Here is a 228916-nt window from a genome sequence, read left to right on the forward strand (position 1 = left end):
CTCCCCCACGACCACCCCGTTCTCCCCCTCCACCCCGGTCTCCCCGGTCCCCCCGGTCTCCCCCTCCACGCCGGTCCCCCGCCCCGGGAAGCCGATCAGCACGGCCGTGGCGAACCGGTCGCCGTCCGCCCAGCCGAGGGCCGCGGTGTGCGCACGGTGCCGTCGCATCCGGGTCTCCAGCCGGCCGGCCACGGTCGCCAGATCCGCCTCGTGGTACGCGGCCTCGCGGAAGGTGCCCAGCAGCGCGGCCGCCGCCTCCACCGCGCCCAGCCCCTTGCCCTGGACGTCACCGAGGAGGACCCGGGTGCCGTGCGGACCTGGCTGGATGTCGTAGAAGTCGCCGCCCACCCGGGCCTCGGCGTCGGCGGCCAGATAGACCGCCGCGTGGTCGAGGCCGCCCCAGCGCGGCGGCAGCGGACGCAGCACCGTACGGCGGGTCGTCTCGGCGATGTTCATCATGTGCAGCATCCGCCGCTCGGCGCGCACCCGGACCGACGCGGCCAGCACGGACAGCACACCGCCGACCAGCACCAGCACGAAGTCCGCCGCGCCCTCCCGGTACTCGGACGGCCAGGCGGCGTCGCTGGTGGCGTAGGTGATCAGGGCGAGCACCGCGAAGAGCGCCGTCGTCCACACCCCGCAGAGCGCGGCGGCGATGGCGGCGACGAAGACGCACCAGGAGACGATGCGGAACTCGCCGGTGGTGTGGAAGTCGGCGTAGGTGATGGCGACGAGCATCACCAGCGGCACGAGCCAGGTGACGCTGCGGCCGCCGATCTGGAGCAGCTGGTGCCGCTGAAGGACGTCCCGGCGCCGGGCCCGCGGAAAGCGGTCGAGCAGGCCGTGACCGCCGGACTCCATGAGGTCAGCGAAACACGGGGGCGCGGCGCCCGCATCCGGGAACCGGCGGACGAACCCGGTGAGGGAACCCGGTGAGGGAACCCGGTGCAGCCGACTTGCCACCGCCCCCGGCCAGGTGTGCCCTGGAAGGCGGGGGGCGAGGAGAGAGGAGTCCTCTCATGGCTCATGCGGCACCCGCGTCAGGCACACGGACACCGTCCGCACGGTCCCGTACGCCCGATGTCTTCAGCGAACGGGCCCACCGGGCCGCGGAGTGGACGACACCCGTGGCACTGGGGCTCGTCTACGGCTACTGGGTCGCGGCCAACAACCGCTCCGGAGGCCCCATCACCGGCTGGAACCTGCTGCTCGGCTTCGTGAGCGCGATCGTGTTCGCGGCCCTGTGGACGGGCATCCACGCCCTGGCCCCACACATGCGGCGCGAGCTGCACGCCCTGCTGTGGACGGCGTTCGCCGGCTGCGCCTTCGGCTTCCTCTACAGCCAGACCGGCGCGACCGTCCTGCGTTCCGTGGGGATGTCCCTGGCCATCTCGGCGGGCGTCTTCCTGACGCTGTTCTACCGCTTCTACACACAGGAGGACGCGGCGGGTAAACGTATCCGCTGATCCGCCCACCGCAGGCGTCCGCGCAAGGACGCACACGGGCCCCGGCGTGGTGACGCCGGGGCCCGTGCCTTCCCTCATCCCTCCACTCACCGGCCGACCGGGACCCACTCCCAGTCACCCGACGAGGTTCCTGATGCTCCGGTGGTGCTGACGCTCCAGGAGCCGGAGAAGCTGAACGTCACGGAGGCCGAGACGCTGACCGAGACGTTGGTGAACGGGTCGTCCCAGTTGGTCCAGTCGCCGTTCTTCCACCGCGGGCACGGATCGGCGCAGTCGGGCACCCGCGCGCCGCCGGTGTCCACGAAGGCGGCGCTCGCCCAGCCCTGGGCGCCGAAGAGCCAGTACCAGTCCGGGTTGCCGTTGACGCTCTGCCCCTTGACCCTGCACTGCACACGGTCGTGACTGCCGGACGCGAGCGTCGCGACGACGGGCGAGCGGGTGGTGGGGTCCTGTCGCACACTCAGCTCGGAGCGTGAGACGACGGTGCCCCTGATCGAGCCGTTCCCGTCGCCGCCGCTGGTCGAAGGGGCTGCCGCCGCCGTGGTTCCGAGGGTCGCTCCGGCGAGGGTGCCGCCGGTGAGCAGGGCCGCGGCCAGAGTCCGCAGGGCCAAAGTGGTGCGCATGATCGACCTCCTTCTCCCCAGAACCAGGAAACACCCGTTCGGGTGAACCCTCCACCGGAGCGCGTCGCGAGGCCTGCGCGGGGCGCCACCCGGACGGCCGCCATGGGCTCGCGTTCCCCGCCCGGACGCCGTTGCCTGGAGGGGTGTCCCCAAGCCTGCGGACCGCCCTCTCGGCCGTCCTCGTCGCGCTGTCCTGCCTGCTCGTGCCGATCAGTGCGCTCGCGGCCTGGGCGGCGTACGGCCTCACCGACACCCGCGGCTATGTCGCCACGATGGCGCCGCTCGCCTCCGACCCCGCCGTACGGAACGCCGTCGCGGACACGGTGGGTGACGGAGTGGCACGCGAGGCCGGGCTGAACCCGCTCTTCCTGCGGGACGCGGTCCGCTCCTTCACCGCGACCCGCGCCTACCGCACGGCCTGGGACGCGGGCAACGAGGCGGCCCACACGGCCGTGATGAGAGCGCTGAACGACGAGAGCGCCGACCGCGACTCCCACCCGGTGACCGTGGACCTCGCGGCCGTCACCTCACCGCTGAAGCGTCAACTGACCGCCGACCACGTGCCGTTCGCCGACCGCGTGCCGGTGGAGCACACCCGGGTCGCACTCCTCCCGCCAGCTGGACTGGCCGCTCTCCGGAAGGGCTACCACGTGCTCGACGTAGCCGGATTCTGGCTGCCCCTGGCAGCCGTCGTGTTCGCGATGGCCGGGATCTCCCTGGCGGTCTCCCGCCGCCGGGCGGTCACGGCGACGGCCCTCGGCACCGCCCTGGGCGGCGCGTTGCTGGGTCTCGCCGTCGCGATCGCCCGCCGCCTGACCCTCTCCGACCTCCCCGACGAGGCCCACCGCCCGGCCGCGGGCGCGGTGTACGACGCCCTCACCGCGACCCTGCGGACGGCCTCCTGGCTGCTGCTCGCGCTGGGCCTGACGGTGGCGGCGGCGACCTGGCTCATCCGCCGGCACTCCCCGGCGGTCCGCCTGCTGCGACGGCGGCGAGTGTGCGCAGCGCCCGTGCCAACTCCTCCTCCGGAGCCGACGCGAGTCCGAGCCTGACCGCGTCCGGGGTGCGGTGCGGGTCGACGGCGAAGGCGGTCCCCGGGGTCACGGCGATGCCGTGCGCGGCGGCTGCGGCGGTGAAGGTGTCGGCCCGCCAGGGCGCGGGCAGCTCCCACCAGGCGAAGTAGGCGCGCGGATCGGTCCGTACCGTGCCCACCGCGCCCCGCAAGCGCTCGCCGAGGTGTGCGGTCAGGTGCTCGGTGAGGATCGCCTGGCGCCGGGCTGCGTCCGCCCGCTTCTCCTCGACGAGCCGGCGCACCACCCCGTCCGCCGTCCACCGCACGGCCGCCTCCAGCGCGAACCGCCCCGCGCTCCACCCGCCGGACCGCACCGCCGCCCCCACGGCCTCCGCCCGGCCCTCCGGTACGACGAGAAAACCGACGGTCAGCCCCGGCGCGACCCGCTTGGAGAGCCCGTCGACGACATGGGTCAGCCCCGGGGCGTGCGCGGCGAACGCGGCGGCGTCCGGGCGGAGAAAGGACCAGATGCGGTCCTCGACGACCGGCAGCCCCAACGCGACGACGAGGTCGCCCAGTTCGCGCCGCCTCCGCTCGCTCATGGTCGAGGACGTCGGGTTGTGGAGCGTCGGCTGAAGGTAGAGGGCGGAGAGCGGAGCGGCCCGGTGGACGGCGGCGAGGGCGTCCGGCCGTACTCCTTCCGTATCACCCGCGAGCGGGACGAGAACCACCCCCAGCCGTCCGGCGATCTCCTTGACCAGCGGATACGTCAGCTCCTCCACGCCGACCCGGCCGCCCGGCCGGACCAGGGAGGCGAGGGCGGCGGCGATGGCCTGCCGGGCGTTGCCGGTGAACAGCAGCTGGGCGGGGTCCGGCCGCCAGCCGGGCACGGCGAGCAGCCGGGCGGCGCTCTCGCGGGCGGCCGCGGTCCCGTCGGCGGCGCCCGGACGCATGGCCTCCGTCAGCACGTCGGCCCGCAGCAGCGGCGCGAGGGAGGCCGCGACGAGCTCCGACTGCCCTGCGGCCGAGGGGTAGTTGAGCTCGAGGTTGACGGGCGCGGAGGTGGCCGTCTCGATGAGCGCCCGCCCCTGCGCGACGGCCGGTGCGGCCCGCACGAAGGTCCCTCGCCCCACCTCTCCCACCACCAGGCCACGCCGCACGAGTTCGCCGTAGACCCGTCCGGCCGTGGAGGGCGCGATGCGGTGCCGCCGGGCGAACCACCGTTGCGGGGGCAGCTGTTGGCCGGGGCCGAGCCGTCCGGTGACGATGTCCTCGGCGATGCGGTCGGCGATGAGCCGGAAGTCGGCCATGGGCACTCCTGGAGCCAGAGATTGCACCGAGAGCAAAGATCTTATTGCACCGAGAAGACGGCCCGCCCTACTGTCGCTCCCATGGCACCCTTCCTCGCATACGAGGACAAAGGCACGGATACGCCCCCGGCGCTCCCCCTCGTCCTCGTCCACGGCCACCCCTTCGACCGCACCATGTGGGCCCCGCAGATCGAGGCGTTCTCCACCACCCGCCGGGTGATCGCCCCCGACCTGCGCGGTTACGGCGCGTCCCCGGTGGTCCCCGGCATCACGCTGCTGTCCGACTTCACCCAGGACATCGCGGCGCTCCTGGACGAACTGAAGGTGGAGACGTTCGTGCTGGCCGGGCTGTCGATGGGCGGCCAGATCGCGATGGACATCTACCGGCAGTTCCCCGACCGCGTCCGGGGCCTGGTCCTCGCCGACACCTTCCCGGCCCCGGAGACCCCCGGCGGCAGACTGGCGCGCAACGAGATGGCCGACCGGCTGCTCGCGGAGGGCATGCGGGGCTACGCCGACGAGGTCCTGGAGAAGATGGTCGCCCCCTACGCGGCCCCCGAGGTGAAGGCCCACGTCCACCGCATGATGACGTCGGCGCCTCCCGAGGGCGCCGCCGCCGCACTGCGGGGCCGCGCCGAACGCCCCGACTACCGGCCCCTGTTGGCCCGCGTCTCCGTCCCCGCCCTGGTCGTGGTCGGCGAGGACGACGCGTACACCCCGGTCTCGGACGCGGAGGCGATGCACGCGGTGCTCCCGCACTCCGAACTGCGGATCGTCGAAGGCGCGGCCCACCTGCCGAACCTGGAGCGGGCGGGCGAGTTCAACAGGGTGTTGACGGAGTTCCTGGCGAAGACCGGGGCGTAGCCTTCGGCGGGATGAGGTCGACGCGAGGACGGCTCCTCGGCGCCTGGTGCGCCGGGCTGCTGCTGGCCGGGGTGAGCGTGGTCGTCGGATGCCGGATCGCCGACACCGATGCCGTGACCCCCGTACCGCAACTGCTCGCCTTCCTGCCGTGGCTGACCGTGCCCGCCGGGGCCGCCGTCGCTCTCTCGCTGCTGGCCCGCCGGCCGGCCGGGGTGATCTGGGGAGCGGTCGTGCTCGGGCTGCTCGCCTGGTTCGTCGAGCCGTACGGGACGGGGGAGCAGCCGGACGGCCCGGTGCTCGCGCGGCTGCGGGTGCTGACGTCGAACGTGGAGTTCGGGTGGGCGACCGACGCCCTGATCCCGGTCGTCCGGCGCGAGCGGCCGGACATCGTGTTCGTCCAGGAGTGCGAGTACACCTGTCGGGCGGCGGTGGCGAAGGAGCTCGGGGCCGCCTATCCGCACCGGCAGGCCGTCGAGGGCGACGGCTCCGCCGGGTCCGTCGTCCTCAGCCGGTTCCCGCTGACGGCCACCGCGGGCGTGCCCGGCAGCATGGGCATGCCGGGGGCGGTGGCCGACATCGGCGGACATGCCGTACGGCTCCAGCTCGCGCACCCCAAACCCCCGCTGCCCCGCCAGGTGTCCCTGTGGAAACGGGAGCTGGGGCGCCTGCGGGACTTCGCCGCCCGCCACGGGAACGCCCCGCTCGTCCTCGCCGGGGACTTCAACGCCTCCCAGGACCACGCCGCCTTCCGCCGCGTCCTCGGCACCGGCCTGCGCGACGCGGCCCGGCTCGCCGGCGAGGACCGCGAGCCGAGCTGGCCCAGCCGCACCGCGCCCGCCTTCGGCACGCAGATCGACCATGTGCTCGTCTCGCGGGACTTCTCGGCGGCCGGGGCCCGCTTCCTCCACCTCGCCGGCACCGACCACCGCGCCCTGGTCGTCGACCTCACCCTCCACCGGGGCCGACAGCCGAGGGCGGGCCGGCGGCCGGGCGGGGAGGACCGTGGCCGCGGGCGGTCAGCGCCGGGCGAATCCGGCGCCTAGACCCCGATGTCCTCGCCGTCCTTGCGCCACACGGCCACGACCGCCGGGCGGACGATCTTCCCGGGGCCGTCCGGCCAGGTGCTCGCCGGCTTCTCGACCGTGGCGCCGTCGATCTCGCCCGGGTGCTGCACGGCGACGAGCACCCGCCGGTCCTGGACGATCGGGCCGCAGGTCTCCGCACCCTTCGGCACCGTCAGGAACTGCTTCAGCTCGCCGCGCCGCGAGCCGCGCGTCGCGACGCCGAACAGCCCGTCGTGCGAGCCGAGCTGGCTGCCGTCGGTGGAGATCCACAGGTTGCCGTGCGGGTCGAAGGCCACGTTGTCCGGGCAGGAGATCGGGCTGACGTCGTCCTTCGGGAAGCCCGCGAAGTAGGTCGCCGGGTCGTCGGGGTCACCGGCGACGAGGAACAGCGACCACGCGAACGCGGTGCTCTCGGCACGACCTCGGCGCTCGGTCAGCTCCAGGATGTGCCCGTGCTTGTTGGCATTGCGCGGGTTGGCCTCGTCGGCCTTGGCGTTCGCGCCGACACCGCGGTTGGTGTTGTTGGTGAGGGCCACGTACACCTTGCCGGTGACGGGTGAGGGCTGGATGTCCTCGGGCCGGTCCATCTTCGTCGCGCCGACCTTGTCCCCGGCGAGCCGGGTGAAGACGAACACCTCCTCGGCACTCATCCCCTCGACGTGCGAGACGGCACCCTTGGCGGTGGCGGTGGCGATCGGGATCCACTCGCCGCTCCCGTCGAACTCGCCGTCGGCGGGCAGCTTGCCGGTGCCGTCGATCTCGATCGTGGGGGAGTCGCCGGTGAGCCTGGCGACGTAGAGCGTGCCCTCGTCGAGCAGCGACAGGTTGTGCTCGCGGACGGCCCGGCTCGACCCCTTCTTCATCCGCTTGCTGCCGACGAACTTGTAGAAGTAGTCGAACCGCTCGTCGTCACCGGAGTAGACGACCGGCCGCCCGTCCTCGGTCAGCCGCACGGTCGCGGCCTCGTGCTTGAACCGGCCGAGGGCGGTGTGCTTGCGGGGCGTGGAGGCCGGGTCGTACGGGTCGAGCTCGACGACGTATCCGAAGCGGTGCACCTCGTTCGGCTCCTGGGCGACGTCGAACCGCTTGTCGAACCGCTCCCACTTGCGCTCGGTCGCGCCGGTACCGATCCCGTACCGCTTGTCCGTGGCCCGGCCGCTGTTGGCGAAGTACTGGTTGAAGTTCTCCTCGCCGTGCAGCGTGGTGCCCCACGGCGTGGTGCCGCCGGAGCAGTTGTTGAGCGTGCCGAGCACCTTCGTGCCGGTCGGGTCGGCGGAGGTCTTCAGCAGGTCGGAGCCGGCGGCGGGCCCGGTGAGCCGGAACTCGGTGGTGGCGGTGACCCGCCGGTTGAGGTGGTGGCGGGGCACGGCGGTCAGCTTGCCGGTCCTGCGGTCCTCCTGCACGACGACCACGCCGAGACCGTGCGCCGCCCAGGCGATCTCGACCTGCTGCCGGGTGGGGTTGGCGGCGTCGTAGCCACGGAACATGAGCACTTCGTCGGTGTACTCGTGATTGGCGACGAGCAGCTGCCGGTCGCATTCGCCCGGAATGGGCAGCAGCGCCAGGAAGTCATTGTTGTAGCCGAACTGTCCGGCCTGGGCGGCTGCGGTCTGCTTCTCCGGGTCGAAGGCGGGAGCGCCCCGCAGGATGGGCTCACCCCAGCGGATGACGACATTCTGCCCGTATCCGTCCGGAACGGTGACGGCGTCGACGGTATTCGGAGCGACAGAGCTGTACCGCAGCCCACGAGCGCTTTTGGCGGACGGTTTCCCGGAACTCACGGAATTCCCGGAAGATTGCCCGGAATTCCCGGAGGACTTTCCGGACGTATCGGCAGAGGCGGCCGCCGCGGGCAGCGCACCGGCCATCCCCGCGGTCCCGGCGGCGGCCGCCACGGTGACGACCGCGGCGGCTCGCACCATCGCGCGGCGGCCGATCGCCCCCGCGATGACCTCACCGACGTACTCGTTGTCGCTGGTGTTGGGCACCTCGTGGAAGCAGGCGTCACCACACCGGAAGCGGCAGGTCATGGCGGAGCGTCCGCCGGGATGGGACTGGGACGGCGTTCCGATCAGCGGCAGAAGCTTGCGCACCTTTAATCTCCCCTTGCATGCCCTTGGTGTGCTCGTGACGTTAGGGGCACGTATGTGCGGAGGCGCTGCTGTGGGATGAACGGAAAGTGAAGCCCCGGCAGCCACAAGGGTGTTGGACTTGCGCGGAGGGGGTGCCGAGGCGGTATTGACACACCTGGATTCCTTACACTCACCCCTGCCCAAGATCACCATCCGGGGCCGTTAACCTTACGTGTCCGTCCTGGCCAGGGATTGACGGGCTTCAACTCACGCGAAGGGTTGCGCACATGGGCATTCTCACTCTCCTGCGGAACGCGTTCGGACGGTCACGCAAAGAGCGGGCCGCCGAGGCAGAGGGTGCGGAACAGGTTCCTTCGCAGGAACAGACCGCCTCCGAGGAGCGGGACCAGGAGTCGACCGGGGCTGCCCCCACGTCGGCAGCCGCGCCGACTCCGGCGCCCGAACCGACGGTCCCTTCCCCCTCCCCCGAACCCACCCCGAGGGCCACCCCCACGGCCCAGGTCCCGGAACCCCGCCCGGCATCCCAGGACGAACACGACCTCGTCTCGGCAGCCTTCGACAACGTATCGGTCCCCAAGCCGACCCAGTCGACGGAGGACCTGCCCGCAACGGCGGCGGAGACGCCTGAGGCGCCGGCGCCGGCGGAGGCTGAGGCTGAGGCTGAGGCTGAGCCGACGGTGGAGGCTGAGGCTGAGGCGCCGGCTGAGGCGCCGGCTGAGGCGGCGGTCGAGGCTGAGGCTGAGGCGCCGGCGGAAGCTGAGGCTGAGGCGCCGGCGGAAGCTGAGGCTGAGGCGCCGGCGGAAGCTGAGGCTGAGGCGCCGGCGGAAGCTGAGGCGAAGGCCGAGGCCGACGAGCCGCAGGCCGAAGCGAAGGCCGAGGCCGAGGTGGACGAGCCGACGGCCGAGGCGGTCGTCGAGGAGCCCACGCCGACGATCGAAGCGGCCGCGGAGGCGGAGCCGGCAGCCGAGGACCCCGCGGCGGGCACCGACGCCGACGCGGAGCCTGCGGCCGAGCAGCCGGAGACCGCGCCCGTGGCGGAGGAGCCCGCGCTCGCCGCGGCTGCGGCCGAGGCCGACGAGTCCGCGGCCGCCGACGGCGAGGACGCCGCACAGGGGCCACTCGCGGCCGACGACGAAAGCCGCACGGGTGGTGCGGGTGGGGACGACTCGGCCGAAGGCGAAGCCGAGGACGAGGTCAAGGCCGAGCCCGAGCCCGAGGTCACACCCGAGCCCGAGCCCGAGCCTGCCACCGTCACCGACGAGCCCGCGCTCGCCACGGCTGCGGCCGAGGCCGAGGCCGACGAGCCCGCGGCCGCCGACGGCGAGGACACCCCGCAGGGGCCACTCGCGGCCGACGACGAAAGCCGCACGGGTGGTGCGGGTGGGGACGACTCGGCCGAAGGCGAAGCCGAGGACGAGGTCGAGGCGGCCCCGGCCGACACTCACCCCGCCCCCACCCTCCCCGCCGGCCTCGCCACCGCGTACGCCGCAGCGGCCACCGCCCTGGAGGCAACCCACCTCACCGCCACCCGAGCGAAGCTCTACCTCGTGCTGGACCGCTCCGCGAGCATGCGCCCGTACTACAAGGACGGCTCCGCCCAGGCCCTCGCCGAGCAGACCCTCGCCCTCGCCGCCCACCTGGACCCCGAGGCCAAGGTCCACGTCGTCTTCTTCTCCACGGAACTGGACGGCACCGGCGAGCTGACCCTCACGGACCACGAGAACAAGATCGACGAGCTGCACGCCGGCCTCGGCCGCATGGGCCGTACCAGCTACCACGCGGCGGTCGAAGCGGTCCTCACCCACCACGAGAAGGAAGCCGCGGACACCCCCGCCCTGGTCGTCTTCCAGACGGACGGCGCCCCGGACGCGAAGACCCCGGCCACCCAGTCCCTCACGGACGCGGCGAAGAACCACCCCGCCGTCTTCTTCTCCTTCGTCGCCTTCGGCGAGCCCGACAACAAGGCCTTCGACTACCTCCGCAAGCTGAAGACCCCCAACACGTCCTTCTTCCACGCGGGCCCGACCCCGCGCGAGCTGACGGACGCCGAGCTCTACGAAGGCGTACTGGCCACCTGGCGCCCGTAGGCCCCCTTCGGGGGGTGGAGAATCACGTCCACCCCCCGAAACGCATGTGAGTGGATCTTCGCGGGCCCAGTAGGATTTCGGGCATGGCGGCCACTGGAACCGAGAAGCAGGGTGGCAAGGCGTTCTACGTCTCCACCCCCATTTACTACGTCAACGACGCTCCTCACCTGGGCCACGCCTATACGACCGTCGCAGGCGACGTGCTCACCCGCTGGCACCGCCAGCGTGGCGAGAAGGTGTGGTACCTCACCGGCACGGACGAGCACGGTCAGAAGATCATGCGCACCGCGGAGGCGAACGGCGTCAGCCCGCAGCAGTGGGCCGACAAGCTCGTCGACGAGGCCTGGCGCCCCCTCTGGGAGCACCTGGAGATCGCGAACGACGACTTCATCCGCACCACGCAGCAGCGGCACACCGACCGCGTCCAGGAGTTCGTGCAGGACCTGTACGACAAGGGCGAGATCTACAAGGGCGGCTACGAGGGCCCGTACTGCGTCGGCTGCGAGGAGTACAAGCTCCCGGGCGAGCTGCTCGACGGCGAGGGCGACTTCGCAGGTCAGAAGCTGTGCCCGATCCACAAGAAGCCCGTGGAGATCCTCAGCGAGGAGAACTACTTCTTCAAGCTGAGCGAGTACGGCGACAAGCTCCTCGCCCTCTACGAGGCGAACCCGGGCTTCATCCAGCCCGAGTCCGCGCGCAACGAGGTCGTGAACTTCGTCCGGCAGGGCCTTCAGGACCTCTCCATCTCGCGCTCCACCTTCGACTGGGGCATCCCGATCCCGTGGGACCAGAAGCACGTGATCTACGTGTGGGTCGACGCGCTGCTGAACTACGCCACGGCGGTCGGCTACAACGAGAACCAGCAGAAGTTCGAAGAGACCTTCCCGGCCGACGTCCACCTGGTCGGCAAGGACATCCTGCGCTTCCACGCGGTGATCTGGCCCGCGATGCTGATGGCGCAGGGCCTCCCGCTGCCCGGGAAGATCGCCGCGAACGGCTGGCTGATGGTCGGCGGCGAAAAGATGTCGAAGTCGAACCTGACGGGCATCAAGCCGCAGGACCTGACCTCGCACTTCGGCGTGGACGCGTACCGCTGGTACTTCCTGCGCGCCATCGCCTTCGGCCAGGACGGCTCGTTCTCGTGGGAGGACTTCTCCGCCCGCTACACGAGCGAGCTGGCGAACGACTACGGCAACCTCGCCTCCCGCGTCGCCGCGATGGTCGGCAAGTACTTCGACGGCGTCCTGCCCGAGGCCACGGCCGACGGCGAGGCCGAGAAGGCGCTGCACGACGGCCTGGCGACCGCGGTCGCGGTGGCCGACCGGAAGATCGGCGAGGAGCTGGACTTCCAGGGCGGCATCCTGGCCGTGTTCGACTTCGTCAAGCAGGTCAACGGCTACATCACGGAGCAGGAGCCGTGGAAGGTCGCGAAGGACGACTCGGCCGAGGGCCGGGCCCGTCTGGCGACCATCCTCTACACCGCCGCGGAGTCCCTGCGCGCCATCGCCGTCCTGCTGAACCCGGTCATGCCGGACACCTCCCAGAAGCTCTGGGACTCGCTGGGCGCCGAGGCCGTCCTGGGTGCTCTCGCGGACCAGCGGGTTCAGGAGGCCGGCACCTGGGGCACGCTCCCGGCCGGTACGACGGTCACCAAGGGAGCGGTGCTCTTCCCGCGCCTGGAGGAGAAGCCGACCGCGTAGCGCGTCGGCGACCGACCACGGGGTCCGGGACGAACCACCTCCCGGACCCTGGTCGGAAGACGGCCCTGGTCGGAAGATGTAGAGGAAGAGTCGTAGAGGTTCCCCCGACTCGGGCATGTTCCCGCCAAGCCGTATGGTTTCCGCCATGGCAGTCCCCAACGTCATTCCGATCGCCTACGAGCCGAAGCACCGCACCGAGTCCATCGGGCGGTACGCGGACGGCCAGTTCCTCGCGTCGGTCACGTACGCCTTCCCCGAAGGGTTCCGTCTCGACGACGGCTGGGAAGAGCACAAGCGCCTCTACACCGTGCTGCACACCTTCGACGCCGCGGGCAACTACCGCGACTCGGACATCTGGTGTGCCGGCACCTGGGCCGAGCAGCAGCGCAACCCGCACGGCGACGACTCGGTCCTCACCCGGGCCCGCGTCCGCCTGGCCACCCTCCTGCGCAGCCTGCCCCGCCGCTCCTACACGGACATCGCGGTCCGCCCCTTCCGGCTCACCTTCGAGGGCGTGCTGTTCGGCCTGGTGATCCGCGAGGACAAGGACGAGGACGGCGAGCCGGAGACCTGGGCGGAGCTCTACCCGGACCGCCTGGCCTTCGCCGAACCCTGGGACGGCACGTACGACACCTGACACCTGCCACCGGGCGAACGCGAGGGCCGGGGGCTCGTGGTCACCCGGCCCTCGCGTGTCTGAGGGGTGTTACTTCAGGACGCTCGCGCCCGTGGTCGTCGCGAGGGTCGTGGGCAGGTTCTTCGCCGACGTCTCCAGGCCCGAGGTGAGGGCCGGGGTCCAGTTGACCGTGGTCTTCAGGTCCTTCGACGAGGCGGCGTTGTACGCGGCGACGACGTCGGTGACCGTGCCGTTGACGAGGTTGCCGGAGCCCTTGACCGCGCCGGTTCCGTCGCCGCTGAGGAGCTTGGCGACCTTTCCGCCGGTCGGGACCTTCCAGTAGTTGTTCTCGGCGACGACCTGGGCCTTGGCGCGGGAGTTGATGCTGTACTGCGTCGCGTAGCCGTTGAGGGCCGTGACGTCGTAGTAGTTGTTGTAGATGTGCACCTGGCCGACCCGGGCCAGCGGGGCGCGCTGGACGATGCCCTTCCAGATGTTGTGGTGGATGGAGACGCGCAGCTTGCCGCTGGGCTCGCTGTCGCTGCTGCCGATCAGCATCGTCTTGTCGTGGTTGGTGAACTGGTTGCGCGAGACCGTCACCAGGTCCGAGCTCTTGGTGATGTCCAGGGCGCCGTCGTGGATCTGGTACTCGCGGCCGTAGTACTTCGGGTTGGCGCTGTCGAGGTGGGGCGCGTCGGTGAACGTGTTGTGGTCGGCCCACACGTGGGTCGCGCCGCGCAGCGTGACCGAGTCGTAGTTGGAGTTCCAGTTGCCGTCGTCGCCGTCGGTCGGGTCCCACTGCGGGAAGCAGTCCTCGGTGGCGGCGAAGGTCAGGTTGCGGACGACGACGTTGTCCACGTTCTGGATCTGGAGCATGCCGCCGGAGATCCCGGCGTCGGTGCCCGGCACGCCGACGACACTGGTGTTGGCCGGCACCTTGAAGACGATGTTCTTCGCCTGCTTGGTCTGGGCCGCGGCGCGCGCCTTCTCCTGGGTGCCGGAGGGCAGCTTGGAGGTGCCGTAGGACGAGGGGTCGTACGCCTTCAGATAGGCGGAGAGCGAGTAGCCCGTGCCCGACGCGTAGTCGGCGCAGGTCAGCTTCTTGCCCGCGTCGTCGGTGTTGGCGTTGATCGTGCCCTTGATCTTGATGATCCGGGGGGTGGTGTCGGAGGCGGACCCCAGCGCCTTCACCAGCTGGGCGCGGGTGGAGACGGTGAACGTGTGCGCGGCGTCGGCCTTGGTACCACCGGTGGTGCCCGTGCCGGAGGAGGCCCAGCCGTCCTTGGCGGCGAGCGTCTGGTGGTACAGGTCGACGGTCCCGGCGTTCGCGTTCATCACGACGACACCGGCGCCGACGGCCGCGGCCACGGCGGCGGCGGAGACGACGAGGGCGCGGCGCGAGCGGAGGGACCGGCGGTGGGAGGGAGCTGCCACGGGGGATCCTTACGGGGAGGAGCGGGCTTACGTCCTGTCAGTGGTCGCCGCCGCGTGAAGAGTTGCCGCGTGAAGAGGATTTTTTCCGGGGACGTCTCCGCCGGTCGATCAAACGCCTTCACGATTCCCCCACCTCCCCCTTAAGGCGCGCATCGGGGACGAACACTTCTCTCCGGGGAGGGATCACCACACATGGACCGGCGTGTCATCGTCATCCTCACGCAGTTCGTGGCCAAGTAACGCCCCCGTCCACGGCCCTCTCCACGGCCCTCTTCCACGAGTTCCACGGCCCCGTTCGGGGGGCGTGCGCCCCGGGCGCGCTTTACACTCGCGGGCGGGGCGCAGGCGCACGGAGGGTGCGCGCGTGGGGATGGGGGATTCGCGTGAACGAGCTTGCTTTCAGGCGTGGTTGGCGGGCGGCCGTGGTGCTTCTGGCCGGGCTGCTGGGTGCCGCGGCACTGCCCGCCGTGCCCGCCGTCGCCGTGCACGGTGCGGTGCCCGGTGACTTCAACGGGGACGGCTACCGCGACGCCGTACTGCCCGCGCCGGGCGCGAACGTGGCGGGCAGGGAACGGGCGGGCGCCGTCGTCGTGCTGTACGGGTCGAAGACGGGACTGTCGGCCGCGCGGCGAGCGCTGATCACGCAGAACACCGCGGGCGTGCCGGACACCGCCGAGGCGGGCGACGGGTTCGGCTCCGCCACCGCCACGGCCGACCTCAACCGGGACGGCTACGCGGACCTGGTCGTCGGCTCCCCCTTCGAGAGCACCGCGAGGGGCCGGGAAGCGGGGTCCGTGACCGTGCTGTGGGGCAGCGGGAGCGGGCTCACCACGGGTACCGACCTGCCCGCCTCGGCGACGGCGGGCATGGACCCCTACCACTACGGCGCGGACATCGCCGCGACCCGCGGGGCCTCGGCCGCGCGGTCCGAGATCCTGGTCGCCAGCTGGGGCGGTGCCGTCCGCTTCACCGGCCCCTTCACCCGCACCGGCGGCTACGGCGCCTCCGCGGTCGCGGCGGACAGCTCCTGGGGGGACTCCGTCACGCTCGGCGACTTCGACGGCGACGGCTCCCCCGAGCACGTGAACGTGACGTACGGCCAGGGCGGGGAGACCGGCGGGTTCGTCTTCGTCGACCCGGAGGACCAGGACCACGTCGGCCTGCCGGCCCGTCTCGCCCACGGCAACGGCCACATCGCCGCCACCGGGGACGTCGACGGCGACGGCTACGACGACCTGGTGGTCGGCGACCCGGACGAACCCGAAGTCGCGGGCGTGGACGGCGTGTCGGGCGGTCGCGTGCTCGTCTGGCGCGGCTCGGCGGCCGGCATCGCACCCGACGCCGTGCCCGAGCAGCTCACACAGGACACCGCCGGCGTGCCCGACGCGAGCGAGAAGGGCGACGTCTTCGGCGGCGCCCTGACGGTGACCGACCTCAACCGCGACGGCCTCGCGGACCTCGTGATCGGCGCGCCGCGCGAGTCGGTCGGCACCAAGGCGCAGGCCGGCCAGGTGACGGTCGTGCCCGGCCGCCGCACCGGCGCCCTCGGCGCCGGCTCGTACGCCTTCACCCAGGACACGGCGGGCGTCCCGGACGCCTCCGAGGCGGGGGACGGGTTCGGTACGACGGTCGCGGCCGGGGACGTGAACCGGGACGGCAGGCCGGAGCTGTTCGTCAGCGCCTCGGGCGAGAACGAGTCCACCGGCGCCGTCTGGACCCTGCCCGGCTTCACCACCGGCCCGACCGCCGCCCGCAGCCGCGTCTTCACCGCCCCCTCGGTGGGCCTCACCCAGCCGAACTCGGTCCTGCTGGGCGGGTACGGCCTGGGCTGGGTGATCTGACCCCGGGTCACCCGGCCACCGGCACCCGGTGGTGCCGCCGCACCCGCCGAACCCCGCACGACGGCCACCGCACCTGGTACGACTACCCGGTGGACCTTCTCGAACCCCACCTCCGGCTCCTCGCCGAGGTCTTCGACGTGGCCGCCGCCGGCGCCCCCTGGGCCCTGGCCGGCGGCTACGCGCTCCAGGCGCACGAGCTGCTCCAACGCCCGCACGCGAACGTGGACTTGGCGACCGAGAGCGCGGAGCCGATGCCCCGGCTCGCCGAGGCGCTGGGCGCGGCGCTCACCTCCCGGGGCGGCCACGAGGCGACGGTGCGGGACACGGACCCGCTGTCCGCGCACCTGGCCGTGCTGGACCGCGCCACGGACACGGTCCTCCGGTTGGCCCTGCACAAGGAGACCTTCTGGAGCCCGCCCGTCCCGACCCCGTACGGTCCGGCGCTCGCCCTCCCGGACGCGGTGGGCACGAAGGTGCGGGCGCTCTACGACCGCGGTCTGGCCGTCGACCTGATCGACGCGAGAGCGGCGTCGGCCCGCTACACCCACCCCGACCTGGAGGAACTGGCCCGCCGTCATGCCCGGGACGACTTCGACCTGCCCACCCTCCAGACCCGGCTGACGGGCACGGACCACTACCCGGACACGGCGTTCACGGCGTACGGCCTGACGGAGGACCAGCTCACGGACCTGCGTGCGTGGGCTCAGAGCTGGTCGACGGACATCGCGGAGCGGCTGCTGGAGGAGGGGGCGTCACCGGACGAGTGACCGGGACGCACGGGTGGGGCCCGGTCCGCCGGAACGCCCCCGCCGCCGGGATCAGCCGGAAGAGGCCGACGCCTCGGCCGACGCCGTCTCGGACGCGCCCGGCTGGACCGCGTCGTCGGTGCCCTCGTGGGTGGCGTCGGGTTCGACACCCATCGTGATCGAACCCACGACACCCTTGGCGATGTTCTTCTTGTTGTACTTCAGCTTGAGCAGACCGCCCTGGATGCCGCTCTGGTCGTAGATCGTGTCCTCGGTGAGCGTGGTGCGCTCGGTGGTGCTGGTGGAGTACGGCTCCACCTCGGCCGAGGCAAGCACGGACTCCTCGTCGAAGAAGAACTGACCCGTGTGGCAGGTGTTGCCACCCTCATAACCCGCGTCGGTCCACTCGCCGTTGACGTGCACCTTGGTGTGGATGTGGACCGTGCGGCCGCGGTACCAGCCCGGGAAGATCGTCTTGAAGGTGACGCGTCCCTGCCTGTCGGTCTTCCAGGTCCCCCGCAGATAGCGCTCGTCGTCGGTGGGCTCCTCGTGCCCGCCGCCACCGCCGCCGCCGGACGGCTGCTCGCCGGTCGGGGTGCCGGTCGGCACGTCGGTCGGCGTACCGGTCGGGGTGCCGGACGGCGCGTCGGTGGGAGCGCCGCCACCACCACCGGTGGAGAGGCTCTCGTAGCCGGAGTAGATGCCGAGGGCGTCGCAGTGCCAGACGTCGACGGCGGCGTTCACGATGGGCTTGCAGGTCTCGGAGTCGATCACCTTGAGGGCGAGGGTGAGCGGGATGCCCTCCTTGTCCTCGGTGATGTCCTGGCGGAGCTTGTCCGCGTCGATGTAGTACGGACCTTCGGTGGTCTCGGAGGTGAGCTTGTAGCAGACCTCGCCGGCACTCGCGGAAGCGGCGGCCTTGGGCTTGGTCCCGCTCTTCTCCCCGGCGAAGGCGCCGGCGGCGAGCGCCCCGCCCGCCCCGACGGCGACGGCCGCGCCCGCACCGGCGACGACCACCTTGCGCCGGGTCAGATCACGCTTGTGCCTGGGGCCTTGCTGGTCATTCTCGGCACCGGCTGTGTTTTCTGTGTTTCCTGAGTTTCCCGTCATGGCCGCGAAGCTAGGAGGCGGGCCTGTCAGAGGCGTGGGAACGACCTGTGGAATTCCAAGGGCAGGCAAAAAGCGCCGGGCTCCGGGTCCGTTTTGAGCCTGCCCGTGGTAAAGAGGTTGGTGAGGCTTACCTTACTTTTATCTCCGCGTCCGCGTCCGCGCGGCCCGGCCCGGCCCGGCCCCGACACGCACCACCCGGAAGCACCTCTGGCGCCACCCGAACGTCCTGACGCCACCGGGAGCGCCACCTGGCGCCACCTCGGCGCCACGAGGTGCCATCGGGTGCCATCAGGCGTCATGAGGCGCGACGCAGGGCGCCATCAGGTGCCACCGGGTGCCATCCGATGCCGCCAGAAGCCCGTGAGCGCACATGGCGCCACGGTTGCCCACCCAGGCACCACCACGTTTCCGCAGGTCAACGCGTCACAACCTTCCAACGACCCAGAGATGTCACTCCACGGCTTGCACATGGCGCCATAGTGGTGCCATCATGGCGTCATGGACCTCACCCCGTATGTCGACACCCTCCGCCGCGAACTCGCGGTGGCCGCCGAAGCCGGCGGTGACGAAGCCCGCGAGCTGGCGGAGCGGCTCACCGCTCCCCTGGAGTCGGCGACCCGGCTGACCATGCTCCATGTGCTTTCCGCCGCCACGGACGAGATCACCCGCGATCTCGCCCCCGGTTCGGTCGACGTACGGCTGCGCGGGCTCGACCCTCAGTTCGTGGTGACACTCCCGCCCGGCGACGGCGGTGCCACCGCGGAGCCGGTCGCGCCCACCGAGCCGCTCAAGGCTCCGGCCGACGGCGACGAGGGCGGCACCGCCCGTGTCAACCTGCGCCTGCCGGCCCACCTCAAGGCCCGCGCCGAGGAGGCCGCGACCCGCGAGGGCCTGTCGGTCAACGCGTGGCTGGTGCGTGCCGTGTCGGCCGCGGTCGACGGCGGCGCCCGGCCGCCGCGCACGACGGAGAAGACCCAGGCCCTCGGACAGAGCTTCACGGGCTGGGTGCGCTAGCGCCGCACCCGCCCGCACCCCACTGCACCCGCACCACTTCACCCACACCACGTCCCACCAGCGGGGACGCCCTGAAGACCCAAGAGGACGGGACAGCCATGCCTTCTTTCGACACTCCCGAACCGATCTCGGTCACCGCACGCGTGGACGCCGGTTCCCTCCAGTTCACCGCGACCGACCGCCCCGACACCGTCGTCGAGGTGCGGCCCCGCGACCCGGAGAAGGACCTGGACACCCGGGCGGCCGCCCAGACCGAGGTCATCTACGCGAGCGGTGTACTGACCATCAGGACGCCCAAGCCCACGCTGTTCGGCCTCGGCCGCACCGGCACCGTCGACGTGACGATCGACCTGCCCACGGGCTCACGCGTCGACACGACCGGCGCCTGGACCCAGGTGATCGGCGAGGGCCGGCTCGGCGAGGTCCGCGTGAAGAACTCGGCCGGCGACGTCCGCCTCGACACCACGGGCCCGCTGGAGCTGACCGCCTCGCACGGCACGATCACCGTGGACCGCGTCGAGGGCTCCGCCGAGATCACCGCCAGCTCCGGCAGCATGCGCGTCGGCTTCGTCGACGGCTCCGCCGTCCTGAAGAACTCGCACGGCAGCACGACGGTCGGCGCCGTGACCGGCGAACTGCGCGTGAGCGGCGCCAACGGCGACATCGACATCACACGCGCCGAGGACTCGGTCACCGCCACCACCGCCCACGGCACCCTGCGGGTGGGCGAAGTGGTCCGCGGCACCGTCCAGTTGGAGACCTCCTACGGCGCCATCGAGGTCGGTATCCGCGAGGGCACGGCGGCCTGGCTCGACGTCAGCTCCGACTCCGGCCAGGTGCGCAACACGCTCACCGCGTCCGAGTCCCCGGAGCAGACCGAGGACACCGTGAAGATCCGCGCCCGCACCCGGTTCGGCAACATCCACGTCCGCCGCGCCAAGGCCTGAGCAGCGCGATCTCGACCAGCCCCGCCCCCACCCACTTCAAGCCTTCGAACGGAGGGCCCCATGCCTTCTTCTGTCATGCGCACGCCCAGTCGGGGTGACGGTCACCCGTCGCCGATCGCCGTCTCCGCCATCGGGCTGCGCAAGTCCTACGGCGACAAGACCGTCCTCGACGGCATCGACCTGCGCATCCCGGCCGGTTCCGTGTTCGCGTTGCTCGGGCCGAACGGCGCCGGCAAGACCACCGCCGTCAAGATCCTCTCGACCCTCATCTCCCCCGACCACGGATCCGGCGAGATCCGCGTCGGTGGCCACGACCTCGCGGCCGATCCGCGGGCGGTGCGTGCGGCGATCGGTGTCACCGGGCAGTTCTCCGCGGTGGACGGGCTGATCACCGGTGAGGAGAACATGCTCCTCATGGCGGACCTGCACCACCTGTCCAGGGCGGAGGGGCGGCGGGTCGCCGCCGCCCTGCTGGAGCGCTTCGACCTGGTCGAGGCCGCGAAGAAGCCCGCCTCGACCTACTCCGGCGGCATGAAGCGCCGCCTCGACATCGCCATGACCCTCGTCGGCAGCCCGCGGATCATCTTCCTCGACGAGCCGACCACCGGCCTGGACCCACGCTCCCGGCACAACATGTGGCAGATCATCCGCGAACTGGTCTCCGACGGCGTCACCGTCTTCCTCACCACCCAGTACCTGGAAGAGGCCGACGAACTCGCCGACCGCATCGCCGTGCTCAACGACGGCAGGATCGCCGCCGAGGGCAGCGCCGAAGAACTCAAGCGGCTCGTCCCCGGCGGACACGTCCGGCTCCGCTTCGCCGACCCGGCCGCCTACCAGGACGCCGCCTCCACGCTGCGCGAGGCCACCCGGGACGACGAGGCGCTCGCCCTGCAGATCCCCAGCGACGGCAGCCAGCGCGAGCTGCGCTCGATCCTCGACCGCCTCGACACGGCCGGCATCGAGGCCGACGAACTGACCGTGCACACCCCCGACCTCGACGACGTCTTCTTCGCCCTCACCGCCTCCACCACCGTCCCCGGCCAGCCCAAGGAGAACGCCCGATGAGCTCCCTCACCCTCGCCGTGCGCGACTCCACCACCATGCTGCGCCGCAACCTCCTGCACGCCCGGCGCTACCCGTCGATGACACTGAACCTGCTGCTCACGCCCGTCATGCTGCTGCTGCTCTTCGTCTACGTCTTCGGCGACGCGATGAGCGCGGGCATCGGCGGCGACGGCGCCGACCGCTCCGCATACATCGCCTACCTCGTACCGGGCCTGCTGCTGATGACCATCGGCTCCACCACGATCGGCACCGCGGTCTCCGTCTCCATGGACATGACCGAAGGCATCATCGCCCGCTTCCGCACCCTGGCGATCCACCGCGGATCCGTGCTCTTCGGACACGTCGTCGGCAGCGTGATCCAATGCGTCATGAGCGTCACCCTCGCCGCAGCCGTCGGAGTCGCCATCGGCTTCCGGTCCACCGACGCCACCCCCCTGGAATGGCTGGCGGCCTTCGCCCTGCTCGTCCTCTTCGCCACCGCCCTCACCTGGATCGCCGTCGGCATGGGCCTGTCCAGCCCCAACGCCGAAGCGGCCAGCAACAACGCCATGCCGCTCATCTTCCTGCCGCTCATCTCCAGCGCCTTCGTCCCGGTCGACGCGATGCCGGGCTGGTTCCAGCCCATCGCCGAGTACCAGCCGTTCACCCCGGCCATCGAAACCCTCCGCGGACTCCTCCTCGGCAGCGAGATCGGCCACAACGCATGGCTCGCCGTCGCCTGGTGCCTCGGACTCACCGCCCTCGGCTACTTCTGGTCCAAGTCACTGTTCGACCGCGACCCGAAGTAAGGGGAGAAGGACCGGTCAGCAGCGTGCGGGCAGGGGCCCGAAGCTCGTCCCGCTGCGGGGCGGCGCACTCCGACACCGCGTCGGCGTACGCCGCCCCGCAGCCGTTCACGCGGCAGCACCGACGCAGGGGCAGCGAGGAAGGGCCGCCAGGCAGACACGGCGAGGCAGACACAGCGGCAGACACGGCGAAGGTCGTCTAGCGGGACGTGACCGCGCACCCCGCGCCGACTGCCGGGACGCGGGCCGCACGGGGGAGAGCGGGCCCGTCCACGGCCGCCGAGGCCGGTTGTCCCAGTGCCGCACGCGCCGAGCGAAGATGCTCCAGCCCTTCCTTCGCCACCCGCGTGACCTCCTCGTACTCCCCCGCCGTACGGGCCCCGGACAGCCGGGCGCGCGCCGCGCGATGACACTCCGCCGCGCTGGTCAGCGCCCGGCCCGCCGCCTCGTCCGCACCCGCCCAGGCCCGAGCGCCCGGCGGGACGAGGCCGCCGCCCAGCCGGATCAGCCAGTGGTTCGCCTCCGCCTCCGCATCCAGGTCGGACAGCCCGGAGGGGCCCGATGCACCGGACCGTCCTGGACGTCCGGGCCGACCGGACCTGCCGGACCGCCCTGGACGTCCCGGCCGACCGGCCGGACGTCGGGTGCGAGCCGCGCGGCGCTGGGCCACCACCCCCGCCACCGCGCCGACGATCAGCAGCACCGACAGCGCGATCATGAACCCCGTGGATCCCATGGCTGGCTTCCTCCCTTGCCCCGTCGGCCCGTGCCGGCGTACCGCTATGAGACGACGCGGCGCTGTGCTCCCGCCCCGGGCTTCCTGTGCGCCTCCGGTGAGGTTTCCAGGAGCGGATCGGAGGCCGCGCGGGCCCCGCGGATGAACCTCGCCGCGACCACCGCCAGCAGTGACGCCGCCGACAAGGTGTACAGGCCGCCGTTCGTGCTGCCGGTCGTGTCCTTGAGGTAGCCGAAGAGCGTGGGGGAGAAGAAACCACCCAGGTTTCCGATGGAGTTGACCAGCGCCAGGCCCGGCGCCGCGATCCTCAGGTCGAGCCCCGACTGCGCCATCGGCCAGAACAGCGTCGCCGCGCACTTCGAGCCGACCCCGGCCAGCGTGATCGCCGCGAGGCCGAACCAGGGGGAGCCCAGGGTGGCCAGATAGGTGCCCGTGGCCGACAGCACCAGGGTGATCGCCAGATACGGACGGCGGTCCGGGGCCCGGTCGGTGAAGTGGCTCATCGAGTACATGGCGATCATGGAGCAGACCGCCGGGATCGCGGACAGCAGCCCGACCTGGAAGGACGACAGTCCGCCGATGTCCTCGATCAGGCTCGGCAGCCAGAAGGTGATCGCGTAGCCGGTGAGCGTCATCGCGAAGAACGCGCCGGTCAGCAGCGCGACCTGCGGGTGGAAGAGCAGCTTGAACCGTGACGTGTGCGGGGCGCGGCTGCGGGCTTCCCGGTCCTTGGCCACCGCCGCGCCGAGCGCGTCCTTCTCCTCCCGCGTGAGCCAGCGCGCGTCCTCGATCCGGGAGACGAGGAAGAACCCGGCGACGATCCCGACCACGACCGAGAACACGCCCTCCAGCCCGAACATCCACCGCCAGCCGGCGACCCCGCCCGCGCCGTGCAGCTCGAGCAGCGCCCCGGTGACCGGGCCGGTCACGATGCCCGCGGCCGCCGAACCACCGAGGAAGATCGCCGTCGCCCGGCCCCGGCTCGCGTCGGGCAGCCACTGCGTGATGTAGAGCATCGCGCCGGGGAAGAAGCCGGCCTCCGCGACGCCGAGCAGGAAGCGCAGCGTGTAGAAGGTCGTCACGTTGTGGATGAAGCACATCGCCACGATCACCAGACCCCAGGTGATCATGATGCGGGTCAGCCAGACCCGGGCGCCGAAGCGCTCCAGGAGCATGTTGCTGGGCACCTCGAACAGGGCGTACCCGATGAAGAACAGGCCCGCCCCGAGGCCGTAGGCGGTGGCGCTGATGCCGACGTCGGCCTGGAGCTCGTCCTGGACGAAGCCCACGTTCGTCCGGTCGAGATTGTTGACCAGGAGCATCAGGACCAGGATCGGCATCATCCGGCGAAGGAACTTGCCCACCGCCCGGCTCTCGGCGCCGTTCTCGGTGCCGTTCTCGGCCCCGCCCTCAGCCCGGCTCACAGGTTCTGACATCGTTGTCTCCCCATCGCGTTGTTCACATACATGAACTCATGTTACGTATGTGGGAACGATATGGAGGCAACCCCTCCGGGTCAATGGGCTGTTCAGACGCCCACATATGTGAACGGCTCATGAAGAGAGCCACGCCCCCCGACGCGCAGGTCGGGGGGCGTGGCCCGGAGAAATCCGTCGGCTGTCGAAGACCGAAGGTGAAGCCGACGCCTACGCGGAATCGGACGCCGACGGCGACGCCGACGCCGACGCGCTCGGCTGCGGCGGTGAGCCCTGGCCGTCCTCCGTCGCGTCCGGGTCCACGCCGACCGTGATCGACCCGTGGACGCCCCTCGCGATGTCCCGCCTGTCGTAGCGCAGCTTCAGCAGACCGCCCTGGGTGCCGCTCTGGTCGTAGATCGTGTCCTCGGTGAGGGTCGTGCGCTCCGCGGCGTTGCTCGCGTACGGCTCCACCATCGCCGAGGCGAGCACGGACTCCTCGTCGAAGAAGAACTGGCCGGTGTGGCAGGTGTGCCCGCCCTCGTAACCGGCGTCCGTCCACGCGCCGTCCACGTGCACCTTGACGTGGATGTGGACGCACCGGCCGCGGTACCAGCCCGGGAAGACCGTCCGGAAGGTCACCTGACCGTGCCGGTCCGTTCGCCAGGTGCCGCGCAGATAGCGGCTGTCGTCCGTGGGTTCCTGGTGGCCGCCCCCCGGGGGTGCCCCGGTGGGCGCCCCCGTCGGAGGTTCGCCGGTCGGGGGTTCGCCGGTCGGAACGGGACCGCCGCCACCGCCGTTGCCCTGGTCCTCGTAACCCGAGTACACCCCCGCCGCATCGCAGTGCCAGATGTCGACGGCCGCGTCCCGGATCGGCCTGCACGTCTCCGAGTCGATCACCTTCAGGCCGAGGAGGAGCGGGATGCCCTCCCGGTCCTCCGTGACGTCCCGGCGGATCTTGTCGGCGTCGATGTAGTAAGGACCCTCGACCGTCTCCGAGGTCAGCCGGTAGCAGACCTCCCCGTCGGTGCCGGTGTCGGCGCCGGTCCGGGCCGGTCTGCCGCGCCCGTCGGCGGTGCTCGCCGCGAAGGCGGTGCCGCCCAGGCCCGCCACCGCGACGCCGCCCGCGGCCACGGCCACGACCTTGCGACGTGATAAGTCCTGTTCGCTGTGTGGTTTCTGAGATCCCGTCATGAGGCCGGGACGCTAGGGACGAAACCTGTCAGGAGCATAAGGAAGAGCTGTCAGTTACCGGGGAAAACGAAAGTGGCCCGGAACCGACGTCGGTTCCGGGCCACTCCGCGAAAAGGCCTGCCGCTCCCGGCCGTGCGTGCTACTTCGGCTGCGGCTTGCGCACCGACAGGTGCAGCTCCCTCAGCCGGGCCTCCTCCAGCTCCGTCGGCGCGCCCATCATCAGGTCCTGGGCGTTGCCGTTGAGCGGGAAGGCGATGGTCTCGCGGATGTTCGGCTCATCGGCCAGCAGCATCACGATGCGGTCGACGCCCGGCGCGATACCGCCGTGCGGCGGGGCGCCGAAGCGGAACGCGCGCAGCATGCCGGCGAACTTCTCCTCGACCGTCTCGTGGTCGTAGCCCGCGATCTCGAACGCCTTGAGCATGATCTCCGGCTCGTGGTTCCGGATCGCGCCGGAGGACAGCTCCACGCCGTTGCAGACGATGTCGTACTGCCAGCCCAGGATGTCCAGCGGGTCCTGGGTCTCCAGGGCCTCCAGACCGCCCTGCGGCATCGAGAACGGGTTGTGCGAGAAGTCGATCTTGCCGGTCTCCTCGTCCTTCTCGTACATCGGGAAGTCGACGATCCAGCAGAAACGGAAGACGTTCTCCTCGAAGTGCCCGGCACGCTTGGCGGCCTCGACCCGCACCGCGCCCATGATCTTCGAGACCTCGTCGTACTCGCCCGCGCCGAAGAACACCGCGTGGCCGGCGGCCAGCGACAGGCGCTTGGTCAGCTCGGCGACGTTCTCCTCGGTCAGGAACTTCGCGATCGGACCGGTCAGCGAGCCGTCCTCGGCCACCCGGACCCAGGCCAGGCCCTTCGCGCCCAGCGTCACCGCGAAGTCGCCGAGCTGGTCGAAGAACTTACGGGGCTGCGCGGAGACGTCCGGCACCGGCAGCGCGCGGACGTGCTTGCCCGCGAAGGCCTTGAACTCCGAGCCCTCGAAGATGTCGGTGATGTCGACGAGTTCCAGCTGGGCCCGCAGGTCCGGCTTGTCGGAGCCGTACTTCAGCATCGACTCGCGGAACGGGATGCGCGGGAAGGGGGAGGTGACGTGGCGGCCGCCGCCGAACTCCTCGAACAGCTCCGTCATGAGCTTCTCGATCGGCTGGAAGACGTCCTCCTGCTCGACGAAGCTCATCTCGACGTCGAGCTGGTAGAACTCGCCCGGCGAGCGGTCCGCGCGCGCGTCCTCGTCGCGGAAGCAGGGGGCGATCTGGAAGTAGCGGTCGAAGCCCGAGATCATCAGCAGCTGCTTGAACTGCTGCGGGGCCTGCGGCAGGGCGTAGAACCGGCCCGCGTGCAGACGGGACGGGACGACGAAGTCGCGGGCGCCCTCGGGGGAGGTCGCGGACAGGATCGGCGTCGCCATCTCGTTGAAGCCCAGCGCCGTCATCTTGTGCCGCATCGCCGAGATGACCGACGTCCGCAGCATGATGTTGCGGTGCATGCGCTCACGGCGCAGGTCCAGGAAGCGGTACTCCAGGCGCCGCTCCTCGTTGACCCCGTCCTCGGCGTTGATCGTGAAGGGGAGCGGCTGGGCGGCGCCGAGAAGCTCGACCTCGCCGACCTCGACCTCGATCTCGCCGGTCGGCAGCTCCGCGTTGACGTTCTCCGAGCCGCGCGAGACGACCTTGCCGTCGATGCGGACCGTCGACTCCTTGGTCAGCCGGTCGAGGGCCTCGTACGCGGGCGTGCCGGGACGGGCGACGAGCTGCGTGATGCCGTAGTGATCACGCAGATCGATGAAGAGGATGCCGCCCAGGTCGCGCCGATTGTGCAGCCAGCCGCTCAGCCGGACGTCGGTGCCGACGTCAGAGGCGCGGAGCTCGCCGCAGGTGTGGGACCTGTACCGATGCATCGTCGTTCATCCAGTCTTCGCGGATCGGGGGCGTGTTTCACGTGAAACAACCCCCAGCGTACCGGGCAGTCACTGATCACCTCCCCTCAATACGGGTGCGGCGATCAGTGGCACTTCTTCGCCCCATCTTCCTAAAGTGGGGCAATGCGCACTGGTGAGCCGTTGCCCGCCGTGGGGGAGGTCCTCGCCTCCCTCGCGACCGGCCTGTGGCACTGGGACACCGCCACCGGGCTGGTCACGGTCGACGCCGAGGCAGCCCGGCTGCTCGGGCTGCCCCCGGAGGAGACGGTCCTCACCGAGGCCCAGACCCGGGCCCGCCTCCACCCCGTCGACTGGAACGAGATCACCGGAGTGATCCAGCTCGCCGTCGCCGAGGGCACCCTCGCCGAGGTACGCATCCGGATCATGGACGACCTGGGACGGGTCGTCCGGGTCGTGCGCAGCCGCTCCAAGCCGTCCTTCGACCCGGTGAAGAAGGCGTACGAGCTGATCGGCACCCTCCAGGAAGTGACCGAACCGACGCCGGGCACCCCCGCGGGACGGACCGCCGTCACCGGCGACTGGCGGCGCTCACGCGAGGCGTTCCTGCTGGACGCGGGCCGGGCGCTGGCGGAGGCGCGGTCCACCGAGGAGGTGCTGAGGGTCGCGGCGGCCCTGTCCATGCCGGGCTTCTCCCCGGACGGACTCGCCGTCTTCGGCGTGAAGGGCGAGCGGCTGACGATCATCGGCCACCACGGACACCGGTCCGGCGACGACGACCCCTTCAGCCATATGTCCATCCATACGGACTATCCGGCCGCCGAGGTCGTGCGCACCGGGCGGGCCGTGTACCTGTCCTCCCCCGAGCGGTACAAGGAGCGCTACCCGCTCACCTGGCCGCTGGCCGCGCACTTCGGCCGTCACTCGTGGGCGTTCCTGCCGCTGACGGTGGCCGGCCGCACGATGGGCGCCTGGATGGCCGGCTTCGCGTACCCGGTGGCGTTCACCCCGGACGAGCGGTCCGTGCTGACGACGGTCGCGCGCATGCTCGCCCAGGCCCTCACCCGCGCGAGTCTGGCGGAGACCCAGCGCGAGCTGACCGACGGCCTCCAGCGCTCCATGCTCCCCACCCTCGGCCCCGAGATACCGGGCATGACCCTCGCCGCCCGCTACATACCGACCGGCGGCGGCCTTCAGGTCGGCGGCGACTGGTACGACATGATCCCGCTGCCGAGGGGCCGCTTCGCCCTGGTCATCGGCGACGTCCAGGGCCACGACGTCCGCGCCGCGGGGCTCATGGGCCAGCTGCGCATAGCGGTACGGGCGTACGCCGCCGAGGGCCACCGCCCCGACGCCGTCCTCTCCCGAGCCTCCGGTTTCTTCCACGGCCTCACCGACACGGACGGCGGAGCCGGGGCCGATCCGCGTTTCGCCACCTGCCTGTACATAGAGGTCGACCCGGTGACCGGGGTCCTGGAGACCGCCCGGGCCGGACATCTGGACCCCACGATCCGCATGTCCGACGGCACCGTGCTGGTCCGCGCCACCGCCGGGGGCCTGCCCCTCGGCATCGACCCGGACGCCGACTACCCCACCACCCGGCTCGCCCTGGAACCCGGCGAGGCGCTGATGCTCTGCACCGACGGCCTGCTGGAGACCGGCGGCCACGACCTCGACACCGGCTGGCGGCGCGTCCGCAAGATCCTCGAGGCACACCAGGGCGATCTGGAGGAGCTGGCCGACGCCCTGGTCCAGGCGGTGCACGGCCCTTCCTCCCACCACACCACGGGCCCTCTCGCGGACCGCCGCGAGGACGACATCGCCGTGCTGCTCCTGTGCCGCCAGGGCGCGGGCGGCTGCGGGCCCGGCGCCGCTCCCGTGCCGGTCCGGCAACCCGTGCGGCGCTCGATGCTGACGGTCGCGCAGGCCGAACCCGAGCGGATCGCCGTGGCCCGGCAGCAACTGCGCGAGCTGCTGCACGACTGGACCTGCGAGGACCAGGTCGACTCGGCGGTCCTGCTGGTCTCCGAGACGCTGACGAACGTCCTCGTCCACACCGACGCGGACGCGCTGCTCGTCGCCGAGGTGACCGGCGGCCCCGGCGAACGCCGGCTCCGTATCGAGGTCACCGACGCCGGCGACGACCTCCCCCATATGCGCCGCCCCGGCGAACTGGCGTCCTCGGGGCGTGGCCTGGTCCTCATCGAACTGCTCGCGGACACCTGGGGGGTGGCGCCCCGGGGTGAGGGCAAGAGCATCTGGTTCGAGCTCTACGAGTTCGGCGAGCCCTCGGCGGGAGCACTGTGACGCGTCCGTAGTTCGTGCAGGACCCCGAAGGCGGCGGCCGTCAGGGGAACGGCGAGCAGCATGCCCAGGATCCCGGCCACGGACGCCCCGGCCGTGATGGCCACCATCACCACCGCCGGATGCATCTGCACGGTCCGGCTCTGGATCACCGGCTGCAGCACGTGCCCCTCCAGCACCTGCACCGCCAGCACCACCCCGAGCGCCCACAGCGCGATGACGAAGCCCCGGTCGGCGAGCGCCACCAGCACGGCGACGGCCCCGGAGAGAAAGGCGCCGAGATAGGGGATGTACGCCCCGACGAAGACGAGGGCCCCCAGCCCGACCGCCCCCGGCACATCGAGGACGAGCAGTCCGACGGTGATGCACACGGCGTCGATGAAGGCGATGAAGGTCGTGCCCCGCATGAACCCCTCCACGGCCCGGAAGGCCCGCCGGGCCATGGCCTCCAGGGTGTCGCCGGTACCGCGTGGAGCGAGGGAACGCAGCGCGCCGACCGCCCGGTGCGAGTCGCGCAGAAAGAAGAAGACGAGCAGCAGCGCGAGCACGGCCATGGCGATGCTCTCGCCGACGACACTCACCCCGCTGATGACGTTGGACGCGGCCGTCCCCCCGAACTTGGTCAGCAACTCCTTCGCATTGGACGCGAGGTCGTCGAGCGAGGTCCCGGCGGCCCCGAAGTGCTCGGCGATGCTCCGTGCCGCCGACCTGAGCGCGGCGACGATCTGATCCCCGCTGTCGATCAGCGCGGCGACGACGATGTACACCGCCCCGCCGACCACGGCGACGACGGCGACACACGTCAGCCCCGCCGACACCGACCGGGGCACCCCCACCTCCACCAGCCTCCGGTACAGCGGCCTGAGCAGCGCGGTCCCGAGCAACGCGAGCAACACGGGGGTGACGGCGGTACGAAGCTCCGAGCAGAGCCTGATCCCGACGTATCCCACGCCTGACGCGAGCAGCACGAGAGCGCACCAGGCGGCCAGGCGACGCGCGGGCAGCGGGAGCAGGTGCACGGGTTCAGCGGATCACGGAAGCACCGGGTTGTCCTGACCGGACGGCCGCCCGGGTGAAGGGACATGACCCGGACTCAGAATCGAACATCCACTCCTAAAGGGTGAACGTCCTTGCCAGTGCAGCCCGTTGCTGTGGCATATGCCTATTTTTCGAGGCGGAGGTGATGCTCGATGTACGAGCAGAGCAACACACCGCCGCCGGACCAGTCGGCGGCACAGCAGGACGCGATCGACGTCAATGACTTCGTGTTCGCGGCGACGGGGGCGCGGCTGCGGAGGCTGACGCTGCCCGACCGGGAGCACTGGTTCGTGGCGGCGGACGTGGCCACGCAACTCGGGTACGCAAACACGCGCCAGGCGCTCCTTGCTCATGTTCCAGCAAACTGTCACACAGCGCTGAGCGATCTTGCTCGAAGCGTCTATGGAGCAGACGCTTCACGCAAAATTGCAGTTCACGGGCTCAAGAAGTCGATGAGGATGGTGAACCTGAAAGGGCTCATCAGCCTCGTCAACGGTTGCAGCAAACCCGAGTGCGCACCATTCAAAGCCTGGGTCGACGAAGTCATCCAGTCTGTCCAGCGGCAGGGCTCCTACTCCCTGGAACCGGCCGCCGGACAACCCGCCCCCGTCGGCGGTACCGCGTACGTCATGCCCGAGCAGGTCGTCGAGGCCATCGTGCGGCTCGAGGAGCGCAACCTGTACGCGGACGAGATGCTGGCAGCCGCCGCAGGGGAGCGCAACGACCTGCTTCGGCAGATCACGGACAGTCAGAACAGGATGGCCGACGCGCTGAGGGACATCGCCGAAGCCCTCAGGCGGCCCAGCCACAGCGCCCCTGCGCCTGGACTGACTGCCCAGCAGCTTCTCGACACGTGGAAGAAGAGGCACCTCCTCGTCACAGATGACGTGCACACAGTCGCCGCCGTCCTCGCCCCGGCACTGGCGCGTGGTGAGGCCCGCTACCACGTCGAGGAGATCGCCGCCCGGACCGGTATGTCGCAGGATCGCGTCCACGACTGCCTGCGCATGCTGCTGAAGCGCGGCTGTATGCGGCAGACCGGGTGTTCCGCTGACGGAGCGCCCGTCTACGTGCTGCCGTAGTCAGGTGACATGAGACAGGCCCGAAGTCGCAAACCAACGTTGCGGCTTCGGGCCTTGTCACACCGTAGCGGCTGTCGGCCGGCCGGAGGGCTAGATGCCCTCCGCCGTCATCCCGTGCACCGCCGGAATCGTGCCCAGCCGGCCCTTCTGGAAGTCCTCGAAGGCCTGCTGGAGCTCGTCCTTGGTGTTCATCACGAATGGGCCGTAGTGGGCCATCGGCTCACGGATCGGCTGCCCGCCCAACAGCACGACCTCCAGGTCAGGCGTGTGCGAGTCCTGCTTCTCGTCCGCGCGGACCGTCAGCGAGGAACCCGCGCCGAAGACCGCCGTCTGACCCAGGTGGATCGGCCGACGCTCGGCGCCGACCGAGCCGCGGCCGGCCAGTACGTACGCGAGACCGTTGAAGTCCTCACGCCACGGAAGAGTGAGTTCCGCGCCCGGCGCGAGGGTCGCGTGGACCATCGTGATGGGGGTGTGGGTGATGCCGGGACCGGCGTGGCCGTCCAGCTCGCCCGCGATGACCCGCAGGAGCGCGCCGCCGTCCGGGCTCGCCAAGAGCTGTACGTGGCCGCCGCGGATGTCCTGGTACCTCGGCGCCATCATCTTGTCCCTGGCCGGCAGGTTCACCCACAGCTGGAGGCCGTGGAAGAGACCGCCGGACATGACCAGCGACTCCGGCGGCGCCTCGATGTGGAGAAGACCCGAGCCGGCCGTCATCCACTGGGTGTCGCCGTTGGTGATGGTGCCGCCGCCGCCCTGGCTGTCCTGGTGGTCGAAGATCCCGTCGATGATGTAGGTGACGGTCTCGAAGCCGCGGTGCGGGTGCCAGGGGGTGCCCTTCGGCTCGCCCGGCGCGTATTCCACCTCGCCCATCTGGTCCATCATGATGAACGGGTCGAGGTGGCGGTAGTTGATCCCGGCGAACGCACGGCGTACCGGGAAGCCCTCACCCTCGAAACCGCTCGGCGCGGTCGTGACGGTGAGCACGGGACGTGCGACCGCGTCGGCCGATGCGGTGACGCGCGGCAGGGTCAGCGGGTTCTCGACGGTCACTGCGGGCATGTCCGTACCTCCTTGGGCGACGTACGTCCCAGTTTAGTTGAGCATTGAACTTTCTGCTACCCGTAACGATGGAAGCCCGCAGGACATTCCCGTGGAGCGGCGACCGCGCAGGGGCAGTGGCGCGGGGGAACCCTATGGCACGGCTGTGAAGGGCATGAGGCATCCACCGGACACCCGAGGGACGGCCAGGAAGAAGAAAGGAGAGAGAGAAGGAGGGCGAAGGAGAGCGAGAAGAGGCAGCGACAGCGAGCGAAGAGCGGGGGAGAGGGAGAGGGGAGAGGGGAACCCTCAGCCGTACATCCGCCGCATCGCGAACTCGACCATCTGCTCGACCGCCTTCGCGTCGAACACCATCCGGTGCTCACCCTCCATGTCGAGGACGAAGCCGTACCCGGTGGGCAGCAGGTCGACCATCTCGGAGCCGGTGATCACGAAGTACTTGGACTCCTTGCCCGCGTACCGGCGCAGCTCCTTGAGCGAGGTGAACATCGGGATCACCGGCTGCTGGGTGTTGTGCAGGGCGAGGAAGCCGGGGTTGTCACCGCGCGGGCAGTAGACCTTGGAGGTCGCGAAGACCTGCTGGAAGTCCTCCGCGGCCAGCTGCCCGGTGGTGAAGGCCCGCACCGCGTCCGCGAGGGACGGCGGGGACGGCTCCGGGTAGAGCGGCGGCTGCTGACCGTACCCGCCGTGGCCGCCGGGCATCTGCTGCTGCGGCGGGGCGTACTGCTGCTGTGCAGCACCGCCGTCCATGGGCTGGCCGTATCCGTACATGGGCGCAAGCGTACCGAGCGCGCCCGCCGGGCGGGGCGGTACGGGGGCCCCTTCCGAGGCGCACGGCACGCGTTACGCGTCACAGATGGCCGGTTCGGGGTTGCGACTTATTACCGACGGGTAGCATCATCGGTAGCTACTTGTTGGTACGTGAACTAGCGCGAGGATCCAGTCCCTCGCCGATCTCTCTTTACGGAGCCGTCGCCATGGGGCACTACAAGTCGAATCTCCGCGACATCGAGTTCAACCTCTTCGAGGTGCTCGGGCGCGACAAGCTGTACGGCACCGGCCCGTTCGGGGAGATGGACACCGAGACCGCGAAAAGCATCCTCGAGGAGCTGACCCGCCTCTCGGAGAACGAGCTGGCGGAGTCCTTCACGGACGCCGACCGCAACCCGCCCGTCTTCGACCCCGAGACCAACACCGCGCCGGTCCCCGCGTCCTTCAAGAAGAGCTACCAGGCCTTCATGGACTCCGAGTACTGGCGTCTGGGCCTGCCCGAGGAGATCGGCGGCACCACCGCCCCGCCGTCCCTGATCTGGGCGTACGCGGAGCTGATCCTCGGTGCCAACCCGGCCGTGTGGATGTACTCCTCCGGCCCGGCCTTCGCCGGCATCCTCTTCGACGAGGGCAACGACGTCCAGAAGAAGATCGCGCAGATCGCCGTCGACCGGCAGTGGGGCTCCACGATGGTCCTCACCGAGCCGGACGCCGGCTCGGACGTGGGCGCCGGCCGTACCAAGGCGGTCCAGCAGGAGGACGGCTCCTGGCACATCGAGGGCGTGAAGCGCTTCATCACGTCCGGTGAGCACGACATGTCGGAGAACATCCTCCACTACGTGCTGGCCCGTCCCGAGGGCGCCGGTCCCGGCACCAAGGGCCTGTCCCTCTTCATGGTCCCGAAGACGCTCTTCGACTTCGAGACCGGTGAGCTGGGCGAGCGCAACGGCGTCTACGCCACGAACGTCGAGCACAAGATGGGCCTGAAGGCCTCCAACACCTGCGAGATGACGTTCGGCGACCGGCACCCGGCCAAGGGCTGGCTGATCGGCGACAAGCACGACGGCATCCGCCAGATGTTCCGCATCATCGAGTTCGCCCGCATGATGGTCGGCACGAAGGCGATCTCCACGCTCTCCACCGGCTACCTCAACGCCCTGGAGTACGCCAAGGAGCGCGTCCAGGGCCCCGACCTGGCGAACTTCATGGACAAGGCCGCGCCGAAGGTCACCATCACCCACCACCCCGACGTGCGCCGCTCGCTGATCACGCAGAAGGCGTACGCGGAGGGCATGCGCGCCCTCGTCCTCTACACGGCCTCCGTCCAGGACGCGATCGCCGTGAAGGAGGCGAACGGCGAGGACGCGAAGACGGAGCACGCGCTCAACGACCTGCTCCTGCCGATCGTCAAGGGCTACGGCTCCGAGAAGGGCTACGAGCAGCTCGCCCAGTCCCTCCAGACCTTCGGCGGCTCCGGGTTCCTCCAGGAGTACCCGATCGAGCAGTACATCCGCGACGCCAAGATCGACACCCTGTACGAGGGCACCACGGCGATCCAGGGCCAGGACTTCTTCTTCCGGAAGATCGTCCGCAACCAGGGCGCCGCGCTGAACTCCCTCGCCGAGGACATCAAGAAGTTCCTGGCGCTGGGCACCGGCGGCGAGGAGCTGGCCGGCGCGCGCGAGCACCTGGCCAAGGCCGCCGTCGAGCTGGAGGCCATCGTCGGTCTGATGCTGACCGACCTCGCGGCCACCGAGCAGGACGTCAAGAACATCTACAAGGTGGGCCTGAACACCACCCGCCTGCTGCTCGCCTCCGGTGACGTCATCGTCGGCTACCTGCTCCTCAAGGGTGCCGCGATCGCCGCCGAGAAGCTGGAGTCGGCCGCCACCAAGGCCCTCTCCGCGAAGGACGTGGCGTTCTACACCGGCAAGATCGCGGCGGCGAAGTTCTTCGCGGCCGACGTCCTGCCGGGCGTCACCCTGGCCCGCAAGATCGCCTCCGGTGTCGAGCTCGACCTGATGGAGCTGGACGAGGCCGCCTTCTAGCACTCGGAGGCCTCTAGCACTCAGAGGCCGCGTTCCAGGACGCATCCGCACAACCGCGCGACACTCCACATTGTCCTCACGAGGGCCCGCTCCCCATCACCGGGAGCGGGCTCTCGTACGTCGTTAAGGTGAACCCCATGAGCGCACCCTCCCGCTTCGACCGCGGCCACACCGACGACCTCATGACGTTCCTGACGGCGAGCCCGTCGCCGTACCACGCCGTGGCGAACGCGGCCGAGCGCCTGGAGAAGGCCGGGTTCCGGCAGGTCTCGGAGACGGACGCCTGGGACGCGGAGGCCTCGGAAGCCTCCGCGGCGGGGAGCGGTGGCAGGTATGTGCTGCGCGGCGGCGCGATCGTGGCCTGGTACGTGCCCGAGGGCGCCGCGCCGCACACGCCGTTCCGGATCATCGGTGCGCACACCGACTCCCCGAACCTGCGCGTCAAGCCGCTGCCCGACACCGGGGCGCACGGCTGGCGCCAGGTGGCCGTGGAGATCTACGGCGGTCCGCTGCTCAACTCCTGGCTCGACCGCGACCTGGGCCTCGCGGGCCGGCTGACCCTGCGGGACGGCTCGACGCGTCTGGTCGACGTGGGCCGCCCGCTCCTGCGGGTCCCCCAGCTCGCCATCCACCTGGACCGGGCGGTCAACACCGACGGCCTCAAGCTCGACAAGCAGCGCCACCTCCAGCCCGTCTGGGGCCTGGCGGGCGATGTGCGCGACGGCGACCTGATCGCCTTCCTGGAGCAGGAGGCCGGGCTGGCCGCGGGTCAGGTCACCGGCTGGGACCTGATGGCGCACTCCGTGGAGCCGCCCGCCTACCTGGGCCGCGACGAGGAGCTGCTGGCCGGCCCCCGGATGGACAACCTGCTCTCCGTGCACGCCGGTACGGCGGCGCTGACGGCCGTGGCGACCGGCGGCGAGGGCCTGCCGTACATCCCGGTGCTGGCCGCCTTCGACCACGAGGAGAACGGCTCGCAGTCGGACACCGGCGCGGACGGGCCGCTGCTGGGCAGCGTGCTGGAGCGTTCGGTGTTCGCGCGCGGAGGGTCGTACGAGGACCGGGCGAGAGCCTTCGCGGGCACCGTCTGTCTGTCCTCCGACACCGGTCACGCCGTCCACCCCAATTACGCGGAGCGGCACGACCCCACGCACCACCCGCGGGTCAACGGCGGTCCGATCCTCAAGGTCAACGTCAACAACCGCTACGCGACCGACGGTTCGGGCCGGGCGATCTTCGCCGCCGCCTGCGAGAAGGCGGGCGTGCCGTTCCAGAACTTCGTCTCCAACAACTCCATGCCCTGCGGCACGACCATCGGCCCGATCACCGCGGCCCGGCACGGCATCCGCACCGTCGACATCGGCGTGGCCATCCTGTCGATGCACAGCGCGCGGGAGTTGTGCGGCGACGCCGACCCGTACCTGCTGGCCAACGCGCTGGTGGCGTTCCTGGAGGGGTAGCAAGTCGGCCGCCGCGCATGGGAGTCGGGCCCCGGGGTACCCGGATCCGGTGGTGAACCGGAGTGGCCGGTACACCGGACAGGAGGCAACATCATGGGCCTCGGCGGATGCATCATCCTCATCGCCGTGGGAGCCATCCTCACGTTCGCGACGGACTGGGACATGCAGGGCGTCAATCTCGACCTGGTCGGCGTCATCCTGATGATCGTCGGGCTGATCGGCGTGACGACGTTCAGCAGCATCGCCCGGCGCCGCCGGGTGATGGTGCCTCCGACCTCGACCACGGTGGTCGAGACAGAGCGGCACCAGCGTGACGGTTACAACGGCGGCTACGGCGTCTGACCGTGACCCGGGTCAGGCGCCCGGTCCGGCCAGGACCCACGGCAACCGGTCCGCCCCGCCCTCGGTGAGGCGGACCGGAACACCCCGGTCCTGCCGGCGGACCTGGCCGACGGGGTACTCTCCCGGCCGACCGTCACGTCGGCGCGACGTCAGCGCGACGTCAGCGCGTGCCCCGTGGTGGCGTCCACATGGGCCGGGACCTCCTCGTGGCGATCGCCGACCGTCGAGGTGCCGGTGGGTTCCAGGAGAAGGATCTCGGTGGGCACGGGCGCGTACGGCTTGTGTTCGGTGCCGCGCGGGACGGTGAAGACGGAGCCCTTGGGAAGGGTCACGGTGCGCTCTCCCCCCGGCTCGCGCAGGGAAATGCGGAGCTCCCCCTCCAGGACCAGGAAGAACTCGTCCGTGTCGTCATGGACGTGCCAGAGGTGCTCGCCCTCGACATGGGTGACGCGCACGTCGTAGTCGTTCACGGTGGTGACGATGCGCGGGCTCCACTGCTCGGTGAAGGAGGCGAGCGCGGCGGGCAGGGAGACGGGTTCGTTGGTCATGTCCCCCATCGTGGGGTGGGCCGCGCGGCCGTGCGAGTGCTAGGAATCGCACATGCCGCAAGATTCCTCTCAACGCACCGTGAGTGCGCCGCACCGGGTCGCCGTGATCGTGGACGAGGGCACCAATCCCTTCGAGGTCGGTGTCGCCACCGAGCTGTTCGGCCTGCCCCGGCCCGAACTCGGGCTGGCCCGGCCGCTGTACGAGGTCGTGCTGTGCACCCCCGCGCGCGAGGTGCGGATGAACCACGGGTTCTTCACCATGACCGGCGGGCGCGGCCTGGAGGCGGTGGACTCGGCGGACACCCTCGTGGTGCCGGGCCGGCCCGACAATGTCGTCCCGCGCGGCCCCGCCGTCCTCGACGCCATCCGGCGCACCCACGCGCGCGGGGCGCGGGTCATGAGTTTCTGCACCGGCACCTTCGCGCTCGCCGAGGCCGGGCTGCTCGACGGACGCCGGGCCACCACGCACTGGATGTGGGCCGAGGCGTTCCGCGCGCTGCATCCGAAGGTGCGGCTGGAGTCCGACGTCCTCTTCGTCGACGAGGGCGGCATCCTCACCGCCGCGGGCAGCGCCGCCGCCCTCGACCTCGGGCTGTACGTCGTACGGCGCGACCACGGCGCGGAGATCGCCAACGCCGTCTCCCGCCGGCTGGTGTTCGCCGCGCACCGGGACGGCGGCCAGCGGCAGTTCGTGGAGCGCCCGGTGCCGGACGTGCCCGACGAGTCGCTGGCGCCGCTGCTCGCGTGGGCGCAGGAGCGGCTGGGGGAGCCGCTGACGGTGGCGGAGCTGGCGGCGCGGACGGCGGTGAGCCCGGCGACCCTGCACCGGCGGTTCCGGGCGCAGCTCGGCACCACCCCGCTCGCCTGGCTGACGGCGGAGCGGGTGGCGCTCGCCTGCCGGCTGATCGAGCGGGGTGAGCAGCGGCTGGACGTGGTGGCGGCCAGGAGCGGACTGGGGACCGCCGCGAACCTGCGCGCCCGCGTGCGGCGCGAGACCGGACTCAGCCCATCGGCCTACCGGCGGCGTTTCGGACCGGCCGTCGGGGAAGCCGTAACCGCATGAGATTCCTCGTACGCGACCGGCTCCTCGGCTTCGGTGACGACTACTGGATCGAGGACGACCGCGGCAACAAGGTGTACCTCGTCGACGGCAAGGCGATGCGGCTGCGGGAGACCTTCGAGCTGAAGGACACCCGTGGACGGGTCCTGATCGACATCCACCAGAAGATGTTCGCCCTGCGGGACACGATGGTGATCGAACGGGACGGCGAACCGCTGGCCACGATCCGGCGCAAGCGGCTGTCGCTGCTGCGCAACCACTACCGGGTGGCCCTGGCGGACGGCCGCACCGAACTCGACGTCAGCGGCAAGATCCTCGACCGGGAGTTCGCGGTCGAGTACGACGGCGAACTGCTGGCCGTCGTCTCCCGGCGGTGGCTGCACGTGCGGGAGACCTACGGCGTCGACGTCGTGCGGGAGGACGCGGATCCGGCGCTGCTCATCGCGGTGGCGGTGTGCGTGATCCACCTCGCCGACAAGGAACGCGAGGACTGAGGACCAGAAAGAACCGGGAGCGGCTGGGCGCGGGAGGCCGGGAGCGGCTCGGGGCGGGAGGCCACGGCTCGGGGCGGGAGGCCGCGGCTCGGTGCGGGAGGCCGCGGCTCGGTGCGGGAGGCCGCGGCTCGGTGCGGGAGGCCGCGGCTAGGGGCGGCGTTCAGGAGTGCGCAGGCCGAGGACCCGGTCCTTCAGGGCCGGGAACTGCTCCCGGGTCGTGGCGACCCTGGACGGGTCGAACTCGACCCTCAGGACCTCCTCGCCGGAACCCGCCTCCGCCAGCACCTCGCCCCACGGATCCACCACGATCGAGTGACCCGCCTGCGGAACTCCGGCATGCGTCCCGGCCGTTCCACACGCAAGCACGAACGCCTGGTTCTCGACCGCCCGCGCCCGGGCCAGCAGCGTCCAGTGCGCCCGGCGGCGCTCCGGCCAGCCCGCGGGGATCACGAGGGTCTCGGCGCCGGCGTCGACGAGACCGCGGAAGAGTTCGGGGAAACGGAGGTCGTAGCAGGTGGCGACACCGACGGTCGTTTCGGGAAGGCGGACCGTCACCAGTTCCTCGCCCGCGCCCATCAGCACGGCCTCGCCCTTGTCGAAGCCGAAGCGGTGGATCTTGCGGTAGGAGGCGGCCAGGTCACCGGAGGGGGAGAAGACGAGAGACGTGTTGAAAAGGGGTCCCTCGCCCGCGGCGGAGCCGCCGCCGGACGGAGCGCGCTCCGGGATCGAGCCCGCGTGCAGCCACACGCCCGCCTCGCTCGCGGCCTTGGCCATCGCCTCGTACGTCGGCCCATGGAGGGGCTCGGCCTCGCTGCCGAACTCCTCGTAGGCGAACGCCCCGGTCGTCCACAGCTCCGGCAGCACCACGAGGTCGGCGGCACCGGCCTGCTCCCGTACCAGTGCGGCAACCCGCACCCGTCGCGATTCGACCGATTCGCCCTCTTCTACAGCGATCTGGATCAGAGAGGCGCGCACACTACCACCGTCCTGGCATTCGAGTCGTCCACACGGGCCTACGATCGTCACACGAAAGCACTGCCGGGGTGCCTCACAGCAGCGTAACTTAGCGTTCCGAGACACCCGCCGACACCCGGCGACACCCGCCGATACCTGCCCACACCGCCACCTCCCGCTGGCAACGCCGCCACAACCACCCGAGTACCGACCGCCGAGGGGTCCCGTTTCCGTGAGTCTGCATCCCACCCTCCAGCCCTACGCCGACGCCTGGACCCACTCCATCGAAGCGATATCCGAGTTGGTGCTGCCGCTGGTGGAGGCGGACTGGAACCGCCGGACACCGTGCCCCGGCTGGTCGGTGCGCGACATCGTGTCGCACGTCATCGGGCTGGACTGCGAGATGTACGGCGACCCGCGCCCCATCCACACCCTGCCGCGCGACCTCTACCACGTCACCAACGACATCCAGCGCTACATGGAGATGCAGGTCGACGTCCGCCGCCACCACACGGCGCCGGAGATGACGTCCGAGCTGGAGTACACGGTCATCCGCCGCAACCGCCAGCTGCGCAACGAGTCGCGCCAGCCCACCACGATGGTGCGCGGCCCGCTCGGCACCGAGCTCACGCTCGAGGAGTCCATGCGCAAGCACGCGTTCAACGTGTGGGCGCACGAGCAGGACCTGCGCGCCGCCCTCGGCCGGCCCGGCAACCTCGACTCGCCCGGCGCGCACATCGCCCGTGACGCGCTGCTCGCCGAACTCCCGGCGGTCGTCGCCGAGAAGGCCGACGCCCCGCGCAGCTCCGCGGTCGTCTTCGACGTGCACGGGCCGATCGAGTTCCTGCGCACCATCCGCGTCGACATCCAGGGCCGCGGCACCCTGGAGACGGCCCCGGCGCTCGGCCCGGCCGCCGCGTTCACCCTCGACTGGGAGACGTTCGTGCGGCTGGCCTGCGGCCGGGTGACGGCGGAGGCGGTCGCCGACCGGGTGAAGGCGGAGGGCGATCCGGAGCTGACGGCGGCGATCCTGCGGAACTTCGCGGTCACCCGGTAGCCGGCGGCGCTCCCCCGGCCACCGCAAGTCGCCGGTATGGGCGCACCCCGCACCCCTCGACAGAACGGGCCCGTCGTGACGATCACGACGGGCCCGTTCCGAGGGTGCTACCGGTTGAGCGGGTGTCAGCCCAGCTTGGCGAAGCCGAAGTTCAGCAGCTTCGTCGCGTCGGCGGCACGCACCGTCGCGCTGGTGGAGGCCAGCACCGTACCCACGACGGTCTTGCCGTTGCGGGTGGCGGCGAAGACGAGGCAGTACTTCGCCTCCGGACCGGAGCCCGTCTTCACGCCGATGGTGCCGCTGTAGCTGCTCAGCAGCGTGTTGGTGTTGGTCCAGGCCGCCATGGTGCGGGTGGAGCCGGTCTTGGTGATGGTCTTGGCGGTGTACGACTTCGTCTTGACGACCGCACGGAAGTTCGCGCTCTTCAGCGAGTTGCTGGCGAGCTTCGTCAGGTCCTTGGCGGTCGAGTAGTTCGACCCGTTGCCGATGCCGTCGAACGAGTCGAAGTGCGTCTTCGTCATGCCGAGCGCCTTCGCCTTGCTGTTCATCTTGGCGATGAAGTTCTTGACGCGCGCGGCCCGCGTGGTGCCCGTGCCGAACTTGTCGGCCAGGGCGTACGCGGCGTCACAACCGGACGGCAGCATCAGCCCGTAGAGCAGCTGACGGACCGTGACCTTGTCGCCGACGATCAGGCGCGCGGACGAGGCGCCCTTGGCCACTATGTAGTCGCTGTACGCCTTCTGGATGGTGACCTTGGTGTTGAGATTCAGGTTCGTCTGCGACAGCACGACATTCGCCGTCATGATCTTCGTGGTGGAGCCGGTGGACAGCTTGGTGTCCATGCCCTTGTTGTACAGCGCGGCGCCGTTCGCATTGTTCATCACGTAGCCGGTCTTGGCGGCGATCGTGGGCGTCGTGACGGCTTGTGCGGGCGCCGCGGTGAGGGCTCCGGTCGCGAGCACTGCGCCGACGGTGACGGCGACGGATGCGGCCCTGCGGACTCGGATGCCCTTGGTGGCGGTTATCAACTGAAATACCCCGATTACGTCGAATGCCCCTGCGATGCGGCCAAGTTCAAGGGGAAAGAAGAAGGGGCCGCATGTGTGTGACACGTAAGTAGCACAGAAAGTTGTGCGCTTGCTGGGCCGAATTTCCGATTACTTGACCCGGCTCTTACCCGGCCCTCGCCCACCCCGCTTGCCGCACCCCTCGTCGCGCCCCGTCGCGGGTCCGCATTCTGGACCGGTCCCCCGTTGCGTACGTGTTGTATCTATCCTGTGGGCATGCCGTCCTCCGCCCCGCCCGCCCCCCTCCCCGTGAAGCAACCGCCCGCCGCCGACCGTGTGTACGCCCACGTCAAGCAGGGTGTCCTGGACCGCCGCTACGAGGGCGGCACCCTCCTCACCGAGGGCGAGCTCGCCGAGGCCGTGGGGGTCTCGCGCACTCCGGTGCGCGAGGCGCTGCTGCGCCTGGAGGTGGAGGGGCTGATCAAGCTCTACCCGAAGAAGGGCGCCCTGGTCCTGCCGGTCTCCGCACAGGAGATCGCGGACGTGGTGGAGACCAGGCTGCTGGTGGAGGAGCACGCGGCGCGCAAGGCGGTCCCCGCCTCGGCCGCGCTGATCCAGCGGCTGGAGGAGCTGCTCGCGAAGCAGAAGGCGCAGGCCGCGGCGGGCGACCTGGCCGCGGCCGCCGTGACGGACCGCTGCTTCCACGCCGAGATCGTCCGCAGCGGCGGCAACGACATCCTGTCGAGGCTGTACGACCAGCTCCGCGACCGCCAGCTGCGGATGGGCGTCGCCGTGATGCACTCCCACCCCGACCGGATAGCCAAGACGCTGGGCGAGCACGAGGAGATCCTCCAGGCACTGCGCTCCGGTGACGCCGAGGCCGCCGTCGAGATCGTGCACCGGCACGTCGGCTGGTTCTCGCACCTGGCCCGCGGGGAGGTCCGATGAGCCCCGGCCCCCGCAGCCTGAACTCCACCCTTCCGGGTGATCCACCGGGCGGACGGCGCGCGATGGCCGTCTGGGGGATCGGCGTCTCGGTCTACTTCGTCGCGGTCATCTTCCGCACCTCCCTCGGAGTGGCCGGCCTGGACGCCGCCGAGCGCTTCCAGGTCAACGCCTCGGCCCTGTCCACCTTCTCGATCCTCCAGCTCCTGGTCTACGCGGGCATGCAGATACCGGTGGGTCTGCTGGTCGACCGGCTCGGCACGAAGAAGGTGCTGACCATCGGCGTCGTGCTGTTCACGGCCGGCCAGCTCGGCTTCGCCTTCTCCCCGTCCTACGGCACGGCCCTCGCCTCACGCGCGCTGCTCGGCTGCGGGGACGCGATGACGTTCATCAGCGTCCTGCGGCTGGGAACCAGGTGGTTCCCGGCGCGCCGCGGACCGATGGTCGCGCAGCTGGCGGGACTGGCGGGGATGGCGGGCAACCTGGTCTCGACCCTCGTCCTGGCCCGCCTCCTGCACGGCATCGGCTGGACGGCGGCCTTCGCGGGCAGCTCGCTCGCGGGAGTGGTCGTCCTGGTCCTCCTGCTGCTGTTCCTGAAGGACCACCCCGAGGGCCACGAGCCCGAGCCGTTCCCGCACCGGGGTGCGGCGTACGTCCGCCGCCAGATCGCCGCGTCCTGGCGCGAGCCGGGCACCCGCCTCGGCCTGTGGGTGCACTTCACCACCCAGTTCCCGGCGATGGTGTTCCTGCTCCTGTGGGGCCTGCCGTTCCTGGTGGAGGCGCAGGGCCTGTCGCGGGCGACGGCCGGCGAACTCCTGACCCTGGTGGTGCTGAGCAACATGGTCGTGGGCCTGGTCTACGGCCAGGTCGTCGCCCGCCACCACGAGGCCCGGCTGCCGCTGGCCCTGAGCACGGTCGGCGCGACCGCCCTGATGTGGGCGGCCACGCTCGCCTACCCCGGCGACCGGGCGCCGATGTGGCTGCTCGTGACGCTCTGCGCGGTCCTGGGCGCGTGCGGCCCCGCCTCCATGCTCGGCTTCGACTTCGCCCGCCCGGCCAACCCGCCCGAGCGCCAGGGAACCGCCTCCGGCATCACCAACATGGGTGGCTTCGTGGCGTCCATGACGACGCTCTTCGCGGTCGGCGTGCTGCTGGACGCGACCGGCGACGACTACACGATCGCCTTCTCCTGCGTCTTCGTCCTCCAGGCCCTCGGCGTCAGCCAGATCCTGCGGCTGCGCAGCCGCGCGGCCCGGCGCGAGCGGGAGCGGCTGGTGGCGAGCCGCGTGGAGACGGTGCACGTACCGGCGTAGACGGCCCGGACGGCGTGCGGGCCGTTCGGGGCTCCTCGCCGCCGAAACACGGTTGAACGCACGCCCGTTCGACGTCTACCGTCGGGCCTCATCGACGTGTAGCTCAGTAGCCAGAGCGCCGGGCTTCAGACCCGGAGGGCGCAGGGGCGGAACCTGCCACGTCGGCTCATCGACGTGTAGCTCAGCAGCAGAGCACCGGGCTCGAGACCCGGAGGGCGCGGGGGCGGCACCCGCCACGTCGGCTTATGAACGACGACGCTGACCAGCAGCACCTCGCAGAGGCCAACCCGGGCTACGCCTCCGGCCAACTGGCCAGGGCGCTCAGCACCGCGCTCACCCACGAAGACCCCGACACCCGCCGGCGCGCCGGAGAACGACAGCGCGCGTGGCGGTCCGTACTGGCGGGCATGGCGAACGGACTGCTCACCATCGGCTCCCGCACACCGGTCCGGGATCTGCCCGCGTGGGTGACGCCCGAGGTGCTCCGGGGCGGCTTCGCCACCGGCGCGCCGAGCGCCGGCGGTCCCCTGACGGAGTACGAGACCGAGGCCGCGCGCCGGGCCGGTGTGCCGCAGGACCGGCAGGCGCTGTTCGCGTACTGGCTGTCCGAGGACGGGCTGGCGCGGCTCTACGAACTCCTCGACGGCGGACGGTACGAGGTGACCGTCCCCGAGGAGGCCGCGCTGCTCACCGTGGCCTGGCTGGCCCGGGCCGGGGAGACCGACGCGGCGCTCGGACTCGTCGAGGAGCTCGCCCCGTTCGCGGGACGGCTGCGGTTCACGCCCCGCCCGTCCACCCGGCCGGCGCCCGACGCCGGCACGGTGCACCGCCGGACCGTCGCCGAGGCCGGCGAGAGCCTGGCGCGGCGGCGGACCAGCGAGGCGGTGGAGACGCAGCGGGAGGCACTGGCCGTGTGGCAGCCGTTCGGCGACGAACTGCTCGCCCACTGGCTGGAGAGCGCCGACGCCGGGCAGCCGACCCGGGTGCTGACGCGCGCCCCCGACGCCGCCTGGCACGGGCGCGGCGCCGAACTGCTGCGCCGCTACCGCGACCTGGCCGACCGTCACACCCACTGCACCAAGCACCTCAGGCCGAAGGAGAACCTGGGGATCCTGCGCGGGGCGCTGGAGGAGACCGTCGCCGGACGGGAACTGGACGCGCGCCGGCTCGGGCTGCTGCGGCACGCCGTCACCTCCATGGTGCGGCGGCGCGGGCTGCCCGGCTCCGCGGAGCTCACCGCGCTGCGCCGGGAGCAGGCCGCGCAGGCGGCGCTGCCCTCGCACCACGCGCTGGCCCAGCTGGTGCTGCGCCGGCTGTCCGGGCTGGACCAGCAGGCGGGCGTGGCCGAGGTCGCGCCGCTCGTCGCCGCGGTCGGCGAGGAGGAGGCGCGGGAGACGGGGCTGCCCGTGGGCGCGGTGATTCCGGCGGGCGTACGGCGGCCCGTCGAGGCCGCGCTGAGCGCGCCCCTGAGCACCCTCGTGGAGCGCGGGGTGGTGCCCTCGGCCGAGGTGCTGGCCGAGCTCGTACCGCAGCTCGTCGCCGCCACCACCGCGCAGGCCTACCCCGACCCGGCCCTGCGCACGCTGGCGGCCGCCCACCACCGGGCGTTCGCGGGCCGCCGTTCGCTGCTGCTGCTCAACCTCCAGCGGCAGGTACGGGCGGAGGAACTGCCATGGGTACGGGCCGTGGCCGGGCAGCGCACGGACGGCGAGGCGGGCGCGGTGTCGGCCGTCGCGCTGCGCCGGCTCGGCGAGCTGGCCGTGCAGGCCTTCCCCGGCACGATCCTGCCCAACTCCCTGGTCCGTGAGCTGTCCGTGCTGGCCCGCCAGGCCGATCTGGGCGCTCCCCTGGTCGAGGAGCTGGCCGCGGACATCTTCATGGGCACCTTCACCCCGAAGTTCCTCGCCGCGGCCCGGATCGCGGCGGAGCTGCTGGGCGGCGGCTCGCTCTACGAGCGCTACTACGCCATCGACTACCGGGCCGTCCGCAATCTGGCGATCGTCGAGACCGGCGAGGCGCTGACGAGGTCGTACGGGGCCAGGACCTCGCCCGGGTTCGCGAAGCTGTGCGTCGAGCGGGCCGAGGCCGGCTCGTCCCGGTCGCGGCGCGGAGGCGGATCGGTGGCCGCGAACGGCAAGGTGATCGAGCAGGCGCAGATCCTCACCACGCACAACCTGGCCACCCTGGTCCACCGGGTCGGCATCGAGCCGGCCGCGGGCTGGCCGGACCTGGCCCGCCGCTGCTTCGCCACCGTGTGCCGGCTGACCGGCCGCGTGCACGACAACCCGCGCCCGCTCGCCACGATCAAGGACGTGGCCTACGCCTGGCGGCAGCTGGTGTTCCACCTGTCCCTGTGCACCCCCGGCGAGCGGGCCCGCACGCTGGCCCGGCTGCCGGAGGAGCTGACCCGGCACCCCGGCCATGTGGCGGGCCGGCTGGCCCCCGCCCTGACCGGCCTGTACCAGGTCGCCGAGGGCGGCCGGGCCGACGAGGGCACCGGGCGGCTGCTCCTCGGCTGGACCACGGACGGACACTGGCTGCGTCCGGACCCGGCCTCGGCGGTCTGAGACCGCCGGGTCGTGGGCCGCGCCCCCTCGGGGTGCGCGGCCCGGCCGGCCGGGCCGCCGCTAACCCCAGGTGATCAGCTTCCTGGGCTGCTCCAGGATCGCCGCCACATCCGCCAGCACCTTGGAGCCCAGTTCCCCGTCCACCAGCCGGTGGTCGAAGCTCAGTGCCAGCGTGGTCACCTGACGTGGCTTCACCTTGCCCTTGTGGACCCACGGCTGGAGCTTGATCGCACCGATCGCGAGGATCGCGGACTCGCCGGGGTTGAGGATCGGGGTGCCGGTGTCGACGCCGAAGACGCCGACGTTGGTGATGGTCACCGTGCCGCCCTGCATGGCGGCCGGGGACGTCCGGCCCTCCCTCGCCGTCGAGACCAGCTCGCCCAGGGACTCCGCCAGCTGCGGCAGCGTCTTGGCGTGGGCGTCCTTGATGTTCGGGACCAGCAGGCCCCTGGGGGTCGCGGCCGCGATGCCCAGGTTGACGTAGTGCTTGACCACGATCTCCTGCGCCGCCTCGTCCCAGGAGGCGTTGATCTCCGGGTTGCGCTTGACGGCGACCAGCAGGGCCCTGGCGATCAGCAGGAGCGGGTTGACCCGCAGGCCCTGCATGTCCTTGTCCTGCTTGAGCTCCTCGACGAGCTTCAGCGTGCGCGTCACGTCGATCGTCACGAACTCCGTGACGTGCGGCGCGGTGAAGGCCGAACCGACCATCGCCGCAGCCGTCGCCTTGCGGACGCCCTTGACCGGGACGCGGGTCTCACGGGCCGTGTCGTACGACGGCGCGGGCACGGCCGCGGGGGTCGTGACCGGAGCCTGTGTCACCTGCGGCACCGGCTCGGCCACCGGAGCGACCTGGGGCGCCGGGGCGGCCGGGGCCACCGCCGCGTGGACGTCCTCGCGGGTGATGATGCCGTCCGGGCCGGACGGGACCACCGTGGCGAGATCGACGCCGAGGTCCTTGGCCAGCTTGCGCACCGGCGGCTTGGCCAGCGGGCGCTCGCGCACGGCGGGCGCGCCGCCGTGGCCGTTGAGCTCCGCCTGGATCGTGTCCGGGACCCGGGAGACCGCGATCTCCGGGCCCTTGCGCGGACGGCGCTTGGTGGAGGACGCGGCCACGCCGTACCCGACGAGGACCGGCTGGCGGCCGGATCCCACCGGCTTGGCGGCCTCGGCCTGCGGTGCTTCGGCCTGCGGTGCGTCGGCCCGCGGTGCTTCGGCCTGCGCCGCCTGCGGCTGCTCCTGCGGGGCGGCCGGGGCCTGGGCGGGCGTCTGCACGGCCGCCTGCGCCGGTACCTCGGCGACCGGGGCGGCCACCGGGGCGCCGCCCGCTCCCGACACGTCCACGGCAATGATCGACATGCCCACGTCGACCGTGGTGCCCTCGGGGAAGTGCAGCGCGCGGACCACCCCGTCGTAGGGGATGGGCAGCTCGACGGCGGCCTTGGCCGTCTCGACCTCGCACACCACCTGGCCGTCCGTCACCGTGTCGCCGGGCTGGACGTACCACTTGAGGATCTCGGCCTCGGTGAGGCCCTCGCCCACGTCGGGCATCTTGAACTCGCGTACGGACGCTTCCGTCATCGTCGTCACGACCCTCTCCTCAGTACGCCAGGGCACGGTCGACGGCGTCGAGCACCCGGTCCAGGCCCGGCAGGTACTCCTCCTCCAGACGCGCCGGCGGGTACGGGGCGTGATAGCCGCCGACCCTGAGCACCGGAGCCTCCAGGTGGTAGAAGCAGCGCTCGGTGATCCGGGCGGCGATCTCCGCGCCCGAACCGAAGAACACCGGCGCCTCGTGGACGACGACCAGCCGGCGGGTCTTCTCGACCGACGTCTGGATCGCGTCGAAGTCCATGGGGGACACCGAACGCAGGTCCAGGACCTCCAGGTTCTTGCCCTCCTCGGCGGCCGCGGCGGCGACCTCCTGGCAGAGCTTCACCATCGGACCGTAGGCGACGAGGGTCAGGTCCGTGCCCTCGCGGACGACCTGGGCCTTGTGCAGCGGGCCGGGGATCGCCTCGAAGTTGACCTCGCCCTTGTCCCAGTAGCGCCGCTTCGGCTCGAAGAAGATCACCGGGTCGTCGCTCTGGATGGCCTGCTGCATCATCCAGTACGCGTCGGACGCGTTGGACGGAGAGACGATCTTCAGGCCCGACACGTGCGCGAAGAGGGCTTCCGGCGACTCCGAGTGGTGCTCGACCGCGCCGATGCCGCCGCCGTAGGGGATGCGGACGACGACCGGCAGCTTGACCTTGCCGAGCGAGCGCGCGTGCATCTTGGCGAGCTGCGTGACGATCTGGTCGTAGGCCGGGAACACGAAGCCGTCGAACTGGATCTCCACCACCGGGCGGTAGCCGCGCAGGGCCAGCCCGATCGCGGTGCCGACGATGCCGGACTCGGCGAGCGGGGTGTCGATGACGCGGCTCTCGCCGAAGTCCTTCTGCAGTCCGTCCGTCACCCGGAAGACGCCGCCGAGCTTGCCGACGTCCTCACCCATGATCAGGACCTTGGGGTCCGTCTCCAGGGCGCGGCGCAGCGACTCGTTGATCGCCTTGGCCAGGGCCAGGTTCTTGGACGTCACGGTTTCCGCCATCTCAGTTTCCCCCCGAACCCGCGGCGAAGCCGCTCTCGGATTCCGTCGCGAACGATGCCTGGTAGGCCGCGAACTGGGCCCGCTCCTCGTCGACGAGCGCGTGTCCGTCCGCGTACACGTTCTCGAAGATCGCGAAGCGGTCCGGGTCCGGCATGGCGCGGACCGCTTCGCGCACTCGCCTGCCCAACGCCTCGCTCTCCGCCTCGAGTTCCGCGAAGAATCCCTCGTCCGTGTGGTTTGACGCCTCCAGGTGGCGGCGCAGGCGCAGGATCGGGTCCTTCGCCTCCCAGGCCTCGCGCTCCTCGTCGGCCCGGTACTTCGTCGGGTCGTCGGAGGTGGTGTGGGCGCCCATGCGGTACGTGTACGCCTCGACGAGGGTGGGGCCCTCGCCGTCGCGGGCCCGGTCCAGCGCCCACCTGGTGACCGCGAGACAGGCCAGGACGTCGTTGCCGTCGACCCGGACGCCGGGGAAGCCGTACCCCTGCGCGCGCTGGTAGAGCGGCACCCGGGTCTGCTTCTCGGTGGGCTCGGAGATCGCCCACTGGTTGTTCTGGCAGAAGAACACGACCGGCGCGTTGTAGACGGCGGAGAAGGTGAAGGACTCCGCCACATCGCCCTGGCTGCTCGCGCCGTCGCCGAAGTAGGCGATCACCGCGCTGTCCGCGCCGTCCTTGGCGACGCCCATGGCGTAGCCCGTGGCGTGCAGCGTCTGGGAGCCGATGACGATCGTGTAGAGGTGGAAATTGTTGCCGTTGGGGTCCCAGCCGCCGTTGTTCACCCCCCGGAACATGCCGAGCAGGTTGGTCGGGTCGACCCCGCGGCACCAGGCGACGCCGTGCTCGCGGTAGGTCGGGAAGACGTAGTCGTCGTCGCGCAGGGCCCGGCCGGAGCCGATCTGGGCGGCCTCCTGGCCGAGCAGCGAGGCCCACAGACCCAGCTCGCCCTGGCGCTGGAGGGCGGTGGCCTCCGCGTCGAAGCGGCGGGTGAGCACCATGTCGCGGTAGAGGCCGCGGAGCTCTTCGGGGGTCACACCGGCGACGTACTTGGCGTACTCGGCGTTCTTCGCGTTCTTGACCCGCTTGCCCTCCGGCGTCAGCAGTTGCACGAGCTCGGGCTCGGCGGACTTCCTGGCGGTGGTGCGGGTGGTGCGCTCGGTGCCGGTGGTGCCGGCCTTGCTTCCGGCGCTGCGTCGCGGCTTGCGCGCGGCAGTGCTCTCCACGGTCACGTGTGCTCCTCCGTCGGTCCGGCCCCCGGGGTTGCCGGGTACCAGTGCGGCTCACCTGCGTCCGACGCCCGTGCACGGGGTGGGTGCCACTCGGTCGGAACAGGTGTGACAGGTGCCCCGGCGAGCGCCCTGCGGTCATCACGTTACCCATTGCTTCACATTTCTGTGAAACCCCTCTTGACCTGCGTTTTTGCTTGGATTTCCAAGTAAATCGGCAAAGTCGGGAGAGAGCCAGGTCACAGCCTTGCAGGAGGCCGGAGCAACGGCACGTTATCCCGGGCACCCGGTCCACGGGAAGACTCCGTATGTGAGACTGAGCGCGTGCGCGAAGAAGGAAAAATCACCGTTTTTCTACTCGACGACCACGAGGTCGTCCGGCGCGGGGTCCGCGAGATGCTCTCCGTGGAGAGCGATATCGAGGTGGTAGGCGAGGCCGGCACGGCGGCCGACGCGCTGGTGCGCATCCCGGCCACGCGGCCCGACGTCGCGGTGCTCGACGTACGGCTCCCGGACGGCAGCGGCGTGGAGGTGTGCCGCGAGATCCGCTCCCGGGACGACTCCGTCAAGTGCCTGATGCTGACCTCGTACGCCGACGACGAGGCCCTCTTCGACGCGATCATGGCCGGCGCCTCCGGCTACGTCCTGAAGGCCATCCGCGGCGAGGAACTGCTGACGGCCGTACGGGACGTCGCCGCCGGGAAGTCGCTCCTGGACCCCGTCGCCACCGCGCGCGTGCTCCAGCGGCTGCGTGAGGGCGCCCCGAAGGCCGACGACCGGCTCGCGCACCTCACCGACCAGGAGCGCAGGATCCTGGACCTGATCGGCGAGGGTCTCACCAACCGCCAGATCGGCACGGAACTGCACCTCGCCGAGAAGACCATCAAGAACTACGTGTCGAGTCTGCTTTCCAAACTCGGTATGCAGCGCCGCTCCCAGGCGGCCGCGTACGTGGCCCGGATGCAGGCGGGAACGCAGGCGGGAACGCAGGCGGGAAACCGGGCCGGGACGCAGACCGGCTCGCGGGCCGGGAGCAACTAGGGACTTACGTCCCGGCCGGACGGGCCGGTGGCCTCTGTGGCGCCCCGTACGGGCCGCGCACAGTGGTCGCATGCCGACCGACGAACGACTCGCCGTCGACCTGCTCGCCCGCACCGAGTACGGACGGGTGGCCGCCAGCCTGCGCGCGATGCCCTTCCTGGCCTGCGCCCGCCACATCGTGGTGGACGGCCGTCTGCTGCTGCGCATGCACCGCGGTCACGGCTACCACCGGGCCTGCGTCGGCCATGTGGTCGCCTACGGCTCGGACAACCTGAACCGGGCGCGGCCGGGCTCCGCCGAGGGCCGGTGGTCGGTGGAGATCGTCGGGAAGTGCGCGGCCGTGGAGCCCACCGCCGCCGAACTGGAGCTCTTCGGGCCCGCGCCCCGGTCCGTGGACGGCGGCGTCCCGTTCGACCCGGTCTACCTGCGCGTCACCCCGCAGTTCGTGACCGTGGACCGCCAGGGAGCGACCTGAAGCGGCCCGGAGCGGCCCGGAGCGACCTGTGAGGCCACCCGGAGCGACGTGGGGCGACCTGGAGCGACCTGGAGCGACCGCCCGTGACCGTTGTTGACCTTTAGTGACTGTCTGTGACAATGCCCAGCTCACAGCCTCGGTTCGTGCCCTAGCATCGGGCGCGTGCCGCGCTCCTGTGTACCCCCCTTAGTGCTCCACGCGCCCCCTCTGGGCGCCCTGCTCCGCCGGTACGCCGCCGGCACCGCGCTCACCTGTGAACCCGTCGACGAGGGGCTGCTGAACCGCGGCTACCGGCTGCGCACCACCCGCGGCCGCTACTTCCTCAAGCACCACTTCGACCCCGACACCGCCGACCCCGCCTCCATCGCCCGCCAGCACCGGGCCACCGAGCGACTGGCCGACCTCGGCGTCCCGGTCGCTCCCCCGCTGCCCGGCCACGACGGACGCACGGTCGCCGTCGTCGGCGGCCATGCCTACGCCCTCCACCCGTGGATCGACGGCCGCCACCGCCACGGCGCCCAGCTCACCCCCGGCCAGTGCGGGCGCCTGGGAGCACTGCTGGGCGTGGTGCACGCCAGCCTGGAGCAGGTGATGCGGGCGGCCCACGGCGAGCTCCTGCCCCCGGCCCGTGGCGGGCACGTGCCCCGGGGCCTCGGGGTCAACGCGCCTGCGGGGGGCGAGGCGCCTTTGACGCGCGATCCGCGACGCGACCCGGGCCTGACCCGGGGGCACGCCCCTGAGGGCCGTATCGCCCCGTCCGGGCGCCCTGCCCGGGCCGCGGCCCCCGCTCCCGCCGGGCACACCACCGCTGCCGAGCGCACCACGCCCGTCGAGGCCGCCGTCCCCGCCGCGAGCCCCGACCCCGCCGACACCTTCGTCCTCATCGAGGACCTCCTCGCGCGCGTGCGCCGCCACCGCCCCGCCGACTCCTTCGACGAACTCGCCCGCCACCGCCTCCTGGAACGGCGCACGCTGCTGGAACGGCACGCGGACCGGCGTCCTCCGCGCAGCGGCCCGGTCGGCTGGGTGCACGGGGACTTCCACCCCTTCAACCTGCTCTACCGCGGGGACGCCCCGGCCGCCATCGTCGACTGGGACCGGCTGGGCGTGCAGCCCCGCGCCGAGGAGGCCGTCCGCGCCGCCGCGATCTTCTTCGTCCGGCCCGACGGCACCCTCGACCTGCCGAAGGCGAGGCAGTACGCACGCGCGTACCGACGCGCGGCCGGGGCCACGCCCTCCGAACTCGCGGCAGCCGTGCACCGGGTGTGGTGGGAGCGCCTCAACGACTTCTGGATGCTGCGCTGGCACTACGAGCGCGGCGACACCCGCGCCGACTCCCAGTTCCCGGCGGCCTCGGCCCTCGCCGTGTGGTGGACCCGCGAGTACGACGCGGTGTGCGGCGCGTTCGCCGGCTGACCCGGGCCCCTCGAACGCGACACGCGCGCGTGGAGCCCTGTGACGGGCCCACGCGCGCGTGCGGCGTACTGCGGTCAGTTTCCGATGCTGCCGAGGGTGCCACCCTCGGTGGCCGGGTCGCTCGGCTCCACATCCGTCGGATCGTCCGAAGGCTGCGTGTCCGTCGGATCGTCCGAGGGCTGGGTCTCCGTCTCCTCGTCCGTCGGCTCGCTGCTGGCCGACTCGGAGGGGGAGTACGACGGCGAGTACGAGGGCGAGTACGACGGCGTCCAGTCCGAATCGGAGTTCGAACCGGAGTTGTCGTCCGAGGTGTCGTCCGAGGACGTGTTGCTCGCCTCGTCGCTCGGTGTCGCGGTGGAGGCGTCGTCCGTCGCGGACTGCGAGGTGGACGGCGACGGCGAGGTGTCGGTGTCGCCGCTGCCCTTCCCCTGGCCGTTCAGCGCGAGCGCGACACCCGCGGCGATGGCGATCACCGCGAAGACGGCGAGGATCCACAGCTTGCCGCGGCCGCTGCCCTTGTTGCCGTGCCCCTCGAAGCCGCCGTCGTCACCGCCGCCGTAGCCGGTGGGCAGGATCGGCTGCGGGATCTGCGAGGTGCTGGAGCCGTCGGCGCCGTGCGCCAGCGCGGTCGTGCTCGCGAAGCCGCCGGAGGGCGTGCCGCGGCCGTCGTGCGCGCCGACCGGGCCGGTGTTCCAGGTGCCGGTGTGGCCGCCCTGGTCGTACAGCATCTGGAGCCCGTACTGGACCAGACCGCGCATCTCCTCCGCCGTCTGGAACCGGTCGTCGGGGTCCTTGGCCAGGGACCGCATGACGAGACCGTCGAGCTCCGGCGGGCACTGCCCGTCCGAGGTCTGCGACGGCGGCACCGGGATGTCCTGCACGTGCTGGTAGACCACCGACAGCGGCGTCTCGCCGGTGAACGGCGGCCGCAGTGCGAGGAGTTCGTACAGCAGGCAGCCCGTGGCGTACAGGTCGGAGCGGTAGTCGACGGCCTTGCCGAGCGCCTGCTCCGGGGAGAGGTACTGCGGGGTGCCCATGACCATGCCGGTCTGCGTCATCGTCGTGGACGCGCCGTGCAGGGCGCGCGCGATGCCGAAGTCCATCACCTTGACCGCGCCGTTGTGCGTGATGATCACGTTCGCCGGCTTGATGTCACGGTGCACGATGCCGTGCTGGTGCGAGTAGGCGAGCGCCTCCAGCACCCCCGAGGTGATGATCAGGGCCTGCTCGGGGCCGGGTGCCTCGGCGTTGAGGAGAAGGTCGCGGATGGTGCGTCCCTCGACGATCTCCATCACGATGTACGGCACGCTCTGGCCGCCCACGAAGTCCTCGCCGGAGTCGTACACGGCGACGATCGCATGGTGGTTGAGGCCGGCCACCGACTGGGCCTCGCGCGTGAAGCGGGCCTTGGACACGGGGTCCTCGGCGAGATCGGCGCGCAGCAGCTTCACCGCGACGGTGCGTCCGAGGCGTACGTCCTCGGCCGCGAACACCTCGGCCATGCCACCTCGGCCGAGTCTGCGGGTCAACCGGTATCGGCCGTCCCCTACCAGCCCGCCGTTGCCCCAGTTCTCCGGCGCATCTGACATACCGCCGCCAGTCGCCTCGGGGTCGGACGGGCCCTGAGCGCGCTGCTGTGCCATCAGTCCTCGCCGTCGTTTCTGCCCGCGGAACGCGCGGTGTTGTTACGGTCTCCGTCGGCCACGCTACAGCCTCCACGCAAGCCTCCGGCCCGGGACGATCCCCGGAACATCGCCCGGGGCGAGCCCGGACGCCGGTCCGCGACGGACCGGCCATCAAACCTGTACTCCGTACCGACGTGCAAATTCTGTGTACCGGCCGTACGGCACCTGTAACGCTTCCGCGACGCTTCTTTCTCGTAGGGTCACGGAACGGGCACCGAGCTTGACGTGTCAGTGCCCTACGGCAGACTTGGCCGGGAATAGCACTGTCGATCAACGACAGTCAACGGCGCTTGAGGGCCTACGGGGGACGCAGAAGATGAGCCAGGACGGCGCGCAGGGCCGGTATGCGGGGCGGGCGCTCGCCGCCGGCCGGTATCAGCTGCGCGACTTGCTCGGCGAGGGCGGCATGGCCTCGGTGCACCTCGCCTACGACGCCGTGCTCGACCGTCAGGTCGCGGTGAAGACCCTGCACACCGAACTCGGCCGTGAGCAGGCCTTCCGCGAGCGCTTCCGCCGCGAGGCCCAGGCCGTGGCCAAGCTCACGCACACCAACATCGTCTCCGTCTTCGACACCGGCGAGGACGACGTCGAGGGGCTGACGACTCCGTACATCGTCATGGAGTACATCGAGGGCCGCCCGCTCGGCTCGGTGCTCGACGAGGACGTACGGCAGCAGGGCGCGATGCCCGCCGACAAGGCGCTGAAGATCACCGCGGACGTGCTGGCGGCGCTGGAGATCAGCCACGAGATGGGGCTCGTCCACCGCGACATCAAGCCCGGCAACGTGATGATGACCAAGCGCGGCGTGGTCAAGGTGATGGACTTCGGCATCGCTCGCGCGATGCAGTCCGGGGTCACCTCGATGACGCAGACCGGCATGGTCGTCGGCACCCCGCAGTACCTCTCGCCCGAACAGGCCCTGGGGCGTGCGGTGGACGCCCGGTCCGACCTGTACTCGGTCGGCATCATGCTGTTCCAACTGGTCACCGGGCGGCTGCCGTTCGAGGCCGATTCGCCGCTTGCGATCGCGTACGCGCACGTGCAGGAGGAGCCGGTGGCTCCTTCCTCGATCAACCGGGCGCTGCCGCCGGCCGTCGACGCGCTGATCGCCCGCGCGCTGAAGAAGAACCCGAACGAGCGCTTTCCGACCGCTGTCGCCATGCGCGACGAGTGCCTGCGGGTCGCCGCCTCCTTCCAGCCGGCCCCGCCGAGCATCGTCCCGGGCGCGCAGACGTCGAGCGGCGCCGGCGTCGGTTCCGCGGTGTTCCCGCCGATCGGCCAGAGCACCCCGGCGCCGCAGGCCGGCGTCCAGACGCCCTACCAGCCCGCGCCGACCCCGAACCCGTACGGCACCCCGACGCCGCCCGCCTCCTACGGCTATCCGCAGCAGGGCTACCAGACGCCCGCTCCGGCCTACGGCCACCAGCAGGCACCGCACACCCCGCCCGCGTACAACCTCAGCCCGCAGCCGTCCACCACGGTGTCCTCGGGCGGTGGTGGCCGCAGGAACAGCAAGCCGGTGCTCATCGGCTCGGCCGTCGTCGCCGTGGTGGCGGTCGGCGGCCTCATCGCCAGCCTCGCGATGAGCGGGGGCGACGACGACGCCAAGGGCGGTACCTCCAGCTCCTCGCCTTCGGTGACGAAGGCGGCGGACTACCGGGCGCCGGACACCTCCAAGACGATCGAGTCGACGGAGTGCTCCGAGCCGCAGGAGTCGTACAACGACCCCGACAAGATCCGGGTGCCGAACTTCAAGTTCAAGTACATCGGCTCGGTCAAGGAGTGCTTCCAGGCCGCCGGCTGGCAGTACAAGATCACGAAGGTGGACGAGAACACCTACGGCGACGGGGCGGTCATGGACCAGTTCCCCTCCGCCGGGACGGACGTCGACCCGAAGGACATGCCCGAGATCGAGATCAAGGTCTCCACGGGCAACCCGGCGTCGTGACCGTCTGACGTCATGGGAGAAGGGCCCGGCGCCGAAACGCCGGGCCCTTCTCGTGTGTACGGCTGGGGACGACTGTCCGTCGCTCTAGAGGTACGGCCCGCCCGTACGGCCGCCCGCCGCGCGCGGATCGTCGGCGCCCTCGTGACCCGCTCCCGGCGGCAGCGCCCGGCGCATCTGCTCCAACTGGGCACGCGCGGCCATCTGCTGGGCGAAGAGGGTGGTCTGGATGCCGTGGAAGAGGCCCTCCAGCCAGCCGACCAACTGGGCCTGCGCGATGCGCAGTTCCGCGTCGCTCGGCGTCGAGTCCTCGTTGAACGGCAGGGAGAGCCGCTCCAGCTCCTCGACCAGTTCCGGCGCCAGGCCGTCCTCCAGCTCCTTCACCGAGCTCGAGTGGATCTCCTTCAGCCGGACCCGGCTCGCCTCGTCCAGAGGAGCCGCGCGCACCTCCTCGAGCAGCTGCTTGATCATGCTGCCGATCCGCATGACCTTCGCCGGCTGTTCGACCTGCTCGGTCACCGGGATCTCACGGGAGTCGTCGTCAGCGTCGATGTCACCGAGCGCCATGCCGTCCTGACCTACGACCAGGATCTTCTGGGCGTTCTCCGGCGACCTTTCGTTCCTCGGCATCTCCATGCCGTCATTCTCTCGCACGTCCCCACCTCATCACCGTGGCACCCCCCGTGAAAGGTGATCCACTCTTTCCGTTCGGCGGAGTCCGGAATGCGGTGACAGTTCCCCGATGTGAGGCTTATTGCGTCTTTTCTTGGCGACTGGGCACCGGGAGGGGGTCACGGACGTGACTCCATGGCAGCAGGCGTGGTGCGCGACGCGGGCCGGCGCGGGCGTCGGAGCGGTCGTGCTGGGCGTGCTCGCGCTGCCCTGCGGGGGCGTCTCCTCGTACGCGGCCGTCGCGTCGTACGCCGCCGTGTCGGCGTCCGCCACCCCCGCCCCCTCCTCCTCCGCACCGGACCGGGCCGGCAGCCGGGCGGGCGAGGGACGCCAGCGGCCCGGCCGGGCGGGCGACCACGCGGCGGAGGAGGCCGACGAGGAAGCGGACGAGGAGGCGCAGGACACGGAGGGCGAGGACAGCGCGAGCGAGGACGCGGGCGAGGGGAGCGACGACGGCGGCCTCTCCGACGACACCGCCGCGTCCGAGTCGCCGGAGGCCGACGCTCCCGTACCCTCGGGCGCGCCACGGGACCCCGTGCGACGTCCCGTGGCGCAGCCGGAGGGCTCCGACGGCCCCGTGCTGCAGATCCTGCCGCTCGGCAGCGGTCTCGTCCTCATCGGCCTCGGCATCGCCCTCGCCCTGGCCGCCCTGCGGCTGCGCCGGAGCTGAGGCCGCCGCCGGGTCAGGCTCTGCCCTAGGTCGTGACCAGCAGTACCTTGCCGACGTGGGTACTGGCCTCGACGATCCGGTGGGCCTCGGCCGCGTCGCTCATCGGGACCTCGCGGTCGACGACGGGGCGGACATGGCCGGCGGCGAGCAGTGGCCAGACGTGTTCGCGTACGGCCGCCACGATGGCCGCCTTCTCCTCCAGGGGACGGGCCCGCAGCGAGGTCGCGCTGATCGCGGCGCGCTTGCCGAGAAGCGCGCCGATGTTCAGCTCGGCCTTGATCCCGCCCTGCATACCGATGATCGCCAGGCGGCCGTTGACGGCGAGCGCCTGGACGTTGCGGTCGAGGTACTTCGCACCCATGTTGTCGAGGATGACATCGGCGCCCGCGCCGTCCGTGGCCTGCTTCAGCTCGGCGACGAAGTCCTGCTCGCGGTAGTTGATCAGAATGTCCGCGCCCAGCTCGGCGCACTGGTCCAGCTTCTCCTTGGTGCCCGCGGTGACGGCGACCCTGGCGCCGACGGCCTTGGCCAGCTGGATCGCCATGGTCCCGATGCCACTGGAGCCGCCGTGCACGAGCAGCGTCTCGCCCGGACGCAGGTGGGCGATCATGAAGACGTTCGACCAGACGGTGCTGGTCACCTCGGGGAGCGCGGCGGCCCGCCGCAGATCGACGCCGTCCGGCACGGGCAGCAACTGGCCGGCCGGCACGGCGACCTTCTGCGCGTATCCGCCGCCCGCGAGCAGCGCGCACACCTCGTCGCCGACGGCCCAGCCGGAGACGCCGGGGCCGACCTCGACGATCCGGCCGGAGCACTCCAGGCCGGGGTAGCGGGAGGCGCCGGGCGGCGGATCGTAGAAGCCCTGCCGCTGAAGGATGTCGGCCCGGTTGACGGCGCCGGCCACCACCTCGACCAGGACCTCGCCCGCGCCGGGTACGGGATCGGGGACCTCGTCCCACACCAGCGCCTCGGGACCACCAGGTTCGGGAATCGTGATCGCATGCATGAAGGGGACGCTACTCCTCCCCCTCTCCTCCCCCTTCCTCGCTCCCGATCATGGTCCGCGGCAGGAAAGCGGGGGAGCGGGGAAAAAACGAGATGCGATCACCGATGAGTTCGGGCGACGGTAAAGGTCTCCCCATGCGTAGCCCAAGTACGCGGAAGGAACCCCCATGAGCCAGCACACCGCCGGCCTGGCGATCGAGACTGCGGGCCTGGTCAAGACGTTCGGCGAGACCAGGGCCGTGGACGGCGTCGATCTCGCCGTCCCCACCGGCACGGTCTACGGCGTCCTCGGCCCGAACGGCGCCGGCAAGACGACCACCGTGAGGATGCTCGCCACGCTGCTGCGGCCGGACGGCGGCCAGGCCCGGATCTTCGGCCACGACGTCGTCCGGGAGGCCGACGAGGTGCGCGGCCGGGTGAGCCTCACCGGCCAGTACGCGTCCGTGGACGAGGACCTCACCGGCACCGAGAACCTGGTGCTGCTCGGCCGGCTTCTCGGACACGGCAAGAAGGCCGCCCGGGAGCGGTCCGCGCAGCTGCTCGCCGCGTTCGGGCTCACCGACGCGGCCGGAAAGCAGGTCAAGCACTACTCGGGCGGCATGCGGCGCCGGATCGACATCGCCGCGTCCATCCTCAGCACGCCCGACCTGCTCTTCCTCGACGAGCCGACGACCGGGCTCGATCCGCGCAGCCGCAACCAGGTGTGGGACATCGTGCGGGCGGTGGTCGCCCAGGGCACCACCGTGCTGCTGACCACGCAGTATCTGGACGAGGCCGACCAGCTGGCGTCCCGGATCGCCGTCATCGACCGGGGCCGGGTCATCGCCGAGGGCACGAAGGGCGAGCTGAAGGCGTCCGTCGGCGCCGGCTCCGTCCATCTGCGGCTGCGCGACGCCGAGCAGCGGCCCGAGGCCGAGCAGGTGCTGCGGCTGGCCCTGGACGCGGACGTCCAGCGGGAGCCGGACCCGGTGGCGCTGACCGCCCGGCTCGACGCGGCGGCGGGCGACACGGCCGCCGCCCAGGCCGCCCGGGCCCTCGGGGAACTGGCCCGGGCCGGGGTCCTGGTCGACAACTTCTCGCTGGGCCAGCCCAGCCTGGACGAGGTGTTCCTCGCCCTCACCGGACACGACACGAAGACCGACACCGAGCCCGGAGCACCGGCCGACGCCGGTACACCGGCCCGCGGCCAGAAAGGCGAGGTGGCGGTATGAGCACCGTGACCAGCACGGACGTCCAGGATCTCGCCCCCGTCAGCGCCGAGTCGCTGGCCGCGCTGCTCGTCGCGCAGGAGCGCCCGCCCCGCCCGAGCGCCCTCTCGGCCTCCCTCACCTTCGGCTGGCGGGCGATCCTCAAGATCAAGCACGTGCCCGAGCAGCTCTTCGACGTCACCGCGTTCCCGATCATGATGGTGCTGATGTACACGTACCTGTTCGGGGGCGCCCTGGCCGGGTCCCCGGAGGAGTACATCCAGTTCCTGCTGCCGGGCATCCTGGTGATGTCGGTCGTGATGATCACCATGTACACGGGTGTCTCGGTGAACACCGACATCGAGAAGGGCGTCTTCGACCGCTTCCGGTCACTGCCGATCTGGCGGCCGTCGACGATGGTCGGCTATCTGCTGGGCGACGCGCTGCGCTACACGATCGCCTCCGTCGTGATGCTCACCGTCGGCATGATCCTCGGCTACCGGCCGGACGGCGGGCTCGCGGGCGTGGTCGCCGGAATCGCCCTGCTGGTCGTCTTCTCGTTCGCTTTCTCGTGGATCTGGACGATGTTCGGGCTGCTGCTGCGCACCGAGAAGTCGGTGATGGGCGTCAGCATGATGGTGATCTTCCCGCTCACCTTCCTGTCCAACGTGTTCGTCGACCCCCGCACCATGCCGGGCTGGCTCCAGGCGTTCGTCAACAACAGCCCGGTCACCCATCTGGCCTCGGCGGTGCGGGGCCTGATGGCGGGTGACTGGCCCGCTGCCGAGATCGCCTGGTCGCTGGGGTGGGCCGGACTGTTCGTGCTGGTCTTCGGGCCGGTGACGATGCGGCTCTACAACCGCAAGTAATGCGGCTCCACCGCCGCAAGCAGCGCCGTCGGGCAGCGCCCGGGAGCGTGCGCCTCAGGCCGGCGGGAGCGGCGGGACCCCGGGCATGCCGGGGCTCCCGAGGGGGGCCCGGGTACGGTCCGGGCCCACCCGCACGATCGTGACCACCCGGTCCGTCGGCTCCAGCATGCCGATCGCCGGATCGTCGTAGGCGAGGACCCGGTGTCCGCGGACGACACTGACCACCAGGTCGTCCGTCTCACGCGGCCCGCGGCCCGTCTCGGCCTTGGTGACGGGCCGTTCGACGAGGTCGAGCCCGTCACCCTGCTGGATGAGGTCCTCCATGACCCGGCCGGCCGCCGGACTGAGCACGGACAGGCCGAGGAGCCGGCCGGCCGCACCGGCGCTGGTGATGACCTCGTCGGCGCCCGACTGCCTGAGCAGCGGGGCGTTCTCCTCCTCGCGGACCGCCGCCACGATCTTCGCCCTGGGGTTGAGCTGGCGGGCCGTCAGAGCCACGAGGACGGCCGTGTCGTCCCGCTGGGTCGCGATGACGATCCGCCCCGCCCGCTGCACCTCGGCCCGCCGCAGCACATCACTGCGGGTGGCGTCCCCGACCACGCCCTCGTAGCCCTCGGCCGTCGCCGCGTCGATCACCTTCGCACTGGGATCGATCACCACGACCTGTTCCTTGCGCAGGCCCGCCGCACAGGCCGTCCGGATCGCGGACCGTCCCTTCGTTCCGAAGCCGACGACGACAGTGTGGTCGCGCAAGGGGACCTCCGGGATCATGGATATCTGTGGACTCATGGACACGTGTTGCTTCATGACGGGCAGGAGCCCGCCGGGAACCATGGTGCCCACCGATCGGATCACCGTCACAGGGGGCACACGATGAAGGACCATGAACGACCGCCGGCCCGCCCGGCCAGACTCTCCCTCTTCAGGTCCCTCTGGTACCGCTCCCGCACCGAGGCCCGGGACGACGCCGAGGCGGGCCGTTCCATCACGATGCCCATGCGCATCGCCGTCCCTCCGCTTCTGCAGGTACTCCGACGCCTCGCCATGGGCCTGCTGGTCCTGGCCGTCACCACGCTGATCGTCTACGTCGACCGTGACGGCTACAACGACAACTCGGACGGCTCCGTCAGCCTCCTCGACGCCGCCTACTACGCCACCGTCACACTCTCCACCACCGGCTACGGCGACATCACCCCGGTCAGTGAAACGGCCCGGCTCGTCAACATCCTCGTCATCACGCCACTGCGCGTGCTGTTCCTGATCATCCTGGTCGGCACCACCCTGGAGGTGCTCACCGAGCGCACCCGACAGCAGGTCCGCGTCCACCGCTGGCGGGTCCGCACCAGCAATCACGTCGTGGTCGTCGGCTACGGCACGAAGGGCCGCCACGCGGTGGAGACCCTCGTCGGGCAGGGCATCGCCAAGGACCGGATCGTCATCGTGGACGCCCAGCGCAAGTCCGCGCTCGCCGCCGGCGACGACGGACTGGTGTCGGTGACCGGGGACGCCACCCGCTCGGAGACGCTCCTCAAGGCCGAGGTCCAGACCGCCTCCCGGGTGATCGTCGCCCCGCAACGCGACGACACCGCCGCCCTGGTCACCCTCACCGCCCGGCAGCTGAACCGGCGCGCGACGATCGTCGTGGCCGCCCGGGAGGACGAGAACGTGCCGCTGCTCAAGCAGAGCGGCGCGGACACCGTGATCACCAGCTCCAGCTCCGCCGGGCGGCTGCTCGGCGTCTCGATGGTCAGCCCGACCGTGGCCAGGACCCTGGAGAACCTGATGACCCTCGGCAACGGCCTCGACCTCATCGAGCGGCCGGTCAGCAAGGCGGAGGTCGGCGCGGCGCCCCGCAGCTGCGCGGACCTGGTCGTGGCCGTCGTCCGGGGCAAGGAACTGCTGGACTACACCGACCCCCGGCTCACCCGGCTCCAACTGGGGGACCGCGTGATCACGGTCAGCCGAGCCGTCCCGGCACCTGAGCAGGCATGACGATGTTTCACGTGAAACCGGGGCGGTGGGGGCGAGCTGGAGCAAGCCGGGACCGTTTCACGTGAAACACGGGCGAACGGGCGAACGGGTGAAGGGGTGAAGGGGTGAACCAGGACGGTTTCACGTGAAACAGGCGTCGATCCCTGCCGTCGCCCACGGCAGGTCGAGAAGCTCCGTCTCCTGACCCGCGCGTGCCCCGCCCGGCGGCACGACGGCGAGGGCGTCGGCCGCCGCGATACCCCGCAGCATGGCCGGGCCGTTGTAGTGCAGCGGCACGGCATGGTCACCGCGCAGGACGACCGGGATGAGCCGAGTGTCGTAGGGGTGCCCGTGCACCGATTGCCGCAGCGGCAGCGCGTACGGCTCGGGAGCCGGCCGGGCGGCGAGAGCGCGCAGCAGCGGCTCCGCGAGCGTGAGCAGGCCGGAGACGGCCGCGAGAGGGTTGCCGGGCAGGCCGACGAGGTGCTGGTCCTCCTTGAGGCGGGCCAGCAGCATCGGGTGCCCGGGGCGCACCTTGACGCCGTCGACGAGGAGTTCGGCGTCGAGCCGCCGCAGGGTGGGGTGCACGTGGTCGACGGGCCCCGAGGCGGTGCCCCCGGTGGTGACGATGAGATCGGCGGCGGATGCGGTGATGGCCTTGTGCAGGGCCTTCGCGTCGTCGCCGAGCCGGCGTACGGAGGTGACCTCGGCGCCCAGCGACCGCAGCCACGGGGGCAGCATCGGACCGAGCGCGTCCCGGATGAGGCCGTCGTGCGGGCGGCCCTCGGTGAGCAGTTCGTCGCCCAGGACGAGCACCTCGACCCGGGGCCGGGGGACGGCGGCCAGCGTGTCGTATCCGGCGGCCGCGGCGAGGCCGAGGACCGCCGGGGTCACCACCGCCCCGCCCCGCAGCAACTGATCCCCGCTGCGGCACTCCTGGCCCCGTGGGCGGATGTCCTGGCCGTGCTGCATCTCGCGGGTCGGGTGCAGGCGGCCGTTGCCGTCGGTCCGACCGTGCTCACTGCGCAGTACCGCGGTGGTGTCCGGGGGGATCCGGGCGCCGGTGGCGATCCGTACGGCCTCGCCGTCGGCCAGGGGCGCGGGCGCCGAGCCGCCGGCCAGGACGCCCTCCTCCCGTACGTGCCAGGGGCCGGGACCCGCGACAGCCCAGCCGTCCATCGCCGAGGTGTCGAAGGAGGGCAGGTCGGTGAGGGCCGTCAGCGGGGCGGCCAGAACGAGGCCGAGGGCGTCGCCGAGGGTCACGGAGACGGGGGCGGGACGGGCTGCGCCGGAGCGTGCGGCGCGGGCGGCGATCGTCCGGGCCTCGGGCCAGGAGGTCGCCCGGTGGCGATGCTCGGCGGCGTCGGCCCGGTGACCGGCCTCCGGACTCCGGGCCGGGGAGGAGGGGGAGGAGGAGGGCGGCGTGCCGTCGCCGCTGCCCCCGCGCTGTGCGGGGCTGTGGCCGCCGGGCGGGCGGGCGGTGCCGTTGCCGTCCTTCACGAGGGCGAGCGCCTCCTCGACGTCGAGGTCCTCGGCGTCGAGGCCCTGCCGGGTACCGCGGGCGGTCATCCGGCGTCCGGTCCGGAGCCGCCGGGCTTGTCGGCCTTCCGCTGCTCGGCCTTCTGCTGCTCGGCCTGCCCTTGCTCGGCTTTCTCCTGTTCGGCCTCCTCCGCCCAGCGCAGCGCGAGGGCGGCGGCCTTGCGGGCGGCCTCGGCGACGGCTTCGGGGCCTCCCTCGGCCTGCGCGGCCGCATAGCCGACCAGGAAGGTGGTCAGCGGGGCCGCGGGCCTGGCCACCCCGTGGGCGGCGTCACGGGCCAGATCGAGGAGGGCGCCGGTGTCGACGTCGAGGTCGATGCCCAGCTCGTCCTTGACTGCGGAAATCCATTCATCCAACACGTGGTCATGCTCCCTGATACGTGCCCTGGCGGCGGCGATGTCGTCCCAGGTGTCGCAGTCGAACGACGCGACCGGGTCGGGGACGCGGGTGAGGTCGAGTCCGGCGGTCAGCCGGCGCAGCGGCAGCCCGGTGAGGCCGCCTTCGCCGGCGGTGAGCACCGCCAGTTCGCGGCGCAGTGCGGCCGTGCGGTACGCGGCGACGAGCGGCTGGTCACGGCCGTCGGCGTCGGTGAGCAGCACACCCTCGGCCGCGCCCGCGCGCAGCGCGGTCAGCAGTCGCCGTACGGTGTCCGCCGCGAGGAAGGGCAGATCGGCGGAGAGGACGAGGACGTCGTCCGCCGCGGTGTGGCGCAGTCCGGCGTCGAGCGCGGCGACGGGCCCCGCGCCGGGCGGGTCCTCGCGTGCCCAGCGCACGGGCCGCGCGGTGGGGCGGGGATCGGCGACGACGACGGTGGTGCGCGCGTCGGCGCAGGCGCCCAGCACCCGGTCGAGCAGCGCGCGCCCGCCCACCCGCACACCCGGCTTGTCGGCGCCGCCGAGCCGGCGGGCGCCGCCACCGGCGAGCACGACGGCGTCGTGGGCGGCGGGCTCGTTCGAGGTCACCCCCCGAGTATGCGGGCCGCCCCGGGGATGCGGGCCCGCCGGATCACGGGAAACACGCGAATCGCCGGGGCGCGCCCGCAATCACAGGGTGCGCAACAGCACCGCCGGCTGCTCCACGCAGTCCGCCACGTAGCGCAGGAAGCCTCCCGCCGTTCCGCCGTCGCACACCCGGTGGTCGAAGGTGAGCGAGAGCTGGACGACCTGGCGCACCGCCAGCTCGCCCTCGTGCACCCACGGCTTGGGGATGATGCGGCCGACACCGAGCATGGCCGCCTCGGGGTGGTTGATGATCGGCGTGGAGCCGTCGACTCCGAACACCCCGTAGTTGTTCAAGGTGAAGGTGCCGCCGGTCAGGTCGGCGGGGGTGAGACGGCCGTCCCGGGACACCTCGGTGAGCCGGGCGAACTCCGCGGTGAGTCCCTCGGCGTCCCGGGCGTGCGCGTCTCGGACGACGGGCACGACGAGTCCGCGCTCGGTCTGCGCGGCGAAGCCGAGGTGGACATGGTCGAACTGGACGACCTCCCGGGCCGCCAGGTCGACGGTGGAGTTCAGCTCCGGGAAGCGGGCCAGCGCCGCGGTGCAGATACGGGCGAGCAGCGCGAGGAGGGAGATCTTCGGCCCGCCGGACGCGTTCATGGCGGCCCGGGCCCGCATCAGCTCCGTCGCGTCGGCGTCCACCCAGCAGGTGGCGTCGGGGATCTCGCGTCGGCTGCGGGAGAGCTTGTCGGCGACTGCACCCCGGACGCCCTTGAGCGGGACGCGGCGGCTTCCGGAGGGAGCGGAGGACCCGGGTGACAGCTGTGCCGCCCGGTCCCGCGGGGCGGCCCCCCGCAGCGCGTTCTCCACGTCCGCCCGCAGGATCAGCCCCTCGGGCCCGGAGCCCGTGAGTTCCCGCAGGTCCAGGTTGTTCTCCCGGGCGAGTCTGCGCACCAGGGGGGAGATCACGGGGACGGGGCCGTCGGGCTTTCCGGCCGGGACACCCGGGAGAACCGGGGCAGCCGGGGCGGGGGCCGCGACGGTCACGGAAGCGGCTGGTTCCGGTCGCGCCGACCGGATCCGGCGCCTGCGGGCGGGTGCCTCCGAGGTGCCGTAACCGACGAGCACGTTGCCCGACCCCTCGGCGCCCGTGGCGGGAACCTCCGGGCCGCCGGAGGCCGGCGCACCGACCGCGACCGTGATCAGCGGGGCGCCGACGGGCAGTTCGGTGCCCTCCTCGCCGAAGCGCGCGGTGACCACACCGCCGTAGGGGCAGGGCACCTCGACCATCGCCTTGGCCGTCTCGACCTCGACGACCGGCTGGTCGACGGCGACGACGTCGCCCACCTGGACCAGCCAGCGGACGATCTCCGCCTCGGTGAGTCCCTCCCCGAGGTCGGGGAGCTTGAACTCCAGCACCTGTGCCATCAGTTGTCCGCCTCCCACTGCAACCGCGCCACGGCGTCCAGGATGCGGTCGACGCCGGGCAGGTGGTGGCGCTCCAGCATCGGCGGCGGGTACGGAATGTCGAACCCGGCGACGCGCAGCACCGGTGCCTCCAGGTGGTGGAAGCAGCGCTCCGTGACGCGGGCCGCGATCTCGCCGCCCGGGCCGCCGAAGGAGCCCGACTCGTGCACGACGACCGCGCGGCCGGTCCGCCGCACCGAGGCGCAGACCGTCTCGTCGTCGAAGGGGACCAGCGAGCGCAGGTCGACGACCTCGAGGTCCCACCCCTCGGCGCGCGCCGCTTCGGCGGCTTCGAGGCAGACCGGGACCGAAGGACCGTAGGTGATCAGCGTGGCGCTCCGGCCCGAGCGCCGCACCACCGCGCGGCCGATCGGTTCGACACTCTGCGGTTCCTCCGGGTTCCAGGAGTCCTTGGACCAGTACAGACGCTTGGGTTCGAGGACGACGACCGGGTCGTCGGAGGCGATGGCGGCGCGCAGCAGACCGTAGGCGTCGGCGACCGTGGCGGGCGTGACGACATGGAGGCCCGGGGTCGCCATGTAGTACGCCTCGGAGGAGTCGCTGTGGTGCTCGACGCCTCCGATGCCGCCGCCGTAGGGCACCCGGACGGTGATCGGCAGGGGCATACGGCCGCGGGTGCGGTTGCGCATCCGGGCGACATGGCTGATGAGCTGCTCGAACGCCGGGTAGGCGAAGGCGTCGAACTGCATCTCCACGACCGGCCGCAGTCCGTACATCGCCATGCCGACGGCAGTGCCGAGGATGCCCGCCTCGGCGAGCGGGGTGTCCGTGCAACGGTCCTCGCCGAACTCCGCGGCGAGGCCGTCGGTGACCCGGAAGACGCCGCCGAGGGTGCCCACGTCCTCGCCCAGGACGTGCACGGTCGGGTCGGCGGCCATCGCGTCCCGGAGCGCGCGGGTGAGGGCCTGCGCCATGGTGGCGGGCTTGAGGGCGACGGTGGTCATCGGTGCGTGCCCTCCTGGTCGGCGTGCTCGGCCTCGAGCTCCGCCCGCAGCAGGTCGCGCTGTTCCCGCAGTTGGGGGGTGGGTTCGGCGTACACGTGGGCGAACAGGTCCATGGGGTCGAGGACCGCGTCCTGGTTCATGCGGGCGCGCAGGTCGGATGCCATCGCCTCGGCGGCGTCCCGCGCGGACTGCTTCGCGTCCTCGTCGAGCAGCCCGCGCGTGGTGAGTTCGCGCTCCAGCAGCTGGATCGGGTCGTGTTCGCGCCAGGTCTCGACCTCGGCGTCGCCGCGGTAGCGGGTGGCGTCGTCGGCGTTGGTGTGCGCCTCGATGCGGTAGGTCACCGCCTCCACGAGGGTGGGACCGCCGCCCTCACGCGCGTGCCGTACGGCGTCGGTCAGCACCTCGTGCACGGCGGCCGCGTCGTTGCCGTCGACCAGGCGGCCCGGCATGCCGTATCCGACGGCCTTGTGGGCCAGCGAGGGAGCGGCGGTCTGCTTGGCGAGCGGTACGGAGATCGCGAAGCCGTTGTTCTGCACGAGGAAGACGACCGGCGCCTGCCAGACGGCGGCGAAGTTCAGCGCCTCGTGGAAGTCGCCCTCGCTGGTGCCGCCGTCGCCGACCATGGCGAGCGCGACCACGTCGTCGCCCTTGAGCCGGGCGGCGTGCGCGAGGCCCACGGCGTGCGGGAGCTGGGTGGCGAGCGGGGTGGACAGCGGCGCCACCCGGTGCTCGTACGGGTCGTAGCCGGTGTGCCAGTCGCCGCGCAGCAGGGTGAGGGCCTCGACGGGGTCCACTCCGCGCGCGACGACGGCGAGGGTGTCGCGGTAGCTGGGGAAGAGCCAGTCCCGCTCCTGGAGGGCGAGCGCGGCGGCGACCTCGCAGGCCTCCTGGCCGGTGCTGGAGGGGTAGACGGCGAGTCTGCCCTGCTTGGTGAGGGCGGTGGCCTGGACGTTGTAACGGCGGCCGCGCACCAGCTGGGCGTACAGCCGGCGCAGCAGCTCCGGGTCGGCCTGCGCGGCCGCGTCGGTGCCGAGGACGCGGTACGGCTCCGCGTCGGGCAGCAGCGGCGCGGGGTCGGTACGGGGCTGCCAGGCCGGCGGCGGAGTCGGCCGGTAGGCGCCCCGCTGCTCCATGACCGTCATGACGGCACCTCCTCGTGGGAGTGGCTACGGGAGACGCGTCGGTTGTGATGCGCCTCACCTACCGATTGTTCGGTCGTCGGCACATTTTGGCTACAGGGCCCCTCAGGCTGTGGACAAACGGTTCTCCACAACCTGAGATGGGTGCAGTACGTCCATGGCAGGAGGGCAGGGGGACATGGCACCTGAACAAATGGCCGAAGGGCCGGAGAACGGCACCGCGCCGCCTCCGGGCAGCCCTCCGCCGCCGACCGGTGTCCTGTCGCCGAGCAGTGTCCCGTCACCGGGCGGCGTCCCGCTGCCGCCGCCGCGTCCGCTGGACGCCATCGATCAGGACATCCTGCAGATACTCCAGGCGGACGGCCGCGCCTCGATACGGTCGGTCGCCGAGCGGGTCCACGTCTCGCGTGCCAACGCCTACGCGCGGATCAACCGGCTCATCGAGGACGGCGTCATCCGCGGCTTCGGCGCCCGTGTCGACCACGAGCGCGCCGGGCAGGGCACGAGCGCCTACATCACGCTGAAGATCGTGCAGAACTCCTGGCGGACGGTGCGCGAGCAGCTGCGGCTGCTGCCCGGCGCCTCCCACATCGCCCTCGTGGGGGGCGATTTCGACGTCCTGCTCCTGGTGCACACGCCGGACAACAGGGCGCTGCGCGAGGTGGTGCTCACCCGGCTCCAGTTGATCCCCGAGGTGCTCAGCACGCGCACGCTGCTGGTGTTCGAGGAGGAGGACCTGGAGCCGCAGGGGTGAGTCCTACGGGGCCGTGCGCAGCCCCTCGAAGACCAGCCGCACCACCGCGTCGGCGACCTCGCTCTCGACCATCCCCCGGCCGCCCGGCCGGTACCACTCGACGATCGAGTTGATCATCCCGAAGACCAGCCGGGTGGCGAGCCGTACCTCCATGTCGCCGCGTATGTCGCCGTCGGCGGCGGCCGCCTTCAGCAGTTCGGCGACCCGGTGGTCGAAGTCGCGGCGCCGCTCCAGGGCCCACCGCTCGGTGTCGGTGTTGCCGCGCACGCGCAGCAGCAGTGTCACGTACGGCAGTTCGCCGATGAGCACCTCGACCATGCGCCGCACGACGTACTCCAGGCGCTCCGAGGCGTCCCCCACGCGCGCGTGCTCCTCCTCGAGGATCCCGAAGAGGCCGTCCAGGGCCCGGCTGACGGCGCGCCGCAGCAGTTCCTCCTTGCCGGCGACATGGTGGTAGATCGACGACTTGGAGATGCCGGCCGCCTTGGAGAGGTGCTCCATGGAGGTGCCGTCGTAGCCGCGCTCGTTGAAAATCTGGACGGCGACGGAGAGCAGGGTCTCCGGGGTGTACGTGTCGCGCTTGGCGGTGGTCACGAGGCGCCCTCCCGCTTCTCGGTGGCATAGGAGTGGCGGTACAGCGCGAGGGACGGCGCGTACCGGCCGGAGGGGTCGCGCTCGTGCAGGTCGTCCAGGAGGGAGCAGGCCCAGGTGCGGCCCAGCCTGCGGCTCCACTCGAAGGGGCCGAGGGGGTAGTTGACGCCCAGGCGCATCGCGGTGTCGATGTCCTCCTCGGTGGCCACGCCCTTGGCCACGGCGTCGTGCGCGAGGTCGACGATCCGCGCGACCGTACGGGCGACGATCATGCCCGGGACGTCGCCGATGACGCTGACGTCCTTGCCGAGCGCCTGGAACAGGCCGATCGCCTCGGACATCGTCTGCGTGGAGGTGTCCTGGGAGGCGGACAGAGCGATGCGGGTGGCCTTGCGGTAGTCCAGGGCGAGGTCGAAGTAGACGACGTCCCGGAACTCCACGGACGTCTGGCCGTCGGCGAGGGCGAGCTGGCCGTCGCCGGGCAGCACCAGGCGGGTGCCGTGGTCCTCCTCCTCCTCGCGGACCTGGATGCCCGCCTCGCGGATCAGCGCGAGCAGTTCGGAGGCGGGGCCCAGATTGCCCTCGGCGACGACGTACGCGGGCGGCTGGGCCTTCTCCGCGGTGTGCGGTTCGGCCGCCCCGGCGGCCCCGGTCCCGGTGGAGTAGTCGTACCAGCCCTGGCCGGTCTTGCGCCCGAGGCGGCCCGACTCGACCAGGCGCCGCTGGGCGAGCGAGGGCGTGAAGCGCACGTCCTGGAAGAAGGACCGCCACACGGAGTGCGTGACCGACTCGTTGACGTCCTGTCCGATCAGGTCGGTCAGCTCGAAGGCGCCCATCTTGAACCCGCCCGACTCGCGCAGGATCGCGTCGATGGTGGCCGGGTCGGCGCCCTGCGCCTCGAAGACGGCGAACGCCTCGGCGTAGAAGGGCCGCGCGATGCGGTTGACGATGAAGCCGGGGGTGTCGGCGCAGGCGACCGGCGTCTTGCCCCAGGAGCGGGCGGTCTCGTACGCGCGGGTGGCCGAGGTGACGTCGGTGGCGTACCCGGAGACGACCTCGACCAGCGGCAGCAGCGGCGCGGGGTTGAAGAAGTGCAGGCCCACCAGGCGGCCCGGGTTGCGCAGGGCGCCCCCGACGGCGGTCACCGACAGGGACGAGGTGTTGGTGGCGAGCAGACAGTCCTCGCCGACGACGTCCTCCAGCTGCCGGAACAGCTCCTGCTTGGCCTCCAGAAGCTCGACGACGGCCTCGACGACCAGGGAGCAGTCGGCGAGGTCGGTGATGCTCTCCGCGGGCCGCAGGCGGGCACGTGCCTCGTCGCGGTCGCCGGCGGCGAGGCGGTCCTTCTCGACGAGCCGGTCCAGGCGGGCGCCGATCGCGGCCGCCGCCTCGCGGGCGCGGCCGGGCACGGCGTCGTACAGCCGCACGGGGTGACCGGCGACGAGCGCGACCTGGGCGATGCCCTGGCCCATGGTGCCGGTGCCGACGACGGCCACGGGGCTGCTGAGGTCGAGTGCTGTCATGTGCGCGATCCTCCCGCACGGGGTTTTCCACAGATGCGGCAGGCCCCCTTGTCCCGACCGATCGTTCGGTTACTCTAACCCTGACTGGCTGTTCCTGCCCAGGTTTCCGCCAGGTCATGAGCTCGACGGAGAGTTCTCAAGACGAGGAGTTGGTCCCGCATGGCCGCCGCCGAACCGACCGCGCACGCTCTGATCGCCCAGCACCGGCCCACCCTCGACCAGGCCCTGGAAGCGATCCGCACCCGCGCGTACTGGTCCCCGCACCCGGAACACCCCAAGGCCTACGGGGAGAACGGCAGCCTGGACGCCGCGGCCGGCAAGGCCGCCTTCGACGCCGTTCTGCACACCCGCCTGGACCTCGGCCAGCCCGGCACCGACGACTGGGTGGGCGGCGAGGTCTCGCCGTACGGCGTCGAACTGGGCGTGACCTACCCGCACGCGGACGTGGACACACTGCTGCCCGCCATGCGGGCCGGACAGGGCGCCTGGCGGGACGCGGGAGCCGAAGTGCGCGCGGTGGTCTGCCTGGAGATCCTCAAGCGGATCAGCGACCGGACGCACGAGTTCGCGCACGCGGTCATGCACACCTCCGGCCAGGCCTTCATGATGGCGTTCCAGGCGGGCGGCCCGCACGCGCAGGACCGCGGCCTGGAAGCGGTGGCGTACGCGTACGCGGAGCAGGTCCGCACGCCCGGCACGGCGGAGTGGAGCAAGCCCCAGGGCAAGCGCGACCCGCTCGCGCTGACCAAGCGCTTCACCCCGGTCCCGCGCGGGATCGCCCTGCTCATCGGCTGCAACACCTTCCCGACATGGAACGGCTACCCGGGTCTGTTCGCCTCCCTGGCCACCGGCAACGCGGTCCTGGTCAAGCCCCACCCGCGCGCGGTGCTGCCGCTCGCGCTGACCGTGGGCGTCGCCCGCGAGGTGCTCGCCGAGGCCGGCTTCGACCCGAACCTGGTCGCGCTGGCCGCCGAGCGCCCCGGCGAGGGCATCGCCAAGACCCTGGCCACCCGCCCCGAGATCCGGATCGTCGACTACACCGGCTCGACCGCCTTCGGCGACTGGCTGGAGGCCAACGCCCGCCAGGCGCAGGTGTACACCGAGAAGGCCGGCGTCAACACGGTGATCGTGGAGTCCACGGCGAACTACAAGGGCATGCTCGCCAACCTGGCGTTCTCGCTCTCCCTGTACAGCGGCCAGATGTGCACGACCCCGCAGAACCTGCTGATCCCCCGCGACGGCATCCGCACCGACGAGGGCGCGAAGACCTTCGACGAGGTCGTCGCCGACCTCGCCCGCTCGGTCGACGGCCTCCTCGGCGACGACGCGCGCGCCAACGCGCTGCTCGGCGCCATCGTCAACCCGGACGTCAAGGCCCGTCTGGAGGCCGCCGCGGGCCTCGGCGAGGTCGCCCTCGCCTCCCGCGAGGTGAGCAACCCGGAGTTCCCGGACGCGATCGTGCGCACCCCGGTGCTCGTCAAGCTCGACGGGGCGCGGAAGTACTGGGAGGGGACGGACGACGAGGCCGCCTACATGGGCGAGTGCTTCGGCCCGGTCTCCTTCGCCGTCGCCGTCGACTCCACGGCCGACGCGGTCGCCCTGCTGCGGCGCACGGTGCGCGAGAAGGGCGCGATGACGGTCGGCGCGTACACCACCGACGCGGAGGTCGAGCGGGCGATCGAGGAGGTCTGCCTGGAGGAGGCCGCCCAGCTGTCGCTCAACCTCACCGGCGGGGTCTACGTCAACCAGACGGCCGCGTTCTCCGACTTCCACGGCTCGGGCGGCAACCCGGCGGCCAACGCGGCCCTCACCGACGGCGCGTTCGTCGCCAACCGCTTCCGGGTGGTGGAGGTCCGCCGGGACGCCTAGGCGTCTAGGGGACGTGCGGTGCGCCCCCGGTGGCGCTCCAGTGGTACAGCGTCATGGCCACACTGGTCGCGAGGTTGTAGCTGGAGACCTGGGGGCGCATCGGCAGGGCGAGAAGGTGGTCGGCACGCGCGCGCAGCTCTGCGGAGAGCCCGCTGCGCTCCGACCCGAAGGCCAGCAGGGCGTCGTCCGGCAGCTTGACGCCCCGCAGGTCGTCACCCTCCGGGTCGAGGGCGAACACCGGGCCGGCCGGCAGCTCGCCGACGGTCAGCCGCTCCACGGCGGTCGCGAAGTGCAGCCCCGCCCCGCCGCGCACCACGGTCGGGTGCCAGGGGTCGAGGGTGCCGGTGGTGACCACCCCGGTGGCCCCGAAACCGGCGGCCAGCCGGATCACCGCGCCCGCGTTGCCGAGGTTGCGCGGGTCGTCCAGGACCACGACGGGAGTGGCGCGGGGGGCGCGCCCCAGCCGCTCCAGGTTGGCCTCGCGGGAGGGCCGTACGGCCAGGGCGGCGACCGCGGTGGGATGCGGGCGCGGCACCAGGGAGGTGTACGTCGCCTCGGGGACCTCCGTCAGCAGCGCGTCCAGCGCGTCACGCACGTCCGGGGCGAGTTCGTCGGCGAGGGCGAGCGTCGCCCGCCGGTCGGCGGTGACCGCCACCGGGACCTCGGCTCCGAAGCGCACGGCGTGCTTGAGGGCGTGGAAGCCGTCGAGCAGGACGGAGGCGTCGGCGAGCCGCCGCCACCGGCCGAGCGGATCGGAGCCGGCGGTCACGGGGTCGGTCATGCCGTGAACCCTACGCGCGCGTGCTCGGGGTTCTCCTGGGCCCGCGGCCCCGGTGATTCCGGCGCAGGCGTACGACCGACGCCGGGGAACAGCCGTCCACGCGCGCGTGACGTCCATCCGCCCACCCGGCGCAGGAAGGTCGTCGGCAGGAAGACGGCGTCCGTCGCGATCATCGCCAGCGAGAAGAACGGCAGCCCGAGCACCAGGGCGATCACCGCGTGCTCCGTCATCATCAGGACCAGCAGGACGTTCTTCAGCCGCCGGTTGGCGAGCGTGAACGGGAAGGCGACCTGCACGATGACGGTCCCGTAGGTGGCCAGCAGGACCATCGTGCCGCTGCCGGCCAGCAGGTCGGCGAGCGCGGGCCAGGGCGAGAAGTAGTCCAGGTGCAGGGGGTAGTACGCGGCGGTGCCGTCCTGCCAGCGCGAGCCCTGGATCTTGTACCAGCCGGCCGTCGCGTAGATCAGACAGGCCTCGGCCATGATCACGACCAGGGCGCCGTTGTGCAGGATGTTGCCGATCACGTCGAGCAGGATCCGGGGCTCCGCCGACTTCGTGCGGCGGCCGACGGCCCACCACAGGCCCTGTACGGCCCACGCCGCCCACAGAAGCGCCGGAATGGTCCAGTCGCTGTGGAAACGGCCCGCCACGGTCACCGTGACCAGGACGAACCCGGCCACGGCCCACAGGACGGGACCCACCCGGTCCGTGACCCGCTCCCCACGCGCGCGTGCCTCCTGCGCGCGCCGTTCGCGTCGTGCGTCCAGCGACCACACCCGGCCGCACCGTATGAACACGAGATAGATCGACATCAGGTGCAGGACGTTGTCCCCGCCGTCGCCCATGAAGACGCTGCGGTTCTGGAGCGACAGCACGCCGACCATGAACAGCACCGACATCGCGCGGGTGCGCCAGCCGATCAGCAGCAGCGCGGCGGAGAGCAGCGCGAGCAGGTACACCGCCTCGAACCAGCCCCGCCCGTCCGACCACATCAGCGCCGTGAACGCGCCGTTGGTGTCGATCAGCTGGCGGGCCAGCTCCCAGTCCCAGGGACCGTCGGGGCCGTAGAGCTCATGCCGGTGGGGGAACTCGCGCAGCAGGAACATCAGCCAGGTGGCGCTGAAGCCGATCCGGACCACGGCGCTCTGGTACGGCGCGAGCGCCGACCCGGTGACGCGCGCGATGGCGGCGGACACCGTCAGGGAGAACCGGTTCACCTCGTGCCTCCCTCGGTCTCGCCGTCCGGCACCGACCACCAGGACAGTTCGCGGTACACCGGGCTCATCGACACCTTCTCGGTGCTCCACTTCGGCGGGGTCACGTTGGTGGTCTGCGAACGGACCTGTATCCGCTCGACGACACCGCCGTCGCCGGCTGCGCCGCCGCGCTCCAGACGCAGCACCACGATGTGGCGCAGGTACGTCTCGGAGAGGGCGCCGCGCAGGCCGACGGGGCGGTTGCCGTTGTCGTGCGTGGCGGTGAAGAAGTCCCAGGCGCGGCGCAGCTCGTTCTGCTGGGTGTGGCTCGGCAGCAGATTGCCGTCTATGGCCCGGCCGTCCTGCGCCGACAGGTCGTACCAGCCGGTGGTCCGCGAGCCGCCGTCCGCGGTACGGACCTGGGCCCTGACCTGGACGGCGATGTTCTGCTGAAGCGGGTTCGGCGCGAAGAGCTTCCAGTTCTGCTCGAACTCCGGGTAGATCCAGTCGTCGATCGCCTTGCCGTGCGTCTTGGTGACGGTGTTCGACGGGGCGACGTGCAGGAACACCATCCCGATATGCACGCAGACGGTCACCGCGACGACGGCCAGCGCCAGCGCGGCGCCGACCTGATAGCGGGGAGAGAGGGCGGCCACACCGGTCCGGGGCTCCGGCCGCCGAGGCCCACTCGCGAGACCGGCGGCGGCGTCACCGGCGTCACCGGCGTCACTGGCGGACTCAGCCTGGAAGGCACCGTCCGAGTCGGTGTGCTCGGCCCGAGGAACAGACTCGGAGTCCGCGTCTTCGGCCCGGGAGGCCGGTTCAGGGCTCGGGAGTTCGGCTCGGGGGCGGGGAACGGTTTCCCGGGCGGGTGGCGTCTCCGCCTCCGCCTCCCTCGACGTGTTCGGCCCCTGTGGAGAGCCGGCCCCTCCGTCGTGCACGTCCATTCCGCCCCGTTCCCCGATACCGGTCGTCTTCGCGCTGCGTCGCGCAATCGCGAACGGTACTCAGCCTCACCCGTTCGGCGCAGCCCCCTCCCCGCGACACCCGGGCCGGGAAGGGCCGGGGCAGGTTGTCCACAGGGGATGCCCGCAGGTTATCCACAGCGGTTGACACCTTACGACGGCCGTCCCACCATGGAATCGCACGGACCGAACGATCGGTCGGGAGAAGGCTCGGCAGAGCCGAGGCCAAGGCACCGCGCCGAGGCCCGAGGTCAAGGGGGACCGCATGGCGACAGCAGCCGCGCACCAGACGGCCCGCACACAGCCGCACACCGGGCAGGACAGCGGAGCCGGCGCCGATGAGGCGTACGCGCGCGCCTTCGACGCCACCGTGGCCGCCGACGAACGCATCGAGCCACGCGACTGGATGCCCGACGCCTACCGCGCGACGCTGGTACGCCAGATCGCCCAGCATGCCCACTCCGAGATCATCGGCATGCAGCCGGAGGCCAACTGGATCACCCGCGCGCCCTCCCTGCGCCGCAAGGCCATCCTCATGGCGAAGGTCCAGGACGAGGCGGGCCACGGGCTCTACCTGTACAGCGCCGCCGAGACCCTCGGCGCCAGCCGTGAGGAACTGCTCGACAAGCTCCACTCCGGCCGCCAGAAGTACTCCTCGATCTTCAACTACCCCACGCTGACCTGGGCCGACGTCGGCGCGATCGGCTGGCTGGTGGACGGCGCCGCGATCACCAACCAGGTGCCCCTGTGCCGCTGCTCCTACGGCCCGTACGCCCGCGCGATGGTCCGCGTCTGCAAGGAGGAGTCCTTCCACCAGCGCCAGGGGTACGAGCTGCTGCTGGCCCTCAGCCGAGGCACCCCGGAACAGCACGCGATGGCGCAGGACGCGGTGGACCGCTGGTGGTGGCCGTCACTGATGATGTTCGGCCCGCCCGACGACGAGTCCGCGCACTCCGCGCAGTCGATGGCCTGGAAGATCAAGCGCCACTCGAACGACGAACTGCGCCGGCGCTTCGTCGACATCTGCGTCCCCCAGGCGGCCTCGCTCGGCCTCACGCTCCCCGACCCGGACCTGAAGTGGAACGAGGAGCGGGGCCACCACGACTTCGGAGCCATCGACTGGACCGAGTTCAAGGAGGTCCTCAAGGGCAACGGCCCCTGCAACGAGCAGCGGATCACACAACGCAGGCGCGCACACGAAGAGGGCGCGTGGGTACGAGAGGCGGCCGCCGCCTACGCGGCCAAACACAGCTCTGGGACGGAAGTGGAGCAGGCATGACGAACACCGACTGGCCCCTGTGGGAGGTCTTCGTGCGCTCCCGGCGCGGCCTCTCCCACACCCACGCCGGCAGCCTGCACGCGCCGGACGCCGAGTTCGCCCTGCGCAACGCGCGCGATCTGTACACCCGGCGCGGCGAGGGCGTCTCGATCTGGGTCGTGCCGTCCTCCGCGATCACGGCCTCCTCGCCGGACGAGAAGGACCCGTTCTTCGAACCGTCCGCCGACAAGCCGTACCGGCACCCGACGTTCTACGAGATCCCGGAAGGGGTGAAGCACCTGTGACCACGACGACGCACACCCACACCGCCGCCGCCCTCGCCCTCGGAGACGACGCCCTGGTGCTCTCCCACCGCCTGGGGGAGTGGATGGGCCACGCGCCCGTGCTGGAGGAGGAGGTCGCCCTCGGCAACATCGCCCTCGACCTGCTGGGCCAGGCCCGGATCCTGCTGTCGATGGCAGGCGACGAGGACGAGTTGGCGTACCTGCGTGAGGAACGCGCCTTCCGCAACCTCCAGTTGGTCGAGCAACCAGGCGGAGACTTCGCCCACACCATCGCCCGCCAGCTGTACTTCTCCACCTATCAGCACCTGCTGTACGCGCGGCTGGCGTCCGTGGAGGGCCCGTTCGCGGGACTGGCGGCGAAGGCCGTCAAGGAGGTCGCCTACCACCGCGACCACGCCGAACAGTGGACACTGCGGCTCGGCGACGGCACCGAGGAGAGCCACGAGCGGATGCAGCGGGCCTGCACGGCACTGTGGCGGTTCACCGGGGAGATGTTCGCCCCCCTGGACGGCCTCGGCCTCGACCTGTCGGAGCTGGAGTCGGTCTGGCTGGAGTCGGTGCGCAGCCTGCTGGAGCGGGCCGGCCTGGCCGTGCCCGAGGGGCCGCGCACCGGAGCCTGGCGCGCCGGCGCGGGCCGCGAGGGCCTGCACACCGAGTCCTTCGGCCGGATGCTCGCCGAGATGCAGCACCTGCACCGCAGTCACCCGGGTGCGTCATGGTGACGCTCACCCCGCTGGAGGCGGAACTCCTCGAGGTCGCCGGCTCGGTGCTCGACCCCGAACTGCCCGTGGTCACCCTCCGGGAACTCGGCGTGCTGCGCGCGGTGCACGTACGCGACACGGACACCGTCGACGTCGAGCTGACCCCCACCTACACCGGCTGTCCGGCGGTGGAGGCGATGTCCCTGGACATCGAGCGGGCGCTGCGCGCACACGGGGTCCGCGAGGTCACCGTGCGCACGGTGCTGTCCCCCGCCTGGTCGACCGACGACATCTCCGCCGAAGGGCGCCGCAAACTGCGGGAGTTCGGCATCGCACCGCCACGCGTGCGCCAGGCGGCCGAACCGGTCGGCATCACCCTGGGCCCCACCCGGACCAGGGACGCGGACGCGAGCGCGGACATGGGCGCGGACATGGGCGTGGCCCTGGAGCCGATCCTCTGCCCGCACTGCGGCTCCGCCGACACCGAACTGCTCAGCCGCTTCTCCTCCACCGCCTGCAAGGCGCTGCGGCGCTGCCTCGCCTGCCGCGAACCCTTCGACCACTTCAAGGAGTTGTGATGGCCCGCTTCCACCCGCTCCAGGTGGCCGCGGTGGACCACCTCACCGACGACTCCGTCACCCTCACCCTCACGGTCCCCGACGCACTGCGCGAGGAGTACCGGCACGCGCCCGGCCAGCATCTCGCCCTGCGCCGCGTGGTCGACGGGACCGAGGTCAGGCGGACGTACTCGATCTGCTCGCCCGCACCCGGACCCGACGCTGCGGGGCCCGGCACCCTGCGGGTGGGCGTGCGGCTGGTCGAGGGCGGGGCCTTCTCGACGTACGCGCTGAAGGAGATCGCCGTCGGCGACGAGCTGGACGTGATGACGCCGGCCGGCCGGTTCACCCTCACCCCCGCGCCCGGCCGGTACGCGGCGATCGTCGGCGGCAGCGGGATCACGCCGGTGCTGTCGATCGTCTCGACGCTGCTGGCCCGCGAGCCCGCGGCCCGCTTCTGCCTCATCCGCAGCGACCGGACGGCCGCCTCGACGATGTTCCTGGAGGAGGTCGCCGACCTCAAGGACAGGTACCCCGAGCGGTTCCAGCTGGTCACCGTGCTCTCCCGGGAGGAGCAGCAGGCCGGACTGCCGTCCGGGCGGCTGGACCGCGAGCGGCTGACCGGGCTGCTGCCGTCGCTGCTGCCGGTAGGGGAGGTGGCTGGGTGGTTCCTGTGCGGGCCGTTCGGCCTCGTCCAGGGCGCGGAGCAGGCGCTGCGGGAGATCGGGGTCGCACGGTCCCGGATCCACGAGGAGATCTTCCACGTGGAGGTCACGGCGCCCCCGGTGCGCGTGGCGGCTCCCACCCACAGCACCGTGACCGCCCGGCTCGACGGCCGGGGCGGCAGCTGGCCCGTGCGGGACGGGGAGTCGGTCCTGGAGACGGTGCTGCGCAACCGGCCGGACGCGCCCTACGCCTGCAAGGGCGGGGTGTGCGGGACCTGCCGGGCCTTCCTGGTCTCCGGCGAGGTGCGCATGGACCGCAACTTCGCGCTGGAACCGGAGGAGACGGACTCCGGATATGTGCTGGCCTGCCAGTCTCATCCGCTGACGGAGGCCGTGGAGGTGGACTTCGACCGGTGAGGGGCGCGCGACGAGGGGGCGATGAGAGAGGGTGACGAGGGGGCGAGCGACCGTTCTCCTCGGACCGACCCTTCCCTTCTTCTAGAACCTGTTCTATCTTGACGCTCCGTCAGATCAGCTGACCCGTCGGGAGGACAGGCCGTGGACTTCACCTTCACCGAGGAGCAGCAGGCAGCGGCGGAGGCGGCGCGGGGGGTGTTCGCCGGGGTCGCCCCCGACGCGGTGCCGAGCCCCGCGCTCACCCAGGGTGCCGTGGCCGACGACTTCGACCGCGCGCTGTGGGCCAGGCTCGCCTCGGCTGACCTGCTGAGCCTGCTGCTGGACGAGGAGTACGGCGGGGCCGGCCTCGACGCGATCGCGCTCTGTCTGGTGCTGCGCGAGGCGTCGAAGGTCCTGGCACGGGTACCGCTGCTGGAGAGCAGCGCGGCCGCAGCCGCCCTACAGGCTTACGGCGGCCCGGAGTTGAAGTCGTCCCTGCTCGCCCGGGCCGGCCGGGGCGAGATCGTCCTCACCGTCGCCGCGCACGGCCGCACCGGCCACGATCCGGCCGAACTCGCCGTGACCGCACGGCAGAACGACCCGGCAGGCGCGACCGGCACGACCGGCACAGGTGACGAACACGGTGCGGGCGGCCCGGGTGAGCCGGGCGCCGGCGAGTGGGTGCTGGACGGGGTGCAGACCGTGGTGCCCTGGGCGTACGACGCCGACTTCGTCGTCGTACCGGCGCGCACCGGGGACGACCGGAGCGTCCTCGCCGTCGTCGCCCGTGGGCACGAAGGAGTCGTGCTCGCCGAGCAGATCTCCACCACCGGCGAGCGGCTCGGCGAACTGCGCCTCGAATCGGCGAGGATCGCCGACCGGGACGTCATCACCGCCGACGGCGCCTGGGAGTGGCTGCGCGCCCTGCTGACCACGGGGACCTGCGCGCAGGCGCTCGGTCTGGGCGAGCGCGTCCTGGCGATGACCGGCGAGTACGCCGGCAAGCGGGAGCAGTTCGGACACCCCATCGCGACGTTCCAGGCCGTCGCCGTGCAGGCCGCCGACCGCTACATCGACCTGCGCGCGATGGAGGTCACGCTGTGGCAGGCCGCGTGGCGGATCGCCTCCGGGGCGCCGGGCGCGCTGCCGGCCTCCGGGGACGTCGCCGTGGCCAAGATCTGGGCCTCGGAAGGCGTACGGCGGGTCGTGCAGACCGCACAGCATCTGCACGGGGGCTTCGGCGCCGACGTCGACTACCCGCTGCACCGCTACCACGCCTGGGCCAAGCACCTGGAACTGTCGCTCGGCCCGGCCGCGGCACACGAGGAAGCCCTGGGCGACCTACTGGCCGCCCACCCCCTCGGCTGACGCCCACCCCGCCACGACGCACCGGCCGGCCCGGCAGAACCCACCGACCGACCGACCCACCTACCCGGCACAGAACGCACAGGCCGACCCGCCAAGACGGACCCGCCGACCCGACGAGGCGACCGCCGCTCCAAGAACCCGCAGATCCCCCGGCCCGCAGGTCCCCCAGCCTGCAGGCCGCACGACCTGCCGTTCCGACGACCTGCCGTTCCGAGTGCTTACAGGACGGAGCCCGGGTTGCCCTCGTCCGTGACGACCGGGCGGCCCGCGGCGGCCCAGATCTGCATGCCGCCGTCGACGTTCACGGCGTCGATGCCCTGCTGGACGAGATACATGGTGACCTGGGCCGAGCGACCGCCGGAGCGGCAGATCACATGGACCCGACCGTCCTGCGGAGCCGCCTCGGTCAGTTCACCGTAGCGGGCGACGAACTCGCTGATGGGGATGTGCAGTGCCCCTTCGGCGTGACCCGCCTGCCACTCGTCGTCCTCGCGGACGTCCAGCAGGAAGTCGTCGTCCTTGAGGTCGCCGACCTCGACCGTGGGCACACCAGCTCCGAAACTCATGCGCCCGACGCTACCCGACGGGGCATGCGACACGACCGGTCCCCGCTAGCCCACCAGCTCGGCCAGCTCCGCCTCGCGGGCGGCGACGTCCGCGAGGAGCTTGTCGGCGATCTCGTCCAGGAGCCGGTCGGGGTCCTCCGGTGCCATGCGGAGCATCGAGCCGATCGCGCCCTCCTCCAGTTCCCGGGCGACCAGCGCGAGCATCTCCTTGCGCTGGGCGAGCCACTCGAGACGGGCGTAGAGCTCCTCGCTGGGGCTCGGGCTCCGCTCCGCGGGTGCCGGACCGGCCGCCCACTCCTCGGCCAGCTCGCGCAGCAGGGCTTCCTCGCCACGGGCGTAGGCCGCGTTGACGCGGGTGATGAACTCCTCGCGCCGGGCCCGCTCGGCGTCCTCCTGGGCCAGGTCCGGGTGCGCCTTGCGGGCCAGCTCGCGGTACAGCTTGCGGGCCTCCTCGCTGGGCCGTACCCGCTGCGGGGGCCGGACCGACTGGTCCGTGAGCATCGCCTCGGCCTCGGGGAAGAGACCTTCGCCGTCCATCCAGCCGTGGAACAGTTCCTCGACCCCGGGCATCGGCATCACCCTGGCCCGCGCCTCGGCGGCCTTGCGCTTGTCCTCGGGATCACCGGTGCGGGCGGCCTTGGCCTCGGCGATCTGGGCGTCCAGTTCGTCGAGCCGGGCGTACATCGGGCCGAGTTTCTGATGGTGGAGCCGCGAGAAGTTCTCGACCTCGACGCGGAAGGTCTCCACCGCGATCTCGAACTCGATCAACGCCTGCTCGGCGGCCCGCACGGCCTGCTCCAGCCGTGCCTCGGGCCTAGGCTGCTCAGCTTCGGGGGTCGTCACCCGACCAGCCTAGGCCAACGCTCCCCCGAACCCGCCCGGCCGACGGTCCTGCAGGGGCCCCCGCCCGGACTGCCCTCCCCGGGCTTCCCCTGCTCCGACTCCGCCCGGCCGCCACTCACACGCCCGTCTCCGCCGGGATCCGCCCCTCCCGTACCGCCGCCACCAGGTCCGAGTGGTCCGCCTCGGTGCGGTCGGCGTAGGCGACGGCGAAGGTGGCGATCGCCTCGTCGAATTCCTCGCTCTTGCCGCAGTAGCCGGCGATGAGGCGGGGGTCGGCGCTGTGGGAGTGTGCGCGGGCGAGAAGCGCGCCGGTCATCCGGCCGTAGTCGTCGACCTGGTCGGCGGCGAGCGCGGCCGGGTCGACGCTGCCCTTGCGGTTGCGGAACTGCCGTACCTGGAAGGGGAGTCCGTCGACCGTCGTCCAGCCCAGCAGTATGTCGCTGACCACCTGCATGCGCTTCTGACCGATGACCACCCGGCGTCCCTCGTGCTCCACCTCAGGCACCTCGAAGCCGGCGGTCAGCAGATGCGGGACCAGGGCCGAGGCGCGGGCCTCCTTCACCTGGAGGATCAGCGGCTCGCCCCGGTGGTCGAGCAGCAGCACCACATACGACCTCGTCCCCACGCTGCCCGTGCCGACGATCCGGAAGGCGACGTCGTGGACCGCGTGGCGGGCCAGCAGCGGGTGGCGGTCCTCGGACAGGGTGGTCAGGTAATGCTCAAGGGACGCGGCCACCGCATGGGCTTCCGCGTCCGGGACGCGGCGCAGCACCGGCGCCGCGTCGACGAAGCGGCGGCCGCCGTCCTCCGTCGGCTCGGTCGACTTCGCCGCGAACCGCCCACTGGTGTTGGCCCGCGCCTTCTCCGAGACCCGCTCCAGGGTGCCCAGCAGGTCGTGCGCGTCGGTATGGGAGACCAGTTCCTCGTCGGCGATGGCGTTCCACGCGTCCAGCACGGGGAGCTTCGCCAGCAGCCGCATGGTGCGGCGGTAGGAGCCGGCCGCGCCGTGCGCCGCCTGGCGGCAGGTGTCCTCGTCCGCGCCGGCCTCGCGGCCCGCGAGCACCAGAGAGGCGGCGAGACGCTTGAGGTCCCACTCCCAGGGGCCGTCGACGGTCTCGTCGAAGTCGTTCAGGTCGATGACCAGGCCGCCCCGCGCGTCGCCGTACAGACCGAAGTTCGCGGCGTGGGCGTCGCCGCAGATCTGGGCGCGGATCCCGGTCATGGCGGTCCTGGCCAGGTCGTACGCCATGAGTCCGGCCGAGCCCCGCAGGAACGCGAACGGCGTCGCCGCCATCCGGCCGACCCGGATCGGGGCCAGCTCCGGGATGCGGCCCCGGCTGGACTCCTCGACCGCCGCCACGGCGTCCGGCCGGGAGGGGTCCAGGTCGAACGCGGCGTGTGCCGACCGAGGCACCCGGCCACGCAGAGCCTTGCCCGCCTCCTTGGGGGACCCCGGCCGGGGCGACCCGGGGACCGCACCCGCTTCCGGTCCCGCGGCGGGGCGCCCGGTGGGCCACTCGGCGAAGCCCCGCACCCGGGGGATCCTGTGTGCCCCACCCGTCTCTGTCCCCGCGCCACCGGCCTCGGTCACCATGACCGCCTCCCCCGCACACGTACGTCCGTCGGCTCGACGAGCCGAACATCAACTCGTGCCGACCGTACAGCCCGACGACGGCACGGCGGCAGACCCTGTGGACAACCTCCCGCCTGTGGAAATCCCCTCGTCCACCCCTGCGGGACAGCCCGCCCGGCGCCCGCCCTCGCCGAAGGCCACAGCTTCACGACGGCGGCTCCACGAGGGCGGCTCCTCGACAGCGGGAATGTTTCACGTGAAACACGCTCCTCGACCCAAAACGCCCACACCCCATACTCCTCCCTCTCGCCGCTCCCGACTCCCGGCTCCCGGCTCCCCGCGCACCGCGCACCGCGCACCACGCACCGATCTCACCCGACGCGTCACGCAGGTCTCACCACACACAGGGCAGCTCCACAGCGATCGTGGTCGGTCCCCCGGCGGGGCTCTCCACGCTCACCACGCCGTCCAGCGCGGCGACCCGGCGCCGGATCCCCAGCAGGCCGGACCCCGCACTCTCGTCCGCGCCGCCGAGACCCTCGTCCCGCACCACCGCCCGCAGCCCGTTCCGCAGCCGCACCAGCTCGACGGCCGCCCGCGGCGACCCGCTGTGCTTGACGACGTTGGTGAGCGCCTCCGCCACCGCGAAGTAGGCAGCCGCCTCCACAGCGGCGGGCGCCCGGTATCCGCGGGAACCCGCAACGCCACCCGGCCCACCGCTCGGGCCCGCCGCCCCACTGCCGTCAACACCGCCACCGCCGTCAACACCGCCGCTGCCACTGCTGCCGCCACCGCCGCCGCTGCCGCTGCCGCTGTCCAGGAGTCCTTCCACCCGCACCGTCACGTCCAGCCCGCTGCCGGCGGCCAGCGCCCGTACCGCTCCCGTGAGGCCGCGGTCGGTGAGGATCGGCGGATGGATGCCGCGGACGACGTGCCGCAGTTCCGTGAGCGCCTGTTCGGCCTGGTCCTGCGCGTCTTCCATGAGCTTGCGCGCGGAGTCCGGATCGCGGTCGAAAGCCCGCTGGGCGAGCCCGATCCGCATGGACAGGGCGACCAGGCGGGCCTGGGCGCCGTCGTGCAGGTCACGTTCGATGCGCCGCAGTTCGGCGCCGTGCGCGGCGATCGCGTCGGCGCGGGTCTCGGTCAGCGCCCGGACCCGGGCGGCGAGGCGCGCCTTGGGTGACGGCTCGAGCAGGGCCGCCGACCAGCGCGCCTCGACGTCGGCGAGCCGGACGACCCACGGCAGGACGACCGCGTCCCGGCGCAGCAGCCCGCACCACACCCCGTCGACGACCAGACCCACCGGCCACAGCGGCAGCGCGAGCAGCACCAGCCAGCCGTAGACATAGTGGGCGGCCATCCAGCGCAGGTCGGCGAGGGTGCCCGGATCGCGGACTGCCGTGCGCAGCCGTTCGCGCAGGGTGCCGGTGAGCGGCTCGTACGCCTCGGGGATCTCACGGCCCGTCCAGCCGGCGACCTGACGGCGTTTGGCCCCGGCCATCCGGCGGATCAGCAGCACCGCCTCGGGCAGCATCCACGCGCCGACGACCACGAGCGTGCCGATGGCGGTGATGAGCAGCACGGTGACGAAGAGATAGGTGCCGAAGGTCATCAGCGCGGCAACAAGCAGCCGGCCCGTGGCGCGTCCCGCCTGCCGGATCGTCGTCGTCATCGGGATCGTTTGCGCCATACATCCAACGCTAGGCCGCACCCGGGGTGAACGCGGTGTAGCCCGCTACACCCTCATGAGGCCCCCGCCGACGACCGGTGGCTCGCCCGGGTCGTCACCGTGCACGGGCCTGAGACGTTCCTCACACACCGTGAGCAGCCATGGCCCGGACACGCACGCGCGTGCCGGACGGCACACCTTCGGGATACGCGAAAGCCCCGCAGGTCTAAGACCTGCGGGGCTTTCAGCTGTGCGCGAGGGGGGAGTTGAACCCCCACGCCCTTGCGGGCACTGGAACCTGAATCCAGCGCGTCTGCCTATTCCGCCACCCGCGCATTGGGTGTGTCTTCGGGCTTGTGTGCCTTTCGGCCTGGCGCCTTCCGACACGCAGAACATTAGCACGCGGTCCAGGGTGCGTTCACATCCCTTCTGCGGGGGCAGGGAGCAGGTGGGAGGCCGTCGGCGGCCCCCGTACGTCTCGGCGGTGACTGGTTCACGTATCAACCTCGTACCTAAGGCGGCCGTCTCCCCAGGAGCCGGACGAGGACCACAGTCAGGTGCGGGACACTGGTCCTCGGCCACCTCTACGATCCTGGGCAGAAGCGGGTGCGCAAGAGGGCGTCGACACCCGTCGACGGGGCCGACAGGGGGAACCAGCCGATTCACCGGCGCGTGGATACGATCAGTAAGCAGTACCAGGTAAGCAGCACGGCACGGGACAGCAGCCACTACGGAGGAGGTGCCCCATGGGAGTCCTGAAGAAGTTCGAGCAGCGTCTCGAGGGTCTGGTCAACGGCACCTTCGCGAAAGTGTTCAAGTCCGAGGTCCAGCCCGTGGAGATCGCCGGCGCGCTCCAGCGCGAGTGCGACAACAACGCGACCATCTGGAACCGGGACCGGACCGTCGTCCCCAACGACTTCATCGTGGAACTGAGCACGCCGGACTACGAGCGACTCAGCCCCTACTCCGGCCAGCTCGGCGACGAGCTCGCCGGAATGGTGCGCGACTACGCCAAGCAGCAGCGCTACACCTTCATGGGCCCGATCAAGGTCAACCTGGAGAAGGCGGACGACCTCGACACCGGCCTGTACCGGGTGCGCAGCCGTACGCTCGCCTCCTCCAGCAGTCAGGCACCGGAGCAGCCGCCCGCGGGCGGCCGACAGCGTCCCGGCGGATCCGGCGGGCCCGGCTATCCCGGGGCCGGAGCCGGCACCGCCGCTCCGCCCATGCCTTCCGCTCCGCCGCCCGGCGCCCGTGCCGGCGGCTACGGCTATCCGCCCGCCGCGAGCGCCCAGCGCCCCGGTGCGGCGGCCGGCGGCCTGGCCGGGGCTCCGCAGCCCGGGTCACGTGCCCGCCACTGGATCGAGATCAACGGCACCCGCCACCAGATCTCCCGCGGGACGCTGGTGATGGGCCGCAGCACCGAGGCCGACGTACGGATCGACGACCCCGGCGTATCCCGCCGGCACTGTGAGATCCGGACCGGTTCGCCCTCGACTATCCAGGATCTCGGCTCCACCAACGGCATCGTGGTGGACGGGCAGCACACCACCCGCGCTACGCTCCGCGACGGCTCGCGGATCGTCGTGGGCAGCACCACCATCATTTACCGGCAAGCCGAAGGGTGAAGCGGGGGCAATGTCAGAGCTGACCCTCACGGTCATGCGGCTGGGTTTTCTGGCCGTACTGTGGCTGTTCGTCATCGTGGCCGTGCAGGTCATCCGCAGCGACCTCTTCGGTACGCGTGTCACCCAGCGCGGGTCGCGCCGGGAGGCAGGGCGGGCGCAGCAGGCACAGCGCCAGCAGGCGCCTCCGCAGCAGCGCCAGCAGCCCGCCGCAGCCGGCCGCACGCGTCGTAACGCACCTACCAAGCTGGTCGTGTCCGAGGGCACCCTCACCGGCACGACCGTCGCGCTCCAGGGCCAGACCATCACGCTGGGCCGGGCGCACGACAGCACGATCGTGCTGGACGACGACTACGCCTCCAGCCGTCATGCCAGGATCTACCCGGACCGCGACGGCCAGTGGATCGTCGAGGACCTGGGCTCCACCAACGGCACGTACCTCGACCGATCGCGGCTGACGACTCCCACACCGATCCCGCTGGGCGCGCCGATCCGTATCGGCAAGACCGTCATCGAGCTGCGGAAGTAGTGCTACATCATGAGTGAGTGCGAGCGGAGCGAGCACGCGGCGGCGGCCGGCACCCATGGCCCCGGCGTGCTCCCGACCGGAGGGTGGGCAGTGTGGCTCGACACGACCGGCTGTACCCGGGGCCGACGGGCGAGGTGCGCATGAGTCTGTCTCTGCGTTTCGCCGCCGGATCGCACAAGGGCATGATCCGGGAGGGCAACGAGGACTCCGGTTACGCCGGTCCCCGTCTGCTCGCCATCGCCGACGGCATGGGCGGCGCCGCCGCCGGTGAGGTCGCCTCCTCCGAGGCCATCTCCACCATCGTCGCCCTGGACGACGACGTCCCCGGCTCCGACGTCCTCACCTCGCTCGGCACCGCCGTCCAGCGTGCCAACGACCAGCTGCGCTCGCTGGTCGAGGAGGACCCCCAGCTCGAGGGCATGGGGACCACCCTGACCGCCCTGCTGTGGACCGGTCAGCGCCTCGGGCTCGTGCACGTCGGCGACTCGCGCGCGTACCTGCTGCGGGACGGCGTGCTGACCCAGATCACGCAGGACCACACCTGGGTGCAGCGCCTCGTCGACGAGGGCCGCATCACCGAGGAAGAGGCCACCACCCACCCCCAACGGTCGCTGCTGATGCGGGCATTGGGCAGCGGTGAGCATGTCGAGCCGGATCTGTCGATCCGCGAGGTCCGGGCCGGCGACCGCTATCTGATCTGCTCCGACGGCCTGTCCGGCGTCGTCTCGCACCAGACGCTCGAGGACACCCTCGCCAGCTACCAGGGCCCCCAGGAGACCGTGCAGGAGCTGATCCAGCTCGCGCTGCGCGGCGGCGGCCCCGACAACATCACGGTCATCGTCGCCGACGTCCTCGACCTGGACACCGGCGACACCCTCGCCGGACAGCTCTCCGACGTCCCGGTCGTGGTCGGCGCGGTCGCCGAGAACCAGCTCCAGCTGCACGACAACGGCATCATGCAGACCCCGGCAGGGCGCGCCTCGGGCCTCGGCCGCAGGCAGCAGGGGCGCGGCGGAGGCGGCGAGTTCGGCCCGCCCGGCTCCGGCGGCGACATCACCGGTTTCATCCCCACCGACGGCTTCGGCGACTACACCGACGAGGACTTCGTCAAGCCCCGCAAGGGCCGTAGGTGGCTGAAGAGATCCTTCTACAGCGTGCTCGCGCTCGCCGTGATCGGCGGCGGCCTGTACGGCGGCTGGCGCTGGACGCAGACGCAGTACTACGTCGGCACCAGCGGCGAGCACGTCGCGCTGTACCGGGGCATCAGCCAGGATCTGGCCTGGGTGTCGCTGTCGAAGGTGGAGAAGGACCACCCCGAGATCGAACTCAAGTACCTGCCGGACTACCAGCAGAAGCTGGTCGAGGCGACGATCGCCGAGGGCGACCTGTCCGCCGCCCAGAAGAAGATCGACGAGCTGGCCGTCCAGGCCTCCGCATGCAAGAAGCACGCCGAGACCCCCACGGCGAGCAAGACCGGTTCGAAGACCGGTGAGGGCCAGGCCGACGGCACCACGGGAACCACGCCCGTCTCCGTCACGTCCAAGGCATCGCCGAGCCCCTCGGCAACCGCGTCCCCGTCCGCACCCGCGACCACTACTCCCACCCCCGGCCCCAGCCTTTCGGAGGAAGAGCAGAAGGTCGTCTCGCGGTGCGGTGAGCAGTAGGCAAGCCGTGAGAGGCCCCGTCACACGATGAGCAGTACTACCAACTCGCCGACGCACCACACGTCCACGATCGGCTCGATCGGTACACCGAGCCGGCGCAACACCGAGCTCGCGCTGCTGGTGTTCGCCGTCGCGATCCCGGTCTTCGCCTACGCCAACGTGGGCCTCGCCATCAACGAGGAGGTGCCGTCCGGCCTCCTGAGCTACGGCCTCGGCCTCGGCCTGCTGGCCGGCGTCGCGCACCTCGTCGTGCGCAAGTTCGCGCCGTACGCGGACCCGCTGCTGCTGCCGGTGGCCACGCTGCTGAACGGGCTCGGGCTCGTCGCGATCTGGCGGCTCGACCAGTCCAAGCTGCTGCAGCGGATCGAGCAGGCCGGTACCGCCGCGCCGCGGCAGCTGCTGTACACGGCGATGGGCATCGCGCTGTTCGTCGTGGTGCTGGTCTTCCTCAAGGACCACCGCGTCCTCCAGCGCTACACCTACATCTCCATGGTCGGCGCGATCTTCCTGCTGCTGCTGCCGCTCGTGCCGGGCCTCGGGCAGAACATCTACGGCGCCAAGATCTGGATCTCGGTGGCCGGCTTCTCCATCCAGCCCGGTGAGTTCGCCAAGATCGTGCTGGCGATCTTCTTCGCCGGCTACCTGATGGTGAAGCGCGACGCGCTCGCCCTGGCCAGCCGTCGCGTCCTCGGCCTGTACCTGCCCCGCGGCCGCGACCTCGGCCCGATCATCGTCGTCTGGATCATCTCGATCCTGATCCTGGTCTTCGAGACGGACCTCGGCACCTCGCTGCTGTTCTTCGGAATGTTCGTCATCATGCTGTACGTCGCCACCGAGCGGACCAGCTGGATCGTCTTCGGCATGCTGATGTCCGCGGCCGGCGCGGTCGGCGTGGCCCAGTTCGAGAGCCACGTCCAGCAGCGTGTCCAGGCCTGGCTCGACCCGATGAAGGAGTACACGCTCTCCCAGCAGGGCGTCGCCGGCCACTCCGAGCAGGCCATGCAGGCCCTGTGGGCGTTCGGCTCCGGCGGCACCCTCGGCACCGGCTGGGGCCAGGGCCACTCCGAGCTGATCAAGTTCGCCGCCAACTCCGACTTCATCCTCGCCACCTTCGGCGAGGAGCTCGGCCTGGCCGGCATCATGGCGCTGCTGCTGCTGTACGGCCTGATCGTCGAGCGCGGTGTACGCACCGCCCTGGCCGCCCGGGACCCCTTCGGCAAGCTGCTGGCCATCGGCCTCTCCGGCGCCTTCGCCCTCCAGGTGTTCGTCGTCGCCGGCGGTGTGATGGGCCTCATCCCGCTCACCGGTATGACGATGCCCTTCCTGGCCTACGGCGGTTCCTCCGTCATCGCCAACTGGGCGCTGATCGGCATCCTGATCCGTATCAGCGACACCGCGCGCCGCCCGGCGCCCGCCCCCGCCTCGAACCCCGACGCCGAGATGACCCAGGTGGTCCGCCCGTCATGAACAAGCCCCTGCGCCGGATCGCGATCTTCTGCGGCCTCCTGGTCCTCACCCTGCTGCTGCGCGACAACTACCTGCAGTACGTCAAGGCGGACAGCCTCGCCAGCGACACCAAGAACCGCCGCGTCAACATCACGCGCTACTCCACCCCGCGCGGCGACATCATCGTCGACGGCAAGGCCATCACCGGCTCGGTCGAGACCACCGGCGACTACAAGTACAAGCGCACCTGGTCCAACGGCGCGATGTGGGCGCCCGTCACCGGCTACTCCTCGCAGGCGTTCGGCGCCAACCAGCTGGAGAAGCTCGAGGACGGCATCCTCAGCGGCAACGACGACCGGCTCTTCTTCCGCAACACCCTGGACATGATCACGGGCAAGGAGAAGGAGGGCGGCAGCGTCGTCACCACCCTGAACGCCGCCGCGCAGAAGGCCGCGTACAAGGGACTGGGCGCCAAGAAGGGCGCGGTCGCCGCGATCGAGCCGTCCACCGGCAAGATCCTGGCGCTGGTCTCCACCCCGTCGTACGACCCGTCGAAGTTCGCCGGGTCCTCCGACACGGACCAGGAGGCGTGGAACGCCGTCCAGAAGAAGAACGACGCCGACGACCCGATGCTCAACCGCGCGCTGCGCGAGACCTACCCGCCCGGCTCCACGTTCAAGGTGGTCACGGCCGCCGCCGCGCTGGAGAACGGCGAGGTCTCCGGCATCGACGACAAGACCGACACCCCGGACCCGTTCCCGCTGCCGCAGTCCTCAAGCAAGCTCACCAACGAGCACGGCACCTGCGAGAACGCCACGCTGCGCTACGCGCTCATGGTGTCCTGCAACACCGTCTTCGCGAAGATGGCCGACAACGTCGGCAACGAGAAGATGATCGAGCAGGCGGAGAAGTTCGGCTTCAACGAGACCGAGCTGGACACCCCGGTGCGGGCCGCCAAGTCCACCTACCCCGAGGACAACCCGCCGCAGAACGCCCTGGACGGCATCGGCCAGGGTTCCAACGCGGCCACCCCGCTCCAGATGGCCATGGTCGCCTCTGCGGTCGCCAACGACGGCAAGCTGATGAAGCCGTACATGGTCGACCAGCTCAAGGCCCCCAACCTGGACACCCTGGAGACGACCGAGCCCCAGCAGCTGTCCCAGGCCGTCTCGTCGAAGACCGCGCAGGCTCTCCAGGAAATGATGGAGACGGTCGTCAACGACCAGCAGGGCACCGGCGGCAAGGCCAAGATCGACGGCGTCACCGTCGGCGGCAAGACCGGTACCGCCCAGCACGGCCTCAACAACAAAGAGAAGCCGTACGCCTGGTTCATCTCCTACGCGAAGCTGTCCGACGGCAGCGCGCCGGTGGCCGTCGCCGTCGTCGTCGAGGACGGCGCGGCCGACCGCGGCGACATCACCGGCGGCGGTCTCGCCGGCCCGATCGCAAGGGACGTGATGAAGGCAGTCATCGACAGCAAGAAGTGACCCCCATCACGTCGCCTACACATCGGTGCACGTTGCGATACCGGTCCTGTATCGGGTGACGGGCTTGGCCAGGTCACACAGCGCCGTCCGGGTACGGTATGCCCGGACGGTAGCCTCCGGCCGCACACGTGTGCCGGTCGGGACCGACGGAGAGGGCTGGTAGGTAGCTATGGAAGAGCCGCGTCGCCTCGGCGGCCGGTACGAGCTGGGCCATGTGCTCGGCCGTGGTGGCATGGCCGAGGTCTATCTCGCGCATGACACCCGCCTCGGCCGCACCGTGGCGGTGAAGACGCTGCGCGCGGACCTCGCGCGCGACCCTTCCTTCCAGGCCCGGTTCCGCCGGGAAGCCCAGTCTGCCGCCTCGCTCAACCACCCCGCGATCGTCGCGGTCTACGACACGGGCGAGGACTACATCGACGGGGTCTCGATCCCGTACATCGTCATGGAGTACGTCGACGGCTCCACGCTCCGTGAGCTGCTCCACTCCGGCCGCAAGCTGCTGCCGGAGCGGACGCTGGAGATGACCATCGGCATCCTCCAGGCCCTGGAGTACTCGCACAGAGCCGGCATCGTCCACCGTGACATCAAGCCGGCGAACGTCATGCTGACGCGCAACGGCCAGGTCAAGGTCATGGACTTCGGCATCGCCCGCGCCATGGGCGACTCCGGGATGACGATGACCCAGACGTCCGCGGTCATCGGCACGGCCCAGTACCTCTCGCCGGAGCAGGCCAAGGGCGAGCAGGTCGACGCGCGCTCCGACCTGTACTCGTCGGGCTGTCTGCTCTACGAGCTGCTCACGGTCCGCCCGCCGTTCGTCGGGGACTCGCCGGTGGCCGTGGCCTACCAGCACGTCCGCGAGGAGCCGCAGCCCCCGAGCGTCTTCGACCCCGAGATCACCCCCGAGATGGACGCCATCGTCCTGAAGGCGCTGGTCAAGGACCCGAACTACCGCTACCAGTCCGCCGACGAGATGCGCCTGGACATCGAGGCCTGCCTCGACGGCCAGCCGGTCGGCGCGACGGCGGCCATGGGCTCGGTCGGTTACGGCGGCTACGGCGACGACCAGGCGACCACGGCCATGCGCTCCGCGGACGCCGGGGCCACGTCGATGCTGCCGCCCATGAACCCGGACGACGGCGGCTACGGCTACGACGACCGCCCCGACCGGCGCCGCCAGAAGAAGTCCAACGCCTCGACGATCCTGCTGGTCGTCGCCGCGGTGCTGGTGCTCGTCGGCGCGGTACTGATCGGCAAGTGGGTGTTCAGCGGCGGCGTCAACAACGAGTCGGTGGCGGTGCCCAACCTGGTCGGCCAGGTCCAGGCCGACGCCGCGAAGCAGCTGACCAACAGCGACCTCAAGCTGGGAACGGTCACCCAGAAGGCCTGCGAGGACCAGCCCAAGGGCAAGATCTGCGACCAGGACCCCAAGGCCACGACCAAGGTCGACAAGGACTCCACCGTCAACCTCGTCGTGTCGACCGGGGCACCGAAGGTGGCCGTGCCGAACGTGATCGACAAGGACGTCGAGGCCGCTACGAAGCAGCTCGAGGACAAGGGCTTCGAGGTGGAGACCAAGCAGACCGAGTCCTCCCAGGAGCCGGGCACGGTCCTCAGCCAGGACCCCGACCCGGCCACGGAGCTGGAAAAGGGCTCGACGGTGACACTCGAGGTCGCCAAGGCCGAGGAGAAGGCCACCGTCCCGGACGTCTCCAGCAAGAGCTGCGACGACGCCAAGGCGCAGATGGAGCAGAACGACCTCAAGGGCAACTGCGTCGAGGTCGACACCCAGGACCAGAACCAGGTCGGCAAGGTCATCCAGACCGTCCCGGCGATCGGTTCCCAGGCCGACAAGGGCTCCACGGTCCAGATCCAGATCGGCAAGAGCACCCAGACCCAGGTCCCGTCCAACCTCCAGGGCCTGAGCGTCAAGGACGCGAAGCAGGCGCTCCAGGACGCGGGGCTGACCGTCGGCAACATCACCGGCAACTCGGACGACGACGCGCAGGTGATCAGCTCGGACCCGGCCCCCGGCAGCACCGTCAACAAGGGGCAGACGGTCAACCTGGTCGCCTTCAAGAACGGTGACAACAACAACGGCGGCAACAACGGCGGCGTCAACTTCTTCGGCGGCACCAGCGGTTGACCGCACAGCAGTTGACCGCACGACGGTTGACCGCACATGGCAAGGGCGTGGGCCCCACCGGATGCGTCCGGTGGGGCCCACGCCCTTGTGCGAGCTCGGTCCGGGCCCCGCTCTAGCCCAGTTCCTTCGGCGGCGTCCGGTCCGCGTCCACCTTCTCCACGCGCTCCAACTCGCCCCACACCACGTACCGGTACCGGCTCGTGTACACCGGCGTGCAGGTCGTCAGGGTGATGTAGTGGCCGGCCTTCTTCTTGCCGGACTCCTCGGGGATCTGGCCGAGGACCTCCACGTTGTACTTCGAGGTCTCGGGCAGGACCGCGTACACCTTGTAGACGTACCAGTCGTCCTTCGTCTCGAAGACGATCGGGTCGCCCTTCTCCAGCTTGTCGATGTTGTGGAACTTCGCGCCGTGGCCGTCGCGGTGGGCGGCGAGCGTGAAGTTGCCCTCCTTGCCGCTCGTCGGGAGAGCGGCCTTGAAGGGGTCGGTGTAGTAGCCGGCGACACCGTCGTTGAGGATCTTCGACGAGGTGCCCTTCTCGACCAGCACCTCGCCGTTCCTCATCGCGGGCACGTGCAGGAAGCCGATGCCGTCCTTGGTGTCGAGCGCCCCGGGACCGCTGTCCTGCTGGGCCCAGTTGTCGCGCACCTTGTCGCCCTGCCGGTCCGCGTGCCGGTCGGCCACGACGTTCGTCCACCACAGGGAGTAGACGACGAAGAGGCCGAGCACCAGGCCGGCCGTGATGAGGAGTTCGCCGAAGACGCTGACGGCCAACGCGATCCGGCCGCCACCGCGGCGCCGCGGCGCGGGATCGGGCGCGTCCACGCGCGCGTGCTCTTCGTGCTCGGTGTCGCCGGTGGTCGCTGCCACGTTCATCTGCCCCTACTCGACTGCACGCCTACTCGACGAGCGCATCCGGCTTTCCCTTGCTGCGCGGCCGTTCCTCGACCATCTTGCCCCAGACGATCAGGCGGTACTTGCTGGTGAACTCCGGGGTGCAGGTGGTGAGGGTGATGTACCGGCCCGGCCCGGTGAAGCCGGACTCGGCCGGCACTGGGTCGAGGACGCTCGTGTTGCTGGGCGCGGTCACCGGCAGCGAGGACGCCATCTTGTAGACGAAGTACTCGTCCTGCGTCTCGACGACGATGTCGTCGCCCGCCTGGAGCCTGTTGATGTAGCGAAACGGCTCGCCGTGCGTGTTGCGGTGGCCCGCGAGCCCGAAGTTGCCGGTCTTCGCGTCGGGCATCGCCGTCTGCAGCGGGCTCTCGCCGTAGTGCCCGACCATGCCCTTGTCGAGCACCTTCTTGTTGCTGATGCCCTCCGCGATCGGCACCACCACGTCCAGCTTCGGGATGTGCAGGATGGCGAAGCCCTGCCCCGGCGAGAACACCCCGGGGGCGCCCTTGCCGCTCGCCCAGTCGTCCTGGAGGCTGCTGGCCTCCTTGTCCGCCTGCGCGTGCGCCCGCACGTTCGTCCACCACAGCTGGTAGGTGACGAAGAGCAGCATCAGCACGCCCGTGGTGATGAACACCTCGCCGACCGCCCGGCTGGCGACCACGGCGGCGCTCGGCTTACGGGCCCGCTGCCGCCGGCGCGCCTCGACGCGCGACAGCGGCCGCTCGTCCTGCGGCGGCGCGTCGGCCCCGTTGTACGACTCGGAGACCTCGCCCGGGCCCCCATGACGGCCGTGACGGCCCTTGGCGGCCTTTCTGCGGGCCGCACGACCGCCCGCCGGGGTTCCAGGGGCGGGAGAGGCCGTCGAGGCGCCAGAAGCGGATATGGGGTCGCCGCCGAACATGGACGCCGGCGGTAGCCGCAGCGCCACCGTCTCCTCGTCGATCGGCGGCTGGTACGGCTCCCCGGCGTAGGGACCTGCTCCGTAGGCATCACCGCCGAACGACTCGTACGGCGCGGTGCCGTACGAGTCCTCGCGCTCGGGGCGCAGCGCGGTCACGCCGAGGCCCTGCCCACCACCGGGGCGAGCCCCGCCGACCTCGCCACCGCGCCCTGGTCGCCGCACTCCACCAGCCAGTTGGCCAGCATCCGGTGGCCGTGCTCGGTCAGCACCGACTCGGGGTGGAACTGGACGCCCTCGACGGGCAGTTCACGGTGGCGCAGGCCCATGATGATTCCGTCGTGCGTACGGGCCGTGACCTCGAGTGCGGCCGGGACCGTGGCCGGCTCGGCGGCCAGCGAGTGGTAGCGGGTCGCCGTGAAGGGGCTCGGCAGGCCGGCGAAGACGCCCCGGCCCTCGTGCTCGACCGGCGAGGTCTTGCCGTGCAGCAGCTCCGGCGCCCGGTCCACGACACCTCCGTACGCCACCTGCATCGACTGCATGCCCAGGCAGACACCGAATACGGGGACACCGGTGGCCGCGCAGTGCCGGACCATCTCGATGCAGACGCCGGCCTCCTCGGGCGTACCGGGCCCGGGGGAGAGCAGCACCCCGTCGAAGCCGTCCTGGGCGTGGGCCGTGGAGACCTCGTCGTTGCGCAGGACCTCGCACTCGGCGCCCAGCTGGTACAGGTACTGGACCAGGTTGAAGACGAAGCTGTCGTAGTTGTCGACGACAAGGATGCGCGCGCTCACTGGTTGTCCACCGTCACATCGTTGAAGGGAAGCAGCGGTTCGGCCCACGGGAAGACGTACTGGAACAGCGCGTACACCACGGCCACGACCAGCATGATCGAGATCAGCGCCTTGACCCACGCGTTTCCCGGCAGATGCTGCCAGATCCAGCCGTACATGCCGTCCCTTCCGTCGCATCACGGCACCTGACTCACGCCGTACGCCACCAGACTAACGGCGCAGGGCCTTCGGTTCGCCTGCCTCCACGGGCTGTGTGGAGTCCAGGTGCGCCCAGACGATCAGCCGGTGACTGTGCCCCCATTCCGGATCGCACGTGGTCAACGTCAGGTACCGGCCCGGACGCGTGTACCCCGACTTACGTGGCACAGCGTCGATCACCTCGACGTCCGAGGGCACGGTTTTGTAAGGCCCTTTGTCGATCCGATAGGTGAACCAGGTCGTCCCGTCCGTCAGGACCACCGCGTCCCCCCGCCTGAGCTCGGGAAAGTCCTTGAAAGGGTCGCCATAGGTACGGCGGTGACCCGCGACGGAGAAATTTCCGGTCTGCCCGAGCCGAGCGCTGCCCGCGTAGTGCCCCAGCCCCTTCTTCAGGGTGCCGGTCGCCGTGCCTTCGAGCACTGGCTTGTTCCACGTGAAACCAAGGCGTGGGATGTACATCACCGCGAAGGGCCTGCCGGCGCGGTAGGGCGCCGGCTGCGCGGTGGCGCTCGCGCCGGGGGCGGGAGCCACGGTCCCCTGTGCCCACTGGTCGTGGAGGTCGTCGATCTGGTCGCCCATGACCCGGTCGGCCTGTACTCCGGTCCAGAACAGCACGTAGACGACGAAGAGGACGATGACGGTGCCGGCGGTGATGCACAGCTCGCTGAACGTCCTGACGATCAACCGCACCGACACAGGCGCCCCCCGGCGGCCGCTGCTCCACTACTCCACAGGCTTGGCGTAGTGCAGATCCACTGTGCCCGAGTAGCCGGGCAGAGTCACCGCCCCGTCCTCGGTGACTTTCCAGCCGAGGCCGTAGACGTTCACGTAGACCATGTAGTTCTGGATCGCCGGGGCTTCGGCGAGCGCCTGCTGAAGCTTCTCCGGGTCGCCGACCGCCTGGATCTTGTACGGCGGTGAGTAGACGCGGCCCTGGAGGATCAGGGTGTTGCCGACACAGCGCACGGCGCTGGTGGAGATCAGCCGCTGGTCCATGACCTTGATGCCCTGGGCACCGCCCTGCCAGAGCGCGTTCACGACGGCCTGGAGGTCCTGCTGGTGGATGACCAGGTAGTCGGGCTGCGGCTCCGGGTAGCCGGGGAGCTTGGCGGTGGCGTTCGGCGGGGCGTCGTTGAGGGTGACCGTGATGGCCTTGCCCTTGACCTTCTGGGTGCCGGCGTCCTTCTCCAGGCCCGCGAGCTTGTCGTCCTGGGCCTGGGTGCTGCCGTCGTCGGCCTCGGCCAGCGACTCCACGTCGTCGCGCAGGGCCCCGTTCGTCTCGTCCAGCTCGCCGTTCTTCTGGCTGCGCTCCTGGATGAGGTCGGACAGCTTCAGCAGGGAGGCGTCCGTGCGGATGTTGGTGCCCTTGGCCGTGTTGAAACTGGTGAAGAACAGGAGGCCGGCGAGGGCGAAGACACCCACGGTGAGCACCCGTACGGGCCGGAAGCCGCCCCGGCGGTCGGAGGCCGAGGAGGAGTCGCCGGCGGACTCGGGGGCGGAACCCGTTGTACCCGTCCCGGGGGAGTCGGCAGAATTGCTCAACGTACCCTTATCTCCTTCGGCGCCGTAGAAGCACTACGCTAACGGACGCCCGGGGGAGCCCTTCAGTCCCCTGGCACGCAGCCCCCGAGCCCGATCCAGCACCTGCGCGGCCACGCAGCGCATCGACAGGAGAGACCCTCGTGCCGAAGTCACGTATCCGCAAGAAGGCCGACTACACGCCGCCCCCGGCGAAGCAGGCGACCGCCATCAAGCTGAACAGCCGTGCCTGGGTCGCGCCGGTGATGCTGGCCATGTTCCTCATCGGACTCGCCTGGATCGTGGTCTTCTACGTCACGGACGGCTCGTTGCCCATCGACAAGCTGGACAACTGGAACATCGTCGTCGGCTTCGGGTTCATCGCGGCCGGATTCGGCGTCTCCACGCAGTGGAAGTAGCGGTGGCAGCAGCGGGGCCGGCGTGGGGCGAGTAGCTCTGCCCACGACTATCCCCTGAGTTATCCACAGCAGTTTTCCACATGGGGAAAAGAAAGACGATCTGTGGATAACTCACCGGAGGTTGACGCCGGTGTGACGTAACTACCGGCTGCCACCGTCACTCGAAAGAGTGTTCGCCCCCTGTCTGACCTGTGCAAACGCAGGTCGATGACAGGGGGCACTGCTGTTCCCGCACGTTGTGCACAAGATTCGACACAGACTGTGGACAACAGCGCGCTCAGGTGAGCTGGACGGTCCTCAGGAGCGTCACCACCACGACGACGGCCAGCATCAACGCGCAGGTCCCGAACTGGACGAGGGCCCGGCGCTCGCGGGGGGCGTGGACCATGCCGATCCCCATCACGACACCGGCGACCAGCCCGCCGATGTGCGCCTGCCAGGAGATACCGCTCCACCCGAAGGTGATGACCAGGTTGATCACCAGCAGGGCGATGATCGGCCGCATGTCCTGCCGCAGCCGGCGCATGAGGACGGCCGTCGCGCCGAACAGACCGAAGATCGCGCCGGAGGCGCCCAGCATCGCGGTGCCCGGCGAGGCGAGCAGATAGCTCAGGGCACTGCCCGCAAGACCGGACACCAGGTAGAGCGACAGATAGCGGGCCCGGCCGAGCGCCTGTTCCAGCGGGCCGCCGAGCCACCACAGGCCCAGCATGTTGAAGGCGAGGTGCCAGGGAGCCTCGTGCGTGAACATCGAGGTGACCATGCGATACCACTCGCCCTCGGCCACGCCCTCCGTCGGGTTGAAGGGGGCCGGCGGCCACTGGCCGATCAGCACCAGGCTGTCCAGCAACGAGGACCGCACCTGCACGGCGAGGAACACCGCCACGTTGATCCCGATGAGAATCTTGGTGAGCAGACGTGGATCGGCCGTGACGACGCCTCCCGCCAGCGTGCGGGGCTGCGAGGCACCGGGCGCGTGCCCCGTACCGGAGCCCTCGCGGACGCAGGTGGGGCACTGGAAACCGACGGAGGCGCTGACCATGCACTCCGGGCAGATCGGGCGCTCGCAGCGGGTGCAGCGAATGCCGGTCTCCCGGTCGGGGTGCCGGTAGCAGACGGGCAGGCCGCTCTGCGCGTCGTCCTGCCGGCTGCCAGGCGCCTGGTCCATGGGCTCCCCCAGGTAAGTCGTCCGCGTTGTCGTGGTCGAGCAGTCGAGTGTCGGAGCAGTCGGCGGAGTCGGAAAGGAACCGCCCTGCTCATCCTTACGGACGAGCAGGGCGTTTGGTTCCCGAGGGGACGCCCGTGGCCCCCGACGGTGCGCCGGTGCGTCGCCTCAGCTCTTGCGGCTCTCGACGACGACCGACTCGATGACGACGTCCTTCAGCGGACGGTCGGTGCGCGGGTTGGTCTGGGCCGCCGCGATGGCGTCCACCACCTTCTGGCCGGCCGGGTCGACGACCTCGCCGAAGATGGTGTGCTTGCGGGTCAGCCAGGCCGTCGGGGAGACGGTGATGAAGAACTGCGAGCCGTTGGTCGCCGGGCCGGCGTTCGCCATGGCCAGCAGGTAGGGCCTGTCGAAGCGCAGGTCCGGGTGGAACTCGTCCTCGAACTGGTAGCCGGGACCGCCGGTCCCGTTGCCCAGCGGGTCGCCGCCCTGGATCATGAATCCGCTGATCACGCGGTGGAAGACCGTGCCGTCGTACAGCTTGTCCTTGGACCGCACGCCGGTCTCCGGGTTGACCCACTCACGCTCGCCGGTCGCGAGGTCGACGAAGTTCTTGACCGTCTTCGGGGCGTGGTCCGGGTAGAGCCGGATCTCGATGTCGCCGTGGTTGGTCTTCAGGGTGGCGTACAGGTGCTCGGCCACGGTCTGCCTTCCGTTGTCTCTCTGTGACCCACAGATCCTCGCACGGTCCGGGTCAGGCATCGTCCGACAGCCCGTTCCGGCATCAGAACCGGCGGTTCGGGTACACAAAAGCATCCGACCCGTCCGGGACGGGAGCGGGCGGCGCCGATCCGTGGCATCGTCGGTTTTGTCGCCCTGTCGACCCTCTATTGCCGTTGCCCCCGATCCGTCCCCTATCGCAGGTGATCAGCACCCGTATGCCCGTCCACGCGTGCCGGGACGGCCATTGACAGGCATGATCCGTAAAAGGGTGGAAAGTCGAAATACCGTACGCCACCGAGGAGGAGGAACCCGTGACCCGCATCGACAGCGTGCGCGCCGCGACCGGCTCGGCGAAGGACAGCGTGCTGCACGCCGCGGAAGTGGTGGCGCCCTACGCCGACACGGCCAAGGAACGGGCCGCGCTCTACGCGCATGAGGCCCGTGTACGGCTCGCGCCCAAGGTGTCGCTGGCCGCAGAACAGGCCCGCGTGCAGTACGACGCCCACGTCGCCCCGCGTCTGGAGCAGGCGAAGACCCATGTCCCGCCGAAGGTGGACCTGGCCGCGCAGGAAGCGGCCGCCCGCACCCGGCTGGTCGCACGACAGGCCGCCGACTACTCCCGGCCGAGGATCGAACAGGCAGTGGCCGCGGCCGGCCCCGTGAGGGACGAGGCCGCCGCCCGAGGCGTCGCCGCGCTGGCCGCTCTGCGCGGCCAGGTGACGCCGAAGGAGATCGAGAAGCTGACGCGCAAGCACCGGCGGCGGGCCAAGGCGGGCAAGCTCGCCAAGGCGCTGATCGTCCTCGGTGCCGTCGCCGGCGGTGCCTACGCGGCCTGGAAGTGGTGGGACAAGCAGGCCAACCCGGACTGGCTGGTCGAGCCGCCGGCGGCCACGGAGGTACCCGTCTCGGGCGGCCTCACCTCGGTGGACGGCAGCGGCGACCCGTCGGTCCTCGACGCCGAGGTACAGGCCAAGGAGGCCGAGGAGGAGGCCGCGAACCGCGACGACCGCAGCTGAGCGGCCGACGGCCCGCCCACGCCCCCACCGCATCGAAAAAAGACCCCGCCCACCTGCGTTTCCGCAGGTGGGCGGGGTCTTTTCAGTGGAGCCTAGGGGAGTCGAACCCCTGACATCTGCCATGCAAAGACAGCGCTCTACCAACTGAGCTAAGGCCCCGCAAGAGACGTCCGGCCGGAAAACCTCGTACCGGCGGGCGCCGCAGACCAGAGTACCGGGTCACCCGGGGTATCTCGCAAAAAGATTGGGGGTCCCCGCGGATGACCACTCTCCGTAAGATGCTCGGACGCGGTTCGCTACAGCGAACCGCGGTTTCTGGGGAAGCGATGGGGAGACGCAATGGACGCCGCACAGCAGGAAGCGACCGCGAGAGCGCGGGAACTTCAGCGGAACTGGTACGGAGAGCCGCTGGGGGCGCTCTTCCGTAAGCTCATCGACGATCTTGGCCTCAACCAGGCTCGTCTCGCTGGGGTACTGGGACTCTCGGCGCCGATGCTGTCGCAGCTGATGAGCGGTCAGCGGGCGAAGATCGGCAACCCGGCCGTGGTGCAGCGGGTGCAGCTGCTCCAGGAGTTGGCGGCACAGGTCGCGGACGGCAGCGTCAGCGCCGCCGAGGCGACCGAGCGCATGGACGAGATCAAGCGGTCCCAGGGGGGCTCGGTGCTCAGCAACACCACACAGACGACGAGCGGTTCGGGAGCGCCCACGGTCAAGCGGGTCGTCCGCGAGATCCAGTCCCTGCTGCGCTCGGTGGCCGCCGCCGGCGACATCATCGACGCCGCCGACACTCTCGCCCCGACCCACCCGGAACTGGCAGAGTTCCTCCGGGTGTACGGCGCCGGCCGTACCTCCGACGCGGTCACGCACTACCAGTCCCACCAGAACTGAGCCCTCGGCCCGGTCGCCGAAGGGGGTTCGGCAGCCGGGCAGTCGGCAGCTCGGGGGGCATCAGGACGCAGCGGGGCACACGGGGGTCGTATCGCTCATCGCGGGGGAAACAGAGGGACAGAGGGGGAGACCCGAGCGGGACCAGGGGGAGGAGCGACGCACAGCCATGGGTGAGGTCTTCGCCGGACGGTACGAACTGGCCGACCCGATCGGTCGCGGAGGGGTCGGTGCGGTCTGGCGCGCCTGGGACCACCGCCGCCGCCGCTACGTGGCCGCCAAGGTGCTCCAGCAGAGCGACGCGCACGCGCTGCTGCGCTTCGTCCGCGAGCAGGCGCTGCGGATCGACCACCCCCATGTGCTCGCGCCCGCCAGCTGGGCCGCCGACGACGACAAGGTCCTGTTCACCATGGATCTGGTGGCCGGCGGTTCGCTGGTCCATCTCGTCGGCGACTACGGCCCGCTGCCCCCGGTCTTCGTGTGCACGCTGCTCGACCAGTTGCTCTCCGGGCTCACCGCGGTCCATGCGGAGGGTGTCGTGCACCGCGACATCAAACCCGCCAACATCCTGCTGGAGGCCACCGGTACGGCCCGGCCGCGCCTCAGGCTCTCCGACTTCGGCATCGCGATGCGGCTGGGCGAGCCCCGGCTGACCGAGACCAACCTCGTGGTCGGAACGCCCGGTTACCTCGCGCCCGAGCAGATGATGGGCGCCGAACCGGACTTCCCCGCCGACCTGTTCGCCGTCGGCCTGGTCGCGCTGTATCTGCTGGAGGGCGCCAAGCCGGACGCCAAGGCCCTCGTCCAGTATTTCGCGGAGCACGGAACTCCGGGCGCGCCCAAGAGTGTTCCCGAGCCGCTGTGGCAGGTGGTCGCGACCCTGCTCCAGCCGGACCCGCAGGCCCGCTTCCGTACGGCCACGGGGGCGCGCAAGGCACTCGCGGCGGCCGTCGAGCTGCTGCCCGAGCCCGGCCCGGACGACGAGCTGATCGAGATCTTCGACCAACTCGGCCCGCTGCCCCCGGGTTTCGGCCCCCACGGCCCACCAAGACGACCAAGGCCCCCCAACTCCCCGGCCTCCCGCCCGAACACCACCCTCCAACAGGACGGCCCGCACACCCCACTCGAACAGGGCATCCCGCACACCCCACTCGACCCGGGCCGCCCGGGCACCACCTCCGATACGGGCCATCCGAGCACCGCGCCTGAGCGGGGAGGTCTGGATGACGCTCCCGGTCGGGGAGGCCTGGGTGACGCTTTCGACCGGGGAGGGCCGGGTCACGCTTCCGATCCGGGTGCCCTGGGCCACGCTCCCGGCCCGGGCAGCCTCGGTCACGCTCCCGGCCCGGGCGGCCTGGGCCACGCTTCCGATCCAGGCGGTCTCGGTCACGCTCCCGGCCCGGGCGGCCTGGGCCACGCTCCCGATCCAGGCGGCCTGGGCCACACTCCCGATCCAGGCGGCCCGGGCGCCGCTCTCGGCCCCGGTGGCTCGGGCGCCGCTCCCGATCCGAGCCGCCCGCACACCTCACCCGGTCCCGGTGGCTCGGGCGCCACACCTGACCCAGGCCGCCCGAACACCCCACCCGAGCCCACCGGCCTCGGTGTCGCACCTGACCCAGACCGCCCGCACACCCCACCCGAGTCGTCCGGTCTCGGCGCCGCGCCCGGTTCGGGTCTGCCGGACGGCGCGCCCCGGTCGGCCGGCCGGAAGGCCGGTTCACTGCCCGCCCGTCCGGGAGTGACCCCCGGTACAGCCCCTGCGGGCACCGGATCTCTCCCCTCCGGTCAAGCGGCGTCCGCCACTCCTGCCTCTCCGGGCACAGGCGGCCTGCCCTCCCGGCCGGACGGAGCGCCTGATCCCGCCCTCCGAGGCACGGGCACTGGTACGGGTGCGGGTACCGGCACGGGGTCGGGCGTCGGCGGCGGCGTGGGAACCGGCAGCGGTGCCGGGGCTGCGTGGCCGGGCGGGGGATCCGTACCGTCTGCGCCAGGCCGTGCGCCGGGCTCCGTGCCGAACGACCCACGGCAGCACCCGGATTCGACGCCTACCGATCCGCGTCGGCCCACGCGACCGACGCCACGGTCGGCCAGCTCCGCCCCCGCCCCCTCGCCCGCTCCCTCCATGTCGGACACCGGCAGCTTTCACCTGCCGCCCCCGCAACCGGCGGCCGGCTCCTTCACCGAACCCGGAGCCCCGGAGCCCCCCACTCCGTATCCCCCCGCCTACGCGCCGACGCCCGGCCCCATGGCCGCGCCCCCGTACGAGCCCACCTTCGTGTTGCCCACCCGCGGGCAGCACGGTGAGGTGTCCACCGCCTCCTACACCGCGCACGACCCTCACACCGCACGAGCCCCGCAGGTCCCGTCTTCGCCGCAGGTCGTCTCGCCGCACGGCCGACGCCGAGGGCATCGTGCCGCCCGCCGTGGGCGTCCCGGCCCGCCCGCCAGGGTCGCGCTGCCGCTGCTGTTCCTCGCGCTGGCCTGCTACGCCGTGGGGTTCTGGGCGTTGACGCGCATCTGAGCCGCCGCCCGGCGCCGGGCGGTCAGCGTCCACACCCCGAGCACCATCAGCAGCACGCTTCCGGTGCCGATGCCGCCCACGGCGACCGCCTTCATCGCGGGATCGCCGCCCGACGCTCCGTCGCCCGACGTGTCGGCGCCCGCCAGGCTCCCGCCCCCCGAGGGCACGGGGTCCGGCGCGCCGACGTCGAAGAACCCGCGCGGCACCGACTGCCGCGCGTACCCCGGACCGGCCTGGACGCTGCCGCCGAGCCGGACGCGCAGGGTCAGGCCGTACGGCCCCTCTCCGAAACGATCGGCGACCTGCGCGGCGAGATGCACCACCAGGTAGTACGAGCCGGCGAACCGCAGGGACTTCGTCGGGTCGCTGGGGGCGTACCGGTTGGCGTATCCGACCGGCGGGACTGGGGGCAGCGAGGCCGACTTCTGGCTGCCGCCGTAACCGATACCCGTGTCCTTGACCGAGGCGCGCACCGGGTTGTAGAGCGTCATCTCCAAGGCGTCGACCACATACCCGGAGTTCTTCTCCGCGCTGCCCAGGTCGACGGTGGCGGACAACTGCTGCCCCCAGTCGACGGGCACCTTGTAGAAGAGCGTCTGCCCGGGCAGGATCTCGTCGCTGCGGACGCCCTGCTCCACCGCGGCCGCCTCGGCGAAGCCCGCCCCGCCCCGGACGGAGACCGGCTCGTCGACGGGCGGCGTGGGCGTGGACGAGTCCCACACCTCGGGCACGCGCGTGGCGGCCGCCTTCGCCAGAGGCGCTTCGGAGACGGGCGCGAGCTCCAGGTCCCAGGTCCGGCCGTCGGAGAGGTCCGTGTCCTCCTCACCACTACTGGTGCCGGTACCGGCACCAGTAGTGGCACCGGTACCGCTGCCAGCGCCGGTGCCGGTGCGCTCGACGACGACGTAATACGTACCGGCCTTCCGGCACAGCCCCTTGCCCGGCAGGAGTTCGCGCGCTCCCCAGGCCGTGAGCGGCTGCGGGCTCACGGCGGTCCCGACGGTCACGGAGTCGGAGGAGCACGTGACGCTGTCGGCGTCCTGCACGGAGACGCTGATCCCGTCCCCGGCGGAGAGTGCGGCTCCCGCGCGCGGGATCGCGGTGACGGAGACGTACACGTCCGACATACCGTCGAGTTCGAGGCGGTAGTAGGCCTTGTCCTCGCCCCGGAGGGAGCTCCGGTACGTCGCGCCGGGTTCCAGACGGGCGGCGCCGGTGGTGCCCGTCGTGGCGGGGACGCTGCGGACGTCGTCGGCGAAGGCGTACGAAGGGACGTCCGGCGCGGCCACGGCGACCCGTCCGGGCAGCACCGCCGACGCCACACAGAGCACCGCTCCTACGACCGCGCTCCGCACGACGGCCCGCCACACGGCCGCTCCACGCCCCGTACGCCGGCCCATCGACCCCGCCCCCTCGCCTTCGACCGAACGTGGGCCATCCTCCCCCGCACGCGCGCGTGCCACCCCCGCATTCCGTACGAGCGTCCGAAAAGCCCGCCTCTAACCGCGGGCCGGGGGATCCGCAACACAAAACCCCGACCGCGAGCGGCGGCCGGGGTCTGTTCAGTCTTCGGTATCGATACTCACGAACCCGTGGGCACGGAGTCAGTCGCCTCCGTCCACAGATCCTGCTCGGCGCGATCCGCCTGGATCTGGCGGTACACGAGGAGCCCGCCGATGGCGGCCAGTGCGACCAGGAGAAGCTTCTTCACCGCGCGACCTCGTCTTTCCTTGACGTAGGGGACCTCTGGCGCCCGACTATACACACCGACCGATACCGATCGGTGACCTGCGTCCGCCCCTCAACTCCCGCCCTCGGCAGCGCAGTAGGAGCGGATCACACCACTCCGATCGGAGGGTGATCACATCCGTACGGACGGTGATTTTCGTCCGTACTCATCCCATCTGATCCTTACTTCTCCGCTTTTAGAGACCTTTGCGGCCATCCGGGTGGTGTTCATCAGAACAACGCCACGCCGCGAGCGTCGGTCCACCACTTCGCGCCCTCTCTACACATCATGAGGAAAGTACGCAAATCGCCCAACCCGAAAGTGAGGGGCCATGCCCGAGAACCGGGTCATGAAGCTGTGGACCGCCATCGTCACCGCCTTCCTCGCGCTGTGCACGGCGCTCGGACTCATCACGACGACCGCCACCACGGCGGCGGCGCAGACCGCTCCGACGCGCAGCAGCGAGAGCGTGACCACCACGGACACGACGGCATGGCCGACGATCGCGGCTCCCTGGGTCTGGGCCCAAGCCCGCTCCCTGCCCCCCACGATGAAGCAGCGCATCCGCGCCGAGGCACACGGCAAGTCACCCAGCTGCCGCCACCGCGGCCTCCCGGACACGGAAGCGGCCGAGAACACCACCGCCTCCTGCGACTCCGCCGACCCGGCCGAGGTCGCCACCCCGCTGCAGCGCTGAGCCCCCGGCACGCCACGTGCCGCCTCCCCCGACGTAACGGCGAACTTGCGTACAGCCCGCACGAGCAGGCCCGGCAGCTCCCCAGGAGCCACCGGGCCTTCGCCGTGCCCCCACGGCATCCACTCGTCCCTGGTCAGGGGTCAGGGGTCCTCACTCACGCCGTGGGCCAAGGACACAGAACTCGTTGCCTTCCGGGTCCGCCATGACGACCCACGACCGGTCACCCTGGCCGATGTCGACACGCTTCGCGCCATGAGCCTCGAGGCGAGCCACCTCGGCGTCCTGGTCATCGGGCCTGAAGTCGAGATGCAGCCGGCTCTTGCCCTGCTTGCTCTCCTCGAGCCGGACGGATTCCAGCCCCGGCAGGCGGTCCGGCTCCCGGCGGATCTCGAACTCATCGTCGGACAAGCTCAGCGGCTGACATCGACCCGGCAGACAACGCGGGTTCACCCTGGATCGACTCACCCGCTCCTCATTGGCGGGCCATGTGCATGCGCATCTCGCTCTCGACGTCGACGATGAGGTCGCCGGACAGGTCGACGGTGACGCTGTGGAGGGTGCCGGTGAAGCGGAACGGCGCCCGGTAGTCGGGGGTGACGGCAGAGCCGGGGTTGGCGCCGCAGGCCATGCCGCCCGGATTGAACGTGACCGGAGTGGTGACCGGCATGTCGCTCTCGCCGACCAGGCGGCCGTCGATGTAGAGCTGGGCGCGGCCGGGCGCTCCCTTGCCATGGGCGATGTCCGGGGCTCCGGTGGGCTCGAACTCGAAGCGCAAGGTGTGCCGCCCCTCGGGCACGCTTTCGCCAGAGGCGACGTGGTGCAGGGCCCGCTGCACGTAGTTGTGGGCGTAGTGGAGGTGGCCGTCCTTGACGTAGAGGGACCAGCCGCCGGCGTTGGTGCCCTGGCTGATCAGGACGCCCTCCGCGCCGCCGGGCGGGATCTCGACGTCGGCGGTGACGCTGTGCGGGCGGTTGAGGACCCGGGGCGCGACAGCGGCGGGGAGCGCCTGGGTGCCGGGGCGCAGGGTGTAGCTGGTCCGGTTCTCGGTGATCTGCGGGCGCTCGGTCATCAGGCGCTGGAAGGCGCTGCCGTCGATCGGCATCACGTTGTACTTGCCGGCTTCCGTGTACCACAGGGCGATCATCTCGATGAGTTTGCTGCGGTGCTCCTGGGCGAGGTTCTGGGTTTCGGCGATGTCCTGGTCGACGTGGTAGAGCTCCCAGTGGTGGGCGTCGAGGTCGTCGAGGTCCGCCACGGTGATCGGGGTGCCGAAAGGCCGCCCGGCCTCGGTGAAGGAGGGGCCGGGCCAGGGGCAGACCGCCCGCCATCCGTCGTGGTCGATCGCCCGGTGCCCGAACATCTCGTAGTACTGGGTGCGGTGGCGGCTCGTCGCCGAGGCGTCGTCGAAGGTGTGCGCGAAGCTGACCCCGTGCAGGGGCGACTGGGTGACACCCCGGATGGCCGCGGGCGCCTCGATGCCGAGCACGTCCAGGACGGTGGGCACCATGTCGATGATGTGCGCGAACTGGTCGCGGACCTCACCGCGGGCTCGGATACCGGCCGGCCAGTGGACGAGGAAGGGGTCGCTTACGCCACCGCGGTAGGTCTCCCGCTTCCACCGCCGGAACGGGGTGTTGCCCGCCCACGTCCATCCCCACGGGTAGTGGTTGAACGTGGCCGGGCCGCCGATCTCGTCGATCCGCGCCAGGCTCTCCTCCAGCGTCTCGGGCGCGTTGTTGAAGGCCTGCAACTCGTTGGTGGTACCGGTGACGCCGCCCTCGGGGCTCGCACCGTTGTCGGAGACCACCATGATCAGCGTGTTGTCGAACTCGCCGGTCTCCTTCAGGAAATCCAGCAGCCGCCCGAGGTGGTGGTCGGTGTGGGAGAGGAACCCCGCATAGACCTCCATCATCCGCGTGGCCAAGCGCCGCGCGGAGGGCGTGAGCGAATCCCACGCGGGCACATCCGGATCGTGCGGGGACAGCCGCGCGTCCGCGGGCACCACGCCGAGCTCCTTCTGCCGGGCGAAGGTGCGCTCGCGGTAGGCGTCCCAGCCGTCGTCGAACCGGCCCCGGTAGCGGTCCGCCCACTCCTTGGGCACATGGTGCGGAGCGTGCGCCGCACCCGTGCACAGGTTCAGGAAGAACGGCTTGTCCGGGGCGACCTGCTTGGCGTCGGCAATGAACGACATCGCCCGCTCGACCAGGTCCTCCGTCAGGTGGTAGCCCTCCTCCGGCGTAGCCGGCGGCTCGACCTGGTGGTTGTCGTACACCAGATCCGGATACCACTGGCTCGTGTCCCCGCCCAGGAACCCGTAGAACCGCTCGAAACCCCGCCCCAGCGGCCACCGGCCGTACGGGCCCGCCGCCGACTCCTGCTCCGATTGCGTCAGGTGCCACTTGCCGACCATGTACGTGTTGTAGCCGTGCTCCAGCAGCATTTCCGACAGGAACCCGTTCTCGAACGGGATCTGCCCGTCGTAGCCCGGATAGCCGGTGGCCAGCTCCGTGATCGCCGCCATGCCGTTGGCGTGGTGGTTGCGGCCCGTGATGATGCAGGAGCGCGACGGCGAGCACAGCGAGGTGGTGTGCATGTTGCTGTACAGCAGCCCGCCCCCGGCAAGCGCGTCCAGATTCGGCGTCTCGATCGGACTGCCGTAGCAGCCGAACTGCCCGAACCCCGTGTCGTCGAACACGATGAACAGCACGTTCGGCGCACCCGCCACCGCCCGCACCGGCTGCGGCCACGCCGGACTCGACTCATCGGTCGTCCGCCCGATCACTCCCGGGAACCGCTGCCCCGGTCTGTACTCACTCAACGACGACTGGGTCATCTGTCTCCGTCCACACCAGGAACACAAGCGCCGGTGACGTTTGTGCGGCCCGCTATGACGACAGATCCTGTCGCCGACACGGGATCCCGATCGGATGGCCGATGGCAGGATGCCCCGTCATCGGCCATCCGATCGGCGTGCGATTCGCCGGCCGTCGGCCGGGATGGAGCCGCCGAACACTTCCAAGCTAGGCCGCTTGCATCACCACGGCGACCGGGGGCCGTTGTCTCCCGTTCGCCACGAGCGGGCGCAGACCCCGCGAGGTCGGTGGATCTCGACTACGAAGCCGCCGTCCTCTCGCCTACGGGGCAACGTGGGACGACGCCAACGAGAAGCTCGACAAGCTCCAGGGCCAGGAGCGCAACGGCGTCCCGGTGCCGTCCCGCTCCTGGTCACTGGGCGAGTGGCTGAACTACTGGCTTGAGCACATCGTGGAGCCGGAAGGTAGACGCGGCCACCCGCTTCGAGGTGCTCCGCGTCCTCCGCAACGCGCTCAACCGACCGTCCGTGAGGAGCTGCTGACGCGCGACGTCGCCCTCCTGGTCGACATGCCCAAGGTCTCCAAGGACAAGGGCACGGCGTGGAACGCACGCCAGGCGATCGCCTTCCTTCGCTCCGTCCGGGCTCACCGCCTCTACGCGGCCTGCGTCCTGGTCCTGGTGCTCGGTCTCCGCCGGAGTGAGGTCTTGGGCCTCCGCTGGCAGGACATCGACTTCGAGGCCGGCCGGTTCACCCCGGTGAAGCAGGTACAGAGGGAGAAGGGCGTCGGCCTGGGCCTCAAGGACCTCAAGACGGAGTCCTCACAGGCGGTGCTCCCTCTGCCCGAGTTCTGCGCTCGCGTCCTCGAAGAGCGGCGTGAGCTCCAGGAGCTGGAACGGAAGATCGCCGGTGCCCACTGGGCCCAGCAGGACGGCCACGATCTGATCTTCTCCTCGGAGCACGGCGGCATGATCGACCCGACGGGATTCTCCCGGACCTTCGATCGTCTCGTGAAGCGGGCCAGAGTCCGGCGATGCTCGCAGAGCTGCTCGAAGACCCGCTCATCGGCTGACCCCTGCCGTTCGCCCTCATTGTGTCAACCATGGATGTCAAAAGACCCCCGGACCGACGGTCCGGGGGTCTTCTGGCTGGTGGGGCTAACAGGATTTGAACCTGTGGCCTCATCCTTATCAGGGATGCGCTCTAACCAACTGAGCTATAGCCCCGCCGCGCTCTGCGGTGTGTGTCCCGCGCGCTGACTCCTGAAGATTAGCGCACGACGTGGGCAGTCCCAAAATCGATAGTCGCGGGCCGCCCAGCAGGGTTTGAAACCGCTACGACGGCAGAGGTCACTCGTCCTCGGCCAGCGTCAGCTCGACGCCGCCGACGAAGCCCGCGGACAGGTTGTAGATGAACGCGCCGAGCGTCGCGAGCGCCGTCGCGAGGACGACGTCGATGACCGCGATGATCGACGTGAACATCAGGACGTGGGACAGCGACAGGAACGACTGCAGGTCGAAGCCGTTCGACTCGTTCGAGCCGGTCGCCTCCGAGACCGTGCTGCCGACCGTCGAGAAGACCCCCATCGCGTCCATGACCATCCACAGGACGGCGGCCGCGACGATCGTGCAGATGCCCAGGGCGATGGAGAGCAGGAAGCTGACCTTCATCACCGACCAGGGGTCGGCCTTCGACACCCGCAGCCGCGCCTTGCGCACCCGGGGCGTGGTGCGGGCGCCGGTCCGCGGACGCCGTACGGCGCCGGTCGCGGCCGGCGCCTCGGGCGCCTGGGTCGGGTAGGCCTGCGGCGGGTGGTAGGGCCCGGCGGGCTGCTGCGGCGGCTGCCGGTCACCGGGAAGCGGCGATGCCTCCTGCTTGGCCTGCGTGCCTCTGGTGTCCGTCACGGTTCCCCCCTGGGATCCCTTCGATCCTTGCGTGTCGGTCGAGGGTGAGGGCGAGTCGGCCGCAGGGGGCTTGATGGCCTTCAACTGGGTCGTGTGGGTGTCCGCCGCACGCCCCTCGGCACCCCCCGCGCCCCGCGCGTCGGTCGTACGCGCGTCCCCCGCCGGCGCGGCGGAGCCACGGCCGCCGCCGTTCTTTCCCGTACCGGCAGACGTACCGGCGCCCGTGGCTCCGCTCACGATGACTCTCTCCTCGTGCTACTCGGACGAGGGCGACTCACCCTCGTCCGTGCCGGCGGTCGTGGCTGCCTCGACGGTGTCGTCCACGGCGACCTCGCCGTCGACCTCCTCCGCCTCGCGCCCCGCCTCGGCGTTACGTGCGATACCGACGACGGCATCGCGCTTGCCCAGGTTGATCAGTTGGACGCCCATGGTGTCACGGCCCGTCTCCCTGACCTCATTGACTCGCGTACGAATCACACCGCCGGACAGCGTGATGGCGAGGATCTCGTCGGTCTCCTCGACCACCAGCGCGCCGACGAGCGAACCACGGTCCTCGACGATCTTGGCAGCCTTGATACCCAGGCCGCCGCGACCCTGGACGCGGTACTCGTCGACGGCGGTCCGCTTCGCGTACCCACCGTCTGTGGCAGTGAACACGAACGTACCGGGTCGAACAACATTCATCGAGAGCAGCTGGTCTCCCTCACGGAAGCTCATGCCCTTGACACCCGAGGTGGCACGGCCCATGGGCCGCAGGGATTCGTCCGTGGCGGTGAACCGGATCGATTGCGCCTTCTTGCTGATCAGAAGCAGATCGTCGTCGGCCGAGACGAGTTCGGCTCCGATCAGTTCGTCGTCGGAACCGTCCTCCGTCTCACGGAGGTTGATCGCGATGACACCACCGGCACGCGGCGAATCGTAATCCTTCAGAGGCGTCTTCTTGACCAGACCGCCCTTGGTGGCCAGGACCAGGTAGGGCGCCGCCTCGTAGTCGCGGATCGCGAGGATCTCGGCGATCGCCTCGTCCGGCTGGAAGGCCAGCAGGTTCGCGACGTGCTGTCCCCGCGCGTCACGACCGGCGTCGGGCAGCTCGTACGCCTTCGCCCGGTACACCCGGCCCTTGTTGGTGAAGAACAGCAGCCAGTGGTGCGTGGTGGAGACGAAGAAGTGGTCGACGATGTCGTCTTCCTTGAGCTTCGCCCCGCGCACGCCCTTGCCGCCGCGCTTCTGGGAGCGATAGTCGTCCGTCTTCGTGCGCTTGACGTAGCCACCGCGCGAGATGGTGACGACGATGTCCTCCTCGGCGATCAGGTCCTCGATGGACATGTCACCGTCGTAGGGCACCAGCATCGTCTTGCGGTCGTCGCCGTACTTCTCGACGATCGCGGCCAGTTCCTCGCTCACGATGCCGCGCTGGCGGACCGGCGAGGCCAGGATCGCGTTGTACTCGGTGATCTTCGCCTGGAGTTCGTCGTGCTCCTGGATGATCTTCTGGCGCTCCAGGGCGGCCAGTCGGCGCAGCTGCATCTCGAGGATGGCGTTGGCCTGGATCTCGTCGATCTCCAGCAGCGCCATCAGGCCCGTGCGCGCGATGTCGACGGTGTCGCTGCGCCGGATCAGCGCGATGACCTCGTCGATGGCGTCCAGGGCCTTCAGCAGGCCGCGCAGGATGTGCGCCCGCTCCTCCGCCTTGCGCAGCCGGAAGCGCGTACGGCGGACGATGACCTCGATCTGGTGCGCCACCCAGTGGCGGATGAACGCGTCCAGCGAGAGCGTGCGCGGCACACCGTCGACCAGGGCCAGCATGTTGGCGCCGAAGTTCGACTGGAGGTCCGTGTGCTTGTACAGGTTGTTGAGGACGACCTTGGCGACCGCGTCCCGCTTCAGGACGATGACCAGGCGCTGGCCCGTACGGGACGACGTCTCGTCACGGACGTCCGCGATGCCGCCGACCTTGCCGTCCTTCACCAGGTCGGCGATCTTCTGCGCGAGGTTGTCGGGGTTGGTCTGGTACGGCAGCTCCGTGACCACCAGGCACTGGCGGTTCTGGATCTCCTCGACCTCGACGACCGCGCGCATCGTGATGGAGCCACGGCCCGTGCGGTACGCCTCCTCGATGCCCTTGCGGCCGACGACGAGCGCGCCGGTCGGGAAGTCGGGGCCCTTGATGCGCTCGATGAGGGCGTCGAGGAGCTCCTCGTGCGAGGCCTCCGGGTTCTCCAGGTACCACTGGGCGCCGGACGCGACCTCGCGCAGGTTGTGCGGCGGGATGTTGGTCGCCATGCCGACCGCGATACCGGCCGAACCGTTGATCAGCAGGTTCGGGAAACGGGCCGGCAGGACGGTCGGCTCCTGGGAGCGGCCGTCGTAGTTGTCCGTGAAGTCGACGGTCTCCTCGTCGATGTCGCGGACCATCTCCATGGACAGCGGCATCATCTTGCACTCGGTGTACCGCATGGCGGCCGCCGGGTCGTTGCCGGGAGAGCCGAAGTTGCCGTTGGAGTCCACCAGCGGCATCCGCATCGACCACGGCTGCGCGAGGCGCACCAGCGCGTCGTAGATCGAGGAGTCGCCGTGCGGGTGGTAGTTGCCCATGACGTCGCCGACGACGCGGGCGCACTTGTAGAAGCCCTTCTCGGGCCGGTAGCCGCCGTCGTACATGGCGTACAGGACGCGGCGGTGGACGGGCTTGAGGCCGTCCCGGACGTCCGGCAGCGCGCGGGAGACGATGACGGACATCGCGTAGTCGAGGTACGAGCGCTGCATTTCCGTCTCGAGCCCGACGGGCTCGATGCGCATCACGACGTCGCCGCCCTCTTCAGGGGTGACGGGAGTGTTCTCGTCGGTCATTGCTGGTGAGAATCCTTTCTGGTGCGGTCAGCTGAGACCGACTCAGATGTCGAGGAACCGGACGTCCTTGGCGTTGCGCTGGATGAACGCGCGACGCGCTTCGACGTCCTCGCCCATCAGGACCGAGAACAGGTCGTCGGCCTGGGCGGCGTCGTCGAGGGTGACCTGGCCGAGGACGCGGTGCTCCTGGTCCATGGTCGTGATGCGCAGCTCCTCGGCGTTCATCTCACCGAGGCCCTTGAAGCGCTGGATCGAGTCCTCGCGCACGCGCTTGCCGCGCTGGCGGCCCATCTCGAGCAGCGCGTCGCGCTCCCGGTCGGAGTACGCGTACTCGATGTCCTCCCGGCCCCACTTGATCTTGTACAGCGGGGGGCGGGAGAGGAACACGTGCCCGGCCTCGACCAGCGGCCGCATGAAGCGGAACAGGAAGGTCAGCAGCAGGGTGTTGATGTGCTGGCCGTCGACGTCGGCGTCCGCCATCAGGATGATCTTGTGATAGCGGAGCTTGGAGATGTCGAAGTCCTCGTGCACACCGGTGCCGAAGGCGGAGATCAGCGCCTGGATCTCCTGGTTCTGGAGGATCTTGTCGATCCGCGCCTTCTCGACGTTGAGGATCTTGCCCCGGATCGGGAGGATCGCCTGGTACTGCGGGTTGCGGCCGGACTTGGCCGAACCGCCGGCGGAGTCACCCTCGACGATGAAGATCTCGCACTTGATGGGGTCGTTCGACTGGCAGTCGGAGAGCTTGCCCGGCAGGGACGCCGACTCCAGCAGACCCTTGCGGCGGGTCAGGTCGCGGGCCTTGCGCGCCGCCACGCGCGCGGTGGCCGCCTGGATGCCCTTGCGGACGATGTCCGCCGCCTCCACCGGGTTGCGGTCCAGCCAGTCGTTGAGGTGCTCGTAGACCGCCTTCTGGACGAAGGTCTTCGCCTCCGTGTTGCCCAGCTTGGTCTTCGTCTGGCCCTCGAACTGGGGCTCGCTCAGCTTGACCGAGATGATCGCCGTCAGACCCTCGCGGATGTCGTCACCCGTGAGGTTGTCGTCCTTCTCGCGCAGCAGCTTCTTGTCCCGCGCGTACTTGTTGACCAGGTTCGTCAGCGCCGAGCGGAAGCCCTCCTCGTGGGTGCCGCCCTCATGCGTGTGGATGATGTTGGCGAAGGAGTACACGCCCTCGCTGTAACCGCTGTTCCACTGCATGGCGACTTCGAGGGAGAGGCTCTTCTCCTTGTCCTCCGCCTCGAGGTCGATCACCGTCGGGTGCACCACGTCGCCCTTGCGGGAGTTGAGGTACTTCACGAAGTCGACGATGCCGCCCTCGTAGTGGTACGTGACGGTCTTGACCTCGTCCTTCTCGTCCGCACCCGCCTCGTCCGCACCGGCGGTGGCCTTCGCCGACTCGCGCTCGTCGGTGAGCTTGATGGTCAGACCCTTGTTGAGGAACGCCATCTCCTGGAAACGCCGCGAGAGCGTCTCGAAGGAGTACTCCGTGGTCTCGAAGATGTCGGCGTCGGCCCAGAAGGTGACCGAGGTGCCCGTCTCGTCCGTGGCCTCGTGCTTGACGAGCGGGGCCGTCGGGACGCCCATCTTGTAGTCCTGCGTGTGGCGGTGGCCGTCGGTCCTGACCTCGACCGCGACCTTGCTCGACAGGGCGTTCACGACCGATACGCCGACGCCGTGCAGACCACCGGAGACCGCGTAGCCGCCGCCGCCGAACTTGCCGCCCGCGTGCAGCACGGTCAGCACGACCTCGAGGGCGGGCTTGCCCTCGGACGCGACGATGCCCACCGGGATACCGCGGCCGTTGTCGATGACCCGGACACCGCCGTCGGCCAGGATCGTCACGTCGATGGTGTCCGCGTGGCCGGCCAGCGCCTCGTCGACCGAGTTGTCGACGACCTCGTACACGAGGTGGTGCAGACCGCGCTCGCCGGTCGAGCCGATGTACATACCGGGTCGCTTACGGACCGCGTCCAGACCCTCGAGGACGGTAATGGCGCTGGCGTCGTACGAGGCGGTGACCTCGCTGGTCGAGGCGGCTGCCCCGCCGCTCGCGCCGGCGTCGGTGGACGGGATGTTCTCGTTGGGGTTGCCGGAATCGGCCACGAAGCGCCCTTTCTGGCACAGCACCAGCCAGGCTCGTCGGCAGGTTGCCGGAGCGGCTGCGGCATGTTGCGTTGGTAAGCCTTGATCAGCGTTGCTCAGGTTCTCCCGGGCGGTCCCCACGTTCGGGGCGGGATTGGCTTCCAGTCTACCGGTAGCACTGACACTGATGGGGGTTTGCCGGTACCTGAGTCCGCATGTGCCGCCCTCAACCGGTCTCTTCCGGGTCCCGATATACGGAAGGGGGCTCCAAGAGGCTCACGGAGGCACTCAGCGCTTCCGGGTGTCAACCCTTGGCTACTTGGGAGTCACGTCCGGATTCGCACCCGCACGCAGGCACACGCGACAAAGGCCGGGCGGTTCCCGCAGGACCCTCCCGGCCTTGAAAAGCGTGACGCACGTCACCCGTAGGTATCGCCGGGACCGGTGCTCCCAGGGGCCCTGAGGGGGCCGTAGCGGCGTGCGGGGCCGTTGGGACCGAGCACCTTGATCTGCCGCACCGTCCCGTGGCCCAGATCCTCGTTGAGGCGCGCGACCAGAGTCGGCGCGAGCAGCCGCAGGTTCGTCGCCCAGGCCGTGGAGTCACAGCGCACGATCAGCGCCCGCTCGTCCTCGTCGTACTTCTCCGGCACGCAGTGCTTGGCCACGTCCTCGCCGACGATCTGCGGCCACCGGCCCATCACACCGCCCACCGCCGCCGGCGCCTCCCACCCGCGCTCGTTGAGCAGCCGGTTGATCGCCGCGCCCAGCGCCATGGGATCGCGGCCGTCCGCGCGCGCGCCGGAGCGCAGGCCGCCGCCGCGCCGTGCCTGCTTCTTCTGCTGAGCCGCGTCCCCACGCGCGCGTGCCTGCTCGCGGGCCGCCCTGAGCGCCACCCGCGCGAGGTCGACGCCGGACGGCTCGGGGGCCCGCTTCGGGGGCTCGTCGGCGGTCATACGCGCTCCACCGTCCCCTCGGCCACGGCGTACCTGGCCCCCGCGAGCACATGCGGCACGTCGTCGTCGACCGCCGCCGTCACCAGCACCTGCTCACCGGGCGCCACCAGCTCGGCCAGCCGTTCCCGCCGACGGGCGTCCAGCTCGGCGAAGACGTCGTCCAGAACCAGCACCGGCTCATTGCCCTCGGCCCGCAGCAGGTCGTACGAGGCCAGCCGCAGCGCCAGCGCGTACGACCAGGACTCGCCGTGGGAGGCGTACCCCTTGGCGGGCAGCTGGCCGAGCTTGAGGATCACGTCGTCCCGATGCGGGCCCACCAGGGTCACGCCCCGCTCGATCTCCTGCTTGCGGACGTCCGCGAGCGCGGCCATCAGCTGCCCGTAGAGGTCCTCACGCGTGTGTGCCTCACCGGGCGCGGACGGCTTGTACTCCAGGGCCACCGGACCGCCGCCGGGCGCCAGCTGCTCGTACGCCTTGTCGGCGAGCGGCTGGATCGCGGCGACCAGGTCGAGGCGCTGGGCGAGCAACTCGGCGCCCACGCGCGCGAGGTGCTGGTCCCACACGTCGAGGGTCGACAGGTCCATGGAGCGGCCGCCGTGCCGTCGCGCGAGCGCGGCCGACTTGAGGAGCGTGTTGCGCTGCTTGAGGACCCGCTCGTAGTCCGAGCGCACGCCCGCCATCCGCGGGGAGCGCGCGGTGATCAGCTCGTCGAGGAAACGGCGCCGTTCACCGGGATCGCCCTTGATCAGCGCCAGATCCTCGGGCGCGAACAGCACGGTCCGTACGATGCCCAGCACATCACGGGGTCTGACCTGCGAGGACCGGTTGATGCGGGCACGGTTGGCCTTGCCCGGGTTCAGCTCCAGCTCGACCAGCTGCTGCCGCTCGCCCTGCCTGATCTGCGCCCGGATGATCGCGCGGTCGGCGCCCATGCGCACCAGGGGCGCGTCCGAGGCGACCCGGTGGCTGCCGAGGGTGGCGAGGTAGCCGACGGCCTCGACGAGGTTCGTCTTGCCCTGCCCGTTGGGGCCCACGAACGAGGTGACGCCCGGGTCGAGCGGAACCTCGACCCGGGCGTACGAGCGGAAGTCGGCCAGCGACAGATGCGTGACGTGCATGGTCGTTCGCCGACCTCCCCCAGGGTTGTGGATCGCGGAGCGACCCTGTGGACTACTTCTTCTCGACCGCGTGGCCGCCGAACTGGTTGCGCAGCGCCGCGATCATCTTCATCTGCGGCGAGTCCTCCTGGCGGGAGGCGAACCGCGCGAACAGCGAGGCCGTGATGGCCGGCAGCGGCACGGCGTTGTCGATCGCGGCCTCGACCGTCCAGCGGCCCTCGCCGGAGTCCTGCGCGAAGCCACGCAGCCTGTCGAGGTGCTCGTCCTCGTCCAGGGCGTTGACGGCCAGGTCGAGCAGCCAGGACCGGATGACCGTGCCCTCCTGCCAGGAGCGGAAGACCTCGCGCACGTCGGTGACCGAGTCGACCTTCTCCAGCAGCTCCCAGCCCTCGGCGTAGGCCTGCATCATGGCGTACTCGATGCCGTTGTGGACCATCTTCGCGAAGTGGCCGGCGCCGACCTTGCCGGCGTGCACCGCGCCGAAGTCGCCCTCGGGCTTGAGCGCGTCGAAGACGGGCTGCACCTTGGCCACGTGCTCGGCGTCGCCGCCGTACATCAGCGCGTAGCCGTTCTCCAGGCCCCAGACACCGCCGGAGACGCCGCAGTCGACGAAGCCGATGCCCTTGGCGGCCAGTTCCCCGGCGTGCTTCTCGTCGTCCGTCCAGCGGGAGTTGCCGCCGTCCACGACGACGTCGCCCGGCTCCAGCAGCTCGGCGAGCTCGTCGACGGTCGACTGGGTGGCGGCGCCTGCCGGGACCATCACCCAGACCACGCGCGGGCCCTCGAGCTTGCCCACAAGCTCTTCGAGGCTGTGGACATCGGCGAGGTCCGGGTTGCGGTCGTATCCGACGACGGTGTGGCCGGCGCGGCGGATCCGCTCGCGCATGTTGCCGCCCATCTTGCCGAGGCCGACGAGACCGAGCTCCATCAGTTGTTCCTTAAGTCGCTGTGTGGCGTGTGGGGCACCTTCGTACCCATGTCCGAGCCTAAACCCGGACGGTCACGCACACCTGTGGGCATACGCGCTCAGACGTACGACCCCACCTGGGGATTCACCGGTGGCTTCTCCCCAGGGACCGCCCCGGTCGTCCACCGCCTGTGGACGACCGGTCGGATCACGGCACGAGCGTCAGCCGCTGAGACGCACCGGCATGATCAGGTACTTGTAGGCCTCGTCCGCCTCCGCGTCCAGCGCCGGCTTGCCGCTGAGCAGCGCGGGCTTCGTGGACGTCGTGAAGGACAGCTGGGCGACCGGGGAGTCGATCGCGCTCAGGCCGTCCAGCAGGAAGGTCGGGTTGAAGGCGATCGAGATGTCGTCGCCCTCGAGCTGGGCGTCGACCCGCTCCACAGCCTGTGCGTCGTCACTGGAGCCGGCCTCCAGGATGAGCACGCCCTGCTCGAAGCTGAGCCGCACCGGGGTGTTGCGCTCGGCGACCAGGGCCACACGCTTGACGGCCTCCACGAAGGGGGCGGTCTCGATCACGGCGACGGAGTTGAACTCGGTCGGGAACAGCGTGCGGTACTTCGGGAGGTCGCCCTCCAGGAGGCGGGTCGTCGTACGCCGTCCCGCGCCCTCGAAACCGATCAGGCCCTCGCCCGCGCCGGATCCGGAGAGCGCCAGGATGACGCTGTCGCCGCTCGTGAGCGCCTTGGCGGTGTCCAGGAGCGTCTTGGCGGGCACCAGGGCGACCGCGGAGGCCTCCGGGTTCTCCGGCTTCCACAGGAACTCGCGGACCGCGAAGCGGTAGCGGTCGGTGGAGGCCAGCGTGACCGTGTCGCCCTCGATCTCGATGCGCACACCGGTGAGGACCGGCAGCGTGTCGTCACGGCCGGCGGCGATGGCCACCTGAGCGGCCGCGGAGGCGAAGACCTCGCCGGGGACCGTGCCCGTCGCGTTCGGCATCTGCGGCAGGGACGGGTACTCCTCCACAGGCAGTGTGTGGAGGGTGAAGCGCGAGGAACCGCAGACCACCGTCGCCCGTACACCGTCTGTGGAGATCTCCACCGGACGGTTGGGCAGGGCGCGGCAGATGTCCGCGAGCAGACGGCCGGAGACGAGGACCGTGCCCTCCTCCTCGACCTCGGTGTCCACGGAGACCCGCGCGGAGACCTCGTAGTCGAAGCTGGACAGGCTCAGCTGGCCGTTCTCCGCCTTCAGCAGCAGGCCGGCGAGGACAGGCGCCGGCGGACGGGCCGGGAGGCTTCGTGCCGCCCAGGCCACGGCCTCCGCGAGTACGTCGCGTTCCACCCGGATCTTCACTCTTGCCGCCTCCTGCTGTTGCCGGCGCTTCTCGCCCTGCCTGGCCTTCGTCGTCTGTCTCGGTGTGGTCGGCCCCGGCGAGGGGCAGGACCAACGGGGACCAGTCTGACGCACCGCACTGACAGTCGGTGCCCCTCGGGGTCAAGTCGTGACGAGGGGCAGCCGGGCACCGAGGAGCGAGTTGTGCACAGGACCCCCTTCTAAACGGATTTCTCGCTCTCTCTAGTTGGGAGTAGTAGTAGGGGCTGTGGAAACGGTGGATAACCCTGTTTTCGCAGCTCAGAGGCGGAATTTTATCCACCGGGCCTGTGGGCGGAGGCGGTGGACAACCGGGGCCTTCTGTGGAGAACAGAAAGTTCTGCACACGCCGTGCACAGGCTGAGGCGAGTTCTCCCCAGCGGCGTCCCCAGGTTTACCCACCTTTCCCACAGGGCAACCCGGCACCTTCGTGTGACGCCTTTCACTCGCCCCGGTGAGGAGGCGCGTCGTGTTGCCGAACAGTGGACAGACATGTGGAGAAGCCCGAGATCGCTGGGGACAACGGCCCTCAGCCTGTGGGTTGTCGGTGGACAACTCCGTGCACAGCCTGTGGATCATTTCTTTGTCCACAGCCTGTGGAGATCCTTCGTCCACGAATCCACAGCCAGGTGACCTGGTCCGATGGTCCCGCACCGGCGGCGCCTGTGGACACAGTCTGGACAACTTCCCAGTCCCCAGGGTGTGGACGGGAAAAAGTCACCGAATCTGTGGAGAGTGGCCGTAACCCGGCCGTTAATCGAACAACGGGTGAGCGGTGGACGACCGTTGGCGGGCGAGGTCCGGCCCGCGTTCGGTGCCGTTTCGGCTCGGGACCGGCCTCGGATCGGCCTCGGATCGGCTCGGGGCCGGCTCGGAATCGGCTCGGGATCGGCCTCGGATCGGCTCGGGATCGGCCTCGGGACAGCCCGGAATCGGCCCCGGATCGGCCCCGCGGCCGCCCCGCGCCGGGCCCTGCGGCTGCCCCCGCGCGCCGGGCCCCCGCGTCAAGCCCTGGAGCGGTCGCCGGGCCAAGCCCGACAGCGGGCTCTGGATCAAGCTCGGGTTCGGCCGCTGTCGCCTCGCGTCCGCCTCGCTGCCGGGCCGCCCCGCGCCGGGCAGCCGCCCCGCCCCGCCCCGCGCCGGGCCCAGGAATGACGGAGGGCGCCCCCGGATCTCCCTCCGGGGGCGCCCTCAGCGACGTCTGTGAGGCGTTCTGCGGTGTCGTCAGCCGTTCTTGATGCGGTTGGTCAGCTCGGTCACCTGGTTGTAGATGGAGCGCCGCTCGGCCATCAGATTGCGGATCTTGCGGTCCGCGTGCATGACCGTCGTGTGGTCACGGCCGCCGAACAGCGCGCCGATCTTCGGCAGCGAAAGGTCCGTCAGCTCGCGGCACAGGTACATGGCGATCTGCCGGGCCGTCACCAGCGCGCGCCCGCGCGAGGTGCCGCACAGGTCCTCGACCGTCAGTCCGAAGTAGTCGGCGGTGGCGCCCATGATGGCCGTCGAGGTGATCTCGGGGGCGGAGTCCTCGCCACCGGGGATCAGGTCCTTCAGGACGATCTCCGTCAGGCCCAGGTCCACCGGCTGCCGGTTGAGCGAGGCGAACGCCGTCACCCGGATCAGCGCGCCCTCCAGCTCGCGGATGTTGCGCGAGATCCGGGACGCGATGAACTCGAGCACCTCCGGCGGCGCGTTCAGCTGCTCCTGGACCGCCTTCTTGCGGAGGATCGCGATCCGCGTCTCCAGCTCGGGCGGCTGCACATCGGTGATCAGGCCCCACTCGAAACGGTTCCGCAGCCGGTCCTCCAGCGTCACCAGCTGCTTCGGCGGCCGGTCGCTGGACAGCACGATCTGCTTGTTGGCGTTGTGGAGCGTGTTGAAGGTGTGGAAGAACTCTTCCTGCGTCGACTCCTTGTCCGCGAGGAACTGGATGTCGTCGACGAGCAGGATGTCCATCTCGCGGTACCGCTTGCGGAAGCTGTCGCCCTTGCCGTCGCGGATGGAGTTGATGAACTCGTTGGTGAACTCCTCGGAGCTCACGTAGCGCACGCGCGTGCCCGGGTAGAGGCTCCGCGCGTAGTGCCCGATGGCATGCAGCAGGTGCGTCTTGCCGAGGCCCGACTCCCCGTAGATGAACAGGGGGTTGTAGGCCTTCGCGGGCGCCTCGGCCACGGCGACCGCGGCCGCGTGCGCGAACCGGTTGGAGGCGCCGATGACGAAGGTGTCGAAGAGGTACTTCGGGTTCAGGCGCGCGGTCGGCTCACCGGGGCCGGGCGTCGGCGAGGACTGCTTGACCGACTGGCCGGGACCGCCGGCGCCGGGCTGTCCGGGACCCGCCGGGCCGCCGCGGTGCGGGTGACCGGGCCCGGCCGACGGGTCCGACAGCTCACGCCGGCCGGTGTCGCGCTGGTCGTAGTCGGAGCGCGACTGCTCGTACTCCGAGCGCTTCTGCCGGTACGGCGAGGGGTCGTACGGCGGTCGCTCCATCGACTGGGGACGGTAGTCCTGCGACGGCGGGCCGTAGGAGTCCTGCTGCGGCGGGGCGCCGTACGGGGCCTGGGACGCGGGTCCGCCGTACGTGTCCTGCGACGAGGGCGACGCGTAGGGGTCGCGCTCCGGGAAGCCGAGCCGCTGCTGCTGCCAGCTGTGCTCGTCCTGCTGCGGCCGCGGCCAGGCGCCGGGCTCCGGGCGCTGGTACTCCGACGGGTACGCGGGCCGCGCGGTGGGCATCTGGTCCGGGCGCGAGCCGGGCAGCTGGTCGCCGGGCGTCGGGGGCAGCTGCTCGGCGCGGTGCCGGCCGTAGCCCTCGTACTGGCTCTCGTGCGACTTGTCGTAGCCGTTGTCGTACCGGCCGTCCCCCTGACCTTCGTACCGGCCGTCCTGACCGTCGTAGGGGCCGGCCGGGAGCTCGGTCTCCTCGTAGCGCGACTGCTGCTGCGCGGAAGGTGCCGGCGGGGCCGGGGGTTCGCCGACGGAGTCGTCGACGGTGATCGCGATGCGGATCGGCCGCCCGCACTCGCGGCTCAGCGTCTCGCTGACGATCGGGGCGAGGCGGCCTTCGAGGACGCCCTTCGCGAACTCGTTCGGTACGGCGAGCAGGGCGGTGTCGGCGACCAGCGCCAGCGGCTGGCAGCGCCGGATCCAGTGTTCGTCCTTCACCTCGACACCCTGGCCGCGGCCCTCCCCGAGGAGCTGCTCCAGTACTCGTGGCCACACTGCGGCAAGATCGGCAGGCACGTCAGCCACAGGGCACGCTCTCTCGTGGGTCCCACGAACGTGTGGTTGTGGGACGGTCGGGATTCATATCGGGTGGGGCCAGGGACAAAGGAACGAATCGGAGTTCAGCCACGGTAGTCAGGGCGACGGCTACGGTTCAAGTTGTTGTCCCCAGCCTGTGGATAGTGTCCCCCGTGACCGCCGGTTTGACCGAATGGCGCAGCCGCGCGTACCGTAACCAGGTCGAGTTGTCGATGGCTGCTGCCGCCTGCCTCCGATGGGCACAGATCACGTCAGGTGATCGGGAAGCGGTGCACTCGGGCGTTTAACCGCGAGCTACCTCGTGGGCGCACGGTGACAGCCAGGACGGCACCCCGCCACCACCGATTGATTTCTGGAGCCCCCGAGTGAGCAAGCGCACCTTCCAGCCGAACAACCGTCGTCGCGCCAAGACCCACGGCTTCCGCCTGCGGATGCGCACCCGTGCCGGTCGCGCGATTCTCGCGAACCGCCGCAGCAAGGGTCGCACCAACCTGTCCGCCTGAGCCTGATCAGGTCATGACGTCGTGCTGCCTACCGAGCATCGGCTGAGGCGGCGCGAGGACTTCGCGACCGCTGTACGACGAGGTCGTCGGGCCGGCCGCCCGACCCTCGTGGTCCATCTTCGAAGCGGTGCCACGGACCCGCACGCGCCTGGGGAGAGCGCTCCCCCGACGCGTGCGGGTTTCGTCGTGAGCAAGGCCGTGGGCGGCGCGGTCGTACGCAACAAGGTGAAGCGCAGACTGCGTCATCTGATGCGCGACCGAGTCACCCTGTTCCCCCCCGGTAGCCTGGTAGTCGTACGGGCGTTGCCCGGGGCGGGCGACGCCGACCACGCACAGCTGGCCCAAGACCTGGATGCCGCCCTTCAACGGCTACTGGGAGGGGGCGCGCGATGAAGTACCCGCTGCTGGCTCTGATCAAGCTCTACCAGTGGACGATCAGTCCGCTGCTCGGGCCGGTGTGCAAGTACTACCCGTCGTGCTCCCACTACGGCTTCACGGCCATCGACCGGCACGGCGCGATCAAGGGAACGGCACTTACCGCCTGGCGGATCCTGCGGTGCAATCCGTGGTCGCTCGGTGGCGTGGACCATGTTCCGCCGCGCAAGCGCCCGCGGTGGCACGAAATGTTGCGTGACGCCTGGCGTGCACGCAGGGGCGGGACCTCCGCCGCCGAAACGGCCACCGAAGAGGGACTTCCTTCTCCTTCGAGCCCGGCCGCAGAGACACCGTCCCATGCCCAAGGAGCATGATTAGTGGACACGATTGCCAGCCTCTTCAGCTTCATCACGACACCTGTCTCCTGGGTCATCGTCCAGTTCCACAAGGTGTACGGGGCCATCTTCGGCCCTGACACCGGGTGGGCCTGGGGCCTGTCGATCGTGTCCCTGGTGATTCTGATCCGTATCTGCCTGATCCCGCTCTTCGTGAAGCAGATCAAGGCGACGCGGGCGATGCAGACGCTGCAGCCCGAGATGAAGAAGATCCAGGAGCGCTACAAGAACGACAAACAGCGTCAGTCCGAAGAGATGATGAAGCTGTACAAGGAGACGGGCACCAACCCGCTCTCCTCGTGCCTTCCCATCCTGGCGCAGTCCCCGTTCTTCTTCGCCCTGTACCACGTGCTCAACGGCATCGCCAACGGCGACACCATCGGCGTGATCAACGACAGCCTTCTGGAGAGCGCGCAGAAGGCGCACATCTTCGGTGCTCCGTTGGCCGCGAAGTTCACGGACAGCGCGTCGGACCTGGTGTCGTTCGACGCCTCGCTGACCAACGTTCGCATCGTGACCGCGATCATGATCATCATGATGTCGGCGTCGCAGTTCTTCACGCAGCGCCAGCTGATGACGAAGAACGTCGACACCTCGGTGAAGACCCCGTTCATGCAGCAGCAGAAGATGCTGATGTACGTCTTCCCCGTCATGTTCGCCGTCTTCGGCATCAACTTCCCCGTCGGTGTGCTCGTCTACTGGCTGACCACCAACGTGTGGACCATGGGCCAGCAGATGTACGTGATCCGCAACAACCCGACCCCGGGTTCCAAGGCTCAGGCCGCGTACCTGGAGCGCCTGTACAAGCACGTCACGCACCACGGCAAGACCCGCAGCCGTGGCGAGCGGGCCATCGTCAAGGCCATCGTGGCCAAGGGCCGCGAGCGCAACGACGCCGAGCGCAAGTTCATCAACGGTCTGACCAAGGTGGGCTTCGCCGCCCAGGCCGACGGCACCGTGATCAAGAGCGAGTCCCAGGCCGCGGCCCAGGCCGAGGACGGCACACCGACGAGCGCGGCCGCCGCCAAGCGGCAGCAGCCCAAGCGGCAGTCCAAGTCGCAGCGCCAGTCCACGGCCGCGGCGAAGGGTGCCGACGAGACCATCTCCCTGAGCAAGTCCGACGAGCCGGAGGACGCCAAGCCCTCCGGAGCCGCCGGTACGGCCAAGCAGGCAGCTCCCAAGCCTGCCGGCAGCGGAGGCCGCAGCAAGGCCCAGTCCGGGCAGCGCAAGGGCGGCCCGCAGCGCCCCAAGTCCCCGTCCAAGAAGTAAGAAGGAGCCCATCCCGTGACGGAAGGCACCACCTCCGCCGCCGCCGAGGGTGCAGACACCCTGACCCGCCTGGAGCAAGAGGGCGAGATCGCGGCGGACTACCTCGAGGGTCTGCTGGACATCGCCGATCTCGACGGCGACATCGACATGGACGTCGAGGCCGACCGCGCCTCTGTGTCGATCATCAGCGACGCGGGCACCCGTGACCTGCTCAAGCTGGTCGGCCGGGACGGCGAGGTGTTGGAGGCGCTCCAGGAACTCACGCGCCTGGCCGTCCACCGGGAGACCGGCGACCGCAGTCGGCTGATGCTGGACATCGCGGGCTACCGCGCCCAGAAGCGTGCCGAGCTCTCCGAGCTGGGTGCCAAGGCCGCGGCCGACGCGAAGAACAGCGGTGAGCCGGTCAAGCTGAAGCCGATGACGCCCTTCGAGCGCAAGGTCGTCCACGACGCGGTCAAGGTCGCCGGCCTGCGCAGCGAGTCGGAGGGCGAGGAGCCGCAGCGCTTCGTCGTCGTCCTGCCCAACTGATTCGGTACGTACGTGTCTCCGGCCCCGTCTGTTGCGCAGACGGGGCCGAAACTTTGTCAGCCCGGTAGTTCTGGTGGTCGGCGCTCGCAGCGCTGATGCGGTACGGAAGGACGGTCCCCGTGACGGAGGCAGCGGAGCTCCCCCCTGCGCCTGAGGTGGCACGAGAGGTATTCGGCGATCGCTTCGGTGATGCGGTCCGATACGCCGAGCTCCTGGCCGAGGCAGGCGTGCAGCGTGGGCTCATCGGCCCACGAGAGGTACCCCGCCTCTGGGAGAGGCATATGTTGAACTGCGCGGTGCTCTCCGAGGTCGTGCCCGAGGGCGTGACCGTCTGCGACGTCGGTTCGGGTGCCGGACTGCCCGGCATTCCCCTGGCGCTCGTGCGGGAGGATCTGAAGATCACCCTGCTGGAGCCGCTCCTGCGACGGACCAACTTCCTCACCGAGGTCGTCGAGCTTCTCGGCCTGGACCATGTGACAGTCGCGCGTGGTCGTGCCGAGGAGGTCATGGGCACGATGCCGCCGGTGCATGTGGTGACCGCCCGTGCGGTGGCGCCGCTGGACCGCCTGGCCACCTGGGGCATCCCGCTGCTGCGCCCCTACGGCGAGATGCTCGCCCTCAAGGGCGACACCGCCGAGGAGGAGCTGAAGAGCGCGTCCACCGCGCTGAGCAAGCTCGGAGCCGTGGGCACCTCGATCCTGCATGTCGGTGAGGGCGTGGTGGACCCGCTGTCCACGGTGGTGCGGGTCGAGGTCGGGGAGAGCCCGGGCGGTGTGAGGTTCGCCGCCAAGCGGGCCAAGGCGGCCCGTACCAGCCGAACGCGCCGACGCCGCTGAGGCGTACTCCACACAAGCAGCCAAACCTACGCATCACGGAGTGTCGCGAGGGATCCGGCCGCCGAGGCTGTGCATCGTGTTTCACGTGAAACGTCGCTCCCTGCTCCACGGCATCATCAGCCGCGGCCGCGCCGCAGCCGAACCCCGCGACCGTAAGCCTCTCGGTTCACTCGATGAGGGACGGGAGTTGTCCACAGAGGTGGATTTCTCCACAGAACACCAGGCCTCACTGGTTCACGACCCCGAAGCCATGGGAGGCTCTGTTCATTGCGAGCCTGAAGTCGAGGAGAGTGAATCCTTGCGGTCCAACGCCAACATCGCGGGACCGATGACCGATCCGGTCCCCGGTCCCCGTACCGAGTCTTTTGGGGAGGATGTTTCACGTGAAACACCGCCCCCGATGGACGACACCCCGATCGGTCGTGCTGCCCAACTCGCTGTGGAGGCTCTGGGCCGCGCCGGCGAGGGCCTGCCACGTCCTGAGCAGACCCGTGTGATCGTCGTCGCCAACCAGAAGGGCGGGGTGGGCAAGACGACGACGACCGTCAACCTTGCCGCTTCCCTGGCCCTGCACGGTGGCCGGGTCCTGGTGGTCGACCTCGACCCCCAGGGCAACGCGTCCACCGCCCTAGGAATCGACCACCACGCCGAGGTTCCGTCCATCTATGACGTGTTGGTCGACAGTCGCCCGCTCGCGGAAGTCGTCCAGCCCGTTCCCGATGTAGAAGGTCTCTTCTGCGCTCCCGCCACGATCGATCTCGCCGGCGCGGAGATCGAGTTGGTGTCCCTGGTGGCACGTGAGAGCCGCCTCCAGCGAGCGATCCAGGCTTACGAGCAGCCGCTGGACTACATCCTCATCGACTGCCCGCCGTCGCTCGGCCTGCTGACGGTCAACGCGATGGTGGCAGGCGCCGAGGTCCTCATCCCGATCCAGTGCGAGTACTACGCGCTGGAAGGCCTGGGGCAGTTGCTGCGCAACGTCGACCTGGTGCGGGGACACCTCAATCCCACCCTGCATGTGTCGACCATTCTGCTCACCATGTACGACGGCCGGACGCGCCTCGCGTCGCAGGTCGCGGAGGAGGTGCGCACCCACTTCGTGGAGGAGGTGCTGCGGACGAGCATTCCCCGCTCGGTCCGTATCTCCGAGGCGCCGAGCTATGGACAGACGGTGCTGACCTACGATCCGGGATCGAGCGGTGCTCTCTCGTACCTTGAGGCAGCACGAGAGCTGGCGCTGAGGGGTGTCGGGGTCAGCTACGACGCGACACACGCCCATATCGGCGCCCAGAACAACGCGAACATGGTGGAGGGCATTCAGTGAGTGAGCGACGGAGGGGGCTGGGCCGCGGTCTTGGTGCACTGATCCCTGCTGCCCCTACGGAGAAGACACCGGCGCAGGCCGCGGTGGGAGGTGGGGGATCCATGTCCCCCGCAACCCTGCCGGTTCTGACGAACGACCGCGGGGTGGCAGCGGCGAAGGTGGCCGCGCTGCTGCCTGTTTCACGTGAAACGGAGGAGATGTCGTCGAACGGCTCCGTGGAGATGCCGGCGCCGCCCGTCGGCGCGCACTTCGCCGAGATTCCCCTCGACCACATCGCGCCGAACCCGCGTCAGCCCCGTGAGGTCTTCGACGAGGACGCGCTGCACGAGCTCATCACCTCCATCAAGGAGGTCGGTCTGCTCCAGCCGGTCGTCGTTCGCCAGCTGGGCCCCGCGCGCTATGAGCTGATCATGGGTGAGCGGCGTTTCCGGGCCTGCCGTGAGGCCGGCCTGGAGGCGATCCCGGCGATCGTGCGGGCCACGGACGACGAGAAGCTTCTCCTGGACGCGCTTCTGGAGAACCTCCACCGGGCCCAGCTGAACCCGCTGGAAGAGGCAGCCGCCTACGATCAGTTGCTGAAGGACTTCAACTGCACGCACGACCAGTTGGCGGACCGCATCGGTCGATCCCGCCCGCAGGTCTCCAACACGCTGCGTCTGCTGAAGCTCTCGCCGGCGGTTCAGCGCCGGGTCGCGGCCGGAGTGCTCTCCGCCGGTCACGCCCGGGCCCTTCTCTCGGTCGATGACTCGGAGGAGCAGGACCGGCTGGCCCACCGCATCGTGGCCGAGGGTCTTTCGGTACGGGCTGTCGAGGAGATCGTGACCCTCATGGGTTCGCGTCCGCAGACGGCTCAGCGTGCCAAGGGGCCGAGGGCCGGCGGCCGGGTCTCCCCGGCACTGACCGACCTCGCGACCCGGCTCTCGGACCGCTTCGAAACCCGGGTGAAGGTCGACCTGGGCCAGAAGAAGGGCAAGATCACCGTCGAGTTCGCCTCCATGGAGGACCTGGAGCGCATCCTCGACTCGCTCGCGCCCGGCGAAGGCCCCGTGCTGCAGAAGGGCCTCGTGGACGGCGACGCCGAGGAATCGGAAGACTGAGCCGCGGCTCGGCCGAGCGCCTGTCGGCCGTGGGACCTGTGAGCGAGCCGTGTCCGGTGTGTACCGGAACACGGCTCGCTCTTTGCTTTCAGGCGCTATCGATGGAATCGCATCGTGGATACGATGCGATGGGGTTGTGGCGCATCCACCTGGCAGTACCTCGGAGCGGGAGGCGGGGGTCATGCGAACGATGAGCCGGACCGGACTGGTGAGCGCCGGGCTGGGCCTGGGCGCGGTCGGCGGCTTCGTCGGCAGCCTGCTCAGGGAACGGAGCGCTCTGACAGCCGCTCGCGACGCCGCGAGCGAAGGAAGCGAGGAACAGCCTTCATGGGGCGTCGGCTCGTACCGCTCACGCTGGACAACCTTCAAGACCTACCCAAGCGCTGTCGGGCGTGTGTCTTCTGGGAGCTGGACCCCGTCAGCGGTGCGGCCGCGGTAAGGGCGGGTAGGCCCGCTCTGGAGAAGGAGTCCTGGATCTCCGCTGTCCTGCTGGACTGGGGGTCGTGCGGCCGGGTCGTCTATGTGGACGACGTTCCCGTGGGGTTTGTGCTCTACGCGCCACCCGCCTACGTTCCCCGTTCGACGGCGTTCCCCACGAGCCCTGTGTCGCCGGACGCCGTGCAGTTGATGACCGCGTTCATCATGCCGGGCTACCAGGGGCAGGGGCTTGGCCGTGTGATGGTCCAGACGGTCGCCAAGGATCTGCTGCGACGGGGCTTCAAAGCGATCGAGGCATTCGGCGACGCACGCTGGAAGGAGCCGGCCTGTGTCCTCCCGGCCGACCATCTGCTGGCGGTGGGCTTCAAGACGATGCGTCCTCATCCCGCTCATCCTCGGATGAGGCTGGAGCTGCGGACCACGCTCTCCTGGAAGGAAGACGTGGAGATGGCGCTCGACCGGCTGCTGGGTGCGGTCCAGAAGGAGCCGGCGCTGCGCCCGCTCTGAAGAGTTCGGTAACGCAATGGGCCAGCCCCTGAGGGCTGGCCCATTCGTGTTTCACGTGAAACATCAGCCGTCGGCGGGACGGCTCAGCGTGTCACTCGGAGATGAAGCTCTCCAGGTCGCGGACGAGCGCGGCCTTCGGCTTGGCACCGACGATGGTCTTGGCGACCTCGCCGTCCTGGTACACGTTCAGCGTCGGGATCGACATGACGCCGTACTTGGCGGCCGTACCCGGGTTCTCGTCGATGTTGAGCTTGACGATCTCGATCTTGTCGCCGTGCTCGGCGGCGATGGCCTCGAGCGAGGGGGCGATCTGGCGGCACGGACCGCACCAGGCGGCCCAGAAGTCCACCAGGACGGGCTTGTCGCTCTTGAGGACGACCTCGTCGAAGTCGGCGTCGGTCACATTCTTCAGGGTGCCGGCCACAGGGGGCTCCTTAATTCTCTGGGCGGTGGGGCGGGAGAGGGTCAGACTGCGGTCTTCTCGGGCTCGGCCTGCTCCTCGTCCGCGAGGCCGGCGAGGTAGCGCTCGGCGTCCAGAGCGGAGGAGCAGCCGGTGCCGGCCGCGGTGATCGCCTGGCGGTAGGTGTGGTCGACCACGTCGCCGGCGGCGAAGACACCCGTCAGGTTCGTCCGGGTGGAGGGCGCGGCGACCTTCAGGTAGCCCTCCTCGTCCAGGTCGAGCTGACCCTTGAAGAGCTCGGTGCGCGGGTCGTGGCCGATCGCGATGAAGAGGCCGGTCACCGGGAGGTCCGAGAGCTCACCCGTCTTGAGGTTGCGCAGCTTCAGCCCGGCCAGCTTCGGGTCGCCCTGGATCTCGGCGACTTCGCTGTCCCAGATGAACTTGATCTTCGGGTCGGCGAAGGCGCGTTCCTGCATCGCCTTGGAGGCGCGCAGGGTCTCCCGGCGGTGGATGATCGTCACGGACTTGGCGAAGCGGGAGAGGAAGGTGGCCTCCTCCATCGCGGTGTCGCCGCCGCCGATCACGGCGATGTCCTGGTCCTTGAAGAAGAAGCCGTCACAGGTGGCACACCAGGAGACACCGCGGCCGGAGAGAGCGTCCTCGTTCGGCAGGCCGAGCTTGCGGTGCTGGGAGCCGGTGGTCACGATGACGGCCTTGGCCCGGTGGATCGTGCCCGCGGTGTCCGTGACGGTCTTGATCTCACCCGTGAGGTCGACGGAGACGATGTCATCGGGGATCAGCTCGGCACCGAAGCGCTCGGCCTGGGCGCGCATGTTGTCCATGAGCTCGGGGCCCATGATGCCGTCCTGGAAGCCGGGGAAGTTCTCCACCTCGGTGGTGTTCATCAGAGCGCCGCCCGCGGTGACGGCGCCTTCGAACACGAGCGGCTTCAGCGACGCGCGCGCGGTGTACAACGCCGCGGTGTAGCCGGCGGGCCCGGAGCCGATGATGATCACGTTACGGACGTCGCTCACGGCTTGTTTCCTCGTCTCTGGACTGCATCGGTTGAGCGGTGGGAGCTACTTGGACTCTCACCCCACCCAACGGATCCTAAGGGGCGTGCATTCCCGGTGTGTCCGGGCACACGGAGGGACCACACCGTAGGGGATGACGGGGAGACACGGCGCAGCAGCGAGACGGGACGTCGGTCGTCAGTGACGCGTGTAGGAGTTCGTCAGCAGGACCTTCGCCGGACTCGACGCCGGATGATCCACACAGGTCTTGTCCATGACGTAGGCGTCGATCCGCGTGCTGTCGGATGTGTCCGGCAGCACGACGAGGAGGGCGTCCTTCCCCTGGTACGTGCCTTCCTCGATGGCGAGCGCCGTGTCGCTGCGGCCGATGCCCTGCTGAACGCAGGAAGGCACCACGGGCTGCCGGAGGATCTTGGTCGACTGGTCACCGGGTGATGCGGTGTCGGATCCTCCTTCGATGCCCAGGCTGTGCGCGCCACGGGAGTCGGCGGCCTTGGCGAGGAGATCGGTGACCTGTCCCTCCAGCCCGCTCGCGGAGAAGGTGTCCGGTCCGGTCGACTGATGAGCCGAAGTGCCCGGCTCCCCGCCGTCCGTGAGGGACGACACCAGGACGGAACCGAGTCCCAGCGCCGCGACGGTGAGGACTGCCCCGAGGACAGCGATCCTGCGGCGGCCGCCCCGCTTACGGTCCTTGCGGCCCGGGCCGGTGGCGGCGTGGGCGCGTCCGGCGGGTCGGTCCGTCGCCGTCGTTGTTTCACGTGAAACAGGGAGCGCGTCGGTCTCGGTCGTGACCGCGTCGACCGACGGCGAGGTGTCCGCGTTCTCCGGCACCGTGGCGTTCAACAGCGCCTCGGCGGCGAGTGCGGCGTCGATACGGTGGGCGACATCGTCCGGCATGCGCGGTGGGCCGGGGAGGGTGCCCAGAAGGCCACGGATCTCCTCGAGGGATGCGTGGACGTCCGCGCAGAGCTCGCAGGTGTCCAGATGCCGACGCACGTCGGCGCTTCGGGAGGGAGCGAGCAGGCCCTCGGTGAGGTCGGAGATCTCCGCGACGTCCGGATGCCCGGTCGTGTCCTTCGTCGAGGTCACGCTCGCCCACCTCCGCCCTTCACAGCAGCTGAATCGCCTGTCCCGGCGTTGCCCGGCCCCTCGTCCCGAGGTTCCGCTGCCGGTGGGACGGATGTCCCCTGCGCCCGGTTCCGTCCTGTGCCGTTTTCTCTGTCGCCGCCGGTGCCGGCCGGTCGCAGATGGGCGAGGAGCGGCAGGAGTCTGGCTCTGCCCCGGGCGCAGCGGCTCTTCACCGTGCCGGTCGGCACGTCGAGCACGCGGGCGGCCTCGGCGACCGGGTAGCCCTGCATGTCCACGAGGACCAGGGCGGCGCGCTGGTCGGGAGGGAGGGTGCCGAGCGCTTCGAGGAGCTGGCGGTGCAGGTCGTTGCGTTCGGCGGGCGCGGACGCCGACTCGTGCGGTTCGAGCAGCTGCTCCAGTCGCTCGGTGTCGTCGACCGGTGAGGTCTTGCGGGAAGCCGCCTTGCGGGCGCGGTCCAGACAGGCATTCACCGTGATGCGGTGCAGCCAGGTCGTGACGGCGGACTGGCCGCGGAAGGTGTGGGCGGCCCGGTAGGCGGACACGAGGGCGTCCTGGACGGCGTCAGCGGCCTCCTCGCGATCTCCCAGCGTGCGCAGGGCCACCGCCCAGAGCCGGTCGCGGTGACGCCGTACGAGCTCACCGAAGGCGTCGGGGTCGCCCGCTACGTGGCGGGTGAGGAGGTCCTGGTCGCTCACTCCGTCATATCCGGGGCCTTCCGCCGCCATCGGACCTCCTCCCCGTGCGGTGAGACGTCAGCCCGTGAACTTCACGTCGGTGATGGCCTGCTTGAAGCCGGAGCCGCTGTACTGGTCGCCCGGCGCGTACGGCGCGGCGGTGATCCATACGAGAACGTACCGCGTCTTCGCCGGTGTCTTGGCGGAGATCTTCAGTTCCTGTCCGGACGTCTTGGCCTCGGCGATCTTCGTCATGGACGAGAGGGGTGCCGACGACGACAGCGAATCGGCCGCGTACAGGCTCACGGCGGTGTAGCCGCCACCGTAGCGAAGCCCTATCGAGGCTGCCGAGACGCTCTGCTCGGAGCCGAGGTCGTAGACGATGCCCACGCCATTCTTGAACGGTGCGAGCACGGGCCCGTCGTCGAAGGAGTACGACCGCCAGTACGTGGAGCTGTCGTTGTCGTACGTCAGCTTCGCGTCGTCGGGGTGCTGGGGCTTGCCGTCCGGGTAGTACTCGGCGGCATCCTCGATCTTGAGCGTCGTGACCGGCTTGGGTGCGGTGCTGTTCTTGTCGCCCTCGTCCGTCGTCTGCGTCTGGTTGGGGTCCTCGGACTGGCCCCGGTCCATCAGGGCGTCCGCCAGCTGCCAGCTGCCCAGGCCGAGTGCGGCGATGAGGAGGGCGGAGACCGCCCACTTCAGCGCCTTGCCGGTGCGGCTCTGCAGCGGGGGCGGCGGGGTCGCCACCTGCTGGGTGACGCCCGGATGCGGCGAGGGACGGCCGTAGGTGCCCTGCTGGTACGTCGTGCGCTGGTACTCGGGCGGGGCGGTGAACGCGGGCTCCGGCGGGCGGATGCGGGGCATCTCGCCGATCGCCTTCACCAGCTCCTCCGGCGTGGTGCAGGCAGCCTCGTGCCGGGAGGCGGTCGCGCCGTCGTTGACGAGGGCGCGCATCGACAGCTCCGACAGGCCCCGGTGGACTCCGGCGCGCACCTGGTCGGGGGCGATCAGACCGATGTCCTTGGGCAGCCCCGAGAGGCCGTAGGCGTCGTTCTCGTAGGGCCAGCGCTGGGTGAGCGCCGCGTACAGCAGGGCGCCGATCGCCTCGGTGTCGGTGCGCTGAGGGGTGTCGGTGGTGACACCGCGCAGGGCGGCGTTCACCGCGAGGCCGCGGATGCGCCACTGGCCCGAGGAGGTGCGCAGAACGGCGTTGGGGTTCAGACGCAGATGCGCCAGGCCTTCGCGGTGGGCGGCGGCCATGGCGGAGGCGATCTGACTCGCCATCTGGTAGGCGTCGTGCGGCTCCAGCGGGCCGGCCGCGAGCAACGCGGTCAGCTCGGTGGCGTCGGGCAGCCACTCATGGACCACGTAGACGAGGTCGTTCTCCTCGACGGCGTCCAGTACTTGGACGAACCGGGGATCTCCGAGCAGGGCGGACGAGCGGGCCGCTGCCAGCACCGAACGGGCCCGGGTGTGGTCCGCGGGCAGGATGTGGACGCCCACGGCACGACGGAGTTTCTCGTCGACCGCACGCCAACTGCTGAAACCGTCCAGACGGGTGACGCACTCTTCGAGGCGATAGCGCCTGGCGAGCTTGTGACCACTGTGCAGTTCCGGCGGTGAGGCCTTCCCGGGACGCTCCGCCCCGCCGCTCCCCTGTGCCTCGTCGCTGTCCGTGTCCTGCTCCCGGTTCTTGACCACCCCGTCGGCCGTGGACTGGTCCGCTTGTGCGGTCAGCGGCTCATCACCGCTGTTGTCTGCCACGTCGACGGCAGCTGTGCTCCGTTCCGCCACCGTCGTTCCTGCCTCCCCATTCAGTGCGCGCCGTCCGGCCTCGTGCGCGCCGTGCGACGCCGAACCCAATTGTGCCCACAGTCCGCCGCTATGCACGACACGCGGCGGCGGACGATGGTTGTGCGCCTACCCCCTGACTCAGCGACCCAGGCGTCCTCGGACCATACCGACGAGCGAATTGAGCTCCTCGATGCGCATGCGGCGGGCGGCGACGAAGAAGACGCCGAGCAACAGGGCCCCGCCGGCCAGCAGCGCGGCGAAGGAACCCAGGACGCCCTGGCCCAGACTGTGGCCGATGCCGTAGCAGGCCGCGCCGCTGATCAGGGCGGCCGGAACGGAGGCGATGCACAGCCGGGCGTAGGTCCGCAGGACATGGGAGCCGTCGAGGTCGCCGCCGAGCCGCTTGCGCAGCCGGTTCCAGGCCACGCCGACGCCGATCGCGTACGCCAGGCCGTAGGAGGCCGCCATGCCGACCACGGCCCAGCGGGCGGGAAGCACGAAGTAACAGAGTGCCGAGGCGCTCGCGTTGACCGCGGCCACGATGACCGTGTTGTAGAAGGGGGTCCGGGTGTCCTCGTAGGCGTAGAAGGCACGCAGGACGACGTACTGCACGGAGTAGGGGATCAGGCCGAGGCCGAAGGCCATCAGCATGAAGCCCATGTTCGTGGCCTCGCTGGTGCCGGAGGAACCGAAGATCAGCGTGCACATCGGGATGCCGAGTGCGAGGAAGCCGAAGGCGATCGGGACGATCGCGACGGCCGTGGTGCGCAGGCCCTGGGAGATGTCGTCGCGGACCGCGCCGGCGTCGCCCTCGGCCGCCGAGCGGGAGATGCGGGGCAGCAGCGCGGCCATCAGGGAGACGGTGATGATGGCCTGCGGCAGTCCCCAGATCAGCTGGGCGTTGGCGTAGGCGGCAAAGCCGGTGCCGTCGACCGGCGAGTCCTCGCCCGCCGACGTGGACAGCTGGGTGACGACGAGCGCGCCGGCCTGGTTGGCCAGGACGAACAGCACGGTCCACTTGGCGAGGGTCGCCGCCTTGCCGAGGCCGTGGCCCTTCCAGTCGAAGCGCAGCCGAAGGCGGAAACCGGTCTCGCGCAGGTACGGGATCATGGCGAGGGCCTGTACGACCAGGCCGAGCAGGATCCCGATGCCGAGGAGCCGCTCCCCCTCCGGCGGGATGGTCGTGACCTTCATGCCGGAGTCGGCGGAGGTGCCATAGACCCAGATGAACATGCCCAGGGTCACGATGATGACGATGTTGTTCAGGACCGGAGTCCACATCATCGCGCCGAACTTGCCGCGCGCGTTGAGGATCTGTCCCATCACCACGTGGACGCCCATGAAGAAGATCGAGGGCAGGAAGTAGCGGACGAACGTGACGCCGACCTCGTTGGCCGCCGGGTTGCTGGCGACCGAGTCGGACAGCAGGCGGATCAGGACGGGCGCCGCGGCGATCGCGGCGACCGTGAGCAGGCCGAGCGCCACCATGACCAGCGTGAGCAGGCGGTTGGCGTACGCCTCGCCGCCGTCCTCGTCCTCCTTCATGGCCCGCACGAGCTGCGGCACGAAGACCGAGTTGAGGCCGCCGCCCACGGTCAGGATGTAGATCATGGTGGGCAGCTGGTAGGCGACCTGGAAGGTGTCGCCGAGCAGACCGACGCCCAGCGCCGAGACGATCAGCGCGGAGCGGACGAAGCCGGTGAGGCGGGACACCATCGTGCCCGCCGCCATGACGGCGCTGGACTTCAGCAGGCCACCGGCGCGTCCGCCCTTCTTGGCAGAGGCGGAGGCGGGGGCGGGAGCGGCGGGGGGCGCGTCCGGCGTGGCGGTGAGGTTCATGGTCTGGTCCGCCGCGGACGACGCAGCCACCGGAGCCTGGTACGCCGGTACCGCTCCCTGCCCGCCCGGAGCGTGCGCCGGGCCGGGTACCGACGGGGAGTCCGCGGAGCGGGCGCCGCCCTGCTGCTGGTCCCGGAAGAGGTGGGCGAAGGCGTCGGGCTGGTGCTGCTCCTCGCTGGAGTGCGTGACCAGGTCGTCCACGCCCACGAACTGCGTCGTACGGGGGTCGTCGCCGTACGGCAGGTACTGGGTGGGGCCCTCCGGCTCGGGCGCCGGGGTCTGGGCCCACACCCGCGGGTCGGGGGCGTACGGGGACTGCGGGGGCCGCCCGTAGAGCGGCTGCTGCGGCTGCTGCATGCCCGGCGGCGGCGGGGGGTGCGCGGCACGGTCGTAGAGCGCCTCGGCGACCGGGTCCTGCGCGGTGAGGTCCTGGGCCCGGTAGGGGTCCTGGTCGTAGGCGTCCTGGAGGTACATGTCCGCCGGGTGCTGCGGCGGCACTTGGCCGTGCTCGGGCGGCGGGCCCTCGGGGTGGCCCGAGCCGCCCGCGGCCTGGCCGCGGTCACCGTCGTACGGCGCGTTCATGGTTACCCCACCTCATCGTCCCGGGCCCACCGGCCACGACTTCCTCAACGGTCCACTCTCTCACCCGTGCCGGACGGGTCGGCGCTTTCCACTGCGGTGTCCGGTGTCTCGTCACTCGGCTGCTCCGGGTCGGCTGCCCCTGCTCGGCCGCCGGACTCTTTCTCGGGACGATTCTCACGGTCCCCGGCGTTCTCCGGGCCGTCGGCGGGCTCGTCCGCCTCGCCGTCCTCGCCTTCGGCACCGTTCTCGCCGTCTTCGTCGGTCTCTTCGGTCTCTTCGGTCTCTTCCGCTTCCCGGGCCGCGGCGCGCTTGCGCTGGGTGTACATCCGGAAGCCGGCCAGCACGAGCAGCAGGACTCCGCCGCCGATGACCAGCATCACCGTGGCCGTGATCTCGGTGACCCGCACGTCGAAGGCGACCTCTTCGCCGTACTTCTGGCCGTCCTCGGTGTACAGCTGGGCGACCACCGTCGTCTGGCCGTTGACCTTGGCGGACGTGGGGAACTTCACCGTCGTGGTGTGCCCGCCGGAGACCGTCACCGGCTGCTCGGCGTAGGCCTCGTCGGAGATCTCGAGACGGGTCGGGTTCTTCGAGGTGAGCCGCAGGACCAGGTGGTCGACGCCCTGCACCAGGTTGTTCTGCACGGTGACCGGGATCGTGGCGCTTCGTCCGGAGAGCTTGGTCTCGGACTTGTCGATCAGCTTGACCTGGCCGGTGAGGGTGTCGAGATAGGCCTGCACACCCTGACGGAACGAGCTCGCTGCGGTGCTCCGGCCCCGCCAGGACGTGGACATCTCACGGTTCATGGCCCGCCCGAAGGGGGTCACCACCCGGGCCTCGTTGGCGAGGATCACCTTGAAGTTGTCGAGTTTGTCCTGCGTGTACGCGATCTGCTCGAAAGCCGACCGGGGCAGCTCCTGCTTGCGCAGCGAGGAGGGGTACGCCGACCTCGACGGCACCTTCGTGGTGGCGCCCGGGTCGGGCTTGGCCTTGGCGGCCGCCGCGAGCTGCTGGGACTGCGACCAGGTACCGCTCTGGAGGGTGCTGACAGCCTCCGCCAGCGACCGTGCCTGGCTCGTGGTCGGCATGCGCTGCGGGGCGACGACGGCGCTGCGCTGCTTGCCCGTCTGCAGGTTCAGGGCCAGGCTCTGCGCGAGAAACTCCTGCACGGCGAGCGTGGAGGTGGAGGCCTTGGTCAGATCGCCCTTGAACGCCGTCGACAGCCGCGCGTCCGCGACCACCGCCGTGGTGCCGCCGCCGATGGGCCGGGCCGCGGAGGGGGTGTAGGTGAGATCGCCGTTCTCCGCCAGGCTGTCGCTGCGCGCGATCACCTTGTCGGCGCCTGCCGAGGTGGCGACCTTGACGATCGACGGGTCGACGGCGCCGTCCACCGGCCAGGCGAAGTCGGTGTTCGGGGTCACATGGAGCACGGTCTCCACGGTGGTGGCGGCCACGTCCGTGGCCGCCTTGAGCTGGCTCAGGGAGCCGGCGACGCCGGTGCCGTTGTGGGCGAGCGAGGCCAGGTCGGGATCGGCGAAGGGCAGCGCCACGACCTCCTTGCCGAGCACCGCCTCCTGGAGATCGTCGAGCCACTGCTTGGCGACCGCCTGGTGGGTGCCGGCCGTGGTGGTGTCCCCGTCGCCCCGGACCCGGTAGCTGCCGGTCATGGCGTCGACGGACGCCAGCAGGTCCGGGTCGATCACCCAGGTGACGTCGAGCTCCTTGCCGAGGCTCAGAAGCTGCTCCAGGCGACCGCCGGGCGAGAGTTCCTTGGCCAGGTCGTCGTTGAGGAAGACCGGCGTCTGCTGCGCGTTGGAACCGGTCTCCGCCGACATGTGGACGGTGGAGACCAGCGGCCACAGCACTGTCGTCCTGGTCGGGGTGTCCGCCTCCTCGGGCTGCCACGGCAGGAAGGTCCGCTGGACGCCCAGCACCTGCTCCCAGGGCTGCGTGGACGTCTCGCCCGCGAGGGAGACACCGAGCGGGTAGACGCCGTCGTCGTCCAGGTCGAGCTTGTCGACCGGGACGGAGATGCTGAAGTGCTGGGACACGCCCGGTGTGAGCTTGGCGAACTCGGTTACGTACTTGCCGCCCACCTCGGAGCCGTCGTTGCCGGAGAGGGCGTCCGCGCGCTTGGCGGCACTGTCGATCGCCGAGCGGGTGGTGAGCGCGGAACCCACTCGCAGACCCACGTGGGCGTCGGTGACCGCCTGCTTGCCGTTGTTGGTGACCGTGCCGGAAACCGTCAGGGTGTCCCCGTCGGTGGGAGCGGCGGGGCTGAGCGAGTCGACGGTGACGGCCACCGTGCCGGCGTCGGAGGCCTCCTTGACGGAGGTCTGGCCGACGGCCTGCGCGGGGGCGGCGGGCAGCTGGAGAAGACCGGCCAGCAGGGGCGCCCCGGCGAGCAGTGCGCCGGTGCGCCGCAGCCACCGGCGGGCAGGTGAGGGAGTCATCCCCGGAAAGTCTGCCGCCTCGGCCACGCGTTCGCCCGTCCCTCGTCGTCGTCAGTGGTCGTCGGAATGTGCGTCCACGCATGGTAACGATGCGCGCTGAGGGGAAGTGCCGCGGACTGCTCCACAAGATCGTGGAAGCCGGTCGGATCGTCCGCTATCTCTTTGTATGAGCGAGAGTGGGCATGTAGGCGTTAAGGGGCCGTCTTGCCCGGCTATCGTGAGTGATGTCCGCTCACCCAAATCGGGGCGCCCCGGGTCGGTCGGGCCACGTACCCTCTTCTGTTGTGCCGAACGCCAACGAAGACAACCTCAGCGTCCTGAGCCAGGTGCAGCACCGCGCGGTCAGTGAACTGCTGCGGGTCGCCCCTGTCGCCGACGATCTCGCCCGCCGTTTCCAGGAGGCCGGGTTCTCTCTCGCCCTGGTCGGCGGCTCGGTCCGGGACGCGCTGCTCGGCCGGCTCGGCAATGATCTGGACTTCACGACGGACGCCCGCCCCGAGGACGTACTGAAGATCGTCCGGCCATGGGCGGACGCCGTGTGGGAGGTCGGGATCGCGTTCGGCACCGTCGGGGTCCAGAAGGACGCCCGCGTCGAAGACGTCGATCGATGCTTCCAGATCGAGGTCACCACCTACCGCTCGGAGGCCTACGACCGCACCTCGCGCAAGCCCGAGGTCTCGTACGGCGACTCCATCGAGCAGGACCTCGTCCGGCGTGACTTCACCGTGAACGCCATGGCCGTGGCGCTTCCCGAGAAGGAGTTCATCGACCCGCACGGTGGCCTCGAGGACCTCGCGGCGCGTGTGCTGCGCACCCCGGGCACGCCGGAGGAGTCCTTCTCGGACGACCCCCTGCGCATGATGCGCGCCGCCCGCTTCGCCGCCCAGCTCGACTTCGAGGTCGACGCCGAGGTCGTCACGGCGATGAAGGAAATGGCCGGCCGTATCGAGATCGTCTCCGCCGAGCGGGTACGGGACGAGCTGAACAAGCTGATCCTTTCCGCGAACCCGCGCAAGGGGCTGTCGCTGCTGGTCGACACCGGCATCGCCGACCATGTGCTGCCCGAGCTGCCCGCCCTGCGGCTGGAGAGCGACGAACACCACCGGCACAAGGACGTCTACGAACACACCTTGATCGTCCTCGAGCAGGCGATCGCCCTGGAGGAGGACGGCCCCGACCTGACTCTGCGGCTGGCCGCGCTGCTCCACGACATCGGCAAGCCGCGCACCCGCCGTTTCGAGAACGACGGCCGTGTCTCGTTCCACCACCACGAGGTGGTCGGAATGAAGATGACGAAGAAGCGCATGACGGCTCTGAAGTACTCCAACGAGCTGGTGAAGGACGTCTCCCGACTGGTCGAACTCCACCTGCGCTTCCACGGGTACGGCACCGGTGAGTGGACGGACTCCGCGGTGCGTCGCTATGTGCGGGACGCGGGACCGCTCCTCGATCGCCTGCACAAGCTGACCCGCTCGGACTGCACGACGCGGAACAAGCGCAGGGCGGCCGCGCTCTCGCGGGCGTACGACGGGCTGGAGGAGCGCATCTCCCAGCTGAAGGAGCGGGAGGAGCTGGACGCGATCCGTCCCGACCTCGACGGCAACCAGATCATGGAGATCCTGGGCGTGGGCCCCGGACCTGCCATCGGCAAGGCGTACAAGCACCTGCTGGAACTGCGCCTGGAGAACGGGCCGATGGAGCACGACGCGGCGGTGACGGCGCTCAAGGAGTGGTGGGCCGAGCAGGGCTGAGTCCGTGAAACGGGGTCATGTTTCACGTGAAACATGACCCCGGCGACCTGGGCAGGCGCACATGCGAAGGGGCGGTGTTTCACGTGAAACACCGCCCCTCTCAGCAACTGCCTTACTTCGAGTAGTCCTTCAGGCAGAGCAGGAAGTTACTGCCGTCACCGGTCTCGGTGTACGAGTACTGGAAGTCCTTGGCCTTCTCCTCGCACTTGCTGTCGGCCGTGAGCGCGGTGTACGTGCCCTTGACCTTCGCCAGCACGATGTACTGCGCCTGCGAGGAGTCGCACTTGACGACCTCGAGGTCGGGGTTGTCGTCGCTGCTGCTGCCGCGGTGCATGCAGTCGCCGACCGCCGCCGTGTTGGCGTCGTCCTGGCTGGATATGTAGGCGCCGATGCCCACGCCGATGACAGCGAGAACGATGACGACGTTCTTGATCAGCTTGAAGCTGACCTTGCGGCGGGGCTGCTCCGGCGGGACCGCACCGTACGGAGCGGCACCCGGCTGCGGGTAGCCGGGCTGCGGCGGGTACGGCGCCTGGCCCTGAGGCTGGCCCTGGGGCTGGCCGTAGGGCTGCTGGCCCTGCTGCGCGAACGGGTTCTGGCCCTGAGGAGGTGGAGTCGACACTTGGAGGTCCCCCTAGAAAACTTTAGACGTGTGGCGCGAAATCACTCGCGAAGTAAGACTCACGTAAGTTACCGGCCCCCACTGACAACCCCGTAGCCGGAGGGGAGTCTGTGTCATTGATGTGACACTTAGCGGCGTTCAAAGCGGGCCATAGTGGCAGCAATTGCTCCGTAGATAACGGCGACCGTGACCACCAATGCGGTGGAACGTCCGTCAGGGGGCAGCATCAGTGCGGCGACGGCCGCGGCGCCGACAAAAGCGACGTTGAACGCGACGTCGTAGAGAGAGAAGATCCGGCCGCGGAAGCCGTCCAACACGGACGACTGGACGATGGTGTCGGTGGCGATCTTCGCGCCCTGGGTGACCAGCCCCAGCACGAAGGCCGCGGCGAACGTGGTGACCTGGGTGAACGGCAGCATGAGGGCGAGCACCAGGACCGCGGCGGCCGCGGAGCAGACGACGATCCAGCGGGCCGGGCCCAGTCGTCCCGCAGCCGACGGGGTGACCACCGCGGCGACGAAGAAGCCCACGCCCGAGACTCCTACCGCCAGTCCCAGCAGAGCCAGCCCGTCGTCCGGGTCGGACGACCAGGCGTACCGGCACAGCATCAGCACCATGACGGTCAGGGCGCCGTAGCAGAACCGCATCAGGGAGATCGAGCCGAGCGCCCGGGCGGCCTCCCTGCGCTTCGGCTCGGCCAGGTGACGCAGGCCCGCCGAAAGGCCGCGGGCGGTGCCTCTGAGCGCGTTCGTCAGCCGGGGCTGGACCAGATCACGGTCGGGTCCGAGCAGATCCGCGGCCATGGCCAGAGAGGCGAGCGCGGCGGACAGGTACAGCGCGCAGCCCAGCAGCACCACGGCGGCGTCGGAGTCCGCCACCACCAGCCGGACGACGAAGGCGAGACCGCCGCCCGCGACCGCGGCCAGCGTGCCGGCCGTCGGGGAGAGGGAGTTGGCCATCACCAGGCGCTCGTCGTCGACGACGCGCGGCAGGGCCGCCGAAAGGCCGGCGAGGACGAAGCGGTTGACCGCGGTGACGCAGAGCGCGGAGACATAGAAGAGCCAGTCGGGGACATGGCCGATCATCAGGACGGCCGTCACGGAGGCCAGCAGGGCGCGCAGCAGGTTGCCGTAGAGGAAGACCTGCCGGCGGCGCCAGCGGTCCAACAGGACACCGGCGAAGGGGCCGATGAGGGAGTACGGCAGCAGCAGGACCGCCATGGCGGAGGCGATCGCGCCGGCGGAGGTCTGTTTCTCCGGGGAGAAGACGACATAGGTGGCGAGCGCGACCTGGTAGACGCCGTCCGCGCACTGGGAGAGCAGCCGCACCGTGAGCAGTCGCCGGAAGTTCCCGAAGCGCAGGAGGACGCGCAGATCACGGACGACGGCCATGGGGCCCAGCCTCACATACGGGGAGGGTCCCCGGGTCGCATGACCCGGGGACCCTTCTCAGCCCTGGCAGGAGCGAATTTTCCGTGCGTGTCGAGTTAGCGCTCGACCTCGCCGCGGATGAACTTCTCGACGTTCGCGTAGGCCTCGTCGTCGAAGTACTGGACCGGCGGGGACTTCATGAAGTACGAGGACGCCGACAGGATCGGGCCGCCGATGCCGCGGTCCTTGGCGATCTTCGCGGCGCGCAGGGCGTCGATGATGACACCCGCGGAGTTCGGGGAGTCCCAGACCTCGAGCTTGTACTCCAGGTTCAGCGGGACGTCGCCGAACGCGCGGCCCTCGAGGCGGACGTACGCCCACTTGCGGTCGTCCAGCCAGGCCACGTAGTCCGAGGGACCGATGTGGACGTTCTTCTCGCCCAGGTCGCGGTCGGGGATCTGCGAGGTGACGGCCTGCGTCTTCGAGATCTTCTTGGACTCGAGGCGGTCGCGCTCCAGCATGTTCTTGAAGTCCATGTTGCCGCCGACGTTGAGCTGCATGGTGCGCTCGAGCCGGACACCGCGGTCCTCGAACAGCTTCGCCATCACACGGTGCGTGATGGTGGCGCCGACCTGGGACTTGATGTCGTCACCGACGATCGGGACGCCCGCCTCGGTGAACTTGTCCGCCCACTCCTTGGTGCCGGCGATGAAGACCGGAAGAGCGTTGACGAACGCGACCTTGGCGTCGATGGCGGCCTGGGCGTAGAACTTCGCCGCGGCCTCGGAACCGACGGGCAGGTAGCAGACGAGAACGTCGACCTGGCGGTCCTTGAGGATCTGGACGATGTCGACCGGGGCCTCGTCGGACTCCTCGATGGTCTCGCGGTAGTACTTACCGAGACCGTCCAGGGTGTGGCCGCGCTGGACCGTGACGCCCTTGTTCGGGACGTCGCAGATCTTGATGGTGTTGTTCTCGCTGGCACCGATGGCGTCCGAGAGGTCGAGGCCGACCTTCTTCGCGTCGACGTCGAAGGCGGCGACGAACTCGACGTCACCGACGTGGTAGTCGCCGAACTGCACGTGCATCAGACCCGGGACCTTGGACGCCGGGTCGGCGTCCTTGTAGTACTCGACGCCCTGCACCAGCGAGGCGGCGCAGTTGCCTACGCCGACGATGGCTACGCGAACCGAACCCATTCCGGTTGCTCCCTGTGTGTACGAGTGAGGCCCTGAATGGGCGCTCACGTGGCGGTTTCGTCGGGCAGATCCGCCCCGGGGGTGTCCCCGGGGCGGGGCAGGCCGCCCGTCGATCCAGATGTGGTGTTCTGTTGAGCGGGCCCCCCGGAGGCGGGACCTGTCAGGTCCCGTCCGGCCCGCTCGCTCTCGATGAGCTCGTTCAGCCAGCGCACTTCGCGCTCCACGGACTCCATACCGTGGCGCTGCAGCTCAAGCGTGTAGTCGTCGAGGCGCTCCCGGGTGCGCGCCAGGGAGGCGCGCATCTTTTCGAGGCGCTCCTCCAGCCGGCTGCGACGGCCCTCGAGTACGCGCATGCGAACGTCGCGCGACGTCTGTCCGAAGAAGGCGAAACGAGCGGCGAAGTGTTCGTCCTCGTACGCGTCGGGACCCGTCTGCGAGAGCAGATCCTCGAAGTGCTCCTTACCCTCCGCCGTCAACCGGTAGACGATCTTGGCGCGACGCCCTGCGAGTGGAGCGGCGAGGGCGTCTTCGTGGGTGTTTCCCGGTTCCTCGATCAACCAGCCGTTGGTGACCAGCGTCTTGAGGCAGGGGTAGAGCGTGCCGTAGCTGAACGCACGGAACACACCCAATGACGTATTGAGCCGTTTGCGCAGCTCGTAGCCGTGCATCGGAGACTCGCGGAGAAGGCCCAGGACGGCGAACTCGAGGATCCCGGCACGCCGGCTCATCGTCGCCTCCTCTTGGCCTTATGTCGCGCTGATGTATCGACTCGATACATCACGACGATAGAACGGCGTTCCGGATGCGACAAGAGGGGAGAAGGTGAACGGGATCACATCACCGATTCATTGAGGGCAAGTTGCCTGGTTTGGGATGAACTTCGGGGCTAGGCAGGTTTTGACGGTGCGTAGTCTGTGCGCCATGCACACCACCGGGACCCATGAGACGCCGGGGGGCGTCGAGGTCCTCGGTGCAGTACGGGTGAATGCGCGACCGACCGCATCCGTACTTCGGGGGGACAGGAAACCAGCCGCCCTTTCCAGGCGCGCACGGATGCGCCTGCCCGAGGAGTAATCGTTCGATGAGCGAGCACCGTCGCAAACCGCCGCAGCCGCAGGGAGGCGGACGTGCCGCGGCCCGACGCGGCCAGTCCGGTCCGTCCTCCGGCCGCCGCGCGGCACCGCGAGGCGCCACCGGATCTCCTGCCGACTACGGGTTGGGTCACGGGGCCGGAAGCGAGGAGCAGTCGCACGGCAGCCGTGCCGACGCCCGGCGCGCGTCCCAGAGAGACTCGGGCGGGCGACGCAGAGCGGCCGAGCCCACAGGGGGCCGTCGCGGAGCCCCGACCGGCCCCGGACGCGGCAGAGGGCGACCGGCGCCCGACAGCAAGCGTCTGATCGACTACCCGCGCGCCGGCAAGTACGGCTGGCAGCGCTGGATGCCGTCCTGGAAGCTCGTCGCGGGCCTGTTCGTCGGCTTCGTGGGCAGCCTGGTGGCCGTTGCGGGCATCGGGTACGCCATGGTGGGCATCCCGGACGTCGCCAAGACGGCCACGGCGCAGAACAACGTCTACTACTGGAAGGACGGCAGCCAGATGGTTGCCACCGGTGGTGAGACGAACCGACAGAACATCGACCTCTCGCAGATCCCCGAGGAGATGCGCTGGGCGGTGATCTCGCAGGAGAACAAGACCTTCTACGACGACAGCGGCATCGACCCCAAGGGCATCGCCCGTGCCGTGTTCAACATGGCGAGGGGCGGCCAGACGCAGGGTGGATCGACGATCACCCAGCAGTACGTCAAAAACGCCATGCTGAACGACCAGTCGCAGACGATCTCCCGGAAGTTCAAGGAGATCTTCGTGTCCATCAAGGTGGGCGCCGAGGTCGACAAGGACCAGATCATGGCCGGCTACCTGAACTCCGCGTACTACGGGCGCAACGCCTACGGAATCCAGGCCGCCTCCCGCGCCTACTTCAACAAGGACGCGATCAAGCTCAACCCCGGCGAGTGCGCGTTCCTGGCCGCCATGCTGAAGGGCGCCACGTACTACGACCCCGCCGGCGCGACCTCGGTCGACCCGGTCGGCGCCACGCCCGCCGCCAACAGCAAGCGGGCACGGCTCCAGATGCAGGACACCCTCGACAAGATGGTCGAGTACGGACACCTGAAAGCCTCGGTGCGGGCCGAGTACACCGCCCTTCCCAGGTGGCAGAACCCCCGCTCCAACACCGACCTGAAGGGCCAGATCGGCTACCTCGTCGACCTCGCCAACGGTTACCTGGTCACCAACAGCAAGACGACCGGGATCACCCAGGACCTGCTCCAGCAGGGCGGCTACTCGATCTACACGACCTTCGACAAGAAGAAGGTCAAGGAGCTCGAGGCGTCGGTCACGAAGGTCCAGAAGGCCAACATCAAGCCGAAGGAACGACCGGACACGGACACGCACGTCCAGTTCGGCGGGGCGTCCGTGGAACCGGAAACCGGTGCCATCCGGGCCATCTATGGCGGTGAGGATGCCACCAAGCACTTCACCGACAACGCCGACCAGACCGGTGCCCAGGTCGGTTCGACGTTCAAGCCGTTCGTGCTGGCCGCCGCGATGACGTGGGGCGTGCGGGATCCGGATCTGGGGTCGTCGCAGGCGCAGGACGAACGCACCATCGTGTCGCCGAAGAGCCTGTTCAGCGGCAAGAACAAGCTCAAGATCGAGAACTACGACGGCTCGGTCTGGAAGAACGAGAAGGGCGAGGAGTGGCTTCAGACCAATGACGGCAACGTCTCTCTGGGGACTCCGCCCAAATACAAGATCGACCTCCGGGAGGCGATGCGCGAGTCGGTGAACTCCGCCTTCGTGCAGCTCGGCATGGACGTCGGTCTGGACAAGGTGAAGGAATCCGCCGTCAGCGCGGGTCTGAAGGATTCCAGCCTGACCAACAGCGGCTTCCCGTCGTTCTCGATCGGCATCTCCGACCCGAGCGCGATCCGGATGGCGGGCGCCTACGGCACCTTCGCCGCCAGCGGCAAGCAGCGTGATCCCTACTCCGTGGAGAAGGTCACGAGCGAGAAGGGCCAGATCTTCACGCACGAGACCAAGACGAAGCAGGCGTTCACCGCGAAGGTCGCCGACAACGTCACGGACGTTCTGAAGACCGTCGTCGAGAAGGGCACCGGTACCAACGCCCAGCTGCCCGGCCGCGAGGTGGCCGGCAAGACCGGCACCACCGACGGCAACAAGTCGGCCTGGTTCGTGGGCTACACCCCGCAGCTGTCGACCGCGGTCACCATGTTCCGCTACGACGACGACGAGTCGAACAAGAACCGCACGTTCCTGGAGATGTTCGGAACAGGTGGCCAGGAGAAGATCCACGGTGCCTCGTTCCCGGCGCAGATCTGGCACGACTACATGGCCGAGGCGCTGAAGGGCACGAAGGCGAAGGACTTCCCGGAGCCCGAGCCGATCGGCGAGGTCGTGAACGCGGAACCGTCTCCGACTCCGACGCCTTCGGTCACCGAGACCGAAGAGGAGTCGCCGTCGCCGTCTCCGTCTCCCAGCGAGACGGAGGTCGAGCCCTCGCCTTCGGCGTCCGAGACCTGCTCGAACTTCTTCGACTGCCAGGACGACAGTGCGGGGACGACCGACGGAAACGAGAACGGCGGAACAGGGGAGACCACTCCGACACCGACAGCCACGGAATCGGACGGCAACAGCAGAGGCAACGGAAACGGTGGCTTCTTCGGAGGCCCGGGCGGCTAGCCGCACTGTCGTCCAGCTTGGGCGTTTCACGTGAAACATGCGCATGTTTCACGTGAAACGAGGGCCGCTCCACCGAACGAGGTGGGGCGGCCCTCGGCGTTTTCCTAGGTGCGTACGGCAGGATGTCGCTCATGCCCAGTGCAGAATCGACGCCGACGCGCGCGCACGAGCCGGATCCAGTGAAGCCGACCAGCGACGACCCGGTGGCCAAGGCCGGCAGTGAGCTGATCGGCGGCCCCCTGGGCCGCCGGGCCCTGCTCGGGACGTCCTGGTGGACTCCCGTGCGGATCATCGCGCTCGTGGCGATCGGGATGTTCGCCCTAGGACTGATCCAGAAGGCGCCTTGCTACAACGGCGGCTGGTTCTTCGGTGCCACCACCCAGTACACGCACGCCTGCTACTCGGACATCCCGCACCTCTACCAGGGACGCGGTTTCGCCGACGGACTCGTGCCGTACTTCGACAAGCTCCCCGGCGACATGGACTACCTCGAGTACCCGGTGCTGACCGGCGTGTTCATGGAGGTGGCCAACTGGCTGACGCCGGGCAGCGGCAGCATCCAGGACCAGGAACAGTGGTACTGGATGGTCAACGCCGGGATGCTGATGGCGTGCGCGGCCGTCATCGCCGTCTGTGTGGCCCGGACCCACGCCCGGCGCCCCTGGGACGGCCTGCTGGTCGCCCTGGCGCCCGCCTTCGCGTTGACCGCCACCATCAACTGGGACCTGCTGGCGGTCGCTCTGACGGCCGCGGCGATGCTCATGTGGTCGCGGGGCCGGTCCCTCGCCTTCGGTGTCCTCCTGGGGCTCGCCACGGCCGCCAAGCTCTATCCCGTCTTCCTGCTCGGTCCCCTATTCGTGCTGTGCTGGCGGGCGGGGAAGTGGCGGGACTTCGGAAAGGCCCTGGGCGGCGCGGTCGTCGCCTGGCTGGTGGTGAACCTGCCGGTCATGCTCTTCGCCTTCGATGGATGGTCGAAGTTCTACCGGTTCAGCCAGGAGCGGGGCGTCGACTTCGGCTCCTTCTGGCTGATCATGGCGCAGAACTCCAGTGATCCCCTCACCACCGACAGCGTCAACACCCTCGCCACGCTTCTCGTCGTGGTGTGCGCCGCGGGCATCGCTGTGCTGGCGCTGACCGCGCCCCGCCGGCCCCGCTTCGCCCAGCTGGCGTTCCTGATCGTGGCCGCCTTCATCCTCACCAACAAGGTCTACTCGCCGCAGTACGTCCTGTGGCTGGTGCCGCTGGCGGTGCTGGCCCGGCCGAAGTGGCGGGACTTCCTGATCTGGCAGGCGTGCGAGGTCGCCTACTTCCTGGGCATCTGGATGTACCTCGCGTACACGACGAGCGGAGACGCCCACAAGGGTCTGCCGACCGACGGCTATCACTGGGCCATCGGCGTGCACCTGCTGGGAACGCTCTACCTGTGCGGCGTGATCGTGCGGGACATCCTGATGCCGGAACGGGACGTGGTACGGCAGGCGGGCGACGACGACCCCTCGGGCGGAGTGCTCGACGGGGCGGAGGACGTCTTCGTGCTCGGCTCCGCGGCCCATCCGCCCCGGCACGCCTCCCACTTCGACGGGCCGCAGGTGGACTGGGGCAAGCAGGACGCCACCGACAGTTCGCTCTGAGCGAACAGGGCGTCGCCCGCGGTATCAGGGCCCGGCAGTGGGCCGACGGGAAAGGCCGTACACGGAGTCTCGTGTACGGCCTTCTTCGTTGCTGCGTTCTTCGGTGCCCGCGCCTCAGCGGTCCACGATCCGGTCGAACTGCGTGGTGGTGTGCCGCAGATGGGCCACGAGTTCGTCGCCGACGTGCGGCTCCGGCGCGTCCGAGGGCACGAACAGGATGGAGACCTGCATGTGCGGCGGCTCGGCGAACCAGCGCTGCTTGCCGCCCCAGACGAACGGGGAGAGGTTCCGGTTCACCGTGGCGAGGCCGGCCCGGGCGACGCCCTTGGCGCGCGGCATGACGCCGTGCAGGGCCTTGGGAGCCTCCAGGCCCACCCCGTGCGACGTACCGCCCGCCACGACCACCAGGAAGCCGTCGGAGGCCGCCTTCTGCTGCCGGTAGCCGAAGCGGTCGCCCTTGGCGACCCGCGTGACGTCGAGGACGGCACCGCGGTACTCGGTGGCCTCGTGGTCCCCCAGCCACAGCCGCGTGCCGATACGGGCGCGGAAGCGGGTCTGCGGGAACTGCTGCCGCAGCCGGGCGAGTTCGTCGGCCTTGAGGTGGCTGACGAACATCGTGTGCAGCGGCAGCCGGGCCGCACGCAGCCGGTCCATCCAGCCGATGACCTCCTCGACGGCGTCGGAGCCGTCGGTGCGGTCCAGCGGGAGGTGGATGGCGAAACCCTCGAGCCTGACGTTCTCGATGGCGGCGTGCAACTGCGGCAGGTCCTGCTCGCTGATGCCGTGCCGCTTCATCGACGACATCACCTCGATGACCACCCGAGCGCCCACGAGGCCGTACACGCCGTCGATCGAAGACACCGAGCGCACGACCCGGTCGGGCAGCGGGACGGGCTCCTCACCGCGCCGGTAGGGCGTCAGCACCAGCAGGTCGCCGCCGAAGAAGTCCTTGATGCGCGCGGCCTCGTACGTCGTGCCGACGGCGAGGACGTCCGAGCCCAGCCGGGTGGCTTCCTCGGCCAGCCGGTCGTGCCCGAACCCGTAGCCGTTGCCCTTGCAGACCGGGACGAGTCCCGGGAACTGCTCCTGCACGTGCTTGTGATGCGCCCGCCAGCGCGCGGTGTCGACGTAGAGGGTGAGCGCCATGGCCGGACCTGGGACCTTTCTCGTGGCTGCGGTGTGGGGAAACGCGTCAGAGGTGTCGGAGGTGTCAGAGGTATGGAATCACTGAACGTGACGTCAGCGGCGCGACATGTAGATGTCGAGGGCCTTGTGGAGCAGCTTGTTCAGCGGGAAGTCCCACTCACCGAGGTACTCCGCGGCCTGTCCACCCGTGCCGACCTTGAACTGGATCAGGCCGAAGAGGTGGTCGGTCTCGTCCAGCGAGTCGGAGATGCCTCGCAGGTCGTAGACGGTCGCGCCGAGCGCATAGGCGTCGCGCAGCATCCGCCACTGCATCGCGTTCGAGGGCCGGAACTCACGGCCGATGTTGTCGGACGCGCCGTAGGAGTACCAGACGTGGCCGCCGACGATCAGCATCGTCGCCGCCGACAGGTTCACGCCGTTGTGGCGGGCGAAGTACAGCCGCATGCGGTTGGGGTCCTCGGTGTTGAGGGCCGACCACATGCGCTGGAAGTAGGAGAGCGGGCGCGGCCGGAAGTGGTCCCGCACGGCCGTGATCTCGTACAGCCGCTGCCATTCCTCGAGGTCGTGGTAGCCGCCCTGGACGACCTCGACGCCGGCCTTCTCGGCCTTCTTGATGTTGCGGCGCCACAGCTGGTTGAAGTTCTTGTGGACCTCTTCAAGGGAACGGTTCGCCAGCGGCACCTGGTAGACGTAGCGCGGCTGGACGTCGCCGAAGCCGGCGCCGCCGTCCTCGCCCTGCTGCCAGCCCATGCGGCGCAGCTTGTCGGCCACCTCGAAGGCGCGCGGCTCGATGAAGTCGGCCTCGATGTCGCGCAGTCTCTTCACGTCCGGGCTCTGGATGCCGGCCTTGATGGAGGTGGCCTCCCAGCGACGGATGATCACCGGCGGGCCCATCTTCACCGAGAACGCGCCCTGCTGCTTGAGGTGCGCCAGCATCGGCTCCAGCCAGTCGGTCAGATTCGGCGCGTACCAGTTGATGACCGGGCCTTCGGGAAGGTAGGCCAGGTAGCGCTTGATCTTGGGCAGCTGGCGGTAGAGGACGAGGCCCACGCCGACCAGTTCACCGGTGCGCTCGTCGAACCAGCCGAGGCTCTCCGAACGCCACTCGGCCTTGACATCGGCCCAGGCCGGAACCTGCATGTGGCTCGCCGACGGCAGGCTCTGGATGTATGCCAGATGCTGCTCGCGGCTGATCGTCCTCAGGGTCAGGCTCATTCGGGGCGCTCCTCGGGCTGGTGTGTCCCCATGGGTACAGGGGCTCCGGCTCTCGCGCCGAAGCCTACTGCGCCTTGCGAGCTGCCTGACTGGGCGTACGGCACCTGCGCCCCGGCCCGCGCGCGGCCGGGGCGTTCCGTCCCTATTCGTAGGTGTCCTACGCGTCTTCCGGCGCGGACGGTGCCCGTGGTGCGGGCACCGTCCGCGCCGGTCGGGTCACCAGATTCCGCCGAAGAGGCCGCCGTGGGCCATTCCGATGAAGAAGCCGAAGCCCGCGGCACCGAGACCCAGGATCAGACCGAAGCGCTCACGGGTGGTCTCGGAGATCCACTGTCCGTAGGCGCCGGTCAGGATTCCCACCAGGCCGGCCCAGGAGCTGAGCAGATGCAGGCTGTGGAAGAACGACGTGATGAAGGCCGTCACGCCGAGCACCAGCGTCACTGCCAGCAGGGTGTCCTGGATTGGATGGGCTTTGCCGTCGGTGGCGAAGAGAGAACCGGCGGTATTGGGTCGCAATGCCTGTGCCATGGGGCACCTCCTGCGAAAGGCGGCGCATCGTAGCGCCATACACACCCGACGTGTACAGACTGACGGTCATCCACGCCGGATTTCAACCGGAAGCGTGTGTGCAGGTAGTCTGTACCCTCTGCACCGGTGTCTGCCCAGGCTTGCCAGGGTGTCCGTCCAGCTGAGAGCGGGGAAGTCGCAAGCCGACCCCCGATTGTCAGTGGCGGCCGATACCGTTGCGTACGCATCACAACCCTCCTGCCACGGATCGACCGTGGCCGCTGAGTCCAAAGGAGGTGGGTTCCACATGCGTCACTACGAAGTGATGGTCATCCTCGACCCCGATCTCGAGGAGCGCGCTGTCTCCCCGCTGATCGAGAACTTCCTCTCCGTTGTCCGTGAGGGCAACGGAAAGGTGGAGAAGGTCGACACCTGGGGCCGTCGTCGTCTCTCGTACGAGATCAAGAAGAAGCCCGAGGGCATCTACTCGGTCATCGACCTGCAGGCCGAGCCTGCGGTCGTCAAGGAGCTCGACCGCCAGATGAACCTGAACGAGTCGGTCCTCCGGACCAAGGTCCTCCGTCCCGAGACCCACTGAGCTCTCCAGCTCAGCTGATCTCGGGATTCTGAGTAGCAGCACTAGCAGCCAGCAGCAAACCCGCCGAGAGGTTCCCCCATGGCAGGCGAGACCGTCATCACGGTCGTCGGCAATCTTGTCGACGACCCCGAGCTGCGCTTCACCCCCTCCGGTGCGGCGGTCGCGAAGTTCCGTGTCGCGTCCACTCCCCGCACCTTCGACCGTCAGACGAACGAGTGGAAGGACGGCGAGAGCCTGTTCCTGACCTGCTCGGTCTGGCGTCAGGCGGCGGAGAACGTCGCGGAGTCGCTCCAGCGAGGCATGCGCGTCATCGTGCAGGGCCGGCTGAAGCAGCGGTCCTACGAGGACCGTGAGGGCGTCAAGCGCACGGTCTACGAACTGGACGTCGAGGAAGTCGGCGCCAGCCTGCGCAGTGCCACGGCCAAGGTCACCAAGGCTTCCGGCCGCAGTGGCCAGGGCGGCCAGGGTGGTTACGGCGGCGGTGGCGGTGGCGGCCAGCAGGGCGGCGGCTGGGGTGGAAACTCCGGCGGCGGCCAGCAGGGCGGCGCCGCTCCCGCCGAAGACCCGTGGGCAACCGGCGCTCCCGCCGGTGGCAACCAGGGTGCCGGTGGCGGTGGCGGCGGCTGGGGTGGGAACTCCGGCGGCAGCAGCAGCGGCGGTGCTGGTGGCGGCTACTCGGACGAACCCCCCTTCTAGGCCGTTCGGGCCCGGGTCTCCGGGCGCGTCCGGGTCGAGGGTGGGTCGTATCCCAACTTCTTGATCACACAGGAGAAACACCATGGCGAAGCCGCCTGTGCGCAAGCCTAAGAAGAAGGTCTGCGCATTCTGCAAGGACAAGGTCACGTACGTGGACTACAAGGACACGAACATGCTGCGGAAGTTCATTTCCGACCGCGGCAAGATCCGTGCCCGCCGCGTGACCGGCAACTGCACGCAGCACCAGCGTGACGTCGCCACGGCCGTCAAGAACAGCCGTGAGATGGCACTGCTGCCGTACACCGCTCAGGCGCGATAAGGGAAGGGTGACCGACAAATGAAGATCATCCTCACCCACGAGGTCTCTGGCCTCGGTGCCGCCGGCGACGTCGTCGACGTCAAGGACGGTTACGCTCGCAACTACCTGATCCCGCGGAATTTCGCTATCCGCTGGACCAAGGGTGGCGAGAAGGACGTCGAGCAGATCCGTCGTGCTCGCAAGATCCACGAGATCCAGACCATCGAGCAGGCCAACTCTGTGAAGGCCCAGCTCGAGGGCGTCAAGGTCCGTCTGGCCGTCCGCTCCGGCGACGCCGGTCGTCTCTTCGGTTCCGTCACCCCGGCTGACATCGCTTCCGCGATCAAGGCTGCCGGTGGCCCCGAGGTCGACAAGCGCCGCATCGAGCTCGGCTCGGCGATCAAGACGCTGGGCGCCCACGAGACGTCCGTGCGTCTGCACCCCGAGGTTGCCGCCAAGGTCAACATCGAGGTCGTCGCGGCCTGATCGCTGCGTTTGGCTCGAAGAGCTGAGAAGGGGCCGCACCCTGTGGGGTGCGGCCCCTTCCGCTTGCTTGTTTCACGTGAAACGCCGGTCCTGTGCGAAACGGCCGTTTCGCGCGATCGCCGGTTTCACGTGAAACAGTCAGCGGGTGGCGCCGGTGATGATCCAGCGGCCGGAGCGGGCACGCAGCCAGAGGGTCAGCATGCGGACCACCATCATCAGCGTCATCGCTCCCCACACCGCGGTGAGACCGCCGCCGAGAACCGGCACCAGCAGGGCCACGGGAGTGAAGACTGCCAGGGTGAGCACCATCGCCCAGGCGAGATAGGGGCCGTCTCCCGCACCCATCAGCACACCGTCCAGTACGAAGACGATGCCGCAGACGGGCTGGGAGAGTGCCACCACGAGAAGCGCCGGCAGCGCGGCCTCCTTCACCGCAGGGTCGCTGGTGAAGAGCGGCAGGAACACGGGGCGGGCGATCACGACCAGCAGACCGAGCAGGGCACCCACGGCGATGCCCCACTGGACCATGCGGCGGCAGACGTCACGGGCGCCCTGGGCGTCGTCGGCACCGAGATACCGTCCGATGATGGCCTGTCCGGCTATGGCGATGGCGTCGAGGGCGAAGGCCAGCAGACTCCACAGGCCCAGGGCGATCTGATGTGCCGCGATGTCGTCGTCCCCGAGGCGGGCGGCCACGGCTGTGGCGATCATCAGAATGGCCCGCAGCGAGAGCGTGCGGACCAGCAGGGGAACCCCGGCCTGGGCGGAGGCCCTGATACCGGCGGCGTCAGGGCGCAGAGACGCGCCATGGCGCCGGGCTCCGCGGACCACCACGGCGAGGTAGACCACGGCCATGCCCCACTGGGCGATCACGGTGCCCCAGGCAGAGCCGGCGATTCCGAGGCCCGCGCCGTAGACGAGGCCCACGTTCAGGGCGGCGTTGGCGACGAAGCCGGCGACGGCGACATAGAGCGGTGTCCTGGTGTCCTGGAGTCCACGCAGGACACCGGTCGCGGCCAGTACGACGAGCATGGCAGGGATACCGAGCGCCGAGATGCGCAGATAGGTGGTCGCGTAGGGAGCGGCGGTGTCCGAGGCACCGAAGAGTTCCACGAGTGCCGGGGCGGTAGGCAGGGTGGCCGCGATCACGGCGGCGCCGAGCAGCAGCGCCAGCCAGATGCCGTCCATGCCCTGGCGGATGGCTGCCGGCAGGTCACCGGCGCCCACGCGGCGCGCTACGGCTGCGGTGGTGGCGTAGGCGAGGAAGACGAAGACACTGACGGCCGTCATGAGCAGCGCGGAGGCGATGCCGAGTCCGGCCAGTTGAGCGGTGCCCAGATGGCCGACGATCGCGCTGTCGGCCATGACGAAGAGCGGCTCGGCGACGAGCGCGCCGAAGGCCGGGACGGCCAGTGCGACGATCTCTCGATCGTGCTGCCGTCGGACGGTCTCGGGAGTCGCGGGAGCCTGTGTCATGAGCACCAATCTAATCGTCCACAGGTAAGAGATCCAGTCGCCTTGCGACCCTTACCTGTCCTCACGCCGTGTAGTGTCTTGCGCGCCGTTCGAAGAGATCTTGGTCCGACCGGGCAACTTTTTCTTCTGCACAGCCGGTGGATGGTGAAAGTGCAGGTCAGAGGCACTTCGCAAGAAAATACGAGGGCTTGTTCACAGGGCTGTCCACCGGGTCGTGCACAGGTTTTGCGGAGTTCTCCACAGCATCGGGGCCGTCGTCCACATGGCCTGTGGATAACCAGATTGGCTGACGGTGCCGACGGGCCTACCGTGGTCCGGCGCCCGCTCCGTCCGTCGGTCGAGGAAACCCTCATAAAACCGACGCTCCACAACCGGAGTTGGCGCTCTCGATTGTCAGTGCCGTGCCGTAGAAAGAAGGCATGGCGAGGTCCGCTCGGCGGACGGGAGGAGGTTGCTCGGTGAGCATTTCCGAGCCCTTGGACGACCCGTGGGCCGACAGCGGGCCGAGTGATCGTCTGCCTCCTGCCCGGCGGCGCGGCGAAGGGGGGCGCGGTCGTGACGAACAGCACGATCGCGGCCGGGAGAGCGGCGAGTGGGAAGGCGGTGGCACCACCTTCGAGCGGGTACCGCCGCAGGACCTCGACGCCGAGCAGTCCGTCCTCGGCGGCATGCTGCTGTCCAAGGACGCCATCGCCGACGTGGTCGAGGTCCTCAAGGGCCACGACTTCTACAAGCCCGCGCACGAGACGATCTACCAGGCGATCCTGGACATCTATGCCAAGGGCGAGCCGGCCGACCCCATCACGATCGCCGCCGAGCTCACCAAGCGCGGCGAGATCAACAAGGTCGGCGGCGCGTCCTATCTGCACACCCTCGTCCAGACGGTGCCGACGGCCGCCAACGCCGAGTACTACGCGGAGATCGTCCACGAACGCGCCGTGCTGCGCCGCCTGGTCGAGGCCGGCACCCGCATCACGCAGATGGGATACGCGGGCGACGACGACGTCGACGAGATCGTCAACCGCGCCCAGGCCGAGATCTACGCGGTCACCGAGCAGCGCACCAGCGAGGACTACCTGCCGCTCGGCGACATCATGGAGGGCGCCCTCGACGAGATCGAGGCGATCGGCTCGCGCAGCGGCGAGATGACGGGTGTGCCCACCGGGTTCACGGACCTCGACTCGCTCACCAACGGTCTGCACCCGGGCCAGATGATCGTCATCGCGGCACGTCCCGCCATGGGAAAGTCGACGCTCGCGCTGGACTTCGCGCGCGCGGCGTCGATCAAGCACAACCTGCCCAGCGTCATCTTCTCCCTGGAAATGGGGCGCAACGAGATCGCGATGCGTCTGCTGTCCGCCGAGGCTCGCGTGGCCCTGCACCACATGCGTTCCGGCACCATGACGGACGAGGACTGGACGCGTCTGGCGCGCCGGATGCCCGAGGTCTCCTCCGCACCGCTGTACATCGACGACTCCCCGAACCTGTCGATGATGGAGATCCGGGCCAAGTGCCGCCGACTGAAGCAGCGCAACGACATCAAGCTCGTGATCATCGACTATCTCCAGCTGATGCAGGCCGGTGGCTCCAAGCGCTCCGAAAGCCGTCAGCAGGAGGTCTCGGACATGTCCCGTAACCTCAAGCTGCTGGCCAAGGAGCTGGAGGTTCCGGTGATCGCGCTCTCGCAGCTCAACCGTGGTCCCGAACAGCGCACGGACAAGAAGCCGATGGTGTCCGACCTGCGTGAGTCCGGCTCCATCGAGCAGGACGCCGACATGGTGATCCTGCTGCACCGTGAGGACGCCTACGAGAAGGAGTCTCCGCGCGCGGGCGAGGCGGACATCATCGTGGGCAAGCACCGTAACGGCCCGACAGCCACGATCACCGTCGCCTTCCAGGGCCACTACTCCCGCTTCGTGGACATGGCGCAGACCTGATCCGGTGCCCTTGCAGGGTCTCGCGGCCGATGTCGTGATCTCACGGGCGGTGTCGTACCGATGTCGTATACGGCATCACCGTGAGACCGGCGCGTGGGTGCTGCTGCTCAGCGCCTCGTCTCGTACCTGGTCAGGACCACGCCGCCGGGAAACGTCCGCGTCTCCACCAGGTTCAGGTTCACCCAGCTGTCCAGCGCGGTGAAGAACGGCGTGCCGCCGCCCACCAGGACCGGATGGGCGGCGATCGCGTACTCGTCGATCAGCCCGGCGCGCATGGCCGCCCCGGCGAGCGTCGCGCCGCCGATGTTCATCGGGCCGCCGTCCTCGGCCTTGAGCCGGGTGATCTCGGCGATCGCGTCGCCGGCGACCAGGCGGGTGTTCCAGTCGACCTTGTCGATCGTTGAGGAGAACACCACCTTCGGCGTGTCCCGCCAGTTCCGCGCGAACTCGATCTGCGCCGGGGTGGCGCCCGGCTGCTGGTCGCCGGTCGGCCAGTAGGAGCTCATCGTCTCCCACAGCTTGCGCCCATACAGCGACAGGCCACTCGCCTGCTCGTGGCCGAGCCACCACTGGAACAGCTCGTCGCTCGGCGGTCCGCTCCAGCCGATGTCGTCGCCGGGCGCGGCGACGTAGCCGTCCAGGGTCAGGTTCATGCCGTAGATCAGTTTCCGCATGGCTCAGCCTTCCGTCCGTGGGTGTCCGGCGTGTAGACCAGCGCGGCGCGGGAAACTCATCGTTGCGCGATCTGGGCTCGCCGGTAGCCCTCGTGCTCGGGGCTCAGCGTGGTGTACTCGGCCGACTCGGACAAGCCGCCTGATCTCGGCCTCGCCCTCGCGAGGAAATGCCACGGACTTGGGACTGATCATGGGTGACAAGGCCGTGAGACAGCCAAGAACGCCCAGGTCACGCAAGATCGACATGTCACGAGCGGCGAGACCCTGCAGCCCTGGGCGGAATGAACTCGACGCCGGCCGCGCGGGCGGGTGGACTGGGACCATGACGACACCTCAGGAAGAGCTGCTTCCCGGCACCCGGCGGGCGCTGCTGCACCGGATCGCGGTGGCCCAGACCGAGGGACGGGCCCCGTCGCTGGTCGCTGCGGTCGTACGGGACGGGCGGGCCGTGTGGCACGGGGCGCGGACCTCGGTCGACGGGCACGCGCCGGACGAGAACGTGCAGTACCGGATCGGCTCGATCACCAAGACCTTCACCGCCGTGCTCGTGCTGCGACTGCGTGACGAGGGAGTGCTCGACCTCGAGGACCCGCTGGAGAAGCACCTGCCCGGATCCGGCGCGGGGGAGGCCACGGTGGCCGAACTGCTCGCCCACACCGGTGGGTTGGCGGCGGAGTCGCCCGGCCCCTGGTGGGAGCGGACCCCGGGTTCGCTGCGGCCCGAGCTCGCCGACGTCCTCGGCGACCGGGCCGCCCCGTTTCCGGCCGGCCGACGTCACCACTACTCGAACCCCGGCTACGCACTCCTCGGTGCTCTCGTGGAAGAACTCCGTGGGGCGCCCTGGGAAGAGGTGCTGCGACGGGAAGTGCTCGAACCTCTGGGGCTCGACCGTACGACTGTCCGATCGCAGGCTCCGGCCGCGGGAGGCTGGGCGGTCCACCCCTGGGCCGACGTCTTGCTGCCCGAGCCCGTCGAGGACTTCGGGCGGATGGCCGCGGCCGGCCAGCTCTGGTCCACGACAGGCGACCTCGCGCGATTCGCTGCCTTCCTGGCCCGGGGTGACGACCGCGTCCTGAGCGTGGAGACCCTGCGCGAGATGTGGACGCCCGCGGCACCGGCCGGGCTGCCGGACGTGGCGGACGGATCCACCTATGGGCTGGGGCTGCAGATCCAGCACCGGGAGGGCCGGTTGCTCGTGGGCCACTCCGGCTCGGTGCCGGGCTTCCTGGCCACCCTCACCATCGGTGTGGCGGACGACGTGGCCGCGGTGGTGCTCGCCAACTGCACGTCCGGTGTCCTGACGTCCCAGGTGGCCGCCGATCTCGTGCGGATCGTCGCCGAGGCCGAGCCGCGGATTCCCGAGCCGTGGCGTCCGCTGCGGGAGGTGGACCCCGCCGTTCTGGACTTGGCGGGCCAGTGGCACTGGGGGACCAGTCCTTTCGCCCTGCGGGTGACGGCCGACGGGCTGGTCTCCCTGGGACCGGTGTCCGGCGCCGGCCGGCGCTCCCGGTTCAGGCCGAACGGGGACGGTACCTGGACCGGCCTGGAGGGCTACTACGCCGGAGAGCTCCTGCGGGCCGTGCGGCGGCCGGACGGGAGCGTGGACCACCTGGACCTCGGCTCGTTCGTGTTCACGCGTCAGCCGTACGACGAGCGGGCCGCTGTGCCCGGTGGCATCGACCCGGAGGGCTGGCGCGGCATCGGCTAGCCCCACACGAGAAGGAAGCGCCCTGTTTCACGTGAAACAGGGCGCTTCCGTTCGGGCGCGGAGTCCTCAGAGCTGGAGCTTGAAGCCCACGTGTGAGGCGACGAAGCCCAGGCGCTCATAGAAGCGGTGGGCGTCGGTGCGCGTGCTGTCGGAAGTGAGCTGCACCAACTGGCAGTTCTCGCGCCGGGACTCCTCGATGGCCCACTCGATGAACCGCGTGCCCAGGCCGCTGCCGCGCTCGTCGGCGTGCACCCGCACACCTTCGATGATCGACCTGGTCGAGCCGCGCCGGGACAGGCCCGGGATGATCGTCAGCTGGAGCGTCCCGACGACCTGACCCTCGCGGACGGCGACGACCAGACGCTGGTTCGGGTCGGCGGTGAGCCGTTCCAGGGCGGTCAGATAGGGGCTGAGATCGTCCGGCGACTCGCGCTGCGCGCCCAGGGGGTCGTCCGCGAGCATGCCGACGATCGCCGGGATGTCCTCGGCGACGGCGGCCCGTATCTCAAGATCTCCCATGCCCGCACCCTATGTGCCCAAGGCGGCGACGGGCGCGTTCAGTGACTCCACGACCCGTACCAGCGGGGCCAGTTCCGTGTTCCTGGCGGCTTCGTCGAGGGCCTCGCGCAGGGCGGCGTCGTTGGTCGGACGCGCTTCGGCCAGCAGCTTCAGACCGGCTTCGGTGACGTTGGTGTAGATGCCACGGCGGTCGGTGGGACACAGGTAGCGCTCGAGCAGCCCGCGGTCCTCGAGCCGGGTCACCAGCCGGGTGGTCGCGCTCTGGCTGAGGACGACCGCGTCGGCCACCTGCTTCATCTGGAGATGGCCTCCGTCGCCGTCGTGCTGTCGGCTGAGCACGTCGAGCAGGGAGTACTCGCGCACGCTCAGGTCGTGCCGGCTCTGCAGCGCGCGCTCGATGTGGGCCTCGATCCTCCCGTGCAGCAGGGAGAGGGCGCACCAGCCCTGGGCGAGAGCGGTGAGCGCGGGGTCCGTCGCAGTCATGGGGGTTCTCCTCCGTCCCGGAGCGGCTGAGACCAGGATAGAGCAATCCTGCAATATACGGCGGTTGCACATAGCCCGCGTGTGCAACTATTGTGGGAGCACGTAAAGCGCATCTGCAATCATCTCGGAAGGTGTTACCTCCTATGCCTCTCGCGCTTCTGGCCCTCGCGATCGGGGCCTTCGGAATCGGGACGACCGAGTTCGTGATCATGGGTCTGCTGCCCGAGGTCGCGGGCGACTTCGGAGTCTCCATCCCCACGGCCGGCTTCCTCGTGACCGGCTACGCGCTGGGTGTCATGTTCGGTGCCCCGCTCATGACGGTCCTCGGCACCAAGATCTCCCGCAAGCGGATGCTGATGCTGCTGATGGGCCTGTTCATCGTCGGCAACCTGCTGTCCGCCGTCGCCCCCTCGTTCGCCGTGATGCTGATCGGTCGCGTGGTCGCCTCACTCGCCCACGGCGCCTTCTTCGGCATCGGCTCGGTCGTCGCCGCCGACCTGGTCGCCCCGGACAAGAAGGCCGGAGCCATCGCGATGATGTTCACCGGCCTCACCGTCGCCAACGTCGTGGGCGTTCCACTGGGCACTCTCGTCGGGCAGAGCGCCGGCTGGCGCGTCACTTTCGCCGTCGTCGCCGTACTCGGCGTCGTGGGCCTGCTCGGCATCGCCAAGCTCGTGCCAGAGATGCCGCGGGCCGAGGGAGTGCACCTGCGGCACGAACTGGCCGCCTTCAAGAACGCCCAGGTGCTGCTCGCCATGGCGATGACCGTCCTCGGCTTCGGCGGAGTCTTCGCGGCCATCACCTACATCGCGCCGATGATGACGCACGTAACCGGCTTCGCGGACGGATCCGTCACCTGGCTGCTGGTCCTCTTCGGGCTCGGCATGGTCGGCGGCAACCTCGTCGGCGGCAGGTACGCCGACCGCGCGCTGATGCCGATGCTGTACGTCTCTCTGGGCGCCCTGGCGGTCGTCCTGGCGCTCTTCACGCTCACCGCCCACAACAAGGTCCTGGCGGCCGTCACGATCGTCCTGATCGGCGCCCTGGGCTTTGCCACCGTCCCGCCGCTCCAGAAGCGCGTCCTGGACCAGGCTCACGGCGCGCCGACGCTGGCGTCGGCGGTGAACATCGGTGCCTTCAACCTCGGCAACGCGCTGTCCGCCTGGCTCGGCGGCCTCGTCATCGCCGCAGGCCTGGGCTACACCGCCCCGAACTGGGTCGGCGCCGCCCTTGCCGCGGGCGCCCTGCTCCTCGCCGTCGTCTCGGCCGCGCTGGAGCGCCGTGACAACGCCCCTGGCGGTGCCGGCGCCGTCGTCGCCGGTGGAACGCCCGTCGAGCGGCAGACGGCCGTCCAGCGCTGAGACCCGTCGGTCACCTCGCTGGACCAGGGCCGTACCGGCGAGCCCGCGCCCATCCCTGATCACCGCGGCCCTCGACCGCGTTCGACCTCGGCGGCACCGGGACCTCGGTCACGCCGAACCTCGAAGAACCTCGACACGCCCCGACAACATCGCAAGGAGAAGTTCCCCTCATGAGCACCACCACCTTCGCGCCCCTGACCATTCACGACGCCGAAGCCCTCGTCACGGCCGCCCGTCGTGCGGCCGAGGCAGCCGGGGTCACCGTCAGCGTCACCGTCCTGGACGCCGGCGGCCATCTGCTGGCCTTCCGCCGCGATGACCGGGCCGTACTGATCTCCGGGGAGACGAGCACGCGCAAGGCGTACACGGCGCTTCAGCTCAACGCGCCCACCGCCGACCTCGTCGATGCCGTGCAGCCGGGCGGCCTCTTCCACACCCTGCCCACCGCGCTCGACCGGCCGCTGCTGTTCATCGCCGGCGGGGTGCCGGTGCACCGCGACGGCCGTCTGATCGGCGCGATCGGGGTCGGGGGCGGCGCCCCGGAGCAGGACCACGGCTTTGCCACGGCCGCCGTGGAGACGCTCGTCTGACCTGTCACGTCCACGAAGAGCGCCGGTTTCCGACCATGACGGGAACCGGCGTTCCGTCGTGTCCCCCGGCTCAGCCGGCCGCCACCGTCAGCGGGGCGAACCGGCGGCGCCAGTCGCCCGGCAGCTCCGTGATCCCGTGGGTCATCACGGCGTTGAAGGCAACGGACTCCAGGCCCCGCGCTTTCACCCACTCCAGCAGTTCCTCGTGCCGTACGTCGATGTCGGTGCGCAGCGGCCGGTCCGTGCGGGCGGCGAGGGAGGCCAGCAGGGCCTTCGCGGTCTTCGAGTCCCTGGCGATCAGCGGGCCCACGACCTGGGTGTCCATGTTGGGCCATGCGGCCGCGTAACCGATGATCCGGCCGTCGTCCTCGGCGACCCGCAACTGGTCGGCGAAGGCGGGCAGACGGGCGATCACATGCGTCCGATCGGTGCCGAAGACCTCCTCGTCGAGCCGGAGGATCGCCGTGAGGTCCTCGGCCGTGGCCGCGCGGGTGATGACGTCCGACGCCGTGTCGTCCGGCGTGAGACGTCCGCGCACCATCTCCGCCCGGCCTGTGGTCTTGAAGCCCAGCTCCTCGTAGAGCGGACGGCCGTTCGGTGTGGCGTGCAGGGTCAGCGGGGTGGTGCCCAGCAGGGAGACGACGTGCCGCATCAGTCGCCGACCGATGCCCTGCCGGGCGTACCGCTCGGCGACCAGCACCATGCCGATGGCGCCGAGGGTGGGGTGGCCGGGCGGGCCGTACTCGGTGACGACGCAGGCACTGACGAGCCCGCCGTCCGGGTCGTCGATGCCGTAGCCCCTTCCGGCCGAGAGGAGCAGGCCCCACTTGTGCTCTTCGCGCGGCCACCCCCGGTCCTCGGACAGGTCGGCGCAGGCGGTGAGGTCGCGGTGCGTCAGACGACGGACGGGCAGAGCGGTGAGGGAAGGTGTCGGCACGCAGGTCAGGCTGTCCGACCCGTACCTCCGGCGTCCACCTGTTTCCCCTGAGACGCACGTGCTTTTGGCCATGTCCCGGCCCACCGTCCAGCCTCAAGGTCCATCGTCCAGCGCGATGGCAGTGTGGGAGTGCGGGAGTGTTTCACGTGAAACAGGGGCGAACGGAAGCTCGGGAGAGGCACTGCCAGGGAGATCTCAGGCCTGCCCGTTAGCCTCGGGTCATGGCGAGACTTCACCTCTTCGACCTTGACGGCACGCTGCTGCACGGGACGTCCGCTCCCTTGGAGATCTCGCGTCAACTCGGCCTGGAGGCCGAGACGGCGGTGCTGGAGCAGTCGATCTCGGCGGGGTTGATCGGCCCGCCGGAATACGCGGCGCAGGTGTACGAACTCTGGACGCAGCTCACCGAGGAGCATGTGACGGCGGCGTTCGAAGGAGCGCCGTGGCTGGCACGCATCCGCGATGTCTGGGCCGAGATAAGGCGCAGAGGGGAGTACTGCGCGGTCGTGTCGCTCTCGCCTTCCTTCTTCGTGGAAAGACTCACCGGGTGGGGCGCCCACGCGACGTACGGGTCCCGCTTCCCGGCGGTCCCTTTCACCGAGCCCATGGACCCGGCGGGAGCGCTGAGCGCGGCGGCGAAGGTGCTGATCGCCGACCGACTCTGCGCGGAGTTCGGAGTGACGCGGGACGACTGTGTCGCTTACGGCGATTCGCTCTCCGACAAGGATCTGTTCGGGGTGGTGCCGGTCTCCGTGGCGGTCAACTCGGACCGCCATCTGGCGGGCCTCGCGACCCACTCCTACGTGGGGAAGGATCTGTGGGATGCCTATGAATTGGTGTGCCACGACCGCTGATTGACCCCGCATTGACCCTCGATTGAAGAAAACCTGCGGTTCGCGTGCCAAGCGGGTTCCAGGGACGGAAGGGGGGACTTGTGCGGCGGACGGCGGCCGGTATGGTCGACTCCGGTTCGCTTCCGGGACGAAGTGCGCGCGACGCGGTGCATGCATTCCGCGCGAGCCGAGAACAGGGCAATGCAGCCTAACGGGACGGAGAGATCGAAGACCCGCATTTCCGGTGATGTGACCGAGGCGCCCGGACAGGATGGGATGCTGCGGTGAGAGTGCCGCCCCACCTCGCACACTCGCCCTACGTGTGGGTGCGGAGGGGAAATACGGGTGGACCGTGGCGGTCCCGGTCGTGGAACCGAACGGAAAACCAAGCCGTCTGCGGGGGAAGCAGGCACCTTCCGATCCAGGAAGTGCGCAGACCGACCGAAAGATGTTCGAGGCGAGGCACACCATGGACGCTCCGACCAGCAGGTCGGCCGACACCGGCACGTCCGGCGGCGGGGACGGATGGTTCACACCGCGCAAGCAGCCGGAGCCGGCTCCACGGGGCGAGCAAGGGGCTTCTGAGGGCCGTCGCCTGGCAGCACTGCGCCCGGTGGGCAGGAACGCGGTCGACTCCCACGGGGAGGCGCCCCAGGGCGGCACCACGGACGCCGAGCGCCGAATACACCCGGACCCGCCGACCCCCGACGACGCGACGACCGCCCCCGCGAGCGCACAGCCCCCGTCGCCGCGCCGGCAGGAATCCCCCACCGAGGTCCACCACCCCGCCGAGACACCACCCTTCGTGCAGTCTCGGCCACCGGCCCCGCCCGAGGCACCGGCCCCGCCCGAGACACCCGACGCCCCTCGAGGTCACGCGGAATCCGGGGCACTTGCCCGGCAGCAGGCGTCCCTGTCGTCGCCGCTGCCGCCGATGCAGCAGCCGCCGTCGGTGTCCGCGGAAGTGCCCGGGCCCCCGCAGCGTGCCGTGCTCACCGAGTCCCGTTCGGCCGTACAACAGGTCACCGCCTCGCCCGTCGATTCCCTGCTGTCCGCTCAACGGCCGTCGCCTGTCGGCAACGCGTCTCCGGACGCCGTCCTCGTCCGGCGCACGATGGCCGAGGTGGCTCCGGTGGCCGACAAGGTCACGTCGTACTTCTACGCGCTGCTGTTCGTCCGCCACCCCGACCTGCGCTCGCTGTTCCCGCCCGCGATGGATGCCCAACGGGACCGGCTGCTCAAGGCACTGCTCACCGCCGCCGAGCACGTGGACAACAAGGCGGTCCTCGTCGAGTACCTCCAGAACCTGGGCCGTGGTCACCGCAAGTACGGCACCAGGGCCGAGCACTATCCGGCCGTCGGCGAATGCCTCATCGGCGCGTTGAGCAAGTACGCGGACGCCGTGTGGAACGCCGAGACGGAGGCGGCCTGGGTCCGGACCTACACCACGATCTCCCAGGTCATGATCGACGCGGCGGCCGTGGACGAACTGCGCGCCCCGCCCTGGTGGTACGCGGAGGTCGTCACGCACGACCTCAGAACGCCGGACGTGGCGATCCTCACCGTCCGCCCCAACCAGCCCTACCCCTTCCTCGCCGGGCAGTACGCGAGCCTGGAGACGCCGTGGTGGCCGCGGATCTGGCGGCACTACTCCTTCGCCTCGGCACCACGCTCCGACGGCCTGCTGGCGTTCCATGTGAAGGCCGTCCCCGCGGGCTGGGTCTCCAGCGCCCTGGTGCACCGCGCCCGGCCCGGCGACGTCATCCGGCTCGGCCCCCCGGCCGGTTCGATGACCGTCGACCACACCAGGAACAGCGGGCTGCTCTGCGTGGGCGGTGGCACCGGCATAGCCCCCATCAAGGCGCTGGTCGAGGATGTCGCCGAGCACGGCACCCGGCGCCCGGTCGAGGTGTTCTACGGCGCGCGGAGCGATCACGACCTGTACGACATCGACACGATGCTCCGGCTCCAGCAGTCCCACCCCTGGCTGGAGGTCCGCCCGGTGGTCGACCGGCACGGTCTGCTCCAGTTGCCCGACGCGATACGCACCTTCGGGCCCTGGGCCGAGTACGACGCCTATGTCGCCGGTCCGCCCGGGATGATCCGCAGCGGGGTGGACGCGCTGCGCGGCGTCGGCATCCCCTCGGAGCGCATACGGCACGACTCGGTCGAGGAACTCGTCGCAACCGGAAGCTGACCCGGCGCCCGGGGGGCCGCTCCGGACCGGGCTCAGCCCCTCAGCCGAGGTCGGGCGCGTGCATGGCGCGGACGCCCTCGATGTTGCCGTCGAGGTAGTGCCGCAGCGACAGCGGTACGAGGTGGACGGAGGCGATCCCGACCCGGGTGAACGGCACACGGACGATCTCGTACTCGCCGGCGGGTTCCTCGATCTCGGGGCCGTGCCGCTGGGCCGGGTCCATGGACTCCAGACGGCAGACGAAGAAGTGCTGCACCTTCACGCCGGTCGCACCCCCGTCGTCACCGATGTGCTCGACGGTGTCGACGAAGCAGGGCACCACGTCGGTGATCTTGGCGCCGAGTTCCTCGTGCACCTCGCGGTGCAAGGCGTCCACCACGGTCGCGTCATCCGGTTCGACCCCGCCACCGGGCGTGACCCAGTAGGGATCCACACCGGGCTTGGTGCGCTTGATCAGGATCAGGTTGTCGCCGTCCAGCAGAACGGCTCGTGCGGTGCGCTTGACCACGGGTCGGACGGTCATGGGAGAAATGTGGCCCGGCTGGTTCCACGTGAAACATCGTGAGCGGTCACCGGAGGAGATCATTCCCTGCCACCGGGTGGAAACCGGGTCAGTACCAGGCGGTGGCCGCGCCCAGCAGCCATTCGTGGGCCCGGGCGATGTGCGGCGTCGCCAGCGTTCCTGTGCGCGCCACGAGAACGTACGTCCGTAGCGGCGGCACCGCCGGTTCGTGCAGCGCGACGATGTCACCGCGGTCCAGAGCGGCCGCACACAGATAGCGGGGCAGGACCGCCAGACCGGCGCCCGCGACAGCGCACGCGAGGACCGCGCGCAGGTCGGGCACGATGACGGTGCCCGAGGCGGCGGGGCGCGAGTCGAAGACGGAGGCCCAGTAGCGGGAGACGAGGGGCAGGGACTCGTGAACCTCGACGACCGGGAGGTTCTCCAGCGCGGTCGCGTCCTTGCGGCACAGCTTCCCGGCATCGATCCGCTCGTCCCACTGCGGGGCGGCGACCAGGACGTGCTCCTCGTCGCACAGCGGAGTGGCCGCGAGCAGCGCCCCGCGCGGTCGCGCCGTGCTGATGGCCAGGTCGTGGTGGCCGGCGGCCAGGCCCTCCAGGACCTCCTCGGCGTTGCCGAAGGAAGCGCGCAGGGCGAACCCCTGGCCGTCGTCGCCGGACAGCTCGGTGAGTGCGGGAAGGGCCCGCTCGGCGGTGAATTCGGGGGGCCCTGCGAGATGCAGCGTCCGCCCGGCGGCCTCGTCGTCGGGGCCGGTTCCGGCGATCTCCACCAGGGCGTCGAGATGAGGAGCGGCCTTGTGGGCGAGTTCGTCGCCGATGCTCGTCGGCGTCACGCCGCGGGCCTGCCGCAGGAACAGGGGGCGGCCCAGCTGCCGCTCCAGCGTGCGGATCTGTGAGGTGACGGCCGGCTGGGACAGTCCCAGCAGAGCGGCGGCACGAGTGAAGGAGCCGGCCCGGTGCACGGTCACGAAGGTGCGCAGCAAAGCCAGATCCACGGAGCGTCCTCCCTTTTCCCCGCCTTTCCTCCAGCTCTGAGGCAGGGCCCAACTATAAATAAGTCGATAGGCTTCTGTCGCTACTGTGATTGGACACTGACACAGAGTCAACTAGCCTTGTTCGCGCGGTTCTTCGCGCGCAGAACCGAGGACGGTCCGAGCCACGAGGGGGGAGGCTCGGACCGTCCGTTGTGCGTAGCGGGGCCCCGACGCGGGGTCCGTAAGGCGGTCACCGCGCCGACTCCTCCAGCGCACGCAGCACATCCGCCACCAGGTCCTCGGGGTCCTCGGCACCGACGGACAGCCGGATGAAGCCCTCCGGCACCGCGTCCCCACCCCAGCGCCCGCGCCGCTCCGCGGTCGACCGCACCCCGCCGAAGCTCGTCGCGTCGTCCACGAGCCGCAGGGCTTCGAGAAAACGCTCGGCATGCGCGCGCGTGGACAGCGTGAAGGAGATCACGCAGCCGTAGCGACGCATCTGCTGTGAGGCGACCTTGTGGGACGGGTCGTCCGGCAGCCCCGGGTACCGCAGTCCGCTCACCTCGGGCCTCCCCCGCAGTGCCTCGGCCACGGCCATGGCGGTGGTGTTCTGCTGCTCCACGCGCAAGTGGAGGGTGGCGATCGACCGGTGCGCGAGCCAGGCCTCCATGGGCCCGGGGATCGCCCCGACGATCTTGCGCCAGCGCCGTACGGCTGTCATCGGCGTACCGGCCCGCCCGGTGACGTAGCCGAGGAGGACGTCGCCGTGACCCGTGAGCTGCTTGGTGCCACTGGCCACCGAGAAGTCGGCGCCGAGTTCGAGCGGGCGCTGCCCGAGCGGGGTGGCGAGCGTGTTGTCCACAGCCACCAGAGCGCCACGCGCGTGTGCCGCCTCGACGAGCCGCCGGATGTCGCACACGTCGAGCCCGGGGTTCGAGGGGGACTCGATCCACAGCAGCTTCGCGCCGTCCAGGACGCTCAGCTGGGCGTCGTCGCCGGTCGGCGCGGTGCGTACCTCGATGCCGTACGCCTCCAACTGCGCGCGTACCAGAGGCAGCACCTGGTAACCGTCGTCGGGCAGCACGACGGTGTCCCCGGCCTTCAGCTGGGAGAACAGCACCGACGAGATCGCGGCCATGCCGGAGGCGAAGGCGAGCGTCTCGACGTCGTCCTGGCCCGGTGCCTCGAGCTCGCCTATGGCGTGCTCCAGGTGGGTCCAGGTCGGGTTCTCGTCACGGCCGTAGGTGTACGGGCCCGTGGGCTCGCCCGGCAGGTGGAAGTGCGCTGCGAACACCGGCCCGGGAAGGGTCGGCTCGTACTTCACCGGCTCGGGCAGCCCCGCCCGCACCGCGCGCGTGCCCTCGCCGGGGCCTCTGGAAAGCTCTCCGTCGGTAGCGGATCCGCTCATGTCACTTGTCCTTCCACGTCGTCTCGTACGGCGGCGAGCAGACCGGCGCTCGCCTCCTCCACCATCTCAAGGCACTCCTCGAAGCCGCTCAGGCCCCCGTAGTAGGGGTCGGGGACGTCGAGGTCGTCGGCTGCCGCGGGCGCGTAGGACCGCAGCAGCCGTATCTTCGCCGCGTCCTCCTGGGTGGGTGCGAGGAGGCGCAGGGCCTTGAGATGGCCGGCGTCGAGGGCTATGACGAGGTCGAGGCGGGCGAACCACGACGACTCGAAGCGCCGGGCCGTGTGGTCGAGGGCATATCCGTGCTCCTCCAGGACGGAGCGGGCACGCGGATCGGCGTCCTCGCCCTCGTGCCAGTCACCCGTGCCGGCGCTCTCGATCTCGACCAGTGCCTCGAGACCGGCGTCGTCCACGCGCGCGCGGAAGACCGACTCGGCCATCGGCGAGCGGCAGATGTTGCCGGTGCAGACGAAACAGACGCGGTAGGTCATCGCGGCCTCAGTCGCCGTCGGGCATGACGACGTTGAGGGCCCAGGAGACGACGGAAATGATCAGGCCGCCCAGGACCGCGGTCCAGAAGCCCTCCACATGGAAGCTCAGGTCGAGCTTGTCGGCCAACCACGAGGTCAGCAGCAGCATCAGGGCGTTGACCACCAGGGTGATCAGGCCGAGGGTGAGGATGAAGAGGGGGAAGGTCAGCACCTTCACGACTGGCTTGACCAGGAAGTTCACCAGGCCGAAAAGCAGTGCGACGACGACGAGGGTGCCTATCTTCTTGCCCGTGCTGTCACCGGTCAGGGTGATCTTGTCGAGCAGCCAGACGGCGACCGCCAGGGCGCCTGCGTTGGCGATCGTCTTGACTACGAAATTCTTCATGTGTCTGATCGTGGCAGAGAGATCGAGAACGAGCACCGGACAAGGGCGGACCAGGTCGATGAAGGCATTCCGGTTGGATGAACTGGAGGCGGAGCGCGCCGCCAACGACGGTGCCTACCTGCAGTTTCTGCGTGAACGGAACATGTCGGTCGGGCTGTATGCGCTCGACGCCGGCGCGCATGATCCACAGAATCCGCACAATCAGGACGAGGTGTACTTCGTCGTGAGCGGGCGTGCCTCGATCACGGTCGGTCTGGAGACGACTCAGGTGGCGCGGGGCAGTGTGGTGTACGTCCCGGCCGGGGTCGCCCACAAGTTCCATCACATCAGCGAGGACCTTCGGGTCCTGGTCGTCTTCTCGCCGGCCGAGGGGTGAACTCGTCCGTCCGGTGCCCGACCTGAGCGTGTCCGTCCGCTGGTCGACCAGCGGTCTCGGGGTTCCCTAGGGGTTCGGTCAGGGGAGGACAAGGGATGCGAGGCCCCCGTCGGCACCCTCTTCGGACCTAGCATCGGCGGCAGGACATCGAAACGCTCCGGCCCGACAGGGGTGCCGGACATCGAACGAAGAGGATGAGGACAAGGGCCATGCGAGAGATCTTCGCGGGAATGCCGTGGTGGGTGAAGTGGGTCGCGGTGCCGGTCATCGCCCTGGTCGTGTTCGGTGGCCTCATAGCCAGCGTCGTCGGGTTCGTGATCGGCCTGCTCTTCAAGCTGCTGGTCTTCGTGGCGCTGGTCGGCGGACTGATCTACGTCGTAAGGAAGTTCACTTCGAGTTCCTCCTCGCGCAGCGACTGGTGAGCGGTGCGGGAGGCCGTGAGCGGTAACAGAAATCGCCTGTTCCCTCGGCCGGGGGAAGTTTCCCTGACAGCCCGTCTGTACGCGGTGGCAGACGGTTAAAGTCCGGAACTCGTCGCGGGGACGAACCCCCCGCGAGTGGCGCACACCCCCCTCCCGTGTTCCTCGCACGGACGTCCCCCTCGCGCTTCGGAAGTGACCCATGGTCATGGTTGACACCGCATCGGCAGAACCGTTCGCACCCCCATCCCGGCCGCGGTCCGCCGCACCCCCACTGCAACGCCCACCGAACACGACCACCCCCGAGCATCCGCACCCCGCGGCCACCCTGATCGGCTCCGTCCAGCGCGCCATGCGGCTGCTGGAATCCGTCGCCGAGCACGAGTACGGGGCTCCGGCCAAACAGCTCGCCCGCGAGACCGGACTCGCGCTGCCCACGGCCTACCACCTGCTGCGCACCCTCGTGCACGAGGGCTATCTGCGGCGGGACAGAGGGCTGTTCTTCCTCGGCGAGGCGGCTGAGCGGCTCGGCAGGAGCGGAGCCGCGCAGAAACGTCGCAGCACGGTCGCTGACACCCTCGCCCAGTGGCGCGATTCGATCGGTGTCCCCGTGTACTACGCCAGGTACCGCGACGGCGAGATCGAGATCATGTGCGTTTCGGACACCCCGGGCAATCCGGCGGTCGAGGAGTGGGCCGACTTCGGCGAGACCGCGCACGCGCACGCCATCGGCCAGTGTCTGCTCTCCCAGTTGGACGAGGACGCCCGCCGCGACCACCTGGCCCGCTACCCCGCCGAGTCGATCACGCCGTACACCGTGCGTGACAACCATGCCCTGCTGCGGCGCCTGGAGCGGATGCGGCGCATGGAACCGGTCGTCGAACGGCAGGAGTATGCGTTGGGCACGGTGTGCGCCGCCGTCCCGATCACCGTGGGCACCACGGCGTCCACGATGGCGATCTCCCTGCCCGCCCATCACGCCGACCGGTTGCTGCCGGCCGCCCGGCAGCTTCAGAGCGAGATCGGACGGCTGCTGGGGTCGCTGGCGATCTCTATCAGTATCTGAAAACTCACTCCTTGTGATCTGTTGTGTACTTTCAGCAAGATGCGTGCAGTGTCAGAAGGTCCATTCCCGGCCAGTCGGCGGCAAATGACGGGGTAAGGCGATGCGCGAGTCCGTACAGGCAGTACAGGCAGAGGTCATGATGAGCTTCCTCGTCTCCGAGGAGCTCTCGTTCCGCATTCCGGTGGAGCTGGGTTACGAGTCGTGCGATCCCTATGCCGTGCGACTCACCTTCCATCTGCCCGGTGATGCCCCGGTGACCTGGGCTTTCGGGCGCGAGCTGCTCATCGACGGGGTGGGCAGGCCGTGCGGCGAAGGGGACGTCCGTGTCTCGCCGGTGGATCCCGATGTGCTGGGGGAGGTCCTGATCCGGCTTCAGGTCGGCGGTGACCAGGCGCTGTTCCGCTCCTCGGCGGCCCCGCTCGTGGCCTTCCTCGACCGCACCGACAAGCTGGTTCCGCTGGGCCAGGAGGGTGCTCTCGCCGATTTCGACGCCCATCTGGACGAGGCGTTGGACCGGATCCTGGCGGAGGAGCAGAGCGCCGGCTGACGTGATGGCGAAGCGAGTGGTGGCGAAGCGAGTGTGGCGAAGGCTTCGCTGCGGTCGGTGTTGTGCAGGAACGCTTCTTCATGGGGTTGGCGCAGGCGCCGAACGGCCTTGTCGAGCGGAGTGAGGCGTGCGCCCGAGTCGGCCGGTGTGGTCGGCACTCGGGCGCCCTCCCGCCTCAGCGCTTGCGCCGCCTGCCCCGGCCGCCCCGGGTCTGGGCGCTGCCCGCCGCCACCGCACCCGCCGGAGCCGCAGGAGTGGCTTCCGGAGCCGTCACGGGCGCCTTTCCAGGGCCGGCCCGGTCGGCGGAGACCACCAGGGCCGCCAGGGCCGTTGTGACGGGCACGGAGGCGACCAGGCCGATCGAGCCCACCAGGGTGCGCACGATCTCCTCGGCGACCAGTTCGCTGTTGGCGACGCTGCCCACGCTGCTCTGCGCGATCGAGAAGAGCAGCAGCAGCGGCAGCGCGGCACCGGCGTAGGCGAGGACGAGCGTGTTGACCACGGACGCGATGTGGTCGCGGCCGATGCGGATCCCGGCCCGGTACAGGCCGCGCCAGCCCATCGCGGGGTTGGCCTCGTGCAGTTCCCAGACCGCCGAGGTCTGAGTGACCGTCACGTCGTCGAGGACGCCGAGCGAGCCGATGATGATGCCGGCCAGCAGCAGGCCGCTCATGTCGATCGACGGGTACAGGCCGTGGATCAGGCCGGTGTTGTCGTCCGTGTTGCCGGTCAGCGCGGCCCAGTCGATGAACAGCGAGCCGAGGACGCCGATCAGCAGCAGTGAGATCAGCGTGCCGAGCACCGCGACGGAGGTGCGCGCCGAGAGCCCGTGACAGAGATACAGCGCGATCAGCATGATGGCGCTCGAACCCACCACCGCCACGACCAGCGGGTTCGACCCCTGGAGGATCGCGGGCAGCACGAAGAAGTTCAGCACCATGAAGCTGATGGCCAGCGCGACCAGCGCCATGACGCCCCGCAGCCGCCCGACGACCACGACGGCGACCGCGAAGATGATCGCCAGGACCGCCATGGGGATGCGGCGGTTCACATCGGTGACCGAGTACTGGAGGTCCTTCGGCGCGGAGGGCTCGTAGGCGACCACGACCTTCTCGCCCTGCTCCAACTGCCGTGACTGGTCCGGCTGGACGATCTCGGTGAAGGTACGGCCCTTGTCGTCGCCGGTGTCCACCCGGATCGTGGCCCGCTTGCAGGTGCCGGCCGCCTGCTGCTGGGCGGAGGAGCCCTCGGCCGTGGAGGTGTCGCCGGTAGGGGTGTCGCCCGAGGCGTTCACCGACGCGCAGCTCAGGCTCACGACCTTGGTGACCGTGGCCTGCTGGGTCTGCCGGTCGAAGCCGACTCCGGTGCGCTCGTGCGCCGGGGCTCCGCCGGGCCACAGCACCACGAGCCCCACCAGTACCGCGGCTCCGAACGGGATGAGGATGGCCGCGATGACCTTGCGCAGGTGCTGGGAGACGGGGGCGGCCGGGCCATGACTGTGGCTGTGCGAATGCCCGTGCCCGCCGTCCGAACCGGAGCCGTGCCCGTCGCCCGGGCCATGGCCGTGCCCGTCGCCCTGGCCGTGTCCGCCGCCCTGGCCATCGCCGGGGCCGTTGCCGGGACCGCCGCCATGGCCACCGTCGTGACTCTGCCCATGACCGTGTTCGCGGTCGAAGCCATATCCGTCACCAGAGCCGGGACCAGAGCCAGGATCGGAACCGGAGCCGGGACCACGTTCAGGACGAGGGCCCGGGCCAGGACGGGGGCCGGGACCATGGTCGGGGCCGTACTCCTGCCCGGGCACGGACCGATCCCCGTACCCGTCGTACCCGCGGTCGTCCCCGTATCCCTGGTCGTTCTCGGGCCCTTGCCCGTTCCGGTATTCCTGCCCGTTCCGGTATCCCCGGCCGGTCCCGGGCCCTGGACCGTTTCCATAGCCCCGGCCACTCCCCGACCCCGACCCTGGCTGCGCTCCTGGCCCCGACTGGGGCCCCGGCCCTGCCCCGCGGCCCTCGACCGGGCCGGGCCCTCGGCCGCCAGGGGTTCCGGCGCGTCTCAGTCCGCCGAGCCCGCCTGCGTATCCCGGCCCGTGGTCGGGACTACGCGGGTGGTCGTGACCGTTGCTGAAGTCGCGGTCGCCTCTGGGGCCGCTGCCAGGACCGCTTCCGGAGCCATTGCCGGAGCCATTGCCGGGGCCGCTGGCGGCGCCCGGTCGGCGGGGCGGCTCGGGCGGCGGATACGGGGGCTGGTGTGTCGTGGTCACCGACCGATCATCGCAAGAACGACACGGGCCCTCTGTTCACCGCGCCAGAATTGACGCTAGCGTGGAGACAACCTTTGCACACGCGGGAGCTCGGAGCACCGGGCTGAGAGGGCGCTGACCTCCGTCTTCGCGATGTTTCACGTGGAACGTCTCTCGAATCGAGTGATGTTTCACATGAAACATCGGCAGGCGGTAGCCGCTGCGTCGACCGCCGAACCTGTTACCGGGTAATGCCGGCGTAGGGAGTAGGTCTCATGACCAACAAGGACGCACGCACGCCTGCCTTCACGCAGAACGCGACCAGCGAGAGCACGGTCGACGTGAATGCCTCGGAGGCCGGGAAGTCCATCGGCTGGCACAAGGGGTACGTCGAGGGCACTCGCTCCGATCTACAGGTGCCGGTTCGTCAGGTGCATCTCACCAACGGGCAGTCGGTCAGCCTGTACGACACCTCCGGCCCGTACACCGATCCACTCGTCGAGACCGACGTCCGCAGGGGCCTGTCGCCGTTGCGCGAGAACTGGATCATCGCCCGGGGCGACACCGCCGAGTACGCGGGCCGGCCGGTCCGCCCCGAGGACGACGGCCTCAAGCACACCTCACCGCGCGGCGGTCTGCGCAACCTCGACGCGGTCTTCCCGGGCCGGCCGCGCCTGCCGCGCCGCGGGCGGAACGGCGAGGCGGTCACCCAGCTCGCGTATGCGCGCCGGGGGGAGATCACACCCGAGATGGAGTTCGTGGCCATCCGGGAGAACGTCTCCCCCGAGGTGGTTCGCGAGGAGATCGCGGCGGGTCGCGCCGTGCTGCCGGCCAACGTCAATCACCCGGAGATCGAGCCGATGATCATCGGCAAGCGGTTCCTGGTGAAGGTCAACGCCAACATCGGTAACTCGGCGGTGACGTCCTCCATCGAGGAGGAGGTCGAGAAGATGACCTGGGCGACCCGTTGGGGCGCCGACACGGTCATGGACCTGTCGACCGGCCGCAACATCCACACCACCCGCGAGTGGGTGCTGCGCAACTCCCCCGTCCCCATCGGCACGGTGCCGCTGTACCAGGCGCTGGAGAAGGTCGACGGCCGCGCCGAGGAACTGACCTGGGAGATCTACAAGGACACCGTCATCGAGCAGGCCGAGCAGGGCGTGGACTACATGACGGTCCACGCCGGTGTCCGCCTGTCGTACGTCCCGCTCACCGCCAACCGCAAGACCGGCATCGTGTCCCGTGGCGGCTCGATCATGGCGGCCTGGTGCCTCGCGCACCACAAGGAGTCGTTCCTCTACGAGAACTTCGAGGAACTCTGCGAGATCCTCGCCGCCTACGACGTCACGTACTCCCTGGGTGACGGCCTGCGGCCGGGTTCCATCGCGGACGCCAACGACGCTGCGCAGTTCGCTGAGTTGAGGACCCTCGGGGAACTCAACCGGGTCGCGAAGCGTTTCCATGTTCAGACGATGATCGAAGGCCCGGGCCATGTCCCGATGCACAAGATCAAGGAGAACATCGACCTTCAGCAGGAGATCTGTGATGAAGCTCCGTTCTATACGCTCGGCCCGCTGACGACGGACGTCGCGCCGGCGTACGACCACATCACCTCCGGCATCGGTGCCGCGATGATCGCCTGGTGGGGCACGGCCATGCTCTGCTACGTCACGCCGAAGGAACATCTGGGCCTGCCCAACCGGGACGACGTCAAGACCGGCGTCATCACCTACAAGATCGCCGCCCACGCAGCCGACCTCGCCAAGGGGCACCCCGGTGCGCAGGAATGGGACGACGCGCTGTCCGACGCCCGCTTCGAGTTCCGCTGGGAGGACCAGTTCAACCTCGCCCTCGATCCCGACACGGCACGGGAGTTCCACGACGAGACACTCCCCGCTGAGCCGGCGAAGACGGCGCACTTCTGCTCGATGTGCGGGCCGAAGTTCTGCTCGATGAAGATCAGCCAGAGCATCAACGAGCGGTTCGGCGGCGGGGCGGCCGACGGGGCCTCGGCGGAGGAGATCGCCGAGGGCATGCTGGAGAAGTCGAAGGAGTTCGCGGCGAGCGGGAACCGGGTGTACCTGCCGCTGGCTGACTGACGTACTCGGATCGGCGCTGTCCCCTGAGGTCCGCGGCCTGGGGACAGCGCCATCAGCGACCGTCACGGAGGGGGAGGGACGACGTTGTTGCGAGGGGGGAGAGGGGCCTTGGCGTGGGTGAAGTCGACGGCGCCGGTCCGGTCATTGGCCTGGCAGGGCGATGAGCTGGTCGATGCGGTGGGTGGCCGGGCGTGGAGCGCCGATGGTGTGGAGCGCCGGACGGCCACCGATCACGGTCCCGGCTTCGACCGAAGTGTTGTCTCACCGTCCGGCCGCTACAGCGTCGTACGCCGAGGTCTTCGATCTGGAGAGTGCGCTGGCGGACCCGGCCGTACTGGACGGGCGCGGGGTGCTGCCGATGCAGCCGGGGATCGACGCCGAGGTGGAGTCGGCCTGCTGGCTCGACGACGACCGACTGGCGGTGGCGACCGGGGACGAGTTCCTCGACGACGAGGAGGTCGCCTCGCTCGGACGTCGTCGGATCGGAGTGTGGTCATTGTCCCGGCGCGCGTGGCTGCACCGGAGCTCTGTCGATTTCGAGGTCGGCACGCTGCTCGCGGGTGGTGGTCGCGTCGTCTCCTTGCACGGGCACCCTCGGCTGATCGACGTCATCACCGGTGAAGTGCTGGCGGAGTGGCCCGAGGTGAAGGTGTCGCGCCGTGTGGGTGCCTTCGGAGTCACCCACATACCGACACCGGTCGCGGCGCTGCGTCCCGACGGCACGCTCCTGGCGGTCGCCCAGGAGGAAGGAATCGCGCTCGTTCGGTTGCCCCAGGGCGTCGGCTCGGCAGACTTGCCTCCATGACAGCGCGATCCCTGAGCAAGGGTGCCAATCTGCCGGTCGACGTGCCGGATGTACGGGTCGAACTGAGCTGGGCCGAAGGGGCCGGTGGGCCGGACATCGATGCCTCGGCCTTGCTGCTGGCGCAGGACGGACGGGTGCGTGACGACAGGGACTTCGTCTTCTACAACCAGCCGCTGCACGCGTCAGGCGCCGTGCGGCACGTCGGCAAGCGGAGCGAAGCCGGTGTCATGACCGACACCGTCCAGGTGGGCCTCCGGTCGCTGGAGGGCGCCATCACGCGTGTGGTGCTGTGCGCGTCGGCCGACGGGGGCACGTTCGGCCAGGTGACCGGCCTGACGTTGAGACTCCTCGGTGGGGACGGGCGTTCCGAAGTGGCCCGCTTCGAGATGCAGGCCGACACGGAGACGGCGTTCATCGCCGGTGAGCTGTACCTGCGCGAGGGGCGCTGGAAGTTCCGGGCGGTCGGGCAGGGGTACGCCTCCGGGCTCGCGGGGGTGGCCAGGGACTTCGGGATCACGGTCGACGACGAGCCGGAGCAGGCGGCCACCCCTCCGCACCGCCCGGCGGCCACCCCGCCTGCCGTCGCTCCACCTGCGGTCACCCCACGGACCATCACCCCACCCCCGCTCACCCCACCCCCGCTCACCCCACCGCCGCTCACCCCGCCGACAACCACCCCACCGTCGGGCCCCCGTCTGACCAAGGGGGAGGAGCGGCTTCCCGTCGACATGCGTAAGCGGCTGTCGCTGCGCAAGGAGCAGGTCGCCGTCAGTCTGAGCAAGCGGGGGGCGGTGGGGATCAGCGCGCGGGTCGTGCTCGTCCTCGATGCCTCCGGATCCATGGCGTTCCTGTACTCACGCGGTGTGGTGGCGGACGTCGTGGAGCGGATGGCTGCGGTGGCGGCAGAACTCGACGACGACGGCGAGATGCAGGCCTGGACCTTCGCCAGCGATGCCGCCCGCCTTCCCGACCTGCGGTTGGGTGAGCTTCCCGAGTGGCTGCGGCTGCATGTGCGGGTGGGTGAGATCAGTCTGTTCCGGCGGAGCAAGAAGCCGCGCAAGGGGATGGAGCCGGGGCAGGTCGACATGCGCTCGGTCGGCATCCAGAACGAGGAACAGAAGGCGATTTCCCAGGTCAGGTCGTATGTCCGGGAGAATCCGGCGGCCGCCCCGACCTTGGTGCTGTTCTTCTCCGACGGAGGGGTCTACCGCGACGCGGCGATCGAGCGGGAGCTGCGGGCGGCGGTCGAGGAGCCGATCTTCTGGCAGTTCGTGGGGCTCGGCCGGTCCAACTACGGCGTCCTGGAGCGGTTCGACACACTGCCCGGACGTCGCGTCGACAACGTGGGCTTCTTCTCCGTGGACGACATCAGCACCCTCCCCGACCAGGAGCTCTACGACCGGCTGCTGTCCGAGTTCCCCAGCTGGGTCACCGCGGCCGGCCGGGCGGGCATCCTCTGATCGGATGCCCGGATGCCCGGATGCCCGGATGCCCGGATGCCCGGATGCCCGGATGCCCGGATGCCCGGATGCCCGGATGCCCGGATGCCCGGATGCCCGGATGCCCGGATGCCCGGATGCCCGGATGCCCGGACGCGCGACTCCGGGCTGCCGCCCCTGTGACGGCGACCCGCACAGGGCAGCGCTGAGCACCGCAGGGCAGCACCGATCCGTTTGGCGGCTCTCCGCCAGAGCCGTCCGGCGCCCGGCGCCCGGAGTCCGGCACCCGGCGTACGGCTTGCGCTCCCCTCGGCGGGGTCGGCGGGGGCGCAAGCCGAGTGCCTATTCCGGCTGATGCTCCGGGCCGCCGAAGTCCGGGCTGCTGTAGTCCGGGCTGCTGAAGCTCGGGCGCGGGCCGGTCGAGCGGCCGTCGTCCGGGCTGCTGAAGCCCGGGCGGTCGTAGCCGATCTTCGGGAGGCGGTTGGTCGGGGCCGGTGGCACCGGGTCGGTGTGCAGGGCCGCCGCCGTGCCGGGATCGGCGAGGGCCTCCCGGAGGAACGGCAGGATGCCGCGTTCCAGCAGGGCATCTCGCCAGGCTTCCCTGGCCTGGTCGACCTCCTCGCTCAGTTCGCCGTACGGTCCGGCCTCCAGGGAGGGCCGGTTGCGCAGGGCGGTGAGCAGCAGCGCGACGGTGGCGACGAGGATCGCGGCCACGGCCACGGCCCCGAACGTCCAGCCGGCGGTGACCATGGTCCGGGCGAACGCCTGTTCGGGGTCCAGCACCCTGAGGAGATAGCCGACGAGCAGGAAGATCACCGCGGCGGTCCCGGCGAGCACGGGGGTGAGGACGGCGGCGACGGCGCCCGCCCCGGCGGCTTCGGCGGCCTGGGCCGCCTCCCCCATGGTGGTGGCGAGCCCCATCGCGGCCACGCCCGGCTCCGCGGAGCCGGTCTCGGACGGGGACGGCGAGGTGGACGGCGCGGGGTGGCGCAGTTCCTCGCGGACCTTCACGTAGTGCTGGTACTCGGCCGCCGCGGCCACCGTGATGAGTGCGGAGGCGTTGAGCGCCATGGTGCGCAGTTGTTCGGGGTTGAGCCGCTGTCCGACTGCGGCCAGTTCCGGGTGGTGTGGGGCGGAGCGCAGCGCCTCGTCGAGGATCCGCTCGTACTCCTGGCGGTCCTCGCTGTTCAGGTGCTGCGGAACGCTGTTCATCTGCATCCCCCGATGCTCCGTAGGGCTTGGGGCTCGCATGCCAACGAGCCGTCGGGCAGAAACGGAGGGGAGCCTGCTACGGATAACCCGATGGTAGAGCGGTGACGGCATGGGGTGACAGGGGGTTTGCCGAAATTGGCCCCTGGCCTGCGATGTCGCCGACGGGTCCACACTGGGGTACTTCTGCCCCGGGAACCGCCCCGGGAATGCTCAGTTTTCCAGGGGCAGTTGCTGGACCAGCAGTTTTCCGGCCATCGTCACGCCGCCGTCCATCGCGATGGCCAGCCCGTCCGCGTAGAGGTGCGGTCCCTCGACGTGCGGACCGCCGTTGTCCTCGCCGTCCTCGGAGCCGACTTCGCCCAGCAGGTAGGGAATCGGGCTGTGGCCGTGAACGATGCGGGTGCCGCCGTACGTATCGAGCAGGGAGCGTACGGCGTCGGCGCCGCCCTCGTCGCGGAAGGAGAAGCGCTTGGTGAACTTGCGGAACAGATCCCACACCTCGTCCGCGTCGTTGCGCGTGATCGTCTCGCGGACGGTGTCGTTGACCGCCTCGATCGAGTCGCCGTAGTCGAGGTAGGCGGTGGTGTCGGAGTGCACGAGCAGGTGGCCGTCGACCTCCTCGACCGCGTCGAGGCGGGCCATCCACTGGAGGTGGTGATCCTGGAGACGGTCCATGTCGTACTTCTGGCCGCCGTTGAGCAGCCAGGCGGCCTGGAAGGTGGCGGTGCCCGCGCCGGAGTTGACGGGCGTGTCGCCGAAGCGCTTGGCGCCGAGCAGCAGCAGTTCGTGGTTGCCCATGAGGGCCTTGCAGTACCCGCCGGCCGCGGCGGCCTCGGCGGACAGCCGCATGACGAGGTCGATGACGCCGATGCCGTCCGGACCGCGGTCGGTGAAGTCACCGAGGAACCACAGCCGGGCGGTGCCGGCGCACCAGTTGCCTGCGGAGTCGACCAGGCCCTTCTCCTGAAGCGCGGCCACCAGTTCGTCGAGGTAGCCGTGGACGTCGCCGACGACGAACAGCGGTCCCGGGCCGGTCGCGGCCGGCGTGGCCTGGACGGCTGCCGGGTCCACGGTCACCTGGAGGGTGTCGCCGCGCCGGCTGATGACGGGCAGGTCGCGCTGGGTGGGCGTGTAGCCGTCCGGGTGCTCCAGCGGCTCTTCGAGAGGCGGCGCGGCATTGCCCGGTTCCGTGCCGGGGTCGTACGGACCGGTCTCGTGGACGTACGCGGGCACCCGGAAGTCGCGCAACGTCGCCGTCCGCTCCACCTCGGGTCCCTGACCGGCCCCCTGAGTCATCAGACCCCTCCACCATCGCGCCGCATCTGCACCCTTCGGGCTGCCTGGTCGCAGCGGCCCGCGGTGCCGTGCGTCCATCATAGGAATGCGGATCGTGCCGTGTGATGACCCAGGGGTGGTGAATCGGAGCAAGGCTCCAGTTCATCGCGGCTTTCGCCCCGATTGGGCCGGGCTTCGGCAGTCCGCACGCACCCGGCGCGCGCCTTGCTCGCACCCGCCCCCCACCCCCGCGGGCTGCTCCGTCGGACGGAGCGGGGGACGGCATCGGCCGGGCAAGGGTGATTTCGGCGGCCGGAGCAAGGTCGACGAGACGGCTGTGACCGAAGCGACGTCTGATGTCTCCAGCACCGCCGGAAATCGCCCGTACGTGCCTCCCACCAACTTTCGTTGACGCGGCCCGCCCGCCCGCCCGGCCCGCCCGGCCCGCCCCCCGGCCCGCCCGCGCCGCCCCCGCGCCCCGGACTGCCCGATGCGGACGGCCCCCTGCCGCCCCTGCCGCCGCGAACGGACCTCACCCCCACCCCCCCCGGGCTGCCCCCACCCCCCGCACAGACCGCCGCTCCCCACAACCCGCACCATGGCGTCGGCGTCGGCTGTGGGGAGCGGCGGCGGGCTACTTCCCCTCCGGCGCCCGGGGTGGGCTGACCGTGGTCCGAGGGGGGCGTCGCTGCGAAGAGGTGCGTACGAACAGTTCGGTCGGTATGACCTGCTCGACCGGGCGGTCCGCTTCCTCGCCCTCGATCGCGTCGATGAGGAGTTGGACCACCGCCGTACCGATGCGGCGCGGCTTCAACGAGAGGGTCGTGACGGGCGGCTCGGTGTTGGCGTACACCGTGGACTCGCTGCAGCACACGATCAGCAGGTCCTCGGGGACCCGCAGCCCGTAGCGGCGGGCCGCGGCGAGCAGATCGGTGCCGTTGGGGTCGAACAGGCCGTAGACGGCGTCGGGGCGGTCGGGGCGGGCCAGCAGTCGGTCGGCGGCCACGGCGCCCGCGCACGGGTCGTGCGCGGGGTAGGCCTCGTAGACCGGATCCTGACCGACCCGCTCGCACCACCGCAGGTACGCGCTGGTCGACAGGTGTGTGTATGTGTCCGTGGTGGTGCCGGTGAGGAGGCCGATGCGGCGGGCGCCGGCGTCGGCCAGGTGGTCGAGGATGTCGAGGACGGCGGCCTCGTGGTCGTTGTCCACCCACGCGGTGACCGGGAGGGTGCCGGCCGGGCGGCCGTCGGAGACGACCGGTAAGCCCTGCCGGACCAGCTCGCTGACCACCGGATCCTGGTCGGACGGGTCGATGACGACCGTGCCGTCCAGAGCCACGTTGGACCAGACGTCGTGGCGCGAGGTCGCGGGGAGGATGACGAGCGCGTAGCCGCGGGCGAGCGCGGCCGAGGTGGCGGCGCGCGCCATCTCCGCGAAGTATGCGAACTCGGTGAAGGTGAAAGGTTCATCCCCGTAGGTCGTCACGGTCAGGCCGATGAGGCCCGACTTGCCGGTACGGAGGGTTCGGGCCGCCGCCGAAGGGCGGTAGCCGAGTCGGTCTGCGACCTCGCGGACATGGCGGCGGGTGGCATCCGGAAGCCTGCCCTTGCCGTTGAGGGCGTCGGAGACGGTCGTGATGGAGACTCCGGCGGCGGCGGCCACGTCCCTGATGCCCGCCCGGCCCGGCCGGCTGCCTCGGCGTGAGGTTTCCGCGCGGCTCACCTGGTGCTTCCCTGCTGCTGTCATGGCGAGCCGATAGTAGGGCTCATCCGGTGGGGTAGGGCGGACGCATATGCACGCGTTGACAGGCACGTTTCTGCAAGGCTAAATGGGGTCAAGTGCCTTTGAAATAAAGGTAGTTGACTCCATTAATACCAAGACGTGACGCGTCGGCACGGATGAGCCTGCCAACGCACCGATGTTTCGAAGAGGTCTCAACTCACCTGCACGAGGGATGCGCGCCACGGAGTGCACTACCGGCGCGTAGATATATGTGCAGCGCGCCCCCCGACGCGTACGCCTTCGTGCGGCTTCGTCCTCAGAAGTCGCAGAGGTCTGTCCGTTTCGGGCGCCGGTCCCTGCTCAGCTGTACGCACCCGCGCCGAATCCTCATAAGGTGAGCAGTATTGAAGCCGGTGGTGGTCACGAGGAGGACTGCGGTGAGCGAGACGAGCCCCAAGCTGCGCGCCGAGCTGGAGGGGATCCCCACCTACAAGCCGGGCAAGCCGGCCGCGGGCGGTGGTCCCGTGGCCTACAAGCTGTCCTCCAACGAGAACCCCTATCCGCCGCTGCCGGGCGTGATGGAGTCGGTGACGGCGGCTGCCGCCTCCTTCAACCGCTACCCGGACCTGGCCTGCACGGTCCTGATCAACGAGCTGTCCGAGCGGTTCGGCGTCCCCGCCTCCCACCTGGCGACCGGCACCGGCTCGGTCGGTGTCGCCCAGCAGCTGGTCCAGGCCACCTCGGGCCCCGGCGACGAGGTGATCTACGCCTGGCGGTCCTTCGAGGCCTATCCGATCATCACGCAGATCAGCGGCGCGACGGCGGTGCAGGTGCCGCTGACGCCGGGGGATGTGCACGACCTGGACGCGATGGCCGACGCGATCACCGAGCGGACCCGGCTGATCTTCGTCTGCAACCCCAACAACCCCACGGGCACCGTGGTGAAGCGGGCCGAGCTGGAACGGTTCCTCGACCGGGTGCCGCGTGACGTGCTGGTCGTGCTCGACGAGGCGTACCGGGAGTTCATCCGCGACCCCGAGGTGCCGGACGGCGTGGAGCTGTACCGGAAGCGGCCCAATGTCTGTGTCCTGCGGACCTTCTCCAAGGCCTACGGCCTCGCCGGCCTGCGCATCGGTTTTGCCATCGCCCACGAGCCGGTGGCGGAGGCCCTGCGCAAGACGGCGGTGCCGTTCGGTGTGAGCCAGCTCGCGCAGGAGGCCGCGATCGCCTCGCTGCGTGCCGAGGACGCGTTGCTCGGCCGGGTCGGTTCCCTGGTGTGCGAGCGCCTCCGGGTGGTCGAGGGGCTGCGCGCGCAGGGCTGGACGGTGCCCGAGACCCAGGCCAACTTCGTGTGGCTGCGGCTCGGCGAGCACACGGTCCCCTTCGCTGCCGCGTGTGAGCAGGCGGGCGTCGTGGTGCGGCCGTTCCCGGGCGAGGGCGTGCGGGTGACGATCGGGGAGAACGAGGCGAACGACATCTTCCTGAAGGTGACGGAAGGGTTCCGCAAGGAGCTCTAGCGCGTCGACTGCGCCGGTTTCGGCTGGTCAGCAGGGGTCACAGGGGGGTTTCCGCGGGTAGGCGGGGACCCCCCTTCGGCTATCGAAAATCGGTGAGTCATACTAGCTTGTGAATGTGAACGCTTTCACAAGCGTGATCCACGAGCGTGAGGTAAGGAGTGACGACGTGGACCTGGCTCTGGCGCCAGAGACCCTGGCGCGCTGGCAGTTCGGCATCACCACCGTCTACCACTTCCTCTTCGTCCCCCTGACGATCTCCCTCGCGGCCCTCACCGCCGGGCTGCAGACCGCATGGGTGCGCACGGAGAACGAGAAGTACCTCAGGGCGACGAAGTTCTGGGGCAAGCTCTTCCTGATCAACATCGCGATGGGTGTCGTCACCGGCATCGTGCAGGAGTTCCAGTTCGGCATGAACTGGTCCGACTACTCGCGCTTCGTCGGTGACGTCTTCGGCGCCCCGCTCGCCTTCGAGGCCCTGATCGCCTTCTTCTTCGAGTCCACCTTCATCGGCCTGTGGATCTTCGGCTGGGACAAGCTGCCGAAGAAGATCCACCTGGCCTGCATCTGGATGGTCTCGATCGGCACGATCCTGTCGGCGTACTTCATCCTCGCGGCCAACTCGTGGATGCAGCACCCCGTCGGCTACCGGATCAACAAGGAGAAGGGGCGGGCCGAGCTCACCGACTTCTGGGCCGTGCTGACCCAGAACACCGCGCTCAGCCAGGTCTTCCACACCATGTCCGCGGCCTTCCTCACCGGTGGCGCCTTCATGGTCGGCATCGCCGCCTTCCATCTGTACCGCAAGAAGCACATCCCGGTGATGAAGACCTCGCTGCGGCTCGGCCTGGTCACGGTGGTCATCGCCGGTCTGCTCACCGCCATCAGCGGTGACACCCTCGGCAAGGTCATGTTCAAGCAGCAGCCGATGAAGATGGCCGCCGCCGAGGCCCTGTGGGACGGCGAGGCACCCGCGCCGTTCTCGGTCTTCGCCTACGGCGACGTCGAGAAGGGGCACAACAGGGTCGCGATAGAGATCCCGGGCCTGCTGTCCTTCCTCGCGAACGACGACTTCAGCTCGTACGTCCCCGGCATCAACGACGTGAACAAGGCCGAACAGGAGAAGTACGGTCCCGGCGACTACCGGCCCAACATCCCCGTCGCCTACTGGGGCTTCCGCTGGATGATCGGCTTCGGCATGTCGTCCTTCGCGATCGGCCTGGCGGGACTCTGGCTCACCCGCAAGAAGTTCCTGCTGCCGCAGCACCTGAGAGTCGGCGAGGACGAGGTGCCGCACGTGGTGCTGTTCAAGAACAAGGCGCTCAGCCCGAAGCTCACCAAGCTCTACTGGCTGGCGGCGATCTGGACGCTGGGCTTCCCGCTGATCGCCAACTCCTGGGGCTGGATCTTCACCGAGATGGGCCGTCAGCCCTGGGTCGTCTACGGCGTCCTCCAGACCCGTGACGCGGTCTCCCCCGGGGTCTCCCAGGGCGAGGTCCTCACGTCGATGATCGTCTTCACGGCGCTCTACGCGATCCTCGCCGTCATCGAGGTCAAGCTGCTGGTGAAGTACGTGAAGGCCGGCCCGCCCGAGCTCACCGAGGCCGACCTCAATCCGCCCACGAAGATCGGCGGCGACTCCCGTGACGCCGACAAGCCGATGGCCTTCTCCTACTAGGCCGAGGGAGCTGCACAGTCATGGAACTGCACGACGTCTGGTTCGTCCTGATCGCCGTCCTGTGGACCGGCTACTTCTTCCTGGAGGGCTTCGACTTCGGGGTCGGCATCCTCACCAAGCTGCTCGCCCGCGACAGGCCCGAGCGGCGGGTGCTCATCAACACCATCGGGCCCGTCTGGGACGGCAACGAGGTGTGGCTGCTCACGGCGGGTGGCGCGACCTTCGCCGCCTTCCCCGAGTGGTACGCCACGCTCTTCTCCGGCTTCTACCTGCCCCTGCTGCTCATCCTGGTCTGTCTGATCGTGCGGGGCGTCGCCTTCGAATACCGGGCGAAGCGGCCCGAGGAGAACTGGCAGCGCAACTGGGAGACCGCGATCTTCTGGACCTCGCTCCTTCCCGCGTTCCTGTGGGGCGTCGCCTTCGGCAACATCGTGGGGGGCGTCAAGATCGACCAGGACTTCGAGTACGTGGGCAACGTCTGGGATCTGCTCAACCCGCACGCGCTGCTGGGCGGTCTGGTGACCCTGACGCTGTTCACCTTCCACGGTGCGGTGTTCACGGCGCTCAAGACCGTCGGCGAGATCCGGGAACGGGCGCGGAAGCTGGCACTGAAGGTGGGACTCGCCACCGCCGTGTTCGCTTCGATCTTCCTGCTGTGGACGCAGATCGACAGTGGTGACGCCAAGAGTCTGGTCGCCCTGGTCGTGGCGGTCGGTGCCCTGGTCGCGGCGCTTGTGGCGAACCAGGCGGGACGCGAGGGCTGGTCGTTCGCTCTCTCCGGCGTCACCATCGTGGCCGCCGTGGCGATGCTCTTCCTGACGCTCTTCCCGAACGTCATGCCGTCCAAGCTCGACGAGAACTGGAGCCTCACGGTGACCAACGCCTCGTCCAGCCCGTACACCTTGAAGATCATGACCTGGTGTGCGGGGATCGCCACACCGATCGTGCTGCTCTATCAGGGCTGGACGTACTGGGTGTTCCGTAAGCGGATCGGTACGCAGCACATCGCCGAGGCCGCGCACTGAGTCTGATGTGGGGTGTGTTTCACGTGAAACACACCCCATGAGGAGAAAGCGTGTTTCACGTGAAACACGCTTTTTGAGAAGAGGGTGTTTCACGTGAAACCGATCGACCCGCGCCTCCTCCGGTACGCCCGCGCCACCCGCCTCTTCCTGGTGGCGGTCGTCGGTCTGGGTGCTGTCGGAGCGGTCCTGGTCATCGCGCAGGCGATGCTCATCGCCGAGGTCGTGGTGGGGGCCTTCCAGCACGGTCTGCCCCTCGCCGAACTGCGCACTCCCCTGCTGCTGTTGGTGGCCGTGGCGGTTGGCCGGGCGCTGGTGGCCTGGCTCACCGAACTCGCCGCGCACCGCGCGAGTGCCGCCGTGAAGTCGGAGCTGCGGGGTCGGCTGCTGGAGCGGGCGACCGCGCTGGGACCGAACTGGCTCAGTGGCCGGCGTACCGGTTCGCTGGTCGCCCTCGCCACGCGGGGCGTGGACGCTCTCGACGACTACTTCTCGCGCTATCTGCCGCAGCTGGGGCTGGCGGTGGTCGTACCGGTCGCGGTGCTCGCCCGGATTGTGACGGAGGACTGGGTGTCCGCCGCGATCATCGTCGGCACCCTGCCCCTGATCCCGGTCTTCATGGTCCTGATCGGCTGGGCCACACAGTCGCGGATGGACCGTCAGTGGCGGCTGCTGTCCCGGCTGTCCGGCCACTTCCTGGACGTTGTCGCCGGGCTGCCCACGCTCAAGGTGTTCGGGCGGGCCAAGGCGCAGGCCGAGTCGATCCGGCGCATCACCGGCGAGTACCGGCAGGCGACCATGCGGACGCTGCGGATCGCCTTCATCTCGTCGTTCGCCCTGGAGCTGCTGGCGACGCTCTCGGTGGCTCTGGTGGCCGTGACGATCGGCATGCGCCTCGTGCACGGCGAGATGGACCTGTACATCGGCCTGGTGATCCTCGTGCTCGCGCCGGAGGCGTACCTCCCGCTGCGGCAGGTCGGGGCGCAGTACCACGCGGCCGCCGAGGGGCTGGCTGCCGCCGAGGAGATCTTCGAGGTGCTGGAGACCCCGGCACCGGTGCCGGGCACGGTCGCGGTGGCCGAGGGAGGGGTGGCCTTCGAGGGCGTGACCGTCCGCTACCCCGGGCGCTCCGCCGACGCCGTCACCGATGTGTCGTTCACCGTGGAACCCGGGGAGACGGTCGCGCTGGTCGGACCGAGCGGCGCGGGCAAGTCGACCCTGCTGAACGCGCTGCTGGGGTTCGTGCGGCCGGCCGCGGGCCGGGTTCTGGCCGGGGGAGTCGACCTCGCGTCGGCCGACCTGGAGCAGTGGCGCTCTCGGATCGCGTGGGTGCCGCAGCGCCCGCACCTCTACGCCGGGACGATCGACGAGAACGTACGGCTGGCGCGTCCCGACGCCGGCGACGCGGCCGTACACCGGGCGCTGGCGGACGCGGGGGCGCTGGAGTTCGTCGAGGCGCTGCCCGCCGGGACCGGCACGGTGCTCGGCGAGGACGGGGCCGGGCTGTCCGCCGGGCAGCGGCAGCGGCTGGCGTTGGCCAGGGCGTTCCTCGCGGACCGGCCCGTGCTGCTGCTGGACGAGCCGACGGCCGCGCTCGACGGGGAGACCGAGGCGGAGGTGGTGGCGGCCGTGCGGCGCCTCGCCGCCGGTCGGACCGTCCTGCTGGTCGTGCACCGGCCGGCGCTGCTGGCGGTGGCGGACCGTGTGGTGCGGCTGGCCGAGGCCGAGGCACCCGTGCCCGTGGAGGCCACGCCCAGGTACGCTCCCGCCCCGTCGGAAGAGGCGGCTGCCCTGCCCGTCGGCGGTGAGTCCGGGACAGGGCTCGCCGTGACCGGCGGTGGCGTCCTCGCGCGGGTCCGCGCCATGGCCGGCGCCCGACGCGGCCGGCTTGCCCTCGCGCTGCTGCTCGGCAGCCTCGCCCTCGGCAGTGCCGTGGGCCTCATGGCCACCTCCGGATGGCTCATCTCGCGGGCCTCGCAGCAGCCTCCGGTGCTGTACCTGATGGTGGCCGTGACGGCGACCCGTGCCTTCGGTATCGGGCGGGCGGTGTTCCGGTACGCGGAGCGGCTCGTGTCTCACGACGCCGTGCTGCGGATGCTGGCCGACACCCGGGTCGCCGTCTGGCGCCGGCTGGAGCGGCTGGCGCCCGCGGGGCTGCGCTCGACCCGGCGGGGTGACCTGCTGACGCGGCTCGTCGCCGATGTGGACGCCCTCCAGGACTACTGGCTGCGCTGGCTGCTGCCCGCCGGTTCCGCCGTCCTCGTCTCGGCCGGGTCCGTCGCCTTCACGGCGTGGCTGCTGCCGGAGGCCGGGGCGGTGCTCGCCGTCGGGCTGCTGACGGCCGGGATCGGCGTTCCCTTGGTCACCGGTGCCGTGGCGCGCCGGGCCGAGCGGCGGCTCGCTCCGGCCCGAGGGGTGCTCGCCACCCACACGGCCGACCTGCTCACCGGCACCGCCGAGCTGACCGTCGCGGGCGCGTTGCCCGTCCGTAGCGCGGGGGTGCGCGCGGCCGACTCCGTGCTCACCCGGATCGCCTCGCGCGCGGCGACCGCCACCGCCCTCGGCGACGGACTGACCGCGCTCGTCTCCGGGCTGACCGTCACGGCCGCCGCCCTGGTGGGCGCCCAGGCCGTTGTCGACGGACGGCTGAGCGGCGTGACCATGGCCGTGGTCGTCCTCACTCCGCTGGCCGCCTTCGAAGCCGTCCTGGGGCTGCCCCTGGCCGTGCAGTACCGCCAACGGGTGCGCAGGAGCGCCGAGCGGGTGTACGAGGTCCTGGACTCCCCCGAGCCCGTTCGCGAGCCGGAGAGTCCCCGTCAGGCACCCGCGTCGCCCTTCCCGCTGGTCCTGCGGGGGCTGGCCGCCCGGCATGCCGGGCAGGGCCGGGACGCGCTCGCCGAGGTCGACCTCACCCTGACGCAGGGACGCCGGATCGCCGTCGTCGGGCCATCCGGCTCCGGCAAGACCACGCTCGCGCAGGTGCTGCTGCGGTTCCTGGACGCCGACACGGGCTCGTACACGCTCGGCGGGGTGGACGCGCAGGCCCTGGACGGCGACGACGTACGCCGGCTCGTCGGGCTGTGCGCGCAGGACGCGCACCTCTTCGACAGTTCGGTCCGCGAGAACCTCCTGCTCGCGAAGAAGGGGGCGAACGAGGAGGAACTGCGGGACGCGCTGGCGCGAGCCCGGCTGCTGGAGTGGGCCGACGGTCTGCCCGACGGGCTCGACACGCTCGTGGGCGAGCACGGCGCCCGGCTCTCCGGCGGGCAGCGGCAGCGGCTCGCGCTGGCCCGGACGCTGCTCGCCGACTTCCCCGTCCTGGTGCTCGACGAGCCGGCCGAGCATCTGGACCTGCCGACCGCAGACGCTCTCACCCAGGACCTGCTGGCGGCCACCGAGGGCCGTACGACCCTGCTCATCACCCACCGGCTGGCCGGTCTCGAGGCGGTCGACGAGGTGATCGTGCTGGACGAGGGACGGGTGGTGCAGCGGGGTTCCTACGCGGCACTGGCGTCGGCGGAGGGGCCGTTGCGGAGTATGGCCGAACGGGAGGAGGCCACGGAGCTGTTGGTGGCGGCGCGATGACTTGCCGAGCCCATCCCGACTTTCCGTGACAAAAAGGGCTGATTAGGCTCAGGGCATGTCCACGGATCCGCTTTCCGCTCCCCTGCCGGAACTGCGCTCCACCCTGGAGCGGATCTGTGAGACCGCGGTGGAGTCGACCCGGGCCCGGTACGCGCTGATCGGGGTCGTCCGCGAGGGTCACGACGGTCCGACCGACGTCGTCTCCCACGGTGTCGACGAGGCGACCGCCCGCCGTATCGGCCGACTGCACGACGGACACGGCGGGTTGCGCCTGCCGATCCGGGTCCACGGGGAGGCCTTCGGCACCCTCTGTCTTGCGGAGAGGCGGGACGGGCGGCCGTTCGACGATCAGGACGTGGACACGGCCCGGGTGCTGGCCACCGAGGCGGGCATCGCCATCGGCAACGCCCGCCTGTACGAGGCCGCTCAGCAGCGCGAACGATGGATCGACGGCTCGGTCGCCGTCACTACGGCGCTGCTGTCCGGCGGGGACGCCCATGACGCCCTCCAGGTCGTCGCCGAACAGGCCCGCGGGCTGTCCGGGTCCGCCGCCGGGGTCGTGCTGCTGCCCGCCGACGAGGGTGGCCTGGAGATCGTCGCCGTGGCCGCGGACCGACCGTCGACGATGCTCGGCGAGGTCGTCCCGCCGGACAGCGAGATCGTCACCGAACTCCTCGACGGACAGGCGGTGTTCGTGGCGGACGCCGCCGACGATCCGCGCACGCTCACGGCGTCCGCACGAGGCTACGGGCCGATCATGCTGCTCCCCCTCCAGAACGACGGGCGCGTGCTCGGCGCCCTGGTCATGCTCCGCACCCGCGGGGAAAGGCCGTTCGGCGAGGACGAGCGCGCCCTCGCCGTGCAGTTCGCCTCACAGGCCGCGCTCGCACTGATGATGGCCGAGGCGCAGCGCGACCGGGAGCGGCTCGCGGTGTTCGAGGACCGTGACCGCATCGCCCGTGACCTGCACGATCTCGTCGTCCAGCGGCTGTTCACCACCGGGATGATGCTGGAGAGCGCCCAGCGCGGGTCCGTCGTGCCCGAGGTGCGGGAGGGCGTCGCCAAGGCCGTCGACGAACTCGACGTCACCATCCAGGAGATCCGTAGCGCGGTCTTCGCGCTCCAGCAGGGTCCCGCCGAGGCGCCGGCCGGGCTGCGCACGCGGGTGCTGCGGGAGATCAACACGGTGGCCGTGCCGCTCGGCTTCACGCCGTCGCACCGGTTCGTCGGGCCGGTCGACACCCTGGTCGGCGACCTCACCGGCAAGAACCTCGTCGCGGCTCTCCGGGAGGCCCTCTCCAACGCCTTCCGGCACGCGGGTGCCTCCCGTGTCGACGTCGTCGTCGACGCGACGGTGACCCTCCCCGACGGCCGGCCGGGTGTGCGGCTGACCGTCGCCGACGACGGTGTGGGCATCCCCGACGGCGGCCGGCGCAGCGGGCTGCGGAATCTGCGGCGGCGGGCCGAGACGCTCGGCGGAGACAGTGCGCACGGTCCGGGCATCGGGGCGGACGGCGCCGGTACGACGGTGGTGTGGCAGGCGCCGTACTGAGCCATCAGGGGCGTGGCGTCCCCCAGGCGTACGACTTGAACAGGACCGGGGACCGGTGGCCGGGGCACGATCGCTGACATGCGCTCACCTCGCGGTCGTGTCCTGCTCGTTCCGGTTCTGCTGTGCGTGTCCGGGCTGCTCGCGACCCGGCCCACGGCCGCCGAGGGGGAGCCCGGCGACGGCTCGGACTCCCGGATCAGCGCGCAGGTGGCGCGGTTGTACGAGGACGCGGCGGTGGCGACACAGCGGTACGAGGCGGGGCGGCGCGAGGCGGAGAAGCAGCGGGGGCAGGCCCGGAGTGCGGAGGAACTCCTCACCCGTGAGCGGCGGGAGATCGCCGTGCTGCGCGAGGACCTGGGCCGTATCGCCCGCGCCCAGTACCGCGGCGGTGGCGGTCTGCCGGTCGTCGCGCAGCTGGTCCTGGCGGGCAGCCCCGACAAGCTGATGCGCGGCCAGCACGTCTTCTCGCAGGCGAACCTCGCCGTCGACAACGCGATCGGCAAGAACCGGCGGGCGGAGGCACGGCTGGCCGCCGACGAGGCGAAGGCCGTCGAGGCCTGGCAGGCCGTGGAGCGGCATGCCCGGGAACTCGCGCGGCTGAAGAAGGACATCGACGACAAGCTCGAACAGGCACGATGGCAGTTGCAGGGCCGGGCGGACGCGTCGGTGGCGGCGGGCTCCTGCCGCGGTGCCGTGCGCCTGGACCAGCCGCCGACGCACTTCGTGGGCGACTGGGTCACACCGGTCGAGACGTACTCCCTGTCCGCGGCGTACGGCAGCGGTGGCACGCGCTGGGCGAACCGGCACACCGGGCAGGACTTCGCGGTGCCGATCGGGACGCCGGTACGGGCGGTCGGTGCGGGCCGCGTGGTGCGGGTCTCGTGCGGGGGCGCCTTCGGGATCGAGGTCGTGGTGCGGCATTCCGACGGCTACTGCACGCAGTACGCGCACCTCGCCGCCGTCACCGTCGACCACGGCGACAAAGTGACCACCGGGCAGTGGGTCGGGCAGTCGGGCACCTCGGGCAACTCGACCGGCCCGCACCTGCACTTCGAGGTGCGGGTCACGCCCGACGCGGGCTCGGCGCTCGACCCGGTGCCCTGGCTGGCGGCACGCGGAGCGCCCGTCGGCTGAGGCTCTCCCGCGCACCCGACCTGATCGGGCACAGGATGTCGGGTCCGGCCGGAAGCCCGCCGCCTAGCGTGGTGAGCGCAACAGCGGAAGGAGACCGGAGTGCTGGAGCGGCTCAACCAGGCGATGGAGTACGTCGAGGACCACCTCGACGAGCCGATCGACGTGTCGGCGCTGGCACACGGCGCGGCCACCTCGGAGTACCACCTGCGCCGGATGTTCTCCGCGCTCGCCGGTATGCCCTTGTCGGAGTACATCCGGCGCAGGCGGCTGACCGTCGCCGGCGCCGAGGTGCTCGCCGCAGGGGACTCACTGCTGGAGATCGCGGTGCGCTACGGCTACGGCTCGGGTGAGGCGTTCGCCCGGGCGTTCCGTGGCGTGCACGGCGTCGGGCCGGGCGAGGCCCGCCGTACCGGTGCCGCGCTCGTGTCCCAGCCCCGGCTGGCCTTCCGCCTCACCGTCGAAGGGAGCAGCAGCATGCGCTATCGCGTAGTGGACCGACCGGCGTTCACCGTCGCCGGCCTCAAGGCCCGGGTGCCCTTGGTGCACACGGGGCCGAACCAGGCGATCATCGACTTCGTCCGCGGGATCGACCGGCAGGTCCTGGAGCGCCTGGAGAAGCTGTCGGACCAGGAGCCACAGGGCATCGTCGCGGTCTGCGACGACCTGGATCCGAGCCGGGCCGAGGGCACCGAACTCGACTACTACCAAGGGGTGATCACTTCCGCGGCCGCTCCCGAGGGTACGACCGCCCTGGCCGTGCCGGCCGGTACCTGGGCCGTCTTCACCACGTCCGGGCCGGCACCGCAGGCCATCCAGGAGCTGTGGCGGGACGTGTTCACGCAGTGGTTCCCGTCCAACCCGTACCGCAGCCGTCCCGGCCCGGAGGTCCTGCGCACCCGGCTGTCACCGGACGGGTCCGAGGCCGACGCCGAACTGTGGCTGCCGGTGGAGCGGGAGCAGGGCTGATGTCCCTCGGGGGAGCTACGCCCGCTCGGCGATCAGCTGCTCGATGACGACGGCGACCCCGTCCTCGTTGTTGGCGACGGTCTGCCCGGAGGCGGCCGCGAGCACGTCCGGGTGCGCGTTTCCCATCGCGTACGACCGGCCGGCCCAGGTGAGCATCTCGACGTCGTTCGGCATGTCGCCGAACGCGACGACCTCCTCGTGGGAGATACCGCGTTCCGCGCAGCACAGGGCGAGCGTGCTGGCCTTGGAGACTTCGGGGCCACTGATCTCCAGCAGGGCGCTGGGGCTGGAGCGGGTGACGTTGGCGCGGTCGCCGATGGCCAGCCGGGCGAGGGTGAGGAAGGCGTCGGGGTCGATCGTGGGGTGGAACGCGAGGATCTTCAGCACCGGCTCGTCGGCACCGGGGGCGTCCGGCGCCAGCAGGCGCTCGGCCGGCGCGAGGGTGTCGGGTATCTCCATGTGCATCTTGGGATACTCCGGCTCCTGGTAGAAGCCGTACGTCTGCTCGATGGCGTACATGGTGCCGGGCGCCGCCTCCCGCAGCAGCCGTACGGCATCCAGCGCGTTCTCCCGGGCCAGCTCGCGCACCTTCACGAACCGGTGGGCGCCGGGGCCGCCGTGCAGGTCGACCACGGCGGCGCCGTTGCCGCAGATCGCCAGGCCGTGCCCGTGGACGTGCTCGCTGACGACGTCCATCCAGCGGGCAGGGCGGCCGGTGACGAAGAAGACCTCGATGCCCGCCTCCTCGGCGGCGGCGAGGGCGGCGACCGTGCGCGGGGACACCGACTTGTCGTCGCGCAGCAGCGTCCCGTCGAGATCGGTGGCGATCAGCCGGGGCGGGAGGGTGGCGGCCGGGGTCTCGGGCTGTCGAGTCGCTGAGGTCACCGGGCCATTCTCGCGCATATGCCTGCACGGTCGGGCGCGAGCCCGCACACATGAGACACGCCGGGGCACGGACGGCCTGATGCCGAGGTCAGCGCAGTTGCGCCGGGGCCTCCATGGCGATCTGCTCGAAGACCTTCTCGTCCGCGGCGAACACGGAGTCGGCGATGGGCCAGTGGACCACGATCTCCGTGAAGCCGAGCTCCCGGTGCCGGCCCGCGAAGTCGACGAAGGCGTCCAGGGACTCCAGCGGACGCCCGCGGTCCGGGGTGAACCCGGTGAGCAGGATCTTGTCCAGCTCCTGTGTGTCCCGCCCGATCTCGGCACAGATGTCGGTGAGCTTCTCCACCTGGCCGCGAATGGCCTGAACCGACTGCTCGGGGGTGCCGCTCTCGTAGAGCTTGGGATCGCCCGTGGTCACCCAGGCCTGTCCGTACCGTGCGGCGAGCCGCAGCCCGCGGGGGCCGGTCGCGGCGACCGCGAAGGGCAGCCGGGGGCGCTGGACGCAGCCGGGGATGTTGCGTGCCTCGTGCGCCGAGTAGTGGTCGCCTTCGTACGACACGGAGTCCTCGGTGAGCAACCGGTCCAGCAGCGGTACGAACTCGGCGAGGCGGTCGGCCCGCTCGCGCGGGGTCCACGGTTCCTGGCCGAGGGCGGTGGCGTCGAAGCCGGTGCCGCCCGCGCCGATCCCCAGGGTCACCCGGCCGGCGGAGACATCGTCGAGGGAGATCAGTTCCTTGGCGAGGGTCACCGGGTGCCGGAAGTTCGGCGAGGTCACCAGCGTGCCCAGACGCAGGCGGTCGGTGACGGCCGCCGCGGCGGTCAGCGTCGGGATCGCGCCGAACCACGGCCCGTCGCGGAAGGTGCGCCAGGACAGGTGGTCGTAGGTGTACGCGGTGTGAAAGCCGAGCTGCTCGGCCCGTGTCCAGGTGGAACGGCCTCCCTCGTGCCAACGTTGGTGCGGGAGGATCACGGTGCTCAGACGCAGACTCATGTCATCGAGCGTATGCGGACGAGCGTGTTTCACGTGAAACAGTCACCGTACGCGTCCGCCCAGCCACGGGCTGAGGCCGACCAGGATGAATTCCTTGTGTACGCGGTCCTGCGGCAGCGGCACCATCAGGAAGTGAGCGGGCGGAAAGCGCCGGATCTTCACCCAGGCATGGCCGTCGTAGAGAGAGCGGAGAAAGGCGGGGACGTCGTCGCGGTCGACGTCGGGGCACTCCACTCCGTCGACGGTGATCAGGGCGTCGTCGTCGGGGTAGAGCCGCACGCTCACGCTCGGGCGGCCGCCGAGTTCGACGTAGGCCTCGTGCGGCAGCGAGCCGTCCGGGTCGGTGGTGACGCCGACGCCGGCGGAGGTGCGGCGGGAGGTCTGATCGGCGCCGATGTCGTGGGTGACCTCGATCTCGAGCGCGTACTGGGCGGCGATCGACCGGAGGGCGGTGACGGCGGCCTCAGTGGTGCGAAGGTGGTCCATACCTGTGATCATGCCGAAAGAAGAGGTGGCGCGGCAGCCGAAGCCGCGCCTCAGTGCCGCTCGGGAAAGCGCAGGTACCGCGCGGGCACGGCCTTGGTCAGCCACACCCCGTTGGCGCTGACATGGAAGACATGGCCGTCACGGTGCATGGCTTCCGCGTCGACGGCAAGGACCACGGGGCGGCCCCGGCGCGCTCCGACCCGGGTCGCGGTCTCCCGGTCGGCCGAGAGGTGCACGTCGTGCCGGTTCATGGGCCGCAGCCCCTCGGCGCGGATCGCGTCCAGGGAGCGCGCCACGGTCCCGTGGTAGAGGTACGACGGCGGGGTCGCCGGGGGCAGCCCGAGGTCGACCTCGACGCTGTGGCCCTGGCTGGCGCGGATCCGGCTGCCGTCGATCGCGAAGCGCTTCTTGTCGTTGGCCGCGACGACGTGGTCCAGCTCGTCCCGGGTGAAGCGGAAGCCGTGCGCGGCGCAGGCCGCGATCAGTTCGTCGATCTCCACCCAGCCGGCCTCGTCGAGCGTGAGGCCGATCCGCTCCGGCTGGTGCCGCAGGTGCTTCGAGAGGTACTTCGACACCTTCACGGTGCGTCTCTCGTCCCGGTCCATTTCGTTCATCCGCTCAGCATGACGTGAGAGACGCAGATCACGCACTCAGTTTTGGGGCTCAGGTTTGGTCCACAGCCAACTGTAGTTATCCACAGGCAAGTTGGTGATTCTGTGGACAACTGGCCGCCACTTCAGCTCTCTTCACCAAGATCATCTGGTGCCCGATGACTTGAGACAAGGTGGTCCAAGGCGCGGGCACGCACCTCCCGTTCGGCCGCGAGCGCGAGAAAGCCCGCGGCGTGCTCCGGGCCAACCAGAGCCTCCACGGCCCGCATTGTCGCCACCGGAACCGGGACCGTCCGCATCCCCGACAGGGGTGGCGGGGGATCACCCGTGCCGAGGTGCCGACGCAGGTGATGGCCGGCGAACAGGCGCATGGCCCGCGCCAGTTCGGCGTCCACGGTCTGCCGGGCGAGCGGGCGCAGCCGTCGGACGAGAGAGGCCGCCTCGGCCGCGTCGGCGTCGGTCGGACGGTGCGGTCCGTCGAGGTAGCGCGCGAAGATGTGCTCGGTGGTGAACTCCAGGAAACGGGCGGCGATCTGCTCGACCTGGCCCCTCAACTCCCGCAGATGGGAGGTGATCGCGCCCAGTGGAACCCCGGCAGCGTGCAACTCCACCGCCACCGACAGTTCTTGGGGACTGGGCACGAGAAAGGCGTCCTCGTCGTCGGGGACGGGGTCCAGCACGCCGAGTGCCACGGCGTCGGCGATCGCCCTGTCGTCGGCGGTGCCCCCGAAGCGGGCCGTCAGGTCGGAGCGGGAGACGCGGGAGGGCTCCTCGTCGGTCCACGGACCGTCCACCTCGGCGACCAGCCCCAGGACACCGCCCAGGCCACGGCCGGTGTCGTGGGCGTCCAGAAGTTCCTTGATGGAGGCGAGGGTGTAGCCGCGGTCCAGGAGGTCGGCGATCTGGTGGAGCCGGGTGCGGTGGGCGTCGGAGTAGTGATTTGCTCGCCCCTGACGCTCGGGGCGGGGGAGCAGGCCACGGTCCTGGTAGGCGCGGATGGTGCGGACGGTGGCGCCGGTGAGATGCGCCAGCGTCTCTATGCGGTACGGGGGCCCGGCGGGCGGTTCGGTGGTCAAGGTGTCTTTCCCCGAACGGTCGTTGCCATGGCGGAGGCCGAGTCCGCCGCCGGGCGCCGCGGGGCCGAGCGGCGGCTCACAGCGGCGGTCCCACCCGCGCCAGCGCCCGCAACGCCCTGGGCAGGAAACGCGACAGCGCGTACGAGCCCCGCGCCTCCGGAGTGACCGGGACCATCGCCTTGTCGAGCACGACCGCCCGCAGGACGGCGTCCGCGACCTTCTCCGGCGGGTAGTTCCGCAGCCCGTACGCGCGCGTGGAGCGCTTCTGGCGGCGCCGCTCCTCCTGCGCGTCCACTCCCACGAAGGTCGCCGTGGCGGTGATGTTGGTGTTCACCAGGCCGGGGCATATCGCCGTCACGCCGATGCCCTGGTCGGCCAGTTCCGCGCGCAGACACTCGCTCAGCATCAGGACCGCCGCCTTGGAGGTGCTGTAGGCGGGCAGCGCCTTGGACGGCTGGTAGGCGGCCGCCGAGGCGGTGTTGACGATGTGGCCGCCCTGCCCGCGCTCGGCCATCTGCCGGCCGAAGAGACGGCAACCGTGGATGACGCCCCACAGGTTGACGTCCAGAACCCTGCGCCAGTCCTCGGGCGTCGTGTCGAAGAACGAGCCCGACAGCCCGATGCCCGCGTTGTTCACCAGCACGTCCACCACACCGTGTTCCGCGTGGACCTTCGCTGCGAGCTTCTCCATCGCCTGCTCGTCGGAGACGTCCACCGCCTCCGCCCAGGCCTCGGGCGCGCCGACCAGGAGCGACATCTCGGCGGTGCGGGCCGCGCTCTCGGCGTCCCGGTCGACGGCGATCACCCGGGCGCCCGCCTCGGCGAACGCGAACGCCGTGGCCCGCCCGATGCCGCTGCCCGCACCGGTGACCAGCACCAGCTGACCGGCGAAGCGCTCGGCGTACCGGCCGGTGGCGGCCTTGCGCACCGGCCCGCCCGCGTCGTCCCCGCGGGCCTCTCCCGCCGCCTCGGCCTCCCGCTCCCTCTCGACCGACAGGACGAAGTCGTCGATCCAGGAGGCGAGCCGGTCGGGCCGGGTGCGCGGGATCCAGTGCCCGGCCGGGAGGGTGCGCCGGGTCAACCGCGGTACCCAGTCCTCCAGTCCGTCGTACAGCCGCTCCGACAGGAAGCGGTCCCCCGAGGGCGTGATGAGCTGCACGGGCGCGTGGGCGTACGCGTCCGCACGCGGGTGGCGCAGGCGCGGCCGTACGTTGTCCCGGTACAGCCAGGCTCCGTGCGCCGCGTCCGACGCCAGCGACGGCGTCGGGTAGTCGCCGGCGGGAACCTTCTCGATCCGCCGCAGGATGCCGGGCCAGCGCTTGCCGAGCGGGCCGCGCCAGGCCAGTTCGGGCAGAACGGGTGTGTGCAGCAGGTACACGTACCAGGACTTGGCTCCCTGGCCGAGGAGTTGGCCGACCCGGCGCGGAGTCGGCCTGGTCAGCCGCTTGTTGATCCAGTGGCCGAAGTGGTCGAGCGACGGCCCGGACATCGAGGTGAAGGAAGCGATGCGGCCCCTGGTGCGCTCGACGGTCACGAACTCCCAGGACTGCACCGAGCCCCAGTCGTGCCCCACGAGGTGCACCGGCCGGTCCGGGCTGACCGCGTCCACGACCGCCAGGAAGTCGTCCGTGAGCTTCTCCAGGGTGAACCCGCCCCGCAGCGGCTTCGGCACGCCGGAACGGCCGTGCCCGCGGACGTCGTACAGCACCACATGGAATCCGTGCCGGTCGACGAGCCGGGACGCGACCTCGGACCACACCTCCTTGCTGTCCGGATAGCCGTGCACCAGGACGACCGTCGGCCGCTCCGGGTCCCCCAGCTCGGCCACGCACAGCTCGATCCCGCCGGTCCGCACCCGCCGCTCACGCGCACCCTCTGGCAACGTCACTTCCGCTCCGCCTCCCCTGCCGTGTCCGTCGTCGCTCCCGTGCCCGCCCAGCCCCGGACATGCGGCAGATCGTCGTCGAGCCAGAACGCGCTCTCCTCGGGATCCGCGGAGTCCGTGACGACGAGGATCTCCTCGAACTTCGCGCCCGTGCCCCGGAACCCGAGATGAGGTTCGACCGCCCACAGGCCCCGCCGCGGCGGATGGTCGGAGAAGCGGTACGGCGACCACAGCGGCGACCAGCCCTCCCGATGGCCGTGCAGCGCGTCGGACACCAGCCCCTTGAGGGACTGCGTGCCGAACCCGAACAGCCGGGGCGAGAAGCGGCGCTCCCTGACCCGGTCCACCTTGTGCGCGATCACGCCGAAGGGATACGCGCGGTGCCGGTTGGCGTAGCCCTGGCGGACCATGAGGCGGTCCACGTCGGCGTAGATCTCGCGCAGCGAACGCCGCTCGCGCACCTCGCGCAGGATCAGCTCCCGGTGTGCGGCGAGGTCGGCCATCAGCCTCTCCTGCACGGGATGGGCGCCGAGCGCGCCCGAGTAGCCGATGTCCGCGGTGTACCCCTCGTACACCGGTGCCAGGTCGAGGATGAACGGCATCCCCGGCTCCAGCCGGCGGCCGGTGGGGAAGAACTGCAACGGGACGCGGAAGCCGGTGAACGCCGTGCGGTCCCCGAACCAGGCGAACGGCAGGTGGAACCAGTCGCGCACGCCCCGCTCGCGCAGCCACTCCCGCTGCATCCGCGCCGCCTCGCGCTCCGTCACACCCGGTCGCAGTTCGGCGGCCACGGCCTGCGCGCAGTCGTACGCCAGCCGCTGCACCCGTCTGAATCCCCGCAGCTCGGCGGAGAGTTCGCGTGTCCCTGCCGTCGGTGCCGTCGTCATGCCACCCCGTCCCAGCCAGTCCCCGTCGACTGCGCTACGTGTCCGTAACTTGACATCGCTGAATGTGACAGTTGTTAGAGGCCGCGTCAATAGGAGGGTTCGGAGCCTGTGGAAAACCCGCCGTCGCCGCCCCCGTAGCTCTCAGGCATGGCATCCCCTACGGACCCGTACATCTGAGGTCTGAGGCGAAGACGGCTCTGAGGTCTGACGATTTTCGTGGCGTGCGTCACTAATTTCGATGACGTGACTGTGATCGCGACCGAAAGCCTGAGCAAGCGGTTCCCCCGGGTGACCGCCCTTGACCGGCTCTCTGTGGACGTCGGGCCCGGTGTGACCGGCCTCGTCGGAGCCAACGGGGCCGGCAAGTCCACATTGATCAAGATCCTTCTGGGTCTGTCGCCCGCCACGGAGGGCCGAGCCGAGGTGCTCGGCCTCGACGTCGCGAGCAAGGGCGCCGACATCCGCGAGCGGGTCGGCTACATGCCGGAGCACGACTGCCTGCCGCCCGACGTCTCGGCCACCGAGTTCGTCGTGCACATGGCCCGTATGTCCGGCCTGCCGCCCACCGCCGCGCGGGAGCGCACCGCGGACACCCTGCGACATGTCGGCCTGTACGAGGAGCGCTACCGCCCCATCGGCGGCTACTCCACCGGCATGAAGCAGCGCGTGAAACTCGCCCAGGCCCTCGTCCACGACCCGCAGCTGGTCTTCCTGGACGAACCGACCAACGGCCTGGACCCGGTCGGCCGCGACGAGATGCTGGGCCTGATCCGCCGTATCCACACCGACTTCGGCATCTCGGTCCTGGTCACCTCCCACCTGCTCGGCGAACTGGAGCGCACCTGCGACCACGTCGTGGTCGTCGACGGCGGCAAGCTCCTGCGGTCCAGCTCCACCACCGACTTCACCCAGACCACGACCACCCTCGCGATCGAGGTCACCGACACCGACGACCACCCGGACGGCACCCGCGCGGTCCGCGAAGCACTCCACGCACGCGGGGTGGACGTCCTGGACGGCAACAGCGGCCTGCCGGGCGCGGGCCACGTCCTGCTGCTGACCGCACAGGGCGAGGACACCTACGACGTCGTCCGGGACGTGGTCGCCGACCTCGGCCTCGGCCTGGTGCGCATGGAACAGCGCAGGCACCACATCTCCGAGGTCTTCACGGACGGCGACGCCACCAACGACCAGCAGCGGAAGGAGGCCGTCGGCCATGGCAGTTGAGCACCCGGTCACCGCCCCCTCGGGTGACCAGACCCGCATCCACAACATCGGCTACCGCAGTTACGACGGCCCCCGGCTGGGCCGCGCCTACGCCCGCCGCTCCCTCTACTCGCAGTCCCTGCGCGGCGCCTACGGCCTCGGCCGCTCGGTGAAGTCCAAGGTGCTGCCGATGCTGCTCTTCGTGGTGATGTGCGTACCCGCGGCCATCATGGTCGCCGTCGCGGTCGCCACGAAGGCCGACGAACTTCCGGTGGACTACACGCGGTACGCGATCATCATGCAGGCCGTCATCAGCCTGTACGTCGCCTCGCAGGCGCCCCAGTCCGTCTCGCGCGACCTCCGCTTCAAGACCGTGCCGCTGTACTTCTCGCGGCCCATCGAGACCGCGGACTACGTACGCGCGAAGTTCGCGGCACTGGCCTCGGCGCTCTTCGTCCTGACCGCCGCCCCGCTGCTGGTGCTGTACATCGGCGCGCTGCTGGCCAAGCTGGACTTCGCCGACCAGACCAAGGGATTCGCTCAAGGACTCGTCTCCGTGGCCCTGCTCTCGCTGCTCTTCGCCGGTCTCGGCCTGGTCATCGCCTCGGTGACCCCGCGGCGCGGCTTCGGCATCGCCGCCGTCATCGCCGTCCTGACCATCTCCTACGGCGCCGTCTCCACGCTCCAGGCCATCGCCGACGCGCAGAACAGCACCGGGTCCATCCCCTGGATCGGCCTCTTCTCGCCGGTCACCCTCATCGACGGCGTGCAGTCCGCGTTCCTGGGCGCCACCTCCGCCTTCCCGGGCGGGATCGGCCCCTCCAACGGAGAGGGCGTCGTCTACGTCCTCGTCGTCCTCGGCCTCATCGCCGCGAGCTACGGCCTCCTGATGCGCCGCTACCGAAGGGTCGGACTGTGACCACGCTCAGCATCGACCACGTCTCCCGCTGGTTCGGCAACGTGGTCGCCGTCAACGACATCACCATGACCATCGGCCCCGGCGTCACCGGCCTGCTCGGCCCCAACGGCGCGGGAAAGTCCACCCTCATCAACATGATGGGCGGCTTCCTGGCCCCCTCCACCGGCACGGTCACCCTCGACGGCCAGCCTGTCTGGCGCAACGAGGCGATCTACCAGCACATCGGCATCGTCCCCGAGCGCGAGGCGATGTACGACTTCCTCACCGGCCGCGAATTCGTCGTCGCCAACGCCGAGTTGCACGGCCTGGGTGCCAAGGCCGCACAGAAGGCACTGGCCACGGTCGAGATGGAGTACGCGCAGGACCGCAAGATCTCCACGTACTCCAAGGGCATGCGCCAGCGCGTCAAGATGGCGTCCGCCCTGGTCCACGACCCGTCGCTGCTGCTGCTCGACGAGCCCTTCAACGGCATGGACCCGCGCCAGCGCATGCAGCTCATGGACCTGCTGCGGCGCATGGGCGACGAGGGCCGCACCGTGCTGTTCTCCTCGCACATCCTCGAAGAGGTCGAGCAACTGGCCTGGCACATCGAGGTCGTCGTCGCGGGCCGGCACGCGGCCAGCGGCGACTTCCGCAGGATCCGCCGTCTGATGACCGACCGCCCGCACCGCTACCTGGTGCGTTCCAGCGACGACCGCGCACTCGCGGCCGCGCTGATCGCCGACCCGTCGACGTCCGGCATCGAAGTCGACCTCGCCGAGGGCGCGTTGCGTATCCAGGCCGTCGACTTCGGCCGCTTCACCGCGCTGCTGCCGAGGGTCGCCAGGGACCACGGCATCCGGCTGCTGACGGTCTCGCCGTCCGACGAGTCCCTCGAGTCCGTGTTCTCTTACCTGGTCGCGGCGTAGGAGGCCCTGATGTACGACCCCACAGTCGCCCGGCTCACATACCGGGCTCTGCTCGGCCGTCGCCGGGCCCTCATCCTGGGCGCCCTGCCCCTGCTGCTGATCGCCATCTCCGTGGTGGTGCGCGGCCTCGCCGGCGCCGACGACCAGACGGCGTCCGACCTGCTCGGCGGGCTCGCGCTCGCCACGATGGTGCCGATCATCGGCGTCATCGCGGGCACGGGCGCGATCGGCCCGGAGATCGACGACGGCTCCGTGGTGTACCTGCTGTCCAAGCCGCTGAAGCGGCCGACGATCATCTTCACCAAACTGATCGTGGCGGTCGCGGTGACGATGGTGTTCTCGGCGCTGCCCACGCTCATCGCCGGCTTCATCCTCAACGGCAACGGCCAGCAGATCGCCGTCGCCTACACGGTGGCCGCGCTGGTCTCCTCCATCGCCTACGCGGCGGTCTTCCTGCTGCTGGGCACGGTGTCCCGGCACGCGGTGGTCTTCGGCCTCGTCTACGCCCTCGTCTGGGAGGCCCTGTTCGGCTCCCTGGTACCGGGTGCGCGCACGCTCAGCGTCCAGCAGTGGTCGCTGGCCGTCGCCCACAAGGTGGCCGGCGGTGACCTCGTCACCTCGGACGTCGGACTGACCACGGCGACGGTACTGCTGGTCGTGGTGACCGTGCTGGCCACCTGGTACGCGGGACAGAAGCTGCGGGCGCTGACGCTCGCCGGCGAGGAGTGACCGGACGAGCCGGGGTGCGGGGCGGCCGTTCTTGACGGCGGCTTCACCTGGGCCCCGGCACACTGGGCGGAACGGACGTGGCGGGGAGGGCGGGATGGCGGACGACGATCCGGAGAGCGGCGGTCGCGAGCGGTCCGAGGGCGAGGTGTGGAACGACCTCGTGCTGGACGAGGACTTCATACGGGCCGCCGACACGTCCGAACCGTCCGCCCGGGCCCGGATGCTGGCCGCACGCTGGCGGGCGGAGGAGCCCGAGCCGCAGCCCTGGCGCTCCGACGACCCGCCCGCGGGCTGGTTCTTCAGCAAGGCACGCCGCCGCAGGTGGCGCCGCCGGTAGCCGGCGCTCGGCCCCGTCCATCGCACGGGTGTTTTATTCGGTGGCGCCCAACTCGTCCTCCGGGCACAGTGGTTGTACCCGCAGGGCCGGAAGGGATCCGGTGCCACAGACTGGGAGGAGCTCGACGATGTCCATGCACGACAGTCCGTCGAGTTCCCTTCAGGGCAGCCAGGGGCGGGTTCCGGAGTAGTTAGCCCTCCGTCGAACCCGTTCCGTACAGGGGAGCTGCCCGGGGCGGCCGCTTCGAGCACGCGATTGTCGCTCTCGCGTGGGCCGCCCACCCGGAGGATTGGCCGAGAGGCAAGGCACCGGCTTGCTAAGCCGTGGTCGGGGGCGACCCCGCGCACGTTCGATCCGTGCATCCTCCGCGAGGCGTTGTCACTGGGACTGGGCGGGAGTTGTGCGGGGGGTGCGGCTCGGCGCCGGCGCGTGGCACTCGTGTGGGTGTGGGTGCGGGTGCGTCGTGGCTGGTCGCGCAGTTCCCCGCGCCCCTGATCGCCCACGGCGATCGTCGGGCTCCGGCGGTGCCGGCGTTCCTCTGCGCCCGTGGTCCCCTGTCTCCTGATCGCCTGCGGCGGTCGGGGCGTCCCGGCGTTAACTGCACCCCGCGGTAACAGCGTTCCTCTGCCCCTGATCGCCTGCGGTGGTCGGGGCGCCCGCGTGTTCTGCGGTCCGGCAACCCGTGCGGTGCCGGTCCCGGGATGTCTACGCGGGCAGCATGGCTTCCAGGGTTACGGCGATGCCGTCGTCGTCGTTGGAGGTGGTTACCTCGTTCGCTACGGCCTTCAGTTCCTCGTGGGCGTTGGCCATGGCCACGCTGTGGGACGCCCAGGCGAACATCGGGATGTCGTTGGGCATGTCGCCGAAAGCGATCGTGTCGGCGGCCTTCAGGCCGAGGCGACGGGCCGCCAGGGAGAGGCCCGTGGCCTTGGAGAGGCCCAGGGGGAGCAGCTCCACGATGCCCGCGCCGGCCATCGCGACCGTGACGAAGCCGCCCGCGGCCCGCCGGGCCGCCGCGGCCAGCGCGTCGTCCGATAGCTCGGGATGCTGTATGTAGATCTTGCTCAGCGGCGCGGACCAGAGGTCGGACGCATCCGTGAACGGCGTCGACGGCAGGGCGCCGGTGACCGCGTAGCCGGGGCCGACCAGCACGTCCCCGTCCAGGCCGTCACGGCTGGCCGCCAGGTACAGCGGGCCGACCTCCGCCTCGATCTTGGCCAGCGCCACACCGGCCAGCTGCCGGTCCAGGGTCACCGAGGTCAGCAGGCGGTGCGCGCCGGCGTCGTAGACCTGGGCGCCCTGGCCGCAGACCGCGAGACCGTCGTAACCGAGGTCGTCGAGGATGTGCCGGGTCCACGGGACCCCGCGGCCCGTCACCACGATGTGCGCGGCGCCCGCCGCGGTGGCCGCGGCGAGGGCGTCACGGGTGCGCTGCGAGATCGAGTCGTCGGAGCGCAGCAGCGTCCCGTCGAGGTCGGTCGCGACCAGGCGGTAGGGGAACGCGGCGGTCACCTGGCCACCGGCTCCAGGATCTCCCGGCCGCCGAGGTACGGGCGCAGCACCTCGGGCACGTACACGGAACCGTCGGCCTGCTGGTGGTTCTCCAGGATCGCGACGATCGTCCGCGGGACGGCGCACAGCGTGCCGTTGAGCGTGGCCAGCGGGCGGACCTGCTTGCCCTCGCGGACGCGGATCGACAGCCGGCGGGACTGGAACTCGGTGCAGTCCGAGGTCGAGGTCAGCTCGCGGTACTTGCCCTGCGTGGGGATCCACGCCTCGCAGTCGAACTTGCGGGCGGCCGAGGAGCCGAGGTCACCGGAGGCGACGTCGATGACCCGGAACGGCAGCTCCAGCGAGGACAGCCACTGCTTCTCCCAGGCCAGGAGACGCTGGTGTTCGGCCTGCGAGTCCTCGGGCGTGACGTACGAGAACATCTCGACCTTGTCGAACTGGTGGACGCGGAAGATGCCCTTGGTGTCCTTGCCGTGCGAACCGGCCTCGCGGCGGAAGCAGGGCGAGAAGCCCGCGTAGCGCAGCGGCAGGCGGTCCGCGTCGATGATCTCGTCCATGTGGTACGCGGCGAGGGGTACCTCGGAAGTTCCGACCAGGTAGAGGTCGTCCTTTTCGAGGTGGTAGACGTCCTGGGCGGCCTGCCCGAGGAAGCCGGTGCCCGCCATGGACTGGGGGCGGACCAGCGCCGGGGTCAGCATCGGCGTGAAGCCGGCGGCCGTGGCCTGGGCGATCGCCGCGTTGACCAGGGCCAGCTCGAGCAGGGCGCCGACGCCGGTGAGGAAGTAGAAGCGGGAGCCGGAGACCTTCGCGCCACGCTCGACGTCGATCGCGCCGAGGATCTGGCCGAGCTCCAGGTGGTCCTTGGGCTCGAAGCCCTCGGCGCCGAAGTCGCGGATCGTGCCGTGCGTCTCGAGGGTGACGAAGTCCTCCTCGCCGCCCACGGGCACGTCGGGGTGCACGAGGTTGCCGAGGCGCTGCAGGAGCTCCTGGGTCTCGGCGTCGGCGGCGTCGCGCTCGGCGTCGGCCACCTTGACGTCGGCGGCGAGCTGGCTCGCCTTCTTCAGCAGCTCGGCCTTCTCGTCCGCGGAGGCCTTGGGGATGAGCTTGCCGAGCGACTTCTGCTCGGCGCGCAGCTCGTCGAAGCGGACGCCGGACGACCTGCGTCGCTCGTCGGCGGACAGGAGGGAGTCGACGAGCGCGACGTCCTCTCCACGGGCGCGCTGGGAAGCGCGCGCACGGTCGGGGTCCTCACGGAGCAGGCGAAGGTCAATCACGCGGCCAAGGCTACCCGTGCGGGCTTGCGGCTCACGACACCATTCCGCGCGGTGCGTGGCCCGTTCCGAATCATGGCTTACGTTCCGTTATGAGCGAATTGCCCAACGTGTCAATATAAAGTGTCTCACTCCCTGGGACGGAGCATGTGGCGGGCGCCTCGTTGACTCGATTCCCTTGCGGGAGAGGGGACTTGGGGGAGGTGTTGTCCACAGGCGTCCGCGCTTCCGAAAGGGTTATCCACAGGGTGTGCGAAAGATCTGTGGACATGGGAATGGATCATTCCGATACCGCCGTGCGGGGTGGGTAATTCCTTGCCCAAACCCGGCTCCAACCCACTTTCGGGTGGAAATGGATCGCCCCAAGGGATTGATCGAAGGAAACAGGTGGACGAAGGGTGACCCGGCGGGTGGGGGTCGCGGTGGGGTGCTGTAGGGCGATTTGTCGACTGGACGGCACTTCGTTGTCGACTTGTCCCCAGGTCGAGAAGCGAGCCTGTGGATAACTTCTGTGGATAACGAAGATGTGCAGATAGGACCGGCCGGAACGGCTACTGGAACCGGCCGTCCTGGCAGCGCGCCACCCAGTCCGCCGCCGCCACGAACTCCCCGTCCGAGGTCCCGCGCAGCGGAGCCGCCACATCCGACACGCTCACTTCCGCACGCGGGTACGAGCCCAGGAAGCGCACCTCACGGCAGATCCGCTTCAGCCCCATGAGGGCTTCGGCCATCCGACGGTCGGAGATGTGTCCCTCGGCGTCGATGCAGAAGCAGTAGTTGCCGATACCGGCGCCGGTGGGACGGGACTGGAGCAGCATGAGGTTGACGCCCCGGGTGGCGAACTCGCCCAGCAGGTCGCGCAGGCCACCGGGGTGGTCGTCGCGCTGCCACAGGACGACGGACGTCTTGTCCGCGCCGGTCGGTGCCGCGGGCCGGGCGGGCCTGCCCACCAGCACGAACCGGGTCTGGGCGTTCTCGGCGTCGTGGATCTCGGTCTCCAGGGCGGTCAGCCCGTACCGGGCGGCCGCGAACTCGCCCGCGAAGGCAGCGTCGTAACGGCCCTCCTGGACCAGCCGGGCCGCGTCCGCGTTCGAGGCGGCCGACTCCCAGACGGCTTCCGGCAGGTTCGCCTTCAGCCAGTTGCGCACCTGCGGCTGCGCGGCCGGATGCGCGGAGACCGTCTTGATGTCCGTGAGCTGCGTGCCGGGCCTGACCAGCAGCGCGAAGGTGATCGACAGCAGCACCTCGCGGTAGATCATCAGCGGTGTGCCCGCGACCAGCTCGTCCAGGGTCGTGGTGATCCCGCCCTCGACGGAGTTCTCGATGGGCACGAAGGCGGCCTCGGCCTCGCCGGTGCGCACCGCGTCCAGCGCGGACTGCACCGACACGTACGGGATCAGCTGCCGGGTGGCCGCCTCCGGAAGCGTGCGCAGGGCGACCTCCGTGAAGGTGCCCTCGGGGCCGAGATACGCATAGCTCGCTGGCATGACCTCACCCTAATGGCCCTTGCCGAAGCAGGTGTACGTGTCTCAGGACAGCCCCACGCAGGAATGAATCCACCCGAGGAGGCGTAACTTCCCGCTCCCGGACTCCCGGACTCCCGGCCTCCGGGCGCCCGGCCTCCGTGCTCCCGCTCCCGGACCTCCCGCCCCGGACCTCCCGCCCCGGACCTCACGCCTCCAGCAGGCGCTGCCCCACGTACTCGCCCTTCGCCGCCCCGCCCGGTACCGCGAACAGGCCGCTCGACTCGTGGCGGATGTACTGCGACAGGGCGTCGCCGCGGTCCAGCTTGCGCTGCACGGTGACGAAGCCGCGCAGCGGGTCCGCCTGCCAGCAGACGAACAGCAGGCCCGCGTCCGGGGTGCCGTCCGGGTCGATGCCGTCGTGGTACGAGAAGGGCCGCCGCAGCATGGCCGCTCCGCCGTTCTGGTCGGGGCGGGTGATACGGGCGTGCGCGTTGATGGGGACGACCAGATCGCCGTTCGCGTCGGTTTTCTCCAGGTCCATCGCGGTCGTCTCGGTGCCGCCGGACAGCGCGGCCCCGTCGGACTTGCGGCGCCCGATGACCTGCTCCTGAGCCTTGACCGACAGCTTCTCCCAGTCGTCGAGGAGCATGCGGATACGGCGTACGACTGCGTAGGAGCCGTCGGCCATCCAGGCAGGGTCCTTGGTGCTGTCCGACGGGACGAAGATGCGCTGGTCGAAGTCCGAGTCGGCCGGCTTGGGATTGCGGGTGCCGTCCATCTGCCCCATCAGGTTGCGGGCCGTCATGGGGTGGGCGGTGGCGCCCGGCGTCCGGTTGAAGCCGTTCATCTGCCAGCGGACCTTGGCGGCTTTGCCCGCATCCTTCTGGATCGCGCGCAGGGCGTGAAAGGCGACCAGGGCGTCGTCCGCGCCGATCTGCACCCAGAGGTCGCCGTTGCTGCGTGTCTTGTCGAGGTGGTCGGAGGAGAAGTCGGGGAGCGGGTCCAGGGCGACCGGGCGCTGCTTCTCCAGGCCGGTGCGGGTGAAGAAGCTGTTGCCGAAACCGAAGGTGACCGTCAGCGAGGAGGGTCCCGCGTCCCGCGCCACGTCGGTGTCGTCGGTGGCGGCGGCCTCGCCCGCCATCAGCCGCCGGGCCGTCTCCGACCAGCGACGCAGCAGCGCGGCGGCATCTTTCCGGCCCGCGCCGGCCGCGAGGTCGAAGGCGACGAGATGGCCGCGGGCCTGGAGGCCCTGGGTGATGCCCGGCTGATGTTTCACGTGGAACATCGCCTCGCCGGCGCCGATCGAGGACAGCGGTGTCGCCTGCGAGGGCGCGGCCGTGTAGCCGACGGCCCCGCCGGCCGCGCCGAGCGCGAGCCCGGTGGCACCGGCGGTGCCGAGCAGCCTGCGCCGCGTCAGCCCCTCGGGGGAGGAGGTTTCCGAGGGGACGCCCTCTGCCGCATCCACGGGTGGGCGGGCCTCGGGGAGGGACTGCGGAATGGACTGGTCGGGCATGGTGCGGTTCAGCCGATCTGCGCGTTCTTGGAGACGGTCACCTGGTCGATGTCGGAGGTCCGCACGGTCACGGAGATCTCCCACTCGCCGGCCATGGGGATCTGCACCCCGTTGGCCGACCAGTGGCCGGTGGTGATGTGGTCGGGGACGACCGGCAGCGGGCCGATGTCCTTGGCCCCGAGGGTGAAGGCGACCTTGACCTCGGGCACGTCGAAGGCGCGGCCGTTGGGCCGGGTCACATAGACGTGCATCTCGTTGGCGCCGGTGCGCGCGGGGTCGAGGTCGACGCTGACCACGCCCTTGCCGTCCGTGCCGCCGGTGTCGAACGACATGTCCAGCGTCAGGGCACCCGACGCGGAGTCCCCCGCGGAGGACGAGGAGGAGGACGAGGCCCGGTTGGCCGCGGCGGCGTCCTGTTCCGTACGGCCGGGTTCGGTCGACGTCAGGACGGTGGTGACGGCGAGCACCACGACGGCGACGCCGGCCTCGGCGAGCACCGAGCGGCGCAGGCCGAAGCGGTGGGTGTCGGAGTCCCGCAGCCGCTTCTGCCGGGTGGCATCGACGGCGGCCTGCTGCCGGGCGAGCTGCGCGGCCCGCTTGGCGCTTGTGGAGCCGGGCTCGGCGTCGCCGGCGGTCTGCTTGGCGGTGTCGGTGGTCCCGGCCGACGCCGTGACGCGCTCCTTCTCGGGTGCGGACTTCCGTACCGCTTCCTCGGTCGTCGTGTCCGCCAGCTGTGCCGTCCACCGTCGCGAGATCCACGCGACGCCGACGAGCAGCGCCACGAGCCCGATCTTGAGGAGCAAAAGCCGGCCGTAACGGGTGTCGGTGAAGGCGGACCAGGAGCCGAGCTGGCGCCAGGACTGGTAGGTGCCGGTGGCGACCACGACGAGGACGCTGCCGAAGGCCAGCCGGGAGAAGCGGCGCGCCGCGGGGGCATCGACGGGCCGGTCGGCGGGCGCCCGGTACAGGGCGACGAGGAGGGCGGTGAGTCCGCCGAGCCAGGTCGCGACCGCCAGCAGGTGCAGCACGTCGACCGGCATGGCGATGCCCGGCTGCACTCCGGTCGAGGCGTGCTCGGCCATGGCCCAGCTGGCCGCGAGTCCGGCGGCCACGACCGTTCCGCCGATGGCGAGCCCGAAGGTCAGGTCCCGCTTCTCCTCGCCCTCGCGCTTGTCGTACGCGCCGAAGAGCACGGCGATGAAGAGCGCGGCCGCGGAGAGCAGCAGCAGTCGCGACACCAGGGCCGCGCCCGTCTTGGTCTGCAGGACCTCCCCGAGGAGGTCGAGGTCGAAGACGTCGCCGACCTTGCCGGAGCTGGTGTAGGAGCCGCGCAGGAGAAGCAGGAACAGGGTGGCCGCGGTCATCGCGACCCAGCCGGTGACGACGAGCCGCTGCAGGACCTGTACTCCGGTGCCGCGTTGCCAGCAGGCGAGCACGAAGGCGGCCCCGCCGGCCATCACGATGAACCCGGCGTACGACGCGTACCGGCCGAAGCCGTAGAGCCAGCCGACGACGCCTCCGCCGGCCTCCTGGTCGGAGACCGAGACGCTGGTCTTGGAGGGGGAGCCGATGGAGAAGGTGTAGGCGCCGGCGACGGGATGGCTGTCGGCGGACACCACCTGGTAGGTCACCGTGTAGGTGCCGTCGGGCAGCCCCGAGTGCAGTTGCACGGCGTAGGTCGTGCCGCTGACCTCGGACGGTTTGCCGGTGTCGACGCGGGTGCCCTTGGGGTCCAGGACGCGCAGCGAGTCGTCGTTCATCGAGACGGTCTCGGAGAAGGTCAGCGACACCTGTGTGGGCGCCTTGTCGACCACCACCCCCTGTGCGGGGTCGCTGCCGGTCAGCGCGGCGTGCGCGGATGCGGGCCCGGCGCCGGCCAGGAGCGCACCGGTGACCGCCAGGAACAGCAGCACGAGCATCCGGACGCGGGGGGCGATGGTCTGCGTCAAGGTGGTCCCTCCCTCAGTGGCCGGTCTTCGGGTTGTACGTGGCGGATTCCACCGGCATCTCGACCTCGACGGGGTCGGACGCGGCGAAGTGCAGCTCGACGGTCACCGTCCCGCCCTGCACCGGCTTGCTCTTCAGCTTCTCGAACATCAGATGGTTTCCGCCGCTCTTGAACACGAGTTGACCGTGCGCGGGCACGTCCAGGGACGTGACCTCCTCCATCGACGACCCGACGGTCTCGTGGAGGGTGACGCCGCCCGCCGCGGTGCTCGTGACGGAGGTCAGCTCGTCCTTCGTACCGCCCTTGTTGACGATGGTCAGGAAACCGGCGGCCATGGTGTCGGAGACGGGCTGCGGGATGTAGGCGGCCCGGACGGACAGTTCGGCCCGCCCGTCGGAGTCCGATCCGCACCCGGTGAGCAGCAGCACCGCACCGGTGATCGCGGCGGTGGGTACGGCGAGCAGCCGCACGGGCCCGGCGGGCATCACACGCCTCACGGGTTCGCGCCCTTGAGGATCTTGGGGAGGTCCTTGGTGTAGTCGTCGACGTCGGCGTCCTCGCCGTACAGGAGGTATCCCCCGTCGGTCTTCGGGGAGAAGGCGACGACCTGGGTGCCGTGGGTGGAGACGATCTTGCCGTTCTTGTCCTTGTGCGGTGCCTCGACGGAGATGCCGAGGGTGCGGGCCGCGGCCTGGATCGTCGCGAACTTCCCGGTCAGGCCGACGACCTGCGGGTCGATGCCCTTGAGCCACTTGCCGAGCGCGGCCGGGGTGTCACGGTCCGGGTCGGTGGTGACGAACACGACGCGCAGCTCGTCCTGCTCGGCCTGGGTCAGCTGCTTCTTGGCGACGGCGATGTTGTTCATCGTCAGCGGGCAGACGTCCGGGCAGTTGGTGTAGCCGAAGTAGATCAGCGTCGGGTGGCCCGCGGTCTCCTTGCGGAGGTCGTAGCTCTTGCCCTGGGTGTCGGTGAGGACCAGGTCGGGCTTGGGGAAGGGCTGGTCGAGCACGGTCGCGGCCTGCTGCTTGCCGTCCTCGGAGACGACGGCGACGGGGCTGCTGCCGCTGTCGCCGCTGCCGCAGGCGGAGAGGGTGAGGGTGGCGGCGGCGAGCAGCGCGGCCACGGCGAACGTCTTCTTGCGCATAGAAAAATGTCCCAGATGTGTGAACTCCGGCGCGCACCGGGGGTACGGGGCGGGATGTACGACAGGGCGTACGGCCCGGTGCGCGCCGTCGAGGAGCAGGCGTCGGGCGACGGCGGCCGCCCGGCGCGGGGGTGGGGCTCAGGCCTCGGTCGTGGTCCGACGGCGGCCGGCGAGCACGCCGTACGCCACACCGGCGGCGCCGACGACGATGCCGACCACGCCGAGGACCCGGGCGGTCGTGTCACTGCTGTCGGAGTCGGAGGCCGCCTCGGTCGCCGAGGCGGCCGCCTTGGCGTCGTCGGAGGACTCGTCGGAGGCGTCCTCGGCGCTCGTGCCGTGGGAGTGCTCGTCCTCGGAGGCGGCGGCCAGGGCGAGCACGGGGGCCGGGTTCTCCGGCTCCTCCGCGCCGTCCTCCTGGACCTCGATCCAGCGCACGACCTCCTTGTTGGAGTACGTCTGGATCGCCTTGAAGACGAGCTCGTCGGCGTCCTCGGGGAGCGCGCCGACGGAGACCGGGAACTTCTGGAAGTAGCCGGCCTCGATGCCCTTGCCGGTGGCGGTCCAGGTGATCTTGGAGACGGCCTCGGAGATCTGCTTGCCGTGCAGCTCGATGGGCTTGGCGAGCTTCGACTTGGTGACGTCGATCTTCCAGCCGTTGATCGGCTCCGGCATCGCGGAGGCCAGCGGGTGGTCGGTCGGGAAGGTGACCTCGAGCTTGGTGGTCGAGGCGTTGTCCCGCTCGTTGGGAACCTTGAAGTCGACGACCGCGTAGCCGCCCTTGGCGGCGGTGCCCTCGGCGGCGACGCTGACGTGCGCGAAGGCGGGCGAGGACAGGACGAGAACGGCGGAACCGGCGACGGCAGCGGCGGCGGCGACGCGGGTGGCGATACGAGAGGCCTTCATGACAGCGAGCACTCCACTCTGAGTGAATCTGCGGGTGGGAGAGGCGTGAGCAGGAATGTGCGCACGCGCGCGTGCCGCACGACGGCGGCCGTTCCCCCCGGGTGTGGAGTGCTGGTCGTGTCGTGTCAGGCAGCGAGGACGAGAAGGGATACGTCCGGCGGGCCGCGCCTGATCACCGAGTGCTGGAGTGCGGCGGTCCGGGGTGCGGGCGCCGTCGTGAGCAGGGCGGTGCGCGGGACGCGCGGTCCCGCCCCGGGCGCGGCGGGCAGCCCGGCGAGCAGGGCGCGCACCAGTGCGAGCGCCCCGCGCAGGGAGCGTACGAGCGCCCCCTCGGCGACGCCGTGGGCCGACAGGGCGAGCAGCCGCAGCAGGGCCGTGTCACCGCGTCGCAGCAGCCATCCGGCGGCGACGGCCGCGAGGACGTGGCCGAGCAGCATGGGCAGGGACGGCAGCAGGGACATCGAGGTGCCGGCGGTGGTCAGGGCGTCGGCGGGATGGTGCGCGGAACCCATCCCGCTCATGCCGCTCATGTCCGTACCGCCCCCGGCGGTGTTGCCGGCGCCGCTCGTGTAGAGCCGCGCGTCGACGAGGATCCGCTGGGCCTGGGCGGGGCTGATCGCCGCCGCGGTGGCCCCGCACACCAGCCGGGCCGCCCGTTCGACGAGCGTGGCGTCGGACATGGCCGACGCCGTGGTGGAGGCGGAAGCGGTGACGGAGGCGGTGTGCTGGCCGAGTCCGAACAGCGTGTGCAGCACGGTCTGTCCGACCGCGAGCAGCACCGCTATGCCCGGCAGCGAGCGCTCGCGTCCGGCGAGCGGCACCACGACCGCGAGGGCGCCCAGGAATCCCGCGCCCAGCGTCCACAGCGGAACCGTGGCGCAGGAGGCCAGGGTGTGCCCGGCCGCGGCCAGCACGACGCAGACCGCGGCGAACACCGCGGCCCGCAGCAGCCGTAGATCGCGACCTGAGCGCTCGCTGTGGGGGGCAGTCATGGCGGGGTCATCATCGCACTGGCTTCACCGCGGCCATACGGCAGGTCCACAAGATTCCGTACGATGCGGAAGATCACCTTCTGTTGTGACTGGTGCGACTGATGACCCTGAGTCCTACATACACCGATTTCAGGGCCGCGGGCATCCCCCATATGGGCGGCATCACGTGGAATTCGCGCTTACACAGGGCCTTGAGGGGCAATACGTATCGGTATGTCGAGCCGCGGCCTGGAGGCTGGAGCATGAGCATCTGGTGGTCACTCCATCTGCGGCGCGACGCCGCGAGCGTTCCGCTCGCCCGCCGCCTGCTGCTCGGCACCATGGAGACGGCGGGCGTCGATCCCGACGTCTGTTACGACCTCTCCGTGGCCCTGAGCGAGGCCTGTGCCAACGCCGTCGAGCACGGCGGGGGAGCCGCGCGCGGCGGCTGTTCGGAGGCGTACCGCGTCACCGCCTACCTCGACGGCGAGAAGTGCCGCATCGAAGTCGCCGACTCGGGGCCGGGTTTCGCCGGCGGGCGCACCCCCCGCGTCGACCGCTCCGCGTACGACGACACCTACGCGGAGCACGGCCGCGGCCTCTGCCTCATCCAGGAACTCGCCGACCACGTCCACATCGGCAACAAGCCGGGGCGCAGCGGTGCGGTGGTGAGCTTCGACAAGATCCTCAAGTGGCGCAAGGACGCTCCCCTCATGGCCGTCTGACGTTTCGTCAGATGGAGCGGCTGCCGATCTTGGCCGGTCAGGGCCGGTAGGAGCCCCCGGGAAGCGGGAGTTCAGCTTTCTCAGCACTCACAGGTCGCTCTCAGCGTTCCCCCATGTCGCTGACTGGTGGCGTTCCTACGTTCATGTTCATGACGGGAAACCACAAGGACTCCACCATCACGCGGCGCCGCGCCCTCGCGGTGACCGGCGGCACGGTCGCGGCCGGCGGACTCGCCGTCGCCGGGTACCAGTCGGCCTTCGCCGACACGGCCGCGGACGCCGAGGCGAGCGCGTCGACCTCCGCCACCTCGACCTCCACGAGCAGCAGCTGTATGACGCTGATGACGAGCGTCACGGAAGGGCCCTACTACCTCGATGGTGCCTTGGTGCGCAAGGACATCACCGAGGGCAAGAGCGGTGTGCCGCTGACCCTGCGCCTCACCGTCGTCGACGCCACCGACGGCTGCACGCCGGTCTCCGGAGCCGCCGTCGAGATCTGGCACTGCGACGCCTGGGGTTACTACTCCGGCTACACGACCGCCAACCCCGGCGGTTCGGCCCCGGCGGAGAGCGAGGACGGCTCCACCGCCGACGACGACACCTACCTGCGTGGCTACCAGATCGCCAACGCCAACGGGGTCGTCAAGTTCGAGACGATCTTCCCGGGCTGGTACACCCCGCGCACCTGCCACATCCACCTCAAGGTGCACACGGGCGGCCAGAAGGAGGACGGCACCTACGAGGGCGGCAAGGTCAACTACACCGGCCAGCTCTTCTTCCCCGACGACATCGCCGAGGAGATCTTCACGCTGGAGCCCTACTCCAAGCACTCCGGCAGCTACACCACCCTCGACAACGACATGGTCTACGACGGCGGAGGCACCGCCAGCGGTCTGCTGACCCTGAAGGCCGTGCACAAGGCCGACCCCTCCAAGGGCTACAAGGGGTCCATCACCCTGGGTGTCGACCCCGACGCCGAGAACACCGGCGCGGGCGGCGGCGGAGGCGGCGGCGGTACGCCCCCCAGCGGCGCCCCGAGCGACGCTCCGACGGGCACCCCGCCGAGTGACGCCCCGTCGGCCTCCGCCTCCTCATAGGGTCGGGACATGACAAGCCGTGAGGACGAGGCGCTCGCGCAGGCCGCGGTGGCCGCGCTGACGGGGCAACTGGCCCTGGCTCCCAAGCCGGGCCTGCCCGACCCACGTGACCTGGCCGCCCGCGTCACCCGCAAGGACCACTGCGGGCTGCGCTGGTCGGCCAAGGCGCTCGCACCCGGCCTCGCGGCTATGGCCGCGGCCGCCCGCCGCACCGGCGAACCCACGCCCCGGCTCCGCGCGGAGCTGGGCGCGATCGGGAGGTGCACCGAGCACTCGGTGGGCCTGGCCGGCGGCGGGCACCGGGGCGCGCTGTGGACGCTCGGCCTGCTGGTCGCGGCGGCCGCCCTCGACACCCGCGCGCGGGGCGTCGAGGTCGCCGCGACCGCCAAGCGGATCGCCGCCCACCCCGACCGGGCCGCTCCACGGCGGCCCTCGCGGGGCGCGAGCGTCTCGGCGAAGTACGGCGCGGCCGGCGCCCGCGGCGAGGCACGCGCCGGATTCCCGCACGTACGGCGGGCCCTGGACGCGCTCGCCGCGGCCCGCTCGGCCGGCGCGGACGAGCCCGAGGCGCGCCTCGACGCCCTGCTCACCGTCATGTCCACCCTCCAGGACACCGAACTCCTGCACACCGCGGGCCCGCTGGGGCTGCGTCATGTGCAGGCCGGTGCCCGCGGCATCCTGGAGGCGGGCGGCACGGCGACCCCGGCGGGCCGCGCGGCCCTGACCGACCTCGACACCGACCTCCACACGCGCGCGTGGAGCCCACGCGGCAGCGCGGGCCTCCTGGCGGGCGCACTCTTCGTGGACTCCCTGCCGGTCGCCGCACTCACCCGCGCGGCCTGAGCCGGACGACGCCGACGGACGACGGTCACGGACGACGTCGACGTCGACGTCGACGCCGACGTCGACGCCGACGGTGACGGTGATGACGGTGGTCGACGGCGGTGTCGAGTGACGGGCGACGCCGGTGGCGGGGGCCTTCGGGCAGCCTCAGCGGCGTGCGCGGGGCGGCCTGAGGGCGTGCTCAGGGCGTGGTCCCGTCGTGCTGTGGGCGTGCGCCGCCGTCAGCTCGCCGGGACCAACGCGGCCGAGGGCTCGGTCGTCCGGACGGCCGCGGCCCTCCGGGCCGCCGGGCCCATCGCGTAGGACGCCGCGACCATCGCCGCGCCCAGCAGCAGCCAGCCCGGTGTGCCCCACTCGACCAGCAGCCAGGTCAGGACCAGCGGACCGAGGGTGCGGGCCACCGTGACACCGGTCCCGAACAACCCCTGGTACTCGCCGACCCGGTCGGCCGGCGCCAGATCGAAGGAGAGCTGCCAGGAGCCCGCGGACTGCCCCATCTCCGCGACCACCTGAAGCACCGACCCCAGCACCAGCACGCCCGCCGCCACCCACGGTGAGGCACCCGCGGACAGGGCGAACACCGCGCACGCGGCACACATCACCCAGCCCGCCCGACGCACCGCGCGCGTGGCGCTCGCCAGCCCCGTCACGCCACGCGCCGCCCGCACCTGGAACACCGTCACCACGGCGGTGTTGAGCACGAACAGCGCGGCGACGAGCCAGGCGGGCGCCCCGGTCCGCTCGGTGATCCACAGCGGCAGCACCAGACTGAGCAGCGGCATCCGCAGCAGCAGCACGGTGTTCAGGAGCGCCACCAGGGCGTACGGCCGGTCCCGCAGCACACCCAGGCCGCTCCCGCGCGGCCGGACCTTTCCGGGAGCCACCCGGGGCAGCCGGGCGAGCAGCGACGCGCACACCAGGAAGCTCACCGCGTCGACCACGAACACCCCGAGGTACGCCTCCCGTGTCCCGGCGTTCAGCGCGAGCCCGCCGAGCCCGGCGCCCACCGCCAGGCCCGCGTTCAGGGTCGCCTGGAGCCGCGCGAGCAGCCCCGTCCGCTCCCCGGCGGGCACCAGTCCGGCCAGCAGGGCCTGCCGGGCCGCCGCGAGGCCCGACTGCGCGGCCGCGTACCCGCACGCCACGAGCACGAACGGCACGAACCCGCGCACGAGGGTGAAGGACGCCACCGCCAGCCCGGTCGCGAGGGCCAGCAGCACCGCCGTCCCGCGCGCCCCGCGCCGGTCGGCCAGTCGCCCCAGCGGCACCCCGGCCACCGAGCCGACCGCCCACCCGAGGGTGAGTCCGAGCCCCACGCGCGCGGGGGCGAGACCGATCACCTGGGTGAAGTACAGGGCCGACGTCGTGTAGTACGCGCCGTCCCCGACCGAGTTGCTCAACTGGGCGAGCGCGAGCAGCCGCCGTGGGCGAGTCTTCGACATACCGATGACGCTAGAGCCGCAGTGGGCCGCTCGACAGCACCAATCACGGGCCGCGGAACTGGCCCAATCATGGCTCGATCATGGCCAGTCATGGTCCGGTTGCGGTCCGATCATGGTCCGGTCCCGCTCGGGTCCCGCTCCGGTCAGTCCCGGCCCAGGACCTTCGTCAGCACGTCCAGGGCCTCCGGATACAGCCGCTCCCGGGGCGTGCCGTACCCCACGACCAACCCCTGCGGGCGCCCCGGGCCGGGAGTGTGCCAGTGCTCGCCCAGACGGCCCACCGCGAGGCCCGCCGCCTCCGCCCGCGCCAGCACCTCCGCCTCGTCGCCGACCTCCACCAGCGCGTGCAGCCCGGCCGCGATGCCGCGCACGCCCCGGCCCGCGCCCACCCGTTCCAGGAGCAGGTCCCTGCGGCGGCGGTAGCGCAGCCGGCACGCGCGTACGTGCCGGTCGTAGGCGTGGCTGTGGATCAGCTCGGTCAGCGCGAGCTGCCCGATGGACTCGGTGTGGTGGTCGCTGTGCAGTTTGGCGTCGGCGACCGCGTCCACCAGTTGCGGCGGCAACACCATCCAGCCGAGCCGCAGCGCGGGCCCGAGCGTCTTGGAGGCGGTGCCCAGATAGACCACCTGCCCCGGCGCCATCCCCTGGAGCGCGCCGACGGGCTGGCGGTCGTAGCGGAACTCCCCGTCGTAGTCGTCCTCGACGATCAGCCCGTCACGCGCGCGTGCCCACTCCGTGAGCGCCCGCCGCCGCCCCGGGTGCAGTGTCACACCGGTCGGGTACTGGTGCGCGGGCGTGACGACCACGGCCCCGGCGTCGCCCAGTTCCCCGACGCGCACCCCGCGCTCGTCCACCGGTACCGGCGTCACGGTCCCGCCGTTGCGTCGTACGACCTCGCGGTGGAAGGGCAGCCCGGGGTCCTCCATCGCGATCCCGGTGCCGCCCAGCACGCGCGTGAGGAGCGCGAGGCCCTGCACGTACCCGGAGGTGATCACGATTCGCTCGGGCGGCGCGATGACGCCCCGCGCCCGCCCCAGATATCCCGAGAGCGCGGTGCGCAGTTCGATGCGGCCGCGCGGGTCGCCGTAGTCGTACGCCAGTGAGGGGGCCGTCGCGATGGCCCTGCGCAGCGCGCGCAGCCAGGCCGCGGCCGGGAACGCCCCGACGTCGGGGCTCCCGGGGCGCAGGTCGAAACGCGGCTCACGCGCGTGTGCGGCGGCGCCCGGCGGTTCGGCGGCGTCGGACGGCAGGGCCGCGACCCGGGTGCCCGAGCCCTGTCGCGCCGTCAGATATCCCTCGGCGACCAGTTGGTCGTAGGCGGCCTTCACCGTGTTGCGCGAGATGCCGGTCTCGGCCGCGAGCCGCCGGGTGGCAGGCAGCCGGCTGCCGGGCGCCAGCCGCCCCTCCCGCACGGCGTCCCGCAGCGCCCGTTCCAGCCCGGCCCGCCGCCCTTCGGCGGCATCCGGTTCCAGGTGCAGGTCGACGCCGACACCGGACCAGAAGTCGTTCAACGCAGTCCCCCTAGACAGAAGCGCCCCTGGACGGAAGTCCTGCTGGACAGGTGAATGGCCGGGTACCCACCAGTACCCGGCCATCGATCAGCTGATGTGTCAGCCCTTCAGCGAAGCCATCCAGGCCTCGACCTCGTCGGAGCGGCGCGGCAGACCGTCCGACAGGTTCCGGTTGCCGTCCTCCGTGACGAGGATGTCGTCCTCGATCCGGACGCCGATCCCCCGGTACTCCTCGGGCACCGTCAGGTCGTCGGCCTGGAAGTACAGACCGGGCTCGACCGTCAGCACCATGCCGGGCTCCAGCGTCCCGTCGACGTACGACTCCACGCGCGCGGCGGCGCAGTCGTGGACGTCCATGCCGAGCATGTGACCGGTGCCGTGCAGCGTCCAGCGGCGCTGGAGGCCGAGCTCCAGGACGCGCTCGACCGGGCCCTCGACCAGGCCCCACTCGACGAGCCGTTCGGTCAGCACGCGCTGCGCGGCGTCGTGGAAGTCGCGGTACTTGCCGCCCGGCTTGACGGCCTCGATACCGGCCTCCTGGGCGTCGTACACGGCGTCGTAGATCTTCTTCTGGATCTCGCTGTAGCGGCCGTTGACCGGCAGCGTGCGCGTGACGTCGGCGGTGTAGTACGTGTGGGTCTCGACGCCCGCGTCGAGCAGCAGCAGGTCGCCGGAGCGGACCGGGCCGTCGTTGCGCACCCAGTGCAGCGTGCAGGCGTGCGGACCGGCGGCGGCGATGGTGCCGTAGCCGATGTCGTTGCCCTCCACGCGTGCGCGCAGGAAGAACGTGCCCTCGATGTAGCGCTCGCTCGTCGCCTCGGCCTTGTCCAGGACCTTCACGACGTCCTCGAAGCCGCGGACCGTCGAGTCGACGGCCTTCTGGAGCTCGCCGATCTCGAAGTCGTCCTTGACGAGGCGGGCCTCGGAGAGGAAGACGCGCAGTTCGTCGTCGCGCTCGGCGGTGACCTTGTCGGTCAGGGCCGCCTCGATGCCCGCGTCGTGGCCGCGCACGACCCGCACCGGGCCGGTGGCCTCGCGCAGCC

Annotated in this window: 196 protein-coding genes, 5 tRNA genes, 4 pseudogenes and 1 riboswitch (2 of these 206 running past the window's edge); of the genes and pseudogenes, 98 read left to right on the top strand and 107 right to left on the bottom strand. The window is 70.4% G+C overall.

Features of this window, described 5'->3' with window-relative positions; all coding sequences use genetic code 11:
• Positions 1 to 861, bottom strand: a pseudogene (locus tag OG933_RS21770) (PP2C family protein-serine/threonine phosphatase) (its annotated part extends 378 nt beyond the left edge of the window); the annotation flags it as partial.
• Positions 862 to 1019: 158 nt separating this feature from the next.
• Between OG933_RS21770 and OG933_RS21775 the strand changes: the two are divergent.
• Complete coding sequence (locus tag OG933_RS21775; RefSeq protein ID WP_082412815.1) at positions 1020 to 1466, top strand: hypothetical protein; 447 nt, start codon at positions 1020 to 1022, stop codon at positions 1464 to 1466.
• An 86-nt stretch (positions 1467 to 1552) separates the two neighbouring features.
• Here OG933_RS21775 and OG933_RS21780 read toward each other — a convergent pair whose 3' ends face one another.
• Entirely contained in the window at positions 1553 to 2089 is a 537-nt protein-coding gene (locus OG933_RS21780) for an SH3 domain-containing protein (protein WP_405628532.1), read from the bottom strand.
• 143 nt (positions 2090 to 2232) lie between these two features.
• Here OG933_RS21780 and OG933_RS21785 point away from each other — a divergent pair, with 143 nt between their 5' ends.
• Entirely contained in the window at positions 2233 to 3141 is a 909-nt protein-coding gene (locus tag OG933_RS21785) for a hypothetical protein (RefSeq protein WP_362535727.1), read from the top strand.
• On the opposite strand, the gene OG933_RS21790 is transcribed toward OG933_RS21785, so the two are convergent.
• Complete coding sequence (locus tag OG933_RS21790) at positions 3038 to 4411, bottom strand: PLP-dependent aminotransferase family protein (RefSeq protein WP_405628535.1); 1374 nt, start codon at positions 4409 to 4411, stop codon at positions 3038 to 3040. The two genes, OG933_RS21785 and OG933_RS21790, sit on opposite strands and share 104 nt — an antisense overlap.
• Positions 4412 to 4492: 81 nt before the next feature.
• Between OG933_RS21790 and OG933_RS21795 the strand changes: the two genes are divergently transcribed.
• Both OG933_RS21795 and OG933_RS21800 read left to right on the top strand, forming a co-directional pair.
• Entirely contained in the window at positions 4493 to 5275 is a 783-nt protein-coding gene (locus OG933_RS21795; protein WP_405628536.1) for an alpha/beta fold hydrolase, read from the top strand.
• An 11-nt stretch (positions 5276 to 5286) separates the two neighbouring features.
• Entirely contained in the window at positions 5287 to 6318 is a 1032-nt protein-coding gene (locus tag OG933_RS21800; RefSeq protein ID WP_405628538.1) for an endonuclease/exonuclease/phosphatase family protein, read from the top strand.
• Here the strand turns inward: OG933_RS21800 and OG933_RS21805 are convergent.
• Positions 6315 to 8432 carry a PhoX family protein gene (locus tag OG933_RS21805; protein WP_362535719.1) on the bottom strand — a complete coding sequence of 706 codons (2118 nt, stop codon included), beginning with the start codon at positions 8430 to 8432 and terminating at the stop codon, positions 6315 to 6317. The genes OG933_RS21800 and OG933_RS21805 overlap by 4 nt on opposite strands.
• A gap of 266 nt (positions 8433 to 8698) precedes the next feature.
• On the opposite strand from OG933_RS21805, the gene OG933_RS21810 reads away from it, so the two are divergent.
• From OG933_RS21810 to OG933_RS21820, 3 genes are all read left to right on the top strand, one after another.
• Entirely contained in the window at positions 8699 to 10519 is a 1821-nt protein-coding gene (locus OG933_RS21810) for a VWA domain-containing protein (protein WP_405628541.1), read from the top strand.
• Positions 10520 to 10602: 83 nt separating this feature from the next.
• Complete coding sequence (gene metG, locus OG933_RS21815; RefSeq protein ID WP_362535715.1) at positions 10603 to 12219, top strand: methionine--tRNA ligase; 1617 nt, start codon at positions 10603 to 10605, stop codon at positions 12217 to 12219.
• 145 nt (positions 12220 to 12364) lie between these two features.
• Positions 12365 to 12856, top strand: coding sequence for a hypothetical protein (locus OG933_RS21820; RefSeq protein WP_020130551.1), 492 nt, complete (start codon positions 12365 to 12367; stop codon positions 12854 to 12856).
• 69 nt (positions 12857 to 12925) lie between these two features.
• Here OG933_RS21820 and OG933_RS21825 read toward each other — a convergent pair whose 3' ends face one another.
• The gene (locus tag OG933_RS21825; protein WP_362535712.1) at positions 12926 to 14269 is read right to left on the bottom strand and encodes a polysaccharide lyase family 1 protein; all 1344 of its coding nucleotides are present in this window, start codon (positions 14267 to 14269) and stop codon (positions 12926 to 12928) included.
• A gap of 383 nt (positions 14270 to 14652) precedes the next feature.
• Here OG933_RS21825 and OG933_RS21830 point away from each other — a divergent pair, with 383 nt between their 5' ends.
• Together OG933_RS21830 and OG933_RS21835 are read left to right on the top strand one after the other, a co-directional pair.
• Positions 14653 to 16110, top strand: coding sequence for a VCBS repeat-containing protein (locus OG933_RS21830; RefSeq protein WP_405628543.1), 1458 nt, complete (start codon positions 14653 to 14655; stop codon positions 16108 to 16110).
• Positions 16111 to 16199: 89 nt separating this feature from the next.
• Positions 16200 to 16877: a hypothetical protein gene (locus tag OG933_RS21835; protein ID WP_362535708.1), complete on the top strand. Its 678-nt coding sequence runs from the start codon at positions 16200 to 16202 to the stop codon at positions 16875 to 16877.
• A gap of 51 nt (positions 16878 to 16928) precedes the next feature.
• Here OG933_RS21835 and OG933_RS21840 read toward each other — a convergent pair whose 3' ends face one another.
• The gene (locus OG933_RS21840) at positions 16929 to 17966 is read right to left on the bottom strand and encodes a dioxygenase (RefSeq protein WP_405628545.1); all 1038 of its coding nucleotides are present in this window, start codon (positions 17964 to 17966) and stop codon (positions 16929 to 16931) included.
• Positions 17967 to 18464: 498 nt separating this feature from the next.
• Between OG933_RS21840 and OG933_RS21845 the strand changes: the two genes are divergently transcribed.
• From OG933_RS21845 to OG933_RS21860, 4 genes are all read left to right on the top strand, one after another.
• A complete protein-coding gene (locus OG933_RS21845; RefSeq protein ID WP_362535704.1) occupies positions 18465 to 18980 on the top strand; it encodes a toxin-antitoxin system HicB family antitoxin in 516 nt (171 codons plus the stop codon).
• Positions 18981 to 19078: 98 nt separating this feature from the next.
• A complete protein-coding gene (locus OG933_RS21850) occupies positions 19079 to 19927 on the top strand; it encodes a DUF4097 family beta strand repeat-containing protein (protein ID WP_362535702.1) in 849 nt (282 codons plus the stop codon).
• 60 nt (positions 19928 to 19987) lie between these two features.
• Complete coding sequence (locus OG933_RS21855; protein WP_405628547.1) at positions 19988 to 20995, top strand: ATP-binding cassette domain-containing protein; 1008 nt, start codon at positions 19988 to 19990, stop codon at positions 20993 to 20995.
• The gene (locus OG933_RS21860; RefSeq protein ID WP_405628548.1) at positions 20992 to 21783 is read left to right on the top strand and encodes an ABC transporter permease; all 792 of its coding nucleotides are present in this window, start codon (positions 20992 to 20994) and stop codon (positions 21781 to 21783) included. Before OG933_RS21855 ends, OG933_RS21860 begins: the two co-directional genes overlap by 4 nt.
• A gap of 196 nt (positions 21784 to 21979) precedes the next feature.
• On the opposite strand, the gene OG933_RS21865 is transcribed toward OG933_RS21860, so the two are convergent.
• The 4 genes from OG933_RS21865 to aspS all read right to left on the bottom strand — a co-directional run bounded on the left by OG933_RS21865 (position 21980) and on the right by aspS (position 27028).
• Positions 21980 to 22516 carry a hypothetical protein gene (locus tag OG933_RS21865; RefSeq protein ID WP_405628549.1) on the bottom strand — a complete coding sequence of 179 codons (537 nt, stop codon included), beginning with the start codon at positions 22514 to 22516 and terminating at the stop codon, positions 21980 to 21982.
• 44 nt (positions 22517 to 22560) lie between these two features.
• Complete coding sequence (locus tag OG933_RS21870; protein ID WP_405628550.1) at positions 22561 to 23952, bottom strand: MFS transporter; 1392 nt, start codon at positions 23950 to 23952, stop codon at positions 22561 to 22563.
• A gap of 210 nt (positions 23953 to 24162) precedes the next feature.
• On the bottom strand, positions 24163 to 25125 hold the full coding sequence (locus tag OG933_RS21875; RefSeq protein ID WP_405628552.1) for an intradiol ring-cleavage dioxygenase: 963 nt from the start codon (positions 25123 to 25125) through the stop codon (positions 24163 to 24165).
• Between the two features lie 139 nt (positions 25126 to 25264).
• Positions 25265 to 27028, bottom strand: coding sequence for an aspartate--tRNA ligase (gene aspS / locus OG933_RS21880; protein ID WP_362524552.1), 1764 nt, complete (start codon positions 27026 to 27028; stop codon positions 25265 to 25267).
• Between the two features lie 144 nt (positions 27029 to 27172).
• On the opposite strand from aspS, the gene OG933_RS21885 reads away from it, so the two are divergent.
• Entirely contained in the window at positions 27173 to 29314 is a 2142-nt protein-coding gene (locus tag OG933_RS21885) for a SpoIIE family protein phosphatase (protein WP_362524550.1), read from the top strand.
• Here the strand turns inward: OG933_RS21885 and OG933_RS21890 are convergent.
• Positions 29278 to 30330, bottom strand: coding sequence for an AI-2E family transporter (locus tag OG933_RS21890; protein ID WP_405628554.1), 1053 nt, complete (start codon positions 30328 to 30330; stop codon positions 29278 to 29280). The two genes, OG933_RS21885 and OG933_RS21890, sit on opposite strands and share 37 nt — an antisense overlap.
• 171 nt (positions 30331 to 30501) lie before the next feature.
• On the opposite strand from OG933_RS21890, the gene OG933_RS21895 reads away from it, so the two are divergent.
• Complete coding sequence (locus OG933_RS21895; RefSeq protein ID WP_405628555.1) at positions 30502 to 31431, top strand: Bro-N domain-containing protein; 930 nt, start codon at positions 30502 to 30504, stop codon at positions 31429 to 31431.
• Positions 31432 to 31521: 90 nt separating this feature from the next.
• Here the strand turns inward: OG933_RS21895 and OG933_RS21900 are convergent, their stop codons facing one another.
• Positions 31522 to 32493, bottom strand: a complete 972-nt coding sequence (locus OG933_RS21900; protein ID WP_054242047.1) for a pirin family protein — start codon at positions 32491 to 32493, stop codon at positions 31522 to 31524.
• 288 nt (positions 32494 to 32781) lie between these two features.
• Positions 32782 to 33264, bottom strand: coding sequence for an SseB family protein (locus OG933_RS21905; RefSeq protein ID WP_362524543.1), 483 nt, complete (start codon positions 33262 to 33264; stop codon positions 32782 to 32784).
• A gap of 206 nt (positions 33265 to 33470) precedes the next feature.
• On the opposite strand from OG933_RS21905, the gene OG933_RS21910 reads away from it, so the two are divergent.
• From OG933_RS21910 to OG933_RS21920, 3 genes are all read left to right on the top strand, one after another.
• Complete coding sequence (locus OG933_RS21910; protein ID WP_362524540.1) at positions 33471 to 35312, top strand: acyl-CoA dehydrogenase; 1842 nt, start codon at positions 33471 to 33473, stop codon at positions 35310 to 35312.
• A gap of 137 nt (positions 35313 to 35449) precedes the next feature.
• Positions 35450 to 36772 carry a M18 family aminopeptidase gene (locus tag OG933_RS21915; protein WP_267019355.1) on the top strand — a complete coding sequence of 441 codons (1323 nt, stop codon included), beginning with the start codon at positions 35450 to 35452 and terminating at the stop codon, positions 36770 to 36772.
• Positions 36773 to 36865: 93 nt separating this feature from the next.
• Positions 36866 to 37114 (top strand): DUF6458 family protein, encoded by a 249-nt coding sequence (locus tag OG933_RS21920; protein WP_054242050.1) that lies wholly within the window; start codon positions 36866 to 36868, stop codon positions 37112 to 37114.
• A gap of 149 nt (positions 37115 to 37263) precedes the next feature.
• On the opposite strand, the gene OG933_RS21925 is transcribed toward OG933_RS21920, so the two are convergent.
• Positions 37264 to 37662 (bottom strand): cupin domain-containing protein, encoded by a 399-nt coding sequence (locus tag OG933_RS21925; RefSeq protein WP_405628558.1) that lies wholly within the window; start codon positions 37660 to 37662, stop codon positions 37264 to 37266.
• Positions 37663 to 37714: 52 nt separating this feature from the next.
• Between OG933_RS21925 and OG933_RS21930 the strand changes: the two genes are divergently transcribed.
• Entirely contained in the window at positions 37715 to 38725 is a 1011-nt protein-coding gene (locus OG933_RS21930; RefSeq protein ID WP_405628560.1) for a GlxA family transcriptional regulator, read from the top strand.
• On the top strand, positions 38722 to 39216 hold the full coding sequence (locus OG933_RS21935; RefSeq protein ID WP_020130573.1) for an LURP-one-related/scramblase family protein: 495 nt from the start codon (positions 38722 to 38724) through the stop codon (positions 39214 to 39216). Before OG933_RS21930 ends, OG933_RS21935 begins: the two co-directional genes overlap by 4 nt.
• A 147-nt stretch (positions 39217 to 39363) precedes the next feature.
• Here the strand turns inward: OG933_RS21935 and OG933_RS21940 are convergent, their stop codons facing one another.
• The gene (locus OG933_RS21940) at positions 39364 to 40191 is read right to left on the bottom strand and encodes a carbon-nitrogen family hydrolase (protein ID WP_385252312.1); all 828 of its coding nucleotides are present in this window, start codon (positions 40189 to 40191) and stop codon (positions 39364 to 39366) included.
• Positions 40192 to 40402: 211 nt separating this feature from the next.
• Between OG933_RS21940 and OG933_RS21945 the strand changes: the two genes are divergently transcribed.
• Positions 40403 to 41227, top strand: coding sequence for a maleylpyruvate isomerase family mycothiol-dependent enzyme (locus tag OG933_RS21945; protein ID WP_142265218.1), 825 nt, complete (start codon positions 40403 to 40405; stop codon positions 41225 to 41227).
• 125 nt (positions 41228 to 41352) lie between these two features.
• Here the strand turns inward: OG933_RS21945 and OG933_RS21950 are convergent, their stop codons facing one another.
• A complete protein-coding gene (locus OG933_RS21950; RefSeq protein WP_362267655.1) occupies positions 41353 to 42255 on the bottom strand; it encodes a D-alanyl-D-alanine carboxypeptidase in 903 nt (300 codons plus the stop codon).
• A 255-nt stretch (positions 42256 to 42510) separates the two neighbouring features.
• On the opposite strand from OG933_RS21950, the gene OG933_RS21955 reads away from it, so the two are divergent.
• The 4 genes from OG933_RS21955 (at position 42511) to OG933_RS21970 (ending at position 47059) form a co-directional block, all read left to right on the top strand.
• Positions 42511 to 43182, top strand: a complete 672-nt coding sequence (locus OG933_RS21955; RefSeq protein WP_028806968.1) for a GntR family transcriptional regulator — start codon at positions 42511 to 42513, stop codon at positions 43180 to 43182.
• Positions 43183 to 43244: 62 nt separating this feature from the next.
• Entirely contained in the window at positions 43245 to 44492 is a 1248-nt protein-coding gene (locus OG933_RS21960) for a nitrate/nitrite transporter (RefSeq protein WP_020130578.1), read from the top strand.
• Between the two features lie 170 nt (positions 44493 to 44662).
• A tRNA-Ser gene (locus OG933_RS21965) sits at positions 44663 to 44734 on the top strand.
• A 3-nt stretch (positions 44735 to 44737) separates the two neighbouring features.
• A complete protein-coding gene (locus OG933_RS21970; RefSeq protein WP_405628563.1) occupies positions 44738 to 47059 on the top strand; it encodes a hypothetical protein in 2322 nt (773 codons plus the stop codon).
• Between the two features lie 60 nt (positions 47060 to 47119).
• Here the strand turns inward: OG933_RS21970 and OG933_RS21975 are convergent, their stop codons facing one another.
• Genes OG933_RS21975 through pdhA (OG933_RS21985) form a run of 3 tightly spaced genes read right to left on the bottom strand, consistent with a single transcriptional unit; the run spans position 47120 to position 50874 of the window.
• On the bottom strand, positions 47120 to 48646 hold the full coding sequence (locus OG933_RS21975; protein WP_405628564.1) for a dihydrolipoamide acetyltransferase family protein: 1527 nt from the start codon (positions 48644 to 48646) through the stop codon (positions 47120 to 47122).
• A 10-nt stretch (positions 48647 to 48656) separates the two neighbouring features.
• Positions 48657 to 49649 carry an alpha-ketoacid dehydrogenase subunit beta gene (locus tag OG933_RS21980; RefSeq protein ID WP_362524517.1) on the bottom strand — a complete coding sequence of 331 codons (993 nt, stop codon included), beginning with the start codon at positions 49647 to 49649 and terminating at the stop codon, positions 48657 to 48659.
• 1 nt (position 49650) lies between these two features.
• On the bottom strand, positions 49651 to 50874 hold the full coding sequence (gene pdhA, locus OG933_RS21985) for a pyruvate dehydrogenase (acetyl-transferring) E1 component subunit alpha (protein WP_020130582.1): 1224 nt from the start codon (positions 50872 to 50874) through the stop codon (positions 49651 to 49653).
• A gap of 321 nt (positions 50875 to 51195) precedes the next feature.
• Here pdhA (OG933_RS21985) and OG933_RS21990 point away from each other — a divergent pair, with 321 nt between their 5' ends.
• From OG933_RS21990 to OG933_RS22000, 3 genes are all read left to right on the top strand, one after another.
• Positions 51196 to 51912 carry a response regulator gene (locus OG933_RS21990; RefSeq protein WP_405628565.1) on the top strand — a complete coding sequence of 239 codons (717 nt, stop codon included), beginning with the start codon at positions 51196 to 51198 and terminating at the stop codon, positions 51910 to 51912.
• Between the two features lie 70 nt (positions 51913 to 51982).
• Complete coding sequence (locus OG933_RS21995) at positions 51983 to 52387, top strand: pyridoxamine 5'-phosphate oxidase family protein (RefSeq protein WP_362524511.1); 405 nt, start codon at positions 51983 to 51985, stop codon at positions 52385 to 52387.
• Between the two features lie 189 nt (positions 52388 to 52576).
• Entirely contained in the window at positions 52577 to 53803 is a 1227-nt protein-coding gene (locus tag OG933_RS22000; RefSeq protein WP_405628567.1) for a phosphotransferase, read from the top strand.
• Positions 53804 to 53877: 74 nt separating this feature from the next.
• Here the strand turns inward: OG933_RS22000 and OG933_RS22005 are convergent, their stop codons facing one another.
• On the bottom strand, positions 53878 to 55446 hold the full coding sequence (locus OG933_RS22005) for a protein kinase domain-containing protein (protein WP_362524505.1): 1569 nt from the start codon (positions 55444 to 55446) through the stop codon (positions 53878 to 53880).
• A 358-nt stretch (positions 55447 to 55804) separates the two neighbouring features.
• Between OG933_RS22005 and OG933_RS22010 the strand changes: the two genes are divergently transcribed.
• Positions 55805 to 57436, top strand: coding sequence for a protein kinase domain-containing protein (locus tag OG933_RS22010; RefSeq protein WP_362524501.1), 1632 nt, complete (start codon positions 55805 to 55807; stop codon positions 57434 to 57436).
• 84 nt (positions 57437 to 57520) lie between these two features.
• Here the strand turns inward: OG933_RS22010 and OG933_RS22015 are convergent, their stop codons facing one another.
• Positions 57521 to 58069, bottom strand: a complete 549-nt coding sequence (locus OG933_RS22015) for a bacterial proteasome activator family protein (protein WP_054242066.1) — start codon at positions 58067 to 58069, stop codon at positions 57521 to 57523.
• A 163-nt stretch (positions 58070 to 58232) separates the two neighbouring features.
• On the opposite strand from OG933_RS22015, the gene OG933_RS22020 reads away from it, so the two are divergent.
• On the top strand, positions 58233 to 58775 hold the full coding sequence (locus OG933_RS22020) for a hypothetical protein (protein WP_362524498.1): 543 nt from the start codon (positions 58233 to 58235) through the stop codon (positions 58773 to 58775).
• A 25-nt stretch (positions 58776 to 58800) separates the two neighbouring features.
• Here the strand turns inward: OG933_RS22020 and OG933_RS22025 are convergent, their stop codons facing one another.
• Complete coding sequence (locus OG933_RS22025; protein WP_362524495.1) at positions 58801 to 59781, bottom strand: NAD(P)H-quinone oxidoreductase; 981 nt, start codon at positions 59779 to 59781, stop codon at positions 58801 to 58803.
• A 166-nt stretch (positions 59782 to 59947) separates the two neighbouring features.
• Between OG933_RS22025 and OG933_RS22030 the strand changes: the two genes are divergently transcribed.
• Entirely contained in the window at positions 59948 to 60991 is a 1044-nt protein-coding gene (locus OG933_RS22030; RefSeq protein WP_405628569.1) for an ATP-binding cassette domain-containing protein, read from the top strand.
• Positions 60988 to 61836, top strand: coding sequence for an ABC transporter permease (locus OG933_RS22035; protein ID WP_142265206.1), 849 nt, complete (start codon positions 60988 to 60990; stop codon positions 61834 to 61836). Before OG933_RS22030 ends, OG933_RS22035 begins: the two co-directional genes overlap by 4 nt.
• A 54-nt stretch (positions 61837 to 61890) precedes the next feature.
• Here the strand turns inward: OG933_RS22035 and OG933_RS22040 are convergent.
• Positions 61891 to 62589: pseudogene (locus OG933_RS22040) on the bottom strand (potassium channel family protein); the annotation flags it as partial.
• Between the two features lie 120 nt (positions 62590 to 62709).
• On the opposite strand from OG933_RS22040, the gene OG933_RS22045 reads away from it, so the two are divergent.
• Positions 62710 to 63828 (top strand): potassium channel family protein, encoded by a 1119-nt coding sequence (locus OG933_RS22045; RefSeq protein ID WP_362524490.1) that lies wholly within the window; start codon positions 62710 to 62712, stop codon positions 63826 to 63828.
• 120 nt (positions 63829 to 63948) lie between these two features.
• On the opposite strand, the gene OG933_RS22050 is transcribed toward OG933_RS22045, so the two are convergent.
• The 5 genes from OG933_RS22050 to pdhA (OG933_RS22070) all read right to left on the bottom strand — a co-directional run bounded on the left by OG933_RS22050 (position 63949) and on the right by pdhA (OG933_RS22070) (position 69858).
• Positions 63949 to 65376, bottom strand: a complete 1428-nt coding sequence (locus tag OG933_RS22050) for a molybdopterin molybdotransferase MoeA (RefSeq protein ID WP_405628571.1) — start codon at positions 65374 to 65376, stop codon at positions 63949 to 63951.
• Positions 65373 to 66308 carry an NTP transferase domain-containing protein gene (locus tag OG933_RS22055; RefSeq protein WP_405628572.1) on the bottom strand — a complete coding sequence of 312 codons (936 nt, stop codon included), beginning with the start codon at positions 66306 to 66308 and terminating at the stop codon, positions 65373 to 65375. Before OG933_RS22055 ends, OG933_RS22050 begins: the two co-directional genes overlap by 4 nt.
• 81 nt (positions 66309 to 66389) lie before the next feature.
• Positions 66390 to 67712 (bottom strand): dihydrolipoamide acetyltransferase family protein, encoded by a 1323-nt coding sequence (locus tag OG933_RS22060; protein ID WP_405628573.1) that lies wholly within the window; start codon positions 67710 to 67712, stop codon positions 66390 to 66392.
• Positions 67712 to 68716 carry an alpha-ketoacid dehydrogenase subunit beta gene (locus tag OG933_RS22065; RefSeq protein ID WP_362524479.1) on the bottom strand — a complete coding sequence of 335 codons (1005 nt, stop codon included), beginning with the start codon at positions 68714 to 68716 and terminating at the stop codon, positions 67712 to 67714. The genes OG933_RS22060 and OG933_RS22065 overlap by 1 nt, the downstream gene beginning before the upstream one ends.
• On the bottom strand, positions 68713 to 69858 hold the full coding sequence (gene pdhA / locus OG933_RS22070; protein WP_405628575.1) for a pyruvate dehydrogenase (acetyl-transferring) E1 component subunit alpha: 1146 nt from the start codon (positions 69856 to 69858) through the stop codon (positions 68713 to 68715). Before pdhA (OG933_RS22070) ends, OG933_RS22065 begins: the two co-directional genes overlap by 4 nt.
• A gap of 175 nt (positions 69859 to 70033) precedes the next feature.
• Between pdhA (OG933_RS22070) and OG933_RS22075 the strand changes: the two genes are divergently transcribed.
• Positions 70034 to 70609 (top strand): Lrp/AsnC family transcriptional regulator, encoded by a 576-nt coding sequence (locus OG933_RS22075; protein WP_362524474.1) that lies wholly within the window; start codon positions 70034 to 70036, stop codon positions 70607 to 70609.
• A gap of 3 nt (positions 70610 to 70612) precedes the next feature.
• Here OG933_RS22075 and OG933_RS22080 read toward each other — a convergent pair whose 3' ends face one another.
• Positions 70613 to 71203 (bottom strand): TetR/AcrR family transcriptional regulator, encoded by a 591-nt coding sequence (locus OG933_RS22080; RefSeq protein ID WP_020130601.1) that lies wholly within the window; start codon positions 71201 to 71203, stop codon positions 70613 to 70615.
• The gene (locus OG933_RS22085; RefSeq protein WP_405628577.1) at positions 71200 to 72723 is read right to left on the bottom strand and encodes a 3-hydroxyacyl-CoA dehydrogenase; all 1524 of its coding nucleotides are present in this window, start codon (positions 72721 to 72723) and stop codon (positions 71200 to 71202) included. Before OG933_RS22085 ends, OG933_RS22080 begins: the two co-directional genes overlap by 4 nt.
• 159 nt (positions 72724 to 72882) lie before the next feature.
• Between OG933_RS22085 and paaN the strand changes: the two genes are divergently transcribed.
• Positions 72883 to 74592, top strand: a complete 1710-nt coding sequence (paaN, locus tag OG933_RS22090) for a phenylacetic acid degradation protein PaaN (RefSeq protein ID WP_362524469.1) — start codon at positions 72883 to 72885, stop codon at positions 74590 to 74592.
• A gap of 4 nt (positions 74593 to 74596) precedes the next feature.
• Here the strand turns inward: paaN and OG933_RS22095 are convergent, their stop codons facing one another.
• From OG933_RS22095 to OG933_RS22105, 3 genes are read right to left on the bottom strand one after another with little or no spacing between them, the layout of a single operon-like run.
• Positions 74597 to 75373: a TrmH family RNA methyltransferase gene (locus OG933_RS22095; RefSeq protein WP_362267704.1), complete on the bottom strand. Its 777-nt coding sequence runs from the start codon at positions 75371 to 75373 to the stop codon at positions 74597 to 74599.
• Positions 75370 to 76590: an HTTM domain-containing protein gene (locus OG933_RS22100; protein WP_362524467.1), complete on the bottom strand. Its 1221-nt coding sequence runs from the start codon at positions 76588 to 76590 to the stop codon at positions 75370 to 75372. The genes OG933_RS22095 and OG933_RS22100 overlap by 4 nt, the downstream gene beginning before the upstream one ends.
• Positions 76587 to 77516: a DUF5819 family protein gene (locus tag OG933_RS22105; RefSeq protein ID WP_405628580.1), complete on the bottom strand. Its 930-nt coding sequence runs from the start codon at positions 77514 to 77516 to the stop codon at positions 76587 to 76589. The genes OG933_RS22100 and OG933_RS22105 overlap by 4 nt, the downstream gene beginning before the upstream one ends.
• 283 nt (positions 77517 to 77799) lie before the next feature.
• Between OG933_RS22105 and paaA the strand changes: the two genes are divergently transcribed.
• From paaA to OG933_RS22135, 6 genes are all read left to right on the top strand, one after another.
• Complete coding sequence (paaA, locus tag OG933_RS22110; protein ID WP_054242082.1) at positions 77800 to 78813, top strand: 1,2-phenylacetyl-CoA epoxidase subunit PaaA; 1014 nt, start codon at positions 77800 to 77802, stop codon at positions 78811 to 78813.
• Positions 78810 to 79097, top strand: a complete 288-nt coding sequence (gene paaB, locus OG933_RS22115; protein ID WP_054242083.1) for a 1,2-phenylacetyl-CoA epoxidase subunit PaaB — start codon at positions 78810 to 78812, stop codon at positions 79095 to 79097. Before paaA ends, paaB begins: the two co-directional genes overlap by 4 nt.
• Positions 79094 to 79819: a 1,2-phenylacetyl-CoA epoxidase subunit PaaC gene (paaC, locus tag OG933_RS22120; RefSeq protein ID WP_405628582.1), complete on the top strand. Its 726-nt coding sequence runs from the start codon at positions 79094 to 79096 to the stop codon at positions 79817 to 79819. Before paaB ends, paaC begins: the two co-directional genes overlap by 4 nt.
• Positions 79813 to 80376, top strand: a complete 564-nt coding sequence (gene paaD, locus OG933_RS22125) for a 1,2-phenylacetyl-CoA epoxidase subunit PaaD (protein ID WP_405628584.1) — start codon at positions 79813 to 79815, stop codon at positions 80374 to 80376. The genes paaC and paaD overlap by 7 nt, the downstream gene beginning before the upstream one ends.
• Positions 80376 to 81437, top strand: coding sequence for a 2Fe-2S iron-sulfur cluster-binding protein (locus tag OG933_RS22130; RefSeq protein WP_405628586.1), 1062 nt, complete (start codon positions 80376 to 80378; stop codon positions 81435 to 81437). Before paaD ends, OG933_RS22130 begins: the two co-directional genes overlap by 1 nt.
• Before the next feature lie 141 nt (positions 81438 to 81578).
• Entirely contained in the window at positions 81579 to 82784 is a 1206-nt protein-coding gene (locus OG933_RS22135) for an acyl-CoA dehydrogenase family protein (RefSeq protein WP_405628588.1), read from the top strand.
• A gap of 218 nt (positions 82785 to 83002) precedes the next feature.
• On the opposite strand, the gene OG933_RS22140 is transcribed toward OG933_RS22135, so the two are convergent.
• The 5 genes from OG933_RS22140 to OG933_RS22160 form a co-directional block, all read right to left on the bottom strand.
• Positions 83003 to 83332, bottom strand: a complete 330-nt coding sequence (locus tag OG933_RS22140) for a rhodanese-like domain-containing protein (RefSeq protein WP_020130613.1) — start codon at positions 83330 to 83332, stop codon at positions 83003 to 83005.
• Positions 83333 to 83395: 63 nt separating this feature from the next.
• On the bottom strand, positions 83396 to 84193 hold the full coding sequence (locus OG933_RS22145) for a J domain-containing protein (RefSeq protein ID WP_054242089.1): 798 nt from the start codon (positions 84191 to 84193) through the stop codon (positions 83396 to 83398).
• Positions 84194 to 84308: 115 nt separating this feature from the next.
• Complete coding sequence (locus tag OG933_RS22150) at positions 84309 to 85787, bottom strand: DUF2252 domain-containing protein (protein ID WP_405628590.1); 1479 nt, start codon at positions 85785 to 85787, stop codon at positions 84309 to 84311.
• A 373-nt stretch (positions 85788 to 86160) separates the two neighbouring features.
• On the bottom strand, positions 86161 to 87438 hold the full coding sequence (locus OG933_RS22155; RefSeq protein ID WP_405633479.1) for a histidine kinase: 1278 nt from the start codon (positions 87436 to 87438) through the stop codon (positions 86161 to 86163).
• 248 nt (positions 87439 to 87686) lie between these two features.
• Positions 87687 to 87770: transfer RNA gene (locus tag OG933_RS22160), tRNA-Leu, on the bottom strand.
• A gap of 411 nt (positions 87771 to 88181) precedes the next feature.
• Between OG933_RS22160 and OG933_RS22165 the strand changes: the two genes are divergently transcribed.
• The 6 genes from OG933_RS22165 to pknB all read left to right on the top strand — a co-directional run bounded on the left by OG933_RS22165 (position 88182) and on the right by pknB (position 96332).
• Positions 88182 to 89063, top strand: coding sequence for a DUF3662 and FHA domain-containing protein (locus tag OG933_RS22165; RefSeq protein WP_020130617.1), 882 nt, complete (start codon positions 88182 to 88184; stop codon positions 89061 to 89063).
• Between the two features lie 10 nt (positions 89064 to 89073).
• Positions 89074 to 89589, top strand: a complete 516-nt coding sequence (locus OG933_RS22170) for an FHA domain-containing protein (protein ID WP_020130618.1) — start codon at positions 89074 to 89076, stop codon at positions 89587 to 89589.
• A 140-nt stretch (positions 89590 to 89729) separates the two neighbouring features.
• Entirely contained in the window at positions 89730 to 91253 is a 1524-nt protein-coding gene (locus OG933_RS22175) for a Stp1/IreP family PP2C-type Ser/Thr phosphatase (RefSeq protein ID WP_362524446.1), read from the top strand.
• 27 nt (positions 91254 to 91280) lie between these two features.
• The gene (locus tag OG933_RS22180; protein WP_362524444.1) at positions 91281 to 92720 is read left to right on the top strand and encodes an FtsW/RodA/SpoVE family cell cycle protein; all 1440 of its coding nucleotides are present in this window, start codon (positions 91281 to 91283) and stop codon (positions 92718 to 92720) included.
• A complete protein-coding gene (locus OG933_RS22185; RefSeq protein ID WP_362524441.1) occupies positions 92717 to 94186 on the top strand; it encodes a penicillin-binding protein 2 in 1470 nt (489 codons plus the stop codon). The genes OG933_RS22180 and OG933_RS22185 overlap by 4 nt, the downstream gene beginning before the upstream one ends.
• Positions 94187 to 94355: 169 nt before the next feature.
• A complete protein-coding gene (pknB, locus tag OG933_RS22190; protein WP_405628593.1) occupies positions 94356 to 96332 on the top strand; it encodes a Stk1 family PASTA domain-containing Ser/Thr kinase in 1977 nt (658 codons plus the stop codon).
• A 112-nt stretch (positions 96333 to 96444) separates the two neighbouring features.
• Here the strand turns inward: pknB and OG933_RS22195 are convergent, their stop codons facing one another.
• Genes OG933_RS22195 through OG933_RS22220 form a run of 6 tightly spaced genes read right to left on the bottom strand, consistent with a single transcriptional unit; the run spans position 96445 to position 100659 of the window.
• Positions 96445 to 97206 carry a class E sortase gene (locus OG933_RS22195; RefSeq protein ID WP_362524435.1) on the bottom strand — a complete coding sequence of 254 codons (762 nt, stop codon included), beginning with the start codon at positions 97204 to 97206 and terminating at the stop codon, positions 96445 to 96447.
• A 22-nt stretch (positions 97207 to 97228) separates the two neighbouring features.
• Positions 97229 to 98284 carry a class E sortase gene (locus tag OG933_RS22200; protein ID WP_362524432.1) on the bottom strand — a complete coding sequence of 352 codons (1056 nt, stop codon included), beginning with the start codon at positions 98282 to 98284 and terminating at the stop codon, positions 97229 to 97231.
• A complete protein-coding gene (locus tag OG933_RS22205) occupies positions 98281 to 98919 on the bottom strand; it encodes an aminodeoxychorismate/anthranilate synthase component II (RefSeq protein WP_362524430.1) in 639 nt (212 codons plus the stop codon). Before OG933_RS22205 ends, OG933_RS22200 begins: the two co-directional genes overlap by 4 nt.
• Positions 98916 to 99077 carry a hypothetical protein gene (locus OG933_RS22210; RefSeq protein ID WP_405628595.1) on the bottom strand — a complete coding sequence of 54 codons (162 nt, stop codon included), beginning with the start codon at positions 99075 to 99077 and terminating at the stop codon, positions 98916 to 98918. The genes OG933_RS22205 and OG933_RS22210 overlap by 4 nt, the downstream gene beginning before the upstream one ends.
• 52 nt (positions 99078 to 99129) lie before the next feature.
• Positions 99130 to 99807: a class E sortase gene (locus OG933_RS22215; RefSeq protein WP_362524568.1), complete on the bottom strand. Its 678-nt coding sequence runs from the start codon at positions 99805 to 99807 to the stop codon at positions 99130 to 99132.
• Between the two features lie 33 nt (positions 99808 to 99840).
• Positions 99841 to 100659 carry a DUF881 domain-containing protein gene (locus OG933_RS22220; RefSeq protein WP_020130628.1) on the bottom strand — a complete coding sequence of 273 codons (819 nt, stop codon included), beginning with the start codon at positions 100657 to 100659 and terminating at the stop codon, positions 99841 to 99843.
• A gap of 140 nt (positions 100660 to 100799) precedes the next feature.
• On the opposite strand from OG933_RS22220, the gene crgA reads away from it, so the two are divergent.
• A complete protein-coding gene (gene crgA / locus OG933_RS22225; RefSeq protein ID WP_054242100.1) occupies positions 100800 to 101054 on the top strand; it encodes a cell division protein CrgA in 255 nt (84 codons plus the stop codon).
• A gap of 277 nt (positions 101055 to 101331) precedes the next feature.
• Here the strand turns inward: crgA and OG933_RS22230 are convergent, their stop codons facing one another.
• Complete coding sequence (locus OG933_RS22230) at positions 101332 to 102222, bottom strand: rhomboid family intramembrane serine protease (protein WP_020130630.1); 891 nt, start codon at positions 102220 to 102222, stop codon at positions 101332 to 101334.
• Positions 102223 to 102387: 165 nt separating this feature from the next.
• Positions 102388 to 102921, bottom strand: a complete 534-nt coding sequence (locus OG933_RS22235) for a peptidylprolyl isomerase (RefSeq protein ID WP_327184032.1) — start codon at positions 102919 to 102921, stop codon at positions 102388 to 102390.
• A gap of 332 nt (positions 102922 to 103253) precedes the next feature.
• On the opposite strand from OG933_RS22235, the gene OG933_RS22240 reads away from it, so the two are divergent.
• The gene (locus OG933_RS22240; protein ID WP_020130632.1) at positions 103254 to 103958 is read left to right on the top strand and encodes a DUF5324 family protein; all 705 of its coding nucleotides are present in this window, start codon (positions 103254 to 103256) and stop codon (positions 103956 to 103958) included.
• A gap of 86 nt (positions 103959 to 104044) precedes the next feature.
• On the opposite strand, the gene OG933_RS22245 is transcribed toward OG933_RS22240, so the two are convergent.
• A tRNA-Ala gene (locus tag OG933_RS22245) sits at positions 104045 to 104117 on the bottom strand.
• Positions 104118 to 104297: 180 nt separating this feature from the next.
• Here OG933_RS22245 and OG933_RS22250 point away from each other — a divergent pair.
• Positions 104298 to 104846 carry a DNA-binding protein gene (locus tag OG933_RS22250; protein ID WP_020130633.1) on the top strand — a complete coding sequence of 183 codons (549 nt, stop codon included), beginning with the start codon at positions 104298 to 104300 and terminating at the stop codon, positions 104844 to 104846.
• 166 nt (positions 104847 to 105012) lie between these two features.
• Positions 105013 to 107364, top strand: coding sequence for a protein kinase domain-containing protein (locus OG933_RS22255; protein ID WP_405628597.1), 2352 nt, complete (start codon positions 105013 to 105015; stop codon positions 107362 to 107364).
• Here the strand turns inward: OG933_RS22255 and OG933_RS22260 are convergent.
• A complete protein-coding gene (locus OG933_RS22260; RefSeq protein WP_405628599.1) occupies positions 107328 to 108764 on the bottom strand; it encodes a hypothetical protein in 1437 nt (478 codons plus the stop codon). The genes OG933_RS22255 and OG933_RS22260 overlap by 37 nt on opposite strands.
• A gap of 182 nt (positions 108765 to 108946) precedes the next feature.
• Complete coding sequence (locus OG933_RS22265; protein ID WP_003999697.1) at positions 108947 to 109075, bottom strand: DLW-39 family protein; 129 nt, start codon at positions 109073 to 109075, stop codon at positions 108947 to 108949.
• Between the two features lie 349 nt (positions 109076 to 109424).
• Between OG933_RS22265 and OG933_RS22270 the strand changes: the two genes are divergently transcribed.
• Positions 109425 to 109790, top strand: coding sequence for a DUF6344 domain-containing protein (locus tag OG933_RS22270; protein WP_362524419.1), 366 nt, complete (start codon positions 109425 to 109427; stop codon positions 109788 to 109790).
• 150 nt (positions 109791 to 109940) lie between these two features.
• Here OG933_RS22270 and OG933_RS22275 read toward each other — a convergent pair.
• Both OG933_RS22275 and OG933_RS22280 read right to left on the bottom strand, forming a co-directional pair.
• A pseudogene (locus OG933_RS22275) lies at positions 109941 to 110195 on the bottom strand (VOC family protein); the annotation flags it as partial.
• A gap of 67 nt (positions 110196 to 110262) precedes the next feature.
• The gene (locus OG933_RS22280; RefSeq protein WP_405628601.1) at positions 110263 to 112608 is read right to left on the bottom strand and encodes an arylsulfatase; all 2346 of its coding nucleotides are present in this window, start codon (positions 112606 to 112608) and stop codon (positions 110263 to 110265) included.
• Positions 112609 to 113171: 563 nt separating this feature from the next.
• Between OG933_RS22280 and OG933_RS22285 the strand changes: the two are divergent.
• Positions 113172 to 113570: pseudogene (locus OG933_RS22285) on the top strand (tyrosine-type recombinase/integrase); the annotation flags it as partial.
• Positions 113571 to 113751: 181 nt separating this feature from the next.
• Here OG933_RS22285 and OG933_RS22290 read toward each other — a convergent pair.
• The 9 genes from OG933_RS22290 to dnaA form a co-directional block, all read right to left on the bottom strand.
• A tRNA-Ile gene (locus tag OG933_RS22290) sits at positions 113752 to 113828 on the bottom strand.
• A 123-nt stretch (positions 113829 to 113951) separates the two neighbouring features.
• Complete coding sequence (locus tag OG933_RS22295; RefSeq protein WP_362524413.1) at positions 113952 to 114743, bottom strand: DUF3566 domain-containing protein; 792 nt, start codon at positions 114741 to 114743, stop codon at positions 113952 to 113954.
• A gap of 18 nt (positions 114744 to 114761) precedes the next feature.
• Complete coding sequence (gyrA, locus tag OG933_RS22300) at positions 114762 to 117356, bottom strand: DNA gyrase subunit A (protein ID WP_405628604.1); 2595 nt, start codon at positions 117354 to 117356, stop codon at positions 114762 to 114764.
• Between the two features lie 42 nt (positions 117357 to 117398).
• Positions 117399 to 119483, bottom strand: coding sequence for a DNA topoisomerase (ATP-hydrolyzing) subunit B (gene gyrB, locus OG933_RS22305; protein WP_362524408.1), 2085 nt, complete (start codon positions 119481 to 119483; stop codon positions 117399 to 117401).
• Positions 119484 to 119857: 374 nt separating this feature from the next.
• Entirely contained in the window at positions 119858 to 120391 is a 534-nt protein-coding gene (locus tag OG933_RS22310) for a DUF721 domain-containing protein (RefSeq protein WP_142265161.1), read from the bottom strand.
• Positions 120388 to 121509, bottom strand: coding sequence for a DNA replication/repair protein RecF (recF, locus tag OG933_RS22315; protein WP_020130642.1), 1122 nt, complete (start codon positions 121507 to 121509; stop codon positions 120388 to 120390). The genes OG933_RS22310 and recF overlap by 4 nt, the downstream gene beginning before the upstream one ends.
• A gap of 52 nt (positions 121510 to 121561) precedes the next feature.
• Positions 121562 to 122437, bottom strand: a complete 876-nt coding sequence (gene gnd, locus OG933_RS22320) for a phosphogluconate dehydrogenase (NAD(+)-dependent, decarboxylating) (RefSeq protein ID WP_054242112.1) — start codon at positions 122435 to 122437, stop codon at positions 121562 to 121564.
• Positions 122438 to 122638: 201 nt separating this feature from the next.
• Entirely contained in the window at positions 122639 to 123769 is a 1131-nt protein-coding gene (dnaN, locus tag OG933_RS22325; RefSeq protein ID WP_355703713.1) for a DNA polymerase III subunit beta, read from the bottom strand.
• Between the two features lie 1242 nt (positions 123770 to 125011).
• A complete protein-coding gene (gene dnaA / locus OG933_RS22330) occupies positions 125012 to 127033 on the bottom strand; it encodes a chromosomal replication initiator protein DnaA (RefSeq protein WP_405628608.1) in 2022 nt (673 codons plus the stop codon).
• 377 nt (positions 127034 to 127410) lie between these two features.
• On the opposite strand from dnaA, the gene rpmH reads away from it, so the two are divergent.
• From rpmH to OG933_RS22375, 9 genes are all read left to right on the top strand, one after another.
• Positions 127411 to 127548 carry a 50S ribosomal protein L34 gene (gene rpmH / locus OG933_RS22335; protein WP_020130646.1) on the top strand — a complete coding sequence of 46 codons (138 nt, stop codon included), beginning with the start codon at positions 127411 to 127413 and terminating at the stop codon, positions 127546 to 127548.
• A 21-nt stretch (positions 127549 to 127569) separates the two neighbouring features.
• On the top strand, positions 127570 to 127941 hold the full coding sequence (rnpA, locus tag OG933_RS22340) for a ribonuclease P protein component (protein WP_078615780.1): 372 nt from the start codon (positions 127570 to 127572) through the stop codon (positions 127939 to 127941).
• The gene (gene yidD / locus OG933_RS22345; protein ID WP_078615782.1) at positions 127938 to 128297 is read left to right on the top strand and encodes a membrane protein insertion efficiency factor YidD; all 360 of its coding nucleotides are present in this window, start codon (positions 127938 to 127940) and stop codon (positions 128295 to 128297) included. Before rnpA ends, yidD begins: the two co-directional genes overlap by 4 nt.
• Positions 128298 to 128300: 3 nt before the next feature.
• Positions 128301 to 129587, top strand: a complete 1287-nt coding sequence (gene yidC, locus OG933_RS22350; protein WP_020130648.1) for a membrane protein insertase YidC — start codon at positions 128301 to 128303, stop codon at positions 129585 to 129587.
• Between the two features lie 15 nt (positions 129588 to 129602).
• Entirely contained in the window at positions 129603 to 130115 is a 513-nt protein-coding gene (locus OG933_RS22355; protein WP_020130649.1) for a R3H domain-containing nucleic acid-binding protein, read from the top strand.
• A gap of 119 nt (positions 130116 to 130234) precedes the next feature.
• Positions 130235 to 130951: a 16S rRNA (guanine(527)-N(7))-methyltransferase RsmG gene (gene rsmG, locus OG933_RS22360; RefSeq protein WP_028806977.1), complete on the top strand. Its 717-nt coding sequence runs from the start codon at positions 130235 to 130237 to the stop codon at positions 130949 to 130951.
• A gap of 250 nt (positions 130952 to 131201) precedes the next feature.
• Positions 131202 to 132275: an AAA family ATPase gene (locus tag OG933_RS22365; RefSeq protein ID WP_385664197.1), complete on the top strand. Its 1074-nt coding sequence runs from the start codon at positions 131202 to 131204 to the stop codon at positions 132273 to 132275.
• Complete coding sequence (locus OG933_RS22370) at positions 132272 to 133372, top strand: ParB/RepB/Spo0J family partition protein (protein ID WP_362524398.1); 1101 nt, start codon at positions 132272 to 132274, stop codon at positions 133370 to 133372. The genes OG933_RS22365 and OG933_RS22370 overlap by 4 nt, the downstream gene beginning before the upstream one ends.
• Positions 133373 to 133699: 327 nt before the next feature.
• Positions 133700 to 134317: a GNAT family N-acetyltransferase gene (locus tag OG933_RS22375; RefSeq protein WP_362524395.1), complete on the top strand. Its 618-nt coding sequence runs from the start codon at positions 133700 to 133702 to the stop codon at positions 134315 to 134317.
• Between the two features lie 91 nt (positions 134318 to 134408).
• Here OG933_RS22375 and trxA read toward each other — a convergent pair whose 3' ends face one another.
• The 7 genes from trxA to OG933_RS22410 form a co-directional block, all read right to left on the bottom strand.
• Positions 134409 to 134741, bottom strand: coding sequence for a thioredoxin (trxA, locus tag OG933_RS22380; RefSeq protein ID WP_020130654.1), 333 nt, complete (start codon positions 134739 to 134741; stop codon positions 134409 to 134411).
• A 41-nt stretch (positions 134742 to 134782) separates the two neighbouring features.
• Positions 134783 to 135751 carry a thioredoxin-disulfide reductase gene (gene trxB, locus OG933_RS22385; protein ID WP_054242120.1) on the bottom strand — a complete coding sequence of 323 codons (969 nt, stop codon included), beginning with the start codon at positions 135749 to 135751 and terminating at the stop codon, positions 134783 to 134785.
• A 177-nt stretch (positions 135752 to 135928) separates the two neighbouring features.
• Entirely contained in the window at positions 135929 to 136840 is a 912-nt protein-coding gene (locus OG933_RS22390) for an anti-sigma factor family protein (RefSeq protein ID WP_405628613.1), read from the bottom strand.
• Positions 136837 to 137565: an RNA polymerase sigma factor SigM gene (gene sigM / locus OG933_RS22395; protein WP_405628615.1), complete on the bottom strand. Its 729-nt coding sequence runs from the start codon at positions 137563 to 137565 to the stop codon at positions 136837 to 136839. The genes OG933_RS22390 and sigM overlap by 4 nt, the downstream gene beginning before the upstream one ends.
• Before the next feature lie 27 nt (positions 137566 to 137592).
• A complete protein-coding gene (locus tag OG933_RS22400; protein WP_362524386.1) occupies positions 137593 to 139308 on the bottom strand; it encodes a protein kinase family protein in 1716 nt (571 codons plus the stop codon).
• Between the two features lie 138 nt (positions 139309 to 139446).
• A complete protein-coding gene (gene murJ, locus OG933_RS22405; protein WP_405628617.1) occupies positions 139447 to 141729 on the bottom strand; it encodes a murein biosynthesis integral membrane protein MurJ in 2283 nt (760 codons plus the stop codon).
• Positions 141730 to 141773: 44 nt separating this feature from the next.
• Positions 141774 to 144209: a DUF6049 family protein gene (locus OG933_RS22410; RefSeq protein WP_405628619.1), complete on the bottom strand. Its 2436-nt coding sequence runs from the start codon at positions 144207 to 144209 to the stop codon at positions 141774 to 141776.
• A gap of 257 nt (positions 144210 to 144466) precedes the next feature.
• Here OG933_RS22410 and OG933_RS22415 point away from each other — a divergent pair, with 257 nt between their 5' ends.
• Complete coding sequence (locus OG933_RS22415) at positions 144467 to 145933, top strand: CCA tRNA nucleotidyltransferase (RefSeq protein ID WP_362524379.1); 1467 nt, start codon at positions 144467 to 144469, stop codon at positions 145931 to 145933.
• Between the two features lie 112 nt (positions 145934 to 146045).
• Here OG933_RS22415 and OG933_RS22420 read toward each other — a convergent pair whose 3' ends face one another.
• The 4 genes from OG933_RS22420 to OG933_RS22435 form a co-directional block, all read right to left on the bottom strand.
• Positions 146046 to 146555, bottom strand: a complete 510-nt coding sequence (locus OG933_RS22420) for a hypothetical protein (protein ID WP_362524376.1) — start codon at positions 146553 to 146555, stop codon at positions 146046 to 146048.
• A gap of 128 nt (positions 146556 to 146683) precedes the next feature.
• Positions 146684 to 147946 (bottom strand): MFS transporter, encoded by a 1263-nt coding sequence (locus OG933_RS22425; RefSeq protein ID WP_405628622.1) that lies wholly within the window; start codon positions 147944 to 147946, stop codon positions 146684 to 146686.
• Positions 147947 to 148041: 95 nt separating this feature from the next.
• Complete coding sequence (locus OG933_RS22430) at positions 148042 to 149124, bottom strand: inositol-3-phosphate synthase (protein WP_362524370.1); 1083 nt, start codon at positions 149122 to 149124, stop codon at positions 148042 to 148044.
• A gap of 44 nt (positions 149125 to 149168) precedes the next feature.
• Positions 149169 to 149852 carry a PadR family transcriptional regulator gene (locus OG933_RS22435; protein ID WP_267019417.1) on the bottom strand — a complete coding sequence of 228 codons (684 nt, stop codon included), beginning with the start codon at positions 149850 to 149852 and terminating at the stop codon, positions 149169 to 149171.
• 353 nt (positions 149853 to 150205) lie between these two features.
• On the opposite strand from OG933_RS22435, the gene OG933_RS22440 reads away from it, so the two are divergent.
• Together OG933_RS22440 and OG933_RS22445 are read left to right on the top strand one after the other, a co-directional pair.
• On the top strand, positions 150206 to 152884 hold the full coding sequence (locus tag OG933_RS22440; RefSeq protein WP_405628625.1) for a transglycosylase domain-containing protein: 2679 nt from the start codon (positions 150206 to 150208) through the stop codon (positions 152882 to 152884).
• A gap of 131 nt (positions 152885 to 153015) precedes the next feature.
• On the top strand, positions 153016 to 154515 hold the full coding sequence (locus OG933_RS22445; protein WP_362524362.1) for a glycosyltransferase 87 family protein: 1500 nt from the start codon (positions 153016 to 153018) through the stop codon (positions 154513 to 154515).
• Between the two features lie 114 nt (positions 154516 to 154629).
• On the opposite strand, the gene OG933_RS22450 is transcribed toward OG933_RS22445, so the two are convergent.
• The 3 genes from OG933_RS22450 to OG933_RS22460 form a co-directional block, all read right to left on the bottom strand.
• On the bottom strand, positions 154630 to 155661 hold the full coding sequence (locus OG933_RS22450; protein ID WP_020130668.1) for an alanine racemase: 1032 nt from the start codon (positions 155659 to 155661) through the stop codon (positions 154630 to 154632).
• Positions 155662 to 155754: 93 nt separating this feature from the next.
• The gene (gene femX, locus OG933_RS22455; RefSeq protein WP_020130669.1) at positions 155755 to 156876 is read right to left on the bottom strand and encodes a peptidoglycan bridge formation glycyltransferase FemX; all 1122 of its coding nucleotides are present in this window, start codon (positions 156874 to 156876) and stop codon (positions 155755 to 155757) included.
• Between the two features lie 216 nt (positions 156877 to 157092).
• Positions 157093 to 157404 carry a hypothetical protein gene (locus OG933_RS22460; RefSeq protein WP_054242131.1) on the bottom strand — a complete coding sequence of 104 codons (312 nt, stop codon included), beginning with the start codon at positions 157402 to 157404 and terminating at the stop codon, positions 157093 to 157095.
• A gap of 286 nt (positions 157405 to 157690) precedes the next feature.
• On the opposite strand from OG933_RS22460, the gene rpsF reads away from it, so the two are divergent.
• From rpsF to rplI, 4 genes are all read left to right on the top strand, one after another.
• The gene (gene rpsF, locus OG933_RS22465) at positions 157691 to 157981 is read left to right on the top strand and encodes a 30S ribosomal protein S6 (protein WP_006604399.1); all 291 of its coding nucleotides are present in this window, start codon (positions 157691 to 157693) and stop codon (positions 157979 to 157981) included.
• A gap of 78 nt (positions 157982 to 158059) precedes the next feature.
• Complete coding sequence (locus tag OG933_RS22470; protein WP_362524359.1) at positions 158060 to 158677, top strand: single-stranded DNA-binding protein; 618 nt, start codon at positions 158060 to 158062, stop codon at positions 158675 to 158677.
• 82 nt (positions 158678 to 158759) lie between these two features.
• Complete coding sequence (gene rpsR / locus OG933_RS22475; RefSeq protein ID WP_020130672.1) at positions 158760 to 158996, top strand: 30S ribosomal protein S18; 237 nt, start codon at positions 158760 to 158762, stop codon at positions 158994 to 158996.
• Positions 158997 to 159014: 18 nt separating this feature from the next.
• The gene (rplI, locus tag OG933_RS22480) at positions 159015 to 159461 is read left to right on the top strand and encodes a 50S ribosomal protein L9 (protein ID WP_020130673.1); all 447 of its coding nucleotides are present in this window, start codon (positions 159015 to 159017) and stop codon (positions 159459 to 159461) included.
• 138 nt (positions 159462 to 159599) lie between these two features.
• Here the strand turns inward: rplI and OG933_RS22485 are convergent, their stop codons facing one another.
• Complete coding sequence (locus OG933_RS22485) at positions 159600 to 160937, bottom strand: MATE family efflux transporter (protein WP_362524357.1); 1338 nt, start codon at positions 160935 to 160937, stop codon at positions 159600 to 159602.
• Positions 160938 to 161395: 458 nt separating this feature from the next.
• Between OG933_RS22485 and dnaB the strand changes: the two genes are divergently transcribed.
• Entirely contained in the window at positions 161396 to 162874 is a 1479-nt protein-coding gene (gene dnaB, locus OG933_RS22490; protein ID WP_028806982.1) for a replicative DNA helicase, read from the top strand.
• A gap of 107 nt (positions 162875 to 162981) precedes the next feature.
• On the opposite strand, the gene OG933_RS22495 is transcribed toward dnaB, so the two are convergent.
• The gene (locus tag OG933_RS22495; protein WP_405628629.1) at positions 162982 to 163548 is read right to left on the bottom strand and encodes a dihydrofolate reductase family protein; all 567 of its coding nucleotides are present in this window, start codon (positions 163546 to 163548) and stop codon (positions 162982 to 162984) included.
• Positions 163549 to 163870: 322 nt separating this feature from the next.
• Between OG933_RS22495 and OG933_RS22500 the strand changes: the two genes are divergently transcribed.
• Entirely contained in the window at positions 163871 to 165256 is a 1386-nt protein-coding gene (locus OG933_RS22500; RefSeq protein WP_405628631.1) for a serine hydrolase domain-containing protein, read from the top strand.
• Between the two features lie 66 nt (positions 165257 to 165322).
• Here OG933_RS22500 and OG933_RS22505 read toward each other — a convergent pair whose 3' ends face one another.
• Entirely contained in the window at positions 165323 to 165775 is a 453-nt protein-coding gene (locus OG933_RS22505; RefSeq protein ID WP_327184004.1) for a GNAT family N-acetyltransferase, read from the bottom strand.
• 9 nt (positions 165776 to 165784) lie between these two features.
• A complete protein-coding gene (locus OG933_RS22510; protein ID WP_362524349.1) occupies positions 165785 to 166258 on the bottom strand; it encodes a MarR family transcriptional regulator in 474 nt (157 codons plus the stop codon).
• A 143-nt stretch (positions 166259 to 166401) separates the two neighbouring features.
• Between OG933_RS22510 and OG933_RS22515 the strand changes: the two genes are divergently transcribed.
• A complete protein-coding gene (locus tag OG933_RS22515) occupies positions 166402 to 167619 on the top strand; it encodes an MFS transporter (protein WP_405628633.1) in 1218 nt (405 codons plus the stop codon).
• A gap of 170 nt (positions 167620 to 167789) precedes the next feature.
• Positions 167790 to 168209 (top strand): heme-binding protein, encoded by a 420-nt coding sequence (locus OG933_RS22520; RefSeq protein WP_057606332.1) that lies wholly within the window; start codon positions 167790 to 167792, stop codon positions 168207 to 168209.
• A 70-nt stretch (positions 168210 to 168279) separates the two neighbouring features.
• Here the strand turns inward: OG933_RS22520 and OG933_RS22525 are convergent, their stop codons facing one another.
• The gene (locus tag OG933_RS22525) at positions 168280 to 169146 is read right to left on the bottom strand and encodes a GNAT family N-acetyltransferase (RefSeq protein ID WP_405628636.1); all 867 of its coding nucleotides are present in this window, start codon (positions 169144 to 169146) and stop codon (positions 168280 to 168282) included.
• Positions 169147 to 169367: 221 nt separating this feature from the next.
• Between OG933_RS22525 and OG933_RS22530 the strand changes: the two genes are divergently transcribed.
• Positions 169368 to 170000 (top strand): HAD-IB family phosphatase, encoded by a 633-nt coding sequence (locus tag OG933_RS22530; protein WP_362524340.1) that lies wholly within the window; start codon positions 169368 to 169370, stop codon positions 169998 to 170000.
• A gap of 448 nt (positions 170001 to 170448) precedes the next feature.
• On the top strand, positions 170449 to 172176 hold the full coding sequence (locus OG933_RS22535) for a globin domain-containing protein (RefSeq protein WP_405628638.1): 1728 nt from the start codon (positions 170449 to 170451) through the stop codon (positions 172174 to 172176).
• A gap of 40 nt (positions 172177 to 172216) precedes the next feature.
• Here the strand turns inward: OG933_RS22535 and OG933_RS22540 are convergent, their stop codons facing one another.
• The 5 genes from OG933_RS22540 to OG933_RS22560 all read right to left on the bottom strand — a co-directional run bounded on the left by OG933_RS22540 (position 172217) and on the right by OG933_RS22560 (position 175953).
• A complete protein-coding gene (locus tag OG933_RS22540) occupies positions 172217 to 172699 on the bottom strand; it encodes an NUDIX domain-containing protein (protein ID WP_020130685.1) in 483 nt (160 codons plus the stop codon).
• A gap of 88 nt (positions 172700 to 172787) precedes the next feature.
• Entirely contained in the window at positions 172788 to 173693 is a 906-nt protein-coding gene (locus tag OG933_RS22545; protein ID WP_405628641.1) for a LysR family transcriptional regulator, read from the bottom strand.
• 229 nt (positions 173694 to 173922) lie between these two features.
• Positions 173923 to 175080: a cystathionine gamma-lyase gene (locus OG933_RS22550; RefSeq protein WP_405628643.1), complete on the bottom strand. Its 1158-nt coding sequence runs from the start codon at positions 175078 to 175080 to the stop codon at positions 173923 to 173925.
• On the bottom strand, positions 175077 to 175568 hold the full coding sequence (locus OG933_RS22555; RefSeq protein WP_405628645.1) for a low molecular weight protein-tyrosine-phosphatase: 492 nt from the start codon (positions 175566 to 175568) through the stop codon (positions 175077 to 175079). The genes OG933_RS22550 and OG933_RS22555 overlap by 4 nt, the downstream gene beginning before the upstream one ends.
• Positions 175569 to 175575: 7 nt before the next feature.
• The gene (locus OG933_RS22560; protein ID WP_054242144.1) at positions 175576 to 175953 is read right to left on the bottom strand and encodes a phage holin family protein; all 378 of its coding nucleotides are present in this window, start codon (positions 175951 to 175953) and stop codon (positions 175576 to 175578) included.
• A gap of 58 nt (positions 175954 to 176011) precedes the next feature.
• On the opposite strand from OG933_RS22560, the gene OG933_RS22565 reads away from it, so the two are divergent.
• From OG933_RS22565 to OG933_RS22580, 4 genes are all read left to right on the top strand, one after another.
• The gene (locus OG933_RS22565; protein WP_020130690.1) at positions 176012 to 176329 is read left to right on the top strand and encodes a cupin domain-containing protein; all 318 of its coding nucleotides are present in this window, start codon (positions 176012 to 176014) and stop codon (positions 176327 to 176329) included.
• Positions 176330 to 176538: 209 nt separating this feature from the next.
• Positions 176539 to 176751 (top strand): DUF5326 family protein, encoded by a 213-nt coding sequence (locus OG933_RS22570; RefSeq protein ID WP_020130691.1) that lies wholly within the window; start codon positions 176539 to 176541, stop codon positions 176749 to 176751.
• A 199-nt stretch (positions 176752 to 176950) separates the two neighbouring features.
• Positions 176951 to 177814 (top strand): IclR family transcriptional regulator C-terminal domain-containing protein, encoded by an 864-nt coding sequence (locus tag OG933_RS22575; RefSeq protein ID WP_362524326.1) that lies wholly within the window; start codon positions 176951 to 176953, stop codon positions 177812 to 177814.
• A 100-nt stretch (positions 177815 to 177914) separates the two neighbouring features.
• A complete protein-coding gene (locus tag OG933_RS22580) occupies positions 177915 to 178361 on the top strand; it encodes an SsgA family sporulation/cell division regulator (protein ID WP_020130693.1) in 447 nt (148 codons plus the stop codon).
• Between the two features lie 175 nt (positions 178362 to 178536).
• Here OG933_RS22580 and OG933_RS22585 read toward each other — a convergent pair whose 3' ends face one another.
• A complete protein-coding gene (locus OG933_RS22585; RefSeq protein WP_405628649.1) occupies positions 178537 to 180165 on the bottom strand; it encodes a YibE/F family protein in 1629 nt (542 codons plus the stop codon).
• Positions 180166 to 180696: 531 nt separating this feature from the next.
• Positions 180697 to 180886: riboswitch (TPP riboswitch) on the top strand.
• Here OG933_RS22585 and thiC point away from each other — a divergent pair.
• The 3 genes from thiC (at position 180879) to OG933_RS22600 (ending at position 184970) form a co-directional block, all read left to right on the top strand.
• Complete coding sequence (gene thiC, locus OG933_RS22590; protein WP_405628651.1) at positions 180879 to 182705, top strand: phosphomethylpyrimidine synthase ThiC; 1827 nt, start codon at positions 180879 to 180881, stop codon at positions 182703 to 182705. It overlaps the preceding riboswitch by 8 nt.
• Positions 182706 to 182961: 256 nt before the next feature.
• Positions 182962 to 183510 (top strand): hypothetical protein, encoded by a 549-nt coding sequence (locus OG933_RS22595; RefSeq protein WP_405628653.1) that lies wholly within the window; start codon positions 182962 to 182964, stop codon positions 183508 to 183510.
• Complete coding sequence (locus OG933_RS22600) at positions 183507 to 184970, top strand: VWA domain-containing protein (RefSeq protein ID WP_405628655.1); 1464 nt, start codon at positions 183507 to 183509, stop codon at positions 184968 to 184970. The genes OG933_RS22595 and OG933_RS22600 overlap by 4 nt, the downstream gene beginning before the upstream one ends.
• 321 nt (positions 184971 to 185291) lie before the next feature.
• On the opposite strand, the gene OG933_RS22605 is transcribed toward OG933_RS22600, so the two are convergent.
• The 3 genes from OG933_RS22605 to OG933_RS22615 all read right to left on the bottom strand — a co-directional run bounded on the left by OG933_RS22605 (position 185292) and on the right by OG933_RS22615 (position 189183).
• Positions 185292 to 186167: a hypothetical protein gene (locus OG933_RS22605; RefSeq protein ID WP_362524316.1), complete on the bottom strand. Its 876-nt coding sequence runs from the start codon at positions 186165 to 186167 to the stop codon at positions 185292 to 185294.
• Positions 186168 to 186371: 204 nt separating this feature from the next.
• Positions 186372 to 187457 (bottom strand): metallophosphoesterase, encoded by a 1086-nt coding sequence (locus OG933_RS22610; protein WP_362524314.1) that lies wholly within the window; start codon positions 187455 to 187457, stop codon positions 186372 to 186374.
• A 613-nt stretch (positions 187458 to 188070) separates the two neighbouring features.
• Entirely contained in the window at positions 188071 to 189183 is a 1113-nt protein-coding gene (locus tag OG933_RS22615; protein ID WP_362524312.1) for a LacI family DNA-binding transcriptional regulator, read from the bottom strand.
• Positions 189184 to 189596: 413 nt separating this feature from the next.
• Here OG933_RS22615 and hisC point away from each other — a divergent pair, with 413 nt between their 5' ends.
• The 7 genes from hisC to OG933_RS22650 all read left to right on the top strand — a co-directional run bounded on the left by hisC (position 189597) and on the right by OG933_RS22650 (position 200610).
• Positions 189597 to 190676, top strand: a complete 1080-nt coding sequence (gene hisC, locus OG933_RS22620) for a histidinol-phosphate transaminase (protein WP_020132791.1) — start codon at positions 189597 to 189599, stop codon at positions 190674 to 190676.
• A 166-nt stretch (positions 190677 to 190842) separates the two neighbouring features.
• Entirely contained in the window at positions 190843 to 192351 is a 1509-nt protein-coding gene (locus OG933_RS22625; protein ID WP_054242152.1) for a cytochrome ubiquinol oxidase subunit I, read from the top strand.
• Positions 192352 to 192371: 20 nt separating this feature from the next.
• Positions 192372 to 193376, top strand: a complete 1005-nt coding sequence (gene cydB, locus OG933_RS22630) for a cytochrome d ubiquinol oxidase subunit II (RefSeq protein ID WP_405628659.1) — start codon at positions 192372 to 192374, stop codon at positions 193374 to 193376.
• Between the two features lie 93 nt (positions 193377 to 193469).
• On the top strand, positions 193470 to 196958 hold the full coding sequence (cydD, locus tag OG933_RS22635; RefSeq protein ID WP_405628661.1) for a thiol reductant ABC exporter subunit CydD: 3489 nt from the start codon (positions 193470 to 193472) through the stop codon (positions 196956 to 196958).
• Between the two features lie 55 nt (positions 196959 to 197013).
• Positions 197014 to 198510 carry a GAF domain-containing sensor histidine kinase gene (locus tag OG933_RS22640; protein ID WP_405628663.1) on the top strand — a complete coding sequence of 499 codons (1497 nt, stop codon included), beginning with the start codon at positions 197014 to 197016 and terminating at the stop codon, positions 198508 to 198510.
• Positions 198511 to 198588: 78 nt separating this feature from the next.
• Entirely contained in the window at positions 198589 to 199644 is a 1056-nt protein-coding gene (locus tag OG933_RS22645; protein ID WP_405628665.1) for a peptidoglycan DD-metalloendopeptidase family protein, read from the top strand.
• 99 nt (positions 199645 to 199743) lie between these two features.
• Entirely contained in the window at positions 199744 to 200610 is an 867-nt protein-coding gene (locus OG933_RS22650) for an effector binding domain-containing protein (RefSeq protein ID WP_405628667.1), read from the top strand.
• A gap of 15 nt (positions 200611 to 200625) precedes the next feature.
• Here OG933_RS22650 and OG933_RS22655 read toward each other — a convergent pair whose 3' ends face one another.
• From OG933_RS22655 to OG933_RS22685, 7 genes are all read right to left on the bottom strand, one after another.
• Entirely contained in the window at positions 200626 to 201513 is an 888-nt protein-coding gene (locus OG933_RS22655; protein WP_362267878.1) for a Cof-type HAD-IIB family hydrolase, read from the bottom strand.
• 70 nt (positions 201514 to 201583) lie between these two features.
• Entirely contained in the window at positions 201584 to 202486 is a 903-nt protein-coding gene (locus tag OG933_RS22660) for an LLM class flavin-dependent oxidoreductase (protein ID WP_362524295.1), read from the bottom strand.
• Positions 202487 to 202528: 42 nt separating this feature from the next.
• Complete coding sequence (locus OG933_RS22665; RefSeq protein WP_362524293.1) at positions 202529 to 202972, bottom strand: hypothetical protein; 444 nt, start codon at positions 202970 to 202972, stop codon at positions 202529 to 202531.
• A 50-nt stretch (positions 202973 to 203022) separates the two neighbouring features.
• Positions 203023 to 203586 carry an RNA 2'-phosphotransferase gene (locus OG933_RS22670; RefSeq protein ID WP_405628669.1) on the bottom strand — a complete coding sequence of 188 codons (564 nt, stop codon included), beginning with the start codon at positions 203584 to 203586 and terminating at the stop codon, positions 203023 to 203025.
• Between the two features lie 122 nt (positions 203587 to 203708).
• Positions 203709 to 204659 (bottom strand): MerR family transcriptional regulator, encoded by a 951-nt coding sequence (locus OG933_RS22675; RefSeq protein ID WP_405628671.1) that lies wholly within the window; start codon positions 204657 to 204659, stop codon positions 203709 to 203711.
• A 76-nt stretch (positions 204660 to 204735) separates the two neighbouring features.
• Complete coding sequence (locus tag OG933_RS22680; protein ID WP_362524286.1) at positions 204736 to 206547, bottom strand: SDR family oxidoreductase; 1812 nt, start codon at positions 206545 to 206547, stop codon at positions 204736 to 204738.
• Positions 206544 to 207431: a M24 family metallopeptidase gene (locus tag OG933_RS22685; protein ID WP_405628674.1), complete on the bottom strand. Its 888-nt coding sequence runs from the start codon at positions 207429 to 207431 to the stop codon at positions 206544 to 206546. The genes OG933_RS22680 and OG933_RS22685 overlap by 4 nt, the downstream gene beginning before the upstream one ends.
• Positions 207432 to 207680: 249 nt before the next feature.
• Between OG933_RS22685 and OG933_RS22690 the strand changes: the two genes are divergently transcribed.
• The 6 genes from OG933_RS22690 to OG933_RS22715 all read left to right on the top strand — a co-directional run bounded on the left by OG933_RS22690 (position 207681) and on the right by OG933_RS22715 (position 211898).
• Positions 207681 to 208658, top strand: a complete 978-nt coding sequence (locus OG933_RS22690; protein ID WP_142267943.1) for an ABC transporter ATP-binding protein — start codon at positions 207681 to 207683, stop codon at positions 208656 to 208658.
• Positions 208648 to 209556: an ABC transporter permease gene (locus OG933_RS22695; protein WP_327183975.1), complete on the top strand. Its 909-nt coding sequence runs from the start codon at positions 208648 to 208650 to the stop codon at positions 209554 to 209556. The genes OG933_RS22690 and OG933_RS22695 overlap by 11 nt, the downstream gene beginning before the upstream one ends.
• Complete coding sequence (locus OG933_RS22700) at positions 209553 to 210464, top strand: ABC transporter ATP-binding protein (RefSeq protein ID WP_405628676.1); 912 nt, start codon at positions 209553 to 209555, stop codon at positions 210462 to 210464. The genes OG933_RS22695 and OG933_RS22700 overlap by 4 nt, the downstream gene beginning before the upstream one ends.
• 9 nt (positions 210465 to 210473) lie before the next feature.
• The gene (locus OG933_RS22705) at positions 210474 to 211193 is read left to right on the top strand and encodes an ABC transporter permease (RefSeq protein ID WP_020132774.1); all 720 of its coding nucleotides are present in this window, start codon (positions 210474 to 210476) and stop codon (positions 211191 to 211193) included.
• 94 nt (positions 211194 to 211287) lie between these two features.
• On the top strand, positions 211288 to 211530 hold the full coding sequence (locus OG933_RS22710; protein ID WP_362524278.1) for a hypothetical protein: 243 nt from the start codon (positions 211288 to 211290) through the stop codon (positions 211528 to 211530).
• A gap of 283 nt (positions 211531 to 211813) precedes the next feature.
• Positions 211814 to 211898, top strand: a tRNA-Ser gene (locus OG933_RS22715).
• Positions 211899 to 212235: 337 nt separating this feature from the next.
• Here the strand turns inward: OG933_RS22715 and OG933_RS22720 are convergent.
• The 9 genes from OG933_RS22720 to OG933_RS22760 form a co-directional block, all read right to left on the bottom strand.
• Positions 212236 to 213042: an HAD family hydrolase gene (locus tag OG933_RS22720; RefSeq protein WP_405628679.1), complete on the bottom strand. Its 807-nt coding sequence runs from the start codon at positions 213040 to 213042 to the stop codon at positions 212236 to 212238.
• A complete protein-coding gene (gene serS, locus OG933_RS22725; RefSeq protein WP_405628681.1) occupies positions 213039 to 214316 on the bottom strand; it encodes a serine--tRNA ligase in 1278 nt (425 codons plus the stop codon). The genes OG933_RS22720 and serS overlap by 4 nt, the downstream gene beginning before the upstream one ends.
• Before the next feature lie 548 nt (positions 214317 to 214864).
• Positions 214865 to 215800 (bottom strand): prephenate dehydratase, encoded by a 936-nt coding sequence (gene pheA / locus OG933_RS22730; protein WP_362524272.1) that lies wholly within the window; start codon positions 215798 to 215800, stop codon positions 214865 to 214867.
• 184 nt (positions 215801 to 215984) lie between these two features.
• Positions 215985 to 217292 carry an iron uptake transporter deferrochelatase/peroxidase subunit gene (efeB, locus tag OG933_RS22735; protein ID WP_405628684.1) on the bottom strand — a complete coding sequence of 436 codons (1308 nt, stop codon included), beginning with the start codon at positions 217290 to 217292 and terminating at the stop codon, positions 215985 to 215987.
• 8 nt (positions 217293 to 217300) lie between these two features.
• A complete protein-coding gene (locus tag OG933_RS22740) occupies positions 217301 to 219241 on the bottom strand; it encodes a copper resistance CopC/CopD family protein (protein WP_405628686.1) in 1941 nt (646 codons plus the stop codon).
• 13 nt (positions 219242 to 219254) lie between these two features.
• Positions 219255 to 219725 (bottom strand): copper chaperone PCu(A)C, encoded by a 471-nt coding sequence (locus OG933_RS22745; RefSeq protein WP_362524266.1) that lies wholly within the window; start codon positions 219723 to 219725, stop codon positions 219255 to 219257.
• Between the two features lie 8 nt (positions 219726 to 219733).
• Positions 219734 to 220384 carry an SCO family protein gene (locus OG933_RS22750; protein WP_020132766.1) on the bottom strand — a complete coding sequence of 217 codons (651 nt, stop codon included), beginning with the start codon at positions 220382 to 220384 and terminating at the stop codon, positions 219734 to 219736.
• A gap of 138 nt (positions 220385 to 220522) precedes the next feature.
• Positions 220523 to 221287, bottom strand: a complete 765-nt coding sequence (locus tag OG933_RS22755) for a YcnI family protein (RefSeq protein ID WP_405628689.1) — start codon at positions 221285 to 221287, stop codon at positions 220523 to 220525.
• A gap of 125 nt (positions 221288 to 221412) precedes the next feature.
• On the bottom strand, positions 221413 to 222279 hold the full coding sequence (locus OG933_RS22760; RefSeq protein WP_405628691.1) for a hypothetical protein: 867 nt from the start codon (positions 222277 to 222279) through the stop codon (positions 221413 to 221415).
• 242 nt (positions 222280 to 222521) lie between these two features.
• On the opposite strand from OG933_RS22760, the gene OG933_RS22765 reads away from it, so the two are divergent.
• The 3 genes from OG933_RS22765 (at position 222522) to OG933_RS22775 (ending at position 224923) form a co-directional block, all read left to right on the top strand.
• Positions 222522 to 222983 (top strand): ATP-binding protein, encoded by a 462-nt coding sequence (locus OG933_RS22765; protein ID WP_362524260.1) that lies wholly within the window; start codon positions 222522 to 222524, stop codon positions 222981 to 222983.
• 149 nt (positions 222984 to 223132) lie between these two features.
• Positions 223133 to 224080, top strand: coding sequence for an intradiol ring-cleavage dioxygenase (locus OG933_RS22770; protein ID WP_405628693.1), 948 nt, complete (start codon positions 223133 to 223135; stop codon positions 224078 to 224080).
• Positions 224081 to 224089: 9 nt separating this feature from the next.
• Positions 224090 to 224923 carry a triphosphoribosyl-dephospho-CoA synthase gene (locus OG933_RS22775; RefSeq protein ID WP_362524256.1) on the top strand — a complete coding sequence of 278 codons (834 nt, stop codon included), beginning with the start codon at positions 224090 to 224092 and terminating at the stop codon, positions 224921 to 224923.
• Between the two features lie 221 nt (positions 224924 to 225144).
• On the opposite strand, the gene OG933_RS22780 is transcribed toward OG933_RS22775, so the two are convergent.
• From OG933_RS22780 to OG933_RS22790, 3 genes are all read right to left on the bottom strand, one after another.
• The gene (locus OG933_RS22780) at positions 225145 to 226362 is read right to left on the bottom strand and encodes an MFS transporter (protein WP_405628695.1); all 1218 of its coding nucleotides are present in this window, start codon (positions 226360 to 226362) and stop codon (positions 225145 to 225147) included.
• Between the two features lie 143 nt (positions 226363 to 226505).
• Positions 226506 to 227873: a PLP-dependent aminotransferase family protein gene (locus OG933_RS22785; RefSeq protein WP_405628697.1), complete on the bottom strand. Its 1368-nt coding sequence runs from the start codon at positions 227871 to 227873 to the stop codon at positions 226506 to 226508.
• 99 nt (positions 227874 to 227972) lie between these two features.
• Positions 227973 to 228916: the 3' portion of an aminopeptidase P family protein gene (locus OG933_RS22790; protein ID WP_362524248.1), read on the bottom strand. 550 nt of this gene lie beyond the right edge of the window; only the last 944 of its 1494 coding nucleotides appear in the window; the start codon falls outside the window, past its right edge — the gene reads right to left on this strand; its stop codon occupies positions 227973 to 227975.

This window comes from Streptomyces sp. NBC_00016 (assembly GCF_045040885.1).
Taxonomy (GTDB): Bacteria; Actinomycetota; Actinomycetes; order Streptomycetales; family Streptomycetaceae; genus Streptomyces; species Streptomyces coriariae.

What these genes read in the sequence shown, in the direction of transcription:
- OG933_RS22085 (WP_405628577.1), bottom strand. Translation starts at nt 72,723, where the DNA reads ATGACAGCACTCGACCTCAGCAGCCCCGTGGCCGTCGTCGGCACCGGC.
- OG933_RS22775 (WP_362524256.1), top strand. Translation starts at nt 224,090, where the DNA reads ATGACAAGCCGTGAGGACGAGGCGCTCGCGCAGGCCGCGGTGGCCGCG.
- cydB (WP_405628659.1), top strand. Translation starts at nt 192,372, where the DNA reads ATGGAACTGCACGACGTCTGGTTCGTCCTGATCGCCGTCCTGTGGACC.
- OG933_RS22500 (WP_405628631.1), top strand. Translation starts at nt 163,871, where the DNA reads ATGACGACACCTCAGGAAGAGCTGCTTCCCGGCACCCGGCGGGCGCTG.
- OG933_RS22060 (WP_405628573.1), bottom strand. Translation starts at nt 67,712, where the DNA reads ATGGCACAGGTGCTGGAGTTCAAGCTCCCCGACCTCGGGGAGGGACTC.
- OG933_RS22435 (WP_267019417.1), bottom strand. Translation starts at nt 149,852, where the DNA reads ATGAGCCGGCGTGCCGGGATCCTCGAGTTCGCCGTCCTGGGCCTTCTC.
- OG933_RS21850 (WP_362535702.1), top strand. Translation starts at nt 19,079, where the DNA reads ATGCCTTCTTTCGACACTCCCGAACCGATCTCGGTCACCGCACGCGTG.
- OG933_RS22255 (WP_405628597.1), top strand. Translation starts at nt 105,013, where the DNA reads ATGGGTGAGGTCTTCGCCGGACGGTACGAACTGGCCGACCCGATCGGT.
- rplI (WP_020130673.1), top strand. Translation starts at nt 159,015, where the DNA reads ATGAAGATCATCCTCACCCACGAGGTCTCTGGCCTCGGTGCCGCCGGC.
- paaB (WP_054242083.1), top strand. Translation starts at nt 78,810, where the DNA reads ATGACGAACACCGACTGGCCCCTGTGGGAGGTCTTCGTGCGCTCCCGG.
- thiC (WP_405628651.1), top strand. Translation starts at nt 180,879, where the DNA reads ATGACCAACAAGGACGCACGCACGCCTGCCTTCACGCAGAACGCGACC.
- pheA (WP_362524272.1), bottom strand. Translation starts at nt 215,800, where the DNA reads ATGCCAGCGAGCTATGCGTATCTCGGCCCCGAGGGCACCTTCACGGAG.
- OG933_RS22705 (WP_020132774.1), top strand. Translation starts at nt 210,474, where the DNA reads ATGTACGACCCCACAGTCGCCCGGCTCACATACCGGGCTCTGCTCGGC.
- OG933_RS22450 (WP_020130668.1), bottom strand. Translation starts at nt 155,661, where the DNA reads ATGGCGCTCACCCTCTACGTCGACACCGCGCGCTGGCGGGCGCATCAC.
- OG933_RS22560 (WP_054242144.1), bottom strand. Translation starts at nt 175,953, where the DNA reads ATGAAGAATTTCGTAGTCAAGACGATCGCCAACGCAGGCGCCCTGGCG.
- OG933_RS21875 (WP_405628552.1), bottom strand. Translation starts at nt 25,125, where the DNA reads ATGACGGGATCTCAGAAACCACACAGCGAACAGGACTTATCACGTCGC.
- yidD (WP_078615782.1), top strand. Translation starts at nt 127,938, where the DNA reads ATGAAGTACCCGCTGCTGGCTCTGATCAAGCTCTACCAGTGGACGATC.
- OG933_RS22530 (WP_362524340.1), top strand. Translation starts at nt 169,368, where the DNA reads ATGGCGAGACTTCACCTCTTCGACCTTGACGGCACGCTGCTGCACGGG.
- OG933_RS21845 (WP_362535704.1), top strand. Translation starts at nt 18,465, where the DNA reads ATGGACCTCACCCCGTATGTCGACACCCTCCGCCGCGAACTCGCGGTG.
- OG933_RS22640 (WP_405628663.1), top strand. Translation starts at nt 197,014, where the DNA reads ATGTCCACGGATCCGCTTTCCGCTCCCCTGCCGGAACTGCGCTCCACC.
- OG933_RS22770 (WP_405628693.1), top strand. Translation starts at nt 223,133, where the DNA reads ATGACGGGAAACCACAAGGACTCCACCATCACGCGGCGCCGCGCCCTC.
- OG933_RS21885 (WP_362524550.1), top strand. Translation starts at nt 27,173, where the DNA reads ATGCGCACTGGTGAGCCGTTGCCCGCCGTGGGGGAGGTCCTCGCCTCC.
- OG933_RS22175 (WP_362524446.1), top strand. Translation starts at nt 89,730, where the DNA reads ATGAGTCTGTCTCTGCGTTTCGCCGCCGGATCGCACAAGGGCATGATC.
- OG933_RS22445 (WP_362524362.1), top strand. Translation starts at nt 153,016, where the DNA reads ATGCCCAGTGCAGAATCGACGCCGACGCGCGCGCACGAGCCGGATCCA.
- OG933_RS21955 (WP_028806968.1), top strand. Translation starts at nt 42,511, where the DNA reads ATGCCGTCCTCCGCCCCGCCCGCCCCCCTCCCCGTGAAGCAACCGCCC.
- OG933_RS22270 (WP_362524419.1), top strand. Translation starts at nt 109,425, where the DNA reads ATGCCCGAGAACCGGGTCATGAAGCTGTGGACCGCCATCGTCACCGCC.
- OG933_RS22230 (WP_020130630.1), bottom strand. Translation starts at nt 102,222, where the DNA reads ATGGACCAGGCGCCTGGCAGCCGGCAGGACGACGCGCAGAGCGGCCTG.
- OG933_RS22470 (WP_362524359.1), top strand. Translation starts at nt 158,060, where the DNA reads ATGGCAGGCGAGACCGTCATCACGGTCGTCGGCAATCTTGTCGACGAC.
- OG933_RS22260 (WP_405628599.1), bottom strand. Translation starts at nt 108,764, where the DNA reads ATGGGCCGGCGTACGGGGCGTGGAGCGGCCGTGTGGCGGGCCGTCGTG.
- OG933_RS22195 (WP_362524435.1), bottom strand. Translation starts at nt 97,206, where the DNA reads ATGAACGTGGCAGCGACCACCGGCGACACCGAGCACGAAGAGCACGCG.
- OG933_RS21860 (WP_405628548.1), top strand. Translation starts at nt 20,992, where the DNA reads ATGAGCTCCCTCACCCTCGCCGTGCGCGACTCCACCACCATGCTGCGC.
- OG933_RS22665 (WP_362524293.1), bottom strand. Translation starts at nt 202,972, where the DNA reads ATGGACCACCTTCGCACCACTGAGGCCGCCGTCACCGCCCTCCGGTCG.
- OG933_RS21925 (WP_405628558.1), bottom strand. Translation starts at nt 37,662, where the DNA reads ATGACCAACGAACCCGTCTCCCTGCCCGCCGCGCTCGCCTCCTTCACC.
- OG933_RS22170 (WP_020130618.1), top strand. Translation starts at nt 89,074, where the DNA reads ATGTCAGAGCTGACCCTCACGGTCATGCGGCTGGGTTTTCTGGCCGTA.
- OG933_RS21810 (WP_405628541.1), top strand. Translation starts at nt 8,699, where the DNA reads ATGGGCATTCTCACTCTCCTGCGGAACGCGTTCGGACGGTCACGCAAA.
- OG933_RS22030 (WP_405628569.1), top strand. Translation starts at nt 59,948, where the DNA reads ATGAGCCAGCACACCGCCGGCCTGGCGATCGAGACTGCGGGCCTGGTC.
- OG933_RS22130 (WP_405628586.1), top strand. Translation starts at nt 80,376, where the DNA reads ATGGCCCGCTTCCACCCGCTCCAGGTGGCCGCGGTGGACCACCTCACC.
- gyrA (WP_405628604.1), bottom strand. Translation starts at nt 117,356, where the DNA reads ATGACCGACGAGAACACTCCCGTCACCCCTGAAGAGGGCGGCGACGTC.
- murJ (WP_405628617.1), bottom strand. Translation starts at nt 141,729, where the DNA reads ATGAACGCGCCGTACGACGGTGACCGCGGCCAGGCCGCGGGCGGCTCG.
- aspS (WP_362524552.1), bottom strand. Translation starts at nt 27,028, where the DNA reads ATGCATCGGTACAGGTCCCACACCTGCGGCGAGCTCCGCGCCTCTGAC.
- OG933_RS22310 (WP_142265161.1), bottom strand. Translation starts at nt 120,391, where the DNA reads ATGACCGCCGACGAGCCCCCGAAGCGGGCCCCCGAGCCGTCCGGCGTC.
- OG933_RS21935 (WP_020130573.1), top strand. Translation starts at nt 38,722, where the DNA reads ATGAGATTCCTCGTACGCGACCGGCTCCTCGGCTTCGGTGACGACTAC.
- OG933_RS22485 (WP_362524357.1), bottom strand. Translation starts at nt 160,937, where the DNA reads ATGACACAGGCTCCCGCGACTCCCGAGACCGTCCGACGGCAGCACGAT.
- OG933_RS21820 (WP_020130551.1), top strand. Translation starts at nt 12,365, where the DNA reads ATGGCAGTCCCCAACGTCATTCCGATCGCCTACGAGCCGAAGCACCGC.
- OG933_RS22150 (WP_405628590.1), bottom strand. Translation starts at nt 85,787, where the DNA reads ATGGTGACCGAGGCCGGTGGCGCGGGGACAGAGACGGGTGGGGCACAC.
- rpsF (WP_006604399.1), top strand. Translation starts at nt 157,691, where the DNA reads ATGCGTCACTACGAAGTGATGGTCATCCTCGACCCCGATCTCGAGGAG.
- OG933_RS22565 (WP_020130690.1), top strand. Translation starts at nt 176,012, where the DNA reads ATGAAGGCATTCCGGTTGGATGAACTGGAGGCGGAGCGCGCCGCCAAC.
- OG933_RS22155 (WP_405633479.1), bottom strand. Translation starts at nt 87,438, where the DNA reads ATGACGACGACGATCCGGCAGGCGGGACGCGCCACGGGCCGGCTGCTT.
- OG933_RS22765 (WP_362524260.1), top strand. Translation starts at nt 222,522, where the DNA reads ATGAGCATCTGGTGGTCACTCCATCTGCGGCGCGACGCCGCGAGCGTT.
- OG933_RS22655 (WP_362267878.1), bottom strand. Translation starts at nt 201,513, where the DNA reads ATGCGCGAGAATGGCCCGGTGACCTCAGCGACTCGACAGCCCGAGACC.
- OG933_RS22505 (WP_327184004.1), bottom strand. Translation starts at nt 165,775, where the DNA reads ATGGGAGATCTTGAGATACGGGCCGCCGTCGCCGAGGACATCCCGGCG.
- OG933_RS21870 (WP_405628550.1), bottom strand. Translation starts at nt 23,952, where the DNA reads ATGTCAGAACCTGTGAGCCGGGCTGAGGGCGGGGCCGAGAACGGCACC.
- OG933_RS22495 (WP_405628629.1), bottom strand. Translation starts at nt 163,548, where the DNA reads ATGCGGAAACTGATCTACGGCATGAACCTGACCCTGGACGGCTACGTC.
- OG933_RS22015 (WP_054242066.1), bottom strand. Translation starts at nt 58,069, where the DNA reads ATGGAGATGCCGAGGAACGAAAGGTCGCCGGAGAACGCCCAGAAGATC.
- OG933_RS22755 (WP_405628689.1), bottom strand. Translation starts at nt 221,287, where the DNA reads ATGAAGGCCTCTCGTATCGCCACCCGCGTCGCCGCCGCCGCTGCCGTC.
- paaN (WP_362524469.1), top strand. Translation starts at nt 72,883, where the DNA reads ATGGCCGCCGCCGAACCGACCGCGCACGCTCTGATCGCCCAGCACCGG.
- paaD (WP_405628584.1), top strand. Translation starts at nt 79,813, where the DNA reads ATGGTGACGCTCACCCCGCTGGAGGCGGAACTCCTCGAGGTCGCCGGC.
- OG933_RS22780 (WP_405628695.1), bottom strand. Translation starts at nt 226,362, where the DNA reads ATGTCGAAGACTCGCCCACGGCGGCTGCTCGCGCTCGCCCAGTTGAGC.
- OG933_RS21920 (WP_054242050.1), top strand. Translation starts at nt 36,866, where the DNA reads ATGGGCCTCGGCGGATGCATCATCCTCATCGCCGTGGGAGCCATCCTC.
- OG933_RS22535 (WP_405628638.1), top strand. Translation starts at nt 170,449, where the DNA reads ATGGACGCTCCGACCAGCAGGTCGGCCGACACCGGCACGTCCGGCGGC.
- OG933_RS22010 (WP_362524501.1), top strand. Translation starts at nt 55,805, where the DNA reads ATGAGCCAGGACGGCGCGCAGGGCCGGTATGCGGGGCGGGCGCTCGCC.
- OG933_RS22685 (WP_405628674.1), bottom strand. Translation starts at nt 207,431, where the DNA reads ATGACGACGGCACCGACGGCAGGGACACGCGAACTCTCCGCCGAGCTG.
- OG933_RS22065 (WP_362524479.1), bottom strand. Translation starts at nt 68,716, where the DNA reads ATGACCACCGTCGCCCTCAAGCCCGCCACCATGGCGCAGGCCCTCACC.
- OG933_RS21905 (WP_362524543.1), bottom strand. Translation starts at nt 33,264, where the DNA reads ATGTACGGATACGGCCAGCCCATGGACGGCGGTGCTGCACAGCAGCAG.
- pknB (WP_405628593.1), top strand. Translation starts at nt 94,356, where the DNA reads ATGGAAGAGCCGCGTCGCCTCGGCGGCCGGTACGAGCTGGGCCATGTG.
- OG933_RS22520 (WP_057606332.1), top strand. Translation starts at nt 167,790, where the DNA reads ATGAGCACCACCACCTTCGCGCCCCTGACCATTCACGACGCCGAAGCC.
- OG933_RS22165 (WP_020130617.1), top strand. Translation starts at nt 88,182, where the DNA reads ATGGGAGTCCTGAAGAAGTTCGAGCAGCGTCTCGAGGGTCTGGTCAAC.
- OG933_RS22580 (WP_020130693.1), top strand. Translation starts at nt 177,915, where the DNA reads ATGCGCGAGTCCGTACAGGCAGTACAGGCAGAGGTCATGATGAGCTTC.
- OG933_RS22745 (WP_362524266.1), bottom strand. Translation starts at nt 219,725, where the DNA reads ATGCCCGCCGGGCCCGTGCGGCTGCTCGCCGTACCCACCGCCGCGATC.
- OG933_RS22035 (WP_142265206.1), top strand. Translation starts at nt 60,988, where the DNA reads ATGAGCACCGTGACCAGCACGGACGTCCAGGATCTCGCCCCCGTCAGC.
- OG933_RS22605 (WP_362524316.1), bottom strand. Translation starts at nt 186,167, where the DNA reads ATGCAGATGAACAGCGTTCCGCAGCACCTGAACAGCGAGGACCGCCAG.
- OG933_RS22570 (WP_020130691.1), top strand. Translation starts at nt 176,539, where the DNA reads ATGCGAGAGATCTTCGCGGGAATGCCGTGGTGGGTGAAGTGGGTCGCG.
- OG933_RS22645 (WP_405628665.1), top strand. Translation starts at nt 198,589, where the DNA reads ATGCGCTCACCTCGCGGTCGTGTCCTGCTCGTTCCGGTTCTGCTGTGC.
- OG933_RS22005 (WP_362524505.1), bottom strand. Translation starts at nt 55,446, where the DNA reads ATGGCACAGCAGCGCGCTCAGGGCCCGTCCGACCCCGAGGCGACTGGC.
- OG933_RS22600 (WP_405628655.1), top strand. Translation starts at nt 183,507, where the DNA reads ATGACAGCGCGATCCCTGAGCAAGGGTGCCAATCTGCCGGTCGACGTG.
- OG933_RS22710 (WP_362524278.1), top strand. Translation starts at nt 211,288, where the DNA reads ATGGCGGACGACGATCCGGAGAGCGGCGGTCGCGAGCGGTCCGAGGGC.
- OG933_RS22045 (WP_362524490.1), top strand. Translation starts at nt 62,710, where the DNA reads ATGAAGGACCATGAACGACCGCCGGCCCGCCCGGCCAGACTCTCCCTC.
- OG933_RS21960 (WP_020130578.1), top strand. Translation starts at nt 43,245, where the DNA reads ATGGCCGTCTGGGGGATCGGCGTCTCGGTCTACTTCGTCGCGGTCATC.
- OG933_RS22510 (WP_362524349.1), bottom strand. Translation starts at nt 166,258, where the DNA reads ATGACTGCGACGGACCCCGCGCTCACCGCTCTCGCCCAGGGCTGGTGC.
- OG933_RS21910 (WP_362524540.1), top strand. Translation starts at nt 33,471, where the DNA reads ATGGGGCACTACAAGTCGAATCTCCGCGACATCGAGTTCAACCTCTTC.
- OG933_RS22425 (WP_405628622.1), bottom strand. Translation starts at nt 147,946, where the DNA reads ATGGCCGTCGTCCGTGATCTGCGCGTCCTCCTGCGCTTCGGGAACTTC.
- sigM (WP_405628615.1), bottom strand. Translation starts at nt 137,565, where the DNA reads ATGGCGGCGGAAGGCCCCGGATATGACGGAGTGAGCGACCAGGACCTC.
- OG933_RS21795 (WP_405628536.1), top strand. Translation starts at nt 4,493, where the DNA reads ATGGCACCCTTCCTCGCATACGAGGACAAAGGCACGGATACGCCCCCG.
- efeB (WP_405628684.1), bottom strand. Translation starts at nt 217,292, where the DNA reads ATGCCCGACCAGTCCATTCCGCAGTCCCTCCCCGAGGCCCGCCCACCC.
- OG933_RS21915 (WP_267019355.1), top strand. Translation starts at nt 35,450, where the DNA reads ATGAGCGCACCCTCCCGCTTCGACCGCGGCCACACCGACGACCTCATG.
- OG933_RS22375 (WP_362524395.1), top strand. Translation starts at nt 133,700, where the DNA reads ATGGGGCGTCGGCTCGTACCGCTCACGCTGGACAACCTTCAAGACCTA.
- OG933_RS21995 (WP_362524511.1), top strand. Translation starts at nt 51,983, where the DNA reads ATGCCGACCGACGAACGACTCGCCGTCGACCTGCTCGCCCGCACCGAG.
- OG933_RS22430 (WP_362524370.1), bottom strand. Translation starts at nt 149,124, where the DNA reads ATGGGTTCGGTTCGCGTAGCCATCGTCGGCGTAGGCAACTGCGCCGCC.
- OG933_RS22210 (WP_405628595.1), bottom strand. Translation starts at nt 99,077, where the DNA reads ATGTACGGCTGGATCTGGCAGCATCTGCCGGGAAACGCGTGGGTCAAG.
- OG933_RS21900 (WP_054242047.1), bottom strand. Translation starts at nt 32,493, where the DNA reads ATGCCCGCAGTGACCGTCGAGAACCCGCTGACCCTGCCGCGCGTCACC.
- OG933_RS22670 (WP_405628669.1), bottom strand. Translation starts at nt 203,586, where the DNA reads ATGAACGAAATGGACCGGGACGAGAGACGCACCGTGAAGGTGTCGAAG.
- rpsR (WP_020130672.1), top strand. Translation starts at nt 158,760, where the DNA reads ATGGCGAAGCCGCCTGTGCGCAAGCCTAAGAAGAAGGTCTGCGCATTC.
- OG933_RS22075 (WP_362524474.1), top strand. Translation starts at nt 70,034, where the DNA reads ATGGCACCTGAACAAATGGCCGAAGGGCCGGAGAACGGCACCGCGCCG.
- OG933_RS21970 (WP_405628563.1), top strand. Translation starts at nt 44,738, where the DNA reads ATGAACGACGACGCTGACCAGCAGCACCTCGCAGAGGCCAACCCGGGC.
- OG933_RS22025 (WP_362524495.1), bottom strand. Translation starts at nt 59,781, where the DNA reads ATGCATGCGATCACGATTCCCGAACCTGGTGGTCCCGAGGCGCTGGTG.
- OG933_RS22180 (WP_362524444.1), top strand. Translation starts at nt 91,281, where the DNA reads ATGAGCAGTACTACCAACTCGCCGACGCACCACACGTCCACGATCGGC.
- OG933_RS21895 (WP_405628555.1), top strand. Translation starts at nt 30,502, where the DNA reads ATGTACGAGCAGAGCAACACACCGCCGCCGGACCAGTCGGCGGCACAG.
- paaA (WP_054242082.1), top strand. Translation starts at nt 77,800, where the DNA reads ATGGCGACAGCAGCCGCGCACCAGACGGCCCGCACACAGCCGCACACC.
- OG933_RS22050 (WP_405628571.1), bottom strand. Translation starts at nt 65,376, where the DNA reads ATGACCGCCCGCGGTACCCGGCAGGGCCTCGACGCCGAGGACCTCGAC.
- OG933_RS21865 (WP_405628549.1), bottom strand. Translation starts at nt 22,516, where the DNA reads ATGGGATCCACGGGGTTCATGATCGCGCTGTCGGTGCTGCTGATCGTC.
- OG933_RS22695 (WP_327183975.1), top strand. Translation starts at nt 208,648, where the DNA reads ATGGCAGTTGAGCACCCGGTCACCGCCCCCTCGGGTGACCAGACCCGC.
- OG933_RS22105 (WP_405628580.1), bottom strand. Translation starts at nt 77,516, where the DNA reads ATGGACGTGCACGACGGAGGGGCCGGCTCTCCACAGGGGCCGAACACG.
- OG933_RS21790 (WP_405628535.1), bottom strand. Translation starts at nt 4,411, where the DNA reads ATGGCCGACTTCCGGCTCATCGCCGACCGCATCGCCGAGGACATCGTC.
- OG933_RS21780 (WP_405628532.1), bottom strand. Translation starts at nt 2,089, where the DNA reads ATGCGCACCACTTTGGCCCTGCGGACTCTGGCCGCGGCCCTGCTCACC.
- OG933_RS22750 (WP_020132766.1), bottom strand. Translation starts at nt 220,384, where the DNA reads ATGCGCAAGAAGACGTTCGCCGTGGCCGCGCTGCTCGCCGCCGCCACC.
- OG933_RS22515 (WP_405628633.1), top strand. Translation starts at nt 166,402, where the DNA reads ATGCCTCTCGCGCTTCTGGCCCTCGCGATCGGGGCCTTCGGAATCGGG.
- OG933_RS21930 (WP_405628560.1), top strand. Translation starts at nt 37,715, where the DNA reads ATGCCGCAAGATTCCTCTCAACGCACCGTGAGTGCGCCGCACCGGGTC.
- OG933_RS22440 (WP_405628625.1), top strand. Translation starts at nt 150,206, where the DNA reads ATGAGCGAGCACCGTCGCAAACCGCCGCAGCCGCAGGGAGGCGGACGT.
- metG (WP_362535715.1), top strand. Translation starts at nt 10,603, where the DNA reads ATGGCGGCCACTGGAACCGAGAAGCAGGGTGGCAAGGCGTTCTACGTC.
- OG933_RS22760 (WP_405628691.1), bottom strand. Translation starts at nt 222,279, where the DNA reads ATGACTGCCCCCCACAGCGAGCGCTCAGGTCGCGATCTACGGCTGCTG.
- OG933_RS22615 (WP_362524312.1), bottom strand. Translation starts at nt 189,183, where the DNA reads ATGACAGCAGCAGGGAAGCACCAGGTGAGCCGCGCGGAAACCTCACGC.
- OG933_RS22540 (WP_020130685.1), bottom strand. Translation starts at nt 172,699, where the DNA reads ATGACCGTCCGACCCGTGGTCAAGCGCACCGCACGAGCCGTTCTGCTG.
- OG933_RS21800 (WP_405628538.1), top strand. Translation starts at nt 5,287, where the DNA reads ATGAGGTCGACGCGAGGACGGCTCCTCGGCGCCTGGTGCGCCGGGCTG.
- OG933_RS22365 (WP_385664197.1), top strand. Translation starts at nt 131,202, where the DNA reads ATGGGAGGCTCTGTTCATTGCGAGCCTGAAGTCGAGGAGAGTGAATCC.
- femX (WP_020130669.1), bottom strand. Translation starts at nt 156,876, where the DNA reads ATGAGCCTGACCCTGAGGACGATCAGCCGCGAGCAGCATCTGGCATAC.
- OG933_RS22575 (WP_362524326.1), top strand. Translation starts at nt 176,951, where the DNA reads ATGGTCATGGTTGACACCGCATCGGCAGAACCGTTCGCACCCCCATCC.
- OG933_RS22555 (WP_405628645.1), bottom strand. Translation starts at nt 175,568, where the DNA reads ATGACCTACCGCGTCTGTTTCGTCTGCACCGGCAACATCTGCCGCTCG.
- OG933_RS22460 (WP_054242131.1), bottom strand. Translation starts at nt 157,404, where the DNA reads ATGGCACAGGCATTGCGACCCAATACCGCCGGTTCTCTCTTCGCCACC.
- OG933_RS22250 (WP_020130633.1), top strand. Translation starts at nt 104,298, where the DNA reads ATGGACGCCGCACAGCAGGAAGCGACCGCGAGAGCGCGGGAACTTCAG.
- OG933_RS22610 (WP_362524314.1), bottom strand. Translation starts at nt 187,457, where the DNA reads ATGACTCAGGGGGCCGGTCAGGGACCCGAGGTGGAGCGGACGGCGACG.
- OG933_RS22660 (WP_362524295.1), bottom strand. Translation starts at nt 202,486, where the DNA reads ATGAGTCTGCGTCTGAGCACCGTGATCCTCCCGCACCAACGTTGGCAC.
- OG933_RS22185 (WP_362524441.1), top strand. Translation starts at nt 92,717, where the DNA reads ATGAACAAGCCCCTGCGCCGGATCGCGATCTTCTGCGGCCTCCTGGTC.
- pdhA (WP_405628575.1), bottom strand. Translation starts at nt 69,858, where the DNA reads ATGACGGTCATGGAGCAGCGGGGCGCCTACCGGCCGACTCCGCCGCCG.
- recF (WP_020130642.1), bottom strand. Translation starts at nt 121,509, where the DNA reads ATGCACGTCACGCATCTGTCGCTGGCCGACTTCCGCTCGTACGCCCGG.
- OG933_RS22550 (WP_405628643.1), bottom strand. Translation starts at nt 175,080, where the DNA reads ATGAGCGGATCCGCTACCGACGGAGAGCTTTCCAGAGGCCCCGGCGAG.
- OG933_RS21840 (WP_405628545.1), bottom strand. Translation starts at nt 17,966, where the DNA reads ATGACGGGAAACTCAGGAAACACAGAAAACACAGCCGGTGCCGAGAAT.
- OG933_RS21775 (WP_082412815.1), top strand. Translation starts at nt 1,020, where the DNA reads ATGGCTCATGCGGCACCCGCGTCAGGCACACGGACACCGTCCGCACGG.
- OG933_RS21980 (WP_362524517.1), bottom strand. Translation starts at nt 49,649, where the DNA reads ATGGCGGAAACCGTGACGTCCAAGAACCTGGCCCTGGCCAAGGCGATC.
- OG933_RS21855 (WP_405628547.1), top strand. Translation starts at nt 19,988, where the DNA reads ATGCCTTCTTCTGTCATGCGCACGCCCAGTCGGGGTGACGGTCACCCG.
- OG933_RS22095 (WP_362267704.1), bottom strand. Translation starts at nt 75,373, where the DNA reads ATGACCGACCCCGTGACCGCCGGCTCCGATCCGCTCGGCCGGTGGCGG.
- gnd (WP_054242112.1), bottom strand. Translation starts at nt 122,437, where the DNA reads ATGGAGCTCGGTCTCGTCGGCCTCGGCAAGATGGGCGGCAACATGCGC.